The following is a 199,399-nucleotide window of genomic DNA, read 5'->3' on the forward strand; positions in this document are numbered from 1 at the left end:
TCCTGCCGGGCAGGTAGTGGTCGGCGGGGATGAGCAGGTGGCGTAGTGGTGCGTGCGGACCGCAGCAACAGGCCCGCATGCGGGTCTGAAAGAATGACCTCTCGTGAAGAACTTCGAAACCCTGTTCGCCGAGCTCCAGGATCGTGCAGTCACCCGCCCCGAGGGGTCTGGGACTGTCGCTGCGCTGGACGCAGGCGTGCATAGCCAGGGCAAGAAGGTGCTCGAGGAAGCTGGTGAAGTGTGGCTCGCCGCCGAGCACGAGAGCGACGAGTCGCTCGCGGAGGAGATCTCGCAACTGCTCTACTGGGTCCAGGTGCTGATGGTCGGCCGCGGATTGAAGCTCGAAGACGTGTACCGACATCTGTGACGGTCGCCGGATTCCGTAGTTTCTCCCTTCCGAAAGGACACCCTCCCCATGCTGCGCGTCGCAGTCCCCAATAAAGGCGCCCTGTCCGAATCCGCCACCTCGATCCTGTCCGAGGCCGGCTACCGCAAGCGCACCGATTCCCGCGACCTGACCGTCCTCGATCCGGCCAACCAGGTGGAGTTCTTCTTCCTGCGACCCAAGGACATCGCCATCTACGTCGGGTCGGGCGAGCTCGACCTCGGCATCACCGGTCGCGACCTCGCGCTGGATTCCGGTGCCACCGTCCAGGAACGGCTCTCGCTCGGCTTCGGCCGCTCCACCTTCCGCTATGCCGCCCCGGCCGGTCGCGAATGGAAGGTCGAGGACCTCTACGACAAGCGCATCGCCACCTCCTACCCGAACCTGGTACTCAGCGATCTGCGTGCACGCGGCATCGAGGCCGAGGTGATCCGCCTCGACGGCGCGGTCGAGATCTCCATCCAGCTCGGCGTCGCCGACGCCATCGCCGATGTGGTCGGCTCCGGGCGCACGCTGCGTCAGCACAATCTGGTCGCGTTCGGTGAGACGCTGTGCGATTCGGAGGGCGTGCTGATCGAACGGACCGGCTCCGATCAGAAGGACCGCGCTCGCAACCAGCTCATCGCGCGCGTTCAGGGCGTGGTGTTCGCACAGCAGTACCTGATGCTGGATTACGACTGCCCGAAGGAGCTCCTGGACGCCGCGGTACAGATCACCCCGGGTCTGGAGTCGCCGACGGTCTCGCCGCTGACCGATCCCGGCTGGGTCGCCGTCCGTGCCCTGGTGCCGCGCAAACTGGGCAACGAGGTCATGGATCAGCTTGCCGAGTTGGGTGCCAAGGCGATTCTCGCCACCGATATCCGCTCCTGCCGCGCCTTCTGAGGCGCCTCGGCGGGTGGCGGGTGCTTTGTCTGGTCGTGTTTGCTGCCCGAGAATGGCCGATGCGCGCGATTTCATCGCTATGGCATCGGCCGTTCGGCGCGTCTGAGTTGCCGAGTGTTCGGGCGGCCGCGAGCGGGTGTCCTACCCATGAACACGGTCGGTTTGTCTTGTCCGGGTGATTAATTCACGTCGAGCGCAACCGGTGTGCTGCCTCGTCGAACGTTGCTACTGTGCGGCCTCTCGATGAGGAAACGCAAGGAGCACATCGTGTCACAGACACCGCCTGAGGAACGTTCGGGCAGCACATTCGCGTGGAGTGAGGACTGGCTGGCGGCAATTGTCGGACTCGCCCTCATTGCGCTGGTTCTCGTCGGCGTCATCCCGGATTGGCTGGTGCCGTGATGTCGGAGACCGATGCGAAAGTACCCGCGGTAGCCGAGGCTGACAATACGATCGACACCGAGCAGCCGGCGGCGACAACCGATGCCGCTGCGCAGTCGGACGTCGATGCTCCTGCGCGGTCGGACACCGATGTGCCAGTGCGGTCGGAAACCGCTGCGCTGCAGGCGATCGCCCGCCCGACGGTGACGGAGGTGGTGGTAGGCATTGCCGTCGTCATCCTGCTCGGTGCGCTGACCCGCTACTTCGACACCCATGTGCCGCGCTGGGCTGTCGACACTCCGCTGCAGCGGGTCGCCAGGTCGATCGAGTTCCCGGTCTACGCGATCGCCATCGGCCTGCTCGGCAATGGGGTACTCGCCGAACTCGACTTGCGCGAACGGCTTTCGGCCGGCTTCCGCACCGAGTTCTTCATCAAGACCGGTGTGGTACTGCTCGGCGCATCGATCAACCTGAAGATTCTGGTGACCGCCGCGGGTCCGTCGATCCTGCAGGCGCTGCTGCTGATCACCTCGGTGTTCGCCTTCACCTGGTGGCTCGGCGGTCGCCTCGGGCTCGACGACAAGCTGCGCGCCCTGCTGTCGTCCGCGGTGTCGATCTGCGGCGTCAGCGCGGCGATCGCGGCCGCGGGCGCGGTGCAGGCCCGACGTGAGCAGATCGCCTACGCCGCGTCGCTGGTGATCATTTTCGCGCTGCCCTCGATCTTCGTATTGCCGTGGCTCGCTGATGTTTTCGGGCTTTCCGACGCCGTGGCCGGAGCGTGGATCGGCGGCAATATCGACACCACCGCTGCCGTCGCCGCCTCCGGCGCTATCGCGGGGGAGAAGGCGTTACAGATCGCCACCATCGTGAAGACCACCCAGAACGCACTGATCGGCATTGTCGCGATCGCGCTGACCGCCTACTTCACCCTGCGGGTCGAGCGGAGCGCGGGCGCGGCGCGGCCGTCGCTCGGGCAGCTCTGGGAGCGGTTCCCGAAGTTCGTGATCGGCTTCGTGGCCGCCTCCGTCATCGGCACCCTCTACCTACAGTCGGTGGACAAGAAGGCCGGCGCGGCCCACATCGCGATCATCAACGACCTGCGCACCTGGTTTCTGATCTTCGCGTTCGTTTCCATCGGCCTGGAGTTCTCGCTGCGCGGCCTGCGCGAGGCGGGCTGGCGCCCGATTGTGGTCTTCGGTTCGGCTGTCGTGGTGAATCTTCTTGTCGGCCTCGGCCTTTCGGTGCTGCTGTTCCACAACTTCACGGTTTGACCGGCGCGTGCCGCATCCATGCGTTGGTGGGTGCGGCGCGGTGACCAGCGTCGATTGCTCACGAAATGTTAACGATTCGTTCCCGATACTGGATGACGAAAGTGTCGGAAGATGTCTGGGGCGCAGTGGTGCCACAGCGTTATGGCTATCGGAGGACAGTGATGGATATCGGCGTCGAAACGGCCGGCCCGTGGCGGAGAACTCGAAATATGCTGATCGCCGCGGGGGACGTGATGGGCGTGATGGTGCTGAGCGGGGCGGTGTACGTGCTCGGATCCCATGGCGGCGCGCTGGATGCGTTACTGGCGTTCCGCGCGAAGTAGTCGCTCACTCCGTGACCGCGTCGGCCAGCGTCTCATCCGCTGATTCGCGGGTGCCGCCATCCGGCCAGCCGGGGTACGGCGGGGGTGTGCCGCCGAATTCGGGGCATAGGTCTTTATAGGCACAGTAGCCGCAGAGCCAGCTGGTGTTCGGGCGGAAGTCGCCGGTGCGGCCCGCCTCGAGAATCGCCTGCCACAGCGCGGAGAGGGTGCGTTCGAAGCGCAGCAGCTCGTCCTCGTCGGGGGCGTAGGTGAGCAGCTGTTCGTCGGCCAGGTAGATCAGCCGTAGTTGGGTGGGCAGAATGCCGCGGGTGCGCAGCACGACCAGCGCGTAGAACTTCAGCTGGAACAGCGCCTTGGCCTCCTGTGCCACTCCCGGAGCGCGACCGGTCTTGTAGTCGACCACGCGAAGCTGACCGGTTGGCGCGACATCGATGCGATCGACGAAGCCGCGCAGCAGCACTCCGTCGTCGAGTTCGACCTCGACTCTCGACTCGCAGGATTCCGGGTCGAACCGGGTCGGATCTTCGAGCCGGTAGTACGTCTCGACGAGTGTGCGCACCTCGCCGAGGAATTCGGCAAGACCGCCGTCGGCCACGAGTTCGTCGATTTCGGGTTGTTGGGCGAGCACACGGGCCCAGGCCGGTTCGGCGAGCAGGGCGGCGCGCTCAGGGCTGCGCTCGGCCGCCGGAAGCCCGTAGAGGTCCTCCAGCACCGCATGCACAACCGTGCCGCGCACGGCGTTGCGTGACGGCGGCTCCGGGATCCGATCGATGGCGCGGAAGCGGTATTTCAGTGGGCACTGCTTGAAATCCATTGCCCGCGAAGGGGACAACGCCGGCCGGGAGCGATCTGGCATCGCTCCGGGCTCGGGCGCCGAATCGGCGTCGGCGGGGGGCGTGGTCACGGGCACTGGCATACCTGGCAGGCTATCCGGCGGTACCGACACGCCGGTGCCAACACTGTAGGACCGCATCGACCGATCGAAACGGAGATTCATGACGGCCAGACGGACCGGGCCATTCACCACCGGTGACCGGGTACAGCTGACCGATGCCAAAGGGCGCCTCTACACAGTGGTGCTGGAACCCGGTAAGGAGTTCCACACGCATCGCGGCGGGATCAAGCACGACAGCCTGATCGGCGCCGACGAGGGCACGGTGGTCAACTCGACGAACGGCACGCCCTATCTCGCGCTGCGCCCGCTGCTGGTCGATTACGTGCTGTCGATGCCGCGCGGCGCCGCGGTCATCTACCCCAAAGACGCCGCGCAGATCGTGCACGAGGGCGATATGTTCCCCGGCGCGCGGGTGTTGGAGGCCGGAGCAGGCTCCGGCGCGCTCACATGTTCGCTACTTCGCGCGGTCGGTCCGCAGGGTGAAGTTATCTCCTACGAGATCCGCGATGACCATGCCGAGCACGCCGTACGCAATGTCGAGACGTTCTTCGGCGAACGTCCGGCTAACTGGTCGCTGACCGTCGCCGACGTCGCGGCCTATGACGGCCCGCCGGTCGATCGCGTCGTGCTCGACATGCTCGCCCCATGGGATGCGCTGCCCGCGGTGAGCCAGGCGCTGGTGCCCGGCGGTGTGCTGATCGTCTATGTGGCCACCGTCACACAGCTGTCGAAAGTTGTGGAGGCCTTGCGTGAACAGGAGTGCTGGACCGAGCCGCGCTCATGGGAATCGATGGTGCGTGGCTGGCATGTCGTCGGTCTTGCGGTTCGGCCGGAACATCGCATGCAGGGCCACACCGCCTTCCTGGTGAGTGCACGGCGACTGGCCGAGGGCACCGTCACGCCGAAGCCGCAGCGCAGGCCGTCCAAGGGCTGATGTAGCGAGCGCAACATGACCGATCGAACACAGACCGCCCTCGTCCCGTCGTTTCGGGCGAGGGCGGCCTCGGGTCCGTGCCCGCTACGACGTGCAGGGTGCCTGGGCGAAGCCCAGCATGGTGCAGGCGGTGGCATCGGAGAGCTTCCACTTGCCATCGACGTGTTCCCAGGTCATCGGCATGGCCGGGGCAGCTCCGTGCGGGGAGGTGATGACGACCTGTGCGGTCGCGGTGGTGCCTTCGACCTTGACGTCGGTGACGGCGAAGGTCAGCGCACCGTAGCCGGCGAGCGCCTGATTCATCTGATCGATATTGGCGGTGCGCTTGTCGCCGTTGACGATGAGCGCGGTCTTCTCGGCGGTCGACTTGGCCGGATCGGCGACCAGCATCAGGGTGGCCTTCAGCTCGTCCGCCGTCGGTGCGGTCGCGGTGCCGTGCGCACCGTGATCGGCGCTGGTGGCCAACACGCTGGTGGTTGTCGCCGTTGCGGTGTCGGACTTGTCGTCGGAGCCGCAGGCGGTGAGCCCGAGGGTAACGGTGACGGCCGCTGCGGCGGTAGCCACGGAAACGCGCAGTGTCCTGGCGGGAAGGAGCATCGTCAGCAACCTTTCAGTTCAGTCGGCGGAGTAGGTCGCCGGAAGCAGGTTAGGGCAGGCTAACATGGTTCGTTCGGCCGCTGACCGCAGCCTAGATGTGATCACGACGAAACCATGTCGGAAAGCGAGAACAGTTCGCGCCCGGTAGCGTTGATAGACCGGGACTGGGAGGAGCAGCACATGAGCCCCATCGAGAATTCGGATTCGGCGGCCTGGAGAGAGCTCGAGGCGGTACGCGCCGAAGCGGCTGCACTCCGAAGGCAACTTGCCGATTCGCCGGATCACGCGCGGGAATTGGAAGCCCGCATCGATTCGCTGACCATTCGCAACGGCAAGCTGATGGACACGCTCAAGGAAGCGCGTCAGCAGCTCGTCGCGTTGCGTGAGGAAGTCGATCGGCTGGGTCAGCCACCGAGCGGATACGGCGTTCTGATCGGCGTGTACGAGGATCAGACGGTCGACGTGTTCACTTCGGGTCGCAAGATGCGGTTGACGTGTTCACCGAACATCGACACCACGACCCTCGAATACGGCCAGACCGTCCGCCTCAACGAGGCGCTGACGGTTGTCGAGGCGAACTACTTCGACAAGGTCGGCGAGATCGGTACCCTGCGCGAGATCCTCGACGACGGCCGCCGGGCCCTAGTCGTCGGCCACGCCGATGAAGAGCGCGTGGTGTGGTTGGCGGGTCCGCTTGCCAAGGTCGCCGAGGTCGACGATATCGACGACCCCGATTCGCCCATTCGCAAGCTGCGCCCTGGCGACTCGCTATTGGTGGATACCAAGGCGGGCTTCGCCTTTGAGCGCATTCCCAAGGCCGAGGTCGAAGACCTCGTGCTGGAGGAGGTGCCCGATGTCGGCTACACCGATATCGGTGGCCTCGGTCGCCAGATCGAGCAGATCCGCGACGCGGTGGAACTGCCCTTCCTGCACAAGGAGCTGTTCCGTGAGTATGCGCTGCGCCCGCCCAAGGGCGTGCTGCTCTACGGTCCGCCCGGCTGCGGCAAGACGCTGATCGCGAAGGCGGTGGCCAACTCGCTGGCCAAGAAGATCGCCGAGTCCCGTGGTGAAGATGCCAAGGAAGCCAAGTCGTTCTTCCTCAACATCAAGGGCCCCGAGCTGCTGAACAAGTTCGTGGGTGAGACCGAGCGGCACATCAGGATCATCTTCCAGCGGGCACGGGAGAAGGCGTCCGAAGGCACGCCGGTGATCGTGTTCTTCGACGAGATGGACTCGATCTTCCGCACCCGCGGATCGGGCGTGTCCTCCGATGTGGAGACCACGGTCGTGCCGCAGTTGCTGTCGGAGATCGACGGTGTCGAGGGCCTCGAGAATGTCATCGTGATCGGCGCTTCCAACCGCGAGGACATGATCGACCCCGCGATCCTGCGACCGGGTCGTCTCGATGTCAAGATCAAGATCGAGCGGCCGGACGCGGAATCGGCGCAGGACATCTTCTCGAAGTACCTGACCGAGTTCCTGCCGCTGCACCAGGACGATCTCGCCGAGTTCGACGGCGACAAGGCCAAGTGCATCCGCGCGATGATCGAACGGGTCGTCGACCGGATGTACGCCGAGAGTGAGGACAACCGCTTCCTAGAGGTCACCTACGCCAACGGTGACAAGGAAGTCCTGTACTTCAAGGACTTCAACTCCGGCGCCATGATCCAGAACATCGTGGACCGCTCCAAGAAGTACGCCATCAAGGCGGTGCTCGACACCGGCAGCCCGGGTCTGCGCATCCAGCATCTCTACGATTCGATCGTGGACGAGTTCTCTGAGAACGAGGACCTGCCCAACACCACGAATCCCGATGACTGGGCTCGTATTTCGGGTAAGAAGGGCGAGCGGATCGTCTACATCCGCACGCTGGTGACAGGCAAGAACGCCTCGGCCAGTCGCGCGATCGACACCGAGTCGAATACGGGTCAGTACCTGTAGGTTCGAGACCGAGGGCCGCGCTTTCCATGGGAAGCGCGGCCTTTTGGTGTGTGGCGATCAGTGCCGGGGCGCGGTGCGTTTGGCGTAGGAGGTGACCGGTGTCGCTTCCATGCGTTCGATGCCGTTCAGTGCGCTGATCCGGTCGGTCAGGTAGGTGGCGAGGGCGGCCGAATCTCGCAGGACCGTGATGACTATCAGGTTGTGTACACCGGTCATCGCGCCGATGAACGCCGCTTCATTGTCGGCGGCCAGCGCGCGAGCGACGTCGATCAGATGTGTCGGCGCCACGGTGAGCCAGAGCACGCACTGTGTCGAGTAGCCGAACACCATGGGCTCGACCTCGACCTCGAGCCGCAGCACCTGGGCACGCCGCAGTTCTTCCAGACGGCGTCGGACCGCGGATTCCGACCAGCCGAGCCTGCGTGCCAGGTCGGGGTAGGTGGCTCGGCCGTCCACCGCGAGCGCCGGGACCAGCGCCCGGTCGAGATCGATCGGGGAGACCGGGGCGGCCTCGTCCTCATGTGGCGGCCGCAGCGCATCGATCTGAGACCCCGTGAGCGCCGAGGTGCGGCCATGCCAACGGCCGTCCATCAGTTGGGCCAGCAGTTGTTGCGCGGACACGTCGCGAACCTGTGGGTGGCGTGCGAGCGCTGCCAGCGGCAACGCCCCACCGTCGGGGACACGAAAGGCAGGCGATCTCCGTGCCGCTCGACATCGTGGTGACCCAGGCGGTGTCGGGGCGCCGGGCCAGTGCACGGGCCAGGACGTCGGTCCCGTGCGGGAGCACGCGCATGCGCACCACCCACTCGGCCGCTCCGGATAGGTCGCTGTCGGTCGCGCTGGTCACCCGCAGCTTTCCCGCGGCGCGCAGCCGTTCGTAGCGTCGGGCGACGGTGCGGTCGGAGACGCCGAGTATTTCGGCGATCCTGCTGAACGACGCGCGCCCGTCGATCTGCAGAGCGTGCAGTAGCTGCAAGTCGAGGTTGTCGAGCGGGTGGTGCGTGTCCGATTCCACCAGTCCAGGGTAGGTGAGTGTCGGATACCGGCGTAGCGCCCCGTGCTGAGGTCCCAGCGGCCGCCGCGATCGCAGAATCGGCCTATGACATACAGCATCAACGCCTTTCACCACACCGGAATTGTGACGCGCGACCTCGACGGACTGGAACGCACGTACCGCTCCTTCGGCTTCACCGCGAGCCCGCGTTCTCGCCACCTGCTCAGCGAGCGGCCGGGCGAGCCGCCGCAACCGGGGTGCACGGCCAATGCGTGCCGGTTCCGCCGTTCCAACTCGTCGCCGACGGCACGATGGTCGCCGCCGATTTGGCCGAGGCGATCGGGCGGGGCGACGCGGACGGGTCGAGATCCTCATGGGCACAACGCGCGACGAGGCGGCAGCGTTCTTTGCCGGCGATGGGAATGCCGTGGAGACCGTGACAGACCGGATGTTTCACGAGCCGACGCGGCAGCTGGCGAAGTCGCTCACCGACCGGGGCGAGCCACCGTGGCTGTACCGCTTCGATTGGCATCCCGGCGCCAGTCCGTTCGGTGCCTGCCATGGCATCGAGCTGCCGTTTCCGCTCGGCGAGGCGATGGCCTGGCGACGTGCGCCGATGCTCAACGGTGTACGCCCGGCCGGCCTCGTCGCCGGGGTCCGCGCCGGCTGGACCCGCTTCGTCCGACACGGTGATCCGGGCTGGGCGCGCGGCACAACCCACCACTTCGCAGGTCGAGCCGTCCAGTGAACGGTGGCTTCGGCACTCGAATTCTGGCGGGAAAGGCAATAGGCGACACCCTCGCGCGCAGCCACCCGCCCGAGCCGCACTGGTACCTCGCGGCGATCGGCAGCGACTCGCAGGTCCGTGGAGCCGGGTACGGGCGAGCGCTGATGCAACATCGCCTGGACCAATGCGACGCCGACCAGCACCCGGTTTACCTGGAATCCAGCCATTCGGACAACGTTCCCTACTGCGAGCGTTTCGGCTTCGAAGTCGTCAACCGGGTTGCGCTGGCCGACGGCGGCCCGACGTTGTGGGCGATGTGGCGGAACTCGTACTGACCGTCCGTGCTAAAATTTGGCCGTGCGGCCAGAAAATAGTCCGATGGGCCAGCAGCGGTCCTTTATCGAGGAGGCGCGGCGGCGGCAGATCATCGCGTCCGCGGTGGAGGTGATCTCGGAGGTCGGGTACGGGAAGGCGTCCTTGGCGCGGATCGCCAAGCACGCCGGCATCTCGAAAGGCGTGATCTCCTATCACTTCGAGGGCAAAGACGATCTGATGATGCAGTTGGTGATTCAGCTGTATGTGTCCGGCGCGGAGTACATGGTTCCGGTGGTCGCCGCGGCCGATGGGCCGCGCAATCGGCTACTGGCGTACCTGGCTTCGAATCTGGCGTTCATCGAGGCGAACAAGAACTACGTCGCGGCGATGACCGACGTGGTGGTGAATCTTCGTGACGCGGAAGGGAAGTCGGTCTTCGCCAATCCGGACGGCGAGCGAGAGGTGCTCGAGCCGCTAGTGGAGATGCTGCGCGAGGGCCAGGACACCGGGGTTTTCGGCGAGTTCGATGTGGTGATCATGGCCAAGTCGATCCGTGACTCCATCGACAGCGCGGCCGGGCGCTCGATCCGGGAGCCGGATTTCGACATGGGCAAGTACTCGGCGCATTTGAGGAGGTTGTTCGATTTGGCGACGCGGAAGGTGGAGGACGATGACTAGTGTGGCGGAAACCGATGTGCGGGAGGGTGATAGACCCGAAGCGCGGCAGCCGTACGCGCTCGTCGGTGTCACGGCGATCGCCCTGGTTTCGGCCATGGCATTGCTGGCGACCCTCGGGCGCTACGGCTTCTTCGGTGACGAACTGTATTTCGTGTCCGCCGGGCGCAGGCTCGCTGTCGGATACGCCGATCAGGGTCCGCTGTTGCCCGCGATCGCTCGACTGATGGATCTGCTCGCACCGGGATCGCTGATAGCGCTGCGGATTCCGGCTGTGCTGGTCACCATCGCGGCGATCTTCCTCAGCGCGCAGATCGCGCGGGAATTCGGTGGCTCCCGTGCCGCACAGCTGTTGACCGCGACCGCGTACGCGACCTCGCCGTTCCTGCTCGTGCAGGGCAGCCAGTTGGCCACCAACACCATCGACACCGCACTGTGGGTGCTGATCAGCTGGCTGCTGATCCGATGGGTACGGACCCGCCAGGACGGCTTACTGGTGTGGGCGGCGGTGGTGACCGCGATCGACATGCAGGTGAAATGGCTGATCCCGTTCTTCTGGGTTGCGGTGGCGATCGGTGTGTCGATCTACGGTCCGCGAGAACTGTTGCGCCGCCCGGCGCTGTGGCTGGGTGGGGCCATCGTGGTCGTGGCCACCGTGCCGAGCTTGATCTGGCAGGCCGATCACGACTGGCCGCAGCTGCGCCTCGGTGCGGTGGTCGCTGCGGAACAGAGCGTGATCGGCGGTCGCTACACATGGCTGCCGATCGCCGTTATGGCGGCCGGGGTGTTGGGCGCGGTGTTGCTCTTCGCAGGCGTCTGGGCGCTGTTTCGTTGGGAATCGTTGCGCGCGTATCGATTCCTCGGTCTGATGCCGATCCTGCTCGCCGTCGTTTTCATGATTACCAATGGCCGCCCGTACTACGCCGTAGGCTGTTATGCGGCCGTCATGGCGGCGGGGGCGGTGCGGTGGACCCAGAGCACCGCACGCTGGCGGCCCTTCGTCGCCGTTCCACTCGTCGCGATTTCGGTTGTGGTATTGGTGTTTTCGTTGCCCCTGAAGTCCGAGTCGACGATCGATCCGGTGGACAGTCAGGCCGAGGCAGGGCTGCAGATCTCGGTATACGGCAAGTTCGGCTGGCCGGAGCTGCGCCGGGCAACCGCCGAAGCCTATCGTGGACTGCCGGAGTCGGCGCGCGAGAAGGCGGTCGTCATCGTCGATTCCTACTGGCAGGCGAGTGCACTGGACGTGGATCGGGAGAGCTATGGGCTGCCCGCGATCTACAGCCCCAACCGCGGCTTCGGCTATTTCGGCACCCCACCGGACGCCGCGACGACGGTGCTGTGGGTCGGCGGCGACGAAGGGGACCTGCACTCGATCTTCGAGACCGTGACACCGATCGGCCGCGTGGATGCCCGCCTGGGATACCCGGGCGTCACCCGCGATGTCACGATCTGGCGTGGTGAGCAGCCGCGTCGGATGTGGTCGCAGGCGTGGCCGGACATGCTCCGACTGGACTGACGAGACAGTCCTCAGCAGGGGAGGTCGGAGCGTCCGCGCTCATCGAACCTGCCGGTGTCCGACAGCGCGCAGTGCACACCGTCAACAAGCCAGAACAGCCCACCAGACCGCGAGGTCTGGTGGGCTGGCGGCGTTCGTGAGTGGTCGGACTCAGTTGCGCACGGTGGTCACCGAATCGAGAATCACGTCGGTGGCGGGGGCGCCGTCGCCCGATCCGTCCTGGACACCCGCAGCGGCGATAGTGCCGAGCACGTCCATCCCGCCGATGATCCGGCCGAACGGGGTGTAGTTCGCGGGCAACCTGGTGTCCTGGTAGACGAGGAAGAACTGGCTGCCGTTGGTGCCGGGTCCGGCGTTCGCCATCGCGACCGTGCCCGCGGGGTAGGTCGCGCCCGCGAGGTTCTCGTCGGGGAACTTGTAGCCGGGGCCGCCCATGCCGGAGGCGGTCGGATCACCGCACTGGAGCACATAAATGCCCTGGGTGGTCAGCCGGTGGCATTTGGTGTGGTCGAAGTACTGTTCGCCGGACAGGAACGCGAAGGAGTTGACCGTGCGGGGCGCCCGAGCGGACTCCAGCGCGATGGTTACCGTGCCGCAGGTGGTTTCCAGCGTGGCTGTGTATCCGGCGCTGGTATCGATGACCATTCCGGGCTCGGCCTGCCACTGCTTGCCGTTGGGCTGGCCCGCGGCCGGCTCGGAACAGCCCGCGCCCGTTGCTTTTTCGAGTCGGATCCCGGTGTCGGCCGAGACGCCGCCCGCGGCGAGAACCGCCACCGCCGCCCCGGCGGCCAGGACGCCGAGCAAGCGCACCGCACGCATGGGGACGCCGATTCGGCGATGCTGCTGCCGGTTGCGTCGATCGTGGTCGAGTTCTCGGGCCTGCAGTTCGCTGCTCACCGGTCGGAATCTCCTTCTGTCGGGTTGCGCACCGGACGATGCTCCGGGCGATCATTCCATCTCACCCCGAAGCGCGTGGCAGGTTGGTGCTTTGCGGCGTCGATCGGCCGCGAGCACGCGCGGCTTGTTGCCGTGCTTTCAGGCTCGACGGACCCGTCGATAGGTAGGGGCGGCGGTGGTGGCGGCGACCAATTCCGTTGTCAGCCAGTTGAGATCGCTGTCGGTGACGGCCGCGACGGTGATGCGCAGATGGTCGGAGACGGGGTGGTCGCTGACTTCGAAGGGTCCCCCGGGGGCGACTTTGATGCCTGCGGCGGCGAGCGAGATCATGGCCGCGTTCTCGTCGGCGACCGGGAGCCAGAGGTTGATGCCGTCGTTGCGGGCGATGGTGATGCCTCTGCTCGACAGCGCGCGGCGGAGTTCGGCCGAGCGTCTTCGATACTCGGCGCGAGCCGCGGTGACGATGTGGATGGCATCTTCGTTGTCGAGCATGCTGAGCAGGACGCGTTGCAGCAGGCGGCTGGTCCAGCCGGGGCCGAGCATGCGGCGTTCGACGACGGGGTCGAGGAGTCCGGCGGGTCCGCCCGCCACCGCGAGACGCAGGTCGGCGCCGTGGGATTTCGAGAACGAGCGGATATGCACGGTGCGCCGGGGCAGCCTGCTACCGAGGGAGCGCAATGGTGCCGCGGCGATCCCGGCCGAATGGTCGTCTTCGATCACCAGGGTGGCGGTGTTCTGCAGGATGTCGGACAGTTCACGGACCCGGCCCGCGGTGAGGGAAACGCCGGTGGGGTTCTGTGCGCGGGGTTGCAGAATCAGAGCGGTGGCGGCGTGCGGACCGACAGCGCGAGCCAGATCGCCGGGTAGCAGACCGGATTCGTCCATTCGGACCGGTATCGGGCGGGCGCCGATGCGAGTCAAGAGGTCCAGAAACGGCGGGAAACACGGGTCTTCGACAGCGACCGCGTCGCCGAGTCGGATGTGCGCGGTGAGCAGCCGATCGACAGCGTCGAGGGCGCCGTCGAGGACGGCGAGACGTTCGGCACGGAAGGGCCAGTCGGTGCGCACCTTGGCGGCGAGGTCGGGCAACACCGCCTCGCCCATGTAGTCGGCGGCCAGGTCGTCGCCACCATGGCGGGCGATGTCGCGCAGTGCGGCGGCGAGATCGGGGAGCAGATCCGGATCGGGGGTGCCGCGGGACAGATCGACACGGAACGCGCTGTCGGTCGGTGGGTGCAGGCGCTGGTAGCGGCCGGTCGGGGTGGTGGGCCGTGCGATTTCGGGTTGGCCGACGAAGGTGCCTGCCCGTCCGCGGGCGATGATCGCCCCGGTCGCGGCCAGCGCCCGCCAGGCCTGGTTCACCGTAGAAGGCGATACCCGTAGCTCCTTGGCGACCTCGCGGACGGTGGGCAGTCGCGACCCGGGTTGGAGTGCGCCGGAACGGATCCGGCGGCTGACGGCGGCGGCGATGCCCGCCGGGGTGCGATCGTCGAGATTCGCGGTGAACTCGGCCGGTGACACAACGGCCGGAGCGGGCGCCGCACCGTTGTTCGGTCCGCGGGGTGCCGTCGCAGGCTCGATTGTCACACGCTCATTCTGCTTCGGGCACCGGACCGTAACCATCATCGGCATCAAGGTTTACGGCCACGAAACTGTTTCCGCAATCTTGTAACACAACCGAATTGGATCGGAGTGAAGTATAACAAAGCATGGGAATCGTTCGAGCGGCGCTCGTCCAGGCGAACTGGACGGGCGACAAAGAGTCCATGATCAAAGTGCACGAGGACTATGCACGTCAGGCCGCCGCGCAGGGCGCGAAGGTGATCTGCTTCCAGGAGTTGTTCTACGGCCCGTACTTCTGCCAGTTGCAGGACGCGAAGTTCTATGACTACGCGGAATCGGTGCCGGGGCCGACCACGGAACGATTCGCCGCCCTGGCAAAAGAATTGGGCCTCGTCATGGTGCTGCCGGTGTACGAGCAGGAGCAGCCCGGGTTGCTCTACAACACCGCGGCGGTGATCGACGCCGACGGCAGCTATCTCGGCAAGTACCGCAAGCACCATATCCCGCACGTCAACGGGTTCTGGGAAAAATTCTACTTTCGGCCGGGAAACCTGGGCTGGCCGGTGTTCGACACCGCAGTCGGCAAGGTCGGTGTCTATATCTGTTACGACCGGCATTTCCCGGAGGGCTGGCGGGCGCTCGGCTTGGCGGGTGCTGAGATCGTATTCAATCCATCGGCCACCTCGCGCGGCCTTTCGGGTTATCTGTGGAAATTGGAGCAGCCCGCGTCCGCGGTCGCCAACGAGTACTACATCGGCGCGATCAACCGGGTGGGCATCGAGGCCGAATACGGCGATGACGATTTCTACGGAACCAGCTACTTCGTCGATCCTGAGGGCAAGTTCGTCGGTGACGTCGCCTCCGACACGGCCCCCGAACTGATCATCCGTGATCTCGATATGGACCTGATCAAGACGGTGCGCGACCGGTGGGCCTTCTACCGCGACCGTCGCCCCGATGCCTACGGACCGTTGGTAGCACCCTGAGGCCGGTGAGACTCATATGACAAAGACCTTCATCCACGGCGGCACGGTCGTCTCGGCGACCGGATCGCAATTGCTCGACGTCCTCGTGGACGGCGAAACCATCGTCGCCGTTCTGCAACCGGGTGCAGCGGCGTTGGGCGCCGACCTCACGCAATCCGCGGACGTCGTGATCGACGCCACCGGCAAATACGTGATCCCCGGCGGCGTCGATGGGCATACCCATATGCAACTGCCCTTCGGCGGTACCGAGGCGTCCGACACCTTCGAGACCGGCACCAGAGCCGCGGCCTGGGGCGGCACCACCACGATCGTCGATTTCGCGGTGCAGAAGCCCGGGGAGCGGGTGCAGGACACTCTCGGTGCCTGGCACGAGAAGGCCGCGGGGCAGTGCGCTATCGACTACGGATTCCACCAGATCATCGGCGAGGTGAACGACGAATCCCTCAAGGGGATGAGTGAATTGGTGGCCGAGGGCGTCACCAGCTTCAAACTGTTCATGGCCTACCCCGGCGTCTTCTACTCGACCGACGGCCAGATCCTGCGGGCCATGCAGGCGGCGGGTGATCTCGGCGCGCTGCTGATGATGCACGCGGAGAACGGAATCGCCATCGACGTGCTCGTCGAGCAGGCGCTCGCCCGCGGCGAGACCACGCCGTACTTCCACGGTGTCTCACGGCCGTGGCAGATGGAGGAGGAAGCGACCCACCGGGCCATCATGCTCGCCCAGTTGACCGGCGCGCCGCTGTATGTCGTGCACGTCTCGGCCAAGCAGGCGATGGAACAGATCGCCATCGCACGGGGCAACGGGCAGAACGTCTTCGGTGAAACGTGTCCGCAGTATCTGTACCTTTCACTCGAAGAGCATTTGGGCGCACCGGGTTTCGAAGGCGCGAAGTGGGTGTGCTCGACGCCGCTGCGGTCGCGGGCCGACGGGCATCAGGACGAGCTGTGGCGGTATATCCGCACCGGTGACGTCAGCTCCGTCAGCACCGACCACTGCCCATTCTGCATGAAGGACCAGAAAGAGCTCGGCGTCGGAGATTTCAGCAAGATCCCCAATGGGATCGGCGGCGTGGAACACCGGATGGACCTGATGTTCCAGGGCGTGAAGAACGGCTTGATCTCGCTGGAACGCTGGGTAGAGGTCTGCTGCACCACCCCGGCCCGGATGTTCGGCATGTACCCGCGCAAGGGTGTCATCAGCCCGGGCGCCGACGCCGACATCGTGATCTACGACCCGAGCGGGCACACCAGCATCGGCTTCGGCAAGACCCATCACATGAACATGGACCACTCGGCCTGGGAGGGCTTCGAGATCGATGGCCATGTCGACACGGTGCTCTCGCGCGGCCGGGTGGTCATCGACCGCGGCGAATACCTCGGCAGCAAGGGGCACGGCCGGTTCATTATCCGCGAGCTGTCGCAAAACCTGATCTGACGCGCGTCCGCAACACGACGCACCTGATTCGAAACGGAGAGTGCCGCATGGACATCGGCGTGGTGCTGCAATGCACACCCCCTGCCTCGCGGGTGGTCGAGCTGGCCAGACAGGCCGAGACGCACGGCTTCTCACACGTGTGGACTTTCGACTCGCATCTGCTGTGGCAGGAGCCGTACGTCATCTACAGCCAGATCCTCGCCGCCACCCGCAAAGTAGTCGTTGGTCCGATGGTGACGAATCCGGCCACCAGGGATTGGACGGTGACCGCTTCCACATTTGCGACGCTCAACGACATGTTCGGCAACCGCACCGTCTGCGGTATCGGTCGCGGCGACTCGGCGGTGCGGACACTGGGCGGCAAGCCGGCCACCCTGGCCACACTGCGGGAATCGATCGCGGTGATCAGGGAACTCGGCAACGGTCGCAGCGCCCGCATCGGCGACACCGTGGTGCGCTTTCCATGGGCGGGCGCCTCACAGCTCGAGGTCTGGGTTGCCGGCTACGGTCCGCGCGCCCTCGACCTGACCGGCGAGGTTGCCGACGGCTTCATCCTGCAACTGGCCGATCCGGACATCACCGCGTGGACCATCGCGCGGGTGCGGGTGGCGGCCGAGCGGGCGGGCCGTGATCCCGGCACGGTCAAAATCTGTGTGGCCGCACCGGCCTATGTCACCGACGGCTCCGAGGGCGCGACCGCTCATGCCCGCGAGCAATGCCGCTGGTTCGGCGGCATGGTCGGCAACCATGTTGCCGACATCGTCACAAAATACGGGACCGGCGGCGATATTCCGGCCGCACTGACCGAATACATCGCGGGCAGGCAGGGCTATGACTACAACCAGCACGGCAGGGCGGGCAACGTCCATGCCGATTTCGTGCCGGACGCCATCGTGGATCGCTTCTGCCTGATCGGCACGCCCGACGATCAGGTTGCCCGTTTGCGCGAACTCGAGAAGCTCGGCGTCGATCAGTTCGCGGTCTACCTCCAGCACGACGCGAAGACCGCGACGCTGGAAGCCTATGGTGAGTCGGTTATTCCGCATATCGCGCACCCCGTCACCGCGACCGCGGCGGCCGAGTGATCGCCGTGGTCGCGGCTGCCGCGGCACTCGCGGCAGCGTGCGCCGAGCTGGTTCGGTGCAGGCTCGTCGATCATGCCGGGCAACCGGTGACAGTGTCGGTGGGTACGCGATGACGAGTCGACAGTGGCATTTTCCGCCGAACACGGTCTGTGAGCTCACGAAGCGAGACGCCCATCCAATGCCGGTGTCGGCAGGTGCGAAATGAGTGCGGCATGGCGGGCGCAGCGGGCCGGGTACGCGATCGGCGTGCTGGTGCTGGTTATCGGACTGTGGGAACTGGTGAAGTTCGCGGTGCCCGAAGGCGGGGTAAGCATCGGCGATCAGCGGGTATTGCCGCGCACCAGCGATGCCGCTTTGCCGCATGCATGGTCGGTGATCACCGTGCTCGGAGAAAGAGACGGTAGCGGCACGGTGGGGGGAACGCTGTTGCGGACAGCGGGATTCACCTTTGAACTGGCACTGCTCGCGCTGTTGCTCGGCACCGTCGTCGGGGTGGCGCTGGCCGTGGTGATGCAGCGTTTCGCGTTTGTCGAACGCGGGTTGCTGCCGTACATCATTGTCTCGCAGACGGTTCCACTGATCGCCTTGGCTCCGCTCGTCGCTGGGTGGGGCGGCAAGATCGTCATCGCGGGTGAGCCGTGGCGGCCGTGGATGAGTATCGCGGTGATCGCCGCGTACCTCGCTTTCTTCCCGATCGCGGTCGGCATGCTGCGCGGGTTGCAAGCCCCGTCGAAGGCCTCGGTGGAATTGCTGCACAGCTATTCGGCGAGTTGGTGGAAGACCTTGGTGCACCTGAGGTTTCCCGCTGCGGTGCCACATTTCCTTCCCGCGCTGCGGTTGGCCGCGGCGGCCTCGGTGATCGGTGCGGTGGTCGCGGAGATCTCAACCGGGACCGCGGGCGGCATCGGCCGCCAGATCATCGTCTTCGCCCAGCAGGCCACCGGTGACGCCTCGCGGCTGTACGCGGCCGTCTTCGCCGCCGCCCTGCTCGGTGTCGCGATCACCGCCGTGGTCGGCCTCGCCGAGTTCGTATTACGTCGCTACAGCCGCCCGATCGGGGCGCGCAGCTCTTCAGGAGGTACCCGTTGATCGCCAAGGCAGACCGGGAAGCAACCGACGGTGCCACCTCGTCAGCGGCTGGGTCCGATGGTGCATTCCCGGCGAGCGGAGCGGCCGCGGCCCGGGACCTGCGCACGACGGTCGATCACTCGGCCGGCGCGGCGGGCACTGTCGAGTCGGTGGCGGCCGTCTCGCTGGCACATGTCGGCAAGATCTTCGCGGCCGGTGCTGTCACCGCGCTGTCGAATGTGTCGCTCACCGTGGCCGCGGGCGAATTCGTTTCGCTGATCGGTCCTTCCGGCTGCGGCAAGTCGACCCTGCTTCGGATCATCGCGGATCTCGAGCAACCCAGCAGCGGCACCGTTGCGGTGCACGGCAAGACCGCACGGCAAGCCAGAATCGACCAGGACTACGGCATTGCCTTCCAGCAGGCGGGGTTGCTGGATTGGCGCACGGTGCAGGCTAATGTCGAATTGCCGATGGAGTTGCACAAGGTGCCGAAGGCCCAGCGCCGGACCCGCAGTGCGGAACTGCTCGAAATGGCCGGGCTGACCGATTTCGCGCGCCGCTATCCCGCGGAGCTGTCGGGCGGCATGCAGCAACGCGTCGCGATCGCGCGGGCGCTGGCCCGCAAGCCGTCGCTGCTGCTGATGGACGAACCGTTCGGTGCGCTCGATGAGATGACGCGTGAACGAATGCAGGGCGAGCTATTGCGGATTGCCGGTGAGACCGGTGCGGCCGTGGTTTTCGTGACGCACTCGATCCCCGAAGCCGTGTTCCTCTCCGATCGGGTGGTGGTCATGTCACCGCGCCCCGGCCGCATCACCGACATCGTCGCGACCGATGGCTGGAGCCGCGACCTCGCCGCCGCTGGGGACGATGTGCGTTCCAGCACCGCGTTTTTCGATGCGGTAGCGGCGGTCCGCGCGGCACTGCGCGAAGGCCACGGCGCCGACGCCGCAGTGGCCGGACGGGACCCGCGATGAAAGCGGCGCTCTCGGCCGGTGCACTACCACTGCGGACGGTGCTGCCGCCGTTGGTGTTCGGCGTCGGTGGTCTGGCGCTCTGGCAACTGCTGACCGTCGCCGCAGGCGTGCCCTCGTTCCTGCTCCCCGCTCCGACCGCCATCGCGCGCGAGTTCACCGACAACTTCGGCCGCATCGTCGACGCCGCGAGCGCGACCGGGAAGAACGCGCTCATCGGACTGCTGCTCGGTGCGGTGCTCGGCATCGCCGCCGCAATGTTGGCCGTGCGCTTCCGGCTGGTCGATGGTCTACTCACACCGCTGGCCGCCGCCGCGGCGGCGGTGCCGATCGTCGCGCTCGCGCCGCTGCTCAATTCGATGTACTCCACCACCACCGACACACCGCGCCGCATCGTCGTCACCATCGTGGTGTTCTTTCCGATGTTCGTCAGCACCGCGCGCGGACTGCGCCAGGTTCCGCAGGTCCAGTCGGATCTGATGACTTCCTACGCGGCGGGCGGCTGGCAGATCACCCGGACCGTCCGGCTGCCAGCGGCCATGCCGTACCTGTTCACCGGTCTGCGCATCGCCGCACCCGGAGCGGTGATAGCCGCGATCATCGCCGAATACTTCGGCGGTTTGCAGAACGGCCTCGGCAGCCGGATCACCTCTGCCGCGGCCAATACCGCATATCCGAGGGCCTGGGCCTATGTGGCGGGCGCCATGCTCGTCGGCCTGCTCTTCCTGGCCGCTGTCCTGCTGCTCGAACAACTCACCCGACGACCCCGCAACACCTTTTGGAGAACGAAATGACACCCACCCCCAGGCGATTGCGCGCCTGTCTGGCGCTGGCAGCGCTGGCCGCCGCGGCGCTGACCGGCTGCAGCACCACCGAAAACGGCTCGACGACGACCTCCGACGGACTGACGAAGGTCCGCCTGCAACTGCAGTGGTTCAAGCAGGGGCAGTTCGCAGGCTACCTGGCGGCGGTCGATCAGGGCTTCTACAAGGAGCAGGGCCTATCGGTCGAGATACTCGACGGGGGCACCGACATCGTGCCGCAGACCGTACTCGCTCAGGGCCAGGCCGATTACGCCATCGCCTGGGTGCCGAAGGCGCTGGCATCGCGCGCGGCCGGTGCGGGCATCACCGATGTCGCACAGGTCTTCCAGCGCTCGGGCACCAAACAGGTCTCCTTCAAGTCCGACAATATCGCCGGACCGGCGGCGCTGCGCGGCAAGACCGTCGGAAACTGGGGCTACGGCAATGAGTTCGAGCTGTTCGCCGGCATGACCAAGGCGGGCATCGACCCGGCCAAGGACGTCAAGCTGGTCCAGCAGCAGTTCGATATGAATGCCTTCCTCGCCAAGGACCTCAACGCCGCACAGGCCATGTCCTACAACGAATACGCGCAGCTGCTGGAGACCAAGAACCCGGCAACCGGAAAGCTCTACACCGCAGACGATTTCGCCACGATCGACTGGAACGACGAGGGCGTCGCCATGCTCCAGGACGCAATCTGGGCGAACACCGAAAAGCTGAAGGATGCCAAGTATCAGGACCAGACGGTGAAGTTCATCGCGGCCTCGCTGAAGGGCTGGGCCTTCTGCCGGGACAATGTCGACAAGTGCCGCGACATCACCGTCGCCGCGGGCAGCACGCTGGGTGCCACGCATCAGCAGTGGCAGATCAACGAGGTGAACAAATTGATCTGGCCCTCGCCGGCCGGCGTCGGGCTCATCGATCAGGCCGCCTGGGATCGCACCGTGAAGATCGCCAAGGAAACCCGTAACCAAGAGGGCGCCACGGTCCTGAAGGAGGATCCCGACGCCGGTGCTTTCACCAACGAGTACGTTACGAAAGCGCTGGACTTGCTGAAGTCTGGTGGAATCGACGTCACCGGAACGAGTTTCGCGCCGAGCCAGGTGACGTTGACCGAGGGCGGTAAATAGGTGGCGTGTCGGCCGAAGCCGAGCGCCGATGATCGAACGATGGATGCCGAAGGGCAAGAGCGGAGCGACCGGAGATGACTACCGATCACGTCTTCTATCCGTGGATGGCGCAGGGTGGCGCGAATCCGACGCCGATCACCAGTGCGTCGGGCTCGTGGTTCTGGGACGACTCCGGCAAGCGATATCTCGACTTCTCCTCCCAGCTGGTGAATGTGAACATCGGCCACCAGCATCCGGATATGGTTGCTGCGATCATTGCGCAGGCTCAGAAACTGGCCACCATCTCGCCGACGGTCGGCAACCAAGCGCGCAGCGAATTGGCCGGACTGATCGTCGAACGCGCACCCGGTGACCTGAACCGCGTGCTGTTCACTACCGGCGGTGCGGAGGCCGTCGAGCACGCGGTGCGGTTGGCACGCAGCTTCACCGGTCGCACCAAGATGCTCGCCGCCTACCGCTCCTATCACGGCGGCACCGGTGTAGCCATCGGCCTGACCGGTGAGCCGCGGCGCTGGGGCGCGGAGCCGACCAATGTCGACGTGGTGCGATTCTTCGGGCCCTACCCCTACCGATCACCGTGGGACACGAGCACTCCTGAAGAGGAGACCGCCGCGGCGCTGAAGCATCTGCGTCAGGTGATCGAGCTGGAGGGTCCGCAGCACATTGCGGGCCTGATCTTGGAGACGGTGGTCGGCACCAACGGTGTGCTCGTCCCGCCGCCCGGCTATCTGGCGGGGGTGCGCGCGCTGTGCGACGAATTCGGCATCGTCTACATCGCCGACGAGGTGATGGTCGGCTTCGGCCGGGTCGGGGAGTGGTTTGCGGTACAGGCGTTCGGGGTCGAGCCCGATATCATCACCTTCGCCAAGGGCGTGAACTCCGGCTATGTTCCGCTCGGTGGTGTGCTGATCGCCGAGCGGATCGCGCAGCGCTATGACGACCAGGTGTACCCCGGCGGGCTCACCTATGCGGGTCATCCGCTGGCCTGCGCGGCCGGGATCGCCTCGATCGAGGTATTCGAGCGCGACGGCATTCTCGACCACGTGCGGTCGGTGGGAGCTGACGTGCTCGGAAAAGGCTTGGCAGAGTTGGCCACTCGTCACCCGAGCGTCGGGGAGGTACGTGGCCTCGGCTTCTTCTGGGCGCTGGAATTGGTGCGCGACGCGGATACCCGGCAGCCGCTGATCCCGTTCGCGGCCGCGGGCGACGCCGCCGAGCCGATGGCCCGGGTGACCGCCGCCGCGAAGGCGGGCGGACTATGGCCGTTCAACGCCGGCAATCGTTTCCAGATCGCGCCGCCGCTCACCACCTCGGCGGACGAAATCCGCACCGGCTTGGAGATCGTGGACGAGGTGCTGGAGGTGGCCGACGAATACGTCGGCGCATCCTGACGGCTGTCGGTGCGGGGTCGAGGTCACCACGACCCCGCTCGGCCGCCGAGCAGCGGACTCGCCCGTCCGGTGAACACCCCGACGGCCGTTTCCCGCTACATTCGAGCTGTCCGACTCGAACTCCTTCAGGAGCTGGCGTGACCGACACCGAAGATCGTCACGAGCTCGACACCGCGCCCGATGGGCGCCCGCCGCCGGCGACCACGAGCATCGCCGTCGTCGCCGCGGTTTCGGCGGGGGTGCTGCTGTTCTCCATCAGCCGCTACGACTACTTCGGTGACGAGCTCTACTTCCTCGCCGCAGGACGGCGGCCGTCTTTCGGTTATGCCGATCAAGGTCCGGTGCTGCCGATGCTGGCCCGGCTGATGGACACCATCGCGCCCGGGTCCTATTTCGTGTTGCGGCTGCCGGTGGTCGCACTGACCGTGCTGGCGACCGTGCTCTGCGCGATGATCGCCCGCGAGCTCGGTGGCGGTCGCGGCGCGCAACTGTTCGCCGCTTTCGCCTACGTCACCTCGCCGTTCCTGCTGTTGCAGGGCAAGATGCTCACCACCAACGCCGTCGACACCGTGCTGTGGGCGATCATCACCTGGCTGGTGGTGCGGTGGGTGCGCACGCGGCGCGACCGGCTGCTGCTGTGCGCGGCGCTGGTGACGGCAGTCGACATGCAGGTGAAGTGGTTGATCCCGTTCTTCTGGATCACCGTCGCGGTCAGCGCGCTGGTCTTCGGTCCGCGCGAGTTGGTGCGGCGGCCGCTGCTGTGGCTCGGCGGGCTGATCGTGGTCATCGCAACGGTGCCGACGCTGATCTGGCAGGCGCGGCACGACTGGCCGCAACTGGAAATGGGCATGGTGATCAGTGGTGAACAGGGAATTCTGGGCGGCAAGGTGATGTTTGTGCCGCTCGCCCTGCTCACCGCGGGATACCTGGGCACAGTCCTGCTGGTGTACGGCGTGTTGGCCCTGCTGTGGCAGGTCTCGCTGCGTCCCTACCGGTTCCTCGCGGTGAGCCTGCTGTTGCTGTTCGCGATCTTCCTGACGATCGGCGGCCGTGTCTACTATGTGGCCGGAATGTACGGCGTGATGTTCGCGGCGGGCGCGGTCGGGCTCACCGAACTGGCCGCGCGGTTGCGGCCTGCGCCGCGACGCTTGCTGACCGGCGGCGGCATCGCGCTCGCCGCGGTGGCGATGGCCTACATGCTGATGTCGACTCCGTGGCGGGACGCGGCACACGTCGATCCGCCCATCGACGATGCCGAGGCGATGATCAATATCGGCGTGTACGGCGAGTTCGGCTGGCCGGAGCTGACGACGGCGGTCACCGATGCCTACGATTCGCTGACTCCCGACGAACAGGCCGGGGCCATCGTGGTGACCGATACCTATTGGCAGGCAAGTGCATTGGACCAGTTCGCCCGTGACCGGCTGCCCCCGATCTACAGCCCGAGCCGCGGCTACGGCTACTTCGGCACGCCGCCCGACACGGCGACCGTGGTACTTGCCGTCGGCGTCAACGAAGCCTTCCTGCGCTGGAACTTCGATGAGATAGCACCCGTTGGCAAGGTCGACAGCAGACTCGGCTACGAAGGCAACACCCAGAACGTCACCATCTGGAAGTGCACCGGACTGCGCCACCCGTGGTCAGAGGTGTGGCCGGTTTGGATGCATCTGTGAGGTCGTGGGGTACCGGATTTCGTTATGCGAACTCGACCACCGGCCCCAGAACTACCCGCGAAAAATGATCAAAGGCGACGCCGACTCGCCTGCCGCCGTCGCCTGCAACCCGTGTGGGTGATCCGTCGGGCCAGCCCTCGTGCCGGTACCAGTCGAGGAAGCCCTCGTATGCGATTCCATAGATCTGGCCGTTGGCATCGTATGAACCGAAGACCTCGGTGTAGAACTGCCATCCGCTGCCGATCCGGCGGCCGCCCTTACCTCCGGTCCAAGTGGCTGATTCGTCGATCCAGCCGTCATGGCGGTACCAACCCACATCGCCGTTTGCCGTAATTCCCATGCGGGTATCGCCTGTTCTGTCGCCATGAAGTCGCTATCGGTGGCCAAGGGGTGTGACCCGTCCGGATGCAACTGTGAAGCGATAGTGTGCGTTCATGACTACCGGGCAGACCGAGATCTGGCACAACCCGCGGTGCACCAAGAGCCGCAATGCCACCGCGTTCCTCGATGAGGCAGGCGTCGAATACACGCTCCGGCGTTACCTCGACGATCCGCCGACGACCGAGGAACTGCGCGCCGTGCTGCGGCGGCTCGGCGCGGAGCCGTGGGACATCACCCGCACCGGCGAGCAGATCGCCAAGGATCTCGGCATGTCCGGCTGGGGTCGCGGTGCGGCCGACCGGGAACGCTGGATCGAGGCGCTCGCCGCGAATCCGAAGCTGATCCAGCGGCCGATTGTGCTCACCCCTGACGGCGGCGGCGTGGTCGCGCGAGACGACGCCACCCTGCGATCGCTGCAGTGACACCGACGACGGTGTGACGCAGGGATCTCCGGCCCTGACGCGCCCGTGATCGCCGCCTCTCGGCTGTCGTCCAGACGCGGTAGGGTCGGCGAATATGAAGGTACAACTGCGCCATAACCCCGCGTCGACCATCGCGAGATGCTTCCTCGCGGGTGGCGAGCCGATGCGGGTCGAAAGCGGCGCCATGGTCGCGCATTCGGCGGGAGTCACGTTGCAGGCCAAGGCCGAAGGCGGGATTCTGGCCGGGTTGAAGCGCTCGGTGCTGGCGGGTGAATCGTTCTTCGTCTCCACGTTCACCGCGCCCCCGCAGGGTGGTTGGGTCGATGTGGCGCCCGCGCTGCCAGGCGACATGCTGAATCTGCAGATCACGCCGGACCGCCCGTTCTTCATCAGCCGCGGCGGCTGGATCGCGAATTCCCATGGCGTGCAGGTGGAAAGCAAGTGGGGTGGCTTCGCGAATCTGTTCGGCGGCGAGGGCGGCTTCGGGCTGCGCGCGCACGGCGACGGCGAGATCGTAGTCGGCGTTTTCGGCGCGATCGACGTCATCGATCTGCAGCCGGGCGAACCGATCACCATCGACACCGGACATGTGGTGGCCTACGACCTCGCGATGAACTTCACCATCCGCCGCGCGGTCTCCGGGCGGTCGATCCAGTCGCTGAAATCCGGTGAGGGCTTCGTCTTCGATTTCGTCGGACCGGGCCGGGTGCTACTGCAGACTCGCAATCCCGGCGCGTTTGCCGCATGGGCGGGATCGGTCGCCTCGTCGAGCTGAGCAGGCATTTCACGAACGGGTTACCTCCCGGACATCTCCCTCGTCGAGACTTCCAGCTTCGTCAATGTTGCATACCGCACGAAGCTAGGAAAGAAATATGGAATTGCTCCAAGTCGTGGCCATGATCGTCGAATCCATCCTGAAGGTCGGCAGCGGCAGCGCCGGCTGATCTGCCGCGGCAGCGTCTGCCGACGTCATCCCGGGGACCGTGGGGGTCCACCGTGGAGGTGGCTCCCTCCGGCCGCCGGGACGACCGGGGGAGTCAACCCAGCACTCCCTCGACGAGGATGCGGGTGTCGGGAACGAAAGGCCAGGTCGGGTCGGCCAGGTGGGCGGCAAGTTCGGCGTCGGTCCACCACCAGCCGTCGGCGATCTCTTCGGGCTGATGCCGCAGGGGACCGTCGTAGCGCAATTCATAGGCGAACAGATGGCAGCGCATCGGCCGGCCGTGCCATTCGCCGTCCCAGGAAATCGTGCGCAGCAGCGGCAGGGTTGTACCCGCAGGCAGCGTGATGCCCAGCTCCTCGGCGAGTTCGCGGACCGCGGTCAGCGCGGGTGTTTCGCCGGGCTCGACGACGCCGCCGGCCAGACAATCGTGCATGCCGGCGAACACCATTTTGGTGTCGGTGCGGCGGTGCACATAGATGCGCGTGCCGTCGCCGGATCGAACGAGCACACCAGCACTGGCGTGCCAGATTCCGTCACGGTAGACCGTGGCGCGGTCGGCTGCACCGACTACGCTTCCTGCCTGGTCGTAGACCGCGATCATCTCCGAGTTCGGTTGAGCTGACACCGGTCGAGAGTAACGTGAGTGGCGCACGCCACCTGGAGAGAGGATCGCCCCGATGGTGCTTCCGCGCGCACTGGCGAATTTCAATCGACACGTCACCAATCCCGCCGCGAACCGCCTCGCAGGCAAGGTTCCGCCCTTCGGCGTCGTCGTGCACAAGGGTCGAAAATCCGGTCGCGCCTACCGAACTCCGGTCTGGGTCTTCGAAAGCGACGGCGTCTACCGTATCGCGCTCACCTACGGCCGTGATGTCGATTGGGTCAAGAACATCTGCGCCGCAGGCGCTTTCGAGCTGGAAACCAAGGGAAGGGCCCTCTCGCTCGTCGACCCGGTCGTCGAACACGACGCGTCGGCGACCTGGGCGCCGGTCGGCGTACGGCAGGTGTTGAGCACAGTCTCGGTCGTCTACTACTTGCAGGCGCGCACGGCCTAGCCCATGCCGCCCCACCCGGAAGTGGGGCGGCGGAAGTGCTTACCGTCGGCGTCGGTTCGGCTTCACGCCTGGCTTGGGAGCGGTGTTTGCCCGCGCCGCTGCGGCTCGTCGTGCTTCGGTGGCCGATTCGGCGTCGAGCCGTCGGTAGACGAGGTGTTGCTGCGCGAGTGTCCACGCATTGTTCGACACCCAGTACAACAGGATCGCCACCGGCAGCACGGTGCCACCGACGATCGCGCCCGCGGGAAACACCCACAGCGACAACGTGTTCATGAGCGGCAGCTGGTTCGTGGTGGGGTCCTGCCGTGTGATGGCAGCTCTGGCGGTGAAATGTGTTGCGACAGCGGCGATCAGCATCAAGGGAATCGCGATCAGAGCAACGGTTGAGGCGAGGCCGCCCGTATTGGCCAACGTTGCAGACATCGGTGCACCGAACAGTTTGGCCTGCATGAAGGATTGCACGTCCGCGGCGCTGAACACGTAGTTGGGTGTGACGGCATTCTGGGTGGCCGTCATCGGGGCGGTAGGCGTGAGGAAGGGCAGGTGCCCGGCCGTGCCGGTGCGGTCGAAGGACCGCAGCACGTGGAACAGGCCGAAGAACACCAGACCCTGTCCGAGTATCGGCAGACAGCCTGCGAGCAGGCTGACACCGTGCTCTTTGTGCAGCTTCTGGATCTCGATCGTCTGCCGTTGCCGGTCGTCGGCGTATTTCTTCTTCAACGCCGTGATCTGCGGTTGCAGGCGCTTGACCGCGGTTTGGGTGCGCGCTTGTTTCAGGAACGGCAGAAATAGCGCCGCGCGCAGGGTGACGACGAGAAATACCACCGCAAGGACCCAGGAGAGCCCGCTGTCCGGGCCGAGGATCGCGCCGAATGCGGTGTGCCATATCCAGAGAATGGCGGACACGGGGTAATAGATGAAGTCGAGCATGACGGAATACCTGACTGCGAAACGTGCGAGCGCGCACGGGAATGGGAATGGTCAGCCGGAATGCCGACGACACCGCGCACCGGGTGCGAGGTGGACGTCAGGCGTCGGCGAGACCGGGCGCTCGAGGTCGCGGCCGACCCGCAGTGTCAGGATTGCTCTGGCGCAGAAAGGAACCCCGTCGCCGGCGTTGCGCGGAGGGCGGCGGGCCGGATCGGGCGACAAGTAGCGGCAGCCTGCGGGTGGTCTGCAGCGCGATGAGCGCGAAGACCACCGAAGCCGCGACCACGCCGAGCAAGGCCAGTGAGCCGTGCTCGTTGGTGGGTGCCACGATCAGCGCGAGCGCGGGGAGGACGTCTGCGAAAACCGCAAACGTCGAGAGCTGGACCCGCGCGAACATTCCCCGAGCGTACCCGGTCGGTGTTGCGACATCGCGCTGTGTGCCGAATCTTCGAGCGCGTCGTGTCGGCGAACACATGCGTCGAAGTTATGGTTCGCGGGAGCTCCACACAGGTTTGACCGGTGAATGGAGGGGTGCGCATTGAGTGACGAATCTGGCCCCGACGAATCGACTCGCGGTGGCGGCGCCGAATATGCAGTTCCTTTCACACGTGCGGGAATCTCGCAGCCCGTTAGTCGGCAGCGGATGCCGGAAACCGTCCGTTCGGCCCAGGTGGCCGCCTGGTCTTTCGGCGCATTCGGAGCCGCACTCACGACCATTGCTTGGCGAGCCGAGAACGTCGAATTGGCGGGCGCCATGGTATTCGGATATTTCTTCGCCTGGCTGCTTGCCGTCGTTGCGTTCGTATTCGGCATCTTCGGTCGACCGGTCCAGGTGATCGGTGTCGCTCTCGCTGCGGTCGAAGCCTTCGTATGCCTCGGGCTGGTGGCGATCGGCCCGCTGACGGGCTTTCTCGGTCTCGGCCTGTCGGTCGCGGTCCTCGTGCTGCTCTGCAAAGGCGAATCCACGGCCTGGTTCACCCGGGACCGTTGATCCCTGGGGCTATGGTTCGTCGCCGAGATCCCAGTCGACGTGGCTGCCCAGCGCCGTAGGGGGCAGACCGAAGATGCGGCGGCAGGTGCGGGTGAGCTGGGCGCTGTCGGCGTAGCCCGCGGCGCGGGCAGCAGCGGTCAGGTCGTCGCCGGATCGGACCCGGGTCACGGCGACGTGCAGGCGCAACCAAAAGATGTAGGGACGCATCGGGATTCCCATCTGTTCGGTGAACAGATGGGTCAGCCGGGTCGCCGAAATACCGAGCCTGCGGGCGACGTCGGTGCCACGGACCGGGCCGTTGCGAATCAACGTGGGAAGCAACCCGAGCGCTTCGGTCACCGCGGCATGCCGTGCGGGGTTGCCGGTGTGGTGCTCGTCGTGCTGGAGATCGCGGACGACATCGGCCACCACGTCGGCCAGTGCCGCTCCCGTTGGATCGACCGGCAGTGAGTGGGCGCTGTCTGCCCAACCGTAGGTGTGCGCCCTACGGTCGGCGGCCGCGCCCGCGGCGGTCTCGGGATCGAGGTAGATCGCCGTGCCGCGCTCGGCGCCCGCGGCGATCCGGTGCGGCGCGTCGGCGGGGACGATCACGTGGGTGCCCTGATGGCGAATGCCGCTGGCGTCCACCACGATTACCGGGGTACAGGCGGCGACGATCTGTACGGCGTGATGGGCATGCAGTGCGGTCGGGCCGATCGAACCGCCGAAGGCGAGCACGCCGGCCCGCAGCAACGCGCTACCTTCGCTGCGAGCGTCGCCGGGTGGGCCGACGGCAGCGCTCGCGGATCGAGGTGAGGTCGAGGTAACCAGAGCCTTCATCATCGGACGCTCCCGGCAGACTGCGAATCCCGGTTCGGATCCCTCGCCGAGACTATCCCGGGCGCACGGCAGTTGTCAGGATATCGGCGACTCGATCGAGGAACTCGGTGACCAAAGGCCGGGCCATGGGGGTGTCCGGGAACCGGGTGCGCAACGTGAGGCCATCGTCGCTGCGGGTGAACCACAACTGCACGTCGTCCAGCGGTGCGCTGCGGCTGAATTCTGCGTTGCGTGGACGGGACCGAATGGTGTCGCATCACGAACCTCCGTCCGGCGCGAAACTGCATGGCGTGCATGCATTGTCGATCCTGGTGCCGAGCAGCGCACGGAGCTAGTCTCGAGAACCTGCCCGGACGGCAGGCTGTGCGCCGAGCCGGATATCGGTGTCGGGCACCAGATGCACCGACACCGTCCCGCCTCCGCAGGCGAACCGAAGCAGCAGTGCAGTGAGTCGTGGCGCGGGATTCATGCCGCGAATGCGGCTTCGAGCGCGGTCGCATCGATCGGTCCCGCGACGCCGAAACCGGCGGCCGGCCAGGGGGTTGGCCGCTGCCTAGCTGCCTCGACACCTGTGCAGGCAATTGCTCGCACACCGACCCGACGAATGGTCACGGGGCGAAGTCGGCGGACTCCAACCGGCGAGCCAGGCGGGCCGCGGAGAGGGTCATGGCGTCCGCGGGCCGATGCGGGTCAAGGCCCGTGAGTTCGTGGACACGCGAGAGGCGGTAGGTGACCGTGTTGCGGTGCACGCTGAGCTGACGTGCGGTGGCCAGCTGATTGAAGCCGCTGTCGACGAACACTTCGAGCGTCTCGGCCAGCATCGGCTGCGCATCCAGCGGCGCGAGCACCGAGGCCAGTCCCGGTCGGGCCGCGTCACTCACTGCGACGGTGTATTCGAATTGCAAATTTATTCTGCGGCACAGGATTTCACGGCGCACTAGGCAACGGCCGAGTTCCGCGAGCACCCGCGACTCGGCGAACATCGCGGGAATCTCGGCCCGCGACCGGGCAGCGCAGACACCCACCCAGTACGGCGGCGGCTGTCCGGGAAGCTGGGCGGGCATGCGCGCGGTGAGGGCGGTCAGCGTCGCCGCGCCGTCATCGCCCGGTAGCAGCGGAATGAGAGCGGTCCAGCCGCCCGCGTCCAGGCGCAGGAACACCCCGGGGATGGCCTCGACCCGGTGCCGCAGTGCGGCTGCGGGCCCGCCTCGGGTGCCGCACAGGCGGAACACCGCGACGAGGAAGGCGTCGGCCACCGGGATCACCGGGTCATTGGCCCATTCGATCGGGTCGCGGCCGGTGAGCAGGGCATCGGCGATGCCGCGTCTGCGCTCGAGCAGCTCCCAGCGCGGATCGTGCGAACGCTGGGTGGCGGCGCCGGCAATGCGCCCGGTCACCAGCGTGACGTACTTCAACAGCACCAGTGACACGTCGAGCAGTAGCTCGCGCTCGGCCGGCGCGGCCGATTCGCGCAGCCGCTCCCAGAGAAAGGACGCGCCGAGCCGGTAACGGTCGAGCACCTCCGGCAGCGGTGTGCCGTCGCGCATCCGCTCCATCGCGAGCTCGACGAGCTCTCTGGTGTCTTCCTCCGACGGCTCCGCGCCGCTGCGCAGATACTCGAAGAACAGGTCGACATTCAGCTTCGTTCCATGGGCGAAGTCGGTCTCGACCAGGGATTGCGGCAGCCGCTGATAAGGCGGGAGCACCGTATAGAACCCGTCGATCATCGACGCGACCCTGCGGTGAAAATCGTCGAACACCGGCACGGTCCGGGGCGCCCGCAGCCGGTCGGCTCCGATGAGCGGGGCTTTGCCAGGATCGCTCATCTACACCTCCGGGTCCGCGCTGACATCATTGCTGTCCTCCGTCCCGGACTACGTCGAGTACAGGGACTCGATCGTATCCGTGTAGCGGGTGGCGATCGGGATTCGTCGGAGTTTGCCGGTGGCGGTCAGAACGTCGCTGCCCGGCTCCCACACCTCGGTGAGCACGAGGTATTTCTTGATCTGCTCCACACGGGAGAGCTTGCTGTTGGCGGCCGCCACGCCTCGTTCGATCGTCGCAAGCACCTCCGGGTTCTTCGCCAACTCGGCTACGGTGGCTGCGGCGAGCTGGTTGCGTTGCGCGAACGCAGTGGTCAGATCGGGGTCTAGGCAGATCAGCGCGGTGTTGTATGGGCGCTGCTCGCCGATCACCACCACAGTGCCCGCCAGCGGGCAGTTCTCGGTGACCGTGTTCTCGATATTGGACGGCGACATGTTCTTGCCCGCCGCGTTGATGATGAGTTCCTTCTTGCGGTCGACGATCGAGAGGTAGCCGTCGGCGTCGATGATGCCGATGTCGCCGGTGTGCAGCCAGCCGTCGGCATCCACCGTCTCGGCGGTCTTTTCCGGGTCGTTGCGGTAGCCGCGCATCACCATCTTGCCGCGGATCAGCACTTCGCCGTCGTCGCCGAGTTTCACCTCCGCGCCGGGCAGCGGCCTGCCGACGGTGCCGATCTTGACCCGCTCGGGCCCGTTCAGCGTTGCTCCCGCGGTGCATTCGGTCATGCCGTACCCCTCGCACAACGGCAGACCGAGACCGAGGAAGAATTCGTGCACCTCCGGCGGAATCGCCACCGATCCGGTGACTGCGACGCGCGTGCGATCCAGGCCGAGGCGGGTGCGGATGGGGGCGAGCACCAGGAGCTCTGCGAGCCGGTGCCGGAGTCGATCCAGCGGGCCGAGGGTACGGCCGTCGGAGATTGCGCGAGCCTTTGCGCGGCCGACGCCGATCGCCCAGAGCGCCAGTCGGCGCTTGATCGGGCGCTCGGCGTTGAACCGATCCTCCAGAGCACCTTTGACTTTCACCCACACGCGCGGTACGCCGAGGAAGACTGTCGGATGCACCTCGGTAAGGGCATCCGCCACCTTCCCGAAAACGGCGACGGTGGTGATCTCGCCGCCCTCGAGCATGGTCAGATAGTGGGCGAACCACCGGTTGGCGGCGTGCGCGTCGGGCAGGTAAGAGATCACCCGATCGTCCGCTCCACCGCCGCCGAATTGTTCGATGACACGGGCGTTTTCGATGAAGTTGGTGTGGGTGAGCTCGACGCCCTTGGGTGGCCCGGTGGTGCCCGAGGTATAGACGATGGTCAGTAGATCTTCGGGTTTCACTGCGCGCCAGGTGGTGTCGAAATCGAAATCCGCCAGTGGCGCTGCCTCGACGGCCGAAAGCGCAGTCGTGCCGTCCGGTGCTTCGTCGACGCAGACCACGTGCTCGACCCGGTTGCCGTGCTCGGCGGCCTTGGCCGCCGCCGCAAGGATCTGCGGCACGAACTGGCGCTCGCAGATCACCACCTTGTTGCCGGCGTTGCCGAATTGGTAGGCAAGCAGGTCGATGGGGTTGGTGTTGTACACCGAGAACGGGGTGCCGCCGGTGTGCAGAACGGCGGTGTCGCACAAATGGAATTCGGGGCGGTTGGTCATCATCAGCGCGACAGTGTCGCCGGGGCGCACGCCGAGTCCGGCCAGCCCGGCGGCGATGGTGCGCACTCGATCGGCATAGGCCCGCCAAGTGATCGTGAACCCGCCGCCCATGGTGCGCAATGCAATGGCGTCGGGATACTTCGCGGCATTCGCCTGGAATGCGGCACACAATGTGTCCGGACGGGCCGCGCCCGCCGGGACTGTCGATGAAACCAAGACTCAACCTTCTGCTCACATCTGGTCGAGGCGCACTGTCGTCCTGCGAGTCGGTCGACCTCGTTGGCATCTCTCACCTCACCGCATAGCCGAGCAGTGGCACCAGCGGCAAACACCAAGACTGTTGCCCACTGCCTTGTGCATTCGACCAAATTCATGTGCTCGACGGCTCGATTCCGCCCCGGTCACCCGGAGTTCGTGAGCTGGATCACGTCACCGGTGACAAAACGGGCGGAACCTGGATTGCATTGCGGCACGGTGGCGCGGCTCGCAGCGGCATCCATGTCGGTGGGTGCGACTCGGGCTGGGTTCGATATCGGGATCGTGCCGGACGTGGGGTGCGTCGGAGTCGTGTTCGTTTCGCGCGCAGGTCGCTGTGTGCCGTCGAGATCAGCGTGTGGTGCGCGCAGTTACGGGCGGTGGAGTTCCACTGCGAGTGAGAGCAATTCGGCCATGTGATCGCCGTCGGTGCAAGCGAACCGAATGGCCTCGGGGATCGGAAATGCGCGCACCTCGATGATGTTCTCGGCATCGTCGGGATTGCTGGGCGCGGATTCCAGGACGACGTCGGCAGCGCACCACAGCCACGCCTTGTGCGGGTGCGGCTGCCAATCGCGATAGGGCGCAGGATGATCGGAGGTCGCATAGTGGGCGCCGAGCCACCGGACCGAGCCCACCGGCCGGGCACCCGCCTCCTCGCTTAGCTCACGCCGCATGCACTCGTCGATGCTCTCGCCCGCCTCGCGGGTGCCGCCCGGGACGAGCCACACGTCGCGGTCGTCGCGGCACAGCACGATTTCGTTGCCGACGAAACAGACGACATGGATGTTTGTCACGAGACCATCGGGCGGCGGGTCGGTCGAGAACTGGACGTCCAGACCGCCCCACTCCCAGCGAGTGGGGGTGTGCAGCAAGGGATACCGGTCGGCGAGTGTCACACTGACGACGGTATCTATTCTGTGCTGGTTTTGCCGATCTGCATATGAATATGGTTGAAATGCGCCTCGCGGCCGTTCTTGGCGGGCAATGGGTGCGACGCCGGGTGGTCCGGGTGCATGATGAAGCTGCTGTCGCCGATCGCGGTGGTGACGCCGGCGGGGTCCGCACCATCGGAGGTGTCCTGCCATTCAGTGGCGATGAAGTCGTAGACGCTGCGGAAGAAATCGGCGATGAACATATTGCCATCGGGATCGTCGCCGAGCGGCTGCGCGTCGACCTCGTCGAGGCGGTAGTGCACGTTGCCGCCGGCGCCGGGCGGCCAGCTACCGCCAGGAGTTGCGAAGGTGGCGACGGTGCCCCAGTGCTTCGTCACGGTGATCGTGCGCATTACGCCGCCGACCGGCATCGTCACCCCGGCGAAGTCGCAGGCCCGGCCTTGACCGTGGCAGTCGGTGCGCGGTGAGCCGTCGGCGTTGAATCCACCGCCGTCGAGGCCGAAATGGACCATGTCGGTCACGCCGAAGTTATTGGAGAGGAACTGGCAGAATCGCACTATTGCCAGTGCATTTCGCGGATCGAGCCGGTCCGGTGCATTGGGCGTGTTGTTATGGTTGCCGTTGCGGATTATCACCCCCGGCAACATTGCCCGGCATCAAGTTTCCAGTGCTGGGGTCATGGCCCTCGAAACTGACCATGCTCGGCGACGCCGCGCCCTCGAACAAGATCACGCCGTCGGTGGCGAGGCTTTCGAGTTCAGCGAAAGCATCATCTTTACTCATTGCGCGTGCCGGATCCGACATGACGCTCCTCCAGGTGCCGATGGAATTGATACGTCGACGCGAGATCGGTGACGCAGGGTAAGAATCCGGCGCAGTCCCGCAGCGGGCACGAGTAGCTGCGTACTCGTATTCCGGTCCGCCGCTACCCGGCGGGCAGGCGGCGCTGCCTGGTCGCGTGGGTATCTCGACGTGCGGTTATGTGATCGGGCAATGATGCGAGCGCATTGTTGGCTTGCGGTTCGGCCGCGATCGGCCGACCACATGACAGGCTTTCGGCAGAAGCCTTGTGCGGGCAGGTTCGGTGCGGGAACATGTGTGCCTGCAGATATGGCCGCGGGAGGTGGTCGAATGAACGGAGGCGATGCCGCGCATGTGCTGACGGCAAGAATTGTCATGGCCCTCGCCGCGAATTCCGATACCGACGAGGTGGACCGTCTGGCACGGCAATTGCGCGCGGAACTGTCCGAACTCGAAGTCGATTCGGTGGCACTGGTTCGCGACGGTCTGGTGCCGAATGCGGCGAAGTCGGCCGACCCTGTCACAATCGGCGCGCTGGTTGTCGCATTGAGTGCATCCGGCGGAGTGTTCACCGCGCTGATCGAGACGCTGCGTGACTGGCTCAACCGGCAGGCCGCGGCCCGCAAGATATCGGTGACAATCGACGGTGACACCATCGAACTGGAGCGCGCGACGGCCGACCAGCGTGGTGCACTGATCGAGGCATTCCTGGTGCGGCATACCGCAGAAGGGCGACGGTCACCGGCCTGATCAACGAGCCACATCACCGGGTCGGTGCGGCGGTAGGCGATTTCTACAAACCGGGTCCGCTCGACTATGTCGGCCTCGCGATCGACAGCAAGAGCCGGCTGTACACCGGATCGGCGGCACAGGCGAATGGCCCACCGGCGAGGCTCATGGCCTACAGCTTCTGCGGCGCGAGGCAGGATTTCGCGGGCCTCCGCAACCCGAGAGCCGTGGCGGTAGACCAATCGGGTGCGATCTATTTCGGCGGCGACGATTTCGTCTACAAACTGCCGCCCTGGGGTGAGAGTGGGGTGCCGACCCGCCTGCCGTTGAGCGGCCTCGTCGAGGTGAAGGGCCTTGCCGCCACCACGTACGGTGGTGTCTATATCGCCGACAACGGCGGTCCGAACAATACCGGTCGAGTGGTCCGTTTCAGCGGCTGACCGCACCGGTCAGCGTTCGCGAGTGAGCGCGCGGTAACTGGTATTCCACAGCCACTCCACCGGCCCGCGCTCGAAGCTGCGCAGCCAGAAGTGCGCGAAGGCGACGATGATCAGCGCGACCAGCAGATAGATGCCGACCGTGAACGGGATGCGGGCATCGGGAGAAACCCGGGCGGCGAGGCCGAAACCCCAGCCATAGCACAGGATCGACGCCACCAGGTTCTGCAGGATGTAGCAGCTCAGCGCGGTGCGGCCGACGTCGGTGAGGCGGCGGCCGAGGAATCCGACACGCGGGCGGTGCAGAGAGAACTCGGCCACCAGTGCCAGGATGCCGAACGAAACGAACGGTGCCGTGCCGTATCGGGTGAACAGCAGCATGTCACCCCCACCGAGTACACCGATGATCAGATCCAGGGGAGCCGCCACCACGAGCCCGGCGATCATGAGCCGCTTGCGGATTCGTGCGCCTTCGGGTCGGAAGACTCCGGCCCGGAACAGCCGAGCACCGGCCAGGAACAGCGCGATCGACATGGGGAACACGAAGATCGCCTCGAATCGGAACATGCCCGCATTCTCCAGCCGGAACAGCACCAGATCCCAGAACGACCCGTCGGCATAAGGATTCGGGTCGAGCGCCTGTCTCGGCCCCGAGTCCTGACGGGAATCGAATGCCATGCCGACCGCGATGGACGTCAACATCGTGAGGTGGATGCCCGCCGCGACGATCAGCCAACGACGTTGCGCGCGTGTGCTTGTCGCGAGGATGAAGGCGACGACCAGTCCGGTGAGCGCGTACCCCATCAGCACGTCGAACTCGGCGATGAATAAGAAATTCAGCAGTCCGTCGAGGAAGAGTAGCCCGGCCCGCCACGGATAGCTGCCCGGCCAGCGGCGGCCTGCTCGCGCGGCCGAACCCTGCTGGATGGCGAGTCCGATGCCGAACATGATGGTGAGCAGCCCGAGGAACTTACCCTGCGCCACCTGCTGCATGACCCGCTCGACCCACATCCAGCTGGTCGCGTCGGTGTGCAGCTCGTCGAGGTAGCCGACGAGGCCCTCGACATCGGTGAGAATCCAGATGTTCGTGCCGAGCGTGCCGAGGATGGCGATGCCGCGCAGTACATCCAGCGCGACGACTCGCGAGGGCGCGGCGGGAGTCGGTGCTGCCATATTCGGCTCGTCCGCTTTGCGGTGTCGCCCCGCGGTATCCGAGCGGGAATCGGCGATCGATTCGGTCATGGTCCGAATATCCCGTTCACCAGGTCCCGGATGGGTCCTCCGTAAGTACCACCCACGGTATGAGATCGAGGTCCGCCGGATGGCCGATGCCCTCGATCGAGCGCAGATGCCGACGACGGACTTTCGCGGTCCCGGGGACACGGGGGCCGCAGCCGCATTCGTCCAAGTGCGGAGACTGTCGACGGCCTTCGGCGACTGCACACTAGGCTCGTCGCTATGCAGCGCATCATCGGCATCGAGGTCGAATACGGCATCTCCACTCCCACCGAGCCGTCCGCCAACCCGATCCTCACCTCCACCCAGGCGGTTCTCGCCTATGCGGCGGCGGAGGGTGTGCCGCGCGCGAAGCGAACTCGATGGGATTACGAGGTGGAGTCGCCGCTACGCGATGCGCGCGGCTTCGACCTGAGTCGGATGAACGGGCCTGCGCCGGTGATCGACGCCGACGAGGTAGGTGCGGCGAACATGATCCTCACCAACGGCGCCCGACTGTATGTCGACCATGCCCACCCCGAATACTCCGCACCCGAGGTCGTCGACCCGATGGACGCGGTGATCTGGGACAAGGCAGGTGAACGTGTGATGGAGGCCGCGGCGCGGCATGCGTCGAGCGTGCCGGGCGCACCGCGGCTGCAGTTGTACAAGAACAATGTCGACGGCAAGGGGGCCTCCTACGGCACCCACGAGAACTATCTGATGAGCCGCGAAACCCCGTTCAATCAGATCATCGTCGGCCTGACCCCGTTCTTCGTGTCGCGTCAGGTGATCACGGGTTCCGGTCGGGTCGGTATCGGCCAGTCCGGTGACCACGCCGGTTTCCAGCTGTCCCAGCGTGCCGACTACATCGAGGTCGAGGTCGGCCTGGAGACCACGCTCAAGCGCGGCATCATCAACACCCGCGACGAGCCGCATGCCGACGCCGACAAGTACCGCAGACTGCACGTCATCATCGGTGACGCCAATCTGGCCGAAATGTCCACCTACCTCAAGGTCGGCACCACCGCGCTGGTGCTGGACCTGATCGAGGCGGGCGAGGACCTGTCGGATCTGCAGCTGGCCCGCCCCGTCACCGCGGTGCACCAGATCTCGCACGACCCCACCCTGCGCGCCACGGTGGCGCTCACCGACGGCCGCGAGCTCACCGGCCTGGCCTTACAGCGCATCTACCTGGATCGGGTGGAGAAGTACGTGGCACGCAGCGCCAACGACGATCCCCGGGTTCGCGACATCATCGAGAACTGGGCGATGGTGCTCGACCTGCTCGAACGTGATCCGATGGAATGTGCCGATCTGCTCGACTGGCCCGCCAAGCTGCGTCTGCTCGAGGGGATGCGCAAGCGCGAGGGCCTGAGCTGGGCCGCGCCCAAACTGCACCTGATGGACCTGCAGTACTCCGACGTGCGGCTGGACAAGGGGCTCTACAACCGCCTCGTGGCACGCGGATCGATGAAACGTCTCGTCACAGAGCAGCAGATTCTCGATGCGATGACCAAGCCGCCCACCGACACTCGCGCCTACTTCCGCGGTGAGTGCCTGCGCCGCTTCGGCGCCGATATCGCTGCCGCGAGCTGGGATTCGGTGATCTTCGATCTCGGCGGGGATTCGCTGGTGCGCATCCCGACGCTCGAGCCACGCCGCGGGACAAAGGCGCACGTCGGCAAGCTGCTCGACGGCGTCAACACCGCCGCCGAGCTTGTCGAACAGTTGACCACCTGAGTGAGATCCGGTGTCGACTCGGCCGCACATCGGCTCGGAATACGACACCGTGTCGGTGTCGCTGGGTAGTGTTGAAGGACGAGCACGGACATTGCTCATGATCAGGGCCGTGCTCGGACCATGAGCCCTGGTCATGATGAGGACAGAGGAGGTCGGCTGCCATGGCACAAGAGCAGACCAAACGCGCCGGGGGCGGCGACGAGGATGAGGGCCCGGAGGGCGTAGACGCCGCCGGACAGGAGCGCCGCGAGAAGCTGGCGGAGGAGACCGACGACCTGCTCGACGAGATCGATGATGTGCTCGAGGAGAACGCGGAAGACTTCGTTCGTGCGTACGTGCAGAAGGGTGGCCAGTGACAGCAGGTGACCCGCTGCGTCTCCACCCGGGACACGCTCTCTCGTCGTTCACCGAACATCTCCGCATGCACGCACCGGAACTGTTGCCCGGCAACAGATTCGCTGCGATAGAGGGTGCCACCGGAAGCTCCGGTGGCACCGCCGCGAAGGACCTGGCTCCGCACGGGACCACCATCGTCGCGGTCTCCTATCGCGGTGGCGTGCTGATCGCCGGTGACCGGCGGGCCACCATGGGAAACCTGCTGGCCAGCAGGGACATGGAGAAGGTGTACATCACCGACACCTACTCGGCGGCAGGCATCGCGGGCACCGCGGGCATGGCCATCGAGATGGTGCGGCTTTTCGCGGTGGAGCTCGAGTACTACGAGAAGATCGAAGGCGTCTCGCTGACCTTCGACGGTAAGGCGAACAAGCTCTCGAAGATGGTGCGGGACAACCTGCCCGCGGCACTTCAAGGTCTTGCGGTGGTCCCGGTACTCGTCGGCTACGACGAGTACGCCACCGATCCGGACAAAGCGGGCCGCATCGTTTCCTATGACGTGGTCGGCGGCCGCAGCGAGGAACGCTTCGGCTACACCGCTGTCGGTTCCGGTTCGAATTTCGCCAAGTCGTCGCTGAAGAAGCTGTACGCCAAGGGAATCGACGAGGACCGCGCACTGCGCATCGCCGTCGAGTCGCTCTTCGATGCGGCCGATGACGACACCGCCACCGGCGGTCCCGACATCATGCGCGGCATCTATCCGACGGCGATCGTCGTCAACGAGGAGGGCGCCGATCTGGTGCCGGAGGAGCGTTTGGCGGAGATCGCGCGCGGGATCGTCGCCGACCGCGAGGCCGCGGAAGAAGGGAGTGCGCAAGCATGACACTGCCGTATTACGCGTCGGCCGAACAGATCATGCGCGACAAGACCGAACTTGCGCGCAAGGGCATCGGTCGTGGTCGCAGTGTCATCGTGTTGGTGTACGACAAGGGTGTGCTGTTCGTCGCCGAGAACCCGTCGGCGACGCTGCACAAGGTGAGCGAGCTGTACGACCGCGTCGGGTTCGCCGCGGTGGGCAAGTACAACGAGTTCGAGGCGCTGCGCCGCGGTGGCATCCTGCAGGCCGACCTGAAGGGTTACCAGTACGACCGGCGCGATGTCACCGGTCGGGGCCTCGCCAACGCCTATGCGCAGACCCTCGGCACGATCTTCACCGATCAGCTCAAGCCGTATGAGGTGGAAATCTGTGTGGCCGAGGTGGGGTATCCGGAGCAGACGCCGACCTCGGTGCTCTACCGGATCACCTTCGACGGTTCGATCGTGGACGAGCGCGAATACGTGGTGATGGGCGGCACGACCGAGCCGATCCTCACCGCATTGAAGGCGTCCTACCAGCCCGGTCTCGACCTGTCCTCGGCCGTCGGCGTGGCCGTCAAGGCGCTGACCGCGGGGGTTCCCGAGGGTGCGGACAAGGAGAAGCGTGTACTCGGGGTGAGCTCGCTCGAGGTCGCCACACTGGAGCAGGCCCGGCCGCGGCGGGCGTTTCGCCGGGTTTCGGACACCGCCCTGGAAGGGCTGCTGGCCGGCAGTAAATCGGGCAGCAAGAGCAAGGCCGCCGCAGCGACCGCCGCAGCGGAAGCGGAGGACGCTCCGAAGTCGGAGTGATCGTCGCCTGATCCGGTCGTCGAGGCCCCCGGTGTTCCGTCCCACGGAGCGCCGGGGGTTTCGTTCGTCGCCGGTACTTTTCCGTCGAATGTTGCGTCGACGTGCAAAATCGTTGTGAAGACGTATGCATCCGGGTTGTCCGCACTCCCACGCGGGTACATGACATGGCTGTAATGTCGATAGTGTGCAGCGACGAATCATGGGGATCGAGACCGAATTCGGTGTGACGTGCACCTTCCACGGACACCGCCGGCTCAGCCCTGACGAAGTAGCCCGGTATTTGTTCCGCCGGGTAGTTTCCTGGGGCCGTAGCTCGAACGTGTTCCTCCGCAACGGTGCTCGGCTCTACCTCGATGTCGGGTCGCATCCGGAGTACGCCACGGCCGAGTGCGACAACTTGGCTCAGCTGGTCACCCATGACAGGGCGGGCGAGCGGGTGCTGGAGGAGCTCTTGATCGACGCCGAGCAGCGCCTCGCGGAGGAAGGCATCGGCGGTGATATCTACCTGTTCAAGAACAACACCGATTCGGCGGGCAACTCCTACGGTTGTCACGAGAACTTCCTCGTGGTCCGGGCCGGTGAATTCTCCAGGATCTCCGATGTGCTGCTGCCGTTCCTTGTCACCCGCCAGCTCATCTGCGGGGCGGGCAAGATCCTGCAGACGCCGAAGGCGGCCACGTTCTGCCTGTCGCAGCGTGCCGAGCACATCTGGGAGGGTGTGTCCTCAGCGACCACACGGTCGCGGCCGATCATCAACACCCGCGACGAGCCGCACGCGGACGCGGAGAAATACCGCCGGCTGCACGTGATCGTCGGTGACTCGAACATGTCCGAGACCACCACCATGCTCAAGGTCGGCACGGCCTCGCTGGTGCTGGAAATGATCGAGGCGGGGGTCTCGTTCCGCGACTTCGCGCTGGACAACCCGATCCGCGCCATCCGTGAGGTCAGCCACGACCTGACCGGCAAGCGTCCGGTGCGGCTGGCGGGCGGCCGGCAGGCCAGTGCCCTGGATATCCAGCGCGAGTACTACGCACGCGCCGTCGAGCACCTGCGCAACCGCGACCGTGATCCCCACGTCGACCAGGTCGTCGACTTGTGGGGGCGGACCCTGGACGCGGTCGAGGCACAGGACTTCGCGAAGGTCGACACCGAGGTCGACTGGGTGATCAAGCGCAAACTGTTCCAGCGCTATCAGGACCGCTACGGCATGGAGCTGTCGGATCCGAAGATCGCCCAGCTGGATCTGGCTTATCACGACATCAAGCGCGGCCGCGGTGTCTTCGACCTGCTGCAGCGCAAGGGCCTGGCCAAGCGGGTCACCGAGGACGAGGCCGTGGACGCCGCGGTCGACACTCCGCCGCAGACAACCCGGGCCAAGCTGCGCGGCGACTTCATCACCGCCGCGCAGGAGGCGGGTCGCGACTTCACCGTCGACTGGGTGCACTTGAAGCTGAACGACCAGGCGCAGCGCACCGTGCTGTGCAAGGATCCGTTCCGCTCGGTCGACGAGCGTGTCGACCGGCTCATCGCCTCGATGTAGCGAGCAGCTCGACAGCGGGCCCGGGTTCTCGGCACCCAGGCCCGCTTGCTGGTCTACGAAAACTCTTGTGGCCGAAGCGAACAGTGGTGGCTAGGACTCGGTCAGGTACCGCTCGACCTTCTCGACTTTCGTGGTCATCGCGTCGGTGACGCCGGGCCGGATGTCGGCCTTGAGCACCAGGCTGCACCGCGGCGCGACCGCGAGGATGGCGTCGGTGGCCTGCTTCACGACACTCATCACCTCGTCCCATTCGCCCTCGATCGTGGTGAACATGGCGTCGGTGCGGTTCGGCAGTCCGCTGGCCCGAACCACCCGGACCGCCTCGGCCACGGCTCGGCCGACGTCGACGCCGGTGCCGAGCGGAGTCACGGAGAAAGCGACGATCATCCGGTAAGTGTGACACGTCCGTAGCGCGCGAATAGTGCGCCGCCGCGCCGTTGCGCCGCCCGGCCCATTACCCTGTTCGGGTGGCGATATCCAAGGTCGAGCGGCTGATGAATCTGGTCATCGCGCTGCTGTCGACCCGGCAGTTCTTGACCGCGGAGCGGATTCGGGACAGCGTCGCCGGCTACGAGGAGTCGGTCAGCGACGAAGCGTTCAGCCGGATGTTCGAGCGGGACAAGAACGAGCTGCGTGACCTGGGCATTCCGCTCGAGGTAGGGCCGGTGAGCCGGTACTCCACGATGGAGGGCTACCGGATCAACCGCGATGCTTACGAGCTGCCCGAGATAGATCTGACCAGCGAGGAGGCCGCCGCCGTCGCGGTCGCCGTGCAGATGTGGGAGTCACCGGAGCTCGCCGCAGCGGCCGAGGGCGCACTGCTCAAGCTGCGCGCGGCCGGAATCCACGTCGAGACCGATGCCGCGGTGGCGTCGGTGCCCGCGGTGCCGGCGCGGACTCGCGGCTCGGAACCGGTGCTCGGCAAACTGCTGACCGCCATCGACGCGGGGCAGGCGGTCCGGTTCGAACACCGCGGCGCGGTCAACGCGCCCTATCTCATGCGTGATGTGGAGCCATGGGGTGTGGTCACCCACCACGGCCGCTGGTATCTCGTCGGCCACGACCGGGACCGGAACGCGGTGCGCAGCTTCCGGCTCTCGCGGATCGGTGACGATGTGACCGCCTACGGCCCGCCGAACGTGGTCAGCAAGCCGGACGGGGTGGACCTGCGTGCCATCGTCGACACCGTCACCGGCAGCGCCCCGGTGACCGGCTCGGCGACCGTGTGGGTGGCCGACGATCGCGGCCGGGAAATCCGCAGGCTCGGCCGGATCACCGGCGACCGAATGATCGGTGCACGTCACGGTGTCGTAGTGGAGCTGCCGGTCCGCTCCCGCGACTGGTTGGCGCGGTTGATCACCGGGCTCGGACCCGATGCGGTGGTGCTCGCGCCCGAGGAACTGCGCGCCGATGTCGTCGCGAGACTGCGGTCGGTGTTCGATCGCACGGAGGTGACAGCGTGAGCTCACGGTTGTCGGTTCGGCTTTCGCGGTTGCTGAACATGATCCCGTATTTCATCGCCCATCCCGGCATCAGCGCCGCCGAGGCGGCCGTCGATCTCGGCGTCACCACCAAACAGCTGATGGGCGATCTGAATCAACTGTGGATGTGCGGGCTGCCCGGTTACGGACCGGGCGACCTGATCGATCTGTCGTTCTCCGAGGAGAGCATCGAGGTCACCTTCTCGGCGGGCATCGACCGTCCGCTGCGGCTGACCTCCACCGAGGCCACGGCCTTGCTTGTCGCATTGCGGTCGATCGTGGACATGCCCGGCATGGTCGATCCGACCGCGGCGCACGCGGCGATCGCGAAAATCGAATCGGCCATCTCCCACGGTGGATCTGCCGAAGGCGTGGGGCTGGGGGAGTCATCGAGCGCGCCGGTCGAGGCGCCCGCGGTGGCGACGGTGCGTTCTGCGCTGGCTCGCCAGCATGCGCTGCGACTGGTCTACTACTCGGCCAGTCGCGATGTGGTGTCCGAACGGGTCGTCGATCCAATCCGAATCGTCTTGGTGGACAACAACAGTTACCTTCAGGCGTGGTGCAGGCAGGCAGAAGGGGTGCGGCTGTTCCGGTTCGACCGGATCGAAGCGGCCACCGAATTGGCTGAGCAGGCACGCCCGCCCAGTCATGCGACCGAGGAGTCCGCCGCACTCGACCTGTTCCAGGACGATCCTGCGGTTCCCTTGGCTCGCTTACGGATTCGCGGCGACTACGGCTGGGTGCTCGACCAGTATCCGATGCATCGGCTGGCCGTGCATCCCGATGGCAGTCTCGAGGCGACCATGCGGTTCGCCACCCTGGATTGGATGGCGCGGTTGCTGCTCGGCTTCGGCTCGGGTGTCACCGTGCTCGGGCCGCCCGAGTTGGTCGCCGCCGTGCGTGAGCGCTCGAATGCCGCGCTGGCGGCGTACGAAGAAGTCGGATCAGAGGAAGTCGGGCCGGTGTGACCTGTCACGTGATGGTGCTCGGCGCCGGCAGTATCGGCACCTTCGTCGGCGGCAAGCTGGCGGCAGCAGGCGCGGACGTGACGTTCGTCGGCAGGCGTCGCGCACTCGATGAGATCAGCGGGTTCGGGCTGCACCTGACCGACCTCGACGGCGGCGAGGACGTGGTGACCGCAGACGGGTTCCGTGTCGCCACCGAGCCGACGGACGTCGGGTCGGCGGACCTGGTGCTCGTCACCGTGAAATCAGCGGCGACCTCCGATGCGGTGCGCGCGTTGGCGGGCAAGATTCGCCCTGGCACCGTGGTGTTGAGCCTGCAGAACGGGATCGGCAACGACACCGTGATCCGGGATGTCCTGCCCACCTGCGTGGTGCTTGCGGGCATGGTGATGTTCAACGTCGTCCATCACGCGGACGGTCGCTTCCATCGCGGCACCGACGGCGGGCTCGCCGTGCAGGATGATCCGGCATTGGCGCACTTCCTCGAGCTCTTCGCGCAGGCCGGGCTGCCGCTGCGCCATTATCCCGACCTGCTGCCTGTGCAGTGGGCGAAGTTGCTGCTCAATCTCAACAATCCCATCAACGCACTGTCCGGCAGGCCGCTGCGCGAGGAACTCGCCGACCGGAATTACCGCCGCTGCCTGGCGCTCACCCAGGGCGAAGCGCTCGCCGCGATGAACAGAGCGCGAATTCGCCCGGCCCGGCTGACCCTGCTCCCGCCGCACCTCATGGTTCGGCTGCTGACCGTTCCGGACGGGATCTTTCGCCGGGTGGCGGGTCAGGTGCTGGCCATCGACCCGGTCGCACGCTCGTCGATGGCCGACGATCTCGCGCTCGGCCGCAAGACAGAGATCTCCTGGCTGTGCGGCGAAATTGTGAGCCTCGGCGCCATGGTCGGTGCACCGACACCGGTGAATCAACGACTGATCGAATTGATCGTGGCAGCCGAACACGGCGACCGGCGCACCTGGACGGGCCCCGAACTGTGGGATCAGCTGCGGACCGCGGCCGCCACCGCCCGGGGTTGAACGCTGGGCAAACGAGTACTGACGCGGGAGTTCGCCCACGTCATGGTCCGGTAGCATCAGAGCTACCACATTCTTGGGAGGTTAACCATGGGCAGTCTGAGCATCTGGCACTGGCTGATCATTGCCGGGCTCTTCGTGATGTTCTTCGGCGCGAAGCGGATGCCCGACGCCGCCCGCAGCCTGGGTCGGTCGTTGCGCATCTTCAAGAGCGAGGTCAGCCAGATGCAGAGCGAGAGCACCGCGCCGGCGAGCGCGGCACCGGTTCAGCAACCGGTCCAGGAGCTGCCGCAGGCGACCATCGCCCAGTCGCAGGCGACCGCCGCGGAGCCCCAAACCACGCCGAAGTCGGTCTGAGTCGAGCTTCAGCGCCGGGGTGAGTTGCACTCACTCCGGGCATAGCGCTGTTGCCCGCCGAATCGACGGCGCCGCCGCCGACGCGGGCACATCCAACCCAGGGGCCAACACACCACCATGCGAATCCCGTTCGATCCTCGGCACAGCAAGCGCAGGACGAATCCCGACGGCACCATGTCGTTGGTCGAGCATCTGCAAGAGCTGCGCAGCCGACTGCTGATTTCGATCGCCGCAGTCCTGCTGACCACGTTGTTCGGTTTCTTCTGGTATTCGCATTCGATCTTCGGCCTGGAGAGTCTCGGCGACGTTCTGCTCGGGCCGTATTGTTCGCTGCCTGCCTCCTCCCGAGCCTCGCTCACGCCCGACGGCGCCTGCCGATTGCTGGCAACCGCCCCGTTCGAGCAGTTCATGCTGCGTTTGAAGGTGGGCATGACGGCGGGCGTGGTGCTCGCCGCGCCGATCTGGCTGTACCAGTTGTGGGCGTTCATCACCCCGGGGCTGTACGCCAAGGAGCGCAAGTACGCGGTCGGGTTCGTCGCGTCCGGCACCGTACTGTTCGCCACAGGCGCGGTGCTGGCTTATGTCGTTGTCGCCCATGCGTTGAGCTTCCTACTGAGCATCGGCAACAACGCGCAGATCACGGCGCTGAGCGGTTCACAGTATTTCGGGTTCATCATTCAGCTGCTGATCATCTTCGGCATCAGCTTCGAAACACCCTTGCTGATCGTCGGATTGAACCTGGTCGGGGTGCTGACCTACGCCCGACTGAAGGCCTGGCGACGCGGACTCATCTTCGGGCTCTTCGTCTTTGCCGCCATCGTGACTCCGCAGGACCCGTTCTCGATGCTGGCGCTTGCCCTGGCGCTGACCGTCTTGTTCGAGGTGGCCGTGCAGTTCGCTCGGGTCAACGATCGGCGTCGCGCACGCAAGGAAAGTGAAAGTCTTGCGGCGCTGTCGGATGAGGAAGCATCCTCGCTCAGCGGCCCCGAGCCGATCCGGCCGGCCGAGTCGATCGTCGAACCGACAGAGAAATCCGGGCGACCGATGTCGGACTACTCCGATACCCTCTGACGGTGTCATATCACCGGTCGCAGGTAGGCGAGCTGGCAAAGTTTTCCGCCGAGCTGAGTTTCACTCTGGATCCATTTCAGCGCGACGCCTGTGCGGCCCTCGAGGGTGGGCATGGCGTGCTGGTGTGTGCGCCGACCGGTGCGGGCAAAACTGTCGTCGGTGAATTCGCGGTGCACCTGGCGCTCGCTGCGGGTGGAAAGTGCTTCTACACCACGCCGATCAAGGCGCTGTCCAACCAGAAGTTCGCCGATCTCACCGAGCGGCACGGCCGCGATCAGGTGGGTCTGCTCACCGGAGACCAGTCGATCAATCCGGATGCGCCGGTGGTGGTGATGACCACCGAGGTGCTGCGCAACATGCTCTACGCCTCCTCGGATGCCCTGCGCGGGCTGGCCTTCGTGGTGATGGACGAGGTGCACTACCTCGCGGACCGCTTTCGCGGCGCGGTGTGGGAAGAGGTCATCCTGCACCTGCCGCCCGATGTGCGGCTGGTCAGCTTGTCCGCGACGGTCAGCAACGCCGAGGAATTCGGCGCGTGGATGGAGACCGTCCGGGGCGACACCGCCGTGGTGGTCGATGAAACGCGCCCGGTACCGCTGTGGCAGCACGTGATGGTCGGGCGGCGGATGTTCGACCTGTTCGACACCGACTCCAGCGAGCAGAAGATCCTCGTCGACGAAGACCTGGTCCGCTATATCCGGCAGCGTGAGAGCGCGGATCGGATGAACAGCTGGGGTGGGCCGCGCAACGGTCGCGGCGGTGGGCCGCGCCGAGACTTCCGCCCGCTGCCACGGCCGGAAGTGCTCGCCAAGCTCGACGACGAAGGGCTGCTGCCCGCGATCACCTTCATCTTCAGCAGGGCGGGCTGTGACGGCGCGCTGGCGCAGTGCCTGCGCTCCCGGCTGGACCTGAGCAGGGACGACGAAACCGAGGCGATCGACGCCATTATCGAGAAGCACACCGGAGATCTGCCGAAAGACGATCTCGAGGTGCTCGGTTACTGGGAGTGGCGCGAGGCGCTGCACCGCGGGCTTGCCGCGCATCACGCCGGCATGCTGCCCGCCTTCCGGCACACTGTCGAAGAATTGTTCGTACGTGGGCTTGTGCGGGCCGTATTCGCTACGGAGACACTGGCATTGGGCATCAATATGCCCGCGCGCACGGTGGTGCTGGAGCGCTTGGTCAAGTACAACGGTGAGTCGCACGCCGAGCTCACCCCGGGCGAATACACCCAGCTCACCGGCCGTGCGGGCCGCCGCGGCATCGACGTCGAGGGCCACGCGGTGGTGCTGTGGCAGCCGGAGGTCGACACCAGTGCGGTGGCCGGTCTCGCCTCGACCCGGACCTATCCGCTGCGCAGTTCGTTCCGGCCCGGCTACAACATGTCGATCAACCTGATCGACCGGATGGGTGCCGCGGAGGCCCGCGCCCTGCTCGAGCGCTCGTTCGCACAGTTCCAGGCCGACCGTTCGGTGGTGGGGCTCGTGCGTGGCATCGAACGCAACGAAGACCAGTTGCGCAAGCTGCGCACCCAGCTCGGCGGCGCGGACGGTGAGTTCCTGGAATACATTTCGCTGCGCGATCGGATTAAACAACGGGAACGGCAGCTCGAACAGCAGAACCGCTCCGACCGCCGCGGCGCTTCGGTGAGCTCGTTGACATCGCTGCGCCGCGGTGATGTGGTGGCGATTCCGTCCGGGCGTCGGGCCGGGCTCGCGGTCATCCTGGAGCCGGATACCACCCCGGGCGACCCGCGCCCGCTGGTGCTCACCGAGGACAAATGGGCTGGCCGGGTATCGGTCGCCGATTTCCCGGTGCCCGCGAAGGCGCTCGGTCATATGCGTCTGCCCCGCCGGGTCGATCACCGGACCGCGAGTATTCGCCGTGACTTGGCCTCGGCGCTGCGCAGCACCGGCATCTCGGTGCCCGGTCGCCAGCGGCGTGGCCAGCGATCCAAGGCGGCTGAGGATCGGGAACTGGACACACTGCGGCGTAGCCTGCGCTCGCATCCGGCGCACACCCGCGCCGATCGCGAGCAGATGAGTCGGGTCGGCGAGCGCTACAACCGGTTGGCGCGCGAGACCGAGACCATGCGCCAGAAGGTTGCCGCGACGACGAACTCGCTGGCCCGAACCTTCGATCGGATTCTCGCACTGCTCGAAGAGCGTGGTTTCGTGCACGAAGGCGAGGTGACCTCGGAGGGGCGCAGACTGGCCAGGATCTACGCCGAAAGCGACCTGCTCGTCGCCGAATGCCTGCGCCAGGGACTGTGGCGTGGGCTCGGGCCCGCCGAGCTGGCCGCCGTCGTGTCCATCCTGGTCTACGAATCACGCCAGGAGGGTGGATATCTCGGCGTGAGCGGGCCGACGGAGCCGATCCGGCGGGCGGTCGGCGGCACGGTCGGCGTGTGGACGCAGTTGCGTTCGGACGAGGCGCGCCACAAGCTGCAGCCGACCCGCGAACCGGACCTCGGATTCGTTACCGGTGTGTACAAATGGGCGCGCGGCGATGGGTTGGCCGAGTCGTTGCTGGCCAGCGGCGATCGGGGTACCCCGCTATCGGCGGGCGATTTCGTGCGCTGGTGCAGGCAGGTGATCGACCTGCTCGATCAGATCCACAGCACTGCCGACGACCCGGAGATTGCCGGGACCGCGGCGAAGGCGGTGCGGGCAATCCGACGGGGTGTCGTTGCGGTGGACGCGGCGTAGCCGATTCGATTGTGATTTGATTTCTTTCGCGTACCGACCGTGGCGGAGGAGTCGGACAGGATCGGTTCGGAAATGGGAATGGTCCTGTTCTGCGACGAGTCTCACGCGGGGGGCTACCGTATGTACAACGATGCGAGTGGAGGCAAGCAGATGAGCGGCCCGTACGGACCGAACGACGCCCCTGGTCCCGGGGAGGGACGCAACGACCCCACCCAGCAGTGGGGCGGACAGCAGACACCCGGTGGCGCGTCGCCGTCGCCGTGGGGTGGCCAGCAGCAGACGCCGCAGACTGCGCCGCCGACCCAGCAGTGGGATCAGTCGCAGCCTCCGCAGCCGCAATGGGGTCAGCAGCCCAGCCAGCCGAATCAGCCGCAATGGGGTCAACAGCCCAGCCAGCCCAATCAGCCGCAATGGGGCCAGCAGCCCAGCCAGCCCAATCAGCCGCAATGGGGCCAGCAGCCCGGCCAGCCGGGTACGCAGGACTGGGGCCAGCAGCAGCCGCCGCAGCAGGACTGGGGCCAGCAAGGTCAGCAGCCGCAGTGGGGTCAGCAGGGTCAGCAGCCGCAATGGGGACAGGCTCAGCAGATCCCCACACAGAGCGGTGGCAAAGGCAAAGGCCTGATCATCGGCCTCGGTGTCGGGGCGCTCCTTGTAGTCGGCGCCATCATCGCCCTGGTACTGGTGCTGACCAGCAAGGACGAGCTGGACAACACCGCGGTGCAAGACGGCGTCAAGAAGGTGCTTTCGGACTCCTACGGCATCCAGGATGTCGCCGATGTGTCCTGCCCCTCCGGCCAGAAGGTCGAGGTCGACGCAACCTTCACCTGCTCCCTGAAGGTCAGTGGTGAGCAGAAGAAGGTCACCGTCAAGATTACCAGGGACGATGGCACCTACGAGGTCGGCCGTCCCAACTGACTCGGGTACCGGGACGCTCGCGCTGCGGCGCGGGCGCCCGGTGAGTCATCGAGGCCCGGGCGGAATGCTGCCTGGCGCACATCATTTCACCGGCGCTGCTGAGGTGCGAACTCCGCCCGACTCCGCTGTGCGATGTGTCAGGAGGCGTTGGTCGCCGCCAAAGCGGTGACCAGGCGCGCGACGGGGCTTTCCGCGTTGTATTCGGTGGCCAGTTCGCGCAGACGTTGCGGGTCCGCCGGAGTTGTGGGGAGCGTATCCGCTCGCGAGAGTTCGACTTCGGCATCGCAGACCACGCGGACCACGGGGGCGGCGGCTTTCAGATAGGTCTCGGCGGCCCGCAGTTTGGCGCGCACACCCTGCGAAAGATCTGCGGCCGGATCGTCGAGGGCGGCTTGCAGCGCTTCCAGTGAACCGAATCGGGAGATCAAGAGCGCGGCGGACTTGTCACCGATGCCCGCCACCCCGGGCAGCCCGTCCGATGCGTCACCGCGCAGCGTTGCCATGTCCGCGTAGGCCCGTCCCGCATTCACCAGGGGCACACCGTATTTCGCGGCGACTTCGGCGGGGCCGAACAGTTCGGCCTTGGCTAGTCCGCGACCCGCGTAGAGCACGCGCACCTGCGGTGCAGGCTCGTCGCGCACCAATTGCAGCAGGTCGCGATCACCGCTGACGACCACCACCGGGTCGGTGTGCTCACGGGTGGCGAGCGTCCCGAGCACGTCGTCGGCCTCCAGCCCCTCCGCGCCGCCCGTCGCGATGCCTGCCGCAGCCAGCACCTCCAGAATCATCTCGACTTGCGGGGTGAGCCGATCCGGCACCGCCTCGGCGCCAGGAGCGGCGTCCATCGAGGTGTCGAGCCGGTGCGCCTTGTACGAGGGCACCAGCTCCACCCGGAACGCAGGCCGCCAATTCAGGTCGAGACAGACAACCAACCTGCTCGGCGAATGCTTGGTGATGAGCGACGCGACCATGTCGGTGAAACCACGCACCGCATTCACCGACCGGCCGTCGGGTGCGGTGATCTTCTCGGGGATCGCATGGAATGCGCGGAACCATAGGCTCGCTCCGTCGAGCAGTAGGAGAGGTCCACCGGAATTCGCGGCTGAAGTCACGCTGGTGAGGCTACCTGCCCATCCCGACAAGCCTCGGTGATTGCGCTCCTGACCCGGCTTTCGGCACCGATAGTCCGGGTCGGGAGCGTGAGCACTGCGCTCAGGGGCGGCGGAGACCCGTGTCTACGGGCTGAGTTCGACGTGCTCACGCGGCAGTCGTACCCCGCGCGGACGATCCATGAACGGTGTTGCGCCGCCACAGGTCGGGCGAGCTCGCGTCCAGGGGTTGCGGTTGCAGAAGCGGGGTAAACGGCCTGTCGGGCAGCGGCGGCGGGTAACGTCGAGCGGTATGAGCTCGCACACGGAGTCACGATTCGCGGCGGATGTCTACGGTAATCGGCTGGAGCGGGCCGTCGAGCTGATGCGGGCCGCTCATCTCGATGCCCTCCTGATCACGCCGGGGCCGGATTTGCGGTACCTGATCGGGTCGGCGGCCGAGTCCTTCGAGCGGCTCACCTGCCTGGTGATCCCGGCCGACGGTGCTGCGCCCTCGGTGGTGATCCCGAAGTTGGAGCTGGCATCGCTGGAGGGTTCGGCGGTGGGCGATCTCGGTTTGCCGGTGTTCGATTGGGTCGACGGCACCGATCCATATCAGCTGGTGAAGTCGGCGCTGCATGTCGGTTCCCGGGTCGCCGTCACCGATGCGATGCCCGCACTGCACCTGCTGCCGTTGGCGGAATCCTTTAGCGGCCTGCCGGTTTCGGCTACGCCCGTGCTCCGTGAAATGCGCATGGTCAAGGACGCCGCGGAGATCGACGCGCTGCGCAGGGCTGGAGCGGCGATCGACCGCGTGCATGCCAGGATGGGTGAGTGGCTGCGCGCCGGGCGTACCGAGGCAGAGGTGCGCGCCGACATCGCGGCCGCGATCGTCGAGGAGGGCCACACCGCTGCCGCGTTCGTCATCGTGGGCAGCGGCCCGCACGGTGCGGACCCACACCACGAGGTGTCGCAGCGGGTAATCGAACAGGGTGATGTGGTCGTGATCGATATCGGCGGTCCGGTAGAGCCCGGCTACTACTCCGACTCGACCCGCACCTACGTGCTCGGCGAACCGAGCCAGGATGTGGCGGTGCAATTCGCTGAGCTGGAACAGGCCCAGGACGTCGCGGTCGCCGCGGTCCGCCCCGGCGTGACCGCCGAATCGATCGACGCCGCGGCGCGAAACCCGTTGACCGCCGCCGGGTTCGGCCCCGCCTTCGTGCACCGCACCGGTCACGGCATCGGCCTGTCCGTGCACGAGGAGCCGTACATCGTCGCGGGCAACGACCTGATCCTGCAGCCGGGTATGGCATTCAGCATCGAACCCGGCATCTACTTCCGTGGTGAGTGGGGCGCCCGGATCGAAGACATCGTCGTGGTCACCGAGGACGGCTGTGAGTCGATGAACAACCGCCCACACGGGCTGACGGTGTTGTAAGCCCGGGCACTGGCAGCAGCCTGCGGCGGCGTCGCCCTGCAGTTGCCCGAGGTGTGGGTACCTCAGTTCGGGGTCGTGAGTGTGCTGCTCGACAACACTCGCCGCACCTGAATTGCGATCACCACGCGGGTCGGGTTCTCTCGGGGCACGCGGTAGCGTCCGGCGTAGCGATCGACTGCTTCGGCGACGCTGTCGGGGTCGTCGAGGACGGTTGCCGGACCTTCGAGGGTGAGCCAGCGAATGCCGTCCACCTGGCTGACCGCCGCGTACCCGGACCGGCGCACATTGCGCACTTTCACCGATCCGTCATTGGTGATCACCCGCGCGAGCCCGGCCTCGGGATCCCAGGTGAACCCCACCGCGACAACGTGCGGGGTGCCATCTGCTCGCAACGTGGTCAGCGTGGCGAGGTGCCGCTCGGTGACGAACTCGAGTGCGGTCGGGGACAGCTGTGCTGTGCTGGTCGGCATCCCACGACCGTAGTCGTGGTCGATGTGGAAGCCGGTGGCGACCGTCATGACCGGGCGGCACTGCGGTTACCTGGAATCATCGGTCCGCGAACGTGCTGTCGAGTTGTCGGATGGTCGGCGCAAGGTGCGCAGCGGGGGGAGAGCAAACTGTGTGCATGGGATTGCGAGGTGGCGGGATTGCCGACGGGCCGGTGCTGTTGCTCGGTGGGCGCAGCGAGATCGGGCTCGAGGTGGCCCGGCGGTTGGCGCCGGGGCGGGTGGTGATTCTCGCGGCGCGGCGTAGCGGCGAGTTGGCCGAGGAGGGCGCGGCTGTGCTGGCTGCCGGGGCGACGGCGGTGCATTGCGTCGAGTTCGATGCCGATGACACGGCGAGTCACCCCGCGTTGCTCGAGAAGCTTGCGGCCGAGCATGGCGGACTGGGGGTGACCGTGCTCGCGTTCGGGGTGCTGGGAGATCAGGCGCGGGCCGAGCAGGATCCGGCGCATGCGCTCGCGGTGGTCCATACCGATTTCGTCGCACAGATCAGTGTGCTCACCACGCTGGCGAATCTGCTGCGTACGCAGGGCAGCGGCCAGATCGTCGTGTTCAGTTCGGTCGCGGGGGTGCGGGTGCGCCGGGCCAACTACGTGTACGGCTCGGCCAAAGCGGGACTCGACGGTTTCGCCGGAGGGCTTGCGGATGCGTTGCACGGCAGCGGTGTTCACCTGCTGCTGGTCCGCTCGGGGTTCGTGATCGGACGGATGACCGAAGGCATGGACCCGGCTCCATTCTCGAGCACGCCGGACCAGGTCGCCGTGGCCGTGGTCAATGGTCTCCGTCGCCGCGCAGGTCGGGTGTGGTGCCCGCGCGTACTGCAACCGGTGTTCTTCGTCATGCGCCTGCTGCCACAGGCAGTGTGGCGGCGGATGCCTCGGTGACCGGGTCCACACCCGCTTCTGGATCGACTCCCGGATCGTCTGGGAGCGATCAGTCGGAGCCCGTGTTGGGTACGGCGCGGCCGGGGAGTGCATCGATTCCGGTCGCCGGATCGGCCCGCCGGTCGCCTCGGAGTGTCGAGCCCGAAGCGTGGCCGAACCCGGCGCGGTCGGCGGCCGAACCGATCAATCCAGCCGAAATGTGTTCTGTCACACCAGGTATCGATACCGAGGTTGCCGTGGCGAATGTCGTATCGTGGACGGGCCCGGTGATATCGGTTGTCGGGATCGGAGCCGACGGGTGGGACGGGCTCGGGCGGGCAGCGCGGGAGGTGATCGCCGGATGTGCGGTGTTGTTCGGAGCGGAGCGCCAGTTGGCTTTGGTGCCAGTCGATCCAGCGATTGAGCGGGTGGCATGGCCGTCGCCGTTGGTGCCCGCGTTGCCCGGGTTGTTCGAGCACTACGCGGGCGCTCGTATCTGTGTGCTGGCCAGTGGCGATCCGATGTTCTACGGAATCGGGGTGACGCTGGTGCGACTGTTCGGCGCTGCGGCCTTGTGGGTGCTGCCGCAGCCCTCGTCGGCTGCGTTGGCATGTGCGCGGTTGGGGTGGGCGCTTGCCGAGGTGCCGGTGGTCAGCGCGGTCGGTCGGCCGGTGGAGACGGTGCTGCCGGAGCTGGCGGATCGGCGGCGGGTGTTGGTGCTCAGCGCGGATGAGCACACGCCGGAGCGGATCGCGGAGCTGTTGCGCCGCAACGGATTCGGTGGGTCGACGGTGACGATACTCGCACAGCTGGGTGGCCCGGGCGAGCGGGTTCGGGTGGCCACCGCACAGAGCTGGGATCTGCCTGCGGGCGATCCGCTGAACATCGTGGCGATTGAATGCGTCGCGGATTCGAAGGGCCCGCGTGCCACGAGGATCCCGGGCCTCCCGGATGCGCTGTTCGGTGGCGACGGGCAACTCACCAAAGCGGAAGTGCGGGCGCTGACCATTGCGGCCCTGGCGCCCGCACCGGGAGAGCTGCTGTGGGATGTCGGCGGCGGCTCGGGCAGCATCGCCATCGAATGGTGTCGCACACACCCGGGTTGCCAGGCGATCGCCTTCGAACGGCTCGAGCACCGGAGGCGCCAGATCGCCGACAATGCCACCGCCCTGGGTGTCCCGCAGGTCGTCGTGCGCGGGGAGGTGCGCACCGAGGTCGGATCGACCGAATCTGCCCCTCCTGACGCGGTTTTCGTCGGTGGTGGGATCACTCAGGATGGCGTACTCGAGACATGCTGGTCGTACTTGCGCCAGGGCGGCAGGCTCGTCGCGAACGCGGTGACCGCGGAATCGGAGGCGCTGCTGCTGACCTGGGCAAAAACCCACGGCGGTGAATTGCGCAAGTTTCAGATCTACCGGGCGGAACCATTGGGGACGTTCACGGCATGGCGCCCACAACTGCCGGTGACGCAGTGGTCGGTGCGCAAAGAGGGCAAGGACTCGCTGTGAAAGCCTCGATCGGAACGGTGATGCAGGCCGAGGTGAACAGGTAGGGTCGGGCCCGAGATCCGAGCGTGATCGGAAATCCGGTTCCTGATTGGGAGATTGATGAAGTACAAGAAGTTTGCCGCCACCTCGCTGTTGGCCATCGCCGCCACGGGTATCGCGGCCGGCACATCCGGTGCCGCGCCGCCGGCCCCGGCGCCCGCGGTGCAGAACCAGACGACCTCGCCGACCGTCACAGGCGAGGACCAGACCGTCGGCTATGCGGTGCAAATCGTCGACAAGTCGATCGTGACCACCCTGACCGGTGGTGCGTTCAGCCTCGATGCCGACCAGAAGTACGTCACGGTGAAGAACGAGGCGGGCGTGGTCGTCACCTCGATCCCGCTCGCGGCCAAGGTGGGCGAGGGGGACGTCATCCCGATCGCGGCCACCATCGATCCTTCGACGCAGCGGCTGACGCTGACGCCGGAGGTCAAGCCGACCGCTGCCGCGCCGTCCGCGGCTGAGATCAGTGCGTCGCAGGACTGGTTCTTCGCCGAACTGCAGCGCGCATCGCTCGGTGCCCTCATCGGCGCCGTGATCGGGTTCTTCTTCTTCGGCATCGGCCTGCCGGTGGGTGCGCTCATCGGCCTGCTCATCGCGGGCGGACCGAACCTGATCAACGCGGGCATCGCCTATTTCAGCGGTCAGCCCTGAAAATCCTGATTCTGGGCGGTACCCGGGAAGCCCGGGAACTCGCCGAAATCGCGTCCGGCGAGCGGGGATTCGACATCGTTTCCTCGCTCGCCGGACGCGTCAGCGACCCTCTGCTGCCCGAAGGCGTGGTGCGGATCGGCGGCTTCGGTGGCGCCGACGGCCTACGGGAGTGGCTGGTAGCCAACGCAATCGAGGTGGTGATCGATGCTACGCATCCGTTCGCGGCAACGATCAGCATGAACGCAGCCACTGCGACGGCGCGGGCGGATCTGCCGCTGCTGCATGTGCGTCGGCCCGGCTGGTTCGCGGGGCCGGGGGACAAGTGGATCCGCGTGCCCGATCTCGAGGCCGCCGCGGCAGCCGTTGCGGGACTGGGCGATCGAGTATTCCTGACGATCGGTCGGCAGGGGGTCGGCGCCTTCGCCGGCCTGACCGAGCCTTGGTTTCTGATCCGCGCGATCGACCCGCCGGTGGGCAACCTGCCGCCACATCACGAATTACTGCTTGCGCGTGGCCCTTTCGCGGTCGAGACCGAATCGCGGTTGCTGGCATCGCACCGCATCGACGTGCTGGTCACCAAGGACAGCGGGGGAGATCACACCGACGCCAAACTCGTCGCGGCTCGCGGCGCGGGTATTCCTGTCGTCATGATCGACCGACCCGCGCTCCCGGCCGACGCGATCGTTGCGGCGAACGTGCCGGATGCCGTGCAATGGTTGCGCACACAGTCCGCTTCCCGCGCCTGAGTGATGCTTACCCCGTGCTGTCAGCGGCCGAGCAGGCTCGGCAGGCGGTCGAACCATTCGAGTACCGCGCGCTCGTAGCCGATGCCGAACTCCAGCGTGGCGCGCTGGTGTGGCGGTTTCCCGGTGCAGTCCTGGGCGAGATAGCGGGTGAGTCGTTGCTGGTGGATCTCCCGGTTCGCGGCGATCATCTGGTCGAGGTGATCGGGGTCGAGGTGTTCTCCGAAGGACATCGTCAGTAGCAAGGGCACTCGAATTGTCTCGCCGCCCGGATCTCGGGCAATCCACTCCAGGAATGCTTCGCGGCCCGCATCGGTGATCTGATAGGGGGTTCGCTCCCGTGCTCCCGTCTCGCCCTTCTCGACCAGCCCAGACGCATCCATCGAGGACAACTCGCGGTATACCTGGCTCTGGGTGATCGTCCAGAAATCACCGATACGGTCCTGCGCAGCGGACACCAGATCCCACCCCGACATCGGGCCCTCGTGCAGAAACCCGAGGAGTGACGCGGCTGTGGAATTCAGCGGTTTGCGTTGTGTCGCGGTATTCGTCAACGGACAGCTCCTTCGCTCTCAACGTTCCATAGTGGAATGTTATACGACCGGCAACGGGTGGGCGAATACGCCGTCCGCGATTCATCTAGGATGCAACTTGTGTCTAAGACGTATTCATCGGCCGAGCGCGCATTTCATGAGGTGAAGGAACGCATTCTCACCGGCATGCTGCCGGGCGGCGAGCTGATCAGCGAGGGTGAGATCGCCGCCGACCTCGGCATGTCCAGGACACCGGTCCGCGAGGCGTTCCTGCGGCTCGAGGCGGAGGGGTGGATGAAGCTCTACCCCAAGCGCGGTGCGCTGATAGTGCCGATCCCGCCGGCAGAGGCCGAGCACGTGGCCCACGCCAGGTACGTCGTGGAGACGGGGGCCGTGCGTGCACTGGTCGCTGTTGATCGCTCGACGCTCGACGCAGCGCTGCAGGAGTCACTCGACCGGCAGCGGGAACTGGCCGACACCAAGGACTTCGCTCGTTTCGCCGTGGTAGACACCGACTTTCACCGCACTTACGTCGTCGCTGCGGGCAACCCGCTGCTCACCGGCTTCTACGATTCACTGCGCGAACGGCAGCGGCGGATGAACAGTGTTGCGCTGCACCGTGGTTCGACCGACATAGACAAGATCATCGAGCAGCACGCACGGCTGGCCGACCTGATCGGAACGGGCGATGCGACAGGCTTCGCCGCCGCACTCGTCGAGCATCTCGCGGGCGTGCACCAGCTGGAACTGAGCGGGCTGTGATGGCAACGCTCACCACCATCGACGCCCGATCACCCGCGCGCGAGACCATCTCGAGGCAGTGGTGGGGCGTTGCTGCGGCCATGTTCGCGATCGCCTGGGGCGGAAACGAATTCACCCCGCTGCTGGTGATGTACAAGAACAACGGACTGCCCGTCACCACCGTCGACATGTTGTTGTTCGAGTACGTGCTCGGCATTGTGCCCGCGCTGCTGATCGGCGGCCCGCTCTCGGACCGCTATGGCCGTCGCGCGCTGCTGCGTCCCGCGCCGCTGATCGCTGCCATGGGTTCGCTGTTGCTGGCATTCGGCTCGGGGTCCGTGCCGATGCTGTCGGCCGGACGGGTGCTGTGCGGGGTGGCGCTCGGTCTGGCGATGGCGGTGGGCAGCAGCTGGCTGAAAGAGCTCGCCCAGCCACCGTTCGGGCCCGAACGGCCCGCGGGAACCGGCGCGCGACGTTCGGCGATGTGCCTCACGGGTGGCTTTGCTGTCGGTGCGGGGGTGGCAGGCGTGCTTGCCCAGTGGGCGCCGCTGCCGAACACCCTCGCGTATCTGATCAACGCAGTGTTGTGTCTGACTGCCGCGGCCTGGGTGGCGCGCGCACCGGAAACACTGGTCCCGCAGGAGAATCCGGGCCGTCTTGTCGAGGCACTGAAGGTCCCTGCCGCTGCACACCGCCGATTCCGGCACGTGGCACTGCCGGTCGCGCTGTGTCTGTTCACCTCCGCCGCAACGGCGTACGCGGTGATGCCGACATTGATGGCACCGCGCGTGCACGATGCACCGATCGCATTTTCGGCACTGATCACCGCCGTCACTCTCGGCTGCGGCTTCGCGATCCAATCGGCGGCCCGGCGCATCGACCGCCCGGGCACTGCCCGCGCCGCAGTGGTGGCGTTGATTCTGGTCGTCGCAGGAATGGTCTCGGCGGCGTTGGCCTCGGCAACCCTCACCCTCTGGTCCACTGTCGTCACCGCAATCGTCCTCGGTGCCGGATACGGCATCGGCCTGGTCGCCGGCCTTCAGGAGATCGAACGAATCGCCCGCCCCGACGACCTGGCCGGCCTCACCGCGGTCTTCTACTCGGCAAGCTATCTCGGTTTCGGTGTTCCCGCCCTCCTCGCCTTCCTGCACGAGGCCGCGGGCCTCGGCTACCCGACGATGTTCGCCGTCGCCGCCGTCGCCGCAGCCGGCTGCCTGGCAGTGGTTGCCCGGAACTACCGAAGCTGCCCGGTCTGTCTGCCTGACGCTGGGTAGCCGGGCGCGGTCGGTCGATCAGCGTTGGTAGCGCCGCGAGGTGTAAACGCGCGGGCCGTCGTCGGTGTCCCTCGATGCGGTGGTGGATGCGCCGATGATGAGCAGCGTGCGCATGTCGACCTCGGCGGGGTCCAGTTCGGCGAGTGGTACCACCCGGACCGACTCGGTGGGGCCGCCGACGTCGCGGCCGATCACCACCGGGGTGTCGGGCTTGCGGTGTTCGAGCAGCAGATCCCGCATCGCACTGACCTGCCAGGTGCGTTGGGAGGAGGCCGGATTGTAGATCGCGATCGCCATGTCGGCGGCGGCCACGGCCGAGAGACGTTGGGCGACAACCTCCCACGGCTTGAGCCGGTCCGACAGCGAGATCATCGCGTAGTCGTGGCCGAGTGGCGCGCCGACTCGGCTGGCCACGGCGTTGGCGGCGGTCATGCCGGGCAGTACCCGCACCGGCACCCCCTCCCACTGTGGGTCGGCGGATTCTTCCAGCACCGCTGCCGCCATGGCGAACACTCCGGGATCACCCGAGGAGACCACCACGACCTGCGCGCCCTGCTTGGCCAAATCCAGTGCCATAGCGGCACGTTCGGATTCCACGCGATTGTCGCTGGCATGTCTGCGCTGCCCGGGGCGCGCCGGCACGCGGTTGATGTAGGTGGTGTAGCCGACGAGATCGGTGGCCTCGGCGAGGGCTTTGCTCACCTCCGGCGTGGTCCAGTCCGCCGAGCCGGGGCCGAGTCCGACCACGACGACTTCTCCCGGCAGACCGTTCGACGGTGCGGCGGTCGGTCCGGTTGCGACCCGGCGCTGCGTCTGCTTGCTACTCGCCAGGCGCAGTGGGGCAGTCGGCTGCGGGCCCGGCACCAGGGTGATCGAGAAGTACGGCACCTCCGCGTCGTCGACGTCGGCGGCGCGTAGGACGCGTTGACGATCGGAGCTGGCGCGCTCGATGTAGTAGGCGCCGTCGAGTCGTCCGGAATCCGAGAGCGCTTGGCGCACACCGGGGTAGGTGCGTCCGAGTTTCATGATGGCGGCCGCTTCGGTGTCGCGGAGGCGGCGGGTGAGCTCGGCGGTCGGCATGGTGCCCGGCAGTACCGTGAGCACCTGTTCGCCTTCCACCAGGGGGGTGCCCAGAGCCGCGGACGCGGCGCTGACCGAGGTGATGCCCGGAATGATTTCGGCATCGAATCGGTCGGCGAGGCGGCGGTGCATGTGCATATAGGAGCTGTAGAAGAGCGGATCGCCCGCCGCCAGCAGCGCCACCGAGCGGCCCGCCGCCAGATGTGCCGCGAGACGCTCGGCGGCCTGCTCGTAGAACTCGTCGATCGCGCCCTGATATCCGCCGGGATGGTCGGTGGTCTCGGTGGTCACCGGATAAACGAGGTGCTCTTCGAGCTGGCCTTCGCGCATGTATGGGGCGGCGATCGCGCGTGAGATGCTGCGGCCGTGCCTGGCGCTGTGGAAGGCGATCACATCGGCCGCTGCGATGATCCTGGCCGCCTTGACCGTCACCAGTTCCGGGTCGCCGGGCCCGAGCCCGACACCCCACAACTTGCCGTGGACCGTGCTGTTGGTCATTCCTGTTCGCTCGCAATCGCATTCAGCGCCGACGCGGTGATGGCGCTGCCGCCTCGCCGGCCGCGCACGGTCAAGAATTCGACCCCACCGAAGTCGATCAGTGCGTCTTTGGATTCGGCGGCGCCGATGAAGCCGACGGGAATGCCGAGAACCGCCGCTGGGCGCGGCGCGCCGGCATCGAGCATGTCCAGTAGATGGAACAGTGCGGTCGGTGCGTTTCCGATGGCGACCACCGCGCCGTCGAGCCGATCCCGCCACAGCTCGAGCGCCGCGGCCGAGCGCGTATTGCCCAGTGCGGCGGCAAGTTCCGGCACGCGCGGATCTGTCAAAGTGCAGAGCACGTCGTTATCGGCGGGCAACCGTTTGCGTGTAACCCCCGACGCCACCATGTTGGCATCACACAGAATCGGTGCACCAGTACGCAGCGCGGTGCGGGCCGCCGCCACTACCCCGGGCGAAAAGGCCACGTCCTGTGCGAGATCTACCTGTCCGCACCCATGAATCATTCGCACCACCACCTGTGCCACATCCGGCGGGAACGCGGTCAGATCCGCTTCGGCGCGGATCGTCGCGAACGAGCGCCGATAGATCTCGGCCCCGTCGGTGAGGTAGCTGGCGCGCACGTCGGACATGCCGACCACCCTAGGAGTGCCCGCCGAGGGAGGTCGTCGCGGGTCAGGTCCGCGGCCGTTCGAGGATGCGCGACATGACGATGGCGCTGCGCGTGCGGCCGACCCGAGTGTTCTCGCGGATGCGTTCGACGGTCGACTCGATCTCGGCCATATCGGTGGCCATCACGTGGACCAGCGCATCGGCCTCGCCCGCGATTGTCCACACCCCGACGACCTGGGGAATCGGTTCGAGGCTGCGCCGCAGTTCGGCCGGGGTGATGTTGTCGCGGTAGTAGACCTCGACATATGCCTCGGTTTTCCAGCCGAGCGCGGCGGGATTGACCAAGGCGGTGAATCCGGTGATCTGCCTGCTGGCCACCATCTTGTCGACACGCCGCTTGACCGCGGGCGCCGACAGGCCGACTTTCGCGCCGATTTCTTGGAACGACGCGCGTGCCTCCCTGAGCAAGTGGGCCAGAATCCGCCGGTCGATGTCGTCCACGCCACACCCATTCTGTCGCCGCGCAACGATTCGCCAGCATTCTGCATATCTGCGCAACGATTCGTTGTTTCTGACGCAATAGTAGGCGAATTACCTTCGTGTCAGTCGAATGATCCGCGCCTACCTCCGGGAGACACGTTGACCTCCGTAGCCACGCTCCACAACGAGCCACCCACCCCGCGACAGCCATCACCACGACGGTTCGTGATGTGCCGTCCCGACCACTTCGACGTCTTCTATTCGATCAATCCGTGGATGGATCCGACCGAGCCGGTCGACCGGGCCCGCGCCCTCGACCAGTGGGAAACCCTGCGCTCTACCTTCGAGCAGTACGGCCACCAGGTCGATCTCGTCCCCGGTGAGCCGGGACTGCCCGACATGGTGTTCGCCGCCAACAGCGGACTCATCGTGGGTGACCGAGCGTTGTCGGCGCGCTTCACCCATCCCGAACGCGCCGCCGAGGGCCCCGCGTATCACCGATGGTTCGCTCAGCGCGGACTCACCGAACTCGTCGGCGCGCAGGAGGTGAACGAGGGCGAGGGCGATTTCCTCCTCGTCGGTGATCGGATCCTCGCCGCGACCGGGTTCCGCAGTTCGGTTGCCGCACACCGCGAAGTCGAACGCTTCTTCGACCTGCCCGTGGTGTCCCTCGAATTGGTCGATCCCCGGTTCTATCACCTGGACACAGCGATGATGGCACTCGGTGACGCCAATATCGCCTACTTCCCGCCCGCCTTCAGCACGGCCAGCCGCGAGTTGCTCGCGGAGCTGTATCCGGACGCGATCGTCGCCACCGACGCGGATGCGGTGGTGCTGGGCCTGAACGGCGTCTGCGACGGACTGAACGCCTTCGTCAGTGACAGGGCGGTCGACCTGATCGAGACCTTGCGGGGACACGGGTACAACCCGGTCGGCCTCGACCTGTCGGAACTGCTGAAGGCGGGCGGCGGGGTCAAATGCTGCACCCTCGAGATCCACGATGATCCGAGACGAGAAGAGAACGCGGCCTAGCCGATCGACGTAGTGATCTTCGCCGAGGTCGGGGATGAGCCCGGGTGTACAGGCAGTCATCCCGGGTCGTCCCGCCCCGTTGGTCATGGCCGACGGGGCGGGACGACCGGCATCGCAATGGCGCTCACGTCCTCGTGCGGCCTACGGGTTTCGCCTACCGGCACATCGCGTCGATGAGTTCCGGAAAGTTCGGGAATTCCTCCCGTGCCGCAGCAACGATCTCCGCAGCGGACCGGCCCGGTCTCGGCCCGAACCGCTCGGCGATCGCCCGGAACGCCTCGTTCGGCACCCGCGCACCGAAATGGGTCGGTGCGAATGCCTCGGCCGGCCCGTAACCGTCCGCGAACAGCCAGAGCAGGTCGAGGAGATTGCGTGCTATCAAGCCGCATTCGCCCTCGGAACCGAGATACACGATCGGCTGCTCGGCGATCGGCGCAGCGGGCCGAACCAGCCAGAACCCGGCGTAGTCACCGGCTCCCGTCGCTCCGAAGAACCGGAATTCACTGCCGTCGGCCGCTTCGTTGCCAGTCCACAGGCGAAACCAATACGCGGTCCGCTCGGGCGGCTCGAAATGTGTGTAGGGCTCGAAGTCGCAACCGTGAGTGATGTCGGTCTCCTCGTCCCACTCCCACTCGAAGCCGATCTCGACCACTTCGGCCAGCGCGGCGGGCAGGGCAAGGTCGTCAGCTGCGGTGTCGATCATGGTGGAAGGATAGTTGCTCCGGGTGCCGTGGCCTGGAATGCTTTCCAGTGCACCGACTCTCGACCCGCCACACCCGCGCCGTGGTGCGGTCAGAAGGGCAGTTGCGCACGCCAAGCGCTGACGGCGGGGTCGGCGAGTGGGTGCGCTTCGGTCAGGAACTTGAATAGCAGTAGCGCGCCGCTGATCTGCAGTGCGGCCAACGGCAATTCGCCGACCAGCGCGATACCGACCGAGAGCCAGACGTCGTCGGCGCCTGCGGTCATCACGTCGAACCAGGCGTCGACGAGCAGCAGCAGGCCGGTCCCGAACGCGGGAAGGATGAGCAGTCGTCTGCGTTTCCAGCCCAGGTAGGCGGTGGTCGCCATCATGGCGACCAGAAGGATGTCGAAGCCGACCCAGGTCAGGGTCCAGTTCCTGGCCTGGTAATCGGCTGGCAGCGTGACTGCGAGATAGACGATCCACGGGATGAGGACCAGCGAACCGCCGACCATCAGGGTCAGTCGAACCCCGCGGTGAATCCGGACCAATTCCGGCCTGGGCAACACCCGCTCGGGTGGCAGCTGCAAGCGGCTGATCAGCGCGCGGCGCTCGTCGTCCGACATCGCCTGGATCTCGTCTTCGCTCAGTCTGTCAACTGCCATGCTGCACGGCCTTTCCCGCAGGAGGACGATCAGTCGACGCGATAGCCGTCCGGCATGGCGACGACATCGGTCGCCGCACCGCGCGGCCTGCCGCAGCGGCGCGCACAGCCCGACCAGTGCTGCCGTCCGCCAACTGTCACCTCGCCGGCCTCGAAGACGGGGGCGCTCGGAGTGCCGGAGGAGGTCGGATCAGGTTGCGGCAGAACGGGTTCGGAGTGGGGCGCGTCGGAGTCGAACGTTGTGCCGTCGGGCAGTACCCGGCCCGAGTCCACCGCGGCACCGACATCCACGCGGACGTCGGTGAGCGACTTCGCGCAGCCGGGCTGACCGGCGCAGGCGCTGACCAGCAGCCACGGGGAGTTGGCATCGAAGAGCAGACCCATCGGGGCGAGCACGCGGACGACCTGCTCGGCGGGCCATTCCTCCAGGTCCGCTAGCACGAGGCTGCGCCAGGGGGTGAGGAAGACCGGTCGTTCGACGGCGGCGATGAATTCGGCGGTGCGGGCGGGCAGCGACCCGAGCCGTACGCCGGCGCCGAGGCTGACCAAGCCGTTGTCCTGGGTCAGCCAGCCGATCGGAATGTCTTGGTTGGCAGCGATTTTCAGCAGATCGGCGCGGGCGGCGAGTCCGAGCAGGTCGGTGAGACGTTCGACGCCGTTCTCGATTTCGTGCAGCCGCCACTGGCCGGAGCTCAGATCGAGGAAGCCGTGCGCGGCGGCGAGCATGACGTCGACGGCATCGGTGGCCGACACCCTGATGCCGGTGTCGAGCCCGGCCAGCAGGACCGCGAACTCGTCGGCGTCGACGGCGTGCACGCCGATATCGCCACCCAGACCGCTGACATCACCGCGGCCGTCGTCGAGGGTGAACAACACTCGGCCGGGCAGGTCGGCCAGGCGAGGCGCGGCGAGCAGGCCGGCGTCGAGCGCGGGGACGAGTCGGTGCACATCGGCCCGACTGCCGACGCGCCCTGCCAGCGGCGAGGCAACGATATTGCGCACCCGGTCGTGCGTATGACTCGGCAGTAGCCCGGCGGTTTCCAGTCGCGCGGTCAGCTCCGTCGCGTCGCGCACCCGACGCAGCTGCACATTGGCGCGTGAGGTCAGCTCGATGTTTCCGTCGCCGAGCTCACGGGCGGCTTCGGCCAGTGCCTGCAACTGCTGCGCTTCCAGCCGTCCGCCGGGCACGCGGATACGAGCCAGCGGTCCGTCGGCCGCCTGATGCAACCGCAGCACGCCGGGGCAGGAGTCGGGAGATGTACGCGTCATGACCCATCCAGCGTACGACCCGGCCAGGTATTCGGCCCGAGGTCACCCCGGGTGCGGACTACCCACGGTGCTGCGTTTGTCGTGTGGCAGCGGACCGGCGGGCTCGCTAGTCTGCTGGCATGACCGAATCATCATCCCTCGCCGACCGTTTCGCGATCGTCGACGTTCTGACCAGGATGTTCGTCTACACCGATCAGAAGCGCTGGGACGATCTGCTCGATGTAGTGTTCACCCCGAAGGTCGATTTCGACGGCGGTTTCGGCGGCCCGGTCGGTATCCGCGATGCCGCCGACATCGTCGGCGACTGGCGCACCGGCCTCTCCGACCTCGACGCAGTGCACCATCAGGCGGGTAACTACCTCATCGACCTGCAGTCCGACCATGCCGCGGTGCACGCTGACGCCATCGCCGTCCACCTGAAGAATGACGCCGTCAACGGCAAAACCCGCACCTTCATCGGTAGCTACACCCTCGGGGCCGAACGCACCGATTCCGGCTGGCGCGTCAACCGGTTCCACTACCACCTCAAGGTCATCGAGGGAAACGCCGACCTGACCTAGGTGTACACACCTAGCCCAGCGTCGTGCGGCAGCGATCATCTCGATTTCGACCAGCCGGCTCGGGTCGAAGATCCCGGCCGATACGACGGTCAGCGCCGGTGTGTGATCGCCGAGGACCTCCTGCCGAACCTTCGTGTCGACCTCATCGAGATATACCGGCAGCCTTTCGGCGAACCGCTCCACAGCCCGGACGTTCGCAGCTCGGGCAATTCGACCTCGGGCTCGCGCAGGTGCAGCTTGTGGGCTCGCTCGTTTTCGCCGGACTCACCCGCCTGCGCCACACCACCCACGCCGACCGCGCCCGGATCGTCGACGACTTGCCGCCCGCGCCGCTACCGGATAGCCGCGTTGCTGCGGATGAGCCGTCATCGTTATCCGGTGGCGTTCTCCGACGTTCATGATGGAGGTATGGCGTCCGATCGCGTTCAGGTTCGCGTGATTCTTGTGTTCGGGGATCGTGCGCAGTTAGACACACCGTGGCATTCGGCGCGGGACCCGATGTGGGTGCCCGCGGCACTGATCGCCGAGCAGGCCGGGTTGCCGGTGAATGAACTGCCGGGCAGAGAGTTCAGTGCCGTGGGAGATCGGAAGTCCCTGACGGACTTCCGGCTGGTCTTCGACCCGCGTCTGTAGAACGGGGAACTGCGCGTCCGATCCGCAGGGTTCGTATCGGGCAGAAACGTGCCTCGACGAGTCTGCCCGCTGCGGCAGACAGACAGGTGGCAGGTGTGTGCCGCCCTGGCAGGTAGCATCTGGATGCTCGGCGGGCGACGAGGAAACCGGTGGAACTCCGGTGCGGTCGCGCCACTGTCACAAGCCAGACCCTCTCCGGCGAGCAACGAACCCGATGGGCGCGTAACCCGAGGAAGGCCGTCACCTGTGATTTTGCTGCTGTCCACGTCCGACACCGATCTGTTGAGCGCGCGCGCGAGTGGCGCCGACTATCGATGGGGCAATCCCGCTCGGTTGCTGGTCGAAGACCTGCCCGCGCTGCTCGACGGCGCCGATCTGGTGATCGTGCGGATCCTCGGCGGTAAGCGGGCCTGGGAAGATGGCTTGGAAGCGGTACGTGTCAGTGGAGTGCCGATGGTGGCGCTCGGTGGCGAGCTCGCGCCCGACGCCGAATTGATGGAGTGCTCGACGGTGCCCGGCGGCGTTGCCGCCGACGCACACAACTACCTCGCGGCCGGTGGTGCGACGAATCTGCTTCAGTTGCACAACTTCTTGTCCGACACCGTGCTGCTCACCGGGCACGGCTTCGAGCCGCCCGTGCAGTTGCCGAGCTGGGGCGAGCTGGAGCGCACCGCGGCGACGGTCGACGGCCCGACCGTCGCGGTCATCTACTACCGTGCACAGCACCTCGCGGGGAATACCGGGTACATCGATGCGCTCTGTGCCGCAATCGAGAGCGCCGGAGCGCGGCCTCTGCCGCTCTACTGTGCGTCGTTGCGCACCGCCGAACCCGCATTGCTCGACACACTCCGGCAGGCCGATGCACTGGTGGTGACGGTGCTCGCGGCCGGCGGGTCCAAGCCCGCGACCGCGTCCGCCGGTGGCGACGACGAGGCGTGGGACGTCGCGGCGTTGGCCGAGCTCGATGTGCCTATCCTGCAAGGCCTCTGCCTGACCAGCGGCCGCGCGCAGTGGGAGGCCAACGACGACGGGCTCTCGCCCCTCGATGTGGCCACTCAGGTGGCGGTGCCGGAATTCGACGGCCGGATCATCACGGTGCCGTTCTCGTTCAAGGAATTCGACGCCGACGGTCTGTCCACCTACGTGCCGGACCTCGAGCGCGCGGCGCGGGTGGCGGGTATCGCGGTGCGGCATGCGCGGCTGCGTCACATTCCGGCCGCACAGCGTCGGGTCGCCTTGATGATGTCGGCCTATCCGACCAAACACGCCCGCATCGGCAACGCGGTCGGCTTGGACACGCCGGCGAGCGCGATCCGATTGCTCACCGAGATGCGTTCGGCTGGTTACGATCTGGGGCCTGCTGGTGCGGTTCCCGGGCTGGAGGAGCGCGATGGCGACGCGCTTATTCACGCGCTCATCGCTGCGGGTGGTCAAGATCCCGACTGGTTGACGGCCGAACAGCTCGAAGGCAATCCGATCCGGATCAGCGCGACGCAGTACGCGGCGTGGTTCGACACGCTGCCCGAGGACCTGCGCGAGGCCGTGATCGAGGCGTGGGGCCCGCCGCCGGGGGAGCTGTATGTCGATCGCTCCGCGGATCCCAACGGCGAAATCGTCATTGCTGCATTGCATTTCGGCAATGTGGTGTTGATGGTGCAGCCGCCGCGTGGTTTCGGTGAGAACCCGGTCGCCATCTACCACGACCCGGATCTGCCGCCGAGCCATCACTATCTCGCGGCCTACCGCTGGATCGCCGCACCAGACGGGTTCGCCGCCGACGCGATGGTGCACCTCGGCAAGCACGGCAACCTGGAGTGGCTGCCGGGCAAGACCCTCGGCATGTCCGCTTCGTGCGGCACCGATGCCGCGCTCGGTGAGCTGCCGCTGATCTATCCGTTCCTCGTCAACGATCCGGGTGAGGGCACGCAGGCCAAACGCCGAGCACACGCCACCCTGATCGATCACCTGATCCCGCCGATGGCGCGCGCCGAAAGCTATGGCGACATTTCTCGTCTGGAGCAGCTGCTCGACGAGCATGCCAATATCTCCACCCTCGACCCCGCCAAACTGCCCGCGATCCGGCAGCAGATCTGGACGCTGATGCGCGCGGCGAAGATGGACCACGATCTCGGGTTGGCCGAGCGCCCGGAAGAGGACGTCTTCGACGACATGCTGCTGCACGTCGACGGCTGGCTCTGCGAGATCAAGGACGTGCAGATCCGCGACGGATTACACATTCTCGGGCAGTCGCCTACCGGGGAGAGCGAACTCGACCTGGTGCTCGCCATGCTGCGGGCGCGGCAATTGTGGGGCGGCGAGCGGAATGTTCCGGGGCTGCGCGAGGCGCTCGGGCTCGACGAATCCGGAACCGAGGCCCGTGAGCGCGTCGACCGGGTGGAAGCCCAAGCGCGCGAGCTGGTCTCGGCGCTGCAGGCGGCCGACTGGTCCGTCGATGTCGTGGACACGCTCACCGACAACCCTGCGGCGCGGCAGGTGCTGCGGTTCGCCGCCACCGAAGTGGTGCCACGGCTGCGCCAGACCGGCATCGAGATCGACCGGGTCCTGCACGCGCTCAACGGCGGATTCATCCCGGCGGGCCCGAGCGGTTCGCCGTTGCGCGGGTTGATCAACGTGCTGCCGACCGGCCGCAACTTCTACTCCGTCGACCCGAAGGCGGTGCCGTCGCGACTGGCCTGGGAAACCGGGCAGGCCATGGCCGATTCGCTGCTGGATCGATACCGGGCCGACCACGGCGAATACCCGCGTTCGGTGGGACTTTCGGTGTGGGGCACCTCGGCGATGCGCACCTCCGGCGACGATATCGCCGAAGTTCTTGCGCTGCTCGGCGTCCGGCCGGTGTGGGATGAGGCCAGCCGCCGCGTCACCACGCTCGAGGTCATTTCCCTGGCGGAGCTCGCCCGCCCCCGCATCGATGTCACCGTGCGGATCAGCGGATTCTTCCGCGACGCGTTCCCGCACGTGCTTGCACTGCTGGACGACGCGGTGCGGCTGGTGGCCGAGCTGGACGAGCCACTGGAGTCGAATTACGTACGCGCGCACGCACAGGCCGACCTCGCCGAACACGGCGACCAGCGCCGCGCGACCACCCGCATCTTCGGCTCCAAGCCGGGCACCTACGGCGCGGGCATCCTGCAGTTGATCGACTCGAAGAGCTGGCGCACCGACGACGACCTCGCGCAGGTGTACACCGCGTGGGGCGGCTTCGCCTACGGCCGTGACCTCGACGGCGCGCCCGCGGCCGACGACATGCGCACCGCCTACCGGCGGATCACGGTGGCCGCCAAGAACACCGATACCCGCGAACACGACATCGCCGACTCCGACGACTACTTCCAGTACCACGGCGGTATGGTCGCCACCGTGCGCGCGCTGACCGGCAAGAACCCCGAGGCGTACATCGGTGACAGCACCCGCCCTGACGCGGTGCGCACCCGCACCCTCTCGGAGGAGACCTCACGGGTCTTCCGTGCCCGCGTGGTGAACCCGCGCTGGCTGGAGGCGATGCGCCGCCACGGTTACAAGGGTGCATTCGAAATGGCTGCCACTGTCGACTACCTCTTCGGATACGACGCAACCACCAACGTTGTCGCCGACTGGATGTACGAAAAGCTCGCGGAGAGTTACGTTTTCGACGACGTGAACCGTAAGTTCATGGAGCAGTCCAACCCGTGGGCGCTGCACGGAATTACCGAGCGGCTGCTGGAGGCCGCCGAGCGGGACCTGTGGGAGCGGCCGGAGCAGGCCACGCTCGATCGGTTGCGGCAGGTCTACCTGGAGACCGAGGGCGAGCTCGAGTAGCTCCGCTCAGAGCGGCTGTCGATCTGGTTCAACCAGCCAGGTGGCCTCGGCGCGGTGTGCTCAACCCGGGGCGGGCGGACCTGGCCACCGTTGCCGACGTCTTTGCCGCGGATCGGCGAGTTCCCTCATGGTCGTTCATCTTCTGTGCGCGGCGATACGTCGACCCCGAGATGGTCTTGCGGCTGGTCGTCCAGTCGTCTCGGAGTCGTGTATTCAGCCGAATCCGTTGCGGTGCACTGTGATTGGTTCGTTTCAACGTCAATTCGGCTGCCTCGATCACCGAGGGTACGGGCGGGTGCGGTACCGACATGTCGGTTTATTCGGATCCCGCACGTTGTGGTGTGCAATGGAATTGCGAGAATTTCAACCACCCAATTTCTTGGGCAGCCGAATTAATTGATCTTGCAAGGCAATTCGATTTCATGATTCTAGCGACAGCGATAACGTTTGGGGCGCATGATTATCCGTGTCCCATTTGCCGATTCTCGGGGTACGTCAATCGAATCGGCCGGATGATTGGAAAGTCTTATGATGATCAAGAGATTGATAGCGGCAACGATGTTCACTGTCGCCGCGACGGGCATCGCCGCGGCGACTGCGCACGGTCAGCCGGTGGCGCCGGGCGCAGAGTTCGAAGGGGTGGACAGCGGCGTCGTCTACACGGCCGCGGTGGCACCCGACCGTTCGAGTGCGACGGTCACGCTGGCGTCGGGGACGTTCGAGGTGACGCCCACCACGGGCGTGATCACAGTGCTGGCGCCCGATGGGTCGGTGGTCGGCTCGCTGCCGACGGCGGTGCAGACCGTCGCCGGTCAGCAGGTGCAGGTCATGCCGCAAATCGACAGCACAGCAACGGCTTTGACGCTGACGCCGGTCGGTGCAGTGGCGCCGGAACCCGGTGCGTTGCAGAACATCGGCGACGCGGGCACCACTATTGCGGGTATTGCGATCGGTTGCGTCGTAGGGGCGCTCATCGGGCTCATCTTCCTCGTCGTCACGGCCATTCCCGGCTGTATCGTCGGCGCGATCGTCGGTGGAATCATCGGCGCCAATCAGTGATCCGTCAGCGCAGGTCTGAATAAGCCATAGCGGATATCCTCGACCGGGCTCGGTAGGAAATTGCCGCCCCGGCCGGGGATATTGCTGTTCAAATCTCTCGACACCATGAATCCATAGGGCGCCCGCCGCTTTACTGAACCGCTCAGCGGTGGCTCGCAGGTGCGCGGGCGAGTTCGGGTGCGTCGAGCACCTCGAAGTCGACATCGATAGCCCGAGATAGAGCGTCGACATCCGGGCAGTCGCCGACCCCACCGCGACAGTGACTGCATCGTCATCATCGAGCAATAACGGAGGCGGCGCGGATCCGGCGCCGAGCCGATACCCGCCTGCGGCGCCAGGAGTCGCGTCCGCGGGATAGCCCAGGTGCCGCAACCGCTCGACGTCGGTGCGAATGGTTTGCGTCGACACCCCGTGCCGCTCGCCGACGCAGGTCCGGTCCAATCCTGTGCAGCTGCAGCAGCGACAGCAGCCGCAGCAATCGTGCGGAGGTTTCCAGCATTCCCCGATGATCTCAGGCTTTGCGGATAGAACGCTTCCGCAAGCCTGCGCGCTCGGCGGGAGCAGCGAGCGTGGTAGATCGGGTGGGGGCGCTGCGGACGAGCCCACCTTTCTCGCCCACGGCGACGCGGTGGATGATCGGCTTTCGCGCGCTGGAATGGCGTCTGTATAGTGTGCGGTCGCAACTAGTTTCAGGTGCTAATGAAGTCTGGCCGGACGGATCGATTACCGGCCGCCACCGTGTTGCGCTGCCTCGTCGTCGACGGCCCGCAGTGCACCGGTCAAGCTCGCCGAGCTACTGCATGCCGAGATCGCAAGGCGCATGGCCTCGTCGAGTATCGGGTCGACTATTCGTGACCCGTATGCAACAGGTTTCGAGACACTCCACCGCAGCTAGCCGATCAGAATTAGGGCCCCTACATGACGAATTCCACGATTCAGGCACCGGCGGCGCCGCCGGTCCTGGACGCAGGCGAGGACGCGTCGCTGTCACACCGGCAGATCCTGACCATCCTGTCCGGCCTGCTGCTCGGCATCTTTCTGGCCGCACTCGACCAGAACATCGTGAGCGTGGCCATCGTCAAGATCTCGAACAGTCTGCACGGATTCGACGAGCAGGCCTGGGCGACAACGGCATACCTGATTACCGCGACGATCACCACACCGCTGTACGGCAAGCTGGCCGACATTTATGGGCGAAAGCCCTTCTATCTCACCGCGATCGGCCTGTTCGTCCTCGGTTCCATCGCCTGTACCTTCGCGACCTCGATGTACGAACTCGCCGGTTTCCGGGCCTTCCAGGGCCTCGGCGCCGGTGGGCTGATGTCGCTGGCCTTCACCATCATCGGCGACATCGTGCCCGCCCGCGAACGCGTGCGCTACCAGGGCTATTTCATGATGGTCTTCGGTTCGGCCACGGTCCTGGGCCCGGTGCTGGGCGGTTTCTTCTCCAACTACGACGACCTCTGGGGGCTCGAAGGCTGGCGCTGGGTATTCCTGGTGAACGTGCCGATCGGCGTGCTGGCGCTCGGTGTGGTCGCCAAGGTGCTCAATGTGCCGCATCGGCGTCAGCAGCACCGGATCGACTGGTTCGGCGCGTTGGCGTTGACGATCTGTGTGGTGCCGCTGCTGATCGTCGCCGAACAGGGCAGGAACTGGGGGTGGAGTTCCGACCGGGCGCTGATCTGCTACGGCATCGGCGCGGCCGGGCTGGTGCTGTTCTTGTTCATCGAATTCCTGATGAAGGACGCCGCGCTGATCCCGTTGCGGCTGTTCAAGAGTTCGACGTTCAGCGTCGCCATCATCGGTGGCTTCATCGTCGGAATCGCGATGTTCGGCGCCATCGTCATGGTGCCGCAGTATTTCCAGGTGGTGCGCGGCTACTCGCCGACGAAGTCGGGTCTGCTGATGCTGCCACTGGTGCTCGGCATCATGATCGGCTCGCAGGTGGCCGGGCAGATCACCAAGGCCACCGGTCATTACAAGGCGCTGCCGGTGCTCGGCTCCTTCGTGATGGCGGTCGGCGCGGCGCTGCACGCGCGCGTGCTTTATGACAGCCCGCTGTGGCAACCGCTGGTGTACGCGGGAATCATCGGGGTCGGCCTCGGTGGCTGCATGCAGACGCTGATCATCGCGGCCCAAAACGCCGGTCCGCGTTCGGATATGGGCGTGTCGACGGCGGCCGCGACCTTTTTTCGGCAAATGGGGGGGACGCTGGGGGTCGCGGTCTTCCTCACGATTCTGTTCAACCTGTTGCCACACAAGATCATCGACGCGTTCGGCGGACAGCTGCCGGACGGTTTCGACGCCGCCCAGCTCAGCAGCATGCAGAGCAATACGAGTGGAATCGCGGAGCTGCCGGAGGACCTGCGGGTGCCGATCCTGACCGGATTCACCAGTTCCATGTCGGGAGTGTTCTACGTCGCCGCAGCGGTCGCGCTGCTAGGGGCGATGGTGCTGGTGTTCATGAAGGAGATTCCGCTGCAGGACGATCCGGTCCCGGGGTCCGCCGCGCCTGCGGAGGCCGAGCTCGTCGCGCAGTCGGTAGGCGCGGACTCCACGTGGGAGGAGTCGCAGGTGTGGGAAGGTGCCGCGCAGGCATTGTCCGAACCTGCGCCGGTGCTGGCGGGTGGGCACCTCTCGGTCGATCATCAGGGCAACGGTGTGTACGAGGTCTCGGTGTCGGGAACGGCAGCGGCAGATCCGGATTCGATGGAAGTCCGCTCCGAACCCGATCGCCGCTCGATCCGCGGTCGTATCCGGCACGGGGACGGCCGGCCGGTGCCCGGAGCCGCGCTGACCCTGATCGACCAGCGTGGACACCAGGTTTCCCGGGCGACCGGCGATCCGCACGGCGGGTACGTCATCGGTGTGCCCGAGGGCGGTAACTACGTGCTGATCGCGTCCGCAACCGGACATCAGCCGGAGGCGGTGAGCGTCGCCGTCGGCCACCGGACCCTGCAATTGGATCTGACGCTCATGGGTTCCGGCGAGTTGTCGGGCGTGGTCAGATCGGCCCGGCGCGGCGAACCGCTGGCCAGCGCGACCGTCACGCTCACCGACATGCGCGGCGAGGTCGTCGGCGCGGCCATCACGGCGGGTGACGGCGTTTACGTCTGTCATGGCGTCGTGTCGGGCACCTACACCTTGGTTGCCGTCGCCGACCATATGCGTCCGAGCGCCGCCACCCTGACCATGCCCGACAGCGGCCTGCTGCGCCAGGACATCGACCTGGCTCCGATGGCGGTGCTCGCCGGATCGGCATGGTCGGACGGCGACCGATTCGTTCCCGACGTCCAGATCACCGTCTTGGATGCTGACGGTGACCTGACCGCCACCGCTCGCACCGACGAGAACGGCCGCTACGTCGTCAGTGATCTACCCGAGGGGCAGTACACCGTGGTGGCTCGCGGCTATCCGCCGGTGTCCAGTCGCGTGACGGTGATCGGTGGCGAAGTGGTCCACGATGTGAAACTCGGCTATGGACACGATGATTCGGCGATCCATCGCTGAGCCATCGAGGCGCGCCGGCAGCCGCTGGACTCGTCGATCCGGCATCGGACCACGCCGGTGAGCTTTCGCGTGGTCGGGCTGCAACAGTGCGTGGCTTCGCGGCTATTGCAGCCCGAGACCCGCGTGCTTACTCGGCGATCTTGGCGCGGAAGGGACCGCCGATGCTGTTGAACAGCAGGTCGCCGTTGGGGAAGGCTTCGACGATCGCGTACGCGCCGTTGCCGAGGTTCGATTGACCGAAGATGGTGCGGTGCACGGTTTCTCCGGTCTGCCAATCCATACCGGTGACCTCCCAGCCGTCGGCTTTGCTATAGCCGTTGACGAAGACGATCCCGGCTCTGCTGGATACCGCGGGCACCATCGAGGTGGAGACGACATCGCCGCGGGTCCATGCCGAGGTCCACTTGTCGGCGTTCGGATCCCATTCGAATCGTTGCATGCCGTGCGGGGGCTGGAAGACCGGCCCGTTGGCGATCACATCCACCAGGCGATCGGGTGCGCCCTCGGCCCCGATGTTCTGCACCACGAACGCGCCGTAACCGTTCACGACGACCGACTGCTCGCTCTGGATGAACTCCGGCTTGGGATCGGACAGGCCCGCTGTCACCTCGATCTGATCGGCGATGCGATCGGATTTGGTGTTCGGCTTCTGTATGAACCCGTCGGGGATCTTGTTGCGCCAGAACGCGACCAGCTTCATATGGTCGGCGCCATCGGTGATCACCACCAATTCGTCGGTATCTGTGCCGAAGCCCATCAGCGTCGGTGTGGAGCCGGTGCCGATACCGAACTTCACCGCAGGAGGCTGGCGGCCGAAGTCATACGACGATGACCAGGCGCCGTCGGCTTCGGCCGTGGACAGTTTGCTTCCGGTCCACACCACTTTGCGCATGATCTTGTCCGACGCGGCGTAAATGCCGCCCTTCTCGTCGATGGCCATCGAATTGGAGACGGTCTCGTCGTCTCCGAACCGCACCTGCTGAGGCTCACCGGCCAGCGTGCGATCGATGACGAACAACGCGCGAGATCCGAGCACGGTCAGATGCCCGTCGTATGTCATGTTGACGCCGACGATGTTCTCCGGAATACCCAGCGTTGTCGTCCCGGCGCCCAGCCACGGCTTGAAGTCCAATTGTGCGACGATCCCGATACCGTCCTCGGGCTTGTCCTTATTCTTCAGCCCGAACTTCACGATCTCCGAGTTCTGGGTGACGTAATAGACGTTGTTGTCCTTGTCGACCAGGCTGTAGACGCCGTTGGCGATCCGCTGCCAGGTCGCCCCGCCCCAATCGTCGCGGATGGCGGTCTCGATCTGACCTACGTCGGAGAAGTTCTGATCCAGGACCTGATCCAAAGCTCGAGGAGGAATCGGCGCGACACCGGGTGTATCCATCGATGCGACCTGCCGGAACCCACCGTCGGACACGTCGACGTACCGCACACCGGAGGTCGAGGAGATCCACCGGTACTTCGAGTCCGTCGACGCCAGCGTGATGATGTTGACCGGCCCGGTCGCCACTCGCGGCATCTGCTTCGGGTCGATATGGAAGGTGCCGCGTGGCACCGGGTCCGGGAAACTGTCGGACTGGCCGGAATCCAGGTGGGTGACTGCGTATTTCTGCGCGGCCAGGTTCGGGTTTCGCGGCGGACTGTCGCCCGATTGTTCGCCCACATTCGCGGTGTTCTTCGTATCGGACGAGTCATCGCTACATCCGGGCAGCACGAAAACCGCCGCCACTGCCATGGCGATCACTGCGGTACTCGTCCGGAAATATCGAGGCTTGCTCACAACCGTGCTCCTGTCCTCGCGGTCGGTATTGCGCTCGAACCTGACGGTGACGCACATACACACGTTCGCCGATGCGGGCATCGACGGTCGACAAACGGAACAACAACACGAGCTGAAACAACGCAATTGGCATCGCCAACATAACACCGGCTATTGGACCGAGATCGAGAAATCAGCGATGGCCTGCCGCGGAACCAGATGCACTGTCAGCGTGGCGGATGCAGGTCATCGACCCAGGCCACCTGCTCGGGATCCGATTCGATATCGGGCAGGTCCAGGTTGACCACAACCGGTTCCTGGTCGCTACGGACCACGACGCACGATAGCGGCGCGTCGGAACTGGCGTTGATCTCTTGATGTGGCACGAACGGGGGGACATAGATGAAGTCGCCCGGCCCGGCCTCCGCGGTGTATTCGAGCCGGTCGCCCCACCGCATCCGAGCCCGGCCGGCAGCAACGTAGATGACGCTCTCGACATGGCCATGATGGTGCGCGCCGGTCTTGGCATCGGGATGAATGAGTGCCGTCCCCGCCCAGAGCCGCTGCGCGCCCGCCCGCGCCGTATTGATCGCCGCGGCGCGATTCATCCCTGGTGTCTGCGGCGTATTCGGATCCAATTCGTCGGCATGCACGATCCGCACCCCATGCAACCGATAATCGACTCCCACACTGGCCATCGCAACCTCCGCTCGGACTCAGCACCCATTCTCCTCCGGCACCGCCGAGCGGGACATGGTGGTTGGAGTCCGATCGAACGGTCGGGCATCGGCTGATGAGTGAGGCGGTGATGCGTGCCCGGTTCGAGTTCGATCTTCAGTCGGCTCGGTGGTGCCGAACGGTACGACCTCCCACCTGATCGCGAAGTCGGCCGGCAGCGGGATCACCCGCCGCCGGTAGAATCAGGCCAGACGGTCATGCGTCGGCTGACACCGTTCGGCTCGGCGCAGCCACGGGAGTGTGGGAGATGAGCGCACGCGACGGCCCCAGCCTGCGGCGGTTACATCGCGGCACGCGGGTAGGGTTGATCACCCTCGTGGTGTTCGTCGTGTTGTTGCTGGTCATTCCTCGACTGACCAGCGTCTACGTCAACTGGCTTTGGTTCGGTGAAGTCGGATTCCGCGGTGTCTGGCTCACTGTGCTGCTCACGCGCCTGTCACTGCTCGTCGCGGTCACACTGTTCGTCGGCGGCATCCTTTTCGCGGCGATGTGGCTCGCGTTCAGGTTCCGGCCCCTGTTCGCCCGCTCCGCGGAAGAAGACGTCCTTCGGCCGTATCGCGCCGTGGTGCTCCGGTGGCCGGTGCGGATCGGGCTGGGCATCGCTACCTTGGTGGGTCTCGTTTGCGGGCTTATCGGACAGTCGAGTTGGGGGACAGTTCAACTGTTCATCCACGGCGGGGCCTTCGGTGTGTCGGATCCCGAGTTCGGACATGATGTCGGGTTCTTCGTTTTCGATCTGCCTTTCTATCGACTCGTTGTGAATTGGCTATTCGTGGCAACCGTTCTCGCGTTCGTGGTCAGCCTCGCGACGCATTACCTGTTCGGGGGTTTGCGGCTGTCCGGAAAGACGAGTGGCCTGATTCGCGCCGCCCGCGTCCAGCTGGCGGTGTTCGCCGGCATGTTCATCGTCTCGAAGGCAGCCGCCTACTGGCTCGACCGATACTCGCTGCTGTCGAGCAGCAGAAAGGAACCGACCTTCGCCGGTGCCGGCTACACCGATATCAACGCAGTCCTGCCCGCCCGGCTGATTCTCTTCGCGATCGCCGTCATCTGCGCCGCGGCGGTTTTCGCCGCCGTCGTGGTTCGGGACCTCCGAATCCCGGCGATGGCGGCCGCGCTACTGCTGCTTTCGTCGATCCTGGTGGGCGGCGTCTGGCCGCTTGTTGTCGAGCAGTTTTCGGTTCGCCCGAACGCCGCCGACATGGAACGCGTGTACATTGAACGCAATATCGCAGCGACCCGACAGGCGTACGGGATCGACGGCGACCGGGTCGAGTACCGCGCCTATCCCGGCGTCGGTACCAAGCCGCCGCCCGAGGTTGCGGCGGACGTGACCACGATCGCCAACGCCCGCCTGCTCGATCCGAATGTGCTCTCGCGAACCTTCACTCAGCAGCAACAGCTGAAGAACTTCTACAGTTTCCCGACGAATCTGGACCTGGATCGTTATCGCATCGGCAAGGAACTACGTGATTACGTGGTGGCGGTCCGCGAGCTGACCCCGAATGCTTTGAGCGGCAATCAGACCCACTGGGTCAATCGGCACACCGTCTACACCCATGGAGACGGCTTCGTTGCCGCACCGGCCAACCGTGTCAACGCCGCAGTCCGCAACGCCGACCACGACACCGCCAGCAGCAACAGCGGATACCCCATCTACGCGGTCAGTGACATCGCGTCCCTGGCGTCCGGGCATCAAGTGATCCCGGTGGATCAGCCGCGCATCTACTACGGCGAGGTGATCGCGCAGGCGAGCCCTGACTATGCCATCGTCGGTGGCGGCACCGAACCCCGCGAATACGACACCGACTCCACCAAATACTCCTACACCGGCGCGGGAGGCGTCTCGATCGGGAACTGGCTCAACCGGCTGGCCTTCGCCACCAGCTACACCGAACGCAACATCATCTTCTCCAAAGCGATCGGTCCCGGATCGAAGATCATCTTCAACCGGGATCCGCGCCATCGCGTCGAGCTCGTCGCGCCGTGGTTGACGACCGACAACGACCCCTACCCAGCGGTCGTGAAGGGCCGGATCGTCTGGATCGTCGACGCGTACACCACAATCGACGGCTACCCCTACGCCAAACGCAGCTCGCTCGAAGCCCTCGAGCCGGGCGACAACATCGGCATCCGCCATCCCCGAGAGATCTCCTACCTACGAAACTCGATCAAGGCCACCGTCGACGCCTACGACGGCACGGTCACCCTCTACCAAGTCGACCAGCACGACCCGGTTCTGGCGGCATGGATGAGCGTCTTCCCCGGCACGGTCGAACCCGAGGAGTCGATCAGCGAGGAGTTGCGAGCCCACTTCCGGTACCCGGAGGACCTGTTCACGATCCAACGCGAGATGCTCGCCAAATACCACGTCGATGAACCACGAGAGTTCTTCACCAACAACGCTTTCTGGTCGGTACCCAGTGACCCGACCGTTGACACCAACCCGCACCAGCACCCGTTCTACGTCCTGCTCGGCGACCCGGACAACGCCCGGCCGTCGTTCCGTCTGGCCAGCGCGATGGTCGGTTTCAACAGGGAATTCCTCTCCGCCTACGTCTCCGCCCATTCCGACCCCGAGAACTACGGCAAGATCAGCGTCTTGCAGCTACCTACCGACACACTTACCCAGGGGCCGCAGCAGATCCAGAACTCGATGATCTCCGACACCAGAGTGGCGTCCGAGCGAACTCTGCTCGAGCGTTCGAACCGGATCCAGTATGGCAACCTGCTCACCTTCCCGATCGCCGACGGTGGGGTGCTCTACGTTGAACCACTCTTCACCGAGCGGATTTCGACAACACCGAACGGATCGACGTTCCCGCAACTGGCACGGGTCCTCGTCAGCTACCGCGACCCGGGCACCGGTGGCGTCCGCGTCGGCTACGCCCCGACGCTGGCCGAGGCGCTCGACCAGGTGTTCGGCGCCGACACCGGCAGACTTGCCACCGCACCCGGCGACGGCCCCGCGCCCGCACCGCCACCGGGCCGGCAGCCCGCATCACCGCCGCCCCCACCAGCGGAATCCCCGCAGGCTGTGGATCAAGCGAAGATCGCCGAACTCAACGCACAGATCGACGCCATTCGCGCCGCCCTCGAGCGTCTCCAACAGGAGTTGAACGATCTCGAACGTCCCGGTCGATAAGGTAATGACCTTCCCGCGCTGCGCGGCGTGTTCCCCCGACACCGCCGAGCAGCGCGGCTGGGTGTTCTACAAGGAGATTGTCAAGCGTCCGTTACTCCTTCATCAGGATTGAAGGACCGGCTGATCACTGGCGGACGACGCGTCGTCGGGGACGGTGCGTGTGGGCTTCCGGCGACTGCTGAGTGTGACGAGCAGCGAAGCTGCTGTCAGCGCCACACCGAACCAGAAGACACTTCGGACACCTGAATGATCGGCGAACAGCCCACCGAAAAGTGCTCCGAGCGCGATCGACGTGTTGTATCCCAAGGTATTGAGTGACATCGCGGCTTCGAAGGTGTCGGGCGCGGCAGCGAGCGTCATATTGATCTGACACAGGTTCATGGCGCCGAAGGAAACTCCCCAGAGAGCCACCGAGATAATCAGACCGGCCTGCCCGTGACCGATCGTGAGCAGCAACAGCAAGGACGCCACGAGTCCCGTGCAGGCGACGATGAAGCTGGCCCTCAGTTTCTTGGTCGAGGTATATCCGGCGATAAAGTTTCCGGCCGCCCCTCCGGTGCCATAAATTATCAGCAATCCTGTGATATAGGAGGGCGTGGCTGATGAATTATTCTCCAAGAAGGGTCGTATGAAAGTGTACGCCCCGAAATGGCCGAGTACATATAGTACGACGGTAAACATCACCAGGCGTAGTCGTACGTTCTCGAGTGGAAGCTTGAAGACTTCCCGGACCGAAACCGCATTATCCGATGGTAGTGATGGAATTATGGCAGCGACCGCGAGGAACACCAGCGCGCTGAGGCCGCTCCAGATAAGGAACGTGGTTCGCCAGCTGGTGAGGCTTTCAAGGAATGTTCCTAGCGGAATGCCTACTACCGCGGCGATCGAGATGCCGGACAGTGCGACCGCGGCCGCTCTGCTCGCGTGGCGTCCTGAAACAAGGCGCATCGCCATGCCTACGCCTATGGCCCAGAACACCCCGTTGGCAAATCCCATGATCAGCCGCGCTGTCAAGACCAGCGGATAGTTCGGTGAGAGGGCGGTGATCAGGTTTCCAAGGGCCAATATCGCCAGTAGCGCGGACAGCAGCACTCGTCGGTTGACGCGCCTGGTCCATGCCACGATAAACGGTACGCCCAGTCCGGCTGAGATGCCGTACAAAGTAACCATCAGCCCCGCAACGCCCACCGATATGTTCAGGCTTGTGCTTACCGGAGTAAGTAGGCCGACGGGCATCAGCTCAGTGGTGACGAAGACGAATAAGCTGGCTGTGATGGCGGAAACTCCCAGCCATGATCTCAGGGCCGAGTGTGGGTGTTCATCTTGTGTGGCCAATTTCTACTCTCTGATGTTTCAGATTATGACTATACGGAGAAACGGATCAACTGAGGTTTTTGTAGTTCCGGTTATCTGCATCGAGCAATCATTAACTACCCTTTTTGCTGTTCGCGATGGCTTCGGTCCGGGCATTGCTGGGTTGCCGCTTCGGGGGGCCGTTGAGAGGAGCCCTCATGGGTTGACCGGTCGGGGTTGCGCGAGCAGCGCGGCACCGATAATCACCAGAGTTCCGGCCAGCTGCAAAATCGACAACGTCTGATGCAGAAACAGATATCCGAGGAAGGTTGCGACGATCGGGCTGCCCAAGGTAAGGAACGAGACGGCCAGTGCCGGCAACCTCTCTATCCCACGGAACCAAATCGCATAACTGAGGACAGCGCCCAGGGAGATGAGATAGCCGAATCCGATGGTGTTGGTTCCACTGATGGTGGTCGGCAGCCCTTCGGCGAACAGCGTGAAGGGCAATAGCACGAGTCCGCCTGCGGTGAGTTGCCAGCCAGTGAAGGGCAGTAGCCCCACTCCGTCCGGGCGCCCCCACAGTTTGGTCAGCGTGATGCCGGTAGCCATACTGGCCGCGCCGGCCAGCGCTGCCGCCACGCCGAGAAAATCCAGCGCCGCTGTCCCTTTGAGCACGAGCAACGCGACACCGCCCGCGCCGAGCGCGCATGCCGCCACGTGCGTGTATCGAATTTTGTCCCCGATGAGCATTGCCGCCAAGGCCAGTACAAGCATCGGCTGCGCCGACATGATCATTGCTGCTATTCCACCCGGTAGGCGATAGGCGGCGACGAACAACAGGAAGAGAAACGCGCCGATGTTGAGCGTTCCGAGCACCAGGGCGCGCCACCGCCAGATCCCGATCGGCAGCGTGCGGGTGAAGGTCAGCAGAATCAGGCCCGCGGGAAGCGCCCGCACGGTGGCGGCCAGCAATGGGCGGTCTGGCGGCAACCACTCGGTCGTTACCAGGTAGGTGCTTCCCCAGATCGCAGGTGCCAGCGCCGTCACGCCCACGGTAAGGAGTTGCTGGCCGCTCTTCATGCCAGAGCGGTCGGTGCAGGCCGGTTCGGCGGCAGTAGGTCGCCATTCGATGAATAGGTCGTTCCCCATGCGGCAGGCGCGAGCGCGGTGATCCTCGAGTTGAACAGCCTGGCCGATGTGCCGGAAGAAGGTCTCGATAGAGAGTTAGTTTCCATGGAAGATAAATTACCTTCCATGGAAGGTATAGTCAACGAATGGCTACGGACCGCAACTCGCCCGAACCCGACGCTGTCGATCGCATCGTCGGTCAGTGGCGCCGCGAACGGCCCGACCTCGACCCGAGCCCGATGCATGTGATCGGCCGAATCTCCCGCCTGCACTTGGCGCTGGACGAGCAGCTCTGTCGAGTCTTCAGCGACCACGACCTGGGTCGGGGCGAGTTCGATGTGCTTGCCACCCTGCGGCGCTCCGGTCGCCCGTTCGAGCTGAGCGCCGGTGAGCTGTGCGAGTCGATGATGGTGACTTCCGGGGCGGTCACCAAGCGCGTCGACCGACTCGAGCGCGCCGGACTGGTCAGTAGGCGCGCGGCCGACGACGACGCTCGCGGTCGACTGATCCAGCTGACCGACCGGGGCCGTGAGGTCATCGACGAGGTGGTCGAGCAACACGTCCACAACGAGGCGCGGTTGATCTCCGGCCTCACCGCTGATGAGCGGCTGGCCCTCACCGACCTGCTGCGCAAGTTGAGTCAGACACTGGCTGAGTCGATTGTGTAGCGAAAGTAGTTGTCCTACTGTTCACTTGGTGGCGCCAACTCGGTGAACAGTACTGTCGAACGGGGGTTGGGTCGCCGTGTTGTTTGGTCGTGAGGTCGAGCGTGATCTGATCACGGAGTTCGTCCTCGGACAGGCCGGCGGCGAGCCGGTGTTGGTCGTCCGCGGTGAGCCGGGCGTGGGAAAGACCGCCGTGCTGGATATGGCTGCCGATGTCGCGGCGTCCCACGGCATTCGGGTGTTGCGGGCGGCGGCGCTCGAGTACGAAGCCGATCTGAAGTTCGGTGCGCTGAATCAGCTTTTGCACCCGTTGTTGAACGGAATCGGCGAGCTCAGTGCTGCACATCGGCAAGCGTTGAATGTGATCATGGGGTTGGAGCCGGGGGCGATGCCATCGCAGCTGATCGTGGGCGCGGCGACGCTGGCACTGCTGCGAGCGGCAGCGGGACAGGGCGCTGCGCTGTTGATGATCGTCGACGATGTGCAATGGCTGGATCTGTCCAGCACGATGGCGTTGAGTTACGCAGCCCGGCGCTGGACAGGGATCGGCATCCGGATGGTCGTCGCAGTGCGCACGGATTCCGATGATGGCTTCACCCGCAGTGGTTTCCGTGTCCATGACCTGCCGGCGCTGGACGACGGTAACTCCGACGCGCTGCTGCGCGCCGCGTATCCGGCGCTGACCGCGAATGTGCGTCGACGCCTACGTGCCGACGCGCAGGGTAATCCGCTGGCGCTGCTCGAGTTGCCGGTTGCGTTCGAGAAGGGGAGTCCCCCGGCCAATTTGCCTGCAGTCTTGCCGCTGACCGACCGGTTGCAAAGATTATTCGCCGATCGCCTCGCGGGGTTGCCGGACGGAACGCGGCGGATGTTGTTGTTCGTCGTTCTCGCCGGTGCCGAAAACAGCATGACTTTCGAGGACTGTGCACCCACACCGGCGGGGCTGGCCGATCTACCGCCTGCCGAGCGCGCGGGGGTTGTCCGCGCGAACCCTCGCACAGGCAGGGTGGAGTTCCGTCATCCGCTGATTCGGTCGGCGGTCATCGGGCAGTCGACGAGCGAGGAACGCCGTCATGTCCATCGCATCCTCGCCGAGGCTTTCGCCAGGCAACCACAACGGCGGGCCTGGCATCTCGGGCAGGCGGCAGTCGGTCCCGACGAGGAGATCGCCGCGTCGCTGGAAGCGTTGTCGCAGCAGATGATTCGTCATGGCGACAGCAGGCGCGCGACGGCTGCGATGCTGCGGGCCGCTGAGCTGAGCACCTCGGACTCCGAACGCGCCCGGCGCACAGCGCGCGCGGCCTATCTGGGGACACTGATCACCGGCGACCTCGCCGATACATCCCGCCTGCTGGTGGAAGCGAACCGCACCGAGGTCGGCGAAACACCGTCATTGGAAGCGGCCGTCGCCGCGGCCTCCCAACTCCTCAACGACGAAGGTGACGCCACCACCGCAGGCAGGTTGTTACTCGCGACTATTCGAGTTCACGATCGTGATATCGGTTCCGGCGAGGACACCATGATCGAGGCCTTGCACACGTTGCTGTATGTCGGCTTCTTCAGTGGACGACCGGAACTCTGGAACGACATCAGCGGGGTTCTCGAGCGCGCCGAGCCGCAGCCGACGGACACGCTGTCGTTGCTGCACAACATCTTCGTCAACCCGGTCGAAGCCACCCAGGAAGCTCTGCGACAGCTCAGTGACGCACTCGACAGACTGCGCTTCTCCTCCGATCCACTGCGGATCATCCGCGTCGCGACGGCGGCCGCCTATGTCGATCGCATCGGTGTTGCCCGCGAATCCTTGTGGCGAGTGATCGCCGACGGTCGCCGTGGCGGTGCGATCGCCAAGGCTATCGAAGCCTTGTTTTTGATTGCGCAGGTCGATTTCTTCGAAGGCGACTGGGATGAACTGATCGAGGTCGCCGATGAGGGGCTGCAATTGTGTGCCGAGCTCGGCTACACATTGCTCGCGGGACCCGGCCAATTCCTGCGCGCCCTCGTCGATGCGGCCCGTGGCCACACCGACACCGCCGACCTTGCCGCCGAGGAACTGCTGCTGTGGGCCGCGCCACGGCACCTCGTGACTTACGCCGCCTACTCATCGCACATCCGATGTCTTTCCGCGCTCGGACGCTCAGGTTTCGACGAGGCGTACCGGCATGCGGCGTCGGTCAACGCACCGGGTGGTTTTCCGCGCTACACGCCACACGCGGTGTGGCTGGTGCTCGACCTCACCGAGGCAGCGGCCCGCAGCGGCAGGCTTGTCGAGGCGCGAGCCCACGCCGAGGCCGCTGTCACGGCCGGTTTGCCCGGGCTTTCCGTCAGGCTCCGGATGCTGACCAACGCCGCGCTCGCCGTCACCGATCCACACGACTGGCGCAGGCTGTTCGAGGACACCCTGGCCACTCCCGATAGCGATCGATGGGTATTCGACCGCGCCCGAATAGAACTGCTCTACGGGGAACGGCTGCGTCGAGAGCGTGAACCAGCGGCAGCCCGAGCCCATCTGACGGCTGCGGCCCAGGCCTTCGAACGACTGCAAGCGGTTCCATGGTTGGAACGGGCCCGGTCGGAACTGCGAGCGGCAGGCGAGCCCGCGATACCAGAGATCCGTGGCTCTGTGCTGACGCCACAAGAACAGGCGGTCGCCGAACTGGCGGCGTCGGGACTGACCAACAAGGAGATCGCCGAGCGACTGTTCCTCTCGGCGAGGACGGTTTCCACCCACCTCCACCGCGTGTTCCCGAAGCTCGGAATCACCACCCGCAGCGCACTGCGCGACGCGATGCGCAGACATCCCGGCTGACCTACGTCAATTGACGGATTCAGCAGCCCTGCCACGAACCTAGATTCGGTTGTGCCGAACAGCAATTCAGTGCAGAGGAGACCCCGAATGAGTGCGAATAACAAGACCGTCGTCCTGGTTCACGGAGGTTTCGTAGACGGGTCCGGATGGCGAGCGGTCTATGACGAGCTCACTCGAGACGGCATCAGCGTGCGCGTTGTGCAGAACCCGACCAAGTCGCTCGCCGACGACGCCGCAACCACACGACAGATCCTCGACGACATCGATGGCGAGGTCGTCCTCGTCGGACATTCCTACGGCGGAGCGGTCATCACCGAAGCAGGTACCCACGACAAGGTCGCCGCCCTCGTCTACATCACCGCTTTCGCCCCGGATAAGGGCGAGTCGGTGAACACACTCATCGCCGGCTTCCCCCAAGACGGACCTCAGCCCCCGATCCTTGCACCTCAGCAGGGATACCTATTCCTCGATAGGACGAAGTTCCACGAATCATTTGCCGGGGACCTCTCCTCGCAGGAAGCGGCGTTCCTGGCCGATTCCCAAGTTCCGTGGGGCTTGGACGCGCTCGGCGGGACCGTGAGTGAGGCCGCCTGGCGGCTGAAGCCCAGCTGGTACCTGCGAGCCACCGAGGACAAGATGATCCCGCCCGCGGCGCAAGCCTCGATGGCCGAACGGATCGGTGCGACCGTCATCGAGACCCCGGGAAGCCATGCCGTCTATGTCTCCCGCCCCGACGTGGTCGCGAACATCATCCGAACCGCAGCGGGCGCGGCCCAGCCTCGAACAGAGGCATGATCCCCGATTGGCGGCCACCGGCCGGGTCCCCTGTCTACTCGCGGCCGGCCGGGCGGGCCGTCCACGGCGAGGGTGGTGCCTGTGACATAGCGGCCGCCGGGACCCCGCCAGGTAGGCCACCGCGGCGCGATGTCCTCGGCGGGATACCGACCCCGTGAGCGTCGCTGGTATCCATAATCAGTCATCGATGACAGCGTCTTCCAGACTGAGGTCGTAGTCGTCGAGTTCGGGGTCGTACCCGGTTCTGATGCCAGTCTCGGGTGCCGACGGAAGCGCGCCCGCTCGGCATCCCGCCGGTGGTACGGCGCACGGCTTGAACTAGTGCCCGTACCTACTCAAACCAGGGCGGCACGGCCTTGTGCGTACGCGATGAGGTTCTCTGCGTACGCCGCCGCGTCCCGCTCCGCGAGGCATGCCCGGAATTGGATGCATGCGTCGTCGAGTTGCAGTCCTGGTCCGCGGTCGGCGAGCAGGACGATGATCGCCTCCCAGGTCTCGATCCGCGGGTTCGGGTCGGCCAACAGTTCGTCGAGGTACCGGTCCGGTTCCAGCAGCCGCAGCGCCCGGCGCGCGTAGGCGTGCACGCGCCGGGGCAGCTCGGCGCGGATAGCGTCGATGTCTGCCTGCAGCGCTTGTCGGCCCGGTTGTGTCGGGTCGACCTGTAGAGACCACAACTCGGTGAGGTCATCCGGTAGGCCGTGGTCGCCGATCAGGCCGGGGCCGGTGGCCTGCTCGAGCGGCGTGAACGGGAGACCCAGCTGCGCATTGCGCCAGTTACAGAATTCCCACCAGGCGGTCGGGGTAGCGCTCAAGCTCAGTCCGAATCTGAGCACCTGCTGCCCTCCGGTCCAGGTGCGCAGTGTCCGGGTGCGGCCGACCGACGCCACGCCACCCGGCACGACTCGCACCCAGATAGCCTCCGAGCCGTGAAAGCCATACGGCTGCAGCAGCTTCCCTGCCTCGCGCATCAGTCGGCGCAGCGCCGAGTCCGGTCCGACCATGCCAGCAGACTAGCGGCACGCACCGACACAAACGGATCAGCAAGCATCCCACCATGTTTCGCCCATCGGATGCGACATAGGCTATTTCGGGCCCGAATGATCTCCTTCTGCTGCATCGAGTGCCTGGCCCCCAGGCGGTGAGGTTGGGAGCGGGCTGGGCGACAAGACCGATTGCCACGGGATTGCCCGCGTCCACGGTGGCGACGCCCGGGTTGGGCCCGGGCTGACATCGAGGCGACTGTCGGCGGCTTCAGCTCGATGTCGCCCATTACGAAGACGGCAACCGGAGTGAGCCACTGTAAGCGCAGACTGGCATCGTGAGACCGCGATTTACCGCGAATCTCGTCGGATACCAGGCAGTGACACCCCGAATTATCGAATTCGTAACCCATCTGTGTCTTGATCAACTAGCGAATCGCGACTTACGGTTTGAACCCAACGGCAAATTTCTAGCGACCAATGGAGCGCGAGGCATCCACGGGACGGCTCGGGCTCGGTAAGCAAGCTCGCCCAACCAGCGGGAGCAGGTCATGACATGTTCGAAGCTCATTGTCGCTACCGCTGGCTTCATTCTGGCCGGGGCTGGGGCACTCGATATTCTCGGCGACCAATCGGTTCCCGTCGAAACCGTCCGTATAGCCACCGTCTCGAATAATGCGTCGAGCCCACCCGTGCTCGGAAATGCGCGGATCGATGTGCCACGCACGGTGAGCTGTCCGATCGAACCCGCCGCTGTCGACGACTTGAAGTAGCGCAACCTCCACCGGGATGCTGCTGTGACATAGGCTGATTCACATGGCCGGGATTCGGCTCTATGGGCGCGGCCTGCGAGCGTTGAGGTGATCTTTCGTCAGATCGTAACGTCGGGGGAACGGAGCACGACGCCCGAATCCGGCCATGCGATCCGGTGCGGCTGTGCCCTCGACCGCTGATCGAGCACGATGGACGGCGGGAAGGAACCGTCGCGGTAGAGCCCGAAGTCATCTCCGACGCCAGCGACCCAACGACTCGGTTGCTATCGACGCAGCCGACCTCACGGCGTTCCTTCCCCGCCGTCGGGTGTTTGTACGAGTTTGTGGGAAATCGCGGAGGTGATGAACTCGGGGAGGTCGGGGGCGAAAAGTCTGAGGTAGGTGTCGATCCATTCGTGGCGAGTGTTGAGGAATGGGAAGTCGGTGGGAGCCATATGGCGTACAGCGAGGATAGGCAGGGGGGCGTCGAGTGCCGGGAATTCCGGATTGTGTAGTCCAGGGAAGGTGCAGCCCGGATAGAATTGGCCGATCATCAGACCTTTCTCGACGAACCGGGTTTTCTGGTCCTGTTGAACAGTTTCGATATCGGCGTATTCGGTGATATCGGGAAATACTGCAAGGACGGCCTTGAATTTGGAATCGGGTTCGTCCCGGGGTGGCAGGGCGGGAAACAGTTCGTATAGGTCGTCGACAATGGCGGTTAGGCGCTCGATGTCGATGTAGCGACCATCGATGAACACGACCCACAGGTATCGGCGTTCCATGGCGTGGCCGGTGTAGGGGCAGACGGGGCCGGGTCGGCCGAGGGCCGGGTGGGGTTGGCACAAGTATTCGCGGGTCCACCGGCGGAGTTCGGCAGCGTTGGGGTGCTCGGTCGCACCAGTTGCCGGGTCCAGAGCGAATAGGTTGGACGGTTCGACGCCAGTGCGCGTCCCGATGAGTCGGTAGGTGTTCACGATCGGCTTGTCCTTGCGTGGGTGGGGGCCTCCGGCGAGGAAGTATCGGTGGACCGGAAATGCTCGGCGAGGACCAGTCCGATGGCGCGGAGTGCGTCCGGGTCGGTCATCCGTTCGTGCCGGGCGGGAATGCGATGCTCGGTGATGCGGCCGGTGATGTGGTCGTGCCATGCGAGAGCCGGAGAGGGATCGTCGTCTCTGGGGTCGGTGGCGGAGCTGAAGTAGATCAGGTCACCGTCGAAGGGTGCCGGCCGGTAGTCGCGGGTGAGGTCGATGAGCCGGGTGTAGTCGCGGTGCAGGATCACGAGATGCTCGGGGGTGAGGGCGGTGAAGAGTCCGCCTTGCCGGTGCAGCAACTCGGCCGCGGCCTCGATGGTGAGGTCGGCAGGGAGCTGGGAACCGGTGAGACCGCCGAACTCGGTCAGCAGGTCCACGATGGTGGGTGCGGGAGTGCGGATGCTACGGGCGGTGATGACGCGGGTGTCCATCATCGCCAGGGTCGCGACGGGGTCGCCGTCGCGGCGGAGCTGGACGGCGATCGCGTGGGCGATAGTGCCGCCGAGCGAGTAGCCGAGCAAGTGGTAAGGGCCGTGCGGCTGGACAGATCGGATCTCCCGTACGTAGCGGGCGGCGAGTTGGTCGAGCGTGTCGAATTGTGCGGTGGGGTCGGTGAGTGTGGGGGACTGCAGGCCTTGGACCGGACGGTCGGGGTCGAGGTGCTGCACGAGTCCGCTGAATCCCCAGGCCAATCCGATGGCCGGGTGGACGCAGAACAGTGGCGGGTCGGTACCGGCGGCACGCAGCGGGAGCACGACAGAGAGCGCGTCGCCGAGATCCTGTTCGTCGAGGCCGCGTAGGCGGGTGTCGATGCGCCGCGCCAGCGATTGCGGTGTGGGGTCGGTGAAGACCCACTGCACCGGCACGTCGGCACCGGTCGACTCCGCCAGCCGCGCCACCAGTTGGGTGGCGGCCAGCGAGTTGCCGCCGAGGGTGAAGAAGCCATCGTCGACGCCCACGCGTTCGATGTCGAGAGTCTGGGTGAAGGCGTCGCAGACGGTCGCCTCGAGTGGGGTGGACGGCGACCTGAACCGGGCAGGTCGCCGCTCGGGTGCGGGTAGGGCTTTGTAGTCGAGTTTGCCGGTGGGTGTGAGGGGGATTCGGTCGAGGGTGAGGATCGCGGTGGGGATCATATGGGTGGGTAGTCGGGTTGCGAGGTAGGTGGTCAGTGCGATGGTGTCGGGTGTGGTGTGGGGGGTAGGGACGACGTAGGCGGTGAGTTGGTCGGCGCCGTCGGGTCGGGTGTGGACTGCCACGGCGGCGTAGGTGATATCGGGGTGGCTGCGTAGCGCGGCTTCGATGTCGCCGCGTTCGATGCGATGGCCGTGAATTTTGATTTGCAGGTCGCTGCGGCCTTTGTATTGCAGTGTTCGGTCGGCGGTCCAGGTGACCAGGTCGCCGGTGCGGTACATCCGTGTCCCGGTCGGCCCGTACGGGTCGGGGACGAATCGGGCTGCCGTGGTTGTGGGCTGCTTGTGGTAGCCGCGGGCGAGGCCTGGCCCGGACACGTACAGTTCGCCGACTACTCCGGGTGGGACGGGGCGCAGTCTGCGGTCGAGTACGACAACGGTGAATCCCCGGGTCGGGCCGCCGATTGTCATCGGGCTATCTGAGGTTGTGCTCATAGGAGCGTCGGCGCAGCTAGTGATTGTGGTTTCGGTAGCCCCATAGGAGTTGATTACCGTGCGGTCCGGTGTCCATTGTTTTGCCAGGCCTGGTGGGCACATCTCGCCGCCGAGCATCACAGTGCCGAGGGTGTCGAGTTCATCGGGGGGCAGCGAGGCGAGCACCGTTGGGGTGAAGGCGGCATGGGTGACGTGTTCGGCCTTGATCGACTCGGCTAGTTCGGTGCCGGCGACTACTGGTGCAGGGGCGAGGACCAGTGTGGCGCCGGCGGCTGCAGCACTGAGCCATTCGAGGATCGAGACGTCGAAGCTCACAGAGGCGGCGGCCAGCACTCGAGCGGTCGGGGTGAGGCCGAACCGCTCCCGAGTGTCTGCGGCCAGGTTCGCAATACCGCTGTGGGTGACCACAACTCCTTTAGGGGTCCCGGTGGAGCCCGAGGTGTAGATCAGATAGGCCGGGTGTTGTGGCCGTAGCGTGGAGGTGCGGTCGGGGTCGGTGATCGCAGTGGGGGAGACCGACGCTGTCTTGGCGGCGAAGGAGGGGTCATCGAGGGCGAGCCAGCTGGTGGTGTCCGGTAGCTGGTCTCGGTAGATCCCGAGTGTCAGCCCGACGGCGGCACCGGAATCGGTGACCATGCTGGTGATCCGGGCGGGGGGATGGGTGGGGTCGATCTGGACGAACGCACCGCCGGATTTGGCGACCGCCCACACGGCTATCACGGCGTCGATGGAGCGCGGTAATGCTATGGCCACGAACGATTCCGGACCTATCCCTGTCTCGATCAGTACCCGCGCCCACCGGTTCGACGTTTCATCGAGTTCGCGGTAGGACAGCCTTACGCCGTTGCATACCACCGCTTCCGTGTCCGGCGTCATCGCGGCCGTCAACACCTGCGGCAACACCGACATCACCGCACCGGGCCGACCGCGAACAGGTACCAGCGTGGCTCGCTCAACCGGCGATAGCAGCTGAACTTGGGTCAGCGGGAGGTCGATGTGTTCGGCGATGGTGTCGAGCACGCGCACCATTTGATCGGCGATGGCGTCGATCTGGTGTTGTGTGAACAGTTCTGGCAGGTATTTGAAGGTCAGATGCAGTTGGGTGTCGTGGTGGACCACCAGACCCAGCGGATAGTGCGCGGCGTCGTGTCCGTGCACGTCGAGGACACGCATTCCTGCGATGTCGGTGTCTTCGGACAGCCCGGCCCTATCGACCGGGTAGGACTCGAGGACGGTCACGGTGTCGAACATTGCGCCGGGCCCGGCCACGCGTTGGATCTGCGCGAGCCCGAGGTGGTGATGGTCGAGCAGCAAGGCTTGTTCGGTTTGGATTCGCCGTAGTAGTTGGGCCAGGGTTTCGCGGTGGTCGAGCCGGACCCGCACGGGCACGGTGTTCACGAACAGCCCGATCATCGATTCGACGCCGGGGATCTGCGGGGGGCGCCCGGAGACGGTGGTGCCGAAGACCACGTCCTCGCGGGCGGTGGAAGTGGCGAGCACGATCGCCCAGGCGGCTTCGATGAGGGTGTTGAGCGTGGCCTCTTGTTGCTGGGCCACCGCGACCAGGGCCGCGGTGCGCTGTTCGCTCAGCTGCACCCGGATTTCGCGTGCGGCGATGGTGGGCCGACGGCCGCGGTCCGCGGGCGCCAGCAGAGTCGGTTCGGCTATGCCCTCGAGTGTCTGTGCCCACGCGGCTTCCGCCGCATCCTGGTCCTGGGAGTTCAGCCACATCAGGTAGTCGCGGTAGGGGCGCACTGGGGGCAGCACCGTGGCATCGCTGTCGGTGGCGTAGAGGGTCAGCAGTTCCCGGATCAGCAGTGGCGTGGACCAGCCGTCTATCAGGATGTGATGCATGCTCACCAGCAGTTGGTACTGCTGGGGTGCGGTGCTGATCAGTGTCAGTCGCAGCAGTGGCGCCGCGGTCACATCGAAGCAGGTGCGGCGGTCGGTGTCCATGAGCTGTTCGAGCGCAGCCTCGGTGTCATCGCGCTCGGCCAAGTCGATCTGGGTGAAGGGCACGTTGACGTGCTGGTGCACCACCTGGACCGCTTTCCCGGCGTCGGCGTCGGCGCCGGCGCGCACAAACGCGGTCCGCAGGTTCGGGTGCCGTCCGATGAGAGTCTGCGCGGCGCGGCGTAGCCGGTCCGCGTCGACGTGCCCGCCGAGTTCCAAACAGAGTTGCACGATGTAGGCGTCGAGGGCCCCGTCGGCGAGCTGGGCGTGGAATAGCAACCCCGTCTGCAGCGGCGTGAGCGGCCATATGTCGACCAGTGTCGAACGTTTGGCTTCGAGCCGGTCGATCGCGTCTTGGTCGAGGTCGACGAGGTCGACGTCCGAGGGGGTCAGCCCGCCGGCACCGGGCCCGGACGCGTGGGCGGCCAGAGCGGTCACCGCGTCACACCACAGTCCCGCGAGGTCGGTGACCTCGGCGTCGGAGAGCAGGCCGGTCGGATACTCCCAGGCGGCGGTAAGAGTAGGCCCGTCCGATGTGTCGATGGTGACCGCGTTGATGCCGAGCAGGGCTGCGACGGGTGCGTCAGGATTCTGGACGCCGCCGCCCACAGTGTCGTCGCCGACGGGCATCCACCCGACATCGCGCAACGTTGCGGGAGTGGTGCCGAACCGACCGAGATAGTTGAAGCTCAGCTGGGGGGTGGGCAGTTCACGCAGGATGCGGGCGGTATCGGCGTTGAGGTAGCGCAGTAGCCCATAGCCGATCCCGTGGTTGGGGACCTGCCGGAGTTGTTCCTTGACCGACTTGAGGACCGCCGCGGCCGCAGCCCCTGCGGCGAATGCGTCGTCGATGTCGATATCGGACAGGTCGAGCCGCACCGGGTAGGTGGTCGTGAACCATCCGACGGTGCGGGTGAGGTCGGCACCGGGAAGAACCGTGTCGTGGCGGCCGTGGCTTTCCAGGGTGAGCAGCGCCTCGGTGACGGTGTTGCCGTGGCGGCACTGCCATCGAGTCAGCGCCAGCGCGAGCCCGGCGATGAGGGCGTCGTCCACGTTGCTGTGGAAGGCTCGGGGCAGGGTAGTGAGTACGGCGCGGGTCACCTCGGTAGGTAGCGCCACCTCGACACTGGCGACGGTGGCTTGCACGTCCACGACCGGGTCAATCGGGCGGGTACCGATCGGTGGATCGGCAACGCCGAGCGTGGACCGCCACCAGTCGAGTTCATCGCGACTTTCGGCGGCGGCGTTCAGAGCATGCGCCCAGCGTCGCATCGAGGTGCCGACAGGCGCGAGCCGCGGCTGCTGCCCGACACTGAGCTGAGCCCATGCCGCAGCGAAATCGGGAACGAGGATCCGCCACGATACGCCGTCGATGACCAGGTGATGTGCGACGACGAGCAGCCGTCCCGGCTGTCCGGCCCAATCGAACCAGACCAGCTGGAGCATGACCCCGGCTGCGGGGTCGAGGCGTTCGGCCGCGGCATTCGCCTCAGCGTCGGCGAGCGTGGCGAAGACGCTGCTGTCGGGTGCCGCATCCACCGGCACGCGCCGGATCAATCCGGCAGCGGGCATCGCGGTCGGTTGTACCCGCAGCGCCCAGCCCAACGTGTGCGCGGGTTCCGGGCGTAGTCGAGACCGCAGCATGTCGTGCTGATCGATTACTGCCTGGACGGTGGCATCGATTCCGGTGGCGTCGATGCCGGTCGGCAGAGTGAGCATCACCCACTGACAGAAACGGTCGAAGCCGCCGCGCTCGAACATCCAACACATGATCGGTGTCACCGGTATCGGCCCTACGCCGCCGCCGGACAGTTCCGTCGGAAGAGAGGTCGCCGCGGTGCTGTCGTCGAGAACGGCGATCTCGGCCAGCCCGGCCACGGTTTTACGCTCGAACACCTCGCGCGTGGAGAACACCACACCCGCCGCCCTGGCCCGAGTCACCAATTGGATCGACATGATGCTGTCGCCGCCCAGGGCGAAAAACGAATCATCGAGACCGACCGTGTCGATACCCAATACCTCGGCGAACAGGCTCGCGAGAGCCGTTTCCACCTCGGTGGCCGGTGCCCGGAATTCGCCGCGGCGCGTGGTGAAGTCCGGCGCGGGCAGAGCGGTGCGGTCGAGCTTGCCGTTCGCCGTCATCGGTAGCGCGTCGAGCACCACGACAGTCGCGGGCACCATGTGCGAGGCCAATCGCTCCCCGACGAACGCGAGGACGGCGGCCGCGTCGAGGTCGGTGCCGGGCTCGGGCACCACATACCCGATCAATCGGTCGCCGATGGCAGGGTCCCGGTGCACAGTCGCTACCGCATCGGCCACAACCGGGCAGGCTCGCAGAGCCGATTCGACCTCGCCGAGTTCGATGCGGAAACCACGCACCTTGACCTGGAAGTCCGACCGGCCCACATAATCGAGCGCCAGACTTCCCTCCGGTAGCCGCAGCCACCGCATCAGGTCGCCGGTCCGATACATGCGCTGCCCCGGGCCTGCGAACGGATCGGCGATGAACCGCGACGCCGTCAGACCTATCCCGTTGCGGTAACCGCGAGCCAGACCCGGGCCCGCCAGATACAACTCCCCGACGACCCCGACCGGCACTGGTCGCAACCATGCGTCGAGCACGACCTGACCGACCCCGTGGATCGGTCCGCCGATCGTCACCGCCTCACCTGCCACCATCGGCGCACCGACATCGGTCATGATCGTGGCCTCCGCCGGACCGTAGGTGTTGAAGAATCTCCGGCCCGGTGCCCACCGTGACACCAACTTGGGTGAGGGCGCCTCGCCACCGATCACGACGGTCCGGAGGTCCTCGAGCCCGTCCGGATCGACCGTCCCCAAAGCGGCGGGCGTCAGCGCGGCATGGGTCACCTTTGTGCGCAACATGATCTGCGCCAGCTCGCCCCCGCCGTAGATGGTCGGGGGCGCAATCACCAGCCGCCCACCCGTTGCGAACGCCCACAGGTGTTCCAGCATCGCCGCATCGAAACTCGGAGACGCGAAATGCAGCACCCGCGCGGTCGGTCCGATGTCGAACCGCGAACCCTGTTCGGCCACCAGGTTCGCCAGCCCTCGATGCGACACCACCACACCCTTCGGCATACCTGTCGAGCCGGAGGTGTAGATCACGTACGCCGCATTGTCGACCCGCACCGGCGATGTTCGCTCCGCATCGGTCACCGGCAACGCCGGCAACCCCGCAACCTCCGCTTCGACCGCCGACTCGTCGAGGACCAACCACGGCACCGCCGCAGGGAGCCGATCACACCACTCCGACAGTGTGATTCCCACCGCCACACCCGAATCGGAGAGCATGTGCTCGACCCGGCTGGTCGGGTACTGCGGGTCCACCGGCACGAACGCTGCCCCCGACTTAGCCACCGCCCACAGCGCTAGTACCGAATCGACCGACCGCGGCAACCCGACCGCAACACTCGCCTCCGGCCCCACACCCCGACCGATCAGCAACCGTGCCAACCGATTCGACTCCGCATCCAGCTCGCCGTACGTCCACCGCCGTTCCCCGCACACCACCGCGACCGCCCTCGGATCGCGCTCCGCCGCGGCCGCCAGCACCTTCGGCAACACCTGCTCCGGCACAGCCGGGTCACCCGACACCGGCGTCAATTCCCGGTGTTCGGCCGGGGAGAGCAGATCCAGCCGGGCCAGCGGCAGATCCGGGTCGGCCGCAACGACGCTGATCACGCGCAGGATCCGCTGCAGGGTTGCATCCATCGTGTCCTGGTCGAAGAGTTCGGGCAGGTACTTGATTTTGAGGTGCAGCCGCGTGTCGACACGCGCAACCACTCCCAGCGGATAGTGCGCGGCGTCGGTGCCGGTCACGTCGAGCAGCCGCATGCCGCCGATGTCGGTATCGGCGGTCAGCCCACCACGATCGATCGGAAAGGACTCGAACACCGTGATCGTGTCGAATACCGTCCCTGGCCCGGCCACCCGTTCGATGTCGGTCAGGCCCACGTAGTGGTGATCGAGCAGCGCGGCCTGCTCGGCCTGGATCCGGTCGAGCAGCTGCCCCAAGCTCTCGGCGGGGTCGAGACGGACGCGGACCGGCAGTGTGTTGATGAACAGCCCGATCATCGATTCGATGCCCGAGATCTGCGGGGGCCGTCCGGACACCGTAGCGCCGAACGTCACGTCATCCCGGGACGTCAATGTGCCCAACACGATCGCCCATGCCATTTGGATCACGGTGTTGAGGGTGATTCCACGGGCCCGCGCGAGGCCGGTCAGCGCCGCGGTCTGTTCCTCGGTCAGTTCGCCGAGCACATCCCGTGATTCGGTGTATGGGCGGCCGGGATCGGCCGGAGCCACCAGGGTCGGCCCGTCGGCGCCGTCGAACGCGCGGGCCCAGGCATCGAGTGACACAGCCGGGTCCCGCCCTACGATCCACGCCAGGAAGTCCCGGTAGGGACGTGTACGCGGCAGTATCGCGGCGTCGCCGTCGGTGGCGTAGAGGATCAGAAACTCTTTCAGGAGCAGCGGCGTCGACCAGCCGTCGAGCAGCAGGTGATGATTGGTCAGCACGAGCCGGTAGTGCTCCGGCCCCGTGGTGACCAGCATCCAGCGGAGCAGCGGGGCGCTGCCAGGGTCGAACCGGGTCGCCCGGTCCGCGGACATCAGTCGATCCCACTCGCGATTCCGTGCACTGTCATCCAGCCCGGACAGGTCGAGCTGCGACCATGGCGCCTCGACGTCTTCATTGACCACCTGCACCGGTCCGGCGGCGGTGTCGGTGACGAATGCGGTGCGCAGATTCGCATGCCGGTCGAGCAGCATCTGCCCGGCTCGGCGCAGCCGCTCCGGATCGACCTGCCCACGCAACTCGAGGACCAACTGCACCAAGTAGGCGTCCATCGACTCCTCGGACACCAGCGCATGGAACAACAACCCCTCCTGCAACGGAGTCAATGGCCAGATGTCGCTCAACGCCGGATAGCTGTCTTCGAGTCGCTGGATCTCGGACTGCCCGAGCCGGACCAGATCCAGATCCGACGGGAGGGAGGTCGCCGCGGCGCTGTCGTCGAGAACGGCGATCTCGGCCAGCCCGGCCACCGTTTTACGTTCGAAAACCTCGCGCGCCGAGAACACCACACCCGCCGCCCTGGCTCGAGTGACCAGCTGGATCGACATGATGCTGTCGCCGCCGAGGGCGAAGAACGAATCGTCGAGACCGACCGTGTCGATACCTAATGCACCGGTGAACGATTCGGCGATCGTGTGTTCGAGGGGTGTTTGGGGTGCTCGGAACGGTGTGGTGTCGGTGAATACGGGATCTGGTAGTGCTTTGCGGTCCAGTTTGCCGACCGGTGTCAGCGGGATGTGGTCGAGCACCATGATGGTGGATGGGATCATGTAGGACGGTAGCCGGCTGGTGAGGTGTTCGGTGAGGGTGGTGGTGTCGATCGAGTGCCCTTGTGCGGCAAGGACATACGAGACCAGTGACTCGGTGCCGGATTCGTTGTGGTGGCCGATGGTGGTGGCGAAGCCGACGCTTTCGTGGGTGGTGAGTGTTGTGTCGATCTCGCCTAGTTCGATGCGTAGTCCGCGGATTTTTACCTGGAAATCGGATCGGCCGAGGTGTTGGATCGATCCGTTGGTTGTCCACCGGACTATGTCTCCGGTGCGGTACATGCGTTCGCCGGGTATCCAGGGGCAGGCTGTGAACCGTTCGGCTGTCAGGGCTGCTCGGTGGTGGTATCCGCGGGCCAGGAGTGTGCCCGCGATGTACAGTTCGCCTGCTACACCGGCTGGTACGGGTTGTAGTCGTTGGTCCAGTATCCATTCCGACACACCGCGAATCGGGCCACCGATCGTGACCGACTCGCCCGCCACCAACCGAGCGCTCTGGTTTGTCGTGGTCGTCGCCTCGGTCGGACCATAATCGTTCACCATGTCGCGCCCACCGCTCCAGCGCTCGACCAACTCGGTGCCATACTGCTCACCACCGACTGCTAGGTGTTCCCACTCTGGTAGTGGCCAACGGGTGTGGTCGATGGTGGACAATGCGGACGGTGTGATGAGGCCGTGGCTGACGTGCTCGCGGTCGAGTAGTTCGGCGAGTTCGTCGCCGCCGTAGATATCGCTGGGTGCGATGACCATGGTCGCGCCTGCGCACAACGTCAGCAACAATTCCAGTACCGATACGTCGAAGCTGGGTGACGCCAAATGCAGAATACGAGAACGCGATTCGATGTTCATGGCATCGTGGTGCTCGGTGGCGCAGTTGCGGAGTCCGCGGTGGGTGACCGCGACGCCTTTGGGTAGTCCGGTTGATCCGGAGGTGTAGATGACGTAGGCGATATCATCGACTCGCAGCGGGCGTATGCGGTCACGGTCGGAGATCGGCTGGGCACTGATGGCAGTGTCGGGGTTGTCGGCTGTCAACCAGTCGACATCGTCGGGTAACCGGGCGCGCACCGATGCCACGGTCAATCCGATGGCCGCTGTCGAATCGGTCAGCATGTGGGTGATGCGCTCGAGGGGATAGGTCGGGTCGATCGGTAGGAACGCTGCTCCCGACTTGGCGATCGCCCATACCGCGAGTACCGACTCCGGCGAGCGTGGAATACCTATCGCGACAATATCTTCCGGGCCGATTCCGCGTTGGATGAGTAGTCGGGCCATCCGGTTGGAACGTTCGTCCAACTCCCGGTAGCTCAGTCGCCGCCCCTCGAACACGATCGCGGTGGCCTCGGGATCTCGAGCAGCTGCCGCGGTCAACAGGTCGGCCAAAGTGGTGGTCGCCGTCGCGGGCGCACCAGAACGCGCCAGTAGATCGGCTCGTTCGGCGGGCTCGAGTACCTCGATCATCCCGACCGGAGTCGTGGGATCGGTGGCGACCGACTCGAGTATCCGGATCCAGCGATGTACCAGAGAATCAATAGTTGGTGCGTCGAACAGATCCGTGGCATAGGTGACCGTTACTGCGATCTCGCCGCTGTCATGGGTGTCGGACAATACGACCTGCAGATCGAAGCGGGACACCTCGTTGGGCAGGTCGACTATCGATATATCGAGGCCGGGCAGTTCGAGTTTCACTTGTTCCAGATTTTGGAATGCCAGCATCACCTGGAAGAGCGGGTGCCGGGATTGGGACCGTTGCGGGGCGAGTTGGTCGACGAGTTGTTCGAATGGAATGTCGGCGTGGTCGAAGGCATCCAGATCGACCTGTCTGGTGCGGCCGAGGAGGTCGGTGAATGATTCGGCGAGATCGATGTCGGTTCTCAATACCAGTGTGTTGACGAACATGCCGACCACGTCGTCGAGTTCTGCTGCGCCGCGCCCGGCGATCGGTGTGCCGATCGGAATGTCGGTGGTGCCACTCAGCCGGGCGAGTAGGACTGCGAGCGTGCTGTGGACCACCATGAACAGTGACGAATTCTGTTGCCGCGCGAACCTTTCCAGCGACTGCATCAACTTCGCGTCCAGCGTGTAGTCGATGGTGGCACCGCGATTCGACGCCACCACCGGCCGCGGTCTGTCAGTCGGCAGACGAAGCTCCTCGGCCACTCCGCCCAGAGTTTCGGTCCAGTACCGGATCTGCTGGGCGCAAAGCGATTCCGGATCGTCGGGCGAGCCGAGGGCGGCTCGTTGCCATAGTGCGTAGTCCGCGTACTGGACAGGCAGCGGTGTCCACGAAGGGCGTTCTCCGCGGATCCGTGCGGTGTACGCAGTCGTCACGTCGCGGGCCAGCGGTGTCATGGAGAAACCGTCCGCGGCGATGTGGTGCACCACAACGGTCAACACGTATTCGGGCTCCTCGCCACCGGCCGTGCGGAACAATCGGGCACGCACTGGTGCCCGGGTGCTCACATCGAAGCCTTCGGTGACGAATTCGGTTACCGTTGCGTCCAGTTGGCTCGGCGGAACCGATACCAGGCCGAGCTCGAAGTCGACCTCGTCGGCGGGTTCGATCAGCTGGATCAGCATTCCGTCGTGGTCCGGGTATCGTGTCCGCAAAGACTCGTGTCTGCGTAGCACATCAACCACGGCCGATCGCAGGGCGTCGACGCTCAACTCGCCACGCAGCCGAATGGCGATCGGCACATTGTATGCCCCCGAACTGGTGTCGTACTGGTTGAAGAACCACATCCGTTGTTGGGCCGGTGCCAACGGCACGAGCTCGGGGCGCGGCCAGGCGATCAGTGGTGGGCGTTGTCGCCCCGTGCCGGCATGCCGCTCGATATGGGTTGCGAGCGCCGCTACCGTGGATGCCTCGAACAACAGCCGCACCGGAACCTCGGTTTCCAGCGCGGCCCCGAGTCGCATCGCAACCCGGGTCGCGACCAAACTGTCTCCGCCCATGTCGAAGAACGAGTCGTCGAGACCGACTGTGTCGATACCCAGTACATCGGTGAACACTCGAGCGATCGTGTGTTCTATCAGCGTCTCAGGCGCTCGGAACGCCTTGTTGTCGGCGTGTACCGGCTTCGGTAGTGCCTTGCGGTCGAGTTTGCCCACCGGTGTCAATGGAATGTGGTCCAGCACCATGATCGAGGGCGGGACCATGTAGGACGGTAACCGGTCGGTGAGGTATTTGGTCAGGGTTGCGGTATCGATCGAGTGATCCGGCGTGGCAACGACATACGAAACCAGCGACTCGGCCCCGGAATCGTTGCGGTGGCCGATGGTGGTGGCGAAACCGACGGTCTCGTGGGCGGCGAGCGTCGCATCGATCTCACCGAGTTCGATGCGTAGGCCCCGAATTTTCACCTGGAAGTCGGAACGGCCGAGATGCTGGACCGCTCCGTCGGCCGTCCACCGAACCACATCCCCCGTACGATACATACGCTCACCGGGTCTCCAGGGACAGGCTACGAAACGCTCGGCCGTCACACCTGCCCGACGATGATATCCGCGGGCCAGCGCAGCACCCGCGATATACAACTCACCCGCTACACCGACTGGTACGGGTTGCAGCCGCTGATCCAACACCCATTCCGAGACACCGCGAATCGGGCCGCCGATCGTAACCAACGCATCCGCCACCAACGGAGTGCCATGGTTCGTCATGATCGTGGCCTCGGTTGGACCGTAAGCATTGAAGAACTCACGACCGTCGGCCGTCCAGCGCCGCACCAGTTCCGGCGGGCAAGCATCACCGGCAGCAACGACGACTCGCAGGTTGTCGAGCCCGTCCGGATCCACCGAAGTCAACGCCGCCGGCGTGATCACGGCGTGGGTCACCCGCTCGCGGCGCAGTAGCTCAGCCAGCTCTGCGCCACCGTAGATGCCGGGCACGACGATCACCATCGTGGCGCCGGCACCCGCCGCAAGCAGCAACTCCCAGACCGATGCATCAAAGCTCGGCGACGCGAAATGCAGGGTCCGCGAAACCGCAGTCACCGCATAGCGTTCCCGCTGTTCGGAACTGAGCGCGGCCAACCCGGCATGCGTCACGATCACGCCCTTCGGCACACCGGTCGAGCCCGAGGTATAGATCAGATACGCTGGATGCTGCGGTCGTAGCGGGGTTGTGCGTTCGGGATCGGAGATCGGCTGGGCACCGAAGTCCTTGTCGAGGTTGTCCGGTATCAACCAGTCGATGTTGTCGGGGAGTCGTGCGCGTACGGATGTCATGGTCAGACCGATGGCCGCTTTCGAATCGGTCATCATGTAGGTGATGCGTTCGGTGGGGTAGGTCGGGTCGATCGGCAGGAAAGCAGCTCCCGATTTGGTGATCGCCCATACCGCGAGGACCGAATCCATAGAGCGCGGCATACTGATCGCGACGATGTCTTCCGGGCCGATACCCCGTTGGATGAGGACCCGCGCTAATCGGTTCGAACGCTCGTCCAACTCTCGGTAGCTCAGCTGCTGCCCGTCGAACACGATCGCCGTGGCATCGGGATCCTGCACGGCCGCCGTGGTCAGCAGGTCGGCCAGGGTGGTCGGCACCACGGCCGGTGCACCGGCGCGTGTCAACAGATCGGCTCGTTCGGCAGGTTCGAGCACCTCGATCGTCCCGACCGCAACCATGGGATCGGTGGCAACCGACTCCAGTACCCGGATCCACCGATGCACAAGAGAATCGATGGTCGACGCGTCGAACAAATCCGTGGCATAGGTGACCGATGCCGTCATATCGCCGCTGTCACGGTCGTCCGACAGCACGAAGTGCAGGTCGAAGCGTGACACCTCGGTAGGCAGGTCGACCACCGACGCCGCGAGACCAGGCAGCTCGAGCTCAACTCGTTCCAGATTCTGGAATGCCAAAAGCACCTGGAACAGCGGGTGCCGGGACTGGGATCGCTGCACAACGAGCTGATCCACCAACTGCTCGAACGGAACGTCGGCATGCTCGAAAGCATCCAGGTCGACCTGCCTGATCCGGCCGAGCAGATCGGTGAACGATTCATCGAGATCGATGTCGGTCCGCAACACCAGAGTGTTGACGAACATGCCGGTCACGTCGTCGAGCGCGGCTGCACCACGCCCGGGGATCGGTGTGCCGATCGGAATGTCGGTGCTACCGCTCAACCGGGCAAGCAGAACCGCCAACGCGCCGTGAATCACCATGAACAGTGACGAATTATGTTGCTGCCCAATCACTTTCAACGATCCAACCAGACCGGCACGCAATGAATAACTCGCAGTGGCAACCCGATTCGATATCGCCACCGGCCGCGGCCTGTCGTTTGGTAGACAAAGCTCCCCGGGAAGGTCCGCGAGCGTGGCGCGCCAGAACGCCAGGTTCTGGCGGCGGCGCCGGATCCGCGCGCCGTGGCGGGCGCTGCTGGGGTGGACCTGCCCGAGATCAGTGCCAGGCGTGGCGGCTGCGAACGCGTCGAGGAACTCCAAAAATCCGGTGCAATGCGCCGACAATTCGGGGCCGGTATAGAGGTTGGGATTGGCCAAGAAGTGGAGAATCGTTCGCGGCGGGTCTCCGGTCTGATATAGGTCGACCAACAAATCCTCGACGGGCCCCGAGCTCAGGAGATGGAACTCCCCGGTCACCGATCCAAAACGGATCTGCTGGGGGAAATACATGACATTCACCATCGGACCCGCGAAACGCCGCTGCCCGCTGTATCCCGCGGCAGCTCGAATGTCGGTGAGGCCGCACCGCTGGTGCCGCAACGCTCCTATCAGGTCGGACTGCACCCGCCGCACCAGCATCGCGACCGTATCCTCAGTGCCGAGCACGATCGGAAGCGGCACGACGTTGACGAAGACTCCCCCCGACCGCCGCAGCACCGCGGTCGTGCGACCCGACACGGGAATATTGACCAGGACCTCGTCTCGCCCCGTCATACGGGCCAGATAACTTCCGAATGCGGCGATCACCACCGCGGCAGGGGTCGCCTCCAACGCTTTCGCGGAATGATCAATCCGCCCTACCGTCCCCGTGGGGAGTTCGCCTTTCGCGACCACACTGTCCGCGCGCGCGGGTGCGTACCCGGTGGCGAGGCTGGACTCGTCCTCGACATCGGCGAGTCTGTCCACCCAATAGGCTTGGTCGCTGGTGAACCGCTTCGACTCCCGGTAACTGCAGTCGGCCTCGTAGAGGGTGCGCAGGTCCGCCGCTCGGTTCGGCTCTGCTGTCTGGCCCTGCACCGCCGCCGTGTACAGCGCCGCGACCCGGTTCATCACCATCATCGCGGCGTAGCCGTCCAATGCGACGTGGTGAATCCTGCAGTACCACAGGAAATGTCGATCTCCGACCTGCACAACCACCCATGCGACCAACCGGTCGCGGGTCATATCCAGGGGTGCGGTGTACTCCCGGCGCATCCACTGCAAGGCCGCGGCCATGGGGTCCGGTTCACCACGCATATCGATGACCGGCCCCGTCGAATCAAGCAACGGGTCGAACAACTGATACGGCTCACCGTCGACCTCGACCAGCCGCAGATACCCCGATTGGAATTCGAGGCCGACTCGAATCGACGTCTCACGCAATACCTCCAGATCCAGATCCCCATGGAACTCGAGATACTGCGCCTCACATATCGGCACATCCGGGCTCAACTGCTGCGCCAGCCACAGCCCCCGCTGCCCCGCAGACAGCGGCACTGGCTGAGTGACCGACACGTTTGGCCCGGTATCCCCGCCCGATCCGGCGTCGGGTGGGAACTGCGGTCGCAGAACGGTCATCACTTGCCTCCAGACCCGACCGCGCCCAGTATAAGCCGACTGATTGGTATGCGCATACCTTCGGACCCATGATCCGCGCGGTGAAATGATGTCTGAATTTGCGGAATTGATAGGGCGCCGCTCTGCGACTTATCCATGAAGATCGTGAGGTCCATCGGGCCCGAATGGCGGCCCCCGTTCGACTCGTGACCATCCGCCTCGGCTCGACATCTCGAGGCACTTACTCGGACACCTCAACGCACTTGACTCGACGCCCAATTGCGGATTGCCTCTGCCTGATCGCTAGGGCGGCCGGCCCGTCGGGATTGATGACCCAGCCACCGGCAGCGAGGGCAATGGCTACCATGACCTGTGTTTTTGATGCGACGTCAGAGGAAATGCGGGTTGGGTCGAAGTGGACCGCAGTGACCTCGAATGCCTCCTCGGGTACTGCGACATGTCGCAGGCGGTGGGGCAGCGGCTTTCGGAAGCAAGGCGGGGGACTTACTCTCCGTGCCTTTACTGTTCTATTCGGACAAATAAGACAAATAAGAAGTAAGGTTCCGACATGCTTCTCCTGATCGTGCTTATTATTTATCCGTATTTCGACGATAATGATGCGGGCACGTTACTCGATGGAGCGTGCACAACGGTATCCTGCGTGCATCGTGGCCTCGACTACTCACCAGAACGGATTATCTGTTCGATATTGCGCTCAGCCAGCGCGCTGATCGTCAACGACGGGTTCACTGTTCCAGTGCTGCCGGGCACAGCCGCCCCGTCCATCACGTACAGGCCTCGATAACCATGCACCCGACCGTGCCCGTCTGTTGCGCGTCCGATCACTGCGCCGCCCAAAGGATGCGAGGTGAATGAGGCGTCCCCACCGATGACCGGTGGGGCGAGGGACAGGCATTGGCAGGCCGCCTTGTCGTTGACCTCCTGCGCTCGCGCGAGGTAGCCGGCAGCGCCGTTTTCAGGCCACTGTAGGTCCACCCGCCCGTCGGCCGGATTGTAGACGAACCGGCCGCGGGTGTCGTCGAGCACTATGCCCAGCGACGCGAGAGTGCCGATGTCGAAAGGCGTTGCGCCGGGGATGAACCAGTTCTCCAGCGACACAGGTGCGCCCGCCTCGTCCAGAATCCGGCTCGCGGACGGCGTGCCCTGCAGACCTACGTCCAACGAGTCGAGCGGCCGTGCCAGGCCGACATCACCGTTGCTGCCCCAGCCTTCGCCGATGTGCTCGTTCAGGTTCGGCAGCGCGCCGGTCTCCCGTGCGCGCACCAGTAGCTCGGAGGTGCCGATGGAGCCCGCACCGAGGAATAGCTTGTCGCAGGTCAGCGTCCGGATACGGAGCACCTCGCCGGTAGGTGCGAGTTTGGTCACGGTAACGGTATAACGACCCGACGCTCCCGGTTCCTTGGCGATGGCGTCCACGCGGTGGCCGGGGTAGATCCGGGCAACGCCGGTGTTCTCGGCATAGCGCAGGTAGTTCTGATTCAGATCGAACTTCGCGCCGTTGGAATTGCCGAGGTTCGAACAGCCGACCGTCGCCGACGGCGTCGATCGTCCGGCCAGTTCGTCGCGGATGACGTTCCAATTCCACATGCCGTCGATGCGCTGCGGCACATAGCCGGCCGCGCGGAACTGATCATCCCAGGCCCGCGCGTGTGCGAACGCGACGGAGTGATAGATGTCGTCCGGGATCGGGCTCGGCCGCAGCATATTTCGGACCCTGGGGTAGTAGACGTCATGCATCTCGTGGTAGTCGACCACACCGCCGAACACATGGTCGAAGAACCGCTGCTCCGGCTCGATCATCACCCCGGTGAACACCACCGAGCCGCCGCCCACACACGCTCCGCGCCAGACGTCGATGCCCGGGTAGCTGGAAACGTCGAGGACACCGCCGAACGGATCGAACGACATGGGGATCCCGGTCACGCCGGTAAAGGAGGTGCGATGCCAGAAGCCGCGACCATCCGGAATCGTGTCGACGGTGAAGATGTCGCGCCACAGATCATTCGGCCAGCGTGACCCACGCTCGAGCACCGCGACCTCGGTCCCGGACTGCGCCAGGCGCAGCGCGGTGATCGACGCCCCGAACCCAGAGCCGACGACGATCGCAGGCACATGGTCGGCCGGATCCGGCAGCGGCGCGAAGATTTCCGGCACCAGTGCGCGGTATACCGCCGCGCTCGGGTTCAGGCCGTCGTCGTCGGCCCGCGCCAGGGACCGGGCCGTCGCCAGCGTGCTTCCACCCGCAAGGCTCAGCATCGTAGCGGCCAGGCCGACGCCCTTGATGAAACCGCGCCTGTCCATTGTGCCGCGCACCTGATCTGAAGGTCGCTCCATCACATCCCCAAACCTCCTGGTGATTCGGAAAACTCGGTAACGCGCGAGCGGGTGGCCGGTACCTGGCGATGATCATGGCGATGTGCATCGTCGGGGGTTGCTGATCCCGGCAAAGTCCGTTCTACCACGCTACCTGCGAACCGGGACCACAAGCCGGAGTCGGTCCGTTCGACCACCGTGTCGGCCATACGCGGCGCCTTCCGGCCCCCTCCGTCACCATCGCCAACGGAGGCTAGCCGAAGATTAGCCGACAGTTCCGTCGGCGGCGCTCTACCATAGGGACAGTCCAGCGTGGGAGGTGACAATGTTAACGCGCGCGTGGATTCGGTGGCTGGTCCTGCATCGCCTGGCAAGGTCCTATCTCGTGTGGTCGGCGCGTCGGGGCGATCCCCTCGCACAGATCCTGGCCGGTCCGGATCGCGGGCTCGGAGCGCCTCGATCCATCGAGGAGATCCGGCGGCGGGGACGGATGCCCACGATATCGAGGGTTCGCGTGACCGCGGACCACGAACTGTGCCGACTAATCCTGCGGGACCGTCGCTTCGGTGTGGTCACGCCCAACAATCGAGCCCTGCCGAAGCCGATCCGCTGGGTGCTGACCAAGACCGATCTGGAACTTCCCAACCTCGCGGAACCGCCCTCGATGCTGGTGACCGATCCGCCGGAACACGCCCACTACCGACGCCTGGTAGGGCAAGCATTCACGCCGAAGGCGATCGCCAAACTGGGGGAACGGGTTGTCGAAGTAACCGATGACCTGCTCGAACGGCTGAAATCGACGCCGCGACCGGATCTGATCGACGACTTCTCCGCGCAGTTGCCCATCGCGATCATCGCCGAGATTCTCGGGTTGCCCGCCGACATGCATTCGACCATGCTGAAGTGGGGAGATACCGGTGCGCCGCTGCTCGACCGAGGCCTGACCTGGACCACTTTCCGCCGCGCCATCGAAGACCTGGCCGAGGGGCAGCGGTACTTCGAACAGCACATCGCCGGGCTCAGCGCCGAACCGGGCGATGATGTGCTCAGTATGTTGGTGACAGGTGGCGAGCTCACCCGACGCGAGCAGGTGGCCAACGCGGCCCTGCTGCTGGACGCCGGATTCTTGACGACGGTGAACATGCTCGGCAATGGAATCGCGCTGCTGACAAGCCATCCGGACCAATTGGACATGCTGACGGCGCGGCCAGAGCTGTGGCCGGGGGCGGTCGAGGAGATCCTGCGCTACGACGGTCCCATACGGATAACGGGCCGGATCGCGAGCTGTGATGTCGACATCGCCGATCAGCACGTCAAATCCGGTTCCCTGGTCCTGCTGTTGCTGGCGGGCGCCAATAAGGACCCCACCGTCTTCCCCGATCCCGAACGATTCGATGTGACCAGGGCCAACGCCGCGGAACATCTCTCGTTCAGCAGCGGGGTGCACGGCTGCCTGGGGGCCAGCCTTGCCCGACTGGAAGGCGCCGTCGCACTGCGCGCGCTGTTCGAGAGGTACCCGGATCTGCGTCTGGACGGCCCGCCGATCCCGCGTGGCCTGGTGAATCTGAACAGCTACCGCTCGATGCCCGCCCAACTATCTGCCGACTAGCTGTTGCGGGTCGTGACGTCGGTGGCATCACGCGGGGTTCCCTGTGAAGGAGATGCCGATTGGGGAATAACGGCAGCTCACGGGCGATGGAAGTACGTCGTGGCGCGTAGTTCGGAATGTGACCGTAGACCGATGTCTCCGGCCCCGCCGGCGGCCTACGGTTTTGTCATGACGTGGAATGAAGTGAGCAATAGCAAGTACGCGCGGCTGACTACTTTCAAGAAGGACGGCACTACGGTCGGAACTCCGGTCTGGGTGGCGCCGGACGGCGACCGTATCGTGGTGTGGACCAACCCCGACACCTGGAAGGTCAAGCGCATCCGGCGCAATCCAGATGTCACCGTCCAGGTGTGCGATAACCGCGGTCGGACCGGTGGCGGGGAGGTCCTCGCCGGGACTGCCGAGATTCTGGGCCCCGAGGGCACCGAGCGAGTGCGCGACCTCGTCGCTGACAAGTACGGCCTTGTCGGCAAACTCGCCATCCGCGGGCACAAGCTGATCAGGGGCGCGGATCGGTCTGTCGGCATCGTCATTACACCTCGCGCCGCCGCTGGGGAGTAAGGGCTCGCCGGTGCCGGTATGAGGGAGCCCATGCTCTCGGCAGTTAACGGAGCCACACGACACAGCAACGCTGGGTATCTGTTTCTTGCGGGCAGTAGCCGCGCCCGCAGGCGGTTAGGAGCGCCGCGATGACGGTGTGGGTCCTGTGTTCGAGCTCGCGCCCAGGGTCGTCAAGCGGATTCGGCGAGGCCGGCTGAGCGCCAGGTGTCAGCGAGTTCTTCCAGGGGAATGTCGAGAACCGCGGCGACGGACACGATGGTGCCGAAGGCGGGGGTGGGGAGGCGGCCGGTTTCGATCTTGCGGAGGGTTTCCGGCGAGATTCCTGCTGCGGCAGCGGTTTCGGTGAGGTCGCGGTCCGCGCGAGCGGCGCGCAGTTGGGTGCCGAGGCGGCGACCGGCCTCGACCTGTGCAGGCGTCAGTGGGAGGCGAACCATGGCATCAGCGTATGAGCGGTATTTAAATACCGCAAGTGGCTGGTATTAAAATACCGCACCGGCTAGGGTGGTATTAAAATACCGAACGGAGCAGGTTGATGGTGGAGCTGAAGAGCCGCGACGAGATTGCGCGGATGCGAGTTGCGGGGGAGTTCGTCGCGGAGATCCTGGCAGTGCTGCGGCAGCGCGCGCAGGTCGGCGTGAACCTGCTGGACCTGGAAGCTATTGCGCGGGAACGGATTCGGCAGCGGGGCGCGGAGTCGTGCTACTGGGATTACGCGCCGTCGTTCGGGCGGGGCCCATTCCGTAACACCGTCTGTTTATCGGTCAATGACGCTGTGCTGCACGGGCTTCCGTTCGACTACGTGCTGCGTGATGGTGATGTGCTGAGCATGGATCTGGCGATCGGCGTCGACGGTTGGGTGGCGGATTCGGCAGTCAGCGTGATCGTCGGCCGGGCCGCGCCGGAGGATGTCCAACTGGTGCGGGCCACGGAGGAGGCCTTGGCTGCGGCAATCGCAGTGGCGTTGCCCGGCAATCGGATCGGAGATATCTCCGCCGCGATCGCGGATGTGGCGCATGGCTACGGGTATCCGGTGAACACCGAATTCGGCGGGCATGGCCTCGGGCGCACCATGCACGAAGACCCGCACATACCGAACGCGGGGCGCGCCGGGTGCGGATACCGGCTTCGGCCGGGGCTGACGATTGCCATCGAGCCCTGGTTCGCGGCTACGACCGGCCAGATCTACACCGATCCCGACGGTTGGACGATTCGGTCGGCCGATGGCTCGCGCACCGCGCATTCCGAGCACACTGTGGCGATCACCGCCGATGGACCGGAGGTCCTGACGCTGGTCGGATGACAGGGCGGCTCAGGTCAGCTTTCTCGGATAGCCAGTCGGCCAGATCGGTGGCCGCGCGCAGTTCTTTCGCTACCGACATGCGCTCGGCCTCGGACAGCTTCATTGCCCGCAGTTCGGTGCGCCACCGTTCGCCACGGGCGGATTCGTTCGTGGCAACGGACAATTCGATCAGCGCGGACAGTGCCCGTGCCTTGTCCGCGCGGGGGGCTTCGGCGCCGAATCGTCCGAGTCCGACCTCGAGTACGCGGATGGCGGTCTTGTCGTCATTCTTGAAGTCACGCAGGATTCGCGCGTTGTCCAAAACCCGTGCCAGGCCTTCGAGCTCACGCGAACCGCCGTACTCGACCTCCGTCGGTTCGTCGCGCTGGATGTAGATCACGGAGTTGCCCACCGGGTCGACCATTGTGAACCTGCTCTGGCCGGGCCGGAATCGGGTGATGCGCGGGCAGCCCTTCGCGGGAACCTTGCCATAGCGGGTGCGCAGCGCCTCGGTGAAGGCGCGGTGCTTGGCGGCGACATCATCGATCATGACCAGGCAGCCGACCTGTTCGGTGGGGAGTTCGGTGCCGCGGGGTGCGGAGGCGAAATGCAGGGCGCAGCCGTTGGCCTCGACGGCGCCGTAGTTGTAGGGGCGGGTCTGCTCGTAGGTGACGGTGTATCCGAGGGTTCGGTAGAAGTCCAGGGTGTCGGTCAGGTTGCCGCTCCAGAGCACTGGAACCGCCGTGTCGCCCATATCTGCCTCCGCACTGCAGTGATCAAATTTGACTACCCGAGGTTAGGGTGCCGTTCTGGCGGAAGTCAAGTTTGAGTAGCATGACTGTTGCTGTGATGAAAGGAGCTCGTTCATGTCGGCCGTGCGGCTGCTCGTCCTCGGTGTGATGCGGTTGCGTCAACCCACCTACGGCTATGCGGTGCGCCGCGAATTGTTGTCTTGGCGTGCGGAAACGTGGACGAACGTCAAACCGGGCTCGATCTATCACGCGCTCAGGCAGCTGACCCAGGAAGGCAAACTCAACGCCTTCGGGACCGAGGGCAGCGATCAGGGCCCCGGCCGCACCCTGTTCGAAGTCACCGAAGCCGGCGAGGCGGAGTTTCGCGCGCTGATGGACGAGGCGCTGGTGAGCATCGACATGGAAGAACTCGGCGCCGCGATCGCGTTCATGGACGCGCTGCCGCGTGCTCACGTCATCGAGAAGCTGCGCGAACAGCGCCGCCGCAGCGAAGCCGTCCGCAACGACCTGCTCGCCATGATCCCCTCGTTCCCCGGCCGCTACGAACCACCACACGCCACCGACCTGCTCGAACTGTGGAGCGGAGTGTTCGGTCACCTGGCCGGGTGGACCGACGGCCTGCTCGAACGGTTGGAAGCGGGCGAATACCGGATGCCCGACCGACCGAATACGCTGCCCTCATGACGAACACGCTCGGGGCCGTCGGCAAGGCGGATTATGTTCTGCTGACAACGTTCCGGAAGGACGGCACACCCGTCGGCACCGCCGTGTGGGCGGCAGCCGACGCAGGCAAGCTGTATGTGTGGACGGTGACCGACAGTTGGAAGGTGAAACGGCTGCGCCGTAACCCGGCCGTCACGGTGCAGCCGTGCAGCGCCTCGGGCAAGCCGCACGGCGAGGTGATCGAGGGCACCGGGCGGGTGCTCGATGCGGACGGCACCGAGCGGGTCCGCAAGCTACTCAAGAAGAAGTACTGGCTGCTCGGCCCGCTGGTAATTCTCGGAAGCACACTGCGCCGTGGCAAAGCGGCCACCATCGGCATCGAAATCACACCCGTCGCCTGACTGTCGCTGGGCACGGTCGGACGATCGGCCGCCGACCATTGCCCACGTCGGTCAGGTCGCCTGACTGACCGAAGACATGTGGAAGTCGGGAATTCGCAACGGCGGCATGGCCGTTCGGGTGAACCAGTCCTTCCATTCGCGGGGGAGCGTGGTCTCGGTCGCACCCGCTTCACTGACGCGGCGCAGTAGATCGATGGGGCTCTCGTTGAAGCGGAAGTTATTGACAGCGGCGGTGACTTCCCCGTTCTCGACGAGGTAGACGCCGTCACGAGTGAGTCCGGTCAGCAGCAGTGTGGCCGGGTCGACCTCGCGGATGTACCAGAGCGTGGTGAGCAGCAGGCCGCGTTCGGTACGGGCAATCATATCGTCGAGATCGGCGTCGGAGCCGCCGGTGAGCAGCAGGTTCTCGGCGGGCAGCGTGGTGGGCGCATCGAATTCGGCGGCGGTGGCGCGCGGATAGACGAGAGATTCGATGACGCCGTCGCGCAACCAGTCGACCCGCTGTGCGGGCATGCCGTTGTCGAAGACCGAGAGCGCCTCCGAGGAAGCGGATGTCGCGACGAACGGACGGTATTCGAGACCACCGGCCCACGGGTCGGAGTACAGGGTCAGCGGAATGTCGGTGAGCCGCTCACCGATTCGGGTACCGCCCGCGCGGGCAAAGGCGGTGTGACCCTCTTGCGCGCCGCGGCCCTCCATCTCCCAGGCCATGTAGATCATCAGGTCGGCGACTGCCGAGGGCGGCAGCAGGGTTTCGTAGCGGCCCGCGGGCAGCTCGACGCGCCGCTTGGACCAATCGAGGCGACGAGCGAGCTCGGTGAGCAGGCGGGGAATGGCGACATCGGTGAAGTCCGCGGTGCCGACACCGACCCAGGCGCTGGCCAGATCGGCCCCCTCGCCGCGTTTTCCATTGATCTCCACCGAACCGGTGGGCTGCACGAACCGGCGTCGGATACCGGTCGAGGTGCCGAGCCAGGTGGTGTGGATCTGGTGATGGGCGAAACCGTAGAGGCGCTCGGCACCGTCGAAACCCTTGGACAGGTCGCGGGCGAGGTCGGTGAAAACCTCGATGCCGGTGCTGCCCGGCGCCGCCGCCCAGTCGGCTGCGTCGTCGATGTCGGGGGTGAGCAACGGCATCGCGTCTTTGGCGGGTTCGGCGGTGCGGGCGGCTGCCTCGCTGGCACGCACGATGGCCTCGATGTCCTTCGGGTCGACACTGGTCGAGCTGATGCTGCCGACCCGCGCGGAGTTCGGTCCGTCGCGGAAGACCGAGATCACCGCCCAGTCGCGGGAAATCGAGGAGCCGTTGGTGGTCATCGAATTGCTTGCCCACCGCAGTGAAGCCTCGTTGGCGTCGGTGACGATCACTATTGCCTCGTCCGCGCGCGAGAGGGCGAGCGCCTGCTCGACGACCGCGCCCGCGGGCATCAGGCCGGTACCGATCGCGTTCACTGGCCCGCCTCCGTCCGGGTGTTGAGAATGTTGATGCCGCGCACCAGAATCGATGGGCAGCCGTGACTGACCGCGGCGACCTGACCCGGCTGGGCCTTGCCGCAGTTGAACGCACCGCCGAGCCGCCAGGTGGACGGTCCGCCCACGGCCTCCATCGAGCCCCAGAAGTCGGTGGTCGTCGCCTGGTAGGCGACGTCGCGGAGCTGGCCATCGAGCTTGCCGTCCCGGATACGGAAGAACCGCTGGCCGGTGAACTGGAAGTTGTAGCGCTGCATGTCGATCGACCACGACTTGTCGCCGACGATGTAGATGCCGTTCTCGACGCGCGAAATGAGTTCTTCGGTCGTGGTGTCGTGGGTGGGATCGGGTTGTAGCGAGACGTTGGCCATGCGCTGGATCGGAACATGGTGCGGCGAGTCGGCGTAGGAGCAGCCGTTCGAGCGGTCCAGCCCGAGACGCGGAGCGAACACGCGGTCGAGTTGGTAGCCGACGAGGACGCCGTCACGCACCAGATCCCAGCGCTGCCCAGCAACGCCTTCGTCGTCGTAACCGACGGTGGCAAGACCGTGCTCCTGGGTGCGGTCGCCGGTGACGTGCATGATCGGGGTGCCGTACCGCAGGGTGCCGAGCTTGTCCGGCGTCGCGAACGAGGTACCGGCGTAGGCGGATTCGTAGCCGATGGCGCGGTCGTATTCGGTGGCGTGGCCGATGGACTCGTGGATGGTCAGCCACAGGTTGGTCGGGTCGATGACCAGATCGGTGGGGCCTGCCTGCACGGTCGGGGCTTTTACCTTCTCGGTCAGCCACCCGGGGATCTGTGCGAGCTCGCCGCCCCAGTCCCACGTGCTGTCCGTGCCGGTGAGGTACTCCCAGCCGCGTCCCGCGGGGGGCGCGAGGGTGCGCATGGTTTCGAAGACGCCCGCCGCGGAATCGACGGTGATCGCCTCGAATTGCGGATACAGCCGTACCCGCTGCTGGGTGATGGTCGAGCCCGCGGTGTCGGCGTAGAAGGTCTGTTCCTTGACCTGCAGCACCGAGGAGGTGACGTGGTCGACGCCGTCGGCGGCAGACAGTCGGCCCGAATAGTCCTGCAGCAGCGCGACCTTGTCCGTGGTCGACACCGCGAAGGGGTCGATGTCATAGGACGACACCCATCGCACATTGTCGTAGCGGGGCTCCGCGGCAAGCTCGACGCGCTCACGGTTCAGCGCACGCAACGTCGTTGCCACCGTCACCGCGCGGCGGGCCACCTCGGTCGCGGCCTGTGGGGTGAGCGCGGCGTGCGAGGCGAAGCCCCACGTGCCGTCGACCACCACGCGGACCGCGAAACCGAGATCGGTCGCATTGGTGATTGCCTCCACTCGGCCGTCTCGCAAGCGGATCGACTGGGTGACCAGCCGGTGCACTCGCAGATCCGCGTGCTCTGCCCCCGCCGCCTTCGCCGCGGACAACGCGGCATCGGCGAGCGCGGTCAGCGGCAGCGAAAGGAACTCGGCGTCCACATCCTTGGAAGTCGCGATGCTCACCCGGACCAACTTAGTCGCTCCCCTCGCTACAGTGGCGCAGCACCGCAAATACACGCCGCGCGAGTATGCCTACGGCGCAATGTTGCATGAACTGCAAAGCGGCACACGATGCTTGCGCGGTGCCCCGTATCGCGACAGCCCAAAACGCTTGAATGGGTGAATGTTCGGCCGAGCCCTGGCGAACCGCGACGCACAGATCAGAGGTTCGTTGCTATCGGAAGTGCATGCTGCAGGACGCCGCGCCGGTCGTCGCAAATCGGGGTGGACGGGACTTCGACCATCGCAAATGGGTAACGGCACGCGCGAAACCGTCGCCTACCGTACCCAAGTCGCCAAATGCCGTACTGTGCCCGCGTGCCGCCATCCGCCCTCCGCGATCGCAAACGAGACCGTACCCGCCGCGCCCTCCTCGAGGCAGCCGTCGAACTATTCGAGAATAGAGGCTACGAGGAAACGACGGTGGCCGACATCGCCGCCGTGGCGGAGGTCGGCACCCGCACGTTCTTCAATTACTTCGCGAGCAAAGAAGAACTGCTGTTCCCCGAACAGGACGAACGCGTGCGCGCGGCGGTGGCCGCGATCGCCAGCCGTCGCCCCGGCGAACGTCCAGTGGAGGTGCTGCTGCGTGCGCTGCGCGCGGCGGGCGACAATCCCGGCGAACATCTCGTCGACGATCTGAGCGCGCGGATCGCCGCATTGCGCGCACAGGTCTCGCGGATCGTGCCCGCGGTGAGCGGGCGTGCGGCGCACGCACAGTTGGTCGCCCAGCGGGAGATCGCCAGGCAACTGCACCACGCGTTTCCCTCGGAACTGGACGAGGTCGGCGCCGCGGCGCTGGTCGGTGCGGTCGTCGGGGCTGTCTCCGGTGCGCTCACCGTGCTGTTCCAGAGTCCGCACGCCGGTGCGGAGGACGGCGAGCGACTGCACCAGCACATCCACGAAACGACTTCGCGGGTGCTGCAACCCTGGCTCGCCTCGAACTCCACCATGCACGCCCATCCGGTCGGCTGAGCACTGCGCTTGCCTCGTCAGCCGAATTGCTGCCAGCCCAACCGAACCACCATCACGATCACCACCACGAGCAGCACGATCCGCACGAACTCCGCGCCCTTGCGTAAAGCCATGCGTGAGCCGGCGATCGCGCCCGCCACATTGCACACGGCCATGGCCGCGCCGAGCCCGAACATGATGTGACCGGTCACGCCGAAGAAAATCAGCGCGCCGACGTTCGACCCGCAGTTGATCACCTTCGCCATCGCCGCAGCCCGCACGAACTCGGTGCCGAGCAGCGTCGCGAAGGTGATGATCAGAAACGTGCCGGTGCCCGGTCCGAGCAGGCCATCGTAGAAACCGACGAGCCCGGCGGCCAGCGCGACCACCAAGATGAATTTGCGCCGCGTCGGCGGATGCGTCGCGATCGTGACACCGATCGCTGGGCGCAGGGTGACGAAGACCGCGACCCCGACCAGCACCACCATCACGATCGGAATGAACAGGTCGCGGTCGATGAGGGAGACCGCGGCAGCACCGGCCGCGGCGGCCACCGCGGCGATGCCCGCGGCGGGCAGCAGTACCCGCCAGCGCATCGGAACCTTCCGCGCGAAGGTCGCTACCGAGGCTCCTGTGCCCGCGACGGCCGCGAATTTGTTTGTGCCGAGCGCGGTTTGCGGCGTGATCCCAGGCGATACCAGGAACAGGGTCGGCAAGATGATCAATCCGCCGCCACCGACCACCGCGTCGACCCAACCCGCGGCCGTAGCGGCAACCAGTAAGGCGGCCCAGTCTGCAAAATCCACGCGGTCAGGAAACCAGACGGGCGGGGGTCGGATCGTCGGCACCCATGTGCTGCGGCGGTCGACCTGCCGCTGCGCGCGGATCTCCCGAGCGTTCGCCATGCGGGAGCTGGGGTCGCCGGGCATGCCCGAGCCGGGGTCGGCCGCATCGATGAGATCGGCGGGAGCGCTGGTCTGTGTGGGTCGGGCCGACATGCGCGGAAGGTCGAACCGGCGCGCCGAGCTGATCACGCCCGGCCGACACGCGGGATCTCCCGATCGGCCCATCGAGTGTGTCCGAGCCCGACATAGGCTGATATTTGTGCGCCGATTCAGTCTGTGGCTTCGCGGTAGGCCCCTTGTCGCGGATTCGGGCCTGGCCATGGCGTTGTTGCTGCTCGAGGTGCTCGGCGTGGCCAATTCCGATCACAAGCTCGCCTATCTCGGCATCGGGGTGCTGCTGCCCGGTCCGGTGGCCTTCCGTCGGCTGTATCCGCGTGCGATGGCGGCAGCGATGCTAGCTCTGTCGATCACCTCCACGGTGGTCGGATATTTGGCGGAGGACAAGGCCGACCACATCGCACTGTTCGGGCTCGGCATCATGCTCTACACACTGGTCGCCTATGTCGGCCGCCGCGAGGGTCTGTGGTTCGCGGCTGGACTCGCGGTGGACAGCAGTTTTTCCTTCCTGCTGTTACACAAGCCCGCGGGCAGCGACGCCATCTTCACCGCGATGTTCTTCCTGCTGTGCTGGACGCTCGCGGAATTCATCGGTGCACGGCACGCCTATGACACCGAGGTCGCGGCACGACTCGCGGTCGCCGACTACGACCGGGAACGGCGTGCGCACGACGCGGTGTCCTTCGAACGCACCCGTATCGCGCGTGAACTCCACGACGTCGTCGCGCACGCGGTGAGCGTGATCATCGTGCAGGCCGACGGCGCGAGGTACGCACTGCGTCGCGACCCCGACGCCGCCGAGCAAGCCCTCACCGCCATCGCAGGCACCGGCCGCGAGGCACTGCGCGAACTGCGCCGCACCGTCGCGCTGCTGCGTATCGAACCAGCGCTCGAGCAGGTGCCGCAGCACGGGACCGCTGGCATCGCCAAGCTCGTCGAGATGATGCGCGGCACCGGCCTCGCCGTCGAACTAGAGCTGACCGGGGAACTCGACACCATCCCGCCCGAGGTCAGCCTCGGTGTGCACCGCATCGTCCAGGAATCACTGACCAACACCCTGCGCCACGCAGGCCCGCACCCGAAAGCCTGGGTCCGGGTGCTGCGGCGGGAGACCGACGTCCTGATCGAGGTCACCGACTCCGGCGGTATCCCGGTCCAGGACCCGAACGGCAACGCGATCAAGGGCGGCGGTATGGGGCTGGCCGGAATGCGTGAACGCATTGCCGTCCTCGGCGGCACCCTCGAAACGGGCCGCGCTACCGACTGCGCCTGGCGCGTGTGCGCGACTATTCCGCTCGACATCTCTGACGAGACCTGAGGCTGAGCCGGAATCATCCAGCAGTGCAACGGCTTCCGTGATGGGGCAGCCGAGACTGCCGGTCCGGGAAGGAAACAGGGCGGCACGGGATCGGAAGGTGGGCGAGGCGGGACCGGCGGGGTGGACCCGCAGGGACGATAGATTGGGCAGGTGCCGATCACTGTTCTCGTTGTCGATGACCAGGAACTCATGCGCATGGGGTTGAAGATGGTGCTGGGTGCGCATCCCGACATCGAGGTGATCGGAGAGGCCGAGAACGGCGCCATGGCGGTGTCACGAGCCAAGGAGCTGCGGCCGGATGTGGTGTTGATGGACGTGCGGATGCCCGTCGTCGACGGTGTCACCGCGACCGGGCGGATCGTCGATGCCGGCGACGGCTGCCGAGTGCTGGTGATGACGACGTTCGATCTCGACGAGCACGCTTTGGGGGCGCTGCGGGCGGGGGCGAGCGGCTTCCTGCTCAAGGACACCCCACCCGAGGATCTGATCTCCGCCATTCGGAGCGTGGCGGCGGGGGACGCGGTGGTGTCGCCCAAAGTGACCAAGCGGCTACTGGATCGGCTTATTGCCGACGACCCGGGTGGGATGCGTGACCCCGGTGTCCTCGACGTGCTGACCGCGAGGGAGCGAGAGGTGCTCGAGCAGATCGCCGCCGGTCGCTCCAATGCGGAGATCGCCGAGCAGTTGTACCTTTCGGAGGCGACCGTCAAGACGCATGTGGGTCGGGTGCTGACCAAACTCGGACTGCGCGACCGAGTCCAGGCAGTGGTGCTCGCATACGAGACCGGACTGGTTCGTCCTGGCGGGTGATATGGGTCGGCAAGCGGCAGATCTCAGCAAGCTATCAGCCCGGTTCGGGAGAAAATCCGCGCTGTGGTGCGTTGGATCGGGTAGATCGTCCGAAAGGATCGCCATGCCTGCCGTGTTGTTCGTGCTCTATGTGGTCGTCGAGATCGCCGCGCTCATCGGCGTCGGCCAGTTGATCGGTGTCGTGCCCACCATCCTGCTGCTGATTGCGGGATCGGCCGCGGGCATGCTGCTGTTCGGCTCGCAGGGCAGGCGGGTGTTCGAACAGTTCCGACGCGCAGGCCGCGGTGAGATCGCCCCCGGCACCGCGGCTGCCGATGGCGTGCTCGTCGCCGTCGGCGGCTTGCTGATGTTCATCCCCGGCCTTGTCACCTCGTTGTTCGGTCTGCTTCTGCTGCTGCCGCCGACCCGCTTCCTGGTCCGGCCCGTGGTGACCGCGTTCGGTGCGCGCCGCTTCGGCCGCTTGGCCGCGGCGATGCCCTACCGCGGTGTCGTCATCGACGGTGACGACATCATTCGCCGCGACGATGTCGTCGACGGTGTCGTCGTCACCGAGTGGTACGACGACGGACGGACCAGCACTCGCCGCGCGATCGACCGCGGCTGACCCATCGCGCTCGCACCGCCGAAGGGCATGCTGTGGCCTAAGGTCTACCGACATGTCTGATCCGGAGTCACTCGCACAGGTCCGCTCTCGCATCGATGCGATCGACGCGGACCTTGTCCGGCTCTTGGCCGACCGCCAGGAACTGGTGCGCATGGCCGCCACACACAAGACCGATGAGCACGCGGTGCGAGCGCCCGCCCGGGTAGAGCAGGTAGTCGCCTTGGCGCGGGAGCGCGCCGCCGCGGCGGGGTTGGCGCCCGCGGTCGCCGAATCGGTATGGCGGGCAATGATCGGCGCCTTCATCGAACTCGAACTGGCGGAGCAGGCCGCGATTCGCGACCGGTTCGGCACGTAGCGCTTTCGACCGCTGGGCACCCGCCTACTTCCCCACGGCGGTCCGAAGGGCTATCGTGCCCAGATGGCCACCGAGCAGCTCACCGTGACGGTGAGCCAGGAGTTGGCCGCAGCCGTCAGGCAGGCGGCGGCGGCTGCGGGACAATCTATTTCCGGATTCACGGCCGCGGCGCTGCGGCTGGAGCTCATTGCTGTGGAGGCGGGTTGCCGCGCTTCGGGCAGTGGGCACGGTTCGTCGCCGCCCGCGTATGCCGAAGTCATGGCGCTGTTGGCGTTGCCGCCCGACGAGTCACCGCAAACGGCGCTGAAAGGCTGACGAGCCACATACGGCAGACTGGTCTCCCGTGAGTACCCAGTTGCTGATCGGCGGTCGCTTCTACAGTTCAAGTTCACCCGACGCGACGGCGATGGCGGTGACCGACGGGACCGTGGTGTGGCTCGGCGCTGAGCAACCGGGCCGGGCGCTGCATCCCGATGCGGAGATCATCGACCTCGGCGGTGCGTTCGTGGCACCGGCGTTCGTCGATCCGCACGTGCATGTGACGGCGCTCGGCTTGAAGCTGACGGGGTTGGACCTGTCGCTCGCGCGTTCGCTCGCCCACTGCCTGGAACTGCTGCGCGAATACGCGACCGCACATCCCGAAGGGGCGATCCTCGGTGACGGCTGGGACGAGACGCGCTGGGCCGAAGGCAGGCCGCCGACTATCGAGGAGATCGACGCTGCGGCGGGGATCGGCCGTCAGGTCTACCTGTCACGGGTCGACGCGCATTCGGCAGTGGTGTCCACCGCGCTGTTGAACGCCGTGCCCCAGATAACCGGCGCGACCGGATTCACCAGGGGTGAACCCTTGCGCGCCACCGCGCATCACCTGGTGCGCACGACCGTGCTCGCGGGATTGGATCGGGCCCACCGTGATCGGGCCCGCCGGGCGGCTCTGGATGCCGCGGCCGCCCGTGGCATCGTCGCCGTGCACGAGTGCGCTGGACCGGAGATCGCGGGCCGCACCGACGTGCGCGAACTGCTCGGGTTCAAGCACGGTGTGGAAGTTCGGGCGTACTGGGGTGAGCTGGTGCGCACCGCGGACGAGGCGCGGGCCCTGGCCGGTGAACTCGGTGTGCATGCACTGGGCGGCGATCTGTTCGTCGACGGCTCGCTCGGTTCGCACACCGCCTGGCTGCGTGAGCCGTATGCCGACTCCAGCGGCTCCGGCATCGGCTACATCGACGCGGACGCGATCGCTGCACACGTGCAGGCGTGCACCGAGGCCGGCATCCAGGCGGGCTTCCATGTTATCGGCGACGCCGCGATGGACGCGGTGGTCGCCGGATTCGAGCGGGTGGTGACAGCTCTGGGCGGACCGGCCGTCGCCGTGCGCGCGCACCGCGTCGAACATGCGGAAATGATCGATGCCGAGCAGATCGGCAAACTCGCCGCCTGGGGTGTAATCGCCAGCGTTCAACCCGCTTTCGACGCGACCTGGGGCGGGCAGGACGGAATGTACGCCGCCCGACTCGGTGGCGACCGCGCCGCCACTTTGAATCCCTTCGCCGCGATGGCCGCTGCCGGTATCGCGCTCGCGATCGGATCGGACGCACCGGTCACTGCTCTCGACCCCTGGTCGGCCGTGCGCGCCGCCGTACAGCACCGTACTTCCGGCCACGGTCTCTCGCCGCGCGCCGCCTTCGCCGCAGCAACCAGGGGAGCGTGGCGAGCAGGCGGAGTTCGCGACGGCATCGCGGGCACGCTGATCCCCGGAGCTCCCGCCTCCTACGCGGTGTGGGACGCCGACGAACTCGTCGTCGCCGCAGCCGCCGACACGGTCCAGCGCTGGTCCACCGACCCGCGTTCCCGAGTCCCCGGACTGCCCCCGCTGGACCTCGATGCGGCACTGCCGACCTGTTTGCGCACCGTGCACCGCGGAGTAACGATTCATGAAGCGTGAAACCGGCGGTATCACAATGACATCGGATCTCGATGCCACCGCGCGGCCTGCATCGCGGAGCGCGCGACCGTGACGAACTCAGCAGGCCGCGGGTCGATGCGATCGGATTTATGGTCGATGGCCAGTGGGGACCCGGTGGGAGACGGGCCGATGGGTCTGGTGGCGGAAGGCGGCCACCGGTGAACCGCGAGTGGGTCGCTGCCGTGTGGCGGTATCTCACGACCCTCATCGGACGGCATCCGGTGTGGTGGCGGTCGGTGTCGGCGGTGCTCGCGGGTGTGTTGTTGTTCGGCAGCTTCCCACCGCGCCCGTGGTGGTTCCTCGCGCCGCTCGGCATCGCGGTGCTCACGCTGACGGTGCGCGGCAGTGGCAGGCTACGCGGCGGATTCGGCTACGGATTCCTCGCCGGCCTCGGGTTTTTCGTTCCACTGCTGCCGTGGACGGGGATCTACGTCGGCCCGGTGCCGTGGCTGACGCTTTCGACAGTGTGTGCGGTGTATATCGGACTTTTCGGACTGCTGGTGCGCCTGTTGTGCACGTTGCCTGCCTGGCCGCTGTGGGTCGCGCTGGCCTGGACGACGACGGAATGGGTCCGATCCAGCTTTCCCTTCGGTGGGTTTCCGTGGGGCCGTGTGGCATTCGGTCAGGCCGACGGATGGTATCTGCCGTTGGCGATGCTCGGCGGCGCTCCGTTGATCGGCTTCGGGGTGGCGTTGACCGGTGCTGCGGCGGCGGCACTTGTTCTCCAGCTGCGGATGGCAGCGCGTGCAGACGCCGAAGCAACCCGTAGCCGGCCCACTCGCCTCGGGATTATTACTGCGGCAGTAACTCTGGCTATCATGCCTTGCGCCGGAGCGATCCTCCGGTCCGCGCTGCCCGACCCGGAGGATGGCGACCGGATGATCACGGTCGCCGCGATCCAGGGCAGCGTGCCGCGGCTCGGGTTGGACTTCAATGCGCAGCGGCGCGCCGTGCTGGACAACCATGTCCGGCGTACCGAGGAATTGGCTCGGGGAGTCGCGGCGGGGCAGGTTCGCAAGCCGGACATCGTGATCTGGCCGGAGAACTCGTCGGACATCGACCCATTGCGCAACGCCGACGCGGGCGCGCTGATCACCGAGGCTTCGCAGCAGATCGGTGCGCCCATTCTGGTCGGCGCGGTGCTGGTGAACGCCGACCGCACGACGACCAATTCGGTGATCGTATGGAACGGCGCGGCGGGTCCGGGGGAGCGGCACGACAAGAAGATCATCCAGCCGTTCGGCGAATACCTGCCGATGCGCAGCTTCTTCCGACTGTTCTCCGAATATGCCGATCGTGCCGGATATTTCGTGCCCGGTCACGGCGACGGTGTGGTGCGCGCCGACGGCGTCGAGATCGGTGTTGCCACCTGCTATGAGGTCGCCTTCGATCGGGCCTTCCGTGATTCGATGCGGGCGGGCGCCCAACTGCTGACCGTGCCGACCAACAATGCGACCTTCGGCGACAGCGAGATGACCTACCAGCAGCTGGCCATGTCGCGCGTGCGCGCGGTCGAGCACGGCCGCGCGCTCGTCGTCGCCGCGACCTCCGGTGTCAGCGCGATCATCGGGGCGGACGGTGCGGTACAGCAGGAGACCGCCAAGTTTGTGCCCGCCGCGCTGGTCGCCGAGCTACCCGTGCGCAGCTCGATGACATTTGCGACCCGAATCGGACCCGCGCCGGAACTGCTCTCGGTTATCCTGACCACTGCCGCTGTGGTGTTCACGGTTACCCGGCGGCGCAATGCCCGCGGTAGCACAGCGACCGGTGCGGATGCTTCCCTCGATGAGCCGGTCGGTTGATCCTGGCGCGCGTTCGATCCACGCTGCCGCCGATGGTTCCATGCGGCGGTTGATCTTCTCCACGCAGCGATGACACTTCCAATAACCGAACATTCGGTATCTTTTGGGGCAGGTGTGACTGGCGGATGCCCGCCCCGCGGTCCTGTGCACCATTCGCCATGCTGTAGCCAGAACTGAGATTTACTGCCCCGCTTGTCGCCATATCCCGCCGTCTAGGGCCTATTTTCGCCGAAATTGTCAGTTTGCGGAGACGTAGCTGGCGAAAGTGGCTTGCCGCCAACGGCGTTGGATGTGAAACAAATCCAAAACGTCGGCCATCCGGCCGATGTGATGCTCCGAATCATAGGGCGTGGATCACGTCCTACGGCTGGCGCGTGCGCGTCTGCTGTGGCGGTGCTCGGGGAGTGCGTCAACAGCGGCAGAAATGGAGTGATTGATGAGTTCATTGGCCACGGACCGTGTAGCCCAATGTTCTTCCGGTGAATTCTCGGCCCAGCCCTTTGCACTCTCGCCCGCGCAGACGGCCCTGTGGTATGCGCAGCGGATCCGCCCCGATGTGCCGCTCACGATCGCTCAGTATGTCGAGATTCACGGCGATCTCGACATCGGCATGCTGCTCTATTCGATCGAACGTTTCGGCGCCGAAACCGAGGTCGGCCATGTGCGCCTGGTCGAGATCGACGGTGTCCCGCACCAGGTGATCGATCCGGAACGGCGCCCGGGCTGGGCCAGGATCGATCTGCGCGAGGAGGCCGATCCGCACGCTGCCGCGCTGCGCTGGATGAACGAGCATGCCAGCTCGCCGATCGATCTGGAACACGATCCCCTCACGGCCAATGTGGTGCTGCGGACCGGCGATTCGGACTACATCTGGTACGCACGTGCCCATCACATTGTTATCGACGGCTACGGTGCGATGAATGCGCTGACCCGCACCGCCGAGATCTACACCGCCATCGAGGGCCACACCGAACCGGTGGTCTCGCGGGCAACGCCACTGGCCACGATCTACGCCGACGCGTCCACCTACCGCGATTCGAGCCGGTTCCGCACCGACCGCGAATACTGGCACGAGCAGTTGGCGGGTGCGGGCGAGCCGATGACGCTGTCGAACGTGAACGACACCACCGCGGGGCTCGAAGCGGGCAGGCGACGCGCCACGGCTGTCCTCGACGACGCGACCTCGGCGGCGATGGACGCGGCGACGGCCGCGTGCGAAACACACAACTCGACCCTGTTCGTCGCGGCGCTGGCCAGCTATGTGCGGTCGGTGACCGGCAATCCCGACGTGGTACTGAGCCTGCCGGTCTCGGCGCGCACCACCGTTGCGCTGCGCCGTTCGGCCGGTGTGGTGTCGAATGTGGTGCCGATCCGGTTGCAGTTCGGTCCCGAGACCACCGTGCGCGATGCGGTCCGTGCCGCCGAACTGCAGATCACCGGAGCGTTGCGTCATCAGCGCTATCAGCATGACGACATCCGCCGAGACTGCGGCTACTCCCGCGACGCTCGCGGATTCTTCGGACCGATGGTCAACATCATGCTGTTCCATACCGAGCTGAAGTTCGGCAGCCTGCTCGGCACGCTGCACGTGCTGGCGACCGGCCCGGTCGAGGATCTATCGATCAACCTGTACAACGGCGATGGCAACCGCATCCATGTCGATTTCGAGGCCAACTCACGGCTCTACGGTGATGCCGAAGTAGCAACGCACCACAGCCGCTTCCTCGATTTCTTGACCAGGTTCCTCGCGGCCGAACCCGGCACCCCGGCATTGTCGCTGACGGCGATCACCGATGCCGAACGCGAACGCGTGCTGACCGGGTGGAACGCCACCGAGACGTCGGCCCGACAAGGCACCCTCGCCGGCCTGTTCGCCGATCGTGCCGTGATCTGCCCGGAGGCGACGGCGCTCGAATTCGGCGACGAGACACTGACCTACCGCGAGCTCGACGAGCGCGCCAACCGGCTGGCCCGGCTGCTCATCGCCCGTGGCGCGGGCCCCGAATCCGTGGTTGCACTGTGCCTGCAGCGCAGCACGGAACTCCTCGTCGGTATGTATGCGATCGTCAAGACCGGTGCGGCCTACCTGCCGCTGGACCCCGACCACCCGGCCGAGCGGATCGAGGAGATCCTGCACCAGGCCGAACCGGTATGCGTGTTGACCGCCGCACGTGACGAGCTCACCCTGCCCACGGGCACCGCGCAGCTGGCCATCGATACCGTCGAGCTGTTCGCATTCGATGCGCGCCCGATCAATGACATCGACCGGCGCGCACCGTTGCGCGCCGATCACCTGGCGTACGTCATCTTCACCTCGGGCTCGACCGGAAAGCCCAAGGGCGTCGGCGTGACTCACGCTGCGATCGTCAACCGGCTGCGCTGGATGCAGCACGAATATCCGCTCGACGCTACCGATGCGGTACTCCAGAAGACTCCGGCCACTTTCGATGTGTCGGTGTGGGAGTTCTTCTGGCCCTTGCAGATCGGCGCCCGACTGGTGATCGCGGCACCGGATGGGCATCGGGATCCCAGCTATCTGGCCCACACCATCGCCGAAAAAGGTATAACCACAGCACATTTCGTGCCGTCTATGCTGTCGTTGTTCGTCACCGATACCGATGTGCGCGGCTGCACCGGGTTGCGTCGGGTCTTCTGCAGCGGTGAGGCGTTGCCCGCGGCCACAGTCCGTGATTTCTACGCGGCGCTGCACGGAACGCAGCTGCACAACCTGTACGGACCCACCGAGGCCGCGGTCGATGTCACCTACTGGCCCTGCCCCGTCGACCCGCCGAGTGTGCCGATCGGATCACCGGTGTGGAACACCCAAACCTATGTGCTGGATTCGCGGTTGCAACCGGTGCCGCCGGGGGTGGCGGGGGAGCTGTATCTGGCCGGTGTTCAGCTTGCTCGCGGTTACCTCGGTCAGCCGCGGCTGACCGCGGATCGTTTCGTGGCCAATCCGTTCACGCCGGGCACCCGGATGTACCGGACCGGTGACCTCGCGCGTTGGCAGGCCGACGCGACGGACCGCGGTGTCCTCGAGTACCTGGGGCGCAGCGACTTCCAGGTCAAGATCCGCGGCCTGCGCATCGAACTCGGCGAGATCGAGGCGGCTCTGCTCGAGGACGAGCGGGTCGCGCGTGCAGTGTGCGTGGCTCAGGCCGGACGAACCGGTGACGAACTGCTCGGATACGTCGTGCCTGCCGCGGCGGCGAACATCGACGCCGCGAGCCTGGACACCGGCGCGCTGCTCGCGGTTCTGCGCCGTAGTCTGCCCGGCTACATGGTGCCTTCGGTGCTCGTGGCGCTCGACGAACTACCGCTCAGCCCGAACGGCAAGATCGACCGCAAGGCCCTGCCTGCGCCGACCCACGCCCATCGTCCGGCGGGCCGGTCCGCCGCCGAGCCGCGCACCGAGGTGGAACGGGTGCTCGCGGACATCTTCGCGGAGGTTCTGCAGACCGACGATATCGGCGTGGAGGACAGCTTCTTCGACCTCGGTGGCAACTCGCTGATCGCCGCGCGGGCGGTAGCCCGAATCAACGCCACGCTGGGTACCGGTCTCACCATCCGAGACCTGTTCGAGGCTTCGACTATCACCGCACTGGCCGAGCGATTCGCCACTCACAACCCGGACACGTTCTCCCCGAAACTGGTCCCAGTCGGACGCCCGGGGAAGATTCCGCTCTCGCTGGCCCAACAACGACTGTGGATCCTGAACCGATTCGCCGAACACGCCGCCGCCTACAACATGCCGCTCGCGGTCCGGATCGACGGTCCGCTGGACCACAAGGCACTGCGGGCCGGACTCGTCGACGTGATCGAACGCCACGAGAGCCTGCGCACCACTTTTCCCGACTCGGCGGAGGGGCCCTGGCAGGTCGTGCATCCGGCCGCCGAAATCCCGCTCACCCTCGATCCGATCGATGCGGTCGGTGCGGACGTGGCTGCGCTCGCCGCCGAATTCGCCGGGTACGGTTTCGATCTGCGTAGTCAGGCGCCGATCCGGGTCGCGCTCTGGCACACAGGGTCCGACCAGCATGTCTTTCTCGTTGTGCTACACCACATCTGCGGTGACGGCTGGTCGATCGCGCCGCTGGCACGAGACCTGATGACGGCCGTCGCCGCACGGTCGATCGGCATCGCGCCGCAGTGGATGCCGCTGCCGGTGCAGTACGCCGATTTCGCACTGTGGCAGCGGGAGCTGCTCGGCGAGGAAGCCGATCCGGCCAGCGCACTGAGCCGACAGTTGATCTACTGGCGCACGGCACTGACGGGCCTGCCCGATCAGCTCGATCTGCCGTTGGACCGCCCGCGCCCGCTGCGCCGGTCGACCACCGGTGATCGGGTCGAGTTCACGATTTCCCCCGCGACCCGCCGTGCCGCGACCGAACTGGCGGCGGCGCGAGGCGTGAGCATGTTCATGGTCCTGCATGCCGCGCTGGCGACGTTGCTCGCGAGGCTGTGCGCGACAACGGATATCGCCATCGGCACGCCGATCGCGGGACGTTCGGACCCGGCGCTCGACGACTTGGTCGGCATGTTCGTCAATACCCTTGTCCTGCGCACCGATGTGGATCCCGCCGCCGGCTTCGACCGGATGCTGGATGTGGCGCGCGAGACCGACCTGAACGCCTTCGCCAACGCCGACGTCCCGTTCGAGCGTCTTGTCGAGGTCGTCAACCCGGAGCGCTCGGCAGCGCGCCATCCGTTGTTCCAGGTGATGCTGTCCTATGACCGTGCGCCGGAGATGCGCATCGATTTGCCCGGCGTGCGGGCCGAGGTGCTGCCGATCGAATCCGCTGTCGCCAAGTTCGATCTGCAGCTCGAGATTCACGACAGCGTCTGCGATGGGCCGCTGGCCGTCGAATTCGGCTATGCCACGGATGTTTTCGACAGGCGCACGATCGAGAGTTTTGCGCGCAGGTTTGTCGCCGTGCTGAATGCGGTGGTGGCCGCGCCGACCATGCCGATCGGCGATCTGGAGATTCTCGACCGACGCGAAACCGCGAACCTGGTGCCGATCGCCAGTTCGCCCGCCGAGCCGACGATCAGCCTGGCCCGGCTGCTCACCGATATCGCCGAGCGCCTGCCCGACGCGGTCGCGGTGCGCTACCTTGGCGTCGACACCACCTATCGCGAGCTCGACGAGCTGTCCAATCGCCTGGCACGAGCCCTGATCGAGCACGGTGCGGGCCCTGAGGTCGTGGTCGCTATCGCGCTGCCGCGCAGCCTCGACTCGATCGCCGCGGTCTGGGCCGTCGCCAAGACCGGCGCCGCCTATGTGCCGATCGACCCGAGCTACCCGGTCGAGCGGATCGGGCACATGATCTCCGATTCGGGCGCAATACTCGGCCTGACCATCCCGGACTGCCTGCCCGCCATGCCGGCCTGGCCTGCCGCCCGCGGTAAGCACCACAAGACCTACGTCGACTGGCTGGTGCTCGGCTCCGACGCACTGGAAACTGAATGCGCGGACTACTCCACCGGTCCGATCACCGACGCGGATCGTCACCACCCGATGCGCACCAGCCATCCGGCATATTTCATCTACACCTCCGGTTCCACCGGACAGCCGAAGGCGGTCATCGTCACGCACGCCGGGCTCGCGTCCCTGGCCAGCGAGCAGATGTATCTGTTCGGCGTCACGGATTCGGCACGGACACTGCACTTCTCCTCGCCGAGCTTCGACGCGTCGGTCCTGGAGATGCTGCTCGGCTTCGCGGCGGGCGCGACGATCGTGGTGGCGCCGGCAGGGATCTACGGCGGCGCCGAACTCGCCGCGCTGCTGCGCGAGGAGCGGGTGACCCACGCCTTCATCACCCCGGCGGCGTTGGCGACCGTGCCGCCCGAGGGCCTACCAGACCTCGATGCGGTCATCGTCGGCGGTGAGGCATGCGCAGCGGATCTGGTCGAGACCTGGTCGGCCGAACACCGCATTCACAACATGTACGGACCATCGGAAGCTACTGTCGCCGCGACCGCGAGCAGGCCGATGGTCGTCGGCGCACCCGTGCCGCTCGGTCTTCCTGTCCGTGGCATGCGCCTGTTCGTGCTTGACGGGCGGCTGCATCCGGTCCCGCCCGGGACACCCGGCGAGCTGTATCTTTCGGGCCCCGGCCTGGCCCGCGGCTATCATGGCCGCTACAGCCTTACCGCACAACGCTTCCCGGCCAATCCACACGGCAGGCGAGGTGAACGGATGTACCGGACCGGTGACATGGTGGTCGCCGATTGGACCGGGCACCTGCGCTTCCTCGGCCGCGCTGACGACCAGATCAAGATCCGTGGTTTCCGCATCGAGCTCAGCGAGATCGATCACGTGCTGCGCGCGCATCCAGGGGTGCGCTCGGCGATCACCATTGTGCACATCGACGAGCGGGGTCAGCCCCGGCTCGCGGCCTACCTGACCGCCGATGCGGCGGTCGATGCCGCCGCCGTCAGTGAGACCGCGCGGCAGCGACTGCCGGGATATATGGTGCCTGCGTCGGTCATCGTGCTGGACGAGATGCCGGTCAGTCCCGCGGGCAAGCTCGATCGAAAAGCGTTGCCGGAACCGGTCTTCGCCGCGCTGGGATCCTCCCGCGCGCCGAGCACGGAGCTGGAGAGGCGCGTCGCGGCGGTGTTCGCCGCTATTCTCGGGCGGCCGGTGACCGGTGTGGAGGACAGCTTCTTCGACGTCGGCGGCAACTCGCTGCTGGCCACCAGGCTCGCCGCGGCGCTGCACGCGGAATTCGGTGTCGACCTGCCGGTGCGGGAGATCTTCGAGGCGCCGACGGTCGCGGGCGTCGCCGAGCGCATTACGGAAGCGCCCCGGACGCAACGGATGGCGCTGGCTGTGCACACCCCACGTCCGGGACGCATTCCATTGTCGCTGCCGCAGCAGCGACTGTGGTTTCTCAACCGATTCTCCCCCGAATCCAGCGCTTACAACATCGCATTCGTCATTCGAATCGACGGCGATCTGGATGTCGCAGCGCTGCGTGCGGCCCTCACCGACGTGGTGGATCGCCACGAAGTGCTTCGGACGGTGTTCCCACAGGACAACATCGGCGCTCAGCAGATCGTGCTGCCGACTGTGCGGGTTATGCCGACCCTCGCGCGGACCGTCACCGACGAGACGGGCGCGGACCTCGCGCTGCACACGCTTGCATGCCGCGGTTTCGATCTGACCAAGGACATACCGCTGCGAATCATGCTGCTGAGCACCGGATCCGAGCGTCATCTGCTCGGCATCGTGGTGCATCACATCGCCGCGGACGGCTGGTCGCTCTACCCGCTGACCAAGGACCTGGCTACCGCCTACGCGGCGCGGCACGAGGGCGGCGCGCCCGCGTGGGCGCCGCTGCCGGTGCAGTACGCCGACTTCGGGCTGTGGCAGCGAGCCTGCCTCGGCGAGGAGTCCGACGACCAGAGCATCGCGGGAACTCAATTGGAGTACTGGCGCACCGCGCTGGCCGGTCTGCCCGACGAACTGCCCTTGCCCTATGACCGCCCGCGCCCCGCCGACCCGACGTTGCGGGCCGGGACGGTGAGTTTCACGGTGCCGGAGCCGGTGCAGCACGCACTCGGTGAGCTGGCCCGTGAGCAGGGCGTGAGTCTGTTCATGGTGCTGCGCTCCGCGCTTGCGGTGCTGCTTCGCTGCGTGACCGGCGGTCGTGACGTGGTGATCGGTACCCCGGTCGCGGGCCGCACCGACACCAAACTCGACGAGCTCGTCGGCATGTTCGTCAACACCCTGGTGCTGCGCTCCGACGTGAACCCCGACACCTCGTTTGCGGCGCTGCTGCGCGCAGACCGGGACACCGAGCTGGCCGCCATGGCACACGCGGATATTCCGTTCGAGCGCGTCGTCGAAGAACTGGGTCGCGAGGCGCGGGCCACCAGTCGTCACCCGCTGTTCCAGGTGGCGTTGACGGTGCAGGACGCGGCGGCCCCCACCCTGGAATTGCCCGGCCTCGCGCTGCGCGCCGAGGAACTGGACATCGCGCTGGCCAAGTTCGACCTGGAGCTGCGAGTCGCGCATTTCGGTCGTGACGGAGGGCCCGGTAAGCCGGGCCGCGAGTTCGAATTCGTCTTCGCCACCGAACTTTTCGATGCGCCGACTATCGAGACCCTGGCCGACCGCTTTCTCAGGGTGTTGGCCGCTGTCACGGCGGACCCGCGGGTGCTGGTGCGCGACATCGACGCGCGGACCGAGAATGAACGGCGCACGCTCGCACCGGCTCACGGTGGTCCGACCACCCCGCGGTGCACCCTGGCCGCTTACTTCACGGCGACCGCGCAGGTGCACGGGCACCGTACGGCGGTGCGCTACGGCGCCACCTCCCTCACCTACGCCGAGCTCGACCGGCGCTCGAATCGCTTGGCGCGCGCATTGATCGGGCGCGGCCTGGGCACGGGCGATCGCGTCGCGCTGGGGCTGACCCGCTCCATCGAATCGGTCGCCACCATGCTCGCGGTGGCGAAGTCCGGCGCGGCGTTCGTTCCGATCGATCCGAAGTACCCGGCCGACCGGATCCGGCACATGCTGGTCGACTCCGGCTGCTCGGTCGGTGTGACAATGTCCGAACACGCCGACTCTCTGGGGACGAGCACGGCCGCGGATGACATGTCGTCGGCCGGCCCCGCGACCATCACGGAGTGGCTGCTGCTGGACGATCCCGAGTTCCTTGCGGAGCTGGACCAGCTCGACGACAGCCTGGTGGACGATGTGGACAGGCTGCGGACGGTGCGTGTCAGCGAACTCGCCTATCTCATCTACACCTCCGGTTCCACCGGCAAACCCAAAGGCGTCGCCGTCACGCACAGCGGCCTGTCGAACCTCGCCGACGAGATCCGCGAACGCATGCAGGTCGATCGGGATTCGCGCACGCTGCACTTCTCTTCACCGAGTTTCGATGCCGCCCTTTTGGACCTGCTGCTCGCGGTGGGATCTGGTGCCACGATGGTGATCTGCCCGCCGGACACCTACGGCGGCGACGAACTCGCCGCGCTGATGGAGCGTGAGCGCGTCACCCACACCTTCATGACCCCGGCCGCGCTGGCCACCATCGATCACGATCGGTGGCCCCTGCCGAACCTGCGCGGGCTGATGGTCGGTGGCGAGGCTTATGGTTCGGACCTGGTGGCCCGCTGGGCACCGGGACGGCAGCTGTTCAATGTGTACGGTCCCACCGAGACCACCGTCGTCGTCACGTTCTCGAGGCCGCTGGCCGTCGACGAACCGATCACCATCGGTACGCCGGTGCGCGGGGCGCGGGCGCTGGTGCTCGATGAGCGCTTGCGTCCAGTGCCTGTCGGCGTGCCGGGTGACCTCTACATCGGCGGATTCGGTATGACGCGAGGCTATTTCGAACGCCCCGCGCTCACCGCGTCCCGGTTCGTCGCCGACCCCTGTGACCAGGCGGGCTCGCGGATGTACCGCACCGGCGACGTGGTGCGCTGGACGGGTGCAGGCGAGCTGATGTACCTCGGTCGCAGCGACCACCAGGTGAAGGTGCGCGGATTCCGCATCGAACTCGGCGAAATCACCGCGGCGCTCGCCGAAAGCGAGTACGTGCGGTTCGCACACACGGAGGTGCGGCATATCGCGGGCGTGGATCGGATCGTCTCGTTCGTGCAGGCAGCCGACGACGCGGTGGGCGTGGACATCGACAAGGTCCGCGCCAAGGCCGCCGAACAACTGCCCGCGCATATGGTTCCGGCGATCATCACCGTGCTGGAACGGATTCCGCTGACGCCGACCGGCAAGCTGGACAGTGCCGCGCTGCCCGAACCACAGCTGGTCGCCGACACCGTCGAGCGCGCGCCGGAAACCGAGTCCGAGCGTCTCGTCGCGGGCGTGATGAGTGAACTGGTCGGTGTGGACGCCGTCGGCGCCGCCGACAGCTTCTTCGACATCGGCGGAAACTCGCTGTTGGCAACCCAACTCGTGGCCCGCCTGGCCGCGGCGACGAATATCAGGCTCGAGGTGCGGACCGTCTTCGCGTCGCCGACGGTCGCCGAGCTCGCCGCACTGCTCGACTCCGGTCCGGCAGGCGAGGTGGTCAGGCCGGAGCTGGTCCGGCGCGACCGCCCGGAACGAATTCCCTTGTCGGCGGCGCAGCGTCGGCTGTGGTTCCTCAACCGCTTCAACCAGATCAGCACGCAAGGCGCGGCAGCCGACCATACCGCGGGCGCCTACAACATTCCGGTTGTGCTGCGGATGCGCGGCGAGCTCGACGTCGATGCACTGGTCCGCGCGCTGCACGCGGTCCAGCGTCGGCACGAGACCCTGCGCACCGTATTCACCGAGATCGATGGGGAACCGTCACAGGTCGTCCTCGACCCAGCAGCGGCCGCGGTCACCCTGTTCGTCGCGACCGTGGGACCCGACGACGTGTCCGATGCGGTGCGGCGTTTCGCCGCACCGGGATTCGATCTGGCCGAGACGGCGCCGATCCGGGCCGGACTGATTACGGTGGCTCCCGCCGCCGATCCGGCGGGCGCCGACAACTCGGTGCAGCGGGCCGCGTCGACCGAGAACATCCTGCTGCTGGTGGTGCACCACATCGCCATGGACGGATGGTCGCTGGAACCGCTGGCCGCCGATGTGGCGATGGCCTACCGGGCAGCCTGTGACGAGCAGAGCCCGGAATGGCCCGAACCCGAGATCCAGTACGCGGACTACACACTCTGGCAACAGGACACGCTCGGCACCGAGTCCGATCCTGCTTCGGTGGTGAGTCGTCAGCTGGATTACTGGCGTAGCGCCCTCGAGGGGTTGCCGGAGCTGCTGGCCGTGCCCGCCGATCGGCCGCGCCCGCCCACGCCGTCCTATCGCGGCGGTCTCGTGGAATGCGCGATCGATGGGCTCACCCATCGGGAGCTGCAGACGGTCGCCACCAGCAATAACGTCAGCATGTTCATGGTGCTGCACGCCGCGCTCGCGGTGCTGCTACACCGGATGACCGCGGCCGACGACATTGCCGTCGGCACACCGATCGCCGGGCGCGGCCACCCGGCCCTGGATCGGATGGTCGGCATGTTCGTCAACACGTTGGTGTTGCGGACCCGCATCGATCCGGATGACAGGTTCACCGACCTGTTGCACCATGTCCGCGACACCGACCTGGACGCCTTCGCGCATGCGGACCTGCCGTTCGAGCGACTCGTCGAGGTGCTCAACCCGGCCCGCTCGCAGGCACACCACCCGATGTTCCAGGTGATGCTCTCGGTGCAGAACCATCCGGCGCGGGTGCTCGAGCTGCCCGGGCTGCGGATCGAGGCCGTCGATGTGGACGCCGGGATCGCGAAGTTCGATCTGCAGTTCACCCTCGTCGAATCGCAGACCGCGCAGCGGGAACCCGATGGCATCACACTGTCGGTGAACTACGCGAGCGATCTGTTCGACGAAGAGACCGCGGTCCGGCTCGGTAAGCGGATGGTGCGCCTGCTCGGCGCCATCGCCGCCAATCCGACCACCGCGATCGGCGATCTGGAACTGCTCGATCCTGCCGAGTGGTCCGAGCTCGCTCCCGTGCGCGGGAGCGAACCGGACCGTCCGGTGACCTTCCCGGAGTTGTTCGCACAGGCGGTAGAGGTCGATCGGAAGGCGGTCGCGCTGCGCGCGAACGACACCGAGGTGACCTACGACGCTCTCGATCGGTGGACCAACCGGCTGGCCCGGGTGCTCATCGGCCGCGGCGTCGGGCCGGAAACCCTGGTGGCGCTGGGGATTCCGCGCTCAATCGAATCGGTGGCGACGGTGCTCGCGGTGGCCAAGGCCGGTGCCGCGTTCGTGCCCATCGACCCGCTGTACCCCGAACAGCGCATCAGTCACATGCTGTCGGATTCCGGTGCGGCGCTGGGCATCACGCTCGCAGAGTACTGGGATCAGTTGCCCGCGGGTGCGGAGTGGATCGTCCTCGACGATCCGGAATTCCGCGCCACGGTGCTCGACTCCTCGGATACACCGATCATGGAGGGGGAGCGGACGTCCGCGCTGCGCATGGACAATCCGGCGTACGTGATCTACACATCCGGTTCGACCGGTACCCCGAAGGGTGTGGTGGTCACCCACGGCGGGCTCTCCAACTTCGCCGCGGAGACCGCGCAGCGCTTCGACGTCCAACCCGGTTGCCGGGTACTGCATTTCGCGACGCCGAGTTTCGACGCCGCGATGCTCGACCTGCTGCTCGCACTCGGCGGCGCGGCCACGCTGGTGATCACGCCCGCCGGCGTCGTCGGCGGCACCGATCTCGCACAGGTGTTCATCGAGGAGCGCATCACCCACGCGTTCATCACTACCTCTGCGCTCGGCACGGTCGACCCGACCGGAGTCACCGAGCTGGCGCATGTGCTGGTCGGCGGCGAGGCGTTGCCGCCGGACCTGGTCACCCGCTGGGCGCCGGGCCGCAACCTGTACAACGTGTACGGGCCGACCGAGACCACCATCGTCACGGTGATCTCGCAACCGATGGTGCCCCGGGGACCGATCACCATCGGCGGCCCGATCCGCGGCGTCAACGCGACAATCCTGGACACCCGCCTGCACCCTGCGCCGATCGGCGTGACCGGTGAGCTGCACTTGGCGGGCAATGCGCTGGCCCGTGGCTATCTGAATCGGCCGGGGCTTACCGCTCAGCGTTTCGTCGCCAATCCGTACGGAAAACCGGGCGAACGGATGTACCGCACCGGCGACCTGGTGCGCTGGAGCGGGCAGGCCGCGTCGGCACACGAGATCGAGTACGTCGGCCGCACCGACCATCAGGTCAAGATCCGCGGCTTCCGTATCGAGCTCGGCGAGATCGACACCGCGCTGGCCCGCCACCCCGCTGTCGAATTCGCCACCACCATCGGGTATCACACGCCCGCGGGCGTCACCGCGCTGGTGGCGTATGTGAAGCCGCGCGCGGGAACCGTCGTCGCCGCTGCCGAGCTCATCGAGCACGTCGCTGAGCTGGTACCGAATTACATGGTGCCGCAGTCGATCATGCTGATCGACGAGGTGCCGCTGAGCCCGGTCGGCAAGCTGGACCGAAAAGCGTTGCCGGAGCCGGTGTTCCGTGCAGCGGACGGCTACCGCGTACCGGCGACGCCGACCGAGGTTGCGCTGTGCACGGCCTTCGCCGATGTGCTCGGTGTCGAGTCTGTGGGTGCCGACGACGGGTTCTTCGAACTCGGCGGCAACTCGCTGCTCGCCACCAAAGTTGTTGCGCAGCTGCGAGCTTCCGGGATCGACCTCCCGGTGCAGCTGATGTTCGGCGAGTCCAGCCCGGCCGCCATCGCGGCCAGGCTGGACGGACCCGGCACCGCCGCCACGGCCATCGCCGCAGCGCTGGGGCCGGTACTGCCGATCCGCCCGAGCACGGCTTCCACACAGGCGCCGTTGTTCTGCATCCATCCCGCGATCGGGTTGGCCTGGTGCTATTCGGGTCTGCTCGCGCATCTGCCGTCGGACCGGCCGCTGTACGGGCTGCAAGCGCCGCATGTCGCGGGGGAGGACGGGTTCGCCTCCATTGCGGAGGCCGCCGGCCACTACGTGGCGCACATCAAGGCGATCCAGCCGGCAGGTCCCTACCACCTGCTCGGCTGGTCGCTCGGCGGGTTGATTGCGCACGAGGTGGCCGTCCAACTGCAGGAGACGGGCGACGAGGTCGCGCTGCTGGCGATGATGGATAGCTATCAACTCTCCGACGAGTGGCTCGAACACGCCATCCCCAGTGTCGCCGAGATCATCGGCGAATTCGGCGCCGACCTGCTCGCGGACGGCGTGGAGCTCGACCCGGCAATCAATCTGAGCGATGCCGCGGAGCTCCTGCGGTCCCAGCCGGGACCGTTCGCGGCGCTCACCGTCGAACACCTGGAGCGGCTCTATGCCGGCTACACCAACGGCACAGTGCAGGCGCACTGCTTCCGGCCGCGCACCTTCGACGGCGACCTGCTGTTCTTCACCGCTGCCCATGACGAGATCAACCGAATCGACCCCACCCGCTGCGCGGCGGCCTGGGAGCCGTTCGTCACGGGGCAAATCCATGACCACCAACTGCCGTGCCGACACTCGGCCATGACGACACCGGACTCGCTCGCCGTGATCGGGCCGGTGCTGCGCAGGCATCTCGATGTGCAGCCCCCAGGTCCTCGGCAGCAGCACTGCGAAGGAGGCACACAGGTGAGCGACCCGACCGTAAACGAGGTGCAATCGTGAGTTTGGCGGTGGAAGTACTCGGCCTGGTCAAGAGCTACGGCCGGGTACGGGTGCTCGACGAGATAGACCTACAGATCCCGGCCGGAACGGTGCTGGGCCTGCTCGGTCCCAATGGTGCGGGCAAAACGACGACGGTCCGCATCGTCACCACGCTGCTGCGTCCGGATGCGGGTACGGTGCGGGTTGCGGGCATCGATGTGCTGCGTGATCCCGCGACGGCCAGGCGGCGCATCGGCCTGTCCGGTCAGTATGCGGCGGTGGACGCCAACCTGTCCGGCTACGAAAACCTGCGCATGGTGGCCCGGCTGTACGGAATGTCCCAGCGCCAGGCGACATCTCGTGCGGCCGAGCTGCTCGGTGCCTTCGGGCTCGACCATGCCGCGCATCGCAGGGCGGGCACCTACTCCGGTGGCATGGCGCGGCGCCTCGACCTGGCCGGGGCATTGGTTGCCCGGCCCGACGTAGTGGTGCTCGACGAACCGACCACCGGGCTCGACCCGCGCGGCAGGATCGACATGTGGCGCGTCATCGGCGATCTCGTCGATGACGGCACCACGGTGCTGCTCACCACGCAGTATCTGGAGGAGGCCGATCTGCTCGCCGATCGGATCACCGTCATCGACCACGGCCGGGTCATCGCCCGCGGCTCGTCCGACGAGTTGAAGACCTCCATCGGCGGTGACCGGCTCACCATCACATTGGCCGCCGGGCAGGACGTGCAGCCCGCCCTGACCGTGCTCGCCCAGGTCGGTATCGGCGAGCCGAGCTGCGACGATGGCTCCGACCTGGCATCGGTGGTGGTCGGTGACGGCTCACGCACCATGGTCGAGGCGCTGCGGCGCCTCGATGACGCCGGCGTGTGCGTCGTGGACGCGACCGTGCACCGCCCGAGTCTCGACGACGTATTCCTGTCCCTCACCGGCACCGCGGCGCGCACATCCGCGAGCCTCGCGCCGGAAACCGATGACGCACAAGAGGAGATCCTGTCTTGAGTGACCGAACCGCCGTGCCGAGTACTCGCGAGGTGTCGGCGTGAGTACTACCCCGACACTGGAGCGCGACGAAGCGCCGAAGTCGCCGTCCACGGCGAAAGAAGAAGCAACCCACGGGATTACGCATGAGCCGCGGGCGCGGATCATTCGGGACAGTGCGATCGTCGCCTATCGGAACCTGCTGACCATCCTGCGGGTGCCGACGCTGCTGGTGACGGCGACGATCCAGCCGCTGATGTTCGTGTTCCTTTTCGCGTACATCTTCGGCGCTTCGCTCGGTGGCGGCCAGTACCGCGAATTCCTGCTGGCGGGCATCTTCACCCAGACGGTCGCTTTCAATGCGGCTTTCACGACCGTCGGGCTCGCAGGCGATCTGCACAAGGGCATCATCGACCGGATGCGTACGCTGCCGATGTCACGGCTCGCGGTGCTGATGGGCCGCACTCTGTCCGACCTCGTGGTGAATATCCTGAGCCTGGCCGTGATGGTCGGGTGCGGTTATACGGTCGGCTGGCGGATCAATGGCGGGATCGCCGACGCCGCACTGGCATTCGGGGTGATCCTGCTGTTCGCCTTCGCGATGTCCTGGGTCGGCGCCCTCACCGGTCTGCTCTCGCCGACCGTCGAGGTAGCCCAGAGCGCGGGCCTGATCTGGCTTTTCCCGCTCACGTTCATCTCCTCCGCCTTCATCTCCGCAGAGGCACTGCCCGGCCCGCTGCGCACCGTCGCTGAATGGAACCCGATCACCGCGGTCTCGGCTGCGGGCCGAAAACTGTTCGACAACGGCGCGCCACCCTCGTTCGTTCCCCCGACCGGCTGGGCCGCCGAGCATTGCATCCAGTACGCCGTCGGCTGCTCGCTGCTGATCCTTGCCATCGTTGTCCCGCTGGCCCTGCTGCGCTACCGGAAGGTCGCGAGCCACTAGCCGATCGAGCGATCGGCCACTGCCGCGGTGGGTGTCGTCGTTGGGTAAACGAGCACCTCATCGTGCCGAACAGCGCGCAACCGGCCTGCCGAGGAATGCGGCAGACCGGTTGCTGTCGTGCATGGGTCCGGCACGCAGCCGGGCAGCAATGTTCCGGAGACGCGAAAGGCCGCTTACCTCGAACGAATTCGAGGTAAGCGGCCTTCGTCGATGTGCAGGGCCTGCGACCTAGGCGCGCCGACGGGTCTTCAGGAGGTCGAGGCGCTCCTTGAGCAGTTCCTCGAGTTCGTCCTTGCTGCGACGCTCCAGCAGCATGTCCCAGTGGGTGCGCGGCGGCTTGACCTTCTTGGTCTCCTGGGTGGTGCCCTCCATGAGGGTGCCTTCCTGGCCGTTGCGGCACAGCCAGGTCGGGGGGATCTCGGCGTCGTCGGCGAACGGCACGTCGAATTCCTCGCCGTTGTCCGTCTTGTACCGAGCGATCCGCCGCGGAGCCAGGTCGTGGTCGCGATCGGTCTCGTAGCTCACCGCTCCGAGCCGACTGCCCCGGAGTACGCGATCTGCCATGGTGTGCCTCTCCCTAGGTGCTCGAGTCTTGTTGCGCTGCGACCGTGTCCGGACGAGCTCGCGCTCGCTGGACCTTATGTGCAACGAACGGGCCTGCGCTAATAGTTCCCGACACGGCGACGGTGAACCGTTCCATTGTAGTCGGTGCGCAGTACTGGCCGTGCCACGGCCGTGGTGTCGCCACTCCTGGGGACCTCCAGGTTCATTCAGTGGGACCGACCACTAATGTTCTGCCTCATGTCGCGCCGCTTGCTGGTGTCCTGCCTGTGGTGTGGGCGGGAGATCGTGGAATCGGAGGCCGGACGTCGCCGCCGGTACTGCCGCCAATCGTGTCGCCAACGCGCCTACGAACACCGCAACAGCTTGAAAGGGACGGGGATTCCCGACGACTCCGTTGTGCTCAGCGCACAGGAGGCGGCGGATCTGGCCGACCGCTGGTTCGCCGCGAGATGCGCCGCGGAGGACGTTGCTACCGCGATCGGTGAGGGCGCGAACACCGAGGAGCTGAAGGTTCTCAGCACGACGCTGCTCGAGCTGACCCGGGACGCCGAACGCTTGCGCTGACTCCCGGTCGGCATGGTGGAGTCGGGGTGTTGCGCGCCGAGGCCGCGTGGGCACAGTGGCGCGATTGTCTCGGGACGAATCGAGCCGAACGACTCCGCAGGCCGGGGAGTAGTTCGGCTGACGATCGGGGATCACGGTGGCGCGTGACTCAGCCGAGCGGCTGAGCACCCGGTGTGCGGAGGCGAGACTTGGCGGCGAGCGGCTGAGTGGGATCGTCTGCGCGGTCGATTTCGGTTGCGCGATTGCGCAGATAGATGACGGTGAGCAGCAGCCCCATGATTGCCGCGAGCCCACCAGTGGCGGCCAGGGTGGCGCTGTCGGGGTGGATCAGCGACTGCGCCCGCATGGCCTGCCAGGTCACGATCGACAGCATCCCGGCGTAGCCGAGGGCCAGCACGCCCATGACCTCCGCGCGCGCATGTTCGGTGCGTAGCCATGGCAGCCGGGGGGCCAGCCAGGCCAATGCGAAGGCCGCGAGGAGCAACACCTGGATACCGTGTAGCCCGACGAAGTGCGGTACCCGCAGGTCGCCGCCGATCGTGCTCCAGTGGGTGATCGGCATACCGCCCATGCCGTCGCGGGCCATGTTCGCGGAACGTGCGGCGTCGTCGAGGACGGTGTGTCCGGCGATGAGTTCCACGATGTCGCCGTTCGCATCGCGGACGCGCTGCTTACCCGTATATCCCATCTGGTAGGCGATCGCCATCCCCGCGACTGCGAGTGCCAGGCCGGCGTGAATGGCACGCGCGATCGGCCGGTCGACGATTCGCTGCCACGAAAGAATCAGCGCGATAATCAGATTCGCGAGGAACAGGCCGGGGACGCCGGACATGAATACCTGCTGGCCGATCGAGTTCACGGTGTCGGTGCTGTAGTTGTTGAAGTGGCTGAAGGTGCCGCGTGCGGCCTGCACGGCGATGAAGCCGACGTCGGCGAATCCGGTGATCGCGAACACCGTGCCCAGCCACCAGGTGGCCCGACTTCCCTTGTGCGGCAACGACAACAGCCACGCCAGCGTGAAGCCGTAGAGCATGAAGGCGAAGCCGAACTTGAAGGGTTTGAGCCAGACCGACTCGCCGAGCAAGATCCGGTCGTCGGTGATCATGCCGCCCACCGAGACCAGCATGAGCGCGGCCATCGCGGCCACCATCCACAGCAGCGGGCGGTGCAGTCGGCCTGCGGGGCGGACGCGGGTCGGGGTGCGGCGGTGCCGGGGCGCGGTATCCCTGGCTGCGGAGTCGATGTCGATCGTCGGCATGCACCGACGGTAGGAATCGGCGCCGCTCGAACACGTCCCGCTACAGCGCCATTCGCGGCTGATACCGGAGTATTAGGGGAAGAACCGGAGGCGTTCGCGAGCTCCTGATCAACTCGCGAACGCCGCTGGACTATTCGGGGCGACTCAGTCGTCGGCCGCGTGCCCGACGTCGATGCCGCGATCGGCAAGCCACGGCATCGGGTCGACCGGGCCGACGCCCGGCTGGTGCACTTCGTAGTGCAGGTGCGGGCCGGTGGAGAAGCCACGGTTGCCGACGGTGGCGATGACGTCGCCCGCGCGGACATCCTGGCCGACCTCGGCCAGGATGTCGTTCACGTGGCCGTAGACGCCGATGCTGCCGTCGTCCTGCTGGACGCGCACCCACAGGCCGAAGCCCGAGGCGGGGCCTGCCTCGATGACGGTGCCGTCGGTGACGGCCGCGATCGGGGTGCCGATCGGGTCGGCGAAGTCGAGGCCTGCGTGCAGTGCGCCCCAGCGCATGCCGAAGTTGGAGGTCAGTACGCCCAAGATCGGGCGGACGGTGTGCGGCCGGGCGGCTTCGGCGGCTTCGGCGGCTATCCGGTTCTGCTCCCAGATCACGGCCTCGGGCACTACCGGCGGCGTCGGTGCCTCGGGCGGTGTGAAGGAGATGAACTGAACGGCGTTGCGGGCTTCGGCGTCGGTCATCACAGCGGGGGACTTGCCTGCTATGAGCTGGCCTGCGGAAGTCGCATCGGCCTGATGGTGATCAGTTGCGGCCAGCACGCCGAATGCGGCGCTGACGATCGCGGTGACGGCGGCTGCTCGGGTGGCGACGCGGTATCGGCGGGTACGGCTGCTTGATAACGGAACGGTCACGGGCATGCTTCGAACGTACGGGAGCGTGATGCGGGTGCCGCAATCATGTGGTTACCGTCACAGCAACGCAAAAGCCCTGTTGATTGATCACAAGTACATAACGAAACTGCGTGGCGATCGAGCCGACCTGGTGAAATACCCCAATCGGCCGAATTGACCGATCGGATGCTAGTTGATCACACTACTTAAGTGGACACTAACGGAGTTCGTGCGCTGGAGGCGCTAGCCGACCCGACTCGCCGTGCGATCTTCGAGTCGTTGCCCACGGCGCCGTTATCCGTCGGTCAGCTGGCGACCACCGTCGGAGTGAGTAGCTCCGCGGTCTCCCAGCATCTGCGGGTGTTGCGCGAAGCGAGGCTGGTGATGGTGCGCCGCGACGGGAACCGGCGACTGTATTCCCTCGACCCGCGCGGGCTCGGCGACGCACGCGACTATCTGGAACAGTTCTGGCCGAGCGCGCTGGCCGCGTACGCGGCCGCGCTCAGCACTGCACGAGCCGAAGAGGGAATCTGACCGCAGGCGGTTGTTCAGCCCACCCTGCGGTAAGTGGCGCGGCGGCGATCGGTGCCGGTGCCCGGCCACGTGCGCTTGGTGAGCTGCTTGTCGACAGCGTTGATCACCTCGGTGACCCCGATCCGCAGCAGGCCCGGATCAGGGGTGTCGGCATCGGGGTCGCCGACCTGGCCCGCCCAGAGCACCGCATGCCTGCCGAGCAGGTGCGGGGGCGGTCCGCCCCAGCGCGGCGGGGTCGGACCGAACATCTGCACCGTCCTGGTGCCGAAGGCGGTGGCCAGATGCGCGACGCCGGTATCGCCGGAAATGACGAGCTCGGCCTCGGCGACAGTGGCAGCCAGCTCGATCAGGTTCTGTTCGCCCGCGAGCATCCGCCTGGTAGGCAGGCTTGCGCGTGCGGCGACATTCAACGCGATATCCCGTTCGGTCTCGTCGCCGGTGAGCACCACCTCGCGGCCGAGCACAAGTAGATGGCGGACGACGGCGGCGAATCGGTCCGGCGGCCAGCGCCGAGCCACAGCGCCTGCACCGATATGCACGACGACGCAGTCCCGATGGCTGGTCGTCGATACCGGCGGTACCAATCCGAGGTTGCGTCGATCGGCGACGATGCCGTCGGATTCGAGCAGATGACACCAGCGCTCGACGTCGTGCATGTCCGGCTGCCATTCCGGGCCTTCGAGGTCGGGGAAGGCGGCGTTGCGGTAGGTGAGGATGCGGCCGGGATCGGTCTTGGTGAGCGTGACGATGCTTTCGGCGCTCGGACCGTGCAGATTGACGGCGAGTTCGGGCTGCGGGCCGTCCCAGCGGAATGCGCTGAGCTCACCGGTCGGCACCATGGCGTCGACGGAGGCGATCAGGTCGACGATCGGCTTCAACCGGTGCGGCGCCGCCAAGACGATGTGGTCGTTGGGCCTCGCTCTGCGCAGCGCACGTAACGCCGGGACCGCGGTGAGCAGATCACCGAGGCCACGTGCCTGCAGCACGAGTACAACCGCCACCCTCTTCTCCTAGCCACCCGAGACTCACGAACCCGACCCGAACGCGCGCATCTGTGGTGCACACGACGAGAGTCACTTAGGGATGACTACCCGGCCTTTTCTGGCAGTAAACGTCGACGAGTCGGACGTTATTTATGCCACAGGCCCGGTATCCATGCCGCGGCCTCGGTCCGGGGACTAATCTCCCAGGTGGCGGCAACCTACTCCCAAGGAGCGTCCCATGGTCTCCCGGCTCAACCCCTACATCAGTTTCGGAGACACGGCCCAGGTGGCACTGGAGTTCTATCGAGAGGTGTTCGGCGGAACCCTGTCCGTCGACACGTTCGGCAAGTTCGGCGACAAGGACGCGCCGGGCGCGGAGCTGGTCATGCACGGCATGCTGGAGACGCCGAGCGGGTTCACGCTGATGGCCTCCGACACCCCGCCCGGCATGGAATACAAATCGGGAAGCAGCATTTCGATCAGCCTCAGCGGCGACGAAAGCGCCGAACTACACGGCTACTGGGACAAGCTGGTCGAAGGAGGCGCTGTGACGGTGCCGCTGGAGAAGCAGATGTGGGGCGACGAGTTCGGCATGTGCACGGACAAGTTCGGCGTCGCGTGGATGGTTAACATAACTCCCACCCATCAATAGGCGGATCGGGGTGGCCGCGACCACTCGGCGCGTTGTTCAGCAAATGGTCAGAAAACCGCGCCGGTAGGGCCTAGCATTTCGATATGACGACAAACAGCGTGGTAGAGGGACCGCTGCAAGCGCTTGCCCGCAGTGCGTGGCAATCAGTTCTGGTCACCGGCATCCTCTCGGTGATCCTGGGTGTCCTGATTCTGGTATGGCCGGGCAAGACGTTGTTGGTGGCGGGCATCATCTTCGGCATCTATCTGGTGGTTTCCGGTGTGCTGCAGTTGCTGGCCGCCTTCGGTGCGCCGGCGAGTGCCGGTATGCGGGTGCTCGCCTTCATCACCGGCGTTCTGTCGATCGTGATCGGCGTCTTCTGTTTCCGCGACGAGCTTACTTCGATTCTCTTGCTCGGCCTTTGGATCGGCATTGCGTGGCTGTTCCGTGGCGTGGCTTCGGCGATCGCCGCGATCTCCGAGCCGGGACTGCCGGGGCGCGGTTGGATCGGTTTCTTCGGTATGATGACCGCGATCGCGGGTATCGTGCTGATCGTCTGGCCGGTCGAGTCGGTGGCGACGCTGGCTTGGGTTGCCGGCATCTGGCTGGTGGTCCTCGGCATCATGGAGATCATCACGTCGTTCGGTGTTCGCAGGGACGCCAAGCGGCTGCAAGAGCGCCTCTGACGTAGCGAAACAATGTCCGGCCTGCGCCCGTGGTGCGGGTCGGATTCGTTTCTCGGTCGCTGGGATTTCGATATATGCCAAGATGGCGGTATACCGAAAACGTTGCCAAAGATCGATGTCTCCGCACCGATCTGCTGCGCGCCGGTGGCCGCGGCGCCCGTCGATGACCGGGCCGCGCTCGAGGTGGCCCTTCGGTTGAAGGCGTTGGCGGATCCGGTTCGGGTGAAACTGATGTCGTTGCTGCTCGCGCAGCGTGACGGCAGCATGAACACCCGTGATCTGGCGGCGGCCGTCGCGCTCGCGGAATCCACGGTCAGCCATCATCTCGGGCAATTGCGCACCGCGGGGCTGGTGGAGTCGACGCGCCAGGGGATGAGCGTGCACCATGCGGCACGCCGAGATGCGTTGTCCGCCTTGTGTTTCGTCCTCGCCCCCGAATGCTGCCGGTAACCGGCCGCGACGTGCTTGCGGCAACTGGCGTGGCCGGTGACGGCCGCCCAGTTGAGTAGATCTCGCCTGGGGCGACCCAGGAGTCCAGGGCGGACAAACGCCCCACTGGCGTGTGGGTCGGGCGGAATGGCTTACTTCGGCTGCAAACTTCGGAAGTGCGGCACGCGCGACCGATAGCGGAGCAGAATTCCGGTTGAACCCACCACTGCGGGAAGGAGACGATGCGCGATGGACAGTAGTAATGCCGGCACGCCTTCTAGACCGGCCTGGATCCCTGCTGAGCTGTACCCATTCGCAAGCCACTTCGAAGAGATCGACGGTTCGCGGGTGCACTATGTCGACGAGGGCAGCGGGCCGCCGCTGATCCTGCTGCACGGCAATCCGACGTGGTCGTTCCTCTACCGCGACGTGATCAAGGGGTTGCGGGATCAGTACCGCTGTATCGCGATCGACTATCCCGGGTTCGGACTCTCGCAGGCTTCTCCCGGGTACGGATTCACGCCCGCCGAGCATGCCCACGTGGTCGAACAGCTGGTCACACGGCTCGACTTGCGTGATGTGACACTGATGGTGCAGGACTGGGGCGGCCCGATCGGATTTGCCGTCGCAACGCGACACCCCGACCGGTTCGTTGCGTTCGTGGTCGGCAACACGTGGGCGTGGCCCAAGTCCGATCCGGGTACCCAGGCGTTTTCACGGTTCTTGGGCGGTCCGATAGGGGGCCGGCTGATCCTGCACCACAATTTCTTCGTCGAACGGATCATCCCGGCCGGTGTCCGGCGCAAGAAACTGCCCGACGCGGTGATGGACGCGTATCGTGGCCCGTTCCCGACACCGGAATCACGCCGGCCGGTGCACGTGTTCCCTCGCGAAATCCTCCGCAGCAGAGCATTTCTCGCCGAAGTCGAGCAAGGGCTGGCCGTGCTACGCGACCGTCCGGCGTTGCTGGTGTGGGGAACGAAGGACGTCGCGTTCCGTGCGCCCGAACGCCGCCGATGGGAGCAACAATTCGTGGACCATCGAACTGTCTTGCTGGATGGCGCGGGGCACTACATCCAGGAGGATGCTGCCGACGAGATCGTTGCTGCGATCATCGAGTGGCGCAATCCGGGGACGCCGTAGTATTCGCCGAAAATCGGGCTGATATGGCGTAGACGCAGGTGAAGCGGCTGAACGATCGTTTTCGACCCACACCACAGTCGTGGTATGCGGCATGAGGTGTGTCCCGTTTCGATCAGACTAAATCATGTACTGGGCCTGTACACGCGTGCCGCCGAGCCACACCGCGAGCGCCCGGTAGCCACTTCGGCGGACGGTCCAGTTACCTTCTGCCGTCGGCACTCGTCATAGGTGCGACGACCGAATACGAATGGTCGTCGCACCAACGACTGAAGTGGAGAACAGGATGCTGACAAACATCATGTACGTGACGATCTACGTCACCGATCAGGACTGCGCGCTGGGGTTCTACACCGAGGGGCTCGGTCTTGAAAAGCGGATCGACTTCCCAGGGCCCGACGGACGTTTCCTCACCGTCGGCGTTCCCGGTAGCCCGGTGCAGATCATCCTGTGGTCACATGCGGCGGCCGCGGGACAGCCCGCCGACGTGGGCCAGCACGCCGCGCCCGGTCCTCTCATCCTCGAATCCGACGATTTGCGAAAAGATTTCGAGGTCCTGCGTCAGCGTGGCGTCACCTTCGAACAGTCCGAACCCGAGGACTACCCGTTCGGGATCCGCATCGAGGCGGCGGATCCGGACGGCAACCGGATCTCGCTCCGTCAACAGCGGAAGCCGTGACCGCCCACCCGTCCAGCCTCGTGACCGAGGCGTTCGAAGCCCAGCGCGATCGGCTGCGCGCCGTCGCGTACCGCGTGCTGGGCTCGCACGCCGACGCCGAGGACGTGGTTCAGGAAGCCTGGATGCGCCTCGTCCGCCAGGACGCGGCGAACATCGGCAACCTGGCGGGTTGGCTGACCACTGTGGTCGGCCGAATCAGCCTGGACCTCCTGAGATCCCGCCAGGCCCACCCCGAATCCGCTTATGGGCAGGAGTTTTCGGCCCTCGTGGTGACGCCGGACGACGACCCTGCGCCGGACGAGCAAGTGGCGTTGGCCGATTCGGTCGGCCTCGCCCTGCTCGTGGTGCTCGATTCGCTCACCCCGAGCGAACGCCTGGCGTTCGTCGTGCACGACATGTTCGCGGTCCCATTCCACGAAATCGGCCATATTCTGGGCAAATCCGCCGACGCCACCAAGATGATCGCCAGCCGTGCCCGCCGCAAGGTCCAATCCACGGACCGGCCGGCGGGCCCCGGCCGTGAACACGGAGAGGTCGTCCAAGCCTTCCGCGCCGGCCGCCCTCGGCGGCGACTTCGAAGCGCTCCTGCGTGTCCTCGACCCGGACGTGAAGCTGACCGTCGACACCCCCGACGGCATGGTCATCACACTCGGCGCCACCGAGGTCGCCGCCGGCGCCCGCATGTTCTCCGGTGAGGTCGCCCGCCACTGTCCCGTGCTGGTCAACGGCGTCCCCGGCCACATGTCCTGGCGCCCCGACGGAACCCCCCTCTCCGTCATCGTCTTCACGGTCATCCAACGCCGGATCACCGCCATCTACATCGTCGTCGACCCCCCCAAACTCGCCTCGATCCATCTGCCGGACCCGGCCTGAGCTTGAGTTTTAAGCTGCTTGCCCGTCCTTGATGGTTTTGGCTGTTTTGGTGTGTTTCCCGGGGTCGTGTCGTAGGGCTCGCTGGGTGTTTCGGGATCCTCGTAGACGGCCCAGACCTGGTCTGGAGGGTTTCGGCGCGCTGGCCGGCAGGCGGTTGTCGGTCGGATGTTGCGAAACCCCCGCCGGATGCGGGCGGGGGTGAGCCGCCCGGGTTTGGCGGGTGATTTCTCCCAGGGACGGCGTATGTCTTCGACATTCGCATCGTCCGAACGCGATGCAGCGGGCGGCGAGTAACGAGAACGGTTCGCGAACTCCTTGACGCCGTGTGGCATTCACACGGGCACGGCGGCTACCAAGCCCGCGAGCTCGCGCCATTGCGGCATCGGCAGCTCGGCAGGGTCGGCGGTCAGCACCTGGAGGCAGACGTGGTCGGCACCGGCCGCGAGGTGCTCGCGCACTCGCTGCTCGATAGCGTCGACATCACCGTAGGCGACGATCGCGTCGACAAGACGATCGCTTGGACCGCCGACGATATCGGCGTCGCCGAAGCCCAGCCGCCGCACATTCGCCTGCTGATGCGGCGCCGCCTCGACATATCCGGCGACATGTGCCCGGGCCAGCGCCTGCGCGCGGGTTCGGTCGGTGTCCAGGACCACGGCCTGCTCGACGGCCAGGACCGCGCGCGGACCCATGATCCGGCGAGCGAGCGAGGTGTGTTCGACGGGCACGAAATACGGATGCGCGCCCCAGGTGCGTTCGGCGGCCAGTTCGAGCATCTTCGGTCCGAGAGCGGCGAGCACCCGGCGCGGCGCGGGGTCGGGAACGGGACCGTGCCGTGGTACGGCGTCCATCGCATCGAGATAGTCACGCATCACCGCCAGTGGCCGGTTCCCGATCGCGGGCATCGGGTAGCCGTCGAACACGCCGGTTTGCCCACCGACCCGGTGGCCGCCGAGTCCGAGCAGGAATCGGCCGGGAAACGCGTCGCCGAGCGTGCGTTCCGCGGTCGCCATCGCGATCGGATCACGGAAGGCGATATTGGCGATCCCCGCGGCGACCACGACGCGCTCGGTCGCGGTGAGCAGCAGCCACGCCTGCCCCATCGCTTCCCGGCCGAACGCCTCGCCGAACCACAGTGTGCCGTAACCGAGTTCCTCGAGTTCGGCCGCCGCCTCGCGGACTCGCCCGGCGGGCTGGCTCTCGAACGCGAACGTCCAGATCCCGACGCTGCCCAGTTCTCGTTCCGTCATCACTTCTCCCAGACTTTTCCGGAGAGGTTCTCCGATTTACTCGAGGTGCGATACGGAGAACTTCTCCGGATGGCAAGGGGCGGGCATGCGAGCCGACGCACAGCGCAACTACGAGCGCGTGCTGAGCGCCGCCGCCGAGACATTCGCCGAGGAGGGACCGGACGCCTCACTCAACGAGATCGCCCGTCGCGCGAATGTCGGACCGGGCACGCTCTACCGGCACTTCCCCAACCGGCAGGCACTGTTGGCCGCCGTACTCCGCGAGCGCATCGAAGCACTGCGCGCGCGGGCGGAGGAACTGATGTCGACCACCGACCCGGACGATGCACTCCGCGAATGGTTGCGAGCCTTCCTGACCCACGCACGGACCGACCACGGCCTGGGTGGCGCCGCACTGACCGAGCCGGTCGACCTGGGTTTCGACTGTCATGCCGCGATTCACGAAGCCGCCCATGCGGTCCTGTCCCACGCCCAGCGCGTGGGCAGCGTGCGCACCGATGCCCACGCAGGCGACGTCATCCAACTCATCGTGGGCATCGCCTTGACCACCCCCCGGCACAGCCCCGACCCCGATCGGCCCGAACGCCTCCTCGGCCTCGTCTTGGACGCGCTCTACGAGAAACACCCTTCGCTGCACCTCCGCGCCGCGCGGCCATAGTTTGACTTCTAACCTGCACAGCGGAGAAGCCAGGGCGTCCATGACGACCGTCACTCGTGCCAGGCCGGAATCGAGCCGGGGGTCGAGGAGTAAATCCGCCCGATCCGGCGATAAGGTTGTTGCTTGATCGTTGAGCGGGAGGTCTGCACCCGGTTGATCTTGAAGGCAGCCCTTGGTTGATGATTCTTCTTGCGAGAGAAGACAATCAACACAAGGGCCGCGGGTGATAAGTGTGCAGGATGGCGTGCCGATCGGTGTGCTCGGGGAGTTGTCCGGGTTCCGGCAGGCGTTCTGCGACTGCCTGACCGGGCGTGCGGATGCGTTGTTCGAGTTGACCGACGCCGTGCTGTGCGCGGATGGCCCGGTCGGGTCGCTGGTCGAGCTGTCGCTGGTCGCTGAGCAACGACGCGGCTACGGCGGTCTTTTCAGCAGTTCACGAGCCCGTTTCAGGATCGCCACCTCCTGCTCTAGTTCCCGGATCCGCCGTTTGGCCGCCGACAGTTCGACCTGCTCGGCGCGGGTTGCGCCGGATAGCTGGCCGGTGTCGATCAGTTCCTGCTTGCGCCAGACGTAGATCGTCTGGTCACTGATGCCCAGATCGGCGGCCACCTGCGCGACCGGGCGACCGGCAGCGACCAGATCCAAGGACCTTGCGGCGGAACTCTCCGGGATAGCGCCTTGGCGCGAACGGGTCTCCTTCGACGGTGTCGTGACCAAGAAGTCAACCAAACCGACTCCACGAAACCCGGGGAACATCAGAGTCTCCAATCGGTCCAGGACGGTCGCCGCAGTAGAGCAATCTGTCAGCCGGTGATGATCGGCACCAGATACGTTCGCGCGAATACCCCAAGGGCATCTTCGGATTCGAGCGCGACCGTTGTGTGCGGCTGCAGGATGAACGAGTGAACAACGCGGCAAACGATCTCCGCACGGGTATCCAGGTCGGCGGCATCGGGTAGCAGCCCGTTTCGAACAGCGCTCCGCAGTGTGGCGGCGGTTGCAGCCACCGACATCGTGAACACGGGCGCACCATCGGTGGTGAGTTGAGGGAGCACGCGGTCCGGTTCCAGTGCCAGCATCCGGTTGGCCAGCGGGTGTGTGCGCCACCGGGTGATCACCGTGACGAAGATGTCGGCGACGAGGGTATGGACGTCGTTGGTGCGCACAGCTATCGCGTCGAGTTCGGCCAGCACCGACTCTACTTCGCGGGTCATGACCGCCCGCACCACATCGTCACGGGTGCCGATCCGCCGATAGACGGTGACCCGATCGACGTCGGCCTGTCGTGCGATGTCCTCGATCGTCGTCTTCTTGACGCCCACCTTTGCGAACTGGATGAGAGCGGCATCCAGGATGCGAGACTCCACCGAATCATCGATCTCGGGCTTGTTTGTCGAGGTCGCAGCTGTGGAGATCACGCCTCGAGAATAGCAAGGAATAGACTTCGTGCAACATGCACCGGCGATCTGTTGCTGCGACATTGCAATGGCAAATGTTGCAATGTACAGTCGGTGCATGGCTGAGACTTCCGGTGCAGCGGAGCACCACTACAGCGATGAAGCGCATGCGATCAATGCTCGGGACGTCCACTTCGACTTCGACTCGGTGCCGATGCACTACATCCCGGGTGAGGTGCTGGCCACGCACATCGTCAATGTCATGCACCTTGTGCTGCCCGAGGGTGAGCGAGCGATGGCTAACTGCCTGGCCGAAGCATTGCCGCTGATCCGGGACGAGCGGCTACGCGAAGAGGTTGCGGGATTCATCGGCCAGGAGTCGATGCACGCGAGCAGTCACGAAGGTGCCCGCCGCCACCTGCAATCAATCGGTCTCGACGTCGAATCGTATGTACGAAAGATTGCGTGGCTGGTCGACCGGATCCTCGGTGGCCACGGACTGACCGGCCGAGCGAAGGACGCCTGGCTCAAAGAGCGTCTCGGCCTGTTCGCCGGTATGGAGCACTACACCGCCGTGCTGGGCGAGTGGCTCCTCGAGGCCGACATCCTCGAGGAAAAGGGTATGCATCCGACGATGCTGGATTTGGTCCGCTGGCACGGTGCCGAAGAGGTCGAACACCGCAGTGTCGTTTATGACGCCTACATGTACGTCGACGGCAGCTATGCGCGGAAGGCGCGCACCGCAGTCCTCGCCAGTGCGACCCTGCTACCACTGTTCATCGTCTCAACGGCGCACCTGTACCGGAAGGACCCAGAGCCGAACACGGGGCGGCTGTGGCCGCTGCAGTTCGTGAATGCCACGGTCCGCGGTGTTATCCCGAGCTTCACGGTGTTCTTCACCGAGCTGCCGCGTTATCTGCGCCCGGGCTTCCATCCGTCGCAGCTCGGCCCGATGGACACCGCGCTGCGTTACCTCGCCCGATCTCCCGCTGCGCGAGCAGCGGGCCGCCGATGGGAACCGACACGGTGACACCGGAATTCACGCCGCCCGCGACCCTGCGTGTCCTCGGCGCGGTGATGGATGCGTATCTGCGGGCTTTCGTTGTCGGGTCCACCGCATCTCTGTTGTCGCGGTCGAACCCGGTGCGTCGCACCGGGTTCGAACTGGATCTTGTCGTTGAGGACGTTCGCATCGAGGCCGAGGATGTGGTGAGTCTGACCTTGACCGCATCGAATGGTGGGCCGCTACCTACATGGAAGCCGGGATCGCATCTCGATGTGTTCCTGCCCTCCGGACGCCAACGCCACTACTCGCTCTGCGGCAACCCCAACGACCGTTTCCGCTACCGGATTGCCGTTCGGCGCATTGCGGACGGTGGCGGCGGATCGCGTGAGGTTCACGATGCGTTGTGCCCGGGCGACGCCGTCCGAGTGCGCGGGCCGCGCAATGCGTTCACGTTCATCGACGCGCCGTCGTATTTCTTTGTGGCCGGCGGTATCGGGATCACGCCGATCCTGCCGATGGTCAAGGCGGCCGACGCTGCCGGTGCTCGCTGGAAGATGGTGTATCTCGGCCGATCCCGCGAGACGATGCCATTCCTCGGCGAGCTGGAGCGGCTGCGGGGCGGCGAGCTCGACATTCGGCCCGACAGCGAGTTCGGCATCCCGAATGCCGCTGAACTGCTCACGCGGGCGGAGGCCGGCGCCGCGGTGTACGTCTGCGGTCCGCCGCCCGTGTTGGCGGCCGCACAACAGACGATGTTCACTGTCAATCCGACAGGTTCGCTACACACGGAACGTTTCTCGGCTCTCCCGGTCGTGGACGGCAAGGAATTCGACGTCGAGCTGGCGCGCACCGGTGCGACTGTTCATGTGGGTGCCGAGGAGACCGCACTCGCCGCGATCAGGCGCGAGGTTCCCGGAGTCGTCTACTCCTGCCAGCAAGGGTTCTGCGGCACATGCAAGGTCGCGGTGCTCGCCGGCGACGTGGATCACCGCGACCGAACGCTCACCGACGGTGAGCGCGACACCCACATGCTCAGCTGCGTATCGCGCGCGGTGGGCGATCGACTCGTCCTCGACCTCTGATCGCGGCGCAGAAAGGGCAACGACGTCCATGACGGCAACAATCAAAACGGGTGCGAGCCAAGCTCTTTCCACCTTCGAGGTCCACGACCCCGCTACCGGGCATTCGGTGGGTAGCTACCCTGTGCATGCTGCCGCTGACGTCGACGCGACCGTCGCGACGGCTCACGATGCCGCCGCGTGGTGGGCTGCGCTCGGCTGCACCGAGCGCCGTCGACGCTTGGATGCGTGGCGGGCCGAGATCACCCGCGGACGAGCAGAATTGGCCGAGATCATCCACACCGAGATGGGCAAGCCCGTTTCGGATGCGAAGCTCGAGATCGCGATGGCGCTCGAACACCTGAAGTGGGCCGCCGCCCATGCCGAGAAGGTGCTCGGCCGCCGCTCGGTGTCGCCGGGGCTGCTGGCGATCAACCAGGAGGCGACTGTCGAGTATCGGCCGTTCGGTGTCGTCGGTGTGATCGGCCCGTGGAACTACCCGGTGTTCACACCGATGGGATCGTTGTCGTTCGCGCTTGCGGCCGGAAATGCGGTGGTGTTCAAGCCGAGTGAGTACGCCACCGGCACCGGCATATGGCTGGCAAACGCATTCAACGCTGTTGTGCCGGAACATCCGGTGCTGTCGGTGGTTACCGGTCTCGCCGAGACCGGCGCGGCATTGTGTCGCAGTGCCGTTGGCAAGATCGGCTTCACCGGCTCGACAGCCACCGGCAATCGGGTCATGGCGGCGTGTGCAGAGAACCTCACGCCGGTGCTGATGGAATGCGGTGGCAAGGACGCTTTGATCGTCGACGCCGACGCTGATCTGGACGCTGCGGCCGACGCGGCAGTATGGGGCGGACTGTCGAATGCCGGGCAGACCTGTCTGGCCGTAGAACGCATCTATGTCCACACGGATGTCCATGCCGAGTTCGTGGCGAAGCTGGTCGCGGCCGCGAGCGGAATCACCGCGGGCGGTGGCGATTCGAAGATCGGCCCGATCACCATGCCGAAGCAGATAGCGGTGATCCGCAGGCATATCGAAGACGCGATATCGCGTGGCGCCACCGCGTTGCTGGGCGGGCCCGAAGCGATCGATGGGCAGTTCGTGCAACCAACGATCTTGGTCGATGTTCCAGAGGATTCGTCGGCTGTCACCGAGGAAACGTTCGGTCCCACATTGACCGTCGCGAAGGTGCGCGACATGGACGAGGCGGTCGAGCGCGTCAACGCCGGCGAATACGGTCTCGGCGCTACCGTATTCGCTCGGCGCAACGGCAGGCAGATCGCCGATCGCATCCGATCCGGTGGCACGTCGATCAATGCCTTTGTCGCGCACGCGACCATTCCGACACTGCCCCTCGGCGGAGTCGGTAGCTCCGGGTTCGGTCGCGTGCACGGACCCGACGGACTCAAGGAATTCACCTACGCAAAAGCCACGATGCGCCAACGGTTCCCGTCACCGCTCGTGTTTACCACGTTCACTCGTAGCGCCGCGGTCGACACCGTCGTCGACCGACTCGTTTCGGTGCTACATGGAAGGACCCGTTGACCATGGCTACCGACACTGAACACCGGCACATTGCGATCGTCGGGGCCGGTTTCGCCGGCATCGGTCTGGCGATAAAGCTTCGCGAAGCCGGGTTCGACGATCTCGTGATACTGGAACGTGCCGATGACCTCGGCGGCACCTGGCAGGCGAACACCTATCCGGGCTGCGCGTGCGACGTTCCATCGCACTTGTACAGCTACTCCTTCGCCCCGAATCCGGAATGGTCGCGCACCTACGGCCGGCAGGAAGAGATCCTGGAGTACATCCGATCGGTGGCGGTGACTCACGATGTGGTGGGCCACATCCGCTACAGCGCGGAAATGCTCGATGCCCGGTGGGACGATGCGGAATCGCTATGGCGCGTCAGCACCGTGACCGGAGATTTCACCGCGGACTTCGTGATCTCCGCGACCGGCGTTTTCAGCGAGGCGAAATACCCATCGTTGCGCGGGTTGGAGACCTTCCAGGGCAAGGCATTTCATTCGTTGCACTGGGATCATGAGCATGATCTGACGGGGGAGCGGGTCGCGGTAATAGGCACCGGCGCCTCGGCCGTGCAATTCGTCCCGGAGATCCAGCCCAAGGTCGGCGCGCTGACCCTGTTCCAGCGATCGGCGCCGTGGATCGTGCCGCGAATGGACCGCAGGACGCTCGGACTGGAGCGGCAGCTGCTGCGCCGAGTGCCACTGGCAGGCAAAGCGATTCGGGGTAGCTTCTACACATTGATCGAAGGGTTCGGCTTGATCGGGTTCGTGGACAAACGGTTCCGTCACCCGTACGAGCTGCTCGGCAAGTGGCAGCTGCGCCGTCAGGTCCGCGATCCGCACCTGCGTAAGGCGCTTACTCCGGACTACATGATCGGCTGTAAACGCGCGATCTTCTCCGACGCGTATCTGCCCGCTCTCGATCGAGACAATGTCGAGGTCATCACGGACGGCATCGCCGAGGTGCGCGCACACTCGATCGTGACACGCGGCGGCGTCGAGATTCCGGTCGACACGATCATCTATGGCACCGGATTCGAGCCTGTCTCCGAGGCTTTCGGGCGATTCACCGGGCGCGGCGGCGTCACCATCGCCGAACTGTACGAGAAGCGTCCGCAAAGTTATCTCGGCAGTGCCCTGTCAGGATTCCCGAACTTCTTCTTCACTCTGGGGCCCTTCGGGGCGGCCGGAAACCAATCCGCGATCTACATGATCGAGTCACAGATCGCCTACATCGTGGACGCATTGAAGACGATGCGGGCCGAGGGCGCACGCCGCGTGGAGGTACGGCCGGAAGCGCAGGAGGCGTTCCTCGACGAGATGCAGGAACGAAGCCGCTCGACGGTGTGGCTCACCGGCGGATGCCACAGCTACTACCAGACACCGGACGGACACAATGCCGGCCTCTACCCAAACTGGAGTTTCGAATACCGAAGTCGTACAAGCCGATTCGACGCCAGCTCCTATGAAGTGAGTGCATGATGGACATAGGACAGCTCAACCCGCTGCGCTGGATCGATAGCACCTCATATGAGGTGCGCGGCAAGACGGTGCTGATTACGGGAGCCGGGCAGGGAATCGGCCTGGAACTGGCGAAGATCCTGTACGCCCGCGGGGCTTCGGTCGCGCTGGTGGACATCGACGAAGGCGCCGCCCGCATCGCGGCGGAAGCACTCGGAGATCGCGCCTGTGCGATCGCTGCGGACGTCGCGGATCGTGAGTCGACGGACAAGGCGATCGCGCAGGCAGTGGCCAGGTTCGGCCGCCTCGACGTCGTAGTCGCGAACGCGGGTGTGGTCCCGCGTCCGGCGACGTTGCGAACCATGGACGGCAGCGATTTCGACCGCGTCATCGGCATCAATCTCACCGGGGTGTTCAATACGGTTCATCCGGCCCTCGACCACGTGATCGCCGCGAAAGGTCATGTGGTGGTGGTCTCGTCGGCGGCTGCCTTCGCGCCCGGTATGGGCGGTGCGCCGTACATGATCAGCAAGGCGGGCGTCGAGCAACTCGGCCGCGCGCTCCGGGTCGAACTAGCCGCAGTCGGTGCTACGGCCGGCGTCGCCTACTTCGGCGTTGTGGAGACGGCCATGACACACGACACCCTCGATCGCGACGACCTGGGCCGCGCGCTCGGCGACATGCTGCCATGGCCGCTCAACGTGCGAATCACCGCGGCCGAGGCCGCCGAGACGATTGCCGACGGCATCGGTCGGCGAGCCGCGCGGACCATCGCCCCTAGCGGCTGGGAGCCGTACGCCCTCTTGCGCGGAGCGGTAAACGTGGTGCTGGACAACCGACTCGCCCGCGACGCCGGAGTGCAGGCGCTGGTCCGCAAGGTCGAACAGCGCAACGGCCGGCCTGCATCATGACCATCGTCCGAGGATCGGTGCGCTCCCGGATTTCTCCTCAGCTGGCGGGTGTGACAGTTCGTCCCGCCACCAGTATGGCTCCGGTCAATCGGCACGGCATTCGGATAGCACGGCCATGCAATGCAGGTGCTGTGCCCGCCATTGCGCGGAACGCACATAGAACCGGTGTGGGAGGCAGCAGTGCACGGCGAGTGGGTGCAGGGGCCCAAGGCAACCCGCACCGACGCGGTGGTCTTCTACATCCACGGCGGCGGGTTCTTTGCAGGCTCGCCCCGAACCCACCGCGGAGTGACCTCGCGACTGTCCACCGCCACCCGGCTGCTGGTATTCAGCGTGAGCTACCGGCTGGCACCGGAGCACCGGTTCCCAGCAGCCCCGGACGACGTGGCAAACGGGTATCGGTGGTTGATCGATCAGGGGTACGCGCCGGACCGGATAGTCATCGCAGGTGATTCAGCGGGCGGCTTCCTGGCGATGGATCTCGTCATCGAGAACGCCCGTATCGACGCGCCCCAGCCTGCGGCAGTCGTGTTGATTTCGCCGATGAATGATCTGAGTTTCGCAACCGCACAAGCACACGAGCGAACCCGGCGAGACGCGTTCGTGTCGGTGGCGCGGGCCGCGCCCTCGTCGATCTATACACCGACGGTTCTGCCGATCCGCGCCTGGAATTGCGTCCGACGCGTGGATTGATGTTGCCGCCGATACTGATCCAGGTAGGTGACGCCGAGTTCCTGACAGTGGACTCGATCGAACTCGCCGACCGGCTCGACCGAGCGGGTGCGCGATGCGGGTTGCAGGTGTGGCCGGATCAGATGCACGTCTTCCATGCCTTGGCGGCCCTGATCCCCGAGTCGCGCTCGGCATACCGCGCCGCCGCTCTGTTCATCGCTACCAATCTCGACCGCGTCACCACCATCGCGGTCTGAGCACCCCGAGAAGGACGACAGCCATGGCATGCAAGTACGCCCTCGACGAATCCGACGACACGTTTCTCGCTACGGCCGGCCGCCGCTACGTACACGTCATCGATCTCCCGGCCCCTCCGGGGAGGGTATGGGAAGCATTGTGCGCCGACGATGCCCTCGTGTCGTGGTCATCGATGATCACCCGAATGGAATGGACCTCGCCACGGCCCTTCGGAGTGGGCACCACGCGCGTGGTGACACTGGCAGGCGCGGTCCGGCTCGAGGAACGGTTCTACCGCTGGAATGTCGACGAGCGCATGACATTCACCGTCGACGCGGCATCCGTCCCGGGCCTACGCCGCTTCGGCGAGGACATCGCCCTCGAAAAGAGGACTGGCGGTACGAGATTGACGTGGACGTTCGCGTTGGAAGGCGAGGCGGGCGTCCAGCCGTTGTTGTGGCTTCTCGACCCGGCCAATCGCATCGTCACCTCGGGTATCGCGCGTGGCATCGGCCGCCGCGTCCGGGACAGCAGTGCTACGGCATGACCGAGTTTGCGCCGGTGGCGAAACATCGACCAGCTCATGATCACCGTTCTGGAGATCGTTGTGCTCGACGCGCTTGGTGCGCTGCTATCGGCGCTAGCGACCGCCCAGACGTCCACACCAGACCTGATTCGGCACGGGGTCGACGCATTCACCGACTATTTGATGATCGATCCGCGACGAGGCCGGATCATGTTCATCGAATCGCAGGTTTCGCCGGTGCTGGCGACCCGAGCAATAGCACTGATCGAGCAATTCGTCGTGCCGATCGTCCGATCGATCGGTGTGCGCAATGTCGCGGCGACCGAACACGACGCGGTCGACGTCAGTCTCAACGCCGTGGCACTCTTCGGCGCACTGGCCTTTCTCTATCGGCGAGGAGTCGCTGAGGGACCCGCGGTCGATCGAGAACGATTCGCCGAGCATGCCGCTCAGGTCATCGAGCCGATAGCGCGGGCCCGCTCATCCAGGATCGGAAGCGCCGCGGCCCGAGATCGTTGAGGTCGAGGGCTCGCGCCTTTTTCGCTGCTGATCGACCAAATGGCGCCTCGGTCACCGCCATGGACGTGGTCAGCGGTCGGGAGTTCGGAGGTTACCAACGGGCCGTTCGCAACCCCGCGTAGACGTCACGGGCGGCCTGTCACAGGCCTTCGTCGAACGGGTATCGGGCATGGAGTGCGGACCGGTCGCCGAGTCCATAGTTCATGACGAGGTCATCGGCGACCTGGACCAGCACATCTCGCCCCTCGACCGCAGATACCCAATCCATCGGCAGCCCGGAGACGCCATAGATGGCGCCGATCAGGTTGCCGGCGACCGCGCCGGTGGAATCGGAGTCACCCGAGTGGTTCACCGACAACAGCAGTGCTGCGCGCACATCGGTCGTCTTGGCCGCGTGTAGAGCGCAAAACGCAGCGATGGCCAGGCACTCCTCGGCGATCCACCCCGCGCCTACCTGCTCGAGGAGTTCGGCCGTGGCTGCATACTCGGACAACTCGACGGCGCGTGTCAGTGCCGCCGCTGTTTCCGCTGCTGCGGGTATCTCCGTGAGCTGGGTGACCGTCTGCTGCACGGCAATTGGCAGTTCGATACCGCTCACCACGCGATCGATCAGTGCCGCGAACGCACCAGCCGCCAGATATCCCGTGGGATGCCCGTGGGTCAACTGCGCAGCGCCCGCGGCCGTGGCGAACGCACGATCAGGCCCCATGCCGGCCAGTCCGAACGGCGCGGAGCGCATCACTGTGCCGCATCCTTTCGACCCCGGATTCACCGGACCGGGTTCACCGAACGGGTGCGGCGCGAGATATCCCCGTTCCTGCTGACCCAGCCCGGACATGCACGCATTCCCCGGCGCACGCACCGCATACAGAAACGGCAGACCGGCCAGCCAGCCATCGATATCCGATGCTGGTCCCTCCTGCCGCTGGGTCTGTAGCCAGCGTAGATACGCCCGGCGCAGCGCGGGCACGGGATCGACACCGGGCACCGACCGCAACAACCCCTCCGCGGTGAACAGGGTCATCTGGGTGTCATCGGTGATCTGCTGCGGCGTGCCCTCGGCATACTGCGGTAGAAATCCCGTCACACCGTCAGGGCCATACCGCTCGCGAATCTGCTGGAGCTGCAGGAATTCGATGGGCCATCCGAGTGCGTCACCAACCGCCCCGCCTAGCAGGGAGCCCCGAACCCGGTCGAAGACCGTCATGTAATCCACCACGAGACACCATCATTACGCATCTATTCCGCACAGGTCCTTCCGCCTTGCCCGCTACGCGGCGACGCGCCCCAACGATGAACACGCACACACCCCGGACGATCGCTCCGTTCGGTGACCTTCGCTGCGCGACTGCACTGGGAATCCATGCAGCCTGCCTCCCGAATCCACGAGTACATCGACGTTATAGTGCCGATTGCGGTCGAGTCCGGCGTACCAGGTGAGGCTCCCCGGATCCGTAGTGACGCTTTCGCTGGGTTCCGACTGCTCGATCGGATCCCAGGTAGTCGACATGTGCAACATTCCGTGAACGGAGTAGAAGCGTGACGATCAGCAGGCGTGGTTTCTTTGCCCGCGGTGCCGCGGCCGCAACGGCTGCCACCGCGGCGTCGGGCGCGACGGGGGCCGGTAAAGCCCGCGCCGATGTCGACCCTGATAGGCCGAACATCCTCATTGTGCTCGTAGACGAGATGCGTGCGCCGATGTGGTTCCCCGACCAAGAAGCGTTGGACGGGATACTGCCGCATATCGCTCGAATCCGCAGAGGCGCTGTGTCATTCGAGCAGCATTACACCGCGGCCAACGACTGCACACCGTCGCGTGGAGTCCTGCTGACCGGCTTGTACTCTCATCAGACCGGTTGCATGATGACCTCACAGTCGACGTTGTCACCGTTGTTCCCCACTTGGGGCTCGATGATCCGCGAACACGGATACGAGACGACGTGGTGGGGGAAGTGGCATCTCGGCCACGATTCGGACACGATTCCGGGATCGCTGGCGAATTATGGATTCATGGGCGGCACCTATCCGTCGCCCAACGGTGCGCCCGGACAGGGCTTGCAGATGGACCCGGTCATCGTCGACCAATTCATCGGATGGCTCGATGCGGAAGCAGGTCGAGCGCCGTGGTGCTGCACGGTGTCGTTGGTCAATCCGCACGACATCCAATGGTGGCCTCGATGGACCCAACGCCTCCAAGCGCAGCTCGACATTCCACGCTGGATGAACGACCTGCCCGCGAACTACGAAAGCCTCGAGCAGCTGGCTCAGAAGCCTCGCCTACAGCTTGCATTGGTGGAAGCCTCGGCCGTCGCGTTCGGGTGGGCTCCCTACGGAACTCCCGGTGCCGAGCAGCAGTGGATCGACATGCGCAACTTCTATCTGTGGCTGCAACAGCAGGTCGATATCCAGATCGGCCGAGTGCTCGACGCGCTGTACGAGCGCCCGGATGTCGCCGCCAACACCGTCATCGTCTTCACCTCCGACCACGGGGACTACGCGGGCTCGCACGGGCTGCACGGTAAAGGCGGCGCCGCCTACGACGAGGCGATCAGGGTACCGCTGTATGTGCACGATCCCCGCGGTCTACTCAGCCCCAAGTCTTCGACCAGTACCCGTGAACAGCTCACCTCCAGCGCCGATATCACCCCACTGCTGCTGACGATCGCCTCGGGCGGGAGCTCATGGCGCGGGGACGCGAGGTACGCACACCTCGCCGATCGCCTCGACATCGCTGCCCTGTGCCGCGATAGGAGCAAACCGGGGCGGCCCTGGATCGTGCACGCCACCGACGAACCCACCATCGAAGAGGCGGCCGTGCTCTTCAACCAGAATGCACCTGCACACGTTGCAGCGGTGCGCACCGCCGACGCGAAATACGTGTCCTATTCACACTTCATCAACGGACGAATAGAAGTAGACCCAGCTCAGCAACAAGAATTCGAGCTCTATGACTACGCGGCGGCGGGCGGGAACCTCGAACTCGACAACCAAGCCGCACGTAACGGTGATCTGCGCGCCCAGATGGAACCGCTACTGCAACAAGCCATTGCGGAACTGAACCAGCCGCTTCCAGGCCACCTGCGCCAAGCCCAGGAGCAGGGCTGGGCGGATTATCTGGCACAGGAACACAATATTCTCGCAATTGCGCAACATGTGCTCGGCGAATTGCAAAACGCCCTGCCCAAGTAGTCTTGGGCCGGATCGTCATGGCTTGATCATGCCGTTTGGTGCGGCCAGCGTACTCACCGGCACGGTTTCTTGTGTCCAAGTTATTTTGTGACGGTGTGGGCAATGTGGTTATCGGAATTAGAAAGAAGACGGTGCGATGCAATTGTCAAGACAATAGGTTCGACGACAGACTGACCAGTTCTGATGCGGCAACCCGGAATAGTGCCAGACTAACTGCATGGACCAGGGAAGTGGTGATCCCCTTCGGGCCAGTGGGATACTCGGTCCAGCCCTTTGCCGAGCGGCCCCGACCAGGCTTTTTGTGGAGCTTCGCGCTCGACGCATGGCGGCAGTTCGGAATATGAGCCGGACTCAGATGCAAATACCGATACTGGCGGATCCGAATGGCAACCAGAGGCACACTGTCACGGAGCCGACTACTTGCACTACTTCCGGCGCCGATGGCGACGGTTCCGCCGACGCGATAGCAGGCGCGATCATCCCGAGGGATGATATTGTGGCGACTGCGGCCAGCAAGAGTGCTAATTTAGTTCGCATGGCGAACTCCTTCGGGTTGAGCAGATGGAATTGATCCCAATAATTCTGCATCGATATGAAGGACATTGAAAGAGGGTTAATCCTCTAGTGTCGAGATATGTTCGACTGAGGCTGATTTTTCCAAATAGATCTTCCATGGCTACTTGATTGGTGCCGTAATGATGTCCGGTTGTGACCGCTGCTAGGGCCATCCTCGGTTCGGGGTGGCACGCGCAGGTCCGATGCCGGCCGCTATTGATGCCACTATTGTCGAATATGTCCGGATTGTGGTTTGCGTCGCCCTCTGCCGCAAAATATGAGACCCGGTCCGAACAGGGCCGGGTCTCCGGGTTTCGGGCTGTTCAGCGCGGGGCGAGGCGGTGGACCACGATCCGGACTTGAAGGGGGTCGTGTCGAGCAGTTCGAGGTGGCTGAGGTCGCGGCCCTCGAAGGGTTTCTTTCGGTCGGTTGACGGACCTACGCCGACGTCGGCCCGAGTCACCGTCGCGGGAGCCGACGAGTCAACCGCGAACGTCTGCCACCGACATCCCATAGACCCGACCGGTCGCGCTCTCGCCGGTCGACCGGCGGTCCGGAACGCCGCGCCGGTCGAGTCGAATCAGGATCGGTTCAAGGTCAGATCCAGCCGGGCGATGTGGAACCGAGTATCGGTGACATCGACAGAGGTTTCCGTGAAACGGTTCCCGCCCAGTACGTTTCGGACGAATTCGCGTACCACGGCGGGCTGCGCGTCGAGGCCCGCCAGCAGCTCCGTAGCCAGTTCTATCGTCCCGTCGAAATATCGTGGCTGACTGGAGATTCCCGGCCGCTGTGGCGTCTGGCGCAACCCGTCGACAGTGTGCAGAATCAGATCCAGCTGCTTACCGTCGCCGAAGTCGATCCGAAGCGGTGTCGGGGTGACGGCCACATCGAAGGTGTGCACTTGTGCTCTCCACCCCTGCACAAAGACGCCGTCATAGTCGTACGGCGAAGGGGCCGCCAGCGTATCGAGCGAACGATCGGACGGCGAATTCTCCAGCACAGCCCCGGCAAGAGGCTGATCGGTACGGACGAATGTCCACGACTCGTCGGTGAGTTGCTTTGTCCAGTAGCCGGTTCGACCGCCGTCACGGCCCTCGACTCGCAGTTCCCGGGCCGACGAGCCGGGCCCGGTCCGATGAATGGAGATGCGGTCGGTGATTTCACCCGGCACCTTCGGCTGCCGCATCCAGTCCGGTGCGGGCAGCTGAATCGCGGCGTATCGGCTGTCCATGCGTTCCGACAGCATGTCGGGAGCCTCGGGCAGTTCGCTCTGATCGTGATAGGAGTAGCGAAAGAACACCTTGTCGGCGCCGGAGATGTCGAAATCGTAGAGGCGCGTATAGAAGTCGCCGAAACGGTTGACGATCAGCGAGGTCGATGCGCTCGTGGACAGCGCGATCGCCTGGAACCGACCGCCGTGCGGCGTCGCCATCTCGTAGCTGTGATCCACCGGTAACCAGGGATCGATGTACTGGATGCGCTGACCATCGTGGGTGAGCGCATAGACGTGCGACACCTTCGCTCCGCCGACCGGGTGATCGTTGCCGGCGGTATCTCGCCAGACGTGGTCCTCGTTGGGTGAGAGAACCGACCAGGACCAGGTGCGAGTGCCCGGGGGCAGCGTGTTTCCGGGGCCGGTCCACAGCGGGGTGCCGTAGCGGCTGCTCCAGTTCCAGTCCCGGGGTGCGCTGAGCGCGTGGTCCATGGTGTAGAACCGGCCGTCGCGGTCGATCATCATCACCTCGTCGTCGTCGGCGGAGACACCGACGACGCGACCCTCCAAGCAGCCCGGTAGCGCCACGGTGCGCCAACCGCCCTGGGCGGCGGACTCTTTCACGTATACGTGGCCGTCGCGGTTGGCGAATGTCCAGCGTCGGTTGAACGAGTCGGTGGGGGTGCGGAAGTGGATCCGCTCGGGCAGGTCGACGGCGGCAGGAGCCAATGCCGCCAGTCCGGCAGTGGATTCGTCGACTGTCACTTCCGGGGTGCCGACCGTGCCCACCGGCGCACAGCCGGGGTCCGCGATAGTCACCGAATGCGTTGTCACCCCGGCCAATACCAGCCCGGTCACAGCGACAACGGCGGTACGCCGGATGGCTTCGGGTCGCATCACAGCCACCCCGCGGCGCCGAAGCCGAGGATCGCGACGGCGTCGACACCGAGGATCGCGCCCAGAGTGAATGCTTTGGCACGCACGGTGGGTAGATCATGCACAAAGAAGCAGACCGCGAAGAACGGTACATAGCCGATGAGCCAGATGAGGACGGGGAAGCCCGGCTGCCACCACGACCATTCCCAGGTGAGTACCCCGACCTTGTTGAGCAACACTTCGACGCCGACCGCCGCGGCCGAGTTGGCCGCGATGAGAACTGGCCGGTTGGGCAGGCCGAAGATGCGGGTCTCGCGGGGCGGCAACATCTTTGCCGCTGCGATCCCCATGATGGCGAACATGAAGCAGATCTCGATATTGAGGCCGATGAGGATCTGATATGCGGTTGGGCCGGCCGCGCCCCAGACCGGCGCCCGATCGGTGAAATGAAAGACCAGGGCGTTCCAGATCTCGTTGAACCAGTCCATGCCCCACAAGGCGAGTCCAGCGAACAGGACATTCCAGTTCCGCCGTTCGATTTCGGCGGCATAGATGTAGATGACGATCAGCAGAAGCGGGATCACATACCACTTGAATTGACTCGCATCGCGAAGTATCTCGAGCGCCTCTCGGGCGTTGTCGGTCAACGGCGCACCTCCCTCTCGTGATCGCCGGGCCAAGCGAGTATTACACATCGACATCAAACGTCAACATGTAACGAATGGTCCAGCGGTCGAGCAGGCACGACGCACGCGGCTCCGATCGACGAGCTAGTGGCCTCACCCACCAGCCGTCCTCATCGACTGGAGTTCCTGCATCCGCACGGCCCCTGCGCATCCCGACCGGTCGAACGCGAGTTCTCCTCGCCCGGTTCGTAGTTGCAGCCACACGTCATGGCTCTCGGGTCCGTCAGGGTGGTGTTCTGGACCGACGAGCAGTTCTCGCGCCGAGTTTCTTCCCCTCGGGGCCGACCGGGTCTTCCAGCGGGTTGGTAAGGTGGCGGGCATGCAGGTCGGGCAACCGAGTAGAACCGCAATGGCCGTAGCGCGCGCGAGGGCCCATCATCAGGTCGTCGACGAGCCACGGGTGTTCACCGATCCGTTGGCTCTGCAGATCATCGGCGAATCTGGCTCGCAGGCAAGCGAATTCGACAATGGTCTCGATCAGGATCTGGCTCGTCGCCGGCGGTTGTTCATCGCGGCGCGCAGCCGCTTCGCTGATGACACCGTGGCGGACGGGATCGCCCGCGGGGCTGGTCAGGTAGTGATCCTTGGTGCTGGACTGGATACTACCGCCTACCGCAATACCCACGAGGACGTGCGATTCTTCGAGGTCGATCACCCCGATACCCAGGAGTGGAAGCGGCGCCGACTGTCCGAGACCGGAATCGCGATCCCGTCATCGCTGACCTTCGCCCCGATTGATTTCGAACAATCCACGCTGGCAGACGGGTTGGCCGAGGCAGGGCTTGACCGCGCTCGGAGCGCGGTGTTCATCTGGCTCGGCGTTGTCATGTACCTGACCAGAGCGTCGGTCGAGGACACTCTTCGCTACATTGCCGGCCACGGCGGATCCGCGGAGGTGGTTTTCGACTACCTGTACCCGGTCTCCTCGACCCTCCACGATCCCGCGGCCGGACAACAACAGGCACGCGCAGATCGCGTCGCCGCGGTGGGCGAACCGTGGCTCAGTTTCTTCACCGCGGACGAAATTCGCGGCAACTTGCTGTCCTTCGGTTTCGATCGGGTCGAAGACCGTTCCGCGACACAGCTGTTGGCCACCTACGGCATCCGAACAACCGCTCGTCCTATGAATTCAGGACCGCACCTGATCCACGCCGGCACGGCGTGAGTGCCCAGGATCCCTTGTCCCTGGACGTCATTCGGATCAGATTGTCCGACATGCCAGCCCCCCTACCGGTCTACCAGGACCGCGAGCGGATTCACGGCTACGAGCGAGGGTGTCGTGCGTTCGGAGCGGCGGCTTGCTCACGCGGTGAGATCGGCGCCCGGTGACGCGGGAGGCCGGGCCGGCCGGCGGCCGATGAGCGGGATCGGCCGCCGTAGGTCGACCATGGTCGCCACGTGGAGCGTGCGTTTGCGCTGCAGGCCCGACTTCCGGCGCGGCGACGGAAACTGCGCCTCTCATGATCACCTCTCCGAGACGCGGGAGGCTCGGGGGGCCGTGCCCCGGAGTCAGTCTGTTCCCCTCCCGAGGTGTCGACGTGAGTAGCGCGCTACCTGTTTCGGCGCTCGTGCCTGCAGGAACAGCCCGGGGATGAGGTCGGACCGAGTGAGCTTGTGAAATTCGAGAAGACCGGACTGCTTCGCCATCACAATGACCGGCAACGCGGCTTGGAAGTGCGCGACCGGAGCGTATGAGATCTCACTGATTCGGCGTCAACAGCACGAGCGGGATCTCACGGGTGGTTTTGCGTTGATAGCCGGCGTAACCCTGGTACGCGGCGACGACCCGGGGCCACAACGCCGCGCGTTCTTCCGCGGTGGCCACGTGGGCCGCCATCGGTCGCTGGGGACCGCTCTGCAGCGACACCTCGACATCAGGATTGTCACGCAGATTCAGATACCACGCAGGGTGGGTGGGGTCGCCGCCGCGCGAGGCCACGATCACGATCGTCTCGCCGTCGATGACCGGAGCGGTCAGCATGACCTTTCGCGGCTCACCGGTCTTGCGACCGATTGTGGTGAGCTCGAGGGTCGGCATCCCGACGATGGTTTTGCCCAGCTTCCCGCCGCTTACTCTGAGCAGGGCACGGTGGATGGCGTTCTGAATCTTCAGCTGGGCATCACTCGGCATGCTGCGGAATCTACACCGGTACGCGGCTGCGTGAAGGGCTCTATCGCAGGGCATTTCGAATACCGGAACGTCCGACGGCGGGATTCGGGCTCAGCGAGAACTCGAATCCGTGCCATTCCTTATCACTCGGCCCATACGCAGGTGAACCTCGGGTTCCGCCGAATCCGGTCGGCAGTTGATAGGTGTTTGCCTGTGGCGGCTGACGGCGACTTCGTACTCGGCCGTGGGCGCCGGTGACGCTGCCGCCTGATCACCATTACATTGCTGCATCATTGCTGGACATTGCCGTCTTTGCGGTAGTCGAGACCGTAGTCTCGGGCTCATCGAGTGGATGCGGGACGCGGTGGTCTCGCGAGGAGGAGGCGACACGAGATGCCCAAGTATTTGTGGCGGGTCAGCTACTCCCAGGAAGGAGCGCGTGGCCTGCTCGCTCAGGGTGGCAGCGCTCGCCGAGTGGCCATCAGGGAGATGGTCGAAAGCGTGGGCGGCCAGGTAGAAGCCTGCTATTTCGCTTTCGGTGAAGACGACCTGTTCGTCATCGGCGATGTTCCGGACGAGGTTGCTGCCGCTGCGCTCGCAATCCGTACTGCGGCATATGGAGGGGCGGTCTCACACACTGTGGCCCTTCTGACCCCCGAGCAGATCGACGAAGCAGTCGCGCGTGACGTCACGTACTTGCCGCCCCAGGTCGGGCCGTAGTTCCTCTCGTCTGGTGTCGGGATCGTTATATCGACTTGCTGAGCATGACAGTGCGAATCGGCGTCCGCCCACGGTTACGGGCGGAGGATTCGGCTATTGCCGCGGCTACCGTGGGTGGCCGAAGTACATCAGTTCCCAGATCGCGTCGTCCTTGTAGGTTTCGATCAGGTTGTTGACCGCCTTTGCGGCGGGCCACGAGCACGACGAAGGCACCGTGTCGGCGAGTTTGCGGGCGGCGGCGCCGATACCGATACTTGTGCCGGTGACGAGCGCGACGGTTCCGGTCAGTTTCGATGTCGTGGGTATGTCCTGTGCTCTCGATGTTGGAGCAAGCCAACGGGAATGAGCCCCAACCACTTTGCCAGCGGGGATGCAAACCGAGTGCTCGTGGAGATCGGCGCCAGGCTTGGGCGTGTCCCCGATCCGGATATCGGATGGGTGTTCAGACAGCTCCGGATGTGGCTACTTACAACTACTTATCTGTGAACGGTGCGTCGGCGAGCACGGACACCTACTTAACACAGGATCGTCGGGAGATCTCACGCCAGATCGGTGCCGGGTCCTGATGCGTCGTTTGTCAGTTGGCCGGGTCGAGGCGACGGTGTGTCGTCTCGACTCGGCCGCTGTCGGAGTGTGGGATTGTTCGTGGTTCGAGTCTGCTTGCGCGACTGGATGTCTGGAATCTTCTGAGGGAGCCCTGGAGCTCTGACCGAGACTGGCGCCGTGCGGGTGTGCTGGGATCGCGAACAGCTCATCGGAGGCAAGCCCGTGAGGCTCGTAAGTAGTGCGCTGCGCGTTCTCGCCTGGATCTTGGACCAGACAGCACCTGACTGATGGAGGTAGGCGAGTGGGCTTGTTCTGTGGAATCGACTGGGCCGAAGGCCATCACGACATCGCAGTCGTGGATCGTGACGGAAAACTGGTGTCCAGGAAGCGAATCAGCGACGATCCAACCGGATTCATCGTGAGTGAACTTCTCGCCGATGCCGGCGATATCGCCGAGGATCCGATCCCGGTCGCGATCGAAACCATTACCGACACCGCCGAGATCACGGCGACCGCCACGCCGCAGCGATGCGGCACCTGTTCAACAACATGCTCGGCCAGCTCTACCACTGCCTGCAAACCCGCCAAACCTGCAACCCCACAAAGGCATTCACCCCACACCCGACTGCACCGCCGGAATCCGCCGCAGCTTGACTCTTAGCGGAATCGGAGGTCTGGCGTCAGGACCGGGTCCAGGAGAGTGCGTTCATCCAATGGAGGTGCTGTAAACAGCGCCAGGATGGCTGGTCTTGGTTTGGCGGTGTGCAGTGCACCGAGTCGTCATGTCGATCAGTCGCGGCTGGGAGCCGGTCAGCGTGTCGGTCGCCGCCACCGGTATCGGCGCAGAACTGTTACCGGCCAAGGTATCTCGACGGGAAGAGGGCTGCGTTCCGTACCGCTGTGAGGACGCCTGAACGTTCGCTGCGGCCGAGGTTGTTCGATACGCTCACTGCTGGAACGACTCTCGCTACTCGCCGCTGCGATGTCGGTGGGGTCGGTCCCCGGCCGTATGGCTGGTGCGGGTAGTAAGCCCGCGAGTGTGATTATGTGGGAAGGACATCGACGGATGACGGTGCGGCGGATGGTCGCGGGGGCTATGGTTTCGGTAGGAATCGGTGCGCTGGTGTGTGGAACGGTGGTGACACCGGCGCAGGCGGATCCGCTACCGCAATGGGCGCCGTTAGGCACCACGCTTTATACCTTCGGCGATGCGAATTTTTGTGCCGGGGCGATCGGCGTGGCGGTGGAGGCCGCACCGCATCAGCCTGGCCACGTGCTGGCGCACGTCACACCACTGGGTTACCAGCGCGGGCCGTGCGGCAATCACGTGATGCTGGGGTGGGTGGGCTCGGCGGGCGGGCGAAACCAGGACGTATACGTGCACACCGATGCGGCGCAAGGCGACACTGTGACCGTCGACCTGTGGGTGGGGATGGGTCCGGCCAAGATCATGGCCGACACGTGGCCGATCCAGGGCCCGTTCGCGGAGTGGTATCTGCTGGTGCCCTAGCCCGTGCCTGGGTGTATGGCGCCTAGCAGGGTCCGTGAGTGGGCCGCAGTTCGGGTTTGGCTGTAGGTCGAGGCCATGGTCCTGAGGAGGGGACTGATCAGTTCTGGGGTCAGATTTTCCGGCCCGCGCAGCGGCCCCCGCTGGCGCCGTCAATCCGCAGCAATCCTGGACAACGGCGGGCGTGGCGACACAGCGACACCGCCCCTCGTGTCCGGACAGGGCCGGGTTGTCAGGCCGCTTTCTGCCACCCGGACTCGGCTTGCGTCGCCGAGTTCGGCTGTGCCCGAATGGAGTTCGGCGTGCGATGTGGCCACCTGGGGATTCATATCGTCGCCCCCACGTTGTCAGTCGGATAGGCGCGTGAGTTGCAGTACGCCCGCAAGGATGCTGTCGATGCCGTGGTGTCGGTAGAGGTCTTCGGTCGTTCCCGATTGGCCGAAACCGGTGACACCGAGCGGCGTTGGTGGGGACCTGCTGGATGGTGCCGAGAAAGGCGAGCGTGTGCAGGCGACCGTCCAGGACTATCGGCACAGTGGTCGACGGATGGCTCGCCCCATTAGCGGCCATCGCAACAGTTGAGGTGTTGCCTGTCGGTGAGTCGCCACGCTAGCCTCTATCGAGTTAGCGGAGGCTAACCTTCGAAGTGAACCCGGTGAGGTCGAGCGATGGATTTGAATAGGCGTCAACTCTTCAAAGCAGGCCTCGGACTGAGTGCGATACTGGCGATCACCGCTTGTGGAGACGGATCTTCGTCCGATGGCTCTGGTGGCTCGCCTCAGCGCGGCGGCACGCTTCGTATCGGTGCAATCGGCAAATCATCCAAGACCGAGCGGGATCCTCACGCGACGATGAGCAATGAAAGCGATTTCCTCATCATGTCGCTCATCTATGATCCGCTGACGGTTCCCGGAACCGACCCGAGTGTGGCCCCTCGGTTGGCGTCGAAGTGGGAATCCGATGCAGAGCAACGGAATTGGACATTCACGATCGCCGAGGGTGCCACCTTCCACGACGGTCGTCCGGTCACTGCCGACGATGTGGTGTGGTCGCTTCGGCGTCTGCGTGAAGTCGCGGGTGAAACCAAGGTGCCTGTGTCGTCGGTCGATGACATCAAGCCGGTCGGCGCGAACGCGGTTGTGCTGACTTGCGCGGGGCCCAACAGCCAGTTGCCGTTGCTGCTGCGATTGATGACTTTTGCCGTCCCCAAGGGAACCACGGACTTCACCAAAGGCATTGGTAGCGGCCCATTCCGGCTCGAAAGCTACAACAATGGCGACGCCCGGCTGGTGCGAAATGACAACTGGCACGGCGGCGCCCCCTTGCTCGATGCTGTCGAAGTCACCCTGTTCGAGAGCCCTGAATCGATGGCCAACGCGATCATGGCAGGGCAGATCGACGTCGCATCGAGTGTCGGCGCCGTCGCGGGGCGAACGGCAGAAGCCCGCAGTGACCTCCAGGTCATTCGCCGTCCGAATGATGTCGCGATTGTCATCGCGATGAGGACCTCCGACGGGCCTTTCGCTGATCCGCGCGTGCGGGAAGCGCTCCGCCTTGCCGTGGACCGCCCGGCGATGGTCGCACAGGTGCTTTCGGGCTACGGCAGTGTGGCCAACGATATTCTGGGCACTGCTGATCCGACCTTCGACCCATCGATCGCGCAGCGAAAGCGCAATGTCGATCGAGCAAAGCAACTGCTCGCGGATGCGAAGTTCGACACCGGAAAAACCTATCCGCTGGTCACGAAGCAGGAGGCCGCGGGTGAGGTGGAATCGGCGAAGGTGTTCGCGAGCCAGGCCAAGGATATCGGGCTGAATATCGAGGTGGTCGTCCAAGAAGCGAACGCTTTCTACGATGACACCTGGCTGAAGGCCCCGTTCTACACAGTGAACTGGGGCACCAATGACTCGGTCATGTTCTTCGCCAGCAAGGTCATGTCGTCGCGGACGAAGTGGAACGAAACCGGCTTCAAGGATGCGGAGTTCGACAAAGCCTATGCCGACGCACTCGCCGCGCCGGCAGGCGCGAAGTTCACCGAGGCGAGTAAGGCGATCCAACAGATCCAGTACGACCGTGGCGGTTACATCGTGTGGGGCATGGCGGATGGCATCGATGTTGCGTCCCGTTCAGTCGAGGGTCTGCCGAAGCTAGGAGGATACGGCCGAGTCCAGCTCGAACGCGTTTGGTTGTCGAGTTGATCGCATTCACCGGACTGGTGGTGCGGCGACTCGGACTGTTGATCGCACTGCTTGCAGTGGTATTCGTTGTGGTCGACCTGCTGCCGGGAAACGCGGCACGGGCCGTCCTCGGACGTGATGCGGGAGCGGATCGGATAGCGGCGAAGGAGCACGAGCTGGGATTGGACCGGCCGCTGCCGGTCCGTTTCTGGAACTGGTTCAGTGGGGCCACTACTGGGGATTTCGGCACCACGGCCCGGGGGCAATCGGTGAATGAGCTGTTGGCGGCCAAGTTTCCACAAACCTTGCTGCTGGCATCGGTCGCGATGTTGGCCACGGTGGTGATCTCGCTGCTGTGCGGGTTGTGGTGGTCCGCGCGGCCTACCGGCTTCACCGCTCGCGTTATGCAACCGAGCTCCGCCTTCGTCATCGCGGTTCCGGAATTCGTGGTGGCAACACTGTTGGTGCTGGTTTTTTCGCTGTGGCTGGATTGGCTGCCTGCGGTGACTTTCACCGACCGCTCCGGATATCCGGCGAGCCCGGAGATGCTGATCCTGCCCGTTGCGGCCCTGGCGATACCACAGGCGGGCTGGAATTCGAGGGTGGTGCGTGGCGCGTTGATCGACGCGGCCGCCGCACCACATGTGGAGAGCGCCGTTCTGAATGGGCTCCCGGAAAGGACTGTCCTACTCCGTCACGTCCTGCCGTTCGCGTTACCCACGATCGCAACGTCTTTCGCAACCTCGGTCGGTACGTTGTTCGGCGGCGCTCTCGTTGTGGAGACGATATTCAACTATCCAGGGATGGGCGCCATGGTGGCGGGATCTGTCTCCGACCGCGATACCGCGCTCGTAGCGGCAGTCGTGGCAATGACCGGAACAACGATCATGTGCGTCTTGCTGCTGGCCGACGCCATTCGTGCCTGGGCTAATCGAGGTCGACGATGACGACCTCGACCACCTCCCGAAGGCTGTGGCCGGCGGTGTTACCCGCGGCCGCCGTTGTCGCCGTTGCGATAGTCGGACCCGCGCTCGCGCCGCACGCAGTCGATCATGCGGTCGGTATTACCTTCGAGAAGCCCAACAGCGCGGCCTGGCTGGGTGGCGATCGGCTCGGCCAAGACGTCACGAGCCAGTTGTTGTGTGGCGGCTGGGGACTGCTGCTGCTGGGCGCGATCATCGCCCTGTTGGTGACCGCGTTCGCCGCGATCCTCGGATCGATAGCAGCGCTGCATCCGAGAACCGGGGCATGGATCGAACGCACCGCTGATCTGGGCATGCTGTTGCCGCCGGTGTTGGCGATCCTGCTATTTATGCTCTCCTGGCCCGAATCCGGAGCCGTGGGTTTGGTGGTCGTATCGGTGATCGCGGGTACACCGTATTCGGCGCGAGTGTTCGCAGCGGCGGCGACCGGAGTGGCGGCGTCGGGCTTCATCGAAGCGGCGCAGGCACGCGGAGAACGGTTGAGTTACCTCATTTTTCGAGAGCTGCTCCCGAACCTGCGCGAAACACTGCTCACTCAATTGGGCCTACGATTCGTGGAGGCGATGTACCTCGTGAGTACTGCGGCGTTCCTACAGCTGCCGACCACCCTCGGAGACGCGAACTGGGCGGTGATGGTCCGCGAGAACGCCTCCGGGATCCTGCTGAACCCCGCCGCGGTGCTGGCGCCGAGTGTGGCGATCGGTCTGTTGGCGGTCAGTGTGAACAGCGCCGTTGCGGCGTTCGGGCGTGGGCGGAGCAGCGTATGACGACTGGGGTGCAGGTCGAGGATCTCACGATCCGTTCGTCGTCGGGTGCGGTATTGCTGGCAACGACGTCGCTGTGGGTTCCCCAAGGCTCCGTCACGGCGTTGACCGGTCCATCCGGAGCCGGGAAAACCACGCTGATGCGTGCGGTGCTCGGCCACCTTTCCAGCGGTACGACTCGATCGAGCGGTTCGGTGCGGGTCGCCGGACAGGATGTGTTCGCGCTGAGTCCCGATGCGTTGCAGTCCTTCCGCCGCGGGCACATCGCTTTCGTGAGCCAGGATCCGGGTGCCGCGCTGAATCCGACAATGCGGGTTCGGTCACTGCTCAGAGAAGCGGCGAACCATTCCAGAGACGCCGATCTGGGTACCGTGCTCGCTCGCGTCGGGCTGCCGGAGGACTGTCTGCGTCGGCGTCCTGGCGAACTGTCCGGTGGTGAACAGCGACGGGTCGCGCTTGCGCTCGCGCTGGTTCGCAAGGTTGGTGTCCTTGTTGTTGATGAGCCTATCGCCGGGTTGCATGGGGAGCTGCGGAACGGGATAGCGGAGCTGCTGCGTTCGCTGGCCGCCGACGATGATGTCGCGGTGGTGGTTTCGGGCCATGACACCAAGGTTCTGCACCGACTCGCGGATGACGTGGTCGCGCTGGGCGAGCCACAGGTGGGACTGCTGGAGCTGGCGACGCGGCCTTCGGATCCCGTGGTCGCGGGGCCGCCCGCCCTGCAGGCGCACGCGATATCCGCAATGGCGGGTCGCAGAAGGCTACTGGCATCGGTCGACCTCCGTATCGGGGCCGGGGAATCGGTCGCAGTCGTCGGGCCGTCGGGCGCGGGGAAGACCACGTTGGCCCGAGTGCTGGCCGGTATCCATTCCGCGGCGTCGGGCACTCTCGAGGTGGATGGACGCGAATTGGCTGTCGGGCGCGCACGCCGATCTCGCCGCGACCGGAGGCGAGTGCAGCTGATCCCGCAGAACCCGCTGTCCACACTCAACCCGAAGCAGACTGTGTTGCAAGCGCTTTCGCGACCACTGCGGCTCAGCGGGATGACCGGAAAGGCTGAGGTCGCTGATCGCGCCGCACGTCTGCTGGGCAGTGTGGAGCTGGACGCCGATCTGATGGGTCGATATCCGGACGAGCTTTCCGGCGGTCAGCGGCAGCGCGTCGCGATCGCGCGCGCGCTCGCCACTGAACCGGATGTACTCATCTGCGACGAGATAACATCGGCACTCGATACCAGCACCGCTGAATCGATCATGGAGTTGGTGGAGCGAACTCGAATCGCACGGGGGATCGGCGTCCTGGTCGTCAGCCACGACATGGCAGTTGTGGCCAGGTATTGCCGCCGGATCCTTGTCCTTGCGGACGGAATGGTTGTCGAGCACGGAGACACCGCGGAGGTGCTGGCAGACCCCAGCGCACCTCAGACGAGGGCGCTGCTGGTCTGAGCGCGGGCGCGATTACCCGGAGAAGTAGTCCTCCAGCCCGCCTTCGCGGACGGTGTCCACAGTGAAGCAATGGAATCCACCGCCGAAGAGCCGACGGTGGCGATGCTGGACCGGTACCACGGTCATTCTGTTCGCCTCGAGGAGTTCGATGAGTTCGGTGTGCGCCGAATTGACGAGCACGGTTTCGGAGTCGATGGACAGCAGGTTCATGTCGATGAACTTGCTGGTGAGCACCAGATCGTTGTCGTCGTAGCTCGGGAAGCCGTCTGCTGCTGGTTCGGGATAGTAGATGCGGTCCCATTTCTGCAGCTCGACGGGCAGTTGATCCACGATCTCGGGCGAGCGCGCCAGCAACAGTCCGGGGCGAAGCGGCAATACGGTGCTGTCGATGTGATCATCGCTGAGCCGGTAGAGCCGATGCAGTCGGAAGCGACCTTCGAACTGCCGGACCAGCCATTCGAAGGCGAGCTGGTGATGAGCTGTCGACACATTGACCAGGACATCCTCGCCGAAGCGCAGTATCTGCGCGGCATCCATCATCATCTCGAAGCCGACGTGATAAGGCGAGCCGTCGGGACGGCCGACCGGTGCCAGAGGCTCGTCGGCCGAACCGGTGCCCTCGACATAGGAGAAGTCGAACGATCCGTCGGTCATGAGTGGTCGCGGCATTACCGACCACCGGGCTCCCTTGCGGAAGTAGTCCATGAACACTGGTTTCAACAATTGGTTTTCGAAATAGCGCGAACGCATCATCGGTGGGGTCTCGACGATTTCATCGCCCATGATGACTACGTTGTCGCGTACGTTGAGCGCAGGGATCATTGCCGCCGACCATGCGGGAGTCTGTACCTCGGGGACCGTAGGTCCGATATCCAGGGGGCGATGAACCCGGACATGGAGGGATTCCAGCGTGCGGACGAGCCCTGCGATATCTTCGTTCAGTTCGTCGACATGGCGCTGCGAGATTCTGATTCTGGACCGTGTATCGGTCCCTGCCGGCGGCGAGAATGGCGGGTAGAGCCATGGCTTGCGTGCAAGGTCGTTGTCGCCGGAAATGTTCTCGTGAAGGAACATATCGAACGTCAGCTCGCGCTCGTGTGTGGTGTAGTTCAGCCCCGATCCTACAATTACTTCTCGGAGCGGCGACCATTCATCATAGCTATTCAGACGCATGTCGATCTCTTTCGTAACTCGGTGGATCTGGGTTTTTCAAACGAATGCGGCGGTGCGCGCGGGCTCTCGCTTGTGGAGGTCGCGGTCGAAACGCCGCAACAGCAGCGTCGCGGTGACCGCCAAGCCCGCACACAATCCGATCCACACTCCTGGACCGCGTAGCCCGAAACCATAGGCGCAGGTCAACAGCACAGGTAGCCCGACGGCCCAATAGCCGACGAGCGTGATTCGAAAGCCGCTCTTGGTGTTGCCGAGGCCACGCAGAAGTCCGACACCAATATTCTGTGCGCAGTCCAAGAATTGCTGCACGACAGCGATGAAGAGAAGGGTCTTCGCCAAAGGCAGAACGTCCGCCGCCTCTGTTTGATCGAGAAAGGGGACAAGCACCAATCGGGGTGCCGCCACATATATGATGCCCACTGCGCCCATTACTGCGACACCGAGAGTCAAAGCTATGCGGGCAGTACTTCTCGCTTCGTCGAGATCTCCCTTGCTGACCACTCGACTCACCAAGATGGACGACCCGTGCGAAAGGCCGATGGTTACCTGGAAGACGATATATGTCAATTGGATGACTACGTTGTGCGCAGCCAGCACGGTCGGACCGAAACTCCCCATGATGAGTGCGGCGACAGAGAAAAGTCCTGCTTCTGATCCGTATGTCAAGCTGATCGGGATCCCGAGTCGCAGGATCGCGCGAACTGTCCTCAGATCCGCGCGCCAGCCCTGGATCGACAGCAATGGCGCAAGATGGGTGTCCCTGCGGACGATCAGGAAGAAGGCACAGCATGTCAAGAGGTTGACAAAGGAGGTGGCACAACCGATCCCGGTCAACCCCAGGACCGGAAGTCCAAACCAGCCGTAGATGAAGGTGCCGTTGATGGCTGCGTTCACCCCGACAGAGCCGATGGTGACCCACAACAGTGATCCGGGTCTGCGCATGCCTACCGCGAATTGACGGAGCACGTTCAGCCACAACATTGGCACCAGACCGAACGCCAATGCCATCATCATCGGCCGTGCCAGTTCCAGAATGCGGGCGTCCTGACCGAACCATACGAGCGAGTAGCTCAGCGCAACAAGAGCACCTCCCGCGAGCAGACCGACGAAGGTCGCCACCAGAAATGCCGCACGAACGACCTGGCGGATCTCCGATCGCGCTTGCTCGTCGAGTTGGTCGGTACCGGCGCGCGATTCCCCTTGGCCCACCGCGCCCGCCACCAAATTTCCGACCGCCGTCACCACACCCACACTCATCGTGCGCACCTGGTTGTACAGCGTTATTGCCAACCCGCCCGCGGCGATCGCCTGCACACCGAGCAAGCCCATCATCGCAAGGTCCGTGGTGGTCAGCGCCACTTGCGCGAGTTGGATCCCCGCGATGGGGGCCGCGAGAGCGATCAACGGGCGACTGTCGCGCACACCGATCGCGAGGCTCATGCCGGCGTCGATCGTGCCGAGGGCCGAGTCAACGCTGACGAGCCGATTTCACTGGCATATTCATCGAGCAATTGTGCGACCTCCGCTTCTGCGACCGAGTTCAGCAAGTTCTTCTCACGCATCCATTCGTCATTGAAAATCGTGTCGAGATACTTTTCGCCGCCATCGCATGCGATGGTCACCATCGTGCTGCCGGGAGGAATTTCACGCAGCCGTTTCATCGCTACATACACTGCTCCGCCGACCGAACCGCCGAGCATCAAACCGTTGCGTCGCGCAACTGTGCGCGCGGTCGCAAAGGCGTGAACATCCGATACCTTAACCCCCTCGTCGAGAAGGTCGTAGTCGATGGTGCTGCCGATCGGGGCACCGGGGGGAGTGCCGGTGCCGGACTGCCAATACGGACCGCCCGGGCCACCGAATACGATCGAACCGACAGGTTCGACACCGATCACCCTGACCGACGAACCGAGGCGACGCAGTTCACGCGCGGTACCGAATAGAGAACCGCCGGTGCCTACCGAGCTGACCAGGTAGTCCACGTCGGTAGCAAGGTCTGCACGAAGTTCGTCGGCCAGCGCCCGGTATCCCCGCGCGTTGCTCGGATTGTTGTGCTGATCGAAGAAGTAGGCGCCCTCCTCCGAAGCGGCCAGTAGGGCGGCGTGCTCTTCACGTGCGGTCGGGCTCGGACCGTCGTCGCTGGTATCGGCGACGTAGATCAGCTGTGCGCCCATGGCGACCATCGCTCGCAATTTGTCCTTGGCCGAGTGATTGTCCACGACCGCGGTGAATCGGTAGCCACGCTCGGCGGCGACCACTGCGAGGCCGAGACCTGTATTCCCTGAGGTGGATTCGATGATGTGCCCGCCCGGCGGGAGCCGACCGTCCAGCTCGGCGTCGAGCACCATCTGTCGAGCCATCCGAATCTTTGCAGAGCCCGTCGGATTGAACTGCTCGAGTTTGAGTAGCAGTCGCGATCCTGAGCCGGTTCTGCACAATTCGATGAGCGGCGTGCGGCCGACCAGATCAGAGACACGCTCGGCGATGTTCTCGGCTCGTTCTCCGGTACGATGATTTGTCGATTGCAGCGCATTATTCATGGCTGTGACCGCCCCCTCGATGGGAAACACCAGCGGACTCCAGTCGCCACCGGATGCGTCCCGGCGAGGTCGTGACGACGACCTTCGGTGGCAATGGCAACTGATGGAACTCCGACTCGTTCGAATCCATTTGATAGCCAGCGGTATTCGGGTAGATCAACAGATCACCTCTGCGCGGGACACGATCGAATCGAATCTTGCGCCAGGACAACATATCTGTTTCGAGGCAACTCGAGCCGCCGACGCAGGCACTCGTCGGGGTGCTCGGCTCCTGCTGGGGCCAGAGCATCGGATCCGGCAGATACTCACTGGCAAACCATTGTTCGGACAAGCTCAAGCTGAGCCCGGACGCGGTGATGAACCCGTAGTCCTGTCTCGGCTTGTAGCCGAGGACAGGAAAGGCGGTGAAGCCGCAGCCATCGAGCAGTGCCCGGCCTGGTTCGATCAGCAATCGGGTACCGGTCTGCGCGAACTTGGCGGCGAGATCGGAATGCTCCGTGGCAACCGAGCTGCCGAGGATCGCCGAGAGCATCTCCGCGCCTGCGGGATTCGCGTGATAGGGGTAGAACCCGCTGAAGGTCTTCCGGGTGTGGAACCAGGAATCTTGATACTTGCTGAGGAACTGCTGCCAAGGGCTCGCATCGACGTAGTCGACGGCGAATCCGCCGCCGATCGAAACCGAGGTGGCTGCAAGGCCTTTGGCTCGCGCGGCCAGGCACCGGTCGATCAGATCGGAGGCTTGCCATGCCCGCGGTGCGACGCTGTACCCGGTCAGATGAAAGGAGAAGCCTTCCATCCTCAGGTGTGCGCGATGCGCTACGCACCGGTCGATCGCAAGGTCCAGCTCGTTGTCGTTGAGTCCGAATCGACTGTTGGGGTTCGACGGCGGCAGGACTCGCAACAGAATGCGGACCGCTTCGCCCGCGTCGGCAATCGCGATCACTCGGTCGAGCTCGTCGAGCTCGTCGACCGTGATCAGGCAGCGATGGCGAGTGGCCAGCCACAGAAGATCATCGCTTTTGCTGGGCCCGGTGATCACCAGGTCCTCGCCTCGAACGCCGTTGGCCAAAGCATGGATCAACTCCGGCGCGCTTGCGACATCCACTCCGGTGTTCGCCTCGGCACAGGCACGCGGCCAGCACGCGGCTTTGTTGGCCTTCTTGCCGAAGTACACCTTGCCGTCGACACCGGCAGTGACCATCGCATCGACGAAGGCCGCGAGATTCGTAGTGAACTGCTCGGGGTACACCACGTGAAATGGGCCGCCGCCTACCGCATTTGCCATATCGGCGAGCAATGTCGGATCGGTTCGCACCCGAGTGACCCAGCCCAGTTCTTTTGCCGGGAGCGGCAGCGCGGCGGTCTCGGTCAGTTCCACAGTCGCAGCTCCTGTCCACGGCCTTCTTCGATAGCGCGGATTGCCAGCGCATGCCCCACTGCGATGTCGGTGACGACCAGCCCACTGTTATATGCGAAGACCCGATCCTCCGGCGTCTTTCGCCCCAGGCCGCGGCCGGCGAGTATTTCCGGTAGCTCGGCGTCGACCGGTCGTAGCGTCCCATCCGGACCAGCCAGATACTTCCCTGTCACCGCCAGCTGGCCCGCGCTGGTAGCAATCGCGTAGTCGGAGTCCAGCAGTGCGGAGTCCGCGACGCCGTATCCGACGTCCACCAGTAGTCCGCCCGGCTTCAAGGAGTTTGTCCGTACCTTGACCGCCGTGGCTGGGCCAGAGGCGGCCAGCACGACGTCGGCGTCGAGTACCGCACCGGTCACGTCGGTGACCACTTCGATCGTCCGATCCGGGTGGTGCTGGTGGAATACCTCCAGCACCGCGGCGATTCCGGCGTCATGGGTCCCGTAGAGCAACAGGCGATCCAAGTTCGGCAGCACCTCGAGCAGGTAGGGGAATGCCTGCCTACCCTGGGTGCCGGTCCCGATCAACAGCGCCGTCCTGGCGGCCGGTGCAGCGCTGGCCTCGACGAGAAGTGCAGTCGCGGCCGGTGTACGCAGCGACCCGATTCGAGCGCAGTCCATCAGCGCGATCGGAGCGCCGGAGTCGTCATCGTAGAGAGTGATAGTGGTGTAGTACTGCTTCTGTCCGCGTCCCTTCTCCTGCTTGTACGACGTTTTGAAGGCGACCACTCGTCGAGACCCGTCATAGCCGAGCATCGAATATGAGATCGAGTCTCGGTCCGGTACGGGAAGCGCTATCTTGGCAGGGTTTCGAGACTGGCCTTGTGCGAGAGTCACGTAAACATCGCGCACCGATTTGATCACCTCGGCGGGTGTGATAGCTATGTCCGCCAGGTCATTGCGCGAGAGCACGCGCAGTGGCATGTCATTCATTTCGACTCCAAGGAGAGATAGTCGACCAGCTGGCCGTAGCCATTCTCGGTCAACTCGGCCATCGGGCGCGGCCGATCCGGCATCGCGACATTTACTCGCTTGAGCCACCGATCGGTGCCGTCGAATCGCGCGGTGAACGGGACGCGGCCGTGTACAACCACGTCGTTGTCGATGATCGCGACGTCACCGGGCTCGAGCACGACACGACGAGTAACCCGCTCCAGTTCGCTTCCCAACCGCAGGTAGGCCTCTCGGTATTCAGGATCGGCGTCGGCCCACGGTGTGTAGTCCGGGTCGTAGCGCAGGCACAGCCCGTCCGAGCGTTCCCACAACGTAGGAATCGGATCTGCGGCTCCCCACTTCTCCGCGTCTCCATAGGTGAGATCCGGCAGGATCGGAATCGTTGGGCGCAAGAGTATTTCGTGGTCGGCAGCGGAGAGATTCACATCGCGAACCGAGGCTATGGTCGTCGCGACACCGTCCGGGTTGCGAACGCAACCGAGAAGGAAGACGTGCGAGCGATGCGGATGAAAAGAATCTTCGGTGTGTGGGCTCAACAGAATCGAGCTGCTCGCCCCGGTCTGCACGCTCTCATACCCTCGCGCAGGCATGACATTGTTCACCAGCCGCCCCTCCTGCTGGCCTCGCCAGCCGAAAGGTTCGCCGATCATGCTGGCGAGCAACAACATTTGCAGATCCAACGGCAAACTAGCCGTGTCATCGATCGCTGCCCAGATCGGCGGAGTTCGGCCGACCGATTGCTCATCGATGAGGAGCCCGCGGACTACACATACGCCCCCGTCCGTGGCCGGTGGATATATCTTTTCGCGCAGCTCACCCTCGATATTTGCTGCCAGTGTCGAGATCGCTTGCCGGCAGCGAGGATTGGACAACCCTCCATATGCCGCAGCCAACGTCGTGCCCAGCTGGTCCAAGAACACTTGCGAATTCGCGCTCAACATGCGCATTTCAAGTGAACGTATCTCGCTGTTTACAGCAATCGACATCCTGAACTTCCCCTTTGCAGTGCCCTGCCCTGTAGAAGGACGCACGGTCGTTCGGCGATGCGCGGGAACGTGGTCGTGCACCCGGGCACGTGACCCACTCGCAAATCAAGAACGGGGTCGACCATAGCGGAGTACGGCGGGTTAGGCAAGGCACTCCTAAGCTTGCGTCAATCTGCTTAGATGTCCGAATTATGCACCCGCCCAGCGATGTTCGTGCATGCGATGACTCCTTCGTCGGGCGCTGCATGGGTTGTCGCGTTGGCTCCAACCGGTCGGGTCTGCCCCCAGGCGCGATTGGCTGCGGGGCCGCGACGCGGCCCGCTCGGCGTCGGTCGCCTCTGGACGACTCGTCGGCAAACGCCTCACAGTGACCGTGGCATCTGATATGCCGCCCACTGATCACGGGTGTGATGTCGTGTCACAATGCGCCGGTGCGTATCAACGTGATCTGTGGCGGGGGGACGGCGAGCGAGATGTATCAATGTCTTCGGGTACGGCCGCTGTCCAATCCCTTTTAGAGCTGGGGCATGAGGTCACGCTCATCGACCTTGCGGCCGATTGCCGATACTGGCGGGGCCATTACGGGTTTCCGGCCGCACTTCCTCCCTATCATGTGCCGAACAATCCGCCAGATATCGAGCAGCGGCGGCTATGGCGTCGCAACATCGCGGCGTCGCTGCTCGACGAGGAAGTCCTCGCCTGCCTACATGATGCAGATCTGACTTACGTTGCGGTGCACGGCGGATGGGAGGAGGACGGGCATTTGCAGTCGTGGCTCGAAATGCTGGGTGTTCCGTTCACCGGCCCCCGCAGCGATGCCTGTTCTGCCGCCTGGCACAAGGCGCGAGCCCTTGCGATCCTTCAGGTCGCATCCGTGACGACGGCGCCCCGTGTGATTTATCGAGCGAATGATCCGGTTGCCGAGTCGGACGTGCGGCGGATTCTCGGTGATGGACCGGCGGTCGTGAAGCCGGCAACTGGAGGCTCCAGCGTCAACATTTCTGTCGTTCGTGGAATCGAGGAGCTCCACTTCCTCGACGACTTGAGGGGGAACACGCTGAGCGGACCTGGGCGCGGCCCAACGTCACCACCTGCGGGAACAGTCGATCCTATGAGTACTGAAGCACTCTTTCAGCGTGCTCTCAGCGGCGGGTTGCCATGCTACGGATCGGGTAGGTATCGCACTGACGAAGAGAGGATCGATGGTGAAGAACACTGCTCGCAGTCTGCTGGTCGACTACAAGCTTCCCCAGGTCACGGTGATGTTCTGGGTGCTGAAGATCGCCGCGACCACGCTGGGGGAGACCGGTGGGGACCTGCTGGCGCAGACGCTCGGGCTCGGCTACGCGCAGGCGTCGCTGTTATTTCTTGCCATCTTCATAGTCGGTGTGCTGGTCCAATTGCGAGTGCGTCGATTCCATCCCGCGCTCTACTGGACGGTGATCGCCGCGACCAGCACGGCGGGCACGACGATGTCGGACCTGATCAACAGGGGGCCCGGCTCGGACACATCTACCGACGGCGGACTCGGCTACGGCGTCGGCGCGATCATTCTCATCTCCGGATTGGTCACCGTCTTCGTGATCTGGAAGTTCAGCGGGCAGACGTTCGACGTCGCGAACATCACCACCGTGCGCGGCGAAGTGCTGTACTGGGCCGCGATCCTGCTGTCCAACACCCTGGGGACTTCCCTCGGCGATTATCTGTCCGATAGTTCGGGACTCGGATACTGGGGCAGCGCCACGCTCATCGCTGTCATCATGGTCGTCATCTCGGCCGCCCACTACTTCACCGGGCTCTCCGGTGTCCTGCTTTTCTGGATGGCCTTCGTGCTGACCCGCCCGCTCGGCGCGACTGCCGGCGACTGGCTGTCGAAACCACATGCCAATGGTGGCCTCGCACTCGGCACGTACGGAACTTCCGCGGCATTGCTGGCGATTCTGATATTGGGGATTACCTTCAGTTATCGAAAGAATCGTCGGACGGCGGTTATCGAGCCGAGCGACGTCGAGTCTGCGCCGATCAATGGCAGCGACACTACGTCCGAGACTTCGGGGACGAGGCGGTAGCGGTCTTTCGCCGACATGTGCCAGATCCGCCACGAGTGGCTATCGGGCGGTGCGGTGCTGTCGGGCTTGCCGGTGTTCGAGTCGTGGATCTTGTAGAGCATCGGTGTGCTGCGGCTGACCGCACCCGGGCTGAATGCACGTGCCTGCAGCTCTCAGCGCCTTTTCAGCGAGCCGTCGTTACAGTCCCGCGTTGTGAGCGAGACAACGAGATCCGAGGCCGCTGCGGTCCACGTGCTGCTGAGCAAGGTGCCCGCGGTTACGGTGTGGTTCTGGATCATCAAGATCCTGTGCACGACCGTGGGTGAGAGCGTCGCTGACTGGATCAACATGACGTTGGGTGTCGGTCTGAGCCTTACCGCTCTCATTTTTACGCTCGTGCTCGCCGCGGTGCTGGGGTGGCAGTTGCGTCTGGACCGCTATGTGCCGACCGTCTACTGGCTTTCGGTCGTCGTGCTGAGTGTGACGGGCACGCTGTACACCGACATCCTCACCGACAATCGGGGTGTTCCGCTCGCACTGAGCACCAGCATCTTCACGGCGGTTCTGGTCATCATCTTCGGGGTGTGGTTCGCTCGGGAGCGGACGTTGTCGATCCACAGCATCGTCACCACTGCCGAGAGAGCTGTTCTATTGGCTCGCGGTCCTTGTCACCTTCGCCCTCGGCACAGCGGCTGGTGACTGGACATTGGAACTTACCGGTTGGGGGCCTGGCACTTCGGTACTTCTGCCGGTCGGCTTGATCGTCGCGATCGTGATCGGCCGACGGCTGGGTGCGAAGGCGGTGATATCGTTCTGGCTCGCCTACGTTCTGACCCGCCCGCTAGGGGCGAACCTCGGCGACTGGCTCGCGTCCCCAGCGACCGATCACGGCCTCGGAGTGGGTACCGCCGCCACCAGCGTAATCTTCCTCGCCGCGATCCTCGCATCGGTGGTGTACCTGGCCCGCACCCACAGCGATGTCATCGCGGTGGTCGAACGGACCCACTCACCGACCGTGATCACGCGTCCGGATCGCGAGCGGATCATGATCGGCTACTACGTGGCAGTCGCCGTCGCGACGGGTGCGTTACTCCTAGGGGCCGCAGCACAGCCGCACGCAACAGTGACGAGCGAGGACGACACCACAGCGGCGCCCGAGACCACGGCACTGTCTTCAGGCGAGACGACACCGCATTTCCCGCAGGTAGAAGTAGCGAAGTTCCGTACCATTGCCCAAGACATGCTGCTGAAAGTTCAAGCCGGCGACCAGACCGGTGCGAAGGCCCGGATCAAGGACCTCGAATCTGCATGGGACGACGATGTGGCATCCCTGCGTTCCCTGGACAAGAACGCATGGAACGCGCTGGATGAGCAGATCGACAGCGCCCTGAGGGCGGTACGGGCCGGCAAACCCGACAACGCGACCGAGACGAAGGCTCTCACCGCGCTATTGACCGCACTTGGTTGAGACGACGCCGACAGCCGAATCCGGCTCGCGAAATGACTCGGCTTACTCGCCGGAGTTCGACGCGTGAGTTGTAATGGCCTGATTATCAACAAGATTGTGCAGTCGGTGCATGCAGGCGAGGAGAGGGATGTGGTCGGTAATGACGTCGACAGTTCGTCTCGCAGTCGCGGTCGGGTCGATCGTGGCGATCGCGCTATCGATGTCCGCGTCCGCACGGCAACCTGCCGCGCCCACGATTGCCGACCTGATCTATGCGTCGGTCGACGGTAGTGACCTGAGACTCGATCTGTATCTGCCGGCCACCACCGGACCAGCACCGCTGGTCGTGTACTTCCATGGCGGTGGATGGTCGAGCGGTTCGCGGAAGAACTATGGAAAGCTACGATGGCAGGCCGACGAGCGAACACCGTTCGCACAATTGGTCGCGGCCGGTTACGCGGTGGCAGCCGTGGACTATCGCCTCAGTAGTCAGGCGCAGTGGCCCGCCCAGATCTTCGACGCGAAGGCCGCGGTGCGGTGGCTGCGCGCCAGTGCCGAAAGCTATCGCATCGACCCTAATCATGTTGCAGCATGGGGAGATTCGGCCGGTGGCTATGTCGCGGCGATGCTGGGAACCTCGGGTGATGTACCCGAACTCGAAGGGAGTGAGGGCAGTGCCGGTTACTCGAGCCGAGTGCAAGCGGTCGCCGATTGGTTCGGCCCCATCGATCTGCTCAGCATCGACGATCAAGCCCTCGATGACGGTCGCGGCAGGAGTCATCTCGCGGAGGGTTCTGGAGAGTCGTTGCTACTGGGTTGTGTCGCCACTGCGTGTCCCGAGCGGGCCCGCGCTGCCAGTCCGATCAGCTACGTCAGTCGCGATGATCCACCAGTCCTGTTGCAGCACGGGCATTTCGACCATGTGGTGCCTTTCGGTCAAAGTGTTGAATTTCGTGATGCGTTGAACCGCGCAGGGGTGCGTACCGAATTCCACGCCTACGACTGTGATCACGAATTCGAGGGGGTCGACGCACCGCCGAAGGAGATCCGCGCTGCGTTGATTACCTTTCTCGGGCGGACCTTCGGGCGTTGACACAGCATCTGGTGACGGCCGCGGACGTGCAGTCACCGACTACAGCAGCACTGAGTTCAGTGAGTGGTGACGAGTTCAGCAGGGTAGCGGCGGCGCTCATAGTCGGAGCGCCCTTGCTGTTGGTCGGTGACGAGGTCTTTGCCGGGGGACATGTGGCCTGGTCAAGGCAAGTCCGTCGCCCTATAGGCGATGATGGGGCGGTGATGCGAAAACGAGCATGTCGAACGCAGGTGTTGTGTCGGATCTCCGACGCCGACTGCTCGCACGCGGTGCGCGCGGCCCGTCGTTGGGGACTGGCCCAGTGAGGGTCTTGCTGGTAGAGGACGAAGAGCTATTGGCCGAAACTGTGCGTCGTGGACTGGAGTTGGAAGGGTTCGTGGTGCAGGTGGCCGCCACCGGGCCCGACGGACTGTGGCTTGCGACCGAAGAGCGCTTCGACGTCATTGTGCTCGACATCATGCTGCCCGGTCTGAGCGGGTACGAAGTGCTGCGACGGATCCGCACTCGGGATGTGCAGACACCAGTGTTGATGCTGACCGCCAAGAACGGGGATCACGAGGAGGCAGACGCACTGGATCTCGGTGCGGACGACTATCTGACCAAGCCATTTTCGTTCGTGGTTCTGATCGCGAGAGTGCGCGCGTTGTTGAGGCGGCAGACTCCGCAGCAGCGGCCGATCCTGAGCGCTGGTGATTTGGTGTTGGATCCGGCGAGGCGTTCGGTTCGACACGGCGCGGTGGCGTTGACGCTCACCCCGCGGGAGTTCGCGTTACTGGAATTCTTGTTGCGGCGCAAAGGGGTTGTGGTCAGTAAGCAGGAGATCCTGCGGAATGTGTGGGACGCGCACTACGAGGGTCCGGAGAACGTGGTCGAGGTGTACGTGGGGTATCTGCGCAAGAAGATCGACGTGCCGTTCGGTCGGTCTGTCATCGAAACTCACCGTGGGGTGGGTTACCGGCTCGCCGAGAATGGTTGAGTGATCGGCTCGTCGACTATGTGGGGTGTTGGTCGATGGGGAGCACGACCACGACGCGGGTTCCGCCGTGCGGCCCATCCTCGATGGTGACCGAGCCGTGGTGGGCGGCGACCAGCTGGGCAACGATCGCCAGTCCCAATCCGGTGCCGCCGGAATTGCGCGAGCGGTCGTCTTGCAGCCTGACGAAGCGTTCGAATACGCGTGCGCGGTCGCGGATCGGGATGCCGGGCCCGTCGTCATCGACAATGAAAAGCGCTCGCCGGTCGGTGGCTCGGGTGGTGAGCACGACACGTGATTCGCTGTGGGTGGCGGCGTTGTCCACCAGATTGCGGAGCACGCGTTCGAGTGCCTGCTGATCGCCGATCAGCCGGACCGGGTGCAGATCGGTGGTGACGTGCAGTGCCGGGCGATGGTGACGCAGCAGCGCGGCCGCTGTGGCAGCCAGGTCGTCGAGATCGATGTCGGTGGTGCGCAGTGCGAGTCCATGCTCGTCGGTTGCGGCCAAGGTCAGCAGATCCTCGATCAGGTGGCGCATCCGCTCGGCTTCGGGGAGCAGGGTGGTGGTGATCAGTTCGCGGTCGACGAAGTCGGGATGGTCGCGGCCGACCTCGAGTGCTGCGATCATGGTGGCCAGCGGGCTACGCAACTCGTGGGAGGCGTCCCCGACGAAGCGGCGTTGTGCATCGCGTCCCGCCTGCACACGGTCCAACATCGCATTCATCGTCGCGGCAAGTCGGGCGATCTCATCCTGGGCGATAGGGACCGGGACTCGCTCGGCGAGCCGTTCGGCGCCGATGCTTGCGACGTGCGCGCGGATTGCCTCGACCGATGCCAAGGATCGGCCGACCAGTGTGTAGGTGGCGGACGCGGCGGCCAGGACGACCACCGGTCCGCACAAGGCGATGCCGATAGTGACCTCCTTGAGGGTGTCCTCGACCGGCTCACCGCTTGTGGCTGCCAGCACGGTGAACGTGCCTGACGAGGCGTCCAGCGTCCTGGCCGACGCACGCAGATCGGCCTCGCCACCGAGTGATCGGCCGGTGGTCACTGCAGAATCCGGCACAGCGATCAACGCAGCCGAGGGCGCGCCCCCGGAGGATCGCACAACCGTGCCCGTCGCATCGAGAATCTGGACGATATCGATGTGCCCGTCGGTAGTGAACAGCCCGGGACTGAGATCGGCGGGTCCTGAACCGACGAGTTGCGCAGCGATGTCATCGACCCGGGCGCCCGTGGCGGCGTCGAGGGAGCCGATCAGCGATCGGTGCAACAGCCACAGCCACGCAATCGCGCCCACACCGAGCACGATGGCCACCACGCCGGCGCAGATCAGGGCCGAACGAACACGTAGCCCCCAGCGCGAGGGGCGTACGACGACCTCGAAAGAGTGCATGCAGCAATCATCGTCCACCAAGGTTGCTGCGCCGGACACTCTCTCAGCGTGTTCACAGCGAGCAACGAACACGGTGGCAACCAATGGCAACCACTGCTGATCACAACCATCGGAGACGGACCGCACTGATCGCCGAGGACCTGTTGTGGCTGTTACTGGACGACGAGTCCGGTGACATGCTGATCGATCGGATCAGTATCTCCGGGGTCCTGGCCGGAGCGCTTCTGGTCGAGTTGACCTTGCCGACGCCGGCGACATCGGTTCCGCTGGTCCGGATCAGCGGGGCGGGTGAGCCGGTGAAACCGGGCAGATTGGTGTGTGCTGACACGGGCGGCTTCCCGACCGACCCGATCCTGGTCGATGCGATGGCTGCGATCGAGGCGGTACCGTGCACGCCCAAGCAGGTGATCCAGAAGCTCGAGCGCGGCCTGCACAAGCCACTGCTGGCTCGCCTTTGCGCTGACGAGCGGGTGTATCGCAACAGGTCCGACTGGCAGGGGTCATACCGTGGACGAGTTGGCCGACTCTCGACCAACGGGGCAAAGACGTGCTGCGCAGGCCGCTGCAACGGGCGCTCCTGGACGGCCAGCAGCCCGATCCACGCACCGCTGCGCTGATCGGGCTGCTGCGCATCGTGCATGCACTGCCGCAGCAGTGCCCTGGATGGCGTCGCAGCATCATCGAGGAGTGCGCCGATCGACTCGTGGCCGGGTGCAACCCGCTTGTTTCTTCGCCCGTCGACGCGGTCCAAGCCGCAGTGTGCGACACCTACGCGGGGGGCTACCTGATCCCGTGACCTGGTGGGAGCGGAGGCCGCAGTTGGAACGTGATGCTGAGTGCCACTGTTCGGCGCGGCCGGTCGGCAGTGCTGCACGGTCGTGCGCGACGCGAAAACATTGCCCGGCCGAGCGCAACGGCGTTATCGATCAGGCCCGGCGCTGTGATCATGGGCGAACCAACGCGGGACGGGCGCGCCGGCGCCGATGGTCGATCGGGCGCTACCGAGGACGAAGTCGATCACGGCTTCGGTGACGTTGCCGTGGTGCGGTTCGTGCAGCAGGTCGTGCCCGGCGTCGGCGAATTCACGCATGTCGATATTGCGGCGAGCCCGAGCCCACTCTCGGATCGGTTCGATCGGTTCGATCGGTGCGATCCGGTCGTCGCGGCCGTGTATGAGAAGTGTCGGATGCTTGGGGATATCGATGTTCAGCGCCGCGACATCTGGGGGTGTTCCGCACAGAATTGTCGCTGAAAGTGACTGCATATCAACGGTATTCGACTGAATGGCGATGACAGTGGCGTGCATTAGGTTAGGCTAAACTGTACTTATGGTCACCTGAATATCGTTGTGATCGAACGACACTTGCCGCGCCGGCTCGTTTCTCGGCCCATCGACGCGGTCCGAAGCGCAGTCTGCGCCTCTCCTACGCGGGCCCGGCCTGCGGGGCTGATCGACATGACGCGCCGGCGAAGGCTTCCCGGTCCGGCGACGATCTGATGGGTGACGCGGCGAAGCCGCGATCGAAACTCCGATCGCGGCTGGCCTGGTTGGCGCACTTACCGGACAGGCGCCGGCTCGAGGAATGAAGTGAGCAGGGGCAGGAGCAGATCGGACCGGTACATGATGTCGTAATGTGTTGTGCCCTGAACTATTTCGAGGCGAGCGCTGCCGGGCTTTCCGGTGTTCAGCCGAGAGACCATATCGGTGGCGTGGTCTCGATACAGGGCATCGGATTCGGCGGTCATGACGAGGGCGGGCGCTTTGCTCTTCGCCAGCTGCGCGGTCCAGTCGTAATCCTGGGTGAGCAGCTGCTTGGTTTTGGTGACAAGGGCGTTCCAGCCGGCGGGGTCTGGTGCGACGCTGCTGTAGAGCTGGTACATAGGGCTGTCGCGCATGGCATCGGGGTTAATGGCGGCGATGCCCGCACGGGTCTCGGGCATCCAGCCGTCGGAACGGTAGGGAGCCGAAGTGATGGCCAGCCGATTGACCAGGCCCGGTGTCCGGGCGGCCACCTGCAGGGCCACACCGCCGCCGAGTGAGTAACCGAACAGATCGGCCTTGCCGAGTTTCAAATGGGTGATCAGCGCCGCAACATCATCGGCCAGCGACTCGTAGCTCATCGGGCCCCCGCGATCGGGTGTGTGGCCGTGGGCCTGTAGCTCCACCGAGATGACCTGGCGAGTCTTGGACAGCTCGGGGATGAATGCGCTGAAGGTGGATTCGGCGGTGGAGTATCCGCCATGCAGCAGAATCAACGGCTGCCCGGTGCCGTGTGTCTCGTAGTAGAGCCGACTGCCATTGATCTCGGCATAGCGGCCTTTGCCGTCTGCGGATGCCTGGTCGGCCGCAGCAGGCCGGGTTTCCGACGTCGACGTGCCGCCGCTGGTGGTCATGTCGTCGCTGCAGCCGCTGATCAGCAGGGCGGACAAGGCCACGGCGCTCAGGGCGGCCAGCGACACGATGCGGATTCGCATGGTTCGATCCTCTTGGTTCTGAAGGCTATTGGGGAAGGTGTGCTTTGGCGTCGTTGTAGTCGCCGGTGGGGGCGTCGCCCTGGGGGCCGTAGACCAGATGCACCACACCGGTGGTGAAGGGTTGTGCGGAGAGCAGGCGCAGCGGGAGGGGAGATCCCTCGTCGAATAGGCGCTCACCGGTGCGCAGGGCCAGCGGATGAACGAACAGGTGCAGCTCGTCGATGAGACCGGCCGCGAGCAGCTGACGGACGATGGAGACCGAACCGGAGATGGCGATATCGGATCCACCCGGTTGCTGCTTCAGCTCGGCGACCGCCGCGAGCAAGTCGCCTTTCAGCTGTTCGGAATTGCGCCAGACGAACTCGAGCCGCTGATGCGAGACGACGATCTTACGAGCATCGCCGAACGACTTGGCGAGGGTCGCGTCCGCAGCGCCGGCGGCCTCACGCTGTGGCCACGCCCCAGCGAAGGCGTCGTAGGTGGCACGGCCGAGGAGCATGGTATCGGCGGCGCCGAGTTGCGCGGTGACAGCGGCTCCCATTTCGTCGTTGAAGTATGGGAAATGCCATTCCGGCGGATCGGCGATGACGCCGTCGAGCGAAATGAACAGACCTGCGGTAACTTTCGGCACGATGTGGCACTTTCGGAAATAGATGTCAGCGAGAAACAGGTGGTAGAGCTTCAGGGCGCAAATCTATCTGCGACGACGAGGAATTGGCCGGAGACCGGGACAAGAAGTTCGACATTCGGATTGTGACTCAGCTTCGATACTTCCTCGTGCCGCGCATTCGGGAGCACGTCGGTAGTGGCGCGGGCGGCGGTGCGCAGCACGGCTCCGCTCTTGTCGCCGGAAATGACCAGGGTGGGCACCTCGACACTCGACCAATCGTCGGGACGTAGCGCCTCACCGCGCATATACGGACCCATGATCGCCCAATCATGGGCAGTGGCGGGGGCGGTGGCGAGCAGACTCTTCCAGAATGGGGTGAAGCGCATGATCGCGGTGAACAAGCGCGGCATGCCCATAGCCTTGGTCATGTAGTAACGCACCACCTCGGCGCGCCGGTCCGCGGCAATCATCCCGTGCAGCGTCACGGCCAGTCCGCTGGGGGAACAAAGTTTTCATGGTTCGTGATAAACGGCGGCTCGAAGGCGACCACCTTGGTGATGCCCGGCACCCGCCCCGAGGCGGCGGCAAGCAGCGCCAAGCCCGCGCCCGCGGACCAGCCGAAGATCGCGGCCTCGCCGCCGACCGCATCGACCAGCGCGGCGAGATCGTCGATCTCGTTCTCGACGTCGTACACGCCGGGCGAATCAGTGCTGTCACCGCGGCCGCGCCGGTCGTAATTCACGACCGTGAGCCCGTACGCATCGGCCAATTTCTGGGCCAACTCGACGGTGTCCGGGTAGCGGATTCGGAACAGATCGGTCGCCCTCACCATTAGGTTCCCGCCTCTCTGTCGCTGTGGCGCCAGGCCGGCCGCTCGCCGGGAGCTCTCGGCGTTGCCTTGAAAGCGGAAATGTTGAAGGGCACCTTCTGGACCTATTCCGCCTGGACCGACAAGGCCGCCATCTACGCCTACGCGGGCGCCGAGCCGCACAAGTCGACCGTCCGACGCAAGCGCAAGGTCATGCGCGAGGCCACGTTCGTATTCTTTACCGCGCCCGTCGATGAGTTGCCCGTGTCGTGGGACGAAGTCCGTCGTCGGATCGCCGAGGAGCGCGAATCGGCGCAGCGGCGTCCAGAAAGCCACTGATTCGAACGCAACGATCAGTGGCGGAATAACCCCGCCCGGCCCTGATGGCCGGACGGGGTTTCCTGTCCCCCAACGAGATTCAGCGGTCATGGCGTTTCGGTCGACCTGGCGGCGGTGCTCTCTGGTTTGGCGCCGATCAGGCGGTTGGGGGAGTGATCCACCATCCAATGCTGTTGCGAATCAAGTGTCCGCCGACCTCGCCTGACCGACAGGCGATCACGATCGAGAGGTCCCGTCGACCCTGGTCGCTGCTTCAGCGCGTTGCTTGGAGCGCAATGTGCACGATCAGCCGTGCACGTTCAATGGAGGACAGGGTGGGAAGGCGACCGGCAGGGCGGTCAAGGCGCGGTGGAAGGGACCTGGCCGCCAGACTGGTTCCCCGGTCGGGAGGTCCGGTCGCATCTCGGGT

The 199,399-nt window shown here is 65.4% G+C and carries 169 protein-coding genes and 6 pseudogenes; 108 read left to right on the forward strand and 67 right to left on the reverse strand.

The window, feature by feature from the left end:
• Window positions 1-103 precede the first annotated feature (103 nt).
• The 5 genes from ACLMAL_RS03530 (at window position 104) to ACLMAL_RS03550 (ending at window position 3,242) form a co-directional block, all read left to right on the forward strand.
• On the forward strand, window positions 104-367 hold the full coding sequence (locus tag ACLMAL_RS03530; protein WP_040735712.1) for a phosphoribosyl-ATP diphosphatase: 264 nt from the start codon (window positions 104-106) through the stop codon (window positions 365-367).
• Between the two features lie 48 nt (window positions 368-415).
• Window positions 416-1,267: an ATP phosphoribosyltransferase gene (gene hisG, locus ACLMAL_RS03535; RefSeq protein WP_411997741.1), complete on the forward strand. Its 852-nt coding sequence runs from the start codon at window positions 416-418 to the stop codon at window positions 1,265-1,267.
• Between the two features lie 267 nt (window positions 1,268-1,534).
• The gene (locus ACLMAL_RS03540; RefSeq protein ID WP_328400346.1) at window positions 1,535-1,669 is read left to right on the forward strand and encodes a hypothetical protein; all 135 of its coding nucleotides are present in this window, start codon (window positions 1,535-1,537) and stop codon (window positions 1,667-1,669) included.
• Window positions 1,669-2,919, forward strand: coding sequence for a YeiH family protein (locus tag ACLMAL_RS03545; protein ID WP_411997742.1), 1,251 nt, complete (start codon window positions 1,669-1,671; stop codon window positions 2,917-2,919). Before ACLMAL_RS03540 ends, ACLMAL_RS03545 begins: the two co-directional genes overlap by 1 nt.
• A 92-nt stretch (window positions 2,920-3,011) precedes the next feature.
• Window positions 3,012-3,242, forward strand: a complete 231-nt coding sequence (locus tag ACLMAL_RS03550; RefSeq protein ID WP_411997743.1) for a hypothetical protein — start codon at window positions 3,012-3,014, stop codon at window positions 3,240-3,242.
• A 4-nt stretch (window positions 3,243-3,246) separates the two neighbouring features.
• Here ACLMAL_RS03550 and ACLMAL_RS03555 read toward each other — a convergent pair whose 3' ends face one another.
• Window positions 3,247-4,158, reverse strand: a complete 912-nt coding sequence (locus tag ACLMAL_RS03555; RefSeq protein ID WP_411997744.1) for a RecB family exonuclease — start codon at window positions 4,156-4,158, stop codon at window positions 3,247-3,249.
• 79 nt (window positions 4,159-4,237) lie between these two features.
• Between ACLMAL_RS03555 and ACLMAL_RS03560 the strand changes: the two genes are divergently transcribed.
• Window positions 4,238-5,071 carry a tRNA (adenine-N1)-methyltransferase gene (locus ACLMAL_RS03560; protein ID WP_328400352.1) on the forward strand — a complete coding sequence of 278 codons (834 nt, stop codon included), beginning with the start codon at window positions 4,238-4,240 and terminating at the stop codon, window positions 5,069-5,071.
• A gap of 84 nt (window positions 5,072-5,155) precedes the next feature.
• Here ACLMAL_RS03560 and ACLMAL_RS03565 read toward each other — a convergent pair whose 3' ends face one another.
• On the reverse strand, window positions 5,156-5,668 hold the full coding sequence (locus ACLMAL_RS03565) for a hypothetical protein (protein ID WP_411997745.1): 513 nt from the start codon (window positions 5,666-5,668) through the stop codon (window positions 5,156-5,158).
• Window positions 5,669-5,782: 114 nt separating this feature from the next.
• Here ACLMAL_RS03565 and arc point away from each other — a divergent pair, with 114 nt between their 5' ends.
• On the forward strand, window positions 5,783-7,609 hold the full coding sequence (gene arc, locus ACLMAL_RS03570) for a proteasome ATPase (protein ID WP_406229780.1): 1,827 nt from the start codon (window positions 5,783-5,785) through the stop codon (window positions 7,607-7,609).
• Between the two features lie 57 nt (window positions 7,610-7,666).
• On the opposite strand, the gene ACLMAL_RS03575 is transcribed toward arc, so the two are convergent.
• Entirely contained in the window at window positions 7,667-8,230 is a 564-nt protein-coding gene (locus ACLMAL_RS03575; RefSeq protein WP_411997746.1) for an Lrp/AsnC family transcriptional regulator, read from the reverse strand.
• The gene (locus ACLMAL_RS03580) at window positions 8,127-8,978 is read right to left on the reverse strand and encodes an Lrp/AsnC family transcriptional regulator (protein WP_411997747.1); all 852 of its coding nucleotides are present in this window, start codon (window positions 8,976-8,978) and stop codon (window positions 8,127-8,129) included. The genes ACLMAL_RS03575 and ACLMAL_RS03580 overlap by 104 nt, the downstream gene beginning before the upstream one ends.
• On the opposite strand from ACLMAL_RS03580, the gene ACLMAL_RS03585 reads away from it, so the two are divergent.
• Genes ACLMAL_RS03585 through ACLMAL_RS03600 form a run of 4 tightly spaced genes read left to right on the forward strand, consistent with a single transcriptional unit; the run spans window position 8,977 to window position 11,839 of the window.
• Window positions 8,977-9,351 (forward strand): carboxylesterase family protein, encoded by a 375-nt coding sequence (locus tag ACLMAL_RS03585; RefSeq protein WP_411997748.1) that lies wholly within the window; start codon window positions 8,977-8,979, stop codon window positions 9,349-9,351. The genes ACLMAL_RS03580 and ACLMAL_RS03585 overlap by 2 nt on opposite strands.
• The gene (locus ACLMAL_RS03590; protein ID WP_411997749.1) at window positions 9,348-9,665 is read left to right on the forward strand and encodes a GNAT family N-acetyltransferase; all 318 of its coding nucleotides are present in this window, start codon (window positions 9,348-9,350) and stop codon (window positions 9,663-9,665) included. Before ACLMAL_RS03585 ends, ACLMAL_RS03590 begins: the two co-directional genes overlap by 4 nt.
• Before the next feature lie 43 nt (window positions 9,666-9,708).
• Window positions 9,709-10,323 (forward strand): TetR/AcrR family transcriptional regulator, encoded by a 615-nt coding sequence (locus tag ACLMAL_RS03595; RefSeq protein ID WP_411997750.1) that lies wholly within the window; start codon window positions 9,709-9,711, stop codon window positions 10,321-10,323.
• Complete coding sequence (locus tag ACLMAL_RS03600) at window positions 10,316-11,839, forward strand: ArnT family glycosyltransferase (protein ID WP_411997751.1); 1,524 nt, start codon at window positions 10,316-10,318, stop codon at window positions 11,837-11,839. Before ACLMAL_RS03595 ends, ACLMAL_RS03600 begins: the two co-directional genes overlap by 8 nt.
• 150 nt (window positions 11,840-11,989) lie before the next feature.
• Here the strand turns inward: ACLMAL_RS03600 and ACLMAL_RS03605 are convergent, their stop codons facing one another.
• Together ACLMAL_RS03605 and ACLMAL_RS03610 are read right to left on the reverse strand one after the other, a co-directional pair.
• A complete protein-coding gene (locus ACLMAL_RS03605) occupies window positions 11,990-12,736 on the reverse strand; it encodes a peptidylprolyl isomerase (protein WP_328400374.1) in 747 nt (248 codons plus the stop codon).
• A 138-nt stretch (window positions 12,737-12,874) separates the two neighbouring features.
• Complete coding sequence (locus tag ACLMAL_RS03610; RefSeq protein WP_411997752.1) at window positions 12,875-14,323, reverse strand: PLP-dependent aminotransferase family protein; 1,449 nt, start codon at window positions 14,321-14,323, stop codon at window positions 12,875-12,877.
• Window positions 14,324-14,445: 122 nt separating this feature from the next.
• On the opposite strand from ACLMAL_RS03610, the gene ACLMAL_RS03615 reads away from it, so the two are divergent.
• The 9 genes from ACLMAL_RS03615 (at window position 14,446) to ACLMAL_RS03655 (ending at window position 24,847) form a co-directional block, all read left to right on the forward strand.
• Complete coding sequence (locus ACLMAL_RS03615) at window positions 14,446-15,285, forward strand: nitrilase-related carbon-nitrogen hydrolase (protein ID WP_411997753.1); 840 nt, start codon at window positions 14,446-14,448, stop codon at window positions 15,283-15,285.
• A gap of 16 nt (window positions 15,286-15,301) precedes the next feature.
• Window positions 15,302-16,723: a dihydropyrimidinase gene (hydA, locus tag ACLMAL_RS03620; protein WP_411997754.1), complete on the forward strand. Its 1,422-nt coding sequence runs from the start codon at window positions 15,302-15,304 to the stop codon at window positions 16,721-16,723.
• A 47-nt stretch (window positions 16,724-16,770) separates the two neighbouring features.
• The gene (locus ACLMAL_RS03625; protein WP_411997755.1) at window positions 16,771-17,808 is read left to right on the forward strand and encodes a TIGR03842 family LLM class F420-dependent oxidoreductase; all 1,038 of its coding nucleotides are present in this window, start codon (window positions 16,771-16,773) and stop codon (window positions 17,806-17,808) included.
• A gap of 201 nt (window positions 17,809-18,009) precedes the next feature.
• The gene (locus tag ACLMAL_RS03630) at window positions 18,010-18,897 is read left to right on the forward strand and encodes an ABC transporter permease (protein ID WP_411997756.1); all 888 of its coding nucleotides are present in this window, start codon (window positions 18,010-18,012) and stop codon (window positions 18,895-18,897) included.
• Between the two features lie 98 nt (window positions 18,898-18,995).
• The gene (locus ACLMAL_RS03635; RefSeq protein ID WP_411997897.1) at window positions 18,996-19,853 is read left to right on the forward strand and encodes an ABC transporter ATP-binding protein; all 858 of its coding nucleotides are present in this window, start codon (window positions 18,996-18,998) and stop codon (window positions 19,851-19,853) included.
• A complete protein-coding gene (locus tag ACLMAL_RS03640) occupies window positions 19,850-20,644 on the forward strand; it encodes an ABC transporter permease (protein ID WP_411997757.1) in 795 nt (264 codons plus the stop codon). The genes ACLMAL_RS03635 and ACLMAL_RS03640 overlap by 4 nt, the downstream gene beginning before the upstream one ends.
• On the forward strand, window positions 20,641-21,783 hold the full coding sequence (locus ACLMAL_RS03645) for an ABC transporter substrate-binding protein (protein ID WP_411997758.1): 1,143 nt from the start codon (window positions 20,641-20,643) through the stop codon (window positions 21,781-21,783). Before ACLMAL_RS03640 ends, ACLMAL_RS03645 begins: the two co-directional genes overlap by 4 nt.
• 74 nt (window positions 21,784-21,857) lie before the next feature.
• Window positions 21,858-23,174, forward strand: a complete 1,317-nt coding sequence (locus tag ACLMAL_RS03650) for an aspartate aminotransferase family protein (protein ID WP_411997759.1) — start codon at window positions 21,858-21,860, stop codon at window positions 23,172-23,174.
• 137 nt (window positions 23,175-23,311) lie between these two features.
• Entirely contained in the window at window positions 23,312-24,847 is a 1,536-nt protein-coding gene (locus ACLMAL_RS03655; RefSeq protein WP_411997760.1) for a glycosyltransferase family 39 protein, read from the forward strand.
• Between the two features lie 22 nt (window positions 24,848-24,869).
• On the opposite strand, the gene ACLMAL_RS03660 is transcribed toward ACLMAL_RS03655, so the two are convergent.
• On the reverse strand, window positions 24,870-25,187 hold the full coding sequence (locus tag ACLMAL_RS03660; protein ID WP_411997761.1) for a hypothetical protein: 318 nt from the start codon (window positions 25,185-25,187) through the stop codon (window positions 24,870-24,872).
• A 94-nt stretch (window positions 25,188-25,281) separates the two neighbouring features.
• On the opposite strand from ACLMAL_RS03660, the gene ACLMAL_RS03665 reads away from it, so the two are divergent.
• Window positions 25,282-25,650 carry an arsenate reductase family protein gene (locus ACLMAL_RS03665; protein ID WP_411997762.1) on the forward strand — a complete coding sequence of 123 codons (369 nt, stop codon included), beginning with the start codon at window positions 25,282-25,284 and terminating at the stop codon, window positions 25,648-25,650.
• Window positions 25,651-25,744: 94 nt separating this feature from the next.
• Window positions 25,745-26,425: a TIGR00266 family protein gene (locus tag ACLMAL_RS03670; RefSeq protein WP_379063751.1), complete on the forward strand. Its 681-nt coding sequence runs from the start codon at window positions 25,745-25,747 to the stop codon at window positions 26,423-26,425.
• Between the two features lie 262 nt (window positions 26,426-26,687).
• Here the strand turns inward: ACLMAL_RS03670 and ACLMAL_RS03675 are convergent, their stop codons facing one another.
• A complete protein-coding gene (locus ACLMAL_RS03675; protein WP_411997898.1) occupies window positions 26,688-27,194 on the reverse strand; it encodes an NUDIX hydrolase in 507 nt (168 codons plus the stop codon).
• 76 nt (window positions 27,195-27,270) lie between these two features.
• On the opposite strand from ACLMAL_RS03675, the gene ACLMAL_RS03680 reads away from it, so the two are divergent.
• Window positions 27,271-27,648 (forward strand): nitroreductase family deazaflavin-dependent oxidoreductase, encoded by a 378-nt coding sequence (locus tag ACLMAL_RS03680; RefSeq protein WP_411997763.1) that lies wholly within the window; start codon window positions 27,271-27,273, stop codon window positions 27,646-27,648.
• Window positions 27,649-27,687: 39 nt separating this feature from the next.
• Here ACLMAL_RS03680 and yidC read toward each other — a convergent pair whose 3' ends face one another.
• Both yidC and ACLMAL_RS03690 read right to left on the reverse strand, forming a co-directional pair.
• Window positions 27,688-28,578 (reverse strand): membrane protein insertase YidC, encoded by an 891-nt coding sequence (yidC, locus tag ACLMAL_RS03685; RefSeq protein ID WP_411997764.1) that lies wholly within the window; start codon window positions 28,576-28,578, stop codon window positions 27,688-27,690.
• Between the two features lie 97 nt (window positions 28,579-28,675).
• Window positions 28,676-28,975: a DUF6412 domain-containing protein gene (locus ACLMAL_RS03690; RefSeq protein WP_411997765.1), complete on the reverse strand. Its 300-nt coding sequence runs from the start codon at window positions 28,973-28,975 to the stop codon at window positions 28,676-28,678.
• Window positions 28,976-29,221: 246 nt separating this feature from the next.
• Here ACLMAL_RS03690 and ACLMAL_RS03695 point away from each other — a divergent pair, with 246 nt between their 5' ends.
• Window positions 29,222-29,569 (forward strand): hypothetical protein, encoded by a 348-nt coding sequence (locus tag ACLMAL_RS03695; protein WP_411997766.1) that lies wholly within the window; start codon window positions 29,222-29,224, stop codon window positions 29,567-29,569.
• 9 nt (window positions 29,570-29,578) lie between these two features.
• On the opposite strand, the gene ACLMAL_RS03700 is transcribed toward ACLMAL_RS03695, so the two are convergent.
• The 7 genes from ACLMAL_RS03700 to ACLMAL_RS03730 form a co-directional block, all read right to left on the reverse strand.
• Window positions 29,579-30,391 (reverse strand): helix-turn-helix domain-containing protein, encoded by an 813-nt coding sequence (locus ACLMAL_RS03700; protein WP_411997767.1) that lies wholly within the window; start codon window positions 30,389-30,391, stop codon window positions 29,579-29,581.
• A 49-nt stretch (window positions 30,392-30,440) separates the two neighbouring features.
• Window positions 30,441-30,581: a hypothetical protein gene (locus tag ACLMAL_RS03705; RefSeq protein WP_411997768.1), complete on the reverse strand. Its 141-nt coding sequence runs from the start codon at window positions 30,579-30,581 to the stop codon at window positions 30,441-30,443.
• Window positions 30,582-30,996: 415 nt separating this feature from the next.
• Entirely contained in the window at window positions 30,997-32,214 is a 1,218-nt protein-coding gene (locus ACLMAL_RS03710; protein ID WP_411997769.1) for a PucR family transcriptional regulator, read from the reverse strand.
• A gap of 48 nt (window positions 32,215-32,262) precedes the next feature.
• Window positions 32,263-34,071 carry an AMP-dependent synthetase/ligase gene (locus tag ACLMAL_RS03715; protein ID WP_411997770.1) on the reverse strand — a complete coding sequence of 603 codons (1,809 nt, stop codon included), beginning with the start codon at window positions 34,069-34,071 and terminating at the stop codon, window positions 32,263-32,265.
• A 410-nt stretch (window positions 34,072-34,481) separates the two neighbouring features.
• Window positions 34,482-35,009 (reverse strand): NUDIX hydrolase, encoded by a 528-nt coding sequence (locus tag ACLMAL_RS03720; RefSeq protein WP_411997771.1) that lies wholly within the window; start codon window positions 35,007-35,009, stop codon window positions 34,482-34,484.
• 14 nt (window positions 35,010-35,023) lie between these two features.
• The gene (locus ACLMAL_RS03725) at window positions 35,024-35,527 is read right to left on the reverse strand and encodes a hypothetical protein (RefSeq protein WP_411997772.1); all 504 of its coding nucleotides are present in this window, start codon (window positions 35,525-35,527) and stop codon (window positions 35,024-35,026) included.
• Between the two features lie 88 nt (window positions 35,528-35,615).
• Window positions 35,616-35,810 carry a hypothetical protein gene (locus ACLMAL_RS03730; RefSeq protein WP_411997773.1) on the reverse strand — a complete coding sequence of 65 codons (195 nt, stop codon included), beginning with the start codon at window positions 35,808-35,810 and terminating at the stop codon, window positions 35,616-35,618.
• Between the two features lie 327 nt (window positions 35,811-36,137).
• Between ACLMAL_RS03730 and ACLMAL_RS03735 the strand changes: the two genes are divergently transcribed.
• Complete coding sequence (locus tag ACLMAL_RS03735; protein WP_411997774.1) at window positions 36,138-36,557, forward strand: effector-associated constant component EACC1; 420 nt, start codon at window positions 36,138-36,140, stop codon at window positions 36,555-36,557.
• Between the two features lie 206 nt (window positions 36,558-36,763).
• Window positions 36,764-36,976: a hypothetical protein gene (locus tag ACLMAL_RS03740; RefSeq protein ID WP_411997775.1), complete on the forward strand. Its 213-nt coding sequence runs from the start codon at window positions 36,764-36,766 to the stop codon at window positions 36,974-36,976.
• A 9-nt stretch (window positions 36,977-36,985) separates the two neighbouring features.
• Here the strand turns inward: ACLMAL_RS03740 and ACLMAL_RS03745 are convergent, their stop codons facing one another.
• On the reverse strand, window positions 36,986-38,146 hold the full coding sequence (locus ACLMAL_RS03745; protein WP_411997899.1) for a DUF418 domain-containing protein: 1,161 nt from the start codon (window positions 38,144-38,146) through the stop codon (window positions 36,986-36,988).
• Between the two features lie 285 nt (window positions 38,147-38,431).
• Between ACLMAL_RS03745 and dop the strand changes: the two genes are divergently transcribed.
• The 5 genes from dop to pafA all read left to right on the forward strand — a co-directional run bounded on the left by dop (window position 38,432) and on the right by pafA (window position 43,475).
• Window positions 38,432-39,931: a depupylase/deamidase Dop gene (gene dop, locus ACLMAL_RS03750; protein ID WP_328400443.1), complete on the forward strand. Its 1,500-nt coding sequence runs from the start codon at window positions 38,432-38,434 to the stop codon at window positions 39,929-39,931.
• 161 nt (window positions 39,932-40,092) lie between these two features.
• On the forward strand, window positions 40,093-40,287 hold the full coding sequence (locus tag ACLMAL_RS03755; protein WP_019047503.1) for a ubiquitin-like protein Pup: 195 nt from the start codon (window positions 40,093-40,095) through the stop codon (window positions 40,285-40,287).
• Between the two features lie 65 nt (window positions 40,288-40,352).
• Entirely contained in the window at window positions 40,353-41,150 is a 798-nt protein-coding gene (gene prcB, locus ACLMAL_RS03760; RefSeq protein ID WP_379063792.1) for a proteasome subunit beta, read from the forward strand.
• A complete protein-coding gene (gene prcA / locus ACLMAL_RS03765) occupies window positions 41,147-41,932 on the forward strand; it encodes a proteasome subunit alpha (protein WP_328400448.1) in 786 nt (261 codons plus the stop codon). Before prcB ends, prcA begins: the two co-directional genes overlap by 4 nt.
• Before the next feature lie 184 nt (window positions 41,933-42,116).
• Window positions 42,117-43,475 carry a Pup--protein ligase gene (gene pafA, locus ACLMAL_RS03770; RefSeq protein ID WP_328400450.1) on the forward strand — a complete coding sequence of 453 codons (1,359 nt, stop codon included), beginning with the start codon at window positions 42,117-42,119 and terminating at the stop codon, window positions 43,473-43,475.
• Between the two features lie 90 nt (window positions 43,476-43,565).
• On the opposite strand, the gene ACLMAL_RS03775 is transcribed toward pafA, so the two are convergent.
• Window positions 43,566-43,862, reverse strand: coding sequence for an MTH1187 family thiamine-binding protein (locus tag ACLMAL_RS03775; protein ID WP_406229817.1), 297 nt, complete (start codon window positions 43,860-43,862; stop codon window positions 43,566-43,568).
• Window positions 43,863-43,942: 80 nt separating this feature from the next.
• Here ACLMAL_RS03775 and ACLMAL_RS03780 point away from each other — a divergent pair, with 80 nt between their 5' ends.
• From ACLMAL_RS03780 to ACLMAL_RS03810, 7 genes are all read left to right on the forward strand, one after another.
• Complete coding sequence (locus ACLMAL_RS03780) at window positions 43,943-44,938, forward strand: helix-turn-helix transcriptional regulator (protein WP_411997776.1); 996 nt, start codon at window positions 43,943-43,945, stop codon at window positions 44,936-44,938.
• Window positions 44,935-45,924 (forward strand): YafY family protein, encoded by a 990-nt coding sequence (locus ACLMAL_RS03785; RefSeq protein WP_328400456.1) that lies wholly within the window; start codon window positions 44,935-44,937, stop codon window positions 45,922-45,924. The genes ACLMAL_RS03780 and ACLMAL_RS03785 overlap by 4 nt, the downstream gene beginning before the upstream one ends.
• Window positions 45,921-46,949 carry a 2-dehydropantoate 2-reductase gene (locus ACLMAL_RS03790; RefSeq protein ID WP_411997777.1) on the forward strand — a complete coding sequence of 343 codons (1,029 nt, stop codon included), beginning with the start codon at window positions 45,921-45,923 and terminating at the stop codon, window positions 46,947-46,949. Before ACLMAL_RS03785 ends, ACLMAL_RS03790 begins: the two co-directional genes overlap by 4 nt.
• 87 nt (window positions 46,950-47,036) lie before the next feature.
• Complete coding sequence (gene tatA / locus ACLMAL_RS03795) at window positions 47,037-47,303, forward strand: Sec-independent protein translocase subunit TatA (protein WP_406229820.1); 267 nt, start codon at window positions 47,037-47,039, stop codon at window positions 47,301-47,303.
• Between the two features lie 117 nt (window positions 47,304-47,420).
• Complete coding sequence (tatC, locus tag ACLMAL_RS03800; RefSeq protein ID WP_411997778.1) at window positions 47,421-48,374, forward strand: twin-arginine translocase subunit TatC; 954 nt, start codon at window positions 47,421-47,423, stop codon at window positions 48,372-48,374.
• Between the two features lie 2 nt (window positions 48,375-48,376).
• Window positions 48,377-51,082, forward strand: coding sequence for a DEAD/DEAH box helicase (locus ACLMAL_RS03805; RefSeq protein ID WP_411997779.1), 2,706 nt, complete (start codon window positions 48,377-48,379; stop codon window positions 51,080-51,082).
• Between the two features lie 150 nt (window positions 51,083-51,232).
• A complete protein-coding gene (locus ACLMAL_RS03810; protein ID WP_411997780.1) occupies window positions 51,233-51,997 on the forward strand; it encodes a DUF4333 domain-containing protein in 765 nt (254 codons plus the stop codon).
• A gap of 137 nt (window positions 51,998-52,134) precedes the next feature.
• Here ACLMAL_RS03810 and ACLMAL_RS03815 read toward each other — a convergent pair whose 3' ends face one another.
• Window positions 52,135-53,109 (reverse strand): 5'-3' exonuclease, encoded by a 975-nt coding sequence (locus ACLMAL_RS03815; RefSeq protein WP_411997781.1) that lies wholly within the window; start codon window positions 53,107-53,109, stop codon window positions 52,135-52,137.
• A 289-nt stretch (window positions 53,110-53,398) separates the two neighbouring features.
• Here ACLMAL_RS03815 and ACLMAL_RS03820 point away from each other — a divergent pair, with 289 nt between their 5' ends.
• Complete coding sequence (locus tag ACLMAL_RS03820) at window positions 53,399-54,526, forward strand: M24 family metallopeptidase (protein WP_411997782.1); 1,128 nt, start codon at window positions 53,399-53,401, stop codon at window positions 54,524-54,526.
• Between the two features lie 62 nt (window positions 54,527-54,588).
• Here ACLMAL_RS03820 and ACLMAL_RS03825 read toward each other — a convergent pair whose 3' ends face one another.
• Window positions 54,589-54,996: a PPOX class F420-dependent oxidoreductase gene (locus ACLMAL_RS03825; protein WP_328400472.1), complete on the reverse strand. Its 408-nt coding sequence runs from the start codon at window positions 54,994-54,996 to the stop codon at window positions 54,589-54,591.
• A 155-nt stretch (window positions 54,997-55,151) separates the two neighbouring features.
• Here ACLMAL_RS03825 and ACLMAL_RS03830 point away from each other — a divergent pair, with 155 nt between their 5' ends.
• From ACLMAL_RS03830 to ACLMAL_RS03845, 4 genes are all read left to right on the forward strand, one after another.
• Window positions 55,152-55,913, forward strand: a complete 762-nt coding sequence (locus tag ACLMAL_RS03830; RefSeq protein WP_411997783.1) for an SDR family NAD(P)-dependent oxidoreductase — start codon at window positions 55,152-55,154, stop codon at window positions 55,911-55,913.
• A gap of 197 nt (window positions 55,914-56,110) precedes the next feature.
• Window positions 56,111-57,400 carry a precorrin-6y C5,15-methyltransferase (decarboxylating) subunit CbiE gene (gene cbiE / locus ACLMAL_RS03835; protein WP_411997784.1) on the forward strand — a complete coding sequence of 430 codons (1,290 nt, stop codon included), beginning with the start codon at window positions 56,111-56,113 and terminating at the stop codon, window positions 57,398-57,400.
• A gap of 132 nt (window positions 57,401-57,532) precedes the next feature.
• Window positions 57,533-58,093, forward strand: coding sequence for a hypothetical protein (locus tag ACLMAL_RS03840; RefSeq protein ID WP_411997785.1), 561 nt, complete (start codon window positions 57,533-57,535; stop codon window positions 58,091-58,093).
• On the forward strand, window positions 58,090-58,839 hold the full coding sequence (locus tag ACLMAL_RS03845) for a cobalt-precorrin-6A reductase (RefSeq protein WP_411997900.1): 750 nt from the start codon (window positions 58,090-58,092) through the stop codon (window positions 58,837-58,839). Before ACLMAL_RS03840 ends, ACLMAL_RS03845 begins: the two co-directional genes overlap by 4 nt.
• Window positions 58,840-58,859: 20 nt before the next feature.
• Here the strand turns inward: ACLMAL_RS03845 and ACLMAL_RS03850 are convergent, their stop codons facing one another.
• Complete coding sequence (locus tag ACLMAL_RS03850) at window positions 58,860-59,390, reverse strand: PadR family transcriptional regulator (RefSeq protein WP_411997786.1); 531 nt, start codon at window positions 59,388-59,390, stop codon at window positions 58,860-58,862.
• Window positions 59,391-59,480: 90 nt separating this feature from the next.
• On the opposite strand from ACLMAL_RS03850, the gene ACLMAL_RS03855 reads away from it, so the two are divergent.
• Together ACLMAL_RS03855 and ACLMAL_RS03860 are read left to right on the forward strand one after the other, a co-directional pair.
• Window positions 59,481-60,131, forward strand: coding sequence for a GntR family transcriptional regulator (locus ACLMAL_RS03855; protein WP_411997787.1), 651 nt, complete (start codon window positions 59,481-59,483; stop codon window positions 60,129-60,131).
• Entirely contained in the window at window positions 60,131-61,384 is a 1,254-nt protein-coding gene (locus tag ACLMAL_RS03860; RefSeq protein WP_411997788.1) for an MFS transporter, read from the forward strand. The genes ACLMAL_RS03855 and ACLMAL_RS03860 overlap by 1 nt, the downstream gene beginning before the upstream one ends.
• An 18-nt stretch (window positions 61,385-61,402) precedes the next feature.
• Here the strand turns inward: ACLMAL_RS03860 and cobJ are convergent, their stop codons facing one another.
• Genes cobJ through ACLMAL_RS03875 form a run of 3 tightly spaced genes read right to left on the reverse strand, consistent with a single transcriptional unit; the run spans window position 61,403 to window position 64,075 of the window.
• Complete coding sequence (cobJ, locus tag ACLMAL_RS03865) at window positions 61,403-62,962, reverse strand: precorrin-3B C(17)-methyltransferase (protein WP_411997789.1); 1,560 nt, start codon at window positions 62,960-62,962, stop codon at window positions 61,403-61,405.
• Window positions 62,959-63,594 (reverse strand): precorrin-8X methylmutase, encoded by a 636-nt coding sequence (locus ACLMAL_RS03870; RefSeq protein ID WP_328400490.1) that lies wholly within the window; start codon window positions 63,592-63,594, stop codon window positions 62,959-62,961. Before ACLMAL_RS03870 ends, cobJ begins: the two co-directional genes overlap by 4 nt.
• Window positions 63,595-63,637: 43 nt before the next feature.
• On the reverse strand, window positions 63,638-64,075 hold the full coding sequence (locus tag ACLMAL_RS03875) for an Lrp/AsnC family transcriptional regulator (RefSeq protein ID WP_411997790.1): 438 nt from the start codon (window positions 64,073-64,075) through the stop codon (window positions 63,638-63,640).
• Between the two features lie 138 nt (window positions 64,076-64,213).
• Here ACLMAL_RS03875 and ddaH point away from each other — a divergent pair, with 138 nt between their 5' ends.
• Complete coding sequence (gene ddaH / locus ACLMAL_RS03880; RefSeq protein ID WP_411997791.1) at window positions 64,214-65,086, forward strand: dimethylargininase; 873 nt, start codon at window positions 64,214-64,216, stop codon at window positions 65,084-65,086.
• A gap of 154 nt (window positions 65,087-65,240) precedes the next feature.
• Here ddaH and ACLMAL_RS03885 read toward each other — a convergent pair whose 3' ends face one another.
• The 3 genes from ACLMAL_RS03885 to ACLMAL_RS03895 form a co-directional block, all read right to left on the reverse strand.
• On the reverse strand, window positions 65,241-65,789 hold the full coding sequence (locus ACLMAL_RS03885) for a hypothetical protein (protein WP_411997792.1): 549 nt from the start codon (window positions 65,787-65,789) through the stop codon (window positions 65,241-65,243).
• An 89-nt stretch (window positions 65,790-65,878) separates the two neighbouring features.
• Window positions 65,879-66,430: a hypothetical protein gene (locus ACLMAL_RS03890; protein WP_411997793.1), complete on the reverse strand. Its 552-nt coding sequence runs from the start codon at window positions 66,428-66,430 to the stop codon at window positions 65,879-65,881.
• Between the two features lie 29 nt (window positions 66,431-66,459).
• Entirely contained in the window at window positions 66,460-67,698 is a 1,239-nt protein-coding gene (locus ACLMAL_RS03895; RefSeq protein ID WP_411997794.1) for a precorrin-3B synthase, read from the reverse strand.
• 119 nt (window positions 67,699-67,817) lie between these two features.
• On the opposite strand from ACLMAL_RS03895, the gene ACLMAL_RS03900 reads away from it, so the two are divergent.
• The 4 genes from ACLMAL_RS03900 (at window position 67,818) to ACLMAL_RS03915 (ending at window position 73,769) form a co-directional block, all read left to right on the forward strand.
• A complete protein-coding gene (locus ACLMAL_RS03900; RefSeq protein WP_406229837.1) occupies window positions 67,818-68,258 on the forward strand; it encodes a nuclear transport factor 2 family protein in 441 nt (146 codons plus the stop codon).
• A 408-nt stretch (window positions 68,259-68,666) separates the two neighbouring features.
• Complete coding sequence (locus ACLMAL_RS03905) at window positions 68,667-68,891, forward strand: hypothetical protein (protein ID WP_411997795.1); 225 nt, start codon at window positions 68,667-68,669, stop codon at window positions 68,889-68,891.
• 246 nt (window positions 68,892-69,137) lie between these two features.
• On the forward strand, window positions 69,138-72,710 hold the full coding sequence (gene cobN / locus ACLMAL_RS03910; protein ID WP_411997796.1) for a cobaltochelatase subunit CobN: 3,573 nt from the start codon (window positions 69,138-69,140) through the stop codon (window positions 72,708-72,710).
• A gap of 528 nt (window positions 72,711-73,238) precedes the next feature.
• A complete protein-coding gene (locus tag ACLMAL_RS03915) occupies window positions 73,239-73,769 on the forward strand; it encodes a hypothetical protein (RefSeq protein ID WP_411997797.1) in 531 nt (176 codons plus the stop codon).
• A gap of 360 nt (window positions 73,770-74,129) precedes the next feature.
• On the opposite strand, the pseudogene ACLMAL_RS03920 reads toward ACLMAL_RS03915, so the two are convergent.
• A pseudogene (locus ACLMAL_RS03920) lies at window positions 74,130-74,375 on the reverse strand (hypothetical protein); the annotation flags it as partial.
• Window positions 74,376-74,687: 312 nt separating this feature from the next.
• On the opposite strand from ACLMAL_RS03920, the gene ACLMAL_RS03925 reads away from it, so the two are divergent.
• Entirely contained in the window at window positions 74,688-77,279 is a 2,592-nt protein-coding gene (locus tag ACLMAL_RS03925) for an MFS transporter (RefSeq protein ID WP_411997798.1), read from the forward strand.
• Between the two features lie 127 nt (window positions 77,280-77,406).
• Here the strand turns inward: ACLMAL_RS03925 and ACLMAL_RS03930 are convergent, their stop codons facing one another.
• Window positions 77,407-79,068 (reverse strand): hypothetical protein, encoded by a 1,662-nt coding sequence (locus ACLMAL_RS03930; RefSeq protein WP_411997799.1) that lies wholly within the window; start codon window positions 79,066-79,068, stop codon window positions 77,407-77,409.
• Window positions 79,069-79,274: 206 nt separating this feature from the next.
• Window positions 79,275-79,745 (reverse strand): cupin domain-containing protein, encoded by a 471-nt coding sequence (locus ACLMAL_RS03935; protein ID WP_411997800.1) that lies wholly within the window; start codon window positions 79,743-79,745, stop codon window positions 79,275-79,277.
• 287 nt (window positions 79,746-80,032) lie between these two features.
• On the opposite strand from ACLMAL_RS03935, the gene ACLMAL_RS03940 reads away from it, so the two are divergent.
• Complete coding sequence (locus ACLMAL_RS03940) at window positions 80,033-82,930, forward strand: UPF0182 family protein (protein WP_411997801.1); 2,898 nt, start codon at window positions 80,033-80,035, stop codon at window positions 82,928-82,930.
• Window positions 82,931-83,032: 102 nt separating this feature from the next.
• Here the strand turns inward: ACLMAL_RS03940 and ACLMAL_RS03945 are convergent, their stop codons facing one another.
• Complete coding sequence (locus tag ACLMAL_RS03945; protein WP_411997802.1) at window positions 83,033-84,265, reverse strand: MFS transporter; 1,233 nt, start codon at window positions 84,263-84,265, stop codon at window positions 83,033-83,035.
• Between the two features lie 174 nt (window positions 84,266-84,439).
• Window positions 84,440-85,306: an EamA family transporter gene (locus ACLMAL_RS03950; protein ID WP_411997803.1), complete on the reverse strand. Its 867-nt coding sequence runs from the start codon at window positions 85,304-85,306 to the stop codon at window positions 84,440-84,442.
• 194 nt (window positions 85,307-85,500) lie between these two features.
• On the opposite strand from ACLMAL_RS03950, the gene ACLMAL_RS03955 reads away from it, so the two are divergent.
• From ACLMAL_RS03955 to ACLMAL_RS03965, 3 genes are all read left to right on the forward strand, one after another.
• Window positions 85,501-86,022 carry a MarR family transcriptional regulator gene (locus tag ACLMAL_RS03955; RefSeq protein WP_328400522.1) on the forward strand — a complete coding sequence of 174 codons (522 nt, stop codon included), beginning with the start codon at window positions 85,501-85,503 and terminating at the stop codon, window positions 86,020-86,022.
• 76 nt (window positions 86,023-86,098) lie between these two features.
• On the forward strand, window positions 86,099-88,828 hold the full coding sequence (locus ACLMAL_RS03960; RefSeq protein ID WP_411997804.1) for a LuxR C-terminal-related transcriptional regulator: 2,730 nt from the start codon (window positions 86,099-86,101) through the stop codon (window positions 88,826-88,828).
• Window positions 88,829-88,915: 87 nt separating this feature from the next.
• Entirely contained in the window at window positions 88,916-89,623 is a 708-nt protein-coding gene (locus ACLMAL_RS03965) for an alpha/beta fold hydrolase (RefSeq protein WP_411997805.1), read from the forward strand.
• Window positions 89,624-89,958: 335 nt separating this feature from the next.
• On the opposite strand, the gene ACLMAL_RS03970 is transcribed toward ACLMAL_RS03965, so the two are convergent.
• Entirely contained in the window at window positions 89,959-90,624 is a 666-nt protein-coding gene (locus ACLMAL_RS03970) for a hypothetical protein (RefSeq protein ID WP_411997806.1), read from the reverse strand.
• Window positions 90,625-91,154: 530 nt separating this feature from the next.
• On the opposite strand from ACLMAL_RS03970, the gene ACLMAL_RS03975 reads away from it, so the two are divergent.
• Window positions 91,155-91,376, forward strand: coding sequence for a hypothetical protein (locus tag ACLMAL_RS03975; RefSeq protein ID WP_328400532.1), 222 nt, complete (start codon window positions 91,155-91,157; stop codon window positions 91,374-91,376).
• 281 nt (window positions 91,377-91,657) lie between these two features.
• Here ACLMAL_RS03975 and ACLMAL_RS03980 read toward each other — a convergent pair whose 3' ends face one another.
• The 3 genes from ACLMAL_RS03980 to ACLMAL_RS03990 all read right to left on the reverse strand — a co-directional run bounded on the left by ACLMAL_RS03980 (window position 91,658) and on the right by ACLMAL_RS03990 (window position 110,418).
• Window positions 91,658-92,332, reverse strand: a complete 675-nt coding sequence (locus ACLMAL_RS03980; protein WP_411997807.1) for a DUF6875 domain-containing protein — start codon at window positions 92,330-92,332, stop codon at window positions 91,658-91,660.
• A complete protein-coding gene (locus ACLMAL_RS03985; protein WP_411997808.1) occupies window positions 92,329-108,084 on the reverse strand; it encodes an amino acid adenylation domain-containing protein in 15,756 nt (5,251 codons plus the stop codon). Before ACLMAL_RS03985 ends, ACLMAL_RS03980 begins: the two co-directional genes overlap by 4 nt.
• Before the next feature lie 657 nt (window positions 108,085-108,741).
• Entirely contained in the window at window positions 108,742-110,418 is a 1,677-nt protein-coding gene (locus ACLMAL_RS03990; protein WP_411997809.1) for a GMC oxidoreductase, read from the reverse strand.
• 304 nt (window positions 110,419-110,722) lie between these two features.
• Here ACLMAL_RS03990 and ACLMAL_RS03995 point away from each other — a divergent pair, with 304 nt between their 5' ends.
• Both ACLMAL_RS03995 and ACLMAL_RS04000 read left to right on the forward strand, forming a co-directional pair.
• A complete protein-coding gene (locus tag ACLMAL_RS03995; RefSeq protein ID WP_411997810.1) occupies window positions 110,723-112,006 on the forward strand; it encodes a cytochrome P450 in 1,284 nt (427 codons plus the stop codon).
• A 168-nt stretch (window positions 112,007-112,174) separates the two neighbouring features.
• A complete protein-coding gene (locus tag ACLMAL_RS04000) occupies window positions 112,175-112,567 on the forward strand; it encodes a PPOX class F420-dependent oxidoreductase (protein WP_411997811.1) in 393 nt (130 codons plus the stop codon).
• Window positions 112,568-112,737: 170 nt separating this feature from the next.
• On the opposite strand, the gene ACLMAL_RS04005 is transcribed toward ACLMAL_RS04000, so the two are convergent.
• Window positions 112,738-113,001: a helix-turn-helix transcriptional regulator gene (locus tag ACLMAL_RS04005; RefSeq protein ID WP_411997812.1), complete on the reverse strand. Its 264-nt coding sequence runs from the start codon at window positions 112,999-113,001 to the stop codon at window positions 112,738-112,740.
• A gap of 98 nt (window positions 113,002-113,099) precedes the next feature.
• On the opposite strand from ACLMAL_RS04005, the gene map reads away from it, so the two are divergent.
• Window positions 113,100-113,867: a type I methionyl aminopeptidase gene (gene map, locus ACLMAL_RS04010; RefSeq protein ID WP_411997813.1), complete on the forward strand. Its 768-nt coding sequence runs from the start codon at window positions 113,100-113,102 to the stop codon at window positions 113,865-113,867.
• Here the strand turns inward: map and ACLMAL_RS04015 are convergent.
• The gene (locus ACLMAL_RS04015; RefSeq protein WP_411997814.1) at window positions 113,827-114,600 is read right to left on the reverse strand and encodes a glyoxalase; all 774 of its coding nucleotides are present in this window, start codon (window positions 114,598-114,600) and stop codon (window positions 113,827-113,829) included. The genes map and ACLMAL_RS04015 overlap by 41 nt on opposite strands.
• A 112-nt stretch (window positions 114,601-114,712) precedes the next feature.
• Between ACLMAL_RS04015 and ACLMAL_RS04020 the strand changes: the two genes are divergently transcribed.
• Together ACLMAL_RS04020 and ACLMAL_RS04025 are read left to right on the forward strand one after the other, a co-directional pair.
• On the forward strand, window positions 114,713-115,282 hold the full coding sequence (locus ACLMAL_RS04020) for a helix-turn-helix transcriptional regulator (protein ID WP_411997815.1): 570 nt from the start codon (window positions 114,713-114,715) through the stop codon (window positions 115,280-115,282).
• Window positions 115,279-115,662, forward strand: coding sequence for a PPOX class F420-dependent oxidoreductase (locus ACLMAL_RS04025; RefSeq protein WP_411997816.1), 384 nt, complete (start codon window positions 115,279-115,281; stop codon window positions 115,660-115,662). Before ACLMAL_RS04020 ends, ACLMAL_RS04025 begins: the two co-directional genes overlap by 4 nt.
• Window positions 115,663-115,713: 51 nt before the next feature.
• Here the strand turns inward: ACLMAL_RS04025 and ACLMAL_RS04030 are convergent, their stop codons facing one another.
• Window positions 115,714-117,090 (reverse strand): metallopeptidase TldD-related protein, encoded by a 1,377-nt coding sequence (locus tag ACLMAL_RS04030; protein WP_411997901.1) that lies wholly within the window; start codon window positions 117,088-117,090, stop codon window positions 115,714-115,716.
• Between the two features lie 20 nt (window positions 117,091-117,110).
• The gene (locus tag ACLMAL_RS04035; protein WP_411997817.1) at window positions 117,111-118,640 is read right to left on the reverse strand and encodes a TldD/PmbA family protein; all 1,530 of its coding nucleotides are present in this window, start codon (window positions 118,638-118,640) and stop codon (window positions 117,111-117,113) included.
• Window positions 118,641-118,994: 354 nt separating this feature from the next.
• On the opposite strand from ACLMAL_RS04035, the gene ACLMAL_RS04040 reads away from it, so the two are divergent.
• A complete protein-coding gene (locus tag ACLMAL_RS04040; protein WP_411997818.1) occupies window positions 118,995-119,651 on the forward strand; it encodes a TetR/AcrR family transcriptional regulator in 657 nt (218 codons plus the stop codon).
• 17 nt (window positions 119,652-119,668) lie between these two features.
• On the opposite strand, the gene ACLMAL_RS04045 is transcribed toward ACLMAL_RS04040, so the two are convergent.
• Complete coding sequence (locus ACLMAL_RS04045) at window positions 119,669-120,436, reverse strand: sulfite exporter TauE/SafE family protein (RefSeq protein WP_411997902.1); 768 nt, start codon at window positions 120,434-120,436, stop codon at window positions 119,669-119,671.
• 298 nt (window positions 120,437-120,734) lie between these two features.
• On the opposite strand from ACLMAL_RS04045, the gene ACLMAL_RS04050 reads away from it, so the two are divergent.
• The 10 genes from ACLMAL_RS04050 to ACLMAL_RS04095 all read left to right on the forward strand — a co-directional run bounded on the left by ACLMAL_RS04050 (window position 120,735) and on the right by ACLMAL_RS04095 (window position 143,552).
• Window positions 120,735-121,910: a sensor histidine kinase gene (locus ACLMAL_RS04050; RefSeq protein WP_411997819.1), complete on the forward strand. Its 1,176-nt coding sequence runs from the start codon at window positions 120,735-120,737 to the stop codon at window positions 121,908-121,910.
• Window positions 121,911-122,060: 150 nt separating this feature from the next.
• Complete coding sequence (locus tag ACLMAL_RS04055) at window positions 122,061-122,720, forward strand: response regulator transcription factor (RefSeq protein WP_328400561.1); 660 nt, start codon at window positions 122,061-122,063, stop codon at window positions 122,718-122,720.
• Between the two features lie 103 nt (window positions 122,721-122,823).
• Entirely contained in the window at window positions 122,824-123,324 is a 501-nt protein-coding gene (locus tag ACLMAL_RS04060) for an FxsA family protein (RefSeq protein WP_411997820.1), read from the forward strand.
• 52 nt (window positions 123,325-123,376) lie between these two features.
• Window positions 123,377-123,679, forward strand: a complete 303-nt coding sequence (locus ACLMAL_RS04065) for a chorismate mutase (RefSeq protein WP_411997821.1) — start codon at window positions 123,377-123,379, stop codon at window positions 123,677-123,679.
• 63 nt (window positions 123,680-123,742) lie between these two features.
• Window positions 123,743-123,994 (forward strand): hypothetical protein, encoded by a 252-nt coding sequence (locus ACLMAL_RS04070; protein ID WP_411997822.1) that lies wholly within the window; start codon window positions 123,743-123,745, stop codon window positions 123,992-123,994.
• A 28-nt stretch (window positions 123,995-124,022) separates the two neighbouring features.
• Entirely contained in the window at window positions 124,023-125,621 is a 1,599-nt protein-coding gene (locus tag ACLMAL_RS04075; RefSeq protein WP_411997823.1) for an amidohydrolase, read from the forward strand.
• A 179-nt stretch (window positions 125,622-125,800) separates the two neighbouring features.
• Window positions 125,801-127,444 (forward strand): apolipoprotein N-acyltransferase, encoded by a 1,644-nt coding sequence (gene lnt / locus ACLMAL_RS04080; RefSeq protein WP_411997824.1) that lies wholly within the window; start codon window positions 125,801-125,803, stop codon window positions 127,442-127,444.
• 436 nt (window positions 127,445-127,880) lie between these two features.
• Window positions 127,881-141,635 carry an amino acid adenylation domain-containing protein gene (locus ACLMAL_RS04085; protein WP_411997825.1) on the forward strand — a complete coding sequence of 4,585 codons (13,755 nt, stop codon included), beginning with the start codon at window positions 127,881-127,883 and terminating at the stop codon, window positions 141,633-141,635.
• Window positions 141,632-142,627 carry an ATP-binding cassette domain-containing protein gene (locus ACLMAL_RS04090; RefSeq protein ID WP_328400573.1) on the forward strand — a complete coding sequence of 332 codons (996 nt, stop codon included), beginning with the start codon at window positions 141,632-141,634 and terminating at the stop codon, window positions 142,625-142,627. The genes ACLMAL_RS04085 and ACLMAL_RS04090 overlap by 4 nt, the downstream gene beginning before the upstream one ends.
• A gap of 142 nt (window positions 142,628-142,769) precedes the next feature.
• On the forward strand, window positions 142,770-143,552 hold the full coding sequence (locus ACLMAL_RS04095; protein ID WP_411997903.1) for an ABC transporter permease: 783 nt from the start codon (window positions 142,770-142,772) through the stop codon (window positions 143,550-143,552).
• A 228-nt stretch (window positions 143,553-143,780) separates the two neighbouring features.
• Here ACLMAL_RS04095 and ACLMAL_RS04100 read toward each other — a convergent pair whose 3' ends face one another.
• Window positions 143,781-144,116: an RNA polymerase-binding protein RbpA gene (locus tag ACLMAL_RS04100; RefSeq protein WP_328400575.1), complete on the reverse strand. Its 336-nt coding sequence runs from the start codon at window positions 144,114-144,116 to the stop codon at window positions 143,781-143,783.
• A gap of 237 nt (window positions 144,117-144,353) precedes the next feature.
• Between ACLMAL_RS04100 and ACLMAL_RS04105 the strand changes: the two genes are divergently transcribed.
• Entirely contained in the window at window positions 144,354-144,680 is a 327-nt protein-coding gene (locus ACLMAL_RS04105; protein ID WP_328400577.1) for a hypothetical protein, read from the forward strand.
• A 148-nt stretch (window positions 144,681-144,828) separates the two neighbouring features.
• Here ACLMAL_RS04105 and ACLMAL_RS04110 read toward each other — a convergent pair whose 3' ends face one another.
• Both ACLMAL_RS04110 and ACLMAL_RS04115 read right to left on the reverse strand, forming a co-directional pair.
• Entirely contained in the window at window positions 144,829-145,938 is a 1,110-nt protein-coding gene (locus tag ACLMAL_RS04110) for a hypothetical protein (protein WP_411997826.1), read from the reverse strand.
• A 144-nt stretch (window positions 145,939-146,082) separates the two neighbouring features.
• Window positions 146,083-146,802 carry a M23 family metallopeptidase gene (locus tag ACLMAL_RS04115; RefSeq protein ID WP_411997827.1) on the reverse strand — a complete coding sequence of 240 codons (720 nt, stop codon included), beginning with the start codon at window positions 146,800-146,802 and terminating at the stop codon, window positions 146,083-146,085.
• A 183-nt stretch (window positions 146,803-146,985) separates the two neighbouring features.
• Between ACLMAL_RS04115 and ACLMAL_RS04120 the strand changes: the two genes are divergently transcribed.
• Window positions 146,986-147,309 carry an ArsR/SmtB family transcription factor gene (locus tag ACLMAL_RS04120; RefSeq protein ID WP_406229880.1) on the forward strand — a complete coding sequence of 108 codons (324 nt, stop codon included), beginning with the start codon at window positions 146,986-146,988 and terminating at the stop codon, window positions 147,307-147,309.
• Window positions 147,310-147,323: 14 nt separating this feature from the next.
• Here the strand turns inward: ACLMAL_RS04120 and ACLMAL_RS04125 are convergent, their stop codons facing one another.
• Window positions 147,324-148,310 (reverse strand): glycosyltransferase family 9 protein, encoded by a 987-nt coding sequence (locus ACLMAL_RS04125; protein WP_411997828.1) that lies wholly within the window; start codon window positions 148,308-148,310, stop codon window positions 147,324-147,326.
• Between the two features lie 220 nt (window positions 148,311-148,530).
• Between ACLMAL_RS04125 and ACLMAL_RS04130 the strand changes: the two genes are divergently transcribed.
• The 7 genes and pseudogenes from ACLMAL_RS04130 (at window position 148,531) to ACLMAL_RS04160 (ending at window position 152,730) form a co-directional block, all read left to right on the forward strand.
• Window positions 148,531-148,944 (forward strand): VOC family protein, encoded by a 414-nt coding sequence (locus ACLMAL_RS04130; protein ID WP_411997829.1) that lies wholly within the window; start codon window positions 148,531-148,533, stop codon window positions 148,942-148,944.
• Window positions 148,945-149,027: 83 nt separating this feature from the next.
• Entirely contained in the window at window positions 149,028-149,609 is a 582-nt protein-coding gene (locus tag ACLMAL_RS04135; protein WP_411997830.1) for an HdeD family acid-resistance protein, read from the forward strand.
• A 90-nt stretch (window positions 149,610-149,699) separates the two neighbouring features.
• The gene (locus ACLMAL_RS04140; protein ID WP_411997904.1) at window positions 149,700-150,059 is read left to right on the forward strand and encodes an Rv2640c family ArsR-like transcriptional regulator; all 360 of its coding nucleotides are present in this window, start codon (window positions 149,700-149,702) and stop codon (window positions 150,057-150,059) included.
• A gap of 228 nt (window positions 150,060-150,287) precedes the next feature.
• Window positions 150,288-151,181 carry an alpha/beta fold hydrolase gene (locus ACLMAL_RS04145; protein WP_411997831.1) on the forward strand — a complete coding sequence of 298 codons (894 nt, stop codon included), beginning with the start codon at window positions 150,288-150,290 and terminating at the stop codon, window positions 151,179-151,181.
• 283 nt (window positions 151,182-151,464) lie between these two features.
• A complete protein-coding gene (locus ACLMAL_RS04150) occupies window positions 151,465-151,857 on the forward strand; it encodes a VOC family protein (RefSeq protein ID WP_411997832.1) in 393 nt (130 codons plus the stop codon).
• 74 nt (window positions 151,858-151,931) lie between these two features.
• Window positions 151,932-152,291 (forward strand): annotated as a pseudogene (locus ACLMAL_RS04155) (sigma factor); the annotation flags it as partial.
• A gap of 85 nt (window positions 152,292-152,376) precedes the next feature.
• Window positions 152,377-152,730, forward strand: a complete 354-nt coding sequence (locus ACLMAL_RS04160; protein ID WP_411997908.1) for a hypothetical protein — start codon at window positions 152,377-152,379, stop codon at window positions 152,728-152,730.
• 332 nt (window positions 152,731-153,062) lie between these two features.
• Here the strand turns inward: ACLMAL_RS04160 and ACLMAL_RS04165 are convergent, their stop codons facing one another.
• Window positions 153,063-153,980: a TIGR03620 family F420-dependent LLM class oxidoreductase gene (locus ACLMAL_RS04165; RefSeq protein ID WP_411997833.1), complete on the reverse strand. Its 918-nt coding sequence runs from the start codon at window positions 153,978-153,980 to the stop codon at window positions 153,063-153,065.
• A gap of 85 nt (window positions 153,981-154,065) precedes the next feature.
• Here ACLMAL_RS04165 and ACLMAL_RS04170 point away from each other — a divergent pair, with 85 nt between their 5' ends.
• Entirely contained in the window at window positions 154,066-154,638 is a 573-nt protein-coding gene (locus tag ACLMAL_RS04170; RefSeq protein WP_411997834.1) for a TetR/AcrR family transcriptional regulator, read from the forward strand.
• A gap of 411 nt (window positions 154,639-155,049) precedes the next feature.
• Here ACLMAL_RS04170 and ACLMAL_RS04175 read toward each other — a convergent pair whose 3' ends face one another.
• Both ACLMAL_RS04175 and ACLMAL_RS04180 read right to left on the reverse strand, forming a co-directional pair.
• The gene (locus ACLMAL_RS04175; RefSeq protein ID WP_411997835.1) at window positions 155,050-155,367 is read right to left on the reverse strand and encodes a transposase; all 318 of its coding nucleotides are present in this window, start codon (window positions 155,365-155,367) and stop codon (window positions 155,050-155,052) included.
• A 74-nt stretch (window positions 155,368-155,441) separates the two neighbouring features.
• Window positions 155,442-156,056 (reverse strand): TetR/AcrR family transcriptional regulator, encoded by a 615-nt coding sequence (locus ACLMAL_RS04180; protein ID WP_411997836.1) that lies wholly within the window; start codon window positions 156,054-156,056, stop codon window positions 155,442-155,444.
• Window positions 156,057-156,153: 97 nt separating this feature from the next.
• Between ACLMAL_RS04180 and ACLMAL_RS04185 the strand changes: the two genes are divergently transcribed.
• The 9 genes from ACLMAL_RS04185 (at window position 156,154) to ACLMAL_RS04225 (ending at window position 163,961) form a co-directional block, all read left to right on the forward strand.
• Window positions 156,154-157,065 (forward strand): metal-dependent hydrolase, encoded by a 912-nt coding sequence (locus ACLMAL_RS04185; protein ID WP_411997837.1) that lies wholly within the window; start codon window positions 156,154-156,156, stop codon window positions 157,063-157,065.
• Window positions 157,047-158,123 carry a PDR/VanB family oxidoreductase gene (locus ACLMAL_RS04190; protein ID WP_411997838.1) on the forward strand — a complete coding sequence of 359 codons (1,077 nt, stop codon included), beginning with the start codon at window positions 157,047-157,049 and terminating at the stop codon, window positions 158,121-158,123. The genes ACLMAL_RS04185 and ACLMAL_RS04190 overlap by 19 nt, the downstream gene beginning before the upstream one ends.
• Window positions 158,124-158,151: 28 nt before the next feature.
• Complete coding sequence (locus tag ACLMAL_RS04195) at window positions 158,152-159,651, forward strand: aldehyde dehydrogenase family protein (protein ID WP_411997839.1); 1,500 nt, start codon at window positions 158,152-158,154, stop codon at window positions 159,649-159,651.
• Window positions 159,652-159,653: 2 nt separating this feature from the next.
• Window positions 159,654-161,117: a flavin-containing monooxygenase gene (locus tag ACLMAL_RS04200; RefSeq protein WP_411997840.1), complete on the forward strand. Its 1,464-nt coding sequence runs from the start codon at window positions 159,654-159,656 to the stop codon at window positions 161,115-161,117.
• A complete protein-coding gene (locus ACLMAL_RS04205; protein ID WP_411997841.1) occupies window positions 161,114-162,007 on the forward strand; it encodes a short-chain dehydrogenase/reductase in 894 nt (297 codons plus the stop codon). Before ACLMAL_RS04200 ends, ACLMAL_RS04205 begins: the two co-directional genes overlap by 4 nt.
• Before the next feature lie 165 nt (window positions 162,008-162,172).
• Window positions 162,173-162,700: an alpha/beta hydrolase gene (locus ACLMAL_RS04210; RefSeq protein WP_411997842.1), complete on the forward strand. Its 528-nt coding sequence runs from the start codon at window positions 162,173-162,175 to the stop codon at window positions 162,698-162,700.
• Window positions 162,679-162,936 (forward strand): alpha/beta hydrolase, encoded by a 258-nt coding sequence (locus ACLMAL_RS04215; protein ID WP_411997843.1) that lies wholly within the window; start codon window positions 162,679-162,681, stop codon window positions 162,934-162,936. The genes ACLMAL_RS04210 and ACLMAL_RS04215 overlap by 22 nt, the downstream gene beginning before the upstream one ends.
• 23 nt (window positions 162,937-162,959) lie before the next feature.
• On the forward strand, window positions 162,960-163,463 hold the full coding sequence (locus ACLMAL_RS04220) for an SRPBCC family protein (RefSeq protein WP_411997844.1): 504 nt from the start codon (window positions 162,960-162,962) through the stop codon (window positions 163,461-163,463).
• A 36-nt stretch (window positions 163,464-163,499) separates the two neighbouring features.
• Window positions 163,500-163,961, forward strand: a complete 462-nt coding sequence (locus tag ACLMAL_RS04225) for a hypothetical protein (RefSeq protein WP_411997845.1) — start codon at window positions 163,500-163,502, stop codon at window positions 163,959-163,961.
• Window positions 163,962-164,100: 139 nt separating this feature from the next.
• Here ACLMAL_RS04225 and ACLMAL_RS04230 read toward each other — a convergent pair whose 3' ends face one another.
• Window positions 164,101-165,168 carry an ADP-ribosylglycohydrolase family protein gene (locus ACLMAL_RS04230; protein ID WP_411997846.1) on the reverse strand — a complete coding sequence of 356 codons (1,068 nt, stop codon included), beginning with the start codon at window positions 165,166-165,168 and terminating at the stop codon, window positions 164,101-164,103.
• A 332-nt stretch (window positions 165,169-165,500) separates the two neighbouring features.
• Here ACLMAL_RS04230 and ACLMAL_RS04235 point away from each other — a divergent pair, with 332 nt between their 5' ends.
• Window positions 165,501-167,150, forward strand: a complete 1,650-nt coding sequence (locus ACLMAL_RS04235; RefSeq protein ID WP_411997847.1) for a sulfatase-like hydrolase/transferase — start codon at window positions 165,501-165,503, stop codon at window positions 167,148-167,150.
• Window positions 167,151-168,285: 1,135 nt separating this feature from the next.
• On the opposite strand, the gene ACLMAL_RS04240 is transcribed toward ACLMAL_RS04235, so the two are convergent.
• Both ACLMAL_RS04240 and ACLMAL_RS04245 read right to left on the reverse strand, forming a co-directional pair.
• Window positions 168,286-169,818: a hypothetical protein gene (locus ACLMAL_RS04240; RefSeq protein WP_411997848.1), complete on the reverse strand. Its 1,533-nt coding sequence runs from the start codon at window positions 169,816-169,818 to the stop codon at window positions 168,286-168,288.
• Complete coding sequence (locus ACLMAL_RS04245) at window positions 169,818-170,444, reverse strand: hypothetical protein (RefSeq protein WP_411997849.1); 627 nt, start codon at window positions 170,442-170,444, stop codon at window positions 169,818-169,820. Before ACLMAL_RS04245 ends, ACLMAL_RS04240 begins: the two co-directional genes overlap by 1 nt.
• A 358-nt stretch (window positions 170,445-170,802) precedes the next feature.
• On the opposite strand from ACLMAL_RS04245, the gene ACLMAL_RS04250 reads away from it, so the two are divergent.
• Window positions 170,803-171,648, forward strand: coding sequence for a class I SAM-dependent methyltransferase (locus tag ACLMAL_RS04250; protein ID WP_411997850.1), 846 nt, complete (start codon window positions 170,803-170,805; stop codon window positions 171,646-171,648).
• A 534-nt stretch (window positions 171,649-172,182) separates the two neighbouring features.
• Here ACLMAL_RS04250 and ACLMAL_RS04255 read toward each other — a convergent pair.
• Window positions 172,183-172,614, reverse strand: coding sequence for a nitroreductase family deazaflavin-dependent oxidoreductase (locus tag ACLMAL_RS04255; RefSeq protein ID WP_411997851.1), 432 nt, complete (start codon window positions 172,612-172,614; stop codon window positions 172,183-172,185).
• Window positions 172,615-172,986: 372 nt separating this feature from the next.
• Here ACLMAL_RS04255 and ACLMAL_RS04260 point away from each other — a divergent pair, with 372 nt between their 5' ends.
• Window positions 172,987-173,313, forward strand: coding sequence for a GYD domain-containing protein (locus ACLMAL_RS04260; protein ID WP_411997852.1), 327 nt, complete (start codon window positions 172,987-172,989; stop codon window positions 173,311-173,313).
• A 105-nt stretch (window positions 173,314-173,418) separates the two neighbouring features.
• On the opposite strand, the gene ACLMAL_RS04265 is transcribed toward ACLMAL_RS04260, so the two are convergent.
• Window positions 173,419-173,670 (reverse strand): hypothetical protein, encoded by a 252-nt coding sequence (locus ACLMAL_RS04265; protein ID WP_411997853.1) that lies wholly within the window; start codon window positions 173,668-173,670, stop codon window positions 173,419-173,421.
• 490 nt (window positions 173,671-174,160) lie between these two features.
• On the opposite strand from ACLMAL_RS04265, the gene ACLMAL_RS04270 reads away from it, so the two are divergent.
• From ACLMAL_RS04270 to ACLMAL_RS04300, 7 genes are all read left to right on the forward strand, one after another.
• The gene (locus tag ACLMAL_RS04270) at window positions 174,161-174,520 is read left to right on the forward strand and encodes an IS110 family transposase (RefSeq protein ID WP_411997905.1); all 360 of its coding nucleotides are present in this window, start codon (window positions 174,161-174,163) and stop codon (window positions 174,518-174,520) included.
• A gap of 121 nt (window positions 174,521-174,641) precedes the next feature.
• Window positions 174,642-174,773: a hypothetical protein gene (locus ACLMAL_RS04275; protein ID WP_411997854.1), complete on the forward strand. Its 132-nt coding sequence runs from the start codon at window positions 174,642-174,644 to the stop codon at window positions 174,771-174,773.
• A gap of 152 nt (window positions 174,774-174,925) precedes the next feature.
• Window positions 174,926-175,369: a hypothetical protein gene (locus ACLMAL_RS04280; protein ID WP_411997855.1), complete on the forward strand. Its 444-nt coding sequence runs from the start codon at window positions 174,926-174,928 to the stop codon at window positions 175,367-175,369.
• A gap of 665 nt (window positions 175,370-176,034) precedes the next feature.
• On the forward strand, window positions 176,035-177,564 hold the full coding sequence (locus ACLMAL_RS04285) for an ABC transporter substrate-binding protein (RefSeq protein ID WP_411997856.1): 1,530 nt from the start codon (window positions 176,035-176,037) through the stop codon (window positions 177,562-177,564).
• Complete coding sequence (locus tag ACLMAL_RS04290) at window positions 177,561-178,490, forward strand: ABC transporter permease (RefSeq protein ID WP_411997857.1); 930 nt, start codon at window positions 177,561-177,563, stop codon at window positions 178,488-178,490. The genes ACLMAL_RS04285 and ACLMAL_RS04290 overlap by 4 nt, the downstream gene beginning before the upstream one ends.
• On the forward strand, window positions 178,487-179,293 hold the full coding sequence (locus ACLMAL_RS04295; RefSeq protein ID WP_411997858.1) for an ABC transporter permease subunit: 807 nt from the start codon (window positions 178,487-178,489) through the stop codon (window positions 179,291-179,293). Before ACLMAL_RS04290 ends, ACLMAL_RS04295 begins: the two co-directional genes overlap by 4 nt.
• Entirely contained in the window at window positions 179,290-180,735 is a 1,446-nt protein-coding gene (locus ACLMAL_RS04300) for an ABC transporter ATP-binding protein (RefSeq protein ID WP_411997859.1), read from the forward strand. The genes ACLMAL_RS04295 and ACLMAL_RS04300 overlap by 4 nt, the downstream gene beginning before the upstream one ends.
• A 12-nt stretch (window positions 180,736-180,747) precedes the next feature.
• Here ACLMAL_RS04300 and ACLMAL_RS04305 read toward each other — a convergent pair whose 3' ends face one another.
• The 6 genes from ACLMAL_RS04305 to ACLMAL_RS04330 all read right to left on the reverse strand — a co-directional run bounded on the left by ACLMAL_RS04305 (window position 180,748) and on the right by ACLMAL_RS04330 (window position 187,483).
• Window positions 180,748-181,518 carry a hypothetical protein gene (locus ACLMAL_RS04305; RefSeq protein ID WP_411997860.1) on the reverse strand — a complete coding sequence of 257 codons (771 nt, stop codon included), beginning with the start codon at window positions 181,516-181,518 and terminating at the stop codon, window positions 180,748-180,750.
• A 426-nt stretch (window positions 181,519-181,944) separates the two neighbouring features.
• On the reverse strand, window positions 181,945-183,348 hold the full coding sequence (locus ACLMAL_RS04310) for an MATE family efflux transporter (protein WP_411997861.1): 1,404 nt from the start codon (window positions 183,346-183,348) through the stop codon (window positions 181,945-181,947).
• Entirely contained in the window at window positions 183,345-184,448 is a 1,104-nt protein-coding gene (locus ACLMAL_RS04315) for a PLP-dependent cysteine synthase family protein (protein ID WP_411997862.1), read from the reverse strand. The genes ACLMAL_RS04310 and ACLMAL_RS04315 overlap by 4 nt, the downstream gene beginning before the upstream one ends.
• Window positions 184,441-185,826 (reverse strand): Y4yA family PLP-dependent enzyme, encoded by a 1,386-nt coding sequence (locus ACLMAL_RS04320; RefSeq protein ID WP_411997863.1) that lies wholly within the window; start codon window positions 185,824-185,826, stop codon window positions 184,441-184,443. Before ACLMAL_RS04320 ends, ACLMAL_RS04315 begins: the two co-directional genes overlap by 8 nt.
• Window positions 185,817-186,794 carry an ornithine cyclodeaminase family protein gene (locus ACLMAL_RS04325; protein ID WP_411997864.1) on the reverse strand — a complete coding sequence of 326 codons (978 nt, stop codon included), beginning with the start codon at window positions 186,792-186,794 and terminating at the stop codon, window positions 185,817-185,819. Before ACLMAL_RS04325 ends, ACLMAL_RS04320 begins: the two co-directional genes overlap by 10 nt.
• A complete protein-coding gene (locus ACLMAL_RS04330; RefSeq protein WP_411997865.1) occupies window positions 186,791-187,483 on the reverse strand; it encodes a TauD/TfdA family dioxygenase in 693 nt (230 codons plus the stop codon). The genes ACLMAL_RS04325 and ACLMAL_RS04330 overlap by 4 nt, the downstream gene beginning before the upstream one ends.
• 703 nt (window positions 187,484-188,186) lie before the next feature.
• Here ACLMAL_RS04330 and ACLMAL_RS04335 point away from each other — a divergent pair.
• From ACLMAL_RS04335 to ACLMAL_RS04355, 5 genes and pseudogenes are all read left to right on the forward strand, one after another.
• A pseudogene (locus ACLMAL_RS04335) lies at window positions 188,187-188,597 on the forward strand (hypothetical protein); the annotation flags it as partial.
• A gap of 466 nt (window positions 188,598-189,063) precedes the next feature.
• Complete coding sequence (locus ACLMAL_RS04340; protein WP_411997906.1) at window positions 189,064-189,870, forward strand: hypothetical protein; 807 nt, start codon at window positions 189,064-189,066, stop codon at window positions 189,868-189,870.
• Between the two features lie 192 nt (window positions 189,871-190,062).
• A pseudogene (locus ACLMAL_RS04345) lies at window positions 190,063-191,317 on the forward strand (hypothetical protein).
• Between the two features lie 139 nt (window positions 191,318-191,456).
• Window positions 191,457-192,389 carry an alpha/beta hydrolase fold domain-containing protein gene (locus ACLMAL_RS04350; RefSeq protein WP_411997866.1) on the forward strand — a complete coding sequence of 311 codons (933 nt, stop codon included), beginning with the start codon at window positions 191,457-191,459 and terminating at the stop codon, window positions 192,387-192,389.
• 301 nt (window positions 192,390-192,690) lie between these two features.
• Window positions 192,691-193,365 carry a response regulator transcription factor gene (locus ACLMAL_RS04355; protein WP_411997867.1) on the forward strand — a complete coding sequence of 225 codons (675 nt, stop codon included), beginning with the start codon at window positions 192,691-192,693 and terminating at the stop codon, window positions 193,363-193,365.
• A gap of 16 nt (window positions 193,366-193,381) precedes the next feature.
• Here ACLMAL_RS04355 and ACLMAL_RS04360 read toward each other — a convergent pair whose 3' ends face one another.
• A complete protein-coding gene (locus tag ACLMAL_RS04360) occupies window positions 193,382-194,758 on the reverse strand; it encodes a sensor histidine kinase (RefSeq protein WP_411997868.1) in 1,377 nt (458 codons plus the stop codon).
• 176 nt (window positions 194,759-194,934) lie between these two features.
• Here ACLMAL_RS04360 and ACLMAL_RS04365 point away from each other — a divergent pair.
• Window positions 194,935-195,554, forward strand: a pseudogene (locus tag ACLMAL_RS04365) (GOLPH3/VPS74 family protein).
• Between the two features lie 123 nt (window positions 195,555-195,677).
• On the opposite strand, the gene ACLMAL_RS04370 reads toward ACLMAL_RS04365, so the two are convergent.
• From ACLMAL_RS04370 to ACLMAL_RS04390, 5 genes are all read right to left on the reverse strand, one after another.
• Window positions 195,678-196,064, reverse strand: coding sequence for a hypothetical protein (locus ACLMAL_RS04370; protein ID WP_411997869.1), 387 nt, complete (start codon window positions 196,062-196,064; stop codon window positions 195,678-195,680).
• A gap of 251 nt (window positions 196,065-196,315) precedes the next feature.
• A complete protein-coding gene (locus tag ACLMAL_RS04375; RefSeq protein ID WP_411997870.1) occupies window positions 196,316-197,233 on the reverse strand; it encodes an alpha/beta fold hydrolase in 918 nt (305 codons plus the stop codon).
• 25 nt (window positions 197,234-197,258) lie between these two features.
• Window positions 197,259-197,864 (reverse strand): dihydrofolate reductase family protein, encoded by a 606-nt coding sequence (locus tag ACLMAL_RS04380; protein WP_411997871.1) that lies wholly within the window; start codon window positions 197,862-197,864, stop codon window positions 197,259-197,261.
• Between the two features lie 50 nt (window positions 197,865-197,914).
• A complete protein-coding gene (locus ACLMAL_RS04385; RefSeq protein ID WP_411997872.1) occupies window positions 197,915-198,313 on the reverse strand; it encodes an alpha/beta fold hydrolase in 399 nt (132 codons plus the stop codon).
• An 11-nt stretch (window positions 198,314-198,324) separates the two neighbouring features.
• Window positions 198,325-198,675: an alpha/beta fold hydrolase gene (locus ACLMAL_RS04390; RefSeq protein WP_411997873.1), complete on the reverse strand. Its 351-nt coding sequence runs from the start codon at window positions 198,673-198,675 to the stop codon at window positions 198,325-198,327.
• 78 nt (window positions 198,676-198,753) lie between these two features.
• On the opposite strand from ACLMAL_RS04390, the gene ACLMAL_RS04395 reads away from it, so the two are divergent.
• Window positions 198,754-198,990, forward strand: a complete 237-nt coding sequence (locus ACLMAL_RS04395; protein WP_411997874.1) for a hypothetical protein — start codon at window positions 198,754-198,756, stop codon at window positions 198,988-198,990.
• 285 nt (window positions 198,991-199,275) lie between these two features.
• Here the strand turns inward: ACLMAL_RS04395 and ACLMAL_RS04400 are convergent.
• A pseudogene (locus tag ACLMAL_RS04400) lies at window positions 199,276-199,399 on the reverse strand (cytochrome P450); the annotation flags it as partial.

The sequence above is a fragment of the Nocardia sp. CWNU-33 genome, from assembly GCF_046764895.1.
GTDB lineage: Bacteria > Actinomycetota > Actinomycetes > Mycobacteriales > Mycobacteriaceae > Nocardia.

What these genes read in the sequence shown, in the direction of transcription:
- hisG (WP_411997741.1), top strand. Translation starts at nt 416, where the DNA reads ATGCTGCGCGTCGCAGTCCCCAATAAAGGCGCCCTGTCCGAATCCGCC.
- ACLMAL_RS03545 (WP_411997742.1), top strand. Translation starts at nt 1,669, where the DNA reads ATGTCGGAGACCGATGCGAAAGTACCCGCGGTAGCCGAGGCTGACAAT.
- ACLMAL_RS03550 (WP_411997743.1), top strand. Translation starts at nt 3,012, where the DNA reads ATGACGAAAGTGTCGGAAGATGTCTGGGGCGCAGTGGTGCCACAGCGT.
- ACLMAL_RS03555 (WP_411997744.1), bottom strand. Translation starts at nt 4,158, where the DNA reads ATGCCAGTGCCCGTGACCACGCCCCCCGCCGACGCCGATTCGGCGCCC.
- ACLMAL_RS03560 (WP_328400352.1), top strand. Translation starts at nt 4,238, where the DNA reads ATGACGGCCAGACGGACCGGGCCATTCACCACCGGTGACCGGGTACAG.
- ACLMAL_RS03565 (WP_411997745.1), bottom strand. Translation starts at nt 5,668, where the DNA reads ATGCTCCTTCCCGCCAGGACACTGCGCGTTTCCGTGGCTACCGCCGCA.
- arc (WP_406229780.1), top strand. Translation starts at nt 5,783, where the DNA reads ATGTCGGAAAGCGAGAACAGTTCGCGCCCGGTAGCGTTGATAGACCGG.
- ACLMAL_RS03585 (WP_411997748.1), top strand. Translation starts at nt 8,977, where the DNA reads ATGGGCACAACGCGCGACGAGGCGGCAGCGTTCTTTGCCGGCGATGGG.
- ACLMAL_RS03580 (WP_411997747.1), bottom strand. Translation starts at nt 8,978, where the DNA reads ATGAGGATCTCGACCCGTCCGCGTCGCCCCGCCCGATCGCCTCGGCCA.
- ACLMAL_RS03595 (WP_411997750.1), top strand. Translation starts at nt 9,709, where the DNA reads ATGGGCCAGCAGCGGTCCTTTATCGAGGAGGCGCGGCGGCGGCAGATC.
- ACLMAL_RS03600 (WP_411997751.1), top strand. Translation starts at nt 10,316, where the DNA reads ATGACTAGTGTGGCGGAAACCGATGTGCGGGAGGGTGATAGACCCGAA.
- ACLMAL_RS03615 (WP_411997753.1), top strand. Translation starts at nt 14,446, where the DNA reads ATGGGAATCGTTCGAGCGGCGCTCGTCCAGGCGAACTGGACGGGCGAC.
- hydA (WP_411997754.1), top strand. Translation starts at nt 15,302, where the DNA reads ATGACAAAGACCTTCATCCACGGCGGCACGGTCGTCTCGGCGACCGGA.
- ACLMAL_RS03625 (WP_411997755.1), top strand. Translation starts at nt 16,771, where the DNA reads ATGGACATCGGCGTGGTGCTGCAATGCACACCCCCTGCCTCGCGGGTG.
- ACLMAL_RS03630 (WP_411997756.1), top strand. Translation starts at nt 18,010, where the DNA reads ATGAGTGCGGCATGGCGGGCGCAGCGGGCCGGGTACGCGATCGGCGTG.
- ACLMAL_RS03640 (WP_411997757.1), top strand. Translation starts at nt 19,850, where the DNA reads ATGAAAGCGGCGCTCTCGGCCGGTGCACTACCACTGCGGACGGTGCTG.
- ACLMAL_RS03645 (WP_411997758.1), top strand. Translation starts at nt 20,641, where the DNA reads ATGACACCCACCCCCAGGCGATTGCGCGCCTGTCTGGCGCTGGCAGCG.
- ACLMAL_RS03650 (WP_411997759.1), top strand. Translation starts at nt 21,858, where the DNA reads ATGACTACCGATCACGTCTTCTATCCGTGGATGGCGCAGGGTGGCGCG.
- ACLMAL_RS03660 (WP_411997761.1), bottom strand. Translation starts at nt 25,187, where the DNA reads ATGGGAATTACGGCAAACGGCGATGTGGGTTGGTACCGCCATGACGGC.
- ACLMAL_RS03665 (WP_411997762.1), top strand. Translation starts at nt 25,282, where the DNA reads ATGACTACCGGGCAGACCGAGATCTGGCACAACCCGCGGTGCACCAAG.
- ACLMAL_RS03670 (WP_379063751.1), top strand. Translation starts at nt 25,745, where the DNA reads ATGAAGGTACAACTGCGCCATAACCCCGCGTCGACCATCGCGAGATGC.
- ACLMAL_RS03675 (WP_411997898.1), bottom strand. Translation starts at nt 27,194, where the DNA reads ATGATCGCGGTCTACGACCAGGCAGGAAGCGTAGTCGGTGCAGCCGAC.
- ACLMAL_RS03680 (WP_411997763.1), top strand. Translation starts at nt 27,271, where the DNA reads ATGGTGCTTCCGCGCGCACTGGCGAATTTCAATCGACACGTCACCAAT.
- yidC (WP_411997764.1), bottom strand. Translation starts at nt 28,578, where the DNA reads ATGCTCGACTTCATCTATTACCCCGTGTCCGCCATTCTCTGGATATGG.
- ACLMAL_RS03690 (WP_411997765.1), bottom strand. Translation starts at nt 28,975, where the DNA reads ATGTTCGCGCGGGTCCAGCTCTCGACGTTTGCGGTTTTCGCAGACGTC.
- ACLMAL_RS03695 (WP_411997766.1), top strand. Translation starts at nt 29,222, where the DNA reads ATGCCGGAAACCGTCCGTTCGGCCCAGGTGGCCGCCTGGTCTTTCGGC.
- ACLMAL_RS03700 (WP_411997767.1), bottom strand. Translation starts at nt 30,391, where the DNA reads ATGATGAAGGCTCTGGTTACCTCGACCTCACCTCGATCCGCGAGCGCT.
- ACLMAL_RS03710 (WP_411997769.1), bottom strand. Translation starts at nt 32,214, where the DNA reads ATGAGCGATCCTGGCAAAGCCCCGCTCATCGGAGCCGACCGGCTGCGG.
- ACLMAL_RS03730 (WP_411997773.1), bottom strand. Translation starts at nt 35,810, where the DNA reads ATGTCGGATCCGGCACGCGCAATGAGTAAAGATGATGCTTTCGCTGAA.
- ACLMAL_RS03735 (WP_411997774.1), top strand. Translation starts at nt 36,138, where the DNA reads ATGAACGGAGGCGATGCCGCGCATGTGCTGACGGCAAGAATTGTCATG.
- ACLMAL_RS03745 (WP_411997899.1), bottom strand. Translation starts at nt 38,146, where the DNA reads ATGGCAGCACCGACTCCCGCCGCGCCCTCGCGAGTCGTCGCGCTGGAT.
- dop (WP_328400443.1), top strand. Translation starts at nt 38,432, where the DNA reads ATGCAGCGCATCATCGGCATCGAGGTCGAATACGGCATCTCCACTCCC.
- ACLMAL_RS03755 (WP_019047503.1), top strand. Translation starts at nt 40,093, where the DNA reads ATGGCACAAGAGCAGACCAAACGCGCCGGGGGCGGCGACGAGGATGAG.
- prcB (WP_379063792.1), top strand. Translation starts at nt 40,353, where the DNA reads ATGCACGCACCGGAACTGTTGCCCGGCAACAGATTCGCTGCGATAGAG.
- prcA (WP_328400448.1), top strand. Translation starts at nt 41,147, where the DNA reads ATGACACTGCCGTATTACGCGTCGGCCGAACAGATCATGCGCGACAAG.
- ACLMAL_RS03775 (WP_406229817.1), bottom strand. Translation starts at nt 43,862, where the DNA reads ATGATCGTCGCTTTCTCCGTGACTCCGCTCGGCACCGGCGTCGACGTC.
- tatA (WP_406229820.1), top strand. Translation starts at nt 47,037, where the DNA reads ATGGGCAGTCTGAGCATCTGGCACTGGCTGATCATTGCCGGGCTCTTC.
- tatC (WP_411997778.1), top strand. Translation starts at nt 47,421, where the DNA reads ATGCGAATCCCGTTCGATCCTCGGCACAGCAAGCGCAGGACGAATCCC.
- ACLMAL_RS03810 (WP_411997780.1), top strand. Translation starts at nt 51,233, where the DNA reads ATGAGCGGCCCGTACGGACCGAACGACGCCCCTGGTCCCGGGGAGGGA.
- ACLMAL_RS03820 (WP_411997782.1), top strand. Translation starts at nt 53,399, where the DNA reads ATGAGCTCGCACACGGAGTCACGATTCGCGGCGGATGTCTACGGTAAT.
- ACLMAL_RS03825 (WP_328400472.1), bottom strand. Translation starts at nt 54,996, where the DNA reads ATGCCGACCAGCACAGCACAGCTGTCCCCGACCGCACTCGAGTTCGTC.
- ACLMAL_RS03830 (WP_411997783.1), top strand. Translation starts at nt 55,152, where the DNA reads ATGGGATTGCGAGGTGGCGGGATTGCCGACGGGCCGGTGCTGTTGCTC.
- cbiE (WP_411997784.1), top strand. Translation starts at nt 56,111, where the DNA reads ATGTGTTCTGTCACACCAGGTATCGATACCGAGGTTGCCGTGGCGAAT.
- ACLMAL_RS03855 (WP_411997787.1), top strand. Translation starts at nt 59,481, where the DNA reads ATGCAACTTGTGTCTAAGACGTATTCATCGGCCGAGCGCGCATTTCAT.
- ACLMAL_RS03860 (WP_411997788.1), top strand. Translation starts at nt 60,131, where the DNA reads ATGGCAACGCTCACCACCATCGACGCCCGATCACCCGCGCGCGAGACC.
- cobJ (WP_411997789.1), bottom strand. Translation starts at nt 62,962, where the DNA reads ATGACCAACAGCACGGTCCACGGCAAGTTGTGGGGTGTCGGGCTCGGG.
- ACLMAL_RS03870 (WP_328400490.1), bottom strand. Translation starts at nt 63,594, where the DNA reads ATGTCCGACGTGCGCGCCAGCTACCTCACCGACGGGGCCGAGATCTAT.
- ACLMAL_RS03885 (WP_411997792.1), bottom strand. Translation starts at nt 65,789, where the DNA reads ATGATCGACACCGCAGCTGACGACCTTGCCCTGCCCGCCGCGCTGGCC.
- ACLMAL_RS03890 (WP_411997793.1), bottom strand. Translation starts at nt 66,430, where the DNA reads ATGGCAGTTGACAGACTGAGCGAAGACGAGATCCAGGCGATGTCGGAC.
- ACLMAL_RS03895 (WP_411997794.1), bottom strand. Translation starts at nt 67,698, where the DNA reads ATGACGCGTACATCTCCCGACTCCTGCCCCGGCGTGCTGCGGTTGCAT.
- ACLMAL_RS03900 (WP_406229837.1), top strand. Translation starts at nt 67,818, where the DNA reads ATGACCGAATCATCATCCCTCGCCGACCGTTTCGCGATCGTCGACGTT.
- ACLMAL_RS03905 (WP_411997795.1), top strand. Translation starts at nt 68,667, where the DNA reads ATGGCGTCCGATCGCGTTCAGGTTCGCGTGATTCTTGTGTTCGGGGAT.
- ACLMAL_RS03915 (WP_411997797.1), top strand. Translation starts at nt 73,239, where the DNA reads ATGATGATCAAGAGATTGATAGCGGCAACGATGTTCACTGTCGCCGCG.
- ACLMAL_RS03925 (WP_411997798.1), top strand. Translation starts at nt 74,688, where the DNA reads ATGACGAATTCCACGATTCAGGCACCGGCGGCGCCGCCGGTCCTGGAC.
- ACLMAL_RS03935 (WP_411997800.1), bottom strand. Translation starts at nt 79,745, where the DNA reads ATGGCCAGTGTGGGAGTCGATTATCGGTTGCATGGGGTGCGGATCGTG.
- ACLMAL_RS03940 (WP_411997801.1), top strand. Translation starts at nt 80,033, where the DNA reads ATGAGCGCACGCGACGGCCCCAGCCTGCGGCGGTTACATCGCGGCACG.
- ACLMAL_RS03950 (WP_411997803.1), bottom strand. Translation starts at nt 85,306, where the DNA reads ATGAAGAGCGGCCAGCAACTCCTTACCGTGGGCGTGACGGCGCTGGCA.
- ACLMAL_RS03955 (WP_328400522.1), top strand. Translation starts at nt 85,501, where the DNA reads ATGGCTACGGACCGCAACTCGCCCGAACCCGACGCTGTCGATCGCATC.
- ACLMAL_RS03965 (WP_411997805.1), top strand. Translation starts at nt 88,916, where the DNA reads ATGAGTGCGAATAACAAGACCGTCGTCCTGGTTCACGGAGGTTTCGTA.
- ACLMAL_RS03970 (WP_411997806.1), bottom strand. Translation starts at nt 90,624, where the DNA reads ATGGTCGGACCGGACTCGGCGCTGCGCCGACTGATGCGCGAGGCAGGG.
- ACLMAL_RS03975 (WP_328400532.1), top strand. Translation starts at nt 91,155, where the DNA reads ATGACATGTTCGAAGCTCATTGTCGCTACCGCTGGCTTCATTCTGGCC.
- ACLMAL_RS03985 (WP_411997808.1), bottom strand. Translation starts at nt 108,084, where the DNA reads ATGACCGTTCTGCGACCGCAGTTCCCACCCGACGCCGGATCGGGCGGG.
- ACLMAL_RS03990 (WP_411997809.1), bottom strand. Translation starts at nt 110,418, where the DNA reads ATGGAGCGACCTTCAGATCAGGTGCGCGGCACAATGGACAGGCGCGGT.
- ACLMAL_RS03995 (WP_411997810.1), top strand. Translation starts at nt 110,723, where the DNA reads ATGTTAACGCGCGCGTGGATTCGGTGGCTGGTCCTGCATCGCCTGGCA.
- ACLMAL_RS04000 (WP_411997811.1), top strand. Translation starts at nt 112,175, where the DNA reads ATGACGTGGAATGAAGTGAGCAATAGCAAGTACGCGCGGCTGACTACT.
- ACLMAL_RS04005 (WP_411997812.1), bottom strand. Translation starts at nt 113,001, where the DNA reads ATGGTTCGCCTCCCACTGACGCCTGCACAGGTCGAGGCCGGTCGCCGC.
- map (WP_411997813.1), top strand. Translation starts at nt 113,100, where the DNA reads ATGGTGGAGCTGAAGAGCCGCGACGAGATTGCGCGGATGCGAGTTGCG.
- ACLMAL_RS04015 (WP_411997814.1), bottom strand. Translation starts at nt 114,600, where the DNA reads ATGGGCGACACGGCGGTTCCAGTGCTCTGGAGCGGCAACCTGACCGAC.
- ACLMAL_RS04020 (WP_411997815.1), top strand. Translation starts at nt 114,713, where the DNA reads ATGTCGGCCGTGCGGCTGCTCGTCCTCGGTGTGATGCGGTTGCGTCAA.
- ACLMAL_RS04025 (WP_411997816.1), top strand. Translation starts at nt 115,279, where the DNA reads ATGACGAACACGCTCGGGGCCGTCGGCAAGGCGGATTATGTTCTGCTG.
- ACLMAL_RS04030 (WP_411997901.1), bottom strand. Translation starts at nt 117,090, where the DNA reads ATGCCCGCGGGCGCGGTCGTCGAGCAGGCGCTCGCCCTCTCGCGCGCG.
- ACLMAL_RS04060 (WP_411997820.1), top strand. Translation starts at nt 122,824, where the DNA reads ATGCCTGCCGTGTTGTTCGTGCTCTATGTGGTCGTCGAGATCGCCGCG.
- ACLMAL_RS04065 (WP_411997821.1), top strand. Translation starts at nt 123,377, where the DNA reads ATGTCTGATCCGGAGTCACTCGCACAGGTCCGCTCTCGCATCGATGCG.
- ACLMAL_RS04070 (WP_411997822.1), top strand. Translation starts at nt 123,743, where the DNA reads ATGGCCACCGAGCAGCTCACCGTGACGGTGAGCCAGGAGTTGGCCGCA.
- ACLMAL_RS04085 (WP_411997825.1), top strand. Translation starts at nt 127,881, where the DNA reads ATGAGTTCATTGGCCACGGACCGTGTAGCCCAATGTTCTTCCGGTGAA.
- ACLMAL_RS04100 (WP_328400575.1), bottom strand. Translation starts at nt 144,116, where the DNA reads ATGGCAGATCGCGTACTCCGGGGCAGTCGGCTCGGAGCGGTGAGCTAC.
- ACLMAL_RS04105 (WP_328400577.1), top strand. Translation starts at nt 144,354, where the DNA reads ATGTCGCGCCGCTTGCTGGTGTCCTGCCTGTGGTGTGGGCGGGAGATC.
- ACLMAL_RS04110 (WP_411997826.1), bottom strand. Translation starts at nt 145,938, where the DNA reads ATGCCGACGATCGACATCGACTCCGCAGCCAGGGATACCGCGCCCCGG.
- ACLMAL_RS04115 (WP_411997827.1), bottom strand. Translation starts at nt 146,802, where the DNA reads ATGCCCGTGACCGTTCCGTTATCAAGCAGCCGTACCCGCCGATACCGC.
- ACLMAL_RS04130 (WP_411997829.1), top strand. Translation starts at nt 148,531, where the DNA reads ATGGTCTCCCGGCTCAACCCCTACATCAGTTTCGGAGACACGGCCCAG.
- ACLMAL_RS04135 (WP_411997830.1), top strand. Translation starts at nt 149,028, where the DNA reads ATGACGACAAACAGCGTGGTAGAGGGACCGCTGCAAGCGCTTGCCCGC.
- ACLMAL_RS04145 (WP_411997831.1), top strand. Translation starts at nt 150,288, where the DNA reads ATGGACAGTAGTAATGCCGGCACGCCTTCTAGACCGGCCTGGATCCCT.
- ACLMAL_RS04150 (WP_411997832.1), top strand. Translation starts at nt 151,465, where the DNA reads ATGCTGACAAACATCATGTACGTGACGATCTACGTCACCGATCAGGAC.
- ACLMAL_RS04165 (WP_411997833.1), bottom strand. Translation starts at nt 153,980, where the DNA reads ATGACGGAACGAGAACTGGGCAGCGTCGGGATCTGGACGTTCGCGTTC.
- ACLMAL_RS04170 (WP_411997834.1), top strand. Translation starts at nt 154,066, where the DNA reads ATGCGAGCCGACGCACAGCGCAACTACGAGCGCGTGCTGAGCGCCGCC.
- ACLMAL_RS04185 (WP_411997837.1), top strand. Translation starts at nt 156,154, where the DNA reads ATGGCTGAGACTTCCGGTGCAGCGGAGCACCACTACAGCGATGAAGCG.
- ACLMAL_RS04190 (WP_411997838.1), top strand. Translation starts at nt 157,047, where the DNA reads ATGGGAACCGACACGGTGACACCGGAATTCACGCCGCCCGCGACCCTG.
- ACLMAL_RS04195 (WP_411997839.1), top strand. Translation starts at nt 158,152, where the DNA reads ATGACGGCAACAATCAAAACGGGTGCGAGCCAAGCTCTTTCCACCTTC.
- ACLMAL_RS04200 (WP_411997840.1), top strand. Translation starts at nt 159,654, where the DNA reads ATGGCTACCGACACTGAACACCGGCACATTGCGATCGTCGGGGCCGGT.
- ACLMAL_RS04205 (WP_411997841.1), top strand. Translation starts at nt 161,114, where the DNA reads ATGATGGACATAGGACAGCTCAACCCGCTGCGCTGGATCGATAGCACC.
- ACLMAL_RS04220 (WP_411997844.1), top strand. Translation starts at nt 162,960, where the DNA reads ATGGCATGCAAGTACGCCCTCGACGAATCCGACGACACGTTTCTCGCT.
- ACLMAL_RS04225 (WP_411997845.1), top strand. Translation starts at nt 163,500, where the DNA reads ATGATCACCGTTCTGGAGATCGTTGTGCTCGACGCGCTTGGTGCGCTG.
- ACLMAL_RS04230 (WP_411997846.1), bottom strand. Translation starts at nt 165,168, where the DNA reads ATGACGGTCTTCGACCGGGTTCGGGGCTCCCTGCTAGGCGGGGCGGTT.
- ACLMAL_RS04240 (WP_411997848.1), bottom strand. Translation starts at nt 169,818, where the DNA reads ATGCGACCCGAAGCCATCCGGCGTACCGCCGTTGTCGCTGTGACCGGG.
- ACLMAL_RS04250 (WP_411997850.1), top strand. Translation starts at nt 170,803, where the DNA reads ATGCAGGTCGGGCAACCGAGTAGAACCGCAATGGCCGTAGCGCGCGCG.
- ACLMAL_RS04255 (WP_411997851.1), bottom strand. Translation starts at nt 172,614, where the DNA reads ATGCCGAGTGATGCCCAGCTGAAGATTCAGAACGCCATCCACCGTGCC.
- ACLMAL_RS04260 (WP_411997852.1), top strand. Translation starts at nt 172,987, where the DNA reads ATGCCCAAGTATTTGTGGCGGGTCAGCTACTCCCAGGAAGGAGCGCGT.
- ACLMAL_RS04275 (WP_411997854.1), top strand. Translation starts at nt 174,642, where the DNA reads ATGTCGATCAGTCGCGGCTGGGAGCCGGTCAGCGTGTCGGTCGCCGCC.
- ACLMAL_RS04280 (WP_411997855.1), top strand. Translation starts at nt 174,926, where the DNA reads ATGACGGTGCGGCGGATGGTCGCGGGGGCTATGGTTTCGGTAGGAATC.
- ACLMAL_RS04285 (WP_411997856.1), top strand. Translation starts at nt 176,035, where the DNA reads ATGGATTTGAATAGGCGTCAACTCTTCAAAGCAGGCCTCGGACTGAGT.
- ACLMAL_RS04295 (WP_411997858.1), top strand. Translation starts at nt 178,487, where the DNA reads ATGACGACCTCGACCACCTCCCGAAGGCTGTGGCCGGCGGTGTTACCC.
- ACLMAL_RS04300 (WP_411997859.1), top strand. Translation starts at nt 179,290, where the DNA reads ATGACGACTGGGGTGCAGGTCGAGGATCTCACGATCCGTTCGTCGTCG.
- ACLMAL_RS04305 (WP_411997860.1), bottom strand. Translation starts at nt 181,518, where the DNA reads ATGGGCGATGAAATCGTCGAGACCCCACCGATGATGCGTTCGCGCTAT.
- ACLMAL_RS04310 (WP_411997861.1), bottom strand. Translation starts at nt 183,348, where the DNA reads ATGAGCCTCGCGATCGGTGTGCGCGACAGTCGCCCGTTGATCGCTCTC.
- ACLMAL_RS04315 (WP_411997862.1), bottom strand. Translation starts at nt 184,448, where the DNA reads ATGAATAATGCGCTGCAATCGACAAATCATCGTACCGGAGAACGAGCC.
- ACLMAL_RS04325 (WP_411997864.1), bottom strand. Translation starts at nt 186,794, where the DNA reads ATGAATGACATGCCACTGCGCGTGCTCTCGCGCAATGACCTGGCGGAC.
- ACLMAL_RS04330 (WP_411997865.1), bottom strand. Translation starts at nt 187,483, where the DNA reads ATGTTGTTGCTCGCCAGCATGATCGGCGAACCTTTCGGCTGGCGAGGC.
- ACLMAL_RS04340 (WP_411997906.1), top strand. Translation starts at nt 189,064, where the DNA reads ATGTTCTGGGTGCTGAAGATCGCCGCGACCACGCTGGGGGAGACCGGT.
- ACLMAL_RS04350 (WP_411997866.1), top strand. Translation starts at nt 191,457, where the DNA reads ATGACGTCGACAGTTCGTCTCGCAGTCGCGGTCGGGTCGATCGTGGCG.
- ACLMAL_RS04360 (WP_411997868.1), bottom strand. Translation starts at nt 194,758, where the DNA reads ATGCACTCTTTCGAGGTCGTCGTACGCCCCTCGCGCTGGGGGCTACGT.
- ACLMAL_RS04370 (WP_411997869.1), bottom strand. Translation starts at nt 196,064, where the DNA reads ATGCACGCCACTGTCATCGCCATTCAGTCGAATACCGTTGATATGCAG.
- ACLMAL_RS04375 (WP_411997870.1), bottom strand. Translation starts at nt 197,233, where the DNA reads ATGCGAATCCGCATCGTGTCGCTGGCCGCCCTGAGCGCCGTGGCCTTG.
- ACLMAL_RS04385 (WP_411997872.1), bottom strand. Translation starts at nt 198,313, where the DNA reads ATGATTGCCGCGGACCGGCGCGCCGAGGTGGTGCGTTACTACATGACC.
- ACLMAL_RS04390 (WP_411997873.1), bottom strand. Translation starts at nt 198,675, where the DNA reads ATGGTGAGGGCGACCGATCTGTTCCGAATCCGCTACCCGGACACCGTC.
- ACLMAL_RS04395 (WP_411997874.1), top strand. Translation starts at nt 198,754, where the DNA reads ATGTTGAAGGGCACCTTCTGGACCTATTCCGCCTGGACCGACAAGGCC.